The 230,686-nt window shown below is 69.7% G+C and carries 192 protein-coding genes and 8 pseudogenes (1 of these 200 cut by a window edge); 110 read left to right on the top strand and 90 right to left on the bottom strand.

Annotated elements, in window-relative coordinates:
- Positions 1-267: 267 nt before the first annotated feature.
- The 3 genes from ACFY16_RS24210 to ACFY16_RS24220 all read right to left on the bottom strand — a co-directional run bounded on the left by ACFY16_RS24210 (position 268) and on the right by ACFY16_RS24220 (position 6,828).
- A complete protein-coding gene (locus ACFY16_RS24210) occupies positions 268-1,893 on the bottom strand; it encodes a multicopper oxidase family protein (protein ID WP_390649256.1) in 1,626 nt (541 codons plus the stop codon).
- 418 nt (positions 1,894-2,311) lie between these two features.
- Positions 2,312-3,439, bottom strand: coding sequence for an NAD(P)/FAD-dependent oxidoreductase (locus tag ACFY16_RS24215; RefSeq protein WP_390649257.1), 1,128 nt, complete (start codon positions 3,437-3,439; stop codon positions 2,312-2,314).
- Positions 3,439-6,828: a LodA/GoxA family CTQ-dependent oxidase gene (locus tag ACFY16_RS24220; RefSeq protein WP_390649258.1), complete on the bottom strand. Its 3,390-nt coding sequence runs from the start codon at positions 6,826-6,828 to the stop codon at positions 3,439-3,441. Before ACFY16_RS24220 ends, ACFY16_RS24215 begins: the two co-directional genes overlap by 1 nt.
- Positions 6,829-7,080: 252 nt before the next feature.
- Here ACFY16_RS24220 and ACFY16_RS24225 point away from each other — a divergent pair, with 252 nt between their 5' ends.
- Entirely contained in the window at positions 7,081-10,770 is a 3,690-nt protein-coding gene (locus tag ACFY16_RS24225) for a protein kinase (protein WP_390649259.1), read from the top strand.
- Positions 10,767-12,011 (top strand): protein kinase, encoded by a 1,245-nt coding sequence (locus tag ACFY16_RS24230; RefSeq protein WP_390649260.1) that lies wholly within the window; start codon positions 10,767-10,769, stop codon positions 12,009-12,011. The genes ACFY16_RS24225 and ACFY16_RS24230 overlap by 4 nt, the downstream gene beginning before the upstream one ends.
- 130 nt (positions 12,012-12,141) lie before the next feature.
- On the opposite strand, the gene ACFY16_RS24235 is transcribed toward ACFY16_RS24230, so the two are convergent.
- Complete coding sequence (locus ACFY16_RS24235) at positions 12,142-12,852, bottom strand: hypothetical protein (protein WP_390649261.1); 711 nt, start codon at positions 12,850-12,852, stop codon at positions 12,142-12,144.
- A 5-nt stretch (positions 12,853-12,857) separates the two neighbouring features.
- Positions 12,858-13,511, bottom strand: a complete 654-nt coding sequence (locus tag ACFY16_RS24240; RefSeq protein WP_390649262.1) for a DUF7019 family protein — start codon at positions 13,509-13,511, stop codon at positions 12,858-12,860.
- Positions 13,512-13,651: 140 nt separating this feature from the next.
- On the opposite strand from ACFY16_RS24240, the gene ACFY16_RS24245 reads away from it, so the two are divergent.
- From ACFY16_RS24245 to ACFY16_RS24310, 14 genes are all read left to right on the top strand, one after another.
- Positions 13,652-14,185: a 3-phenylpropionate/cinnamic acid dioxygenase subunit beta gene (locus tag ACFY16_RS24245; RefSeq protein ID WP_390649263.1), complete on the top strand. Its 534-nt coding sequence runs from the start codon at positions 13,652-13,654 to the stop codon at positions 14,183-14,185.
- A gap of 18 nt (positions 14,186-14,203) precedes the next feature.
- The gene (locus ACFY16_RS24250) at positions 14,204-15,580 is read left to right on the top strand and encodes a Rieske 2Fe-2S domain-containing protein (protein ID WP_390649264.1); all 1,377 of its coding nucleotides are present in this window, start codon (positions 14,204-14,206) and stop codon (positions 15,578-15,580) included.
- The gene (locus ACFY16_RS24255; RefSeq protein ID WP_390649265.1) at positions 15,573-16,208 is read left to right on the top strand and encodes an isochorismatase family protein; all 636 of its coding nucleotides are present in this window, start codon (positions 15,573-15,575) and stop codon (positions 16,206-16,208) included. The genes ACFY16_RS24250 and ACFY16_RS24255 overlap by 8 nt, the downstream gene beginning before the upstream one ends.
- A gap of 53 nt (positions 16,209-16,261) precedes the next feature.
- The gene (locus ACFY16_RS24260; protein ID WP_390649266.1) at positions 16,262-17,503 is read left to right on the top strand and encodes an NADH-ubiquinone oxidoreductase-F iron-sulfur binding region domain-containing protein; all 1,242 of its coding nucleotides are present in this window, start codon (positions 16,262-16,264) and stop codon (positions 17,501-17,503) included.
- Positions 17,487-17,675, top strand: a complete 189-nt coding sequence (locus ACFY16_RS24265) for a ferredoxin (RefSeq protein WP_390649267.1) — start codon at positions 17,487-17,489, stop codon at positions 17,673-17,675. The genes ACFY16_RS24260 and ACFY16_RS24265 overlap by 17 nt, the downstream gene beginning before the upstream one ends.
- A 12-nt stretch (positions 17,676-17,687) precedes the next feature.
- The gene (locus ACFY16_RS24270; RefSeq protein ID WP_390649268.1) at positions 17,688-18,443 is read left to right on the top strand and encodes an SDR family oxidoreductase; all 756 of its coding nucleotides are present in this window, start codon (positions 17,688-17,690) and stop codon (positions 18,441-18,443) included.
- A gap of 22 nt (positions 18,444-18,465) precedes the next feature.
- Entirely contained in the window at positions 18,466-19,485 is a 1,020-nt protein-coding gene (locus ACFY16_RS24275; protein WP_390649269.1) for a hypothetical protein, read from the top strand.
- Positions 19,486-20,622 carry a hypothetical protein gene (locus tag ACFY16_RS24280; RefSeq protein ID WP_390649270.1) on the top strand — a complete coding sequence of 379 codons (1,137 nt, stop codon included), beginning with the start codon at positions 19,486-19,488 and terminating at the stop codon, positions 20,620-20,622. It abuts the gene before it with no gap.
- Complete coding sequence (locus tag ACFY16_RS24285; RefSeq protein ID WP_390649271.1) at positions 20,615-21,508, top strand: nitrilase-related carbon-nitrogen hydrolase; 894 nt, start codon at positions 20,615-20,617, stop codon at positions 21,506-21,508. Before ACFY16_RS24280 ends, ACFY16_RS24285 begins: the two co-directional genes overlap by 8 nt.
- Positions 21,483-21,752 carry a hypothetical protein gene (locus tag ACFY16_RS24290; protein WP_390649272.1) on the top strand — a complete coding sequence of 90 codons (270 nt, stop codon included), beginning with the start codon at positions 21,483-21,485 and terminating at the stop codon, positions 21,750-21,752. Before ACFY16_RS24285 ends, ACFY16_RS24290 begins: the two co-directional genes overlap by 26 nt.
- Positions 21,752-22,576 (top strand): GntR family transcriptional regulator, encoded by an 825-nt coding sequence (locus tag ACFY16_RS24295; RefSeq protein ID WP_390649273.1) that lies wholly within the window; start codon positions 21,752-21,754, stop codon positions 22,574-22,576. The genes ACFY16_RS24290 and ACFY16_RS24295 overlap by 1 nt, the downstream gene beginning before the upstream one ends.
- Complete coding sequence (locus ACFY16_RS24300) at positions 22,573-23,310, top strand: Asp/Glu racemase (protein ID WP_390649274.1); 738 nt, start codon at positions 22,573-22,575, stop codon at positions 23,308-23,310. Before ACFY16_RS24295 ends, ACFY16_RS24300 begins: the two co-directional genes overlap by 4 nt.
- Before the next feature lie 159 nt (positions 23,311-23,469).
- A complete protein-coding gene (locus tag ACFY16_RS24305) occupies positions 23,470-25,374 on the top strand; it encodes an FAD-dependent oxidoreductase (RefSeq protein WP_390649275.1) in 1,905 nt (634 codons plus the stop codon).
- A gap of 35 nt (positions 25,375-25,409) precedes the next feature.
- Positions 25,410-26,216, top strand: a complete 807-nt coding sequence (locus ACFY16_RS24310; protein ID WP_390649276.1) for an SDR family NAD(P)-dependent oxidoreductase — start codon at positions 25,410-25,412, stop codon at positions 26,214-26,216.
- Between the two features lie 131 nt (positions 26,217-26,347).
- On the opposite strand, the gene ACFY16_RS24315 is transcribed toward ACFY16_RS24310, so the two are convergent.
- Positions 26,348-26,653, bottom strand: coding sequence for a hypothetical protein (locus tag ACFY16_RS24315; protein WP_390649277.1), 306 nt, complete (start codon positions 26,651-26,653; stop codon positions 26,348-26,350).
- A gap of 9 nt (positions 26,654-26,662) precedes the next feature.
- The gene (locus ACFY16_RS24320) at positions 26,663-28,291 is read right to left on the bottom strand and encodes a M6 family metalloprotease domain-containing protein (protein ID WP_390649278.1); all 1,629 of its coding nucleotides are present in this window, start codon (positions 28,289-28,291) and stop codon (positions 26,663-26,665) included.
- 407 nt (positions 28,292-28,698) lie between these two features.
- Between ACFY16_RS24320 and ACFY16_RS24325 the strand changes: the two genes are divergently transcribed.
- The 7 genes from ACFY16_RS24325 to sbnA all read left to right on the top strand — a co-directional run bounded on the left by ACFY16_RS24325 (position 28,699) and on the right by sbnA (position 39,217).
- Positions 28,699-29,019, top strand: a complete 321-nt coding sequence (locus tag ACFY16_RS24325) for a hypothetical protein (protein ID WP_390649279.1) — start codon at positions 28,699-28,701, stop codon at positions 29,017-29,019.
- Between the two features lie 228 nt (positions 29,020-29,247).
- Positions 29,248-29,577 carry an antibiotic biosynthesis monooxygenase family protein gene (locus ACFY16_RS24330; RefSeq protein WP_390649280.1) on the top strand — a complete coding sequence of 110 codons (330 nt, stop codon included), beginning with the start codon at positions 29,248-29,250 and terminating at the stop codon, positions 29,575-29,577.
- A gap of 587 nt (positions 29,578-30,164) precedes the next feature.
- Positions 30,165-32,765: a Pls/PosA family non-ribosomal peptide synthetase gene (locus tag ACFY16_RS24335; RefSeq protein WP_390649281.1), complete on the top strand. Its 2,601-nt coding sequence runs from the start codon at positions 30,165-30,167 to the stop codon at positions 32,763-32,765.
- Positions 32,766-32,779: 14 nt separating this feature from the next.
- On the top strand, positions 32,780-36,043 hold the full coding sequence (locus tag ACFY16_RS24340; protein ID WP_390649282.1) for an amino acid adenylation domain-containing protein: 3,264 nt from the start codon (positions 32,780-32,782) through the stop codon (positions 36,041-36,043).
- 30 nt (positions 36,044-36,073) lie between these two features.
- On the top strand, positions 36,074-37,078 hold the full coding sequence (locus tag ACFY16_RS24345; protein WP_390649283.1) for a TauD/TfdA family dioxygenase: 1,005 nt from the start codon (positions 36,074-36,076) through the stop codon (positions 37,076-37,078).
- On the top strand, positions 37,075-38,154 hold the full coding sequence (sbnB, locus tag ACFY16_RS24350) for a 2,3-diaminopropionate biosynthesis protein SbnB (protein WP_390649284.1): 1,080 nt from the start codon (positions 37,075-37,077) through the stop codon (positions 38,152-38,154). Before ACFY16_RS24345 ends, sbnB begins: the two co-directional genes overlap by 4 nt.
- Before the next feature lie 37 nt (positions 38,155-38,191).
- Positions 38,192-39,217, top strand: coding sequence for a 2,3-diaminopropionate biosynthesis protein SbnA (sbnA, locus tag ACFY16_RS24355; protein WP_390649285.1), 1,026 nt, complete (start codon positions 38,192-38,194; stop codon positions 39,215-39,217).
- A 126-nt stretch (positions 39,218-39,343) separates the two neighbouring features.
- Here sbnA and ACFY16_RS24360 read toward each other — a convergent pair whose 3' ends face one another.
- Entirely contained in the window at positions 39,344-40,477 is a 1,134-nt protein-coding gene (locus ACFY16_RS24360) for a glutathione-independent formaldehyde dehydrogenase (RefSeq protein ID WP_390649286.1), read from the bottom strand.
- A 161-nt stretch (positions 40,478-40,638) separates the two neighbouring features.
- Between ACFY16_RS24360 and ACFY16_RS24365 the strand changes: the two genes are divergently transcribed.
- From ACFY16_RS24365 to ACFY16_RS24380, 4 genes are all read left to right on the top strand, one after another.
- Entirely contained in the window at positions 40,639-40,830 is a 192-nt protein-coding gene (locus ACFY16_RS24365) for a hypothetical protein (RefSeq protein WP_390649287.1), read from the top strand.
- 287 nt (positions 40,831-41,117) lie between these two features.
- Positions 41,118-42,566, top strand: coding sequence for an argininosuccinate synthase (gene argG, locus ACFY16_RS24370; RefSeq protein WP_390649288.1), 1,449 nt, complete (start codon positions 41,118-41,120; stop codon positions 42,564-42,566).
- A gap of 333 nt (positions 42,567-42,899) precedes the next feature.
- Positions 42,900-44,261 (top strand): phosphoribosyltransferase family protein, encoded by a 1,362-nt coding sequence (locus ACFY16_RS24375; RefSeq protein ID WP_390649289.1) that lies wholly within the window; start codon positions 42,900-42,902, stop codon positions 44,259-44,261.
- An 88-nt stretch (positions 44,262-44,349) separates the two neighbouring features.
- Positions 44,350-45,471, top strand: a complete 1,122-nt coding sequence (locus tag ACFY16_RS24380) for a CapA family protein (protein ID WP_390649290.1) — start codon at positions 44,350-44,352, stop codon at positions 45,469-45,471.
- A gap of 87 nt (positions 45,472-45,558) precedes the next feature.
- Here ACFY16_RS24380 and polX read toward each other — a convergent pair whose 3' ends face one another.
- Positions 45,559-47,286, bottom strand: a complete 1,728-nt coding sequence (gene polX / locus ACFY16_RS24385) for a DNA polymerase/3'-5' exonuclease PolX (RefSeq protein WP_390649291.1) — start codon at positions 47,284-47,286, stop codon at positions 45,559-45,561.
- 37 nt (positions 47,287-47,323) lie between these two features.
- On the opposite strand from polX, the gene ACFY16_RS24390 reads away from it, so the two are divergent.
- Positions 47,324-47,485: a hypothetical protein gene (locus ACFY16_RS24390; protein WP_390649292.1), complete on the top strand. Its 162-nt coding sequence runs from the start codon at positions 47,324-47,326 to the stop codon at positions 47,483-47,485.
- 84 nt (positions 47,486-47,569) lie between these two features.
- On the opposite strand, the gene ACFY16_RS24395 is transcribed toward ACFY16_RS24390, so the two are convergent.
- Complete coding sequence (locus ACFY16_RS24395; RefSeq protein WP_390649493.1) at positions 47,570-48,469, bottom strand: SDR family NAD(P)-dependent oxidoreductase; 900 nt, start codon at positions 48,467-48,469, stop codon at positions 47,570-47,572.
- Between the two features lie 228 nt (positions 48,470-48,697).
- Here ACFY16_RS24395 and ACFY16_RS24400 point away from each other — a divergent pair, with 228 nt between their 5' ends.
- A complete protein-coding gene (locus ACFY16_RS24400; protein ID WP_390649293.1) occupies positions 48,698-49,591 on the top strand; it encodes a helix-turn-helix transcriptional regulator in 894 nt (297 codons plus the stop codon).
- Positions 49,592-49,670: 79 nt separating this feature from the next.
- Here ACFY16_RS24400 and ACFY16_RS24405 read toward each other — a convergent pair whose 3' ends face one another.
- The 4 genes from ACFY16_RS24405 to ACFY16_RS24420 form a co-directional block, all read right to left on the bottom strand.
- On the bottom strand, positions 49,671-50,696 hold the full coding sequence (locus ACFY16_RS24405; RefSeq protein ID WP_390649294.1) for an alcohol dehydrogenase: 1,026 nt from the start codon (positions 50,694-50,696) through the stop codon (positions 49,671-49,673).
- Positions 50,697-50,849: 153 nt separating this feature from the next.
- Entirely contained in the window at positions 50,850-51,572 is a 723-nt protein-coding gene (locus ACFY16_RS24410) for a potassium channel family protein (RefSeq protein ID WP_390649295.1), read from the bottom strand.
- Positions 51,565-52,929 carry a TrkH family potassium uptake protein gene (locus ACFY16_RS24415; RefSeq protein ID WP_390649296.1) on the bottom strand — a complete coding sequence of 455 codons (1,365 nt, stop codon included), beginning with the start codon at positions 52,927-52,929 and terminating at the stop codon, positions 51,565-51,567. Before ACFY16_RS24415 ends, ACFY16_RS24410 begins: the two co-directional genes overlap by 8 nt.
- A 250-nt stretch (positions 52,930-53,179) precedes the next feature.
- Positions 53,180-53,713: a GNAT family N-acetyltransferase gene (locus ACFY16_RS24420; protein WP_390649297.1), complete on the bottom strand. Its 534-nt coding sequence runs from the start codon at positions 53,711-53,713 to the stop codon at positions 53,180-53,182.
- A gap of 267 nt (positions 53,714-53,980) precedes the next feature.
- Between ACFY16_RS24420 and ACFY16_RS24425 the strand changes: the two genes are divergently transcribed.
- The 6 genes from ACFY16_RS24425 (at position 53,981) to ACFY16_RS24450 (ending at position 61,349) form a co-directional block, all read left to right on the top strand.
- Entirely contained in the window at positions 53,981-55,180 is a 1,200-nt protein-coding gene (locus tag ACFY16_RS24425; RefSeq protein WP_390649298.1) for a CaiB/BaiF CoA transferase family protein, read from the top strand.
- A gap of 55 nt (positions 55,181-55,235) precedes the next feature.
- Complete coding sequence (locus ACFY16_RS24430; protein ID WP_390649299.1) at positions 55,236-56,402, top strand: acyl-CoA dehydrogenase family protein; 1,167 nt, start codon at positions 55,236-55,238, stop codon at positions 56,400-56,402.
- A gap of 399 nt (positions 56,403-56,801) precedes the next feature.
- Entirely contained in the window at positions 56,802-58,685 is a 1,884-nt protein-coding gene (gene dnaK, locus ACFY16_RS24435; RefSeq protein ID WP_390649300.1) for a molecular chaperone DnaK, read from the top strand.
- Complete coding sequence (grpE, locus tag ACFY16_RS24440) at positions 58,685-59,311, top strand: nucleotide exchange factor GrpE (RefSeq protein WP_390649301.1); 627 nt, start codon at positions 58,685-58,687, stop codon at positions 59,309-59,311. The genes dnaK and grpE overlap by 1 nt, the downstream gene beginning before the upstream one ends.
- 32 nt (positions 59,312-59,343) lie before the next feature.
- A complete protein-coding gene (locus ACFY16_RS24445; protein ID WP_390649302.1) occupies positions 59,344-59,880 on the top strand; it encodes a GNAT family N-acetyltransferase in 537 nt (178 codons plus the stop codon).
- Positions 59,881-60,320: 440 nt separating this feature from the next.
- Complete coding sequence (locus ACFY16_RS24450; protein WP_390649303.1) at positions 60,321-61,349, top strand: alpha/beta fold hydrolase; 1,029 nt, start codon at positions 60,321-60,323, stop codon at positions 61,347-61,349.
- A 363-nt stretch (positions 61,350-61,712) separates the two neighbouring features.
- Here ACFY16_RS24450 and ACFY16_RS24455 read toward each other — a convergent pair whose 3' ends face one another.
- On the bottom strand, positions 61,713-62,033 hold the full coding sequence (locus tag ACFY16_RS24455; protein ID WP_390649304.1) for a hypothetical protein: 321 nt from the start codon (positions 62,031-62,033) through the stop codon (positions 61,713-61,715).
- Between the two features lie 503 nt (positions 62,034-62,536).
- On the opposite strand from ACFY16_RS24455, the gene ACFY16_RS24460 reads away from it, so the two are divergent.
- The 3 genes from ACFY16_RS24460 (at position 62,537) to ACFY16_RS24470 (ending at position 64,462) form a co-directional block, all read left to right on the top strand.
- A complete protein-coding gene (locus tag ACFY16_RS24460) occupies positions 62,537-62,761 on the top strand; it encodes a twin-arginine translocase TatA/TatE family subunit (RefSeq protein WP_390649305.1) in 225 nt (74 codons plus the stop codon).
- Positions 62,762-63,082: 321 nt separating this feature from the next.
- Positions 63,083-63,520 carry a BlaI/MecI/CopY family transcriptional regulator gene (locus ACFY16_RS24465; protein WP_390649306.1) on the top strand — a complete coding sequence of 146 codons (438 nt, stop codon included), beginning with the start codon at positions 63,083-63,085 and terminating at the stop codon, positions 63,518-63,520.
- 3 nt (positions 63,521-63,523) lie between these two features.
- Entirely contained in the window at positions 63,524-64,462 is a 939-nt protein-coding gene (locus ACFY16_RS24470; RefSeq protein ID WP_390649307.1) for a M56 family metallopeptidase, read from the top strand.
- 42 nt (positions 64,463-64,504) lie between these two features.
- On the opposite strand, the gene ACFY16_RS24475 is transcribed toward ACFY16_RS24470, so the two are convergent.
- Positions 64,505-64,960, bottom strand: coding sequence for a tellurite resistance TerB family protein (locus tag ACFY16_RS24475; RefSeq protein WP_390649308.1), 456 nt, complete (start codon positions 64,958-64,960; stop codon positions 64,505-64,507).
- 287 nt (positions 64,961-65,247) lie between these two features.
- On the opposite strand from ACFY16_RS24475, the gene ACFY16_RS24480 reads away from it, so the two are divergent.
- The 3 genes from ACFY16_RS24480 to ACFY16_RS24490 all read left to right on the top strand — a co-directional run bounded on the left by ACFY16_RS24480 (position 65,248) and on the right by ACFY16_RS24490 (position 66,505).
- Entirely contained in the window at positions 65,248-65,403 is a 156-nt protein-coding gene (locus ACFY16_RS24480) for a DUF6131 family protein (RefSeq protein ID WP_390649309.1), read from the top strand.
- Between the two features lie 377 nt (positions 65,404-65,780).
- A complete protein-coding gene (locus ACFY16_RS24485; protein ID WP_390649310.1) occupies positions 65,781-66,095 on the top strand; it encodes an ArsR/SmtB family transcription factor in 315 nt (104 codons plus the stop codon).
- Positions 66,092-66,505 (top strand): SRPBCC domain-containing protein, encoded by a 414-nt coding sequence (locus ACFY16_RS24490; protein ID WP_390649311.1) that lies wholly within the window; start codon positions 66,092-66,094, stop codon positions 66,503-66,505. Before ACFY16_RS24485 ends, ACFY16_RS24490 begins: the two co-directional genes overlap by 4 nt.
- Before the next feature lie 93 nt (positions 66,506-66,598).
- Here ACFY16_RS24490 and ACFY16_RS24495 read toward each other — a convergent pair whose 3' ends face one another.
- The 5 genes from ACFY16_RS24495 to ACFY16_RS24515 form a co-directional block, all read right to left on the bottom strand.
- Positions 66,599-67,324 (bottom strand): DUF899 domain-containing protein, encoded by a 726-nt coding sequence (locus ACFY16_RS24495; protein ID WP_390649494.1) that lies wholly within the window; start codon positions 67,322-67,324, stop codon positions 66,599-66,601.
- A 214-nt stretch (positions 67,325-67,538) separates the two neighbouring features.
- Positions 67,539-68,336, bottom strand: a complete 798-nt coding sequence (locus ACFY16_RS24500; protein ID WP_390649312.1) for an SAM-dependent methyltransferase — start codon at positions 68,334-68,336, stop codon at positions 67,539-67,541.
- A 779-nt stretch (positions 68,337-69,115) separates the two neighbouring features.
- The gene (locus ACFY16_RS24505; protein WP_390649313.1) at positions 69,116-70,306 is read right to left on the bottom strand and encodes an MFS transporter; all 1,191 of its coding nucleotides are present in this window, start codon (positions 70,304-70,306) and stop codon (positions 69,116-69,118) included.
- Positions 70,307-70,510: 204 nt separating this feature from the next.
- Positions 70,511-72,679 (bottom strand): RNA polymerase recycling motor ATPase HelR, encoded by a 2,169-nt coding sequence (gene helR / locus ACFY16_RS24510; RefSeq protein WP_390649314.1) that lies wholly within the window; start codon positions 72,677-72,679, stop codon positions 70,511-70,513.
- 189 nt (positions 72,680-72,868) lie between these two features.
- Positions 72,869-74,110, bottom strand: coding sequence for a glycosyltransferase (locus ACFY16_RS24515; RefSeq protein ID WP_390649315.1), 1,242 nt, complete (start codon positions 74,108-74,110; stop codon positions 72,869-72,871).
- Between the two features lie 238 nt (positions 74,111-74,348).
- Here ACFY16_RS24515 and ACFY16_RS24520 point away from each other — a divergent pair.
- Positions 74,349-74,585 (top strand): annotated as a pseudogene (locus ACFY16_RS24520) (DUF4262 domain-containing protein); the annotation flags it as partial.
- A gap of 150 nt (positions 74,586-74,735) precedes the next feature.
- On the opposite strand, the pseudogene ACFY16_RS24525 reads toward ACFY16_RS24520, so the two are convergent.
- From ACFY16_RS24525 to ACFY16_RS24550, 6 genes and pseudogenes are all read right to left on the bottom strand, one after another.
- Positions 74,736-74,939: pseudogene (locus ACFY16_RS24525) on the bottom strand (family 43 glycosylhydrolase); the annotation flags it as partial.
- Positions 74,940-75,314: 375 nt separating this feature from the next.
- Complete coding sequence (locus tag ACFY16_RS24530) at positions 75,315-75,800, bottom strand: MarR family winged helix-turn-helix transcriptional regulator (protein WP_390649316.1); 486 nt, start codon at positions 75,798-75,800, stop codon at positions 75,315-75,317.
- Between the two features lie 93 nt (positions 75,801-75,893).
- Positions 75,894-76,289, bottom strand: coding sequence for a M23 family metallopeptidase (locus ACFY16_RS24535; protein WP_390649495.1), 396 nt, complete (start codon positions 76,287-76,289; stop codon positions 75,894-75,896).
- Positions 76,284-76,526: pseudogene (locus ACFY16_RS24540) on the bottom strand (peptidoglycan-binding protein); the annotation flags it as partial. The pseudogene ACFY16_RS24540 and the gene ACFY16_RS24535, both read right to left, overlap by 6 nt.
- 13 nt (positions 76,527-76,539) lie before the next feature.
- Positions 76,540-76,995 carry a transglycosylase SLT domain-containing protein gene (locus ACFY16_RS24545; protein WP_390649496.1) on the bottom strand — a complete coding sequence of 152 codons (456 nt, stop codon included), beginning with the start codon at positions 76,993-76,995 and terminating at the stop codon, positions 76,540-76,542.
- 21 nt (positions 76,996-77,016) lie between these two features.
- Positions 77,017-77,232 (bottom strand): annotated as a pseudogene (locus ACFY16_RS24550) (peptidoglycan-binding protein); the annotation flags it as partial.
- 515 nt (positions 77,233-77,747) lie between these two features.
- Between ACFY16_RS24550 and ACFY16_RS24555 the strand changes: the two are divergent.
- Positions 77,748-78,578, top strand: a complete 831-nt coding sequence (locus tag ACFY16_RS24555; RefSeq protein WP_390649317.1) for an alpha/beta fold hydrolase — start codon at positions 77,748-77,750, stop codon at positions 78,576-78,578.
- A 26-nt stretch (positions 78,579-78,604) separates the two neighbouring features.
- Here ACFY16_RS24555 and ACFY16_RS24560 read toward each other — a convergent pair whose 3' ends face one another.
- From ACFY16_RS24560 to ACFY16_RS24590, 7 genes are all read right to left on the bottom strand, one after another.
- Positions 78,605-79,210: a DinB family protein gene (locus ACFY16_RS24560; RefSeq protein WP_390649318.1), complete on the bottom strand. Its 606-nt coding sequence runs from the start codon at positions 79,208-79,210 to the stop codon at positions 78,605-78,607.
- 163 nt (positions 79,211-79,373) lie between these two features.
- Positions 79,374-79,718: an extradiol dioxygenase gene (locus tag ACFY16_RS24565; protein WP_390649319.1), complete on the bottom strand. Its 345-nt coding sequence runs from the start codon at positions 79,716-79,718 to the stop codon at positions 79,374-79,376.
- A 109-nt stretch (positions 79,719-79,827) separates the two neighbouring features.
- A complete protein-coding gene (locus ACFY16_RS24570) occupies positions 79,828-80,448 on the bottom strand; it encodes a TetR/AcrR family transcriptional regulator (RefSeq protein ID WP_390649320.1) in 621 nt (206 codons plus the stop codon).
- A 113-nt stretch (positions 80,449-80,561) separates the two neighbouring features.
- Positions 80,562-82,037, bottom strand: coding sequence for a dihydrolipoyl dehydrogenase family protein (locus tag ACFY16_RS24575; RefSeq protein WP_390649321.1), 1,476 nt, complete (start codon positions 82,035-82,037; stop codon positions 80,562-80,564).
- Positions 82,034-82,414, bottom strand: a complete 381-nt coding sequence (locus ACFY16_RS24580; RefSeq protein ID WP_390649322.1) for a hypothetical protein — start codon at positions 82,412-82,414, stop codon at positions 82,034-82,036. The genes ACFY16_RS24575 and ACFY16_RS24580 overlap by 4 nt, the downstream gene beginning before the upstream one ends.
- Before the next feature lie 181 nt (positions 82,415-82,595).
- Positions 82,596-83,888, bottom strand: coding sequence for a cytochrome P450 (locus ACFY16_RS24585; RefSeq protein ID WP_390649323.1), 1,293 nt, complete (start codon positions 83,886-83,888; stop codon positions 82,596-82,598).
- 20 nt (positions 83,889-83,908) lie between these two features.
- Entirely contained in the window at positions 83,909-85,264 is a 1,356-nt protein-coding gene (locus ACFY16_RS24590; protein WP_390649324.1) for a glutamine synthetase family protein, read from the bottom strand.
- Between the two features lie 357 nt (positions 85,265-85,621).
- On the opposite strand from ACFY16_RS24590, the gene ACFY16_RS24595 reads away from it, so the two are divergent.
- From ACFY16_RS24595 to ACFY16_RS24630, 8 genes are all read left to right on the top strand, one after another.
- Entirely contained in the window at positions 85,622-85,810 is a 189-nt protein-coding gene (locus ACFY16_RS24595; RefSeq protein WP_138044410.1) for a ferredoxin, read from the top strand.
- Between the two features lie 5 nt (positions 85,811-85,815).
- Positions 85,816-87,024, top strand: a complete 1,209-nt coding sequence (locus ACFY16_RS24600) for an NAD(P)/FAD-dependent oxidoreductase (protein WP_390649325.1) — start codon at positions 85,816-85,818, stop codon at positions 87,022-87,024.
- 12 nt (positions 87,025-87,036) lie between these two features.
- Complete coding sequence (locus ACFY16_RS24605) at positions 87,037-87,849, top strand: acetoacetate decarboxylase family protein (RefSeq protein ID WP_390649326.1); 813 nt, start codon at positions 87,037-87,039, stop codon at positions 87,847-87,849.
- Positions 87,850-87,974: 125 nt separating this feature from the next.
- Entirely contained in the window at positions 87,975-89,435 is a 1,461-nt protein-coding gene (locus ACFY16_RS24610) for an aldehyde dehydrogenase (protein ID WP_390649327.1), read from the top strand.
- A complete protein-coding gene (locus ACFY16_RS24615; RefSeq protein WP_390649328.1) occupies positions 89,428-90,405 on the top strand; it encodes a 3,4-dihydroxyphenylacetate 2,3-dioxygenase in 978 nt (325 codons plus the stop codon). Before ACFY16_RS24610 ends, ACFY16_RS24615 begins: the two co-directional genes overlap by 8 nt.
- Positions 90,398-91,243 (top strand): fumarylacetoacetate hydrolase family protein, encoded by an 846-nt coding sequence (locus ACFY16_RS24620; RefSeq protein WP_390649329.1) that lies wholly within the window; start codon positions 90,398-90,400, stop codon positions 91,241-91,243. Before ACFY16_RS24615 ends, ACFY16_RS24620 begins: the two co-directional genes overlap by 8 nt.
- A gap of 93 nt (positions 91,244-91,336) precedes the next feature.
- On the top strand, positions 91,337-91,999 hold the full coding sequence (locus ACFY16_RS24625) for a TetR/AcrR family transcriptional regulator (protein ID WP_390649330.1): 663 nt from the start codon (positions 91,337-91,339) through the stop codon (positions 91,997-91,999).
- A 192-nt stretch (positions 92,000-92,191) separates the two neighbouring features.
- Entirely contained in the window at positions 92,192-93,649 is a 1,458-nt protein-coding gene (locus tag ACFY16_RS24630) for an APC family permease (RefSeq protein WP_390649331.1), read from the top strand.
- A 138-nt stretch (positions 93,650-93,787) separates the two neighbouring features.
- Here ACFY16_RS24630 and ACFY16_RS24635 read toward each other — a convergent pair whose 3' ends face one another.
- Positions 93,788-94,498, bottom strand: a complete 711-nt coding sequence (locus ACFY16_RS24635) for a type 1 glutamine amidotransferase (protein ID WP_390649332.1) — start codon at positions 94,496-94,498, stop codon at positions 93,788-93,790.
- A 152-nt stretch (positions 94,499-94,650) separates the two neighbouring features.
- Here ACFY16_RS24635 and ACFY16_RS24640 point away from each other — a divergent pair, with 152 nt between their 5' ends.
- Together ACFY16_RS24640 and ACFY16_RS24645 are read left to right on the top strand one after the other, a co-directional pair.
- Entirely contained in the window at positions 94,651-96,141 is a 1,491-nt protein-coding gene (locus ACFY16_RS24640; protein WP_390649333.1) for an aldehyde dehydrogenase, read from the top strand.
- A complete protein-coding gene (locus ACFY16_RS24645) occupies positions 96,138-96,857 on the top strand; it encodes a gamma-glutamyl-gamma-aminobutyrate hydrolase family protein (protein ID WP_390649334.1) in 720 nt (239 codons plus the stop codon). Before ACFY16_RS24640 ends, ACFY16_RS24645 begins: the two co-directional genes overlap by 4 nt.
- Positions 96,858-97,133: 276 nt before the next feature.
- On the opposite strand, the gene ACFY16_RS24650 is transcribed toward ACFY16_RS24645, so the two are convergent.
- From ACFY16_RS24650 to paaA, 6 genes are all read right to left on the bottom strand, one after another.
- A complete protein-coding gene (locus ACFY16_RS24650; RefSeq protein ID WP_390649335.1) occupies positions 97,134-97,706 on the bottom strand; it encodes a MarR family winged helix-turn-helix transcriptional regulator in 573 nt (190 codons plus the stop codon).
- Between the two features lie 294 nt (positions 97,707-98,000).
- On the bottom strand, positions 98,001-99,113 hold the full coding sequence (gene paaE, locus ACFY16_RS24655; RefSeq protein ID WP_390649336.1) for a 1,2-phenylacetyl-CoA epoxidase subunit PaaE: 1,113 nt from the start codon (positions 99,111-99,113) through the stop codon (positions 98,001-98,003).
- Positions 99,113-99,637 carry a 1,2-phenylacetyl-CoA epoxidase subunit PaaD gene (gene paaD, locus ACFY16_RS24660; protein WP_390649337.1) on the bottom strand — a complete coding sequence of 175 codons (525 nt, stop codon included), beginning with the start codon at positions 99,635-99,637 and terminating at the stop codon, positions 99,113-99,115. Before paaD ends, paaE begins: the two co-directional genes overlap by 1 nt.
- Entirely contained in the window at positions 99,631-100,482 is an 852-nt protein-coding gene (gene paaC / locus ACFY16_RS24665; protein ID WP_390649338.1) for a 1,2-phenylacetyl-CoA epoxidase subunit PaaC, read from the bottom strand. The genes paaD and paaC overlap by 7 nt, the downstream gene beginning before the upstream one ends.
- Before the next feature lie 10 nt (positions 100,483-100,492).
- Positions 100,493-100,780, bottom strand: coding sequence for a 1,2-phenylacetyl-CoA epoxidase subunit PaaB (paaB, locus tag ACFY16_RS24670; RefSeq protein WP_390649339.1), 288 nt, complete (start codon positions 100,778-100,780; stop codon positions 100,493-100,495).
- Positions 100,777-101,742 (bottom strand): 1,2-phenylacetyl-CoA epoxidase subunit PaaA, encoded by a 966-nt coding sequence (gene paaA, locus ACFY16_RS24675; protein WP_390649340.1) that lies wholly within the window; start codon positions 101,740-101,742, stop codon positions 100,777-100,779. Before paaA ends, paaB begins: the two co-directional genes overlap by 4 nt.
- 453 nt (positions 101,743-102,195) lie before the next feature.
- On the opposite strand from paaA, the gene paaI reads away from it, so the two are divergent.
- Entirely contained in the window at positions 102,196-102,627 is a 432-nt protein-coding gene (gene paaI, locus ACFY16_RS24680) for a hydroxyphenylacetyl-CoA thioesterase PaaI (RefSeq protein ID WP_390649341.1), read from the top strand.
- A complete protein-coding gene (paaK, locus tag ACFY16_RS24685) occupies positions 102,624-103,970 on the top strand; it encodes a phenylacetate--CoA ligase PaaK (protein ID WP_390649342.1) in 1,347 nt (448 codons plus the stop codon). The genes paaI and paaK overlap by 4 nt, the downstream gene beginning before the upstream one ends.
- A 198-nt stretch (positions 103,971-104,168) precedes the next feature.
- Here the strand turns inward: paaK and ACFY16_RS24690 are convergent, their stop codons facing one another.
- The 3 genes from ACFY16_RS24690 to ACFY16_RS24700 are packed head-to-tail and all read right to left on the bottom strand — an operon-like array spanning position 104,169 to position 107,871.
- Positions 104,169-104,381, bottom strand: a complete 213-nt coding sequence (locus ACFY16_RS24690; RefSeq protein WP_390649343.1) for a hypothetical protein — start codon at positions 104,379-104,381, stop codon at positions 104,169-104,171.
- Positions 104,378-105,460, bottom strand: a complete 1,083-nt coding sequence (locus ACFY16_RS24695) for a substrate-binding domain-containing protein (RefSeq protein WP_390649344.1) — start codon at positions 105,458-105,460, stop codon at positions 104,378-104,380. Before ACFY16_RS24695 ends, ACFY16_RS24690 begins: the two co-directional genes overlap by 4 nt.
- Positions 105,457-107,871, bottom strand: coding sequence for a SpoIIE family protein phosphatase (locus ACFY16_RS24700; RefSeq protein ID WP_390649345.1), 2,415 nt, complete (start codon positions 107,869-107,871; stop codon positions 105,457-105,459). The genes ACFY16_RS24695 and ACFY16_RS24700 overlap by 4 nt, the downstream gene beginning before the upstream one ends.
- Before the next feature lie 225 nt (positions 107,872-108,096).
- Between ACFY16_RS24700 and ACFY16_RS24705 the strand changes: the two genes are divergently transcribed.
- The 7 genes from ACFY16_RS24705 to ACFY16_RS24735 all read left to right on the top strand — a co-directional run bounded on the left by ACFY16_RS24705 (position 108,097) and on the right by ACFY16_RS24735 (position 114,480).
- Positions 108,097-109,185, top strand: a complete 1,089-nt coding sequence (locus tag ACFY16_RS24705) for a substrate-binding domain-containing protein (protein WP_390649346.1) — start codon at positions 108,097-108,099, stop codon at positions 109,183-109,185.
- Positions 109,186-109,232: 47 nt separating this feature from the next.
- Positions 109,233-110,006, top strand: coding sequence for an ATP-binding cassette domain-containing protein (locus tag ACFY16_RS24710; RefSeq protein WP_390649347.1), 774 nt, complete (start codon positions 109,233-109,235; stop codon positions 110,004-110,006).
- Between the two features lie 5 nt (positions 110,007-110,011).
- A complete protein-coding gene (locus tag ACFY16_RS24715; protein WP_390649348.1) occupies positions 110,012-111,283 on the top strand; it encodes a sugar ABC transporter permease in 1,272 nt (423 codons plus the stop codon).
- Between the two features lie 131 nt (positions 111,284-111,414).
- The gene (locus tag ACFY16_RS24720; RefSeq protein ID WP_390649349.1) at positions 111,415-111,696 is read left to right on the top strand and encodes a hypothetical protein; all 282 of its coding nucleotides are present in this window, start codon (positions 111,415-111,417) and stop codon (positions 111,694-111,696) included.
- A 221-nt stretch (positions 111,697-111,917) separates the two neighbouring features.
- Positions 111,918-112,349 carry an SRPBCC family protein gene (locus ACFY16_RS24725; RefSeq protein WP_351147738.1) on the top strand — a complete coding sequence of 144 codons (432 nt, stop codon included), beginning with the start codon at positions 111,918-111,920 and terminating at the stop codon, positions 112,347-112,349.
- A 614-nt stretch (positions 112,350-112,963) separates the two neighbouring features.
- On the top strand, positions 112,964-113,251 hold the full coding sequence (locus ACFY16_RS24730; RefSeq protein ID WP_390649350.1) for a hypothetical protein: 288 nt from the start codon (positions 112,964-112,966) through the stop codon (positions 113,249-113,251).
- Between the two features lie 293 nt (positions 113,252-113,544).
- Positions 113,545-114,480 carry an oxygenase MpaB family protein gene (locus ACFY16_RS24735; protein WP_390649351.1) on the top strand — a complete coding sequence of 312 codons (936 nt, stop codon included), beginning with the start codon at positions 113,545-113,547 and terminating at the stop codon, positions 114,478-114,480.
- A gap of 156 nt (positions 114,481-114,636) precedes the next feature.
- On the opposite strand, the gene ACFY16_RS24740 is transcribed toward ACFY16_RS24735, so the two are convergent.
- Positions 114,637-115,296: a TetR/AcrR family transcriptional regulator gene (locus ACFY16_RS24740; RefSeq protein WP_390649352.1), complete on the bottom strand. Its 660-nt coding sequence runs from the start codon at positions 115,294-115,296 to the stop codon at positions 114,637-114,639.
- 293 nt (positions 115,297-115,589) lie between these two features.
- On the opposite strand from ACFY16_RS24740, the gene ACFY16_RS24745 reads away from it, so the two are divergent.
- From ACFY16_RS24745 to ACFY16_RS24755, 3 genes are all read left to right on the top strand, one after another.
- Complete coding sequence (locus ACFY16_RS24745; RefSeq protein ID WP_390649353.1) at positions 115,590-116,351, top strand: SDR family oxidoreductase; 762 nt, start codon at positions 115,590-115,592, stop codon at positions 116,349-116,351.
- Positions 116,342-117,277 carry an ABC transporter permease gene (locus ACFY16_RS24750; protein ID WP_390649354.1) on the top strand — a complete coding sequence of 312 codons (936 nt, stop codon included), beginning with the start codon at positions 116,342-116,344 and terminating at the stop codon, positions 117,275-117,277. The genes ACFY16_RS24745 and ACFY16_RS24750 overlap by 10 nt, the downstream gene beginning before the upstream one ends.
- 348 nt (positions 117,278-117,625) lie before the next feature.
- A complete protein-coding gene (locus tag ACFY16_RS24755) occupies positions 117,626-118,423 on the top strand; it encodes a nitrilase-related carbon-nitrogen hydrolase (protein ID WP_390649355.1) in 798 nt (265 codons plus the stop codon).
- Positions 118,424-118,733: 310 nt separating this feature from the next.
- On the opposite strand, the gene ACFY16_RS24760 is transcribed toward ACFY16_RS24755, so the two are convergent.
- From ACFY16_RS24760 to ACFY16_RS24790, 7 genes are all read right to left on the bottom strand, one after another.
- Complete coding sequence (locus ACFY16_RS24760) at positions 118,734-120,068, bottom strand: MFS transporter (protein ID WP_390649356.1); 1,335 nt, start codon at positions 120,066-120,068, stop codon at positions 118,734-118,736.
- Complete coding sequence (locus tag ACFY16_RS24765) at positions 120,068-120,733, bottom strand: ArsR/SmtB family transcription factor (protein ID WP_390649357.1); 666 nt, start codon at positions 120,731-120,733, stop codon at positions 120,068-120,070. The genes ACFY16_RS24760 and ACFY16_RS24765 overlap by 1 nt, the downstream gene beginning before the upstream one ends.
- A gap of 232 nt (positions 120,734-120,965) precedes the next feature.
- Positions 120,966-121,490 (bottom strand): gluconokinase, encoded by a 525-nt coding sequence (locus ACFY16_RS24770; protein WP_390649358.1) that lies wholly within the window; start codon positions 121,488-121,490, stop codon positions 120,966-120,968.
- A gap of 225 nt (positions 121,491-121,715) precedes the next feature.
- A complete protein-coding gene (locus tag ACFY16_RS24775; RefSeq protein ID WP_390649359.1) occupies positions 121,716-123,146 on the bottom strand; it encodes a glucose-6-phosphate dehydrogenase in 1,431 nt (476 codons plus the stop codon).
- On the bottom strand, positions 123,143-124,972 hold the full coding sequence (locus tag ACFY16_RS24780) for a glycoside hydrolase family 15 protein (RefSeq protein ID WP_390649360.1): 1,830 nt from the start codon (positions 124,970-124,972) through the stop codon (positions 123,143-123,145). Before ACFY16_RS24780 ends, ACFY16_RS24775 begins: the two co-directional genes overlap by 4 nt.
- A gap of 45 nt (positions 124,973-125,017) precedes the next feature.
- Complete coding sequence (locus ACFY16_RS24785; protein ID WP_390649361.1) at positions 125,018-126,067, bottom strand: NAD(P)-dependent alcohol dehydrogenase; 1,050 nt, start codon at positions 126,065-126,067, stop codon at positions 125,018-125,020.
- A gap of 254 nt (positions 126,068-126,321) precedes the next feature.
- On the bottom strand, positions 126,322-127,131 hold the full coding sequence (locus ACFY16_RS24790) for a universal stress protein (RefSeq protein WP_390649362.1): 810 nt from the start codon (positions 127,129-127,131) through the stop codon (positions 126,322-126,324).
- A 79-nt stretch (positions 127,132-127,210) separates the two neighbouring features.
- Between ACFY16_RS24790 and ACFY16_RS24795 the strand changes: the two genes are divergently transcribed.
- Complete coding sequence (locus ACFY16_RS24795) at positions 127,211-127,795, top strand: hypothetical protein (protein ID WP_390649363.1); 585 nt, start codon at positions 127,211-127,213, stop codon at positions 127,793-127,795.
- On the opposite strand, the gene ACFY16_RS24800 is transcribed toward ACFY16_RS24795, so the two are convergent.
- From ACFY16_RS24800 to ACFY16_RS24810, 3 genes are all read right to left on the bottom strand, one after another.
- On the bottom strand, positions 127,746-129,059 hold the full coding sequence (locus ACFY16_RS24800; protein WP_390649364.1) for a carboxypeptidase regulatory-like domain-containing protein: 1,314 nt from the start codon (positions 129,057-129,059) through the stop codon (positions 127,746-127,748). The genes ACFY16_RS24795 and ACFY16_RS24800 overlap by 50 nt on opposite strands.
- Positions 129,060-129,498: 439 nt before the next feature.
- A complete protein-coding gene (locus ACFY16_RS24805) occupies positions 129,499-130,218 on the bottom strand; it encodes a response regulator (protein ID WP_390649365.1) in 720 nt (239 codons plus the stop codon).
- Positions 130,203-131,504 carry a sensor histidine kinase gene (locus ACFY16_RS24810; protein ID WP_390649366.1) on the bottom strand — a complete coding sequence of 434 codons (1,302 nt, stop codon included), beginning with the start codon at positions 131,502-131,504 and terminating at the stop codon, positions 130,203-130,205. The genes ACFY16_RS24805 and ACFY16_RS24810 overlap by 16 nt, the downstream gene beginning before the upstream one ends.
- A gap of 230 nt (positions 131,505-131,734) precedes the next feature.
- Between ACFY16_RS24810 and ACFY16_RS24815 the strand changes: the two genes are divergently transcribed.
- Both ACFY16_RS24815 and ACFY16_RS24820 read left to right on the top strand, forming a co-directional pair.
- Positions 131,735-132,427, top strand: a complete 693-nt coding sequence (locus ACFY16_RS24815) for an ABC transporter ATP-binding protein (protein WP_390649367.1) — start codon at positions 131,735-131,737, stop codon at positions 132,425-132,427.
- Positions 132,424-134,811 (top strand): FtsX-like permease family protein, encoded by a 2,388-nt coding sequence (locus tag ACFY16_RS24820; protein ID WP_390649368.1) that lies wholly within the window; start codon positions 132,424-132,426, stop codon positions 134,809-134,811. Before ACFY16_RS24815 ends, ACFY16_RS24820 begins: the two co-directional genes overlap by 4 nt.
- 201 nt (positions 134,812-135,012) lie before the next feature.
- Here the strand turns inward: ACFY16_RS24820 and ACFY16_RS24825 are convergent, their stop codons facing one another.
- From ACFY16_RS24825 to ACFY16_RS24835, 3 genes are all read right to left on the bottom strand, one after another.
- Complete coding sequence (locus tag ACFY16_RS24825) at positions 135,013-135,690, bottom strand: DUF6461 domain-containing protein (protein ID WP_390649369.1); 678 nt, start codon at positions 135,688-135,690, stop codon at positions 135,013-135,015.
- Between the two features lie 14 nt (positions 135,691-135,704).
- The gene (locus ACFY16_RS24830) at positions 135,705-137,051 is read right to left on the bottom strand and encodes a hypothetical protein (RefSeq protein ID WP_390649370.1); all 1,347 of its coding nucleotides are present in this window, start codon (positions 137,049-137,051) and stop codon (positions 135,705-135,707) included.
- Between the two features lie 299 nt (positions 137,052-137,350).
- A complete protein-coding gene (locus tag ACFY16_RS24835; RefSeq protein ID WP_390649371.1) occupies positions 137,351-140,710 on the bottom strand; it encodes a hypothetical protein in 3,360 nt (1,119 codons plus the stop codon).
- Between the two features lie 698 nt (positions 140,711-141,408).
- Here ACFY16_RS24835 and ACFY16_RS24840 point away from each other — a divergent pair.
- The 3 genes from ACFY16_RS24840 to ACFY16_RS24850 all read left to right on the top strand — a co-directional run bounded on the left by ACFY16_RS24840 (position 141,409) and on the right by ACFY16_RS24850 (position 145,107).
- Complete coding sequence (locus ACFY16_RS24840; protein WP_390649372.1) at positions 141,409-141,723, top strand: hypothetical protein; 315 nt, start codon at positions 141,409-141,411, stop codon at positions 141,721-141,723.
- Between the two features lie 577 nt (positions 141,724-142,300).
- Positions 142,301-142,837, top strand: coding sequence for a hypothetical protein (locus ACFY16_RS24845; RefSeq protein ID WP_390649373.1), 537 nt, complete (start codon positions 142,301-142,303; stop codon positions 142,835-142,837).
- A 47-nt stretch (positions 142,838-142,884) separates the two neighbouring features.
- Positions 142,885-145,107 (top strand): trypsin-like serine protease, encoded by a 2,223-nt coding sequence (locus tag ACFY16_RS24850; protein ID WP_390649374.1) that lies wholly within the window; start codon positions 142,885-142,887, stop codon positions 145,105-145,107.
- Between the two features lie 70 nt (positions 145,108-145,177).
- Here ACFY16_RS24850 and ACFY16_RS24855 read toward each other — a convergent pair whose 3' ends face one another.
- Entirely contained in the window at positions 145,178-145,966 is a 789-nt protein-coding gene (locus ACFY16_RS24855; RefSeq protein WP_390649375.1) for a hypothetical protein, read from the bottom strand.
- Positions 145,967-146,329: 363 nt separating this feature from the next.
- Here ACFY16_RS24855 and ACFY16_RS24860 point away from each other — a divergent pair, with 363 nt between their 5' ends.
- Positions 146,330-146,572: a DUF5302 domain-containing protein gene (locus ACFY16_RS24860; protein WP_390649376.1), complete on the top strand. Its 243-nt coding sequence runs from the start codon at positions 146,330-146,332 to the stop codon at positions 146,570-146,572.
- A gap of 226 nt (positions 146,573-146,798) precedes the next feature.
- Here ACFY16_RS24860 and ACFY16_RS24865 read toward each other — a convergent pair whose 3' ends face one another.
- The 6 genes from ACFY16_RS24865 to ACFY16_RS24890 all read right to left on the bottom strand — a co-directional run bounded on the left by ACFY16_RS24865 (position 146,799) and on the right by ACFY16_RS24890 (position 157,160).
- Positions 146,799-148,235: a 3-hydroxybutyrate oligomer hydrolase family protein gene (locus ACFY16_RS24865; protein ID WP_390649377.1), complete on the bottom strand. Its 1,437-nt coding sequence runs from the start codon at positions 148,233-148,235 to the stop codon at positions 146,799-146,801.
- A 159-nt stretch (positions 148,236-148,394) separates the two neighbouring features.
- On the bottom strand, positions 148,395-149,873 hold the full coding sequence (locus ACFY16_RS24870) for a PHB depolymerase family esterase (RefSeq protein ID WP_390649378.1): 1,479 nt from the start codon (positions 149,871-149,873) through the stop codon (positions 148,395-148,397).
- Positions 149,874-150,202: 329 nt separating this feature from the next.
- Entirely contained in the window at positions 150,203-151,381 is a 1,179-nt protein-coding gene (locus ACFY16_RS24875; protein ID WP_390649379.1) for a HupE/UreJ family protein, read from the bottom strand.
- Between the two features lie 140 nt (positions 151,382-151,521).
- Positions 151,522-155,451 carry a metallophosphoesterase gene (locus tag ACFY16_RS24880; RefSeq protein WP_390649380.1) on the bottom strand — a complete coding sequence of 1,310 codons (3,930 nt, stop codon included), beginning with the start codon at positions 155,449-155,451 and terminating at the stop codon, positions 151,522-151,524.
- Between the two features lie 325 nt (positions 155,452-155,776).
- Entirely contained in the window at positions 155,777-156,733 is a 957-nt protein-coding gene (locus tag ACFY16_RS24885) for an alpha/beta fold hydrolase (protein WP_390649381.1), read from the bottom strand.
- Between the two features lie 136 nt (positions 156,734-156,869).
- On the bottom strand, positions 156,870-157,160 hold the full coding sequence (locus ACFY16_RS24890) for a hypothetical protein (protein WP_390649382.1): 291 nt from the start codon (positions 157,158-157,160) through the stop codon (positions 156,870-156,872).
- 234 nt (positions 157,161-157,394) lie between these two features.
- Between ACFY16_RS24890 and ACFY16_RS24895 the strand changes: the two genes are divergently transcribed.
- Positions 157,395-158,633 carry a site-2 protease family protein gene (locus ACFY16_RS24895; protein WP_390649383.1) on the top strand — a complete coding sequence of 413 codons (1,239 nt, stop codon included), beginning with the start codon at positions 157,395-157,397 and terminating at the stop codon, positions 158,631-158,633.
- Positions 158,634-159,111: 478 nt separating this feature from the next.
- Positions 159,112-159,957 (top strand): hypothetical protein, encoded by an 846-nt coding sequence (locus ACFY16_RS24900; protein ID WP_390649384.1) that lies wholly within the window; start codon positions 159,112-159,114, stop codon positions 159,955-159,957.
- Positions 159,958-160,219: 262 nt separating this feature from the next.
- On the opposite strand, the gene ACFY16_RS24905 is transcribed toward ACFY16_RS24900, so the two are convergent.
- The gene (locus tag ACFY16_RS24905) at positions 160,220-160,432 is read right to left on the bottom strand and encodes a hypothetical protein (RefSeq protein WP_390649385.1); all 213 of its coding nucleotides are present in this window, start codon (positions 160,430-160,432) and stop codon (positions 160,220-160,222) included.
- Positions 160,433-161,018: 586 nt separating this feature from the next.
- Here ACFY16_RS24905 and ACFY16_RS24910 point away from each other — a divergent pair.
- From ACFY16_RS24910 to ACFY16_RS24920, 3 genes are all read left to right on the top strand, one after another.
- Positions 161,019-161,201 (top strand): hypothetical protein, encoded by a 183-nt coding sequence (locus tag ACFY16_RS24910; protein ID WP_390649386.1) that lies wholly within the window; start codon positions 161,019-161,021, stop codon positions 161,199-161,201.
- Between the two features lie 394 nt (positions 161,202-161,595).
- Positions 161,596-162,780, top strand: a complete 1,185-nt coding sequence (locus ACFY16_RS24915; protein WP_390649387.1) for a hypothetical protein — start codon at positions 161,596-161,598, stop codon at positions 162,778-162,780.
- Positions 162,781-162,831: 51 nt separating this feature from the next.
- The gene (locus ACFY16_RS24920; protein ID WP_390649497.1) at positions 162,832-163,197 is read left to right on the top strand and encodes a hypothetical protein; all 366 of its coding nucleotides are present in this window, start codon (positions 162,832-162,834) and stop codon (positions 163,195-163,197) included.
- Here ACFY16_RS24920 and ACFY16_RS24925 read toward each other — a convergent pair.
- Positions 163,182-163,781: a TetR/AcrR family transcriptional regulator gene (locus ACFY16_RS24925; protein ID WP_390649388.1), complete on the bottom strand. Its 600-nt coding sequence runs from the start codon at positions 163,779-163,781 to the stop codon at positions 163,182-163,184. The two genes, ACFY16_RS24920 and ACFY16_RS24925, sit on opposite strands and share 16 nt — an antisense overlap.
- A 148-nt stretch (positions 163,782-163,929) precedes the next feature.
- Here ACFY16_RS24925 and ACFY16_RS24930 point away from each other — a divergent pair, with 148 nt between their 5' ends.
- Positions 163,930-164,367, top strand: coding sequence for a hypothetical protein (locus tag ACFY16_RS24930; RefSeq protein WP_390649389.1), 438 nt, complete (start codon positions 163,930-163,932; stop codon positions 164,365-164,367).
- Between the two features lie 236 nt (positions 164,368-164,603).
- Here the strand turns inward: ACFY16_RS24930 and ACFY16_RS24935 are convergent, their stop codons facing one another.
- From ACFY16_RS24935 to ACFY16_RS24945, 3 genes are all read right to left on the bottom strand, one after another.
- Positions 164,604-164,810, bottom strand: coding sequence for a DUF5988 family protein (locus ACFY16_RS24935; RefSeq protein ID WP_390649390.1), 207 nt, complete (start codon positions 164,808-164,810; stop codon positions 164,604-164,606).
- A 374-nt stretch (positions 164,811-165,184) separates the two neighbouring features.
- A complete protein-coding gene (locus ACFY16_RS24940) occupies positions 165,185-165,811 on the bottom strand; it encodes a hypothetical protein (protein ID WP_390649498.1) in 627 nt (208 codons plus the stop codon).
- A 168-nt stretch (positions 165,812-165,979) separates the two neighbouring features.
- A complete protein-coding gene (locus ACFY16_RS24945; protein WP_390649391.1) occupies positions 165,980-166,822 on the bottom strand; it encodes an inositol monophosphatase family protein in 843 nt (280 codons plus the stop codon).
- Between the two features lie 118 nt (positions 166,823-166,940).
- Between ACFY16_RS24945 and ACFY16_RS24950 the strand changes: the two genes are divergently transcribed.
- Together ACFY16_RS24950 and ACFY16_RS24955 are read left to right on the top strand one after the other, a co-directional pair.
- Positions 166,941-167,483 (top strand): MOSC domain-containing protein, encoded by a 543-nt coding sequence (locus ACFY16_RS24950; RefSeq protein WP_390649392.1) that lies wholly within the window; start codon positions 166,941-166,943, stop codon positions 167,481-167,483.
- A gap of 101 nt (positions 167,484-167,584) precedes the next feature.
- A pseudogene (locus ACFY16_RS24955) lies at positions 167,585-167,671 on the top strand (DinB family protein); the annotation flags it as partial.
- 187 nt (positions 167,672-167,858) lie between these two features.
- On the opposite strand, the gene ACFY16_RS24960 reads toward ACFY16_RS24955, so the two are convergent.
- Positions 167,859-168,617: a DUF2182 domain-containing protein gene (locus ACFY16_RS24960; RefSeq protein ID WP_390649393.1), complete on the bottom strand. Its 759-nt coding sequence runs from the start codon at positions 168,615-168,617 to the stop codon at positions 167,859-167,861.
- The gene (locus ACFY16_RS24965) at positions 168,614-169,228 is read right to left on the bottom strand and encodes a DUF1326 domain-containing protein (protein WP_390649394.1); all 615 of its coding nucleotides are present in this window, start codon (positions 169,226-169,228) and stop codon (positions 168,614-168,616) included. Before ACFY16_RS24965 ends, ACFY16_RS24960 begins: the two co-directional genes overlap by 4 nt.
- A gap of 428 nt (positions 169,229-169,656) precedes the next feature.
- On the opposite strand from ACFY16_RS24965, the gene ACFY16_RS24970 reads away from it, so the two are divergent.
- Positions 169,657-172,656, top strand: a complete 3,000-nt coding sequence (locus tag ACFY16_RS24970; protein ID WP_390649395.1) for a carbohydrate binding domain-containing protein — start codon at positions 169,657-169,659, stop codon at positions 172,654-172,656.
- A 206-nt stretch (positions 172,657-172,862) separates the two neighbouring features.
- A complete protein-coding gene (locus ACFY16_RS24975) occupies positions 172,863-174,194 on the top strand; it encodes a cytochrome P450 (protein WP_390649396.1) in 1,332 nt (443 codons plus the stop codon).
- Positions 174,195-174,299: 105 nt separating this feature from the next.
- Here ACFY16_RS24975 and ACFY16_RS24980 read toward each other — a convergent pair whose 3' ends face one another.
- Both ACFY16_RS24980 and ACFY16_RS24985 read right to left on the bottom strand, forming a co-directional pair.
- On the bottom strand, positions 174,300-175,004 hold the full coding sequence (locus ACFY16_RS24980) for an alpha/beta hydrolase (RefSeq protein WP_390649499.1): 705 nt from the start codon (positions 175,002-175,004) through the stop codon (positions 174,300-174,302).
- Positions 175,001-176,461 (bottom strand): PucR family transcriptional regulator, encoded by a 1,461-nt coding sequence (locus ACFY16_RS24985; RefSeq protein ID WP_390649397.1) that lies wholly within the window; start codon positions 176,459-176,461, stop codon positions 175,001-175,003. Before ACFY16_RS24985 ends, ACFY16_RS24980 begins: the two co-directional genes overlap by 4 nt.
- 112 nt (positions 176,462-176,573) lie before the next feature.
- Here ACFY16_RS24985 and speB point away from each other — a divergent pair, with 112 nt between their 5' ends.
- From speB to ACFY16_RS25010, 5 genes are all read left to right on the top strand, one after another.
- Entirely contained in the window at positions 176,574-177,539 is a 966-nt protein-coding gene (gene speB, locus ACFY16_RS24990; RefSeq protein WP_390649398.1) for an agmatinase, read from the top strand.
- Positions 177,536-179,077, top strand: a complete 1,542-nt coding sequence (locus tag ACFY16_RS24995) for a purine-cytosine permease family protein (RefSeq protein WP_390649399.1) — start codon at positions 177,536-177,538, stop codon at positions 179,075-179,077. The genes speB and ACFY16_RS24995 overlap by 4 nt, the downstream gene beginning before the upstream one ends.
- A 7-nt stretch (positions 179,078-179,084) precedes the next feature.
- Positions 179,085-179,738 (top strand): cyclase family protein, encoded by a 654-nt coding sequence (locus ACFY16_RS25000; protein WP_390649400.1) that lies wholly within the window; start codon positions 179,085-179,087, stop codon positions 179,736-179,738.
- 52 nt (positions 179,739-179,790) lie between these two features.
- Positions 179,791-180,180: a YybH family protein gene (locus ACFY16_RS25005; protein ID WP_390649401.1), complete on the top strand. Its 390-nt coding sequence runs from the start codon at positions 179,791-179,793 to the stop codon at positions 180,178-180,180.
- Positions 180,181-180,279: 99 nt separating this feature from the next.
- The gene (locus ACFY16_RS25010; RefSeq protein WP_390649402.1) at positions 180,280-181,728 is read left to right on the top strand and encodes a gamma-aminobutyraldehyde dehydrogenase; all 1,449 of its coding nucleotides are present in this window, start codon (positions 180,280-180,282) and stop codon (positions 181,726-181,728) included.
- Positions 181,729-182,063: 335 nt separating this feature from the next.
- Here ACFY16_RS25010 and ACFY16_RS25015 read toward each other — a convergent pair whose 3' ends face one another.
- On the bottom strand, positions 182,064-183,455 hold the full coding sequence (locus tag ACFY16_RS25015) for a DUF3616 domain-containing protein (protein ID WP_390649403.1): 1,392 nt from the start codon (positions 183,453-183,455) through the stop codon (positions 182,064-182,066).
- Between the two features lie 618 nt (positions 183,456-184,073).
- Here ACFY16_RS25015 and ACFY16_RS25020 point away from each other — a divergent pair.
- Positions 184,074-184,550 (top strand): iron chaperone, encoded by a 477-nt coding sequence (locus ACFY16_RS25020; protein ID WP_390649404.1) that lies wholly within the window; start codon positions 184,074-184,076, stop codon positions 184,548-184,550.
- Positions 184,551-185,078: 528 nt separating this feature from the next.
- Here the strand turns inward: ACFY16_RS25020 and ACFY16_RS25025 are convergent.
- Positions 185,079-185,864: a class II aldolase/adducin family protein gene (locus ACFY16_RS25025; RefSeq protein ID WP_390649405.1), complete on the bottom strand. Its 786-nt coding sequence runs from the start codon at positions 185,862-185,864 to the stop codon at positions 185,079-185,081.
- 212 nt (positions 185,865-186,076) lie between these two features.
- Positions 186,077-187,546, bottom strand: a complete 1,470-nt coding sequence (locus ACFY16_RS25030) for a sodium:solute symporter (protein ID WP_390649406.1) — start codon at positions 187,544-187,546, stop codon at positions 186,077-186,079.
- 300 nt (positions 187,547-187,846) lie between these two features.
- Between ACFY16_RS25030 and ACFY16_RS25035 the strand changes: the two genes are divergently transcribed.
- Positions 187,847-189,448, top strand: coding sequence for a PucR family transcriptional regulator (locus ACFY16_RS25035; protein ID WP_390649407.1), 1,602 nt, complete (start codon positions 187,847-187,849; stop codon positions 189,446-189,448).
- Positions 189,449-189,720: 272 nt separating this feature from the next.
- Here ACFY16_RS25035 and ACFY16_RS25040 read toward each other — a convergent pair.
- The 3 genes and pseudogenes from ACFY16_RS25040 to ACFY16_RS25050 all read right to left on the bottom strand — a co-directional run.
- A pseudogene (locus ACFY16_RS25040) lies at positions 189,721-189,912 on the bottom strand (LysR family transcriptional regulator); the annotation flags it as partial.
- Positions 189,913-190,133: 221 nt separating this feature from the next.
- On the bottom strand, positions 190,134-191,600 hold the full coding sequence (locus tag ACFY16_RS25045; RefSeq protein WP_390649408.1) for a hypothetical protein: 1,467 nt from the start codon (positions 191,598-191,600) through the stop codon (positions 190,134-190,136).
- 455 nt (positions 191,601-192,055) lie between these two features.
- Positions 192,056-192,316: pseudogene (locus tag ACFY16_RS25050) on the bottom strand (PaaI family thioesterase); the annotation flags it as partial.
- Between the two features lie 102 nt (positions 192,317-192,418).
- Here ACFY16_RS25050 and ACFY16_RS25055 point away from each other — a divergent pair.
- From ACFY16_RS25055 to ACFY16_RS25075, 5 genes are all read left to right on the top strand, one after another.
- Positions 192,419-193,012 (top strand): exo-beta-N-acetylmuramidase NamZ domain-containing protein, encoded by a 594-nt coding sequence (locus ACFY16_RS25055; RefSeq protein WP_390649409.1) that lies wholly within the window; start codon positions 192,419-192,421, stop codon positions 193,010-193,012.
- A gap of 131 nt (positions 193,013-193,143) precedes the next feature.
- The gene (locus ACFY16_RS25060) at positions 193,144-194,124 is read left to right on the top strand and encodes a GNAT family N-acetyltransferase (RefSeq protein WP_390649410.1); all 981 of its coding nucleotides are present in this window, start codon (positions 193,144-193,146) and stop codon (positions 194,122-194,124) included.
- Entirely contained in the window at positions 194,121-195,461 is a 1,341-nt protein-coding gene (locus tag ACFY16_RS25065; protein WP_390649411.1) for an ABC transporter substrate-binding protein, read from the top strand. The genes ACFY16_RS25060 and ACFY16_RS25065 overlap by 4 nt, the downstream gene beginning before the upstream one ends.
- Complete coding sequence (locus ACFY16_RS25070; RefSeq protein WP_390649412.1) at positions 195,455-196,414, top strand: carbohydrate ABC transporter permease; 960 nt, start codon at positions 195,455-195,457, stop codon at positions 196,412-196,414. Before ACFY16_RS25065 ends, ACFY16_RS25070 begins: the two co-directional genes overlap by 7 nt.
- Positions 196,411-197,280 (top strand): carbohydrate ABC transporter permease, encoded by an 870-nt coding sequence (locus ACFY16_RS25075; RefSeq protein WP_390649413.1) that lies wholly within the window; start codon positions 196,411-196,413, stop codon positions 197,278-197,280. Before ACFY16_RS25070 ends, ACFY16_RS25075 begins: the two co-directional genes overlap by 4 nt.
- Positions 197,281-197,835: 555 nt before the next feature.
- Here the strand turns inward: ACFY16_RS25075 and ACFY16_RS25080 are convergent.
- Complete coding sequence (locus ACFY16_RS25080) at positions 197,836-201,453, bottom strand: LamG-like jellyroll fold domain-containing protein (protein WP_390649414.1); 3,618 nt, start codon at positions 201,451-201,453, stop codon at positions 197,836-197,838.
- Positions 201,454-201,954: 501 nt separating this feature from the next.
- Here ACFY16_RS25080 and ACFY16_RS25085 point away from each other — a divergent pair.
- From ACFY16_RS25085 to ACFY16_RS25105, 5 genes are all read left to right on the top strand, one after another.
- On the top strand, positions 201,955-203,001 hold the full coding sequence (locus ACFY16_RS25085) for a LacI family DNA-binding transcriptional regulator (protein WP_390649415.1): 1,047 nt from the start codon (positions 201,955-201,957) through the stop codon (positions 202,999-203,001).
- Positions 203,002-203,165: 164 nt separating this feature from the next.
- Positions 203,166-204,413: an extracellular solute-binding protein gene (locus ACFY16_RS25090; RefSeq protein ID WP_390649416.1), complete on the top strand. Its 1,248-nt coding sequence runs from the start codon at positions 203,166-203,168 to the stop codon at positions 204,411-204,413.
- A gap of 20 nt (positions 204,414-204,433) precedes the next feature.
- Positions 204,434-205,405 carry a carbohydrate ABC transporter permease gene (locus tag ACFY16_RS25095; RefSeq protein ID WP_390649417.1) on the top strand — a complete coding sequence of 324 codons (972 nt, stop codon included), beginning with the start codon at positions 204,434-204,436 and terminating at the stop codon, positions 205,403-205,405.
- On the top strand, positions 205,402-206,226 hold the full coding sequence (locus ACFY16_RS25100) for a carbohydrate ABC transporter permease (protein ID WP_390649418.1): 825 nt from the start codon (positions 205,402-205,404) through the stop codon (positions 206,224-206,226). The genes ACFY16_RS25095 and ACFY16_RS25100 overlap by 4 nt, the downstream gene beginning before the upstream one ends.
- A 71-nt stretch (positions 206,227-206,297) precedes the next feature.
- On the top strand, positions 206,298-208,040 hold the full coding sequence (locus ACFY16_RS25105) for an amylo-alpha-1,6-glucosidase (protein WP_390649419.1): 1,743 nt from the start codon (positions 206,298-206,300) through the stop codon (positions 208,038-208,040).
- A gap of 755 nt (positions 208,041-208,795) precedes the next feature.
- On the opposite strand, the gene ACFY16_RS25110 is transcribed toward ACFY16_RS25105, so the two are convergent.
- Both ACFY16_RS25110 and ACFY16_RS25115 read right to left on the bottom strand, forming a co-directional pair.
- Positions 208,796-209,122: a hypothetical protein gene (locus ACFY16_RS25110; RefSeq protein ID WP_390649420.1), complete on the bottom strand. Its 327-nt coding sequence runs from the start codon at positions 209,120-209,122 to the stop codon at positions 208,796-208,798.
- Positions 209,123-209,710: 588 nt separating this feature from the next.
- A complete protein-coding gene (locus ACFY16_RS25115; protein WP_390649421.1) occupies positions 209,711-210,352 on the bottom strand; it encodes a TetR/AcrR family transcriptional regulator in 642 nt (213 codons plus the stop codon).
- An 88-nt stretch (positions 210,353-210,440) separates the two neighbouring features.
- On the opposite strand from ACFY16_RS25115, the gene ACFY16_RS25120 reads away from it, so the two are divergent.
- Positions 210,441-211,937, top strand: coding sequence for an FAD-dependent oxidoreductase (locus tag ACFY16_RS25120; protein ID WP_390649422.1), 1,497 nt, complete (start codon positions 210,441-210,443; stop codon positions 211,935-211,937).
- 126 nt (positions 211,938-212,063) lie between these two features.
- Here ACFY16_RS25120 and ACFY16_RS25125 read toward each other — a convergent pair whose 3' ends face one another.
- Positions 212,064-212,648 carry a helix-turn-helix domain-containing protein gene (locus tag ACFY16_RS25125; protein WP_390649423.1) on the bottom strand — a complete coding sequence of 195 codons (585 nt, stop codon included), beginning with the start codon at positions 212,646-212,648 and terminating at the stop codon, positions 212,064-212,066.
- Positions 212,649-212,766: 118 nt separating this feature from the next.
- On the opposite strand from ACFY16_RS25125, the gene ACFY16_RS25130 reads away from it, so the two are divergent.
- From ACFY16_RS25130 to ACFY16_RS25140, 3 genes are read left to right on the top strand one after another with little or no spacing between them, the layout of a single operon-like run.
- Positions 212,767-213,603 (top strand): EamA family transporter, encoded by an 837-nt coding sequence (locus ACFY16_RS25130; protein WP_390649424.1) that lies wholly within the window; start codon positions 212,767-212,769, stop codon positions 213,601-213,603.
- A 31-nt stretch (positions 213,604-213,634) separates the two neighbouring features.
- The gene (locus ACFY16_RS25135; RefSeq protein ID WP_390649425.1) at positions 213,635-214,282 is read left to right on the top strand and encodes an FMN-binding negative transcriptional regulator; all 648 of its coding nucleotides are present in this window, start codon (positions 213,635-213,637) and stop codon (positions 214,280-214,282) included.
- 40 nt (positions 214,283-214,322) lie between these two features.
- Positions 214,323-215,030 carry a B3/4 domain-containing protein gene (locus tag ACFY16_RS25140; RefSeq protein WP_390649426.1) on the top strand — a complete coding sequence of 236 codons (708 nt, stop codon included), beginning with the start codon at positions 214,323-214,325 and terminating at the stop codon, positions 215,028-215,030.
- Positions 215,031-215,306: 276 nt separating this feature from the next.
- On the opposite strand, the gene ACFY16_RS25145 is transcribed toward ACFY16_RS25140, so the two are convergent.
- Positions 215,307-215,828, bottom strand: coding sequence for a MarR family winged helix-turn-helix transcriptional regulator (locus tag ACFY16_RS25145; protein ID WP_390649427.1), 522 nt, complete (start codon positions 215,826-215,828; stop codon positions 215,307-215,309).
- Between the two features lie 52 nt (positions 215,829-215,880).
- On the opposite strand from ACFY16_RS25145, the gene ACFY16_RS25150 reads away from it, so the two are divergent.
- Entirely contained in the window at positions 215,881-216,558 is a 678-nt protein-coding gene (locus tag ACFY16_RS25150) for a TIGR03086 family metal-binding protein (protein WP_390649428.1), read from the top strand.
- A 311-nt stretch (positions 216,559-216,869) separates the two neighbouring features.
- On the opposite strand, the gene ACFY16_RS25155 is transcribed toward ACFY16_RS25150, so the two are convergent.
- The gene (locus tag ACFY16_RS25155) at positions 216,870-217,931 is read right to left on the bottom strand and encodes a hypothetical protein (protein WP_390649429.1); all 1,062 of its coding nucleotides are present in this window, start codon (positions 217,929-217,931) and stop codon (positions 216,870-216,872) included.
- 464 nt (positions 217,932-218,395) lie between these two features.
- Between ACFY16_RS25155 and ACFY16_RS25160 the strand changes: the two genes are divergently transcribed.
- Both ACFY16_RS25160 and ACFY16_RS25165 read left to right on the top strand, forming a co-directional pair.
- Positions 218,396-219,967: a sodium:solute symporter gene (locus ACFY16_RS25160; RefSeq protein ID WP_390649430.1), complete on the top strand. Its 1,572-nt coding sequence runs from the start codon at positions 218,396-218,398 to the stop codon at positions 219,965-219,967.
- Positions 219,968-220,160: 193 nt separating this feature from the next.
- A complete protein-coding gene (locus ACFY16_RS25165) occupies positions 220,161-221,336 on the top strand; it encodes an anhydro-N-acetylmuramic acid kinase (protein ID WP_390649431.1) in 1,176 nt (391 codons plus the stop codon).
- 126 nt (positions 221,337-221,462) lie between these two features.
- Here ACFY16_RS25165 and ACFY16_RS25170 read toward each other — a convergent pair whose 3' ends face one another.
- Complete coding sequence (locus ACFY16_RS25170) at positions 221,463-224,099, bottom strand: amino acid permease (protein WP_390649432.1); 2,637 nt, start codon at positions 224,097-224,099, stop codon at positions 221,463-221,465.
- Positions 224,100-224,174: 75 nt separating this feature from the next.
- Here ACFY16_RS25170 and ACFY16_RS25175 point away from each other — a divergent pair.
- Positions 224,175-224,370: pseudogene (locus ACFY16_RS25175) on the top strand (RNA polymerase subunit sigma-24); the annotation flags it as partial.
- Between the two features lie 74 nt (positions 224,371-224,444).
- Here ACFY16_RS25175 and ACFY16_RS25180 read toward each other — a convergent pair.
- Positions 224,445-224,882 (bottom strand): cytidine deaminase, encoded by a 438-nt coding sequence (locus ACFY16_RS25180; protein WP_390649433.1) that lies wholly within the window; start codon positions 224,880-224,882, stop codon positions 224,445-224,447.
- A gap of 477 nt (positions 224,883-225,359) precedes the next feature.
- Positions 225,360-226,031, bottom strand: coding sequence for a histidine phosphatase family protein (locus ACFY16_RS25185; protein ID WP_390649434.1), 672 nt, complete (start codon positions 226,029-226,031; stop codon positions 225,360-225,362).
- 618 nt (positions 226,032-226,649) lie between these two features.
- On the opposite strand from ACFY16_RS25185, the gene ACFY16_RS25190 reads away from it, so the two are divergent.
- The 3 genes from ACFY16_RS25190 (at position 226,650) to ACFY16_RS25200 (ending at position 229,714) form a co-directional block, all read left to right on the top strand.
- The gene (locus ACFY16_RS25190) at positions 226,650-227,312 is read left to right on the top strand and encodes a response regulator (protein ID WP_390649500.1); all 663 of its coding nucleotides are present in this window, start codon (positions 226,650-226,652) and stop codon (positions 227,310-227,312) included.
- Positions 227,309-228,418, top strand: coding sequence for a sensor histidine kinase (locus ACFY16_RS25195; protein WP_390649435.1), 1,110 nt, complete (start codon positions 227,309-227,311; stop codon positions 228,416-228,418). Before ACFY16_RS25190 ends, ACFY16_RS25195 begins: the two co-directional genes overlap by 4 nt.
- A 198-nt stretch (positions 228,419-228,616) precedes the next feature.
- A complete protein-coding gene (locus ACFY16_RS25200) occupies positions 228,617-229,714 on the top strand; it encodes a MerR family DNA-binding transcriptional regulator (RefSeq protein WP_390649501.1) in 1,098 nt (365 codons plus the stop codon).
- Between the two features lie 140 nt (positions 229,715-229,854).
- Here ACFY16_RS25200 and ACFY16_RS25205 read toward each other — a convergent pair whose 3' ends face one another.
- A protein-coding gene (locus tag ACFY16_RS25205; protein ID WP_390649436.1) for an NAD(P)/FAD-dependent oxidoreductase crosses the window boundary here: on the bottom strand, positions 229,855-230,686 show its 3' portion. The gene runs 452 nt beyond the window's last position; only the last 832 of its 1,284 coding nucleotides appear in the window; its start codon lies beyond the right edge, outside the window; it ends in the stop codon at positions 229,855-229,857.

The raw sequence follows: 230,686 nt of genomic DNA on the forward strand, positions 1-230,686 counted from the left end.
TCGGGCGAATAGACCTTCATCACCATAATCGGTCACCCTCTCCCGACCCCCACCGGGGTCGGCGTCAGGGTGTCCACCACCCGGGGGGAGGTCCCGACTTGCCCGGTCCGATCATCCCGCCGCATCGCCCACGAGCCCTGCTCGCGCTGCTCAGTCCCTACCTGGACCGGGACGGCCCCCTGGATCCGGCGAGGCAGGGCCGGGGCTGTACGCCCCGGCCCTGCCCCATGCGGTAGCCCACTGTTCCGTGGAGCGCCGGCGATGTCGTCAGGTGCGGTAGCCGAGGACGGTCATCATGCCGGACTCGGAGTGGTATTGGTTGTGGCAGTGGAGCATCCACAGGCCCGGATTGTCGGCGTCGAAATCCACCACCAGTTTGCGGTGCGGCAGCACGTACGCGGTGTCCTTACGGGCCCGGGACGCGTCGAGGCCGGTCATGGCGAAGGTGTGGCCGTGCAGGTGCATCGGGTGCCACATATCGGTGGCGTTGACGAGGGTCAGCCGGACCCGTTCGCCCTGGCGGATCGGATGACGGTGCTCGAGGGAATAGGGCTGGTGGTCGAAGCCCCAGTCGAAGTTCTTCATGCCGCCGGTCATTCTGATGCGGATCTCGCGGTCCGGCTCGCGCTCGCTCAGGGCCACCGCATCGTCCGGCTCGAGGCGTCTGGCCGGCACGAGCCGCCCGTCGAGCTCCTTGGGACGGACCGACGCCTTGGGCAGGGTCTTGCCCTTGTCGGTGCGCAGTACCGCCAGAGCCCTGGCCTCCTTGCCCTCGGCCAGTGCGACCAGCGGGAACACGCCGTCCTTGGCGGTGATCAGCACGTCGTACCGTTCCGCCATGCCCAGCAGCAGCGCGTCGGTCTTCTTGTGCTGCACCGGGTAACCGTCGGTGTGTGTCACCGTCATTTCGTGGCCGCCCAGCGCCACCCGGAAGGCCGTGTCGCCGCCGGCGTTGATGATACGCAGCCGGATACGGTCCCCGGGGCGGGCCCGGAAAACCGAAGGTGCCTGCGGGAGACGGCCGTTGACCAGGTAGTACGGGTAGGCGACGCTGCCGCCCTCGCTGTTCAGCAGGCTGCTGTGGGAGCCGTGCAGCACCCGGGAGGGCCCCGCGGGCTTGGCGTGGCCGGCACCGCTGTGCTCAGTGTCCTTGTCCTTGGTCATGTCCATGCCCATACCCATGTCCATGTCCATTGCCGAACCCTTGCCGTGGCGCAGCTGTGCGAGGACGTCGTCCGGGGTGGAGCCGCCCACCCCGTCCAGCCAGTCGTCCAGGACGACGACCCACTCCTTGTCGTAGGACATCGGCTCCTTGGGGTCCTCCACGATGAGCGGGGCGTACAGGCCGCGGTCGAGCTGCATGCCCGAGTGCGAGTGCAGCCAATACGTGCCGGGGTGCGTCACGGTGAAGCGGTAGGTGAAGTCCGCGCCGGGGCCGATGGAGTTCTGGGTCAGACTGGGCACGCCGTCCATGTCGCAGCGCATGCGCACACCGTGCGAGTGCAGCGTCGTCGTCACGGACAGGTGGTTGGCGAGGTTGAGATCGAGGACGTCACCCGCGGTGATCCGGACCTCCTTGCCGGGCAGCGAGTCGCCGTACGCCCATGACCTGACGGTCCGCCCGCCGAGGTCCAGGGACGTCTCGGTGGCGGTGAGCTTGAACCGGCGGACGGGCCCGGACCCGCGTCTCCTCTCGGCGGCGGCGACCTCGGGTCCGGACGGGTTCACGTACCCCTTCGGTCCCTTGGGGACGAAATCGGTGCCGCCGTGGCCGGCCCCCATGTGGGGACCGGATGCCGAGGGCGAGTCGGACCCGGAACAGGCGGCCAGGACTCCCGAGCCGGCCGCTACGGCCGAGACACCGAGCAAGGCGCGCCGCGTATAAGTGTGCATGAAGGTATAACACACGTTTTGGGGTGATTTACGCGAGAACTGGGAGCGGCGCGTCCGATGAATCGCGCGTCCGGCGCCTCCATCGTTCCCCGCTCCCGGACGCCGTCCGCCGTCCACCGGTACCCGCGTCGCGCCGCGGCCGTGCCGTTGACCAGGGAGAGGCGTGTGTCCGGTGTTCCGATCCGGCGCCGCAGCGGGGTGAGTCGCCGCGCCTCTTCGCCGTGGGGCGTCGAGATACGCCGGCGCCTCGGCAACGTCGGACAGGTAAGGTGACGGACCGTTGCCGGGCCCGTCGGGAGGCCGCTTGCGCGCACCCTGACGGGGCCACGGAGCCGGCCCGAGCCCGTGACCGGCACGAGGCCGGCGCCCGGTCTCGGTGATGCGGCCGGGGGCGGGGCCGGCATGGGGCTGGGTCATCTCATGCCCCGAGGTCGCGGGAAGATGATCCGGGTTCCGGTCGGCGCCGTGTCCAAAACGGGGTGTCCCAGCGCTGTTCGATTCCGTAGCAGACGGTTCGCGCCTGAAGGTACTCGCTGTGGACGGCCGCGACCCGTTCGGCGTATCGCTGGAGTGACAGGGTAGTGCCGTCCGCGTCCGCGCGTACGGCGTCGGCCGCCGAGATGCCGGTGGCCAGGGCCGTGGTGATGCCGCGTGCGGCGATGGGGTCGGTGGCCGTGGCCGCGTCGCCGACCGCGGCCCATCCGGGCCCGGCCGCGGGGCAGGCACGGGAGGTCGAGGCCCGCGCGATCCGCAGGGCGAAGGAAGGGCGCGTCGTACGAAGACGCAGGCGGGCTCGGAGATGTGTGGTCGTCGTGAGCTGCCGCCACCACACCTCCGGTCGGTGCAGTGCGTACCTCGCGGCGACGTCGGCATCGGTCACCGCCATGACCAGGATCGTTCCACCGGGCAGCGGTGCCGTGTACCACCAGCCCAGTGGAACGGACTCGACGAGCGAGGTCCGCGGAACGTCCCGGTGTGCGGCGCCCAGCGGCAGGCGCGTCGCGAGTGCGACCAGCCGGTCGTCGCGCCGGACCTGCGCGCCGACGCGCCTGGCGACGCCCGCACTCGCGCCGGTGGCGTCGATGACGTAGCGGGCGAGGACGGGTTCGCCGCCGAGCGTGATCCGCCAGTGTCCGGTACGACGCTGCAACGAGCGGATATAACCGCGTCGTTGCCGGGCCCCCGCGTCGCGGGCCGCATCGAGCAGCACGCTGTCGAAGCGGACGCGGTCGAGATGCCATCCGGGGCCGAGTGGGTCGAGGAGGAACTCGGTGCCGCTCAGCCCGTTCCCGCCCCAAGCCGACTCGTATCCGAAACACGGCGTGTGCGGCCCGACGGTCACTCGGTCCAGCACGCCGAGGCCCTCGAGCAGAGGCCCGGCCTTCGCCGAGAGGGTCTCGCCGGGCTTCCACTCCTGACTGCGACCGGGGTCGGCCACAATGACCGTGGCGCCCTGGCGCCGAAGGGCGAGGGCGGCCGACGCTCCCGCCGGTCCGCCTCCCGCGATCAGCACGTCGCAGGTCTGCGACCGGGCGCGAGGGAGCATCAGTGGACTGCGCCCATTCCGTGGACCGTCGGCAGGCTGACGCCTCCGGCTCCCGCCATGGTGCCGTCGGGCGGCACCAGCGCGGAGAGCAGGACCCGGCTCTGTGGCGGCGTGAGGTCCGGTAGTGGGCAGCCGGCGCCGATCCACTCGACGGTGATCTCACGGCCGGTTCGGGCTGTACCGGGCACCACCGCGTCGAAGGCCCTGCCCATGGCGTTCGTGGGAGCGATCAGGTCGGTGACGAAGGGGCTTTCCTCGGGGCGGCCGGGCTGCACGAGCCGGTTGTCCGGGTGGGCGATCGCCGCGAGCAGTGCGCCGGTCGGCTGGGTGAACCACCAGGCCACCGCCCCTGTACGGGTACGGCTGGGATCGGCGGGTTCGGGGCCGGTGATGACGGTGTTGGTGTGGGCGGGGTTGCCCGCCTGGCGCGCACGGAGGAAGTCGACCAACCGGGTCATCGCCTCCAGCGGGGTCAACTCCGGTTGCGCGGGAGGAGCGGCGAGCGACCGTGTCCACTGCCGCCACAGGTCCAGTTCGGGGTCGGTGAAGACCTTGTACATGGGGCCGGTGAAGGTGGTCAGTTCGAAGAAGGGGCTGTTTTCCGGATCGCCGGGCTTGACGAGGCCGGAGTCCTGGAGTCCCTCGAGCAGGCCGGAGGGGTCGAGGAACCAGTCGTTCAGTCTGGTCCCACCGAGCATCTTCGTTCCGTGGTTGCGGGAGGCGAACGGCGCCTTGCGGGCGATCAGGTCGATCAGGCGCGCCTCCGGGGTGGGCGGGTTGAAGAGGAGATCCGCCAGGTCGTTGCCGAGCGTTCCGGTGGTGGCGAAGGCCACGTAGCCGTTCCAGATCCGTTGCCATTGCTGCTGTACGGCTGTGTCGCCGCCCTCGTTGTAGATCTCTTCCAGGTACTGGACGATCGCGTCGCGGGCCTTTGCGCCGTGCCCTTCCGTCGCGTTGTCGATGCCGATGTGCATCGTGAAGAACTGCGGATCGATGCCGTGGTACTCCATCAGCGCCACCGTCGGCTTCAGCGCCAGCACCTCCCATTCCAGGTTCAGCGTCATCCCGAGCAGCTCGGGGAGGAACTCCTGGGAGTGCTGGGAGATGGCCAGTTCGAACGCGGCGACGGTGTAGGCCGAGTCGAGCATCTCGGGCAGCATCGCGAACGCGTAGGAGTCGACCGGCGGCAGGTACACGCCCACGCTGTGCAACAGGTCCGAGTAGAGGTTGGCGTGGTTCAACGCCGGGTTTCCGTTGCCCATCTCGTCGATCCAGATGGCGAACAGCAACGCGTGGACCTCGTTGGTCGGCCCGGCCTGGGTGACGTTCCGCAGCCAGGCACCGTCGAGCAGATTGAACGGCGCGAGCTGACGGAGCCGCTCGATGACGCTCTTCCGGCTGAACCGCGCCAGGCCGTCGTCGGGTTGTTCCGCGTCCATCGCGAGGTCGGCGTAGATGAGTTCCAGACGTGACTCGAGCGCCTCACGCGAATACCGGAACGGGCGCAGCGTCAGGGGGAGCATCGCATTGTTGAGCTGCTCGGACCGAGCACGGTCCAGCACGGCCTGTGCGTAGGTCTTGGCGGCTTTGGCCTGTTCGGGGAAGCGCTCCGGGTGCTGGAGCACGTAGAACCACTCGCGGTCGCTGAGCCCTACCTGTTCGGCCCGCTCCGTTTCGACCAGCACCGTCTCGCCCGCCGTGCCGGCGCGCGCGACCACGAAGCCCAGGGTGCTCCACTTGTCGACCAGGTCGTTGTCGCCGGAGTGGTCGCGGGCCCTCTGCCAGAGGCGGTGGACCCGCGCGTCGTACTCGTCGTCGCTTTCGCCCGGCAGTCGGTCCAGCTCCGGCTTGTACACCACCTGGAGGCCGACGCCGCGTGCCCAGGGCTGCCGCTGCACCTCATGCTCCGGCAGTTCCCCGGCGGCCGTTGCCGCCGACTGGATCAGACGCTGGTACTCCTTCTCGGGCAGGACGTCGTCGGGGCGCTGGGCCGGCCACCAGTGCGTGTTGCACTCGTAGAAGTCGGCCTGCCACGGCAGGGCCATGTACTTGGTGACGTCTCCGGGCGCCAGCCCCTCGCGCAGCCGGAAAGGGCCCGACCACGTCGTCGGCTCGTCGGCGATGAACGTCATCTCGATTCCGGGGAAGAACGGTCCCCCGACACACGCCTCCAGGGCGGCCCGGACCAGCGCGTGCGGCTGCTCGGCCAAGGGCAGGTCGGCCAGCTGTACGGGGGCGGGACCGCTCGTTCCGTCGGCGGTGAAGTCCCCCGCGGCCCAGCGGCGCATCCGGTCGTACTGCCGTGGAAGAAGCGTCATCCACCTGCGCGGATTGCCCTCGATCGGGTCGCCGCCATCGCCCGCCAGCTGGGGCATGAACGTGTAGTTGGCCTGGGTCACGTCCTGGGCCTCAGGGGTGCGCAGCCGGGTGAACACGTCGTTGCGCAACGACGCGTCCTCGGGGGCGTTCGAGGCGAGGCGCGCCAGGCGGTCCTCGTCGAGGAAGTCGCCCCGAGCGCCTTTGCCATGTCCCCGCAGGGCGTTGCCGTTCACCCACCGGTAGCCGCAGATGCGTTCGAGCAGCGGTTGGATGTCGCGGCTGAAGGACACCTCTTGCGCCGCCGGGAGCCAGTTGGCCCCTTCGGCGACCTCACGGGCGACGTCATAGAGCGTCACCAGGTTGGTGACGTCAGGTGCGAAGTCCGGCGGCGCGACGATCACCCACGCGGGCGTGACGGGGACGGCGCGTCCACCACCGACGGTCACGGTCGCCGTGACCGGTCCGTCCGAGGTGTCGTCGAACCAGTAGTCGTTGTTCGCGTAGTGCACTACGGGGTTGTGCCGCTTCACGGACTCCGAGCGGCCGAATCCGCCCAGTACGAGGAGCCGTCCCGCCTCGTCCGTCCGCAGCTCGCCCAGTGTGACGGGCGTCCCGAGGAACGTCCCGGTGTCGAACCGGGGGCCGGAGCCGTCCGTGCTCGGCCCGCCGACACTGCGGGGCCCGGGACTGATGACCAGACCGGCGCGTGCCTGCGGGTCGGCCGGGTCGATCTTCGCGTTGCGCCGGTTGGCGGGCAGGTCGGACTGGTTGAAACGGCCGTTGAACTTGTACCAGTCCGCCTTCGCGTTCGCGAGCTCGACCGTCCACCGGACCTCCGCCTCCGCCGCGGTCACCTCGCCGAGCACGTTGTGGTCCTTGTCGTACGCGTAGAGGCGAAAGCGTGCCGCCTGGCGTTTGACGCGTCCTTCGGAGTCCTTGAATCCGCCTGCCGGGTGAACGGCGACGCCCGGAGCCTCGGGTCCCACGAAGAATTTGTCAGGGCTGTTCCCGACACGCGCGACACCGAGCGTCGGATGGATTTCGCAGTACGCGATGTCATCGATGTTCACGTTCAGAGCAAGTACCACGCACCCCGGAATCCGACACCCGCACGGGACAGCGGCAGCGGGCTTTCACGCCGATGGCAGGGCAATCGGGTTAGTCGCGTTTCCGTCGGGCAGGACACCGGACGAAGCAGGTGGCCACGGGAACGGCGGCGGCCGACGAGGCCCACGTGAGGGAGGCCGGGCCGACGTGGCTCCTTGCCCGAGCGCGGCGCGCCGCGGTTGCCAACTCGCTTTGCGCTACGCAAGGTTGGCGACATGGCGATGGTGCAGTGGCGACGCGGGGACGTCGTCCTCGGGCTGTATGAAGTCCTCGACGTCCTCGAGAGTGGCGGGATGGGGCTGGTGTACCGGGTCCGCCACCGTTCCTGGAGTACGGACCTCGCGGTGAAGGTGCCGCGCCCCGAACTGGTGGCCACGTCTGCGGGTGGCAGCGGGTTCGAGCGTGAGGCGGGCACGTGGGTCGGCCTGGGCCCGCATCCGAACGTCGTCGCGTGCCTGTACGTACGCCGGGTCGAGGACGTGCCCTGTGTGTTCGCCGAGTGGGTGGGCGGGGGCTCGCTGGCGGAGCTGGTCCGGGACAAGCGGCTGTACGTCCGCAACGACGGGGAACGTAACAACGGGCACCTCGCTGACGGGGACCGCGACGGCGAGGACCGCGACGACCGCACCGCCCGGGTACTGGACCTCGCGGTGCAGATCGCCTGGGGTATCGACCACGCGCACCGGCAGGGACTGATTCACCAGGACGTCAAACCGGCGAACATCATGGTGGACGTCGACGCGGACTGGACGGCGAAGGTCACCGACTTCGGGCTGGCCGGTGCGCGCGCCGCTGCGGGGGAGAGCTCGGTCGCGCCGCCGGAGGGGAGTCTGCTGGCCAGCTACGGCGGCATGACCCCGGCGTACTGCTCGCCGGAGCAGGCGGACGCGTTGTCCGGCGCGCGCGTCGCGCTGACACGCGCCACCGATGTCTGGTCGTGGGCGCTGTGCGTGCTGGAGATGTTCGTCGGCGGGCCGCCGTGCCGGTTCGGGCAGTCGGCACCCGAGGTCTTCGACGTCTTCCTGAAGTGGGGGCAGCCGGCGCCGGGCGCCCCCGCGGTGCCGCCGGCGCTGGCCGACCTGCTGTGGCGGTGCTTCGAGGTAGACCCGGTCCGGCGCCCGCAGCGACTGGACGAGGTGGCCGCGGCCGTGGCGCAGATCTACGCCGACGTCGTCGGGACGCCGTATCCGCGTGTGGCTCCGCAGGCCGCGGGCCTGCTCGCCGACGGTCTGTCCAACCAGGCGCTGTCGCTGTTCGACCTGGACCGAGTGGAGGAGGCGGAGGCCCTGTGGCGCGATGCCAGGGACATCGACCCGCATCACCTGCCCACCGTCTACAACCAGGCCCTGCACCGCTGGCGGCAGGCCTCGCTCTCGGACGAGGACGTCGTCTCGGAGCTGCGGACGGCGAAGGCTCTGCAGGGCGGGCCCGCCCTGGATGCGGATCGTCTGCTCGGTCTGGTGCAGGTCGAGCGGGGGGACGACGAGGCGGCCCGCGCCCTGCTCGCGGACGCGTCGGACGGCCCGGAAGCGCGGTCCGCACGGGAGGAGTTGGCCCGCCGCGGCCCCTTCCGTGAACCGCAGCGGCTCGAGGGCCACGGGGGTGCGGTCCGGGCCGTCGCCCTCAGCGCCGACGGCGAGGTGGCGCTGACCGGAGGGGCGGACGGTCGCGTCCGGGTGTGGGAACCGGCTGCGCACCGCTGCCGGTACGAGCTGCCGCGCGAGGCACCCGAAGCGCCCGAGGCACGTGGAGCCTTGGGCGCCGAAGCGCCGGATACCGACAATGCCCCCGTCCCGGTGGTCGCCGTCGCGATCTCGCCCGACGGGCGTACGGGGCTTGCGGGGCACAGGTACGGACCCGTCGAACTGTGGGACCTGACGAGCGGCACCCTGCTGGGCACGCTCGGCGCTCACGGGCCGGAAGTGACCTCGGTCGCGTTGAACGGTTCCGGCGGCGCCGCCGTGGCGTACGCGACCGGCCGGGTGGATGTATGGGACGCGCGGGGCGGCCGGCTGCTGCGGACGCTGGAGCACCCGCCCTCGTCGTACCAGAAGCTGGACCCCGCGACCGGGCGGGTGCTGCCCGAGATCCACCAGCGGCCCGCCAAGGTGCCCGTCCTGGCCCTCAGCGCGGACGGGGGAGTGGCGGTCTCGGCGGCACCGGACGACGGCAGCGTGGTCGCCTGGGACGTGGCCGGCGCCCGGCCGCTGCACCGGCTGGTCAAGTCCGCGGACATGCACAACACGGGCATCGACCGGGTGGCGCTGAGCCCCGACGGCCGGTACGCCCTGCTGACCGGCTTCCAGACGGACGCGGCGCGCATCTGGGAGTGCGCGACCGACCGGATCCGCGCCACCGTGCCCGACCAGATCGGCAACCACGTCCGGGTGGCGCTGAACGGCGACGCCACGGTCGCCGCCTCGATCCCCAAGGACGGCAACGAGCAGCCGCTGCGCATCTGGGACCTCGGCTCCGGCCGCTGCCTGCGCACGATCGGAACCCGGCTCCTGCCCGACCCCATGCCCGGCTTCACCGCGCCGCTGCCCCTGACCTGTGTGGCCCTCAGCGGCGACGCGCGGGTCGCCGTCCTCGGTGACCAGTACGGCGGCATCCAGATCCATCACCTGCCTCCAGGCGGGTTTCGTGCGGCATGGCACTACGCACGGCCCCGCACCGCGGCCGCCCTCGCCCAGCGCGAGACGGAGGTCGAGCGCATCGTCGAGCGGGCCGAGGCGCTGGCGGACCAGGGCAACGCCGTGGCGGCCGCCGAGCAACTACGGGCGGCACGCGCCGTCCCCGGCTTCGAGCGCCATCCCGGACTGCGCCGGCTGTGGGAGGAGATGGGCCGAGCGGCCGGCAGACGCACCGACCTGCTGAGCATCTGGCAGCGCTACGACCTCAGCGGCCGCCAGGCCCTCGGCCAGCAGGCCACTCTCGCCCTCACCCCCGACGGGGAACTGGCCGTGATCCCAGGTGCCTTCGGCCGCGTCCGGGTGTGGGAACTGCAGACGGGGCAGCACCTGCACACCTTTCCGGAACGGGTGGCCAACACCCACACCGTGCTGGTCGCCGAGGACGGTCGCCTCGCCGTCACCGCGGACTGGGAGGGGACCGCACACCTGTGGGATCTCGAAAGCGGCACCAGACGCTGCCAGTTGTACGGTGACAACGGCTCGGTGAAGGCGATCGCCATGGACCGGGCCGGCCGGCACGCGCTGGTGGGCGACGAGGACGGGGCCCTGTGCCTGTGGCGCCTGCACACGGCCGACCGCGGGCGCACGATGGTGGCGCACGAGGGCCCGGTCGCCCTCGTACGGCTCACTCCAGACGCACGGTACGCCGCGTCAGCCGGTCTGCAGGACCGCACCGGCCGTTTGTGGGACACGCGTACCGGGCGCCCGCTGCTCACGTTCCCCCTCGAACTCGGCAATCCGGAGCTGCGGTTCGCCCCGGACGGCGGACGGCTGTTCGTCAGCACCGGCCTGCGGCTGTCGGCGTGGGACGTACGCTCCCGCCGGCTGCTGTACGAGCGCGAGGCGTACCCCGAAGGGTTCACCCTGAGTGCCGATGGGCGTGTCGCCGCGACGTGCGGCATCGGCACGGTGCAGGTGTGGGAGACGCAGACCGGCCGGACCGTCTGCGAACTGCCCGCGAGGGCCTCCGTGTTCGACGTGAGCCCGGACGGGCGCCACGTCGTCACGGCCGCCGACCGCGTACTGCATGTGTGGGACGTGCGGACGGGGCAGCGCGCGCACACCCTGGAGGGCCATCCCGCCTCCGTCTGTCTGCTGATGTTCGGCACCGACGGCCGCAACCTGGTGTCGGCCGACTACCGGCCGGGCATCCGGCTGTGGGAACTCGACTACGACTACGACTTCACGCCCGAGGGGGCCGGCGACCGGTGACAACGCGGGTGACCGTCTCGGTCCACACCAGTACAGGAGTCCAGGACTACGTCTTCGCCGAGCCGACGACCTGCGAGGTGGGCCGGTCCGACGCCTGCGCCATCCGCATCCCCGACCGGCACCGCAGCGTGTCCCGGCGGCACTGCCGACTGGACGTCGACCCGCCGCGGCTGCTGGTGCGGGACCTGGGCAGCAGCTACGGCACGCACGTCAACGACGACCGGCTGGGCCGGCTCACCGAGCGGCCCCTGGCAGACGGCGACGAGATCCGCATCGGTGACGTACGGCTGCGGATCACCGTGACGCAGCCGCCGCGGCCCGAACCACACGCGGGCCCTGACGCACCGGCCTCCTCCACGCCGTCGGACATCCCCGGCTACGAACTCGTTCGCGAACTGGGCCGCGGCTCCCAGGGAGTCGTCCACCTGGCACGCCGGCTGGAGACGGGCGAGCTGGTCGCGGTCAAAGAGGTGCCGGCCACCCGGCGGGCCGATGACCATGCCCGTTTCGCCTTCCGGCGCGAGCTCGAGAACGTCCGGGCGCTGCGCCATCCGAACATCGTCGAGTTCCGTGGCAGCGGCGACGACCACGGCACCTTCTACTTCGCCGCCGAGTACTGTCCCGGCGGCAACCTCGAACGGCTGGCCGAGCGGTACGGCGGGAGGGTGCCCGTGGCCGGGGCACTGTCCGTCGTCCGGCAGGTCCTGGCGGGTCTCGCGCACGCCCACCGGGCCGTGCTGCCCGCCCCGCGACAGCCCGACGACGCGATGACCCCGGCGCGTGGGCTGGTGCACCGCGACGTGAAGCCGGCCAACATCCTGCTGGCGGGGACGGGGTCCGACGGCCACCCCGTGGTCAAGCTCGCCGACTTCGGGCTGGCCAAGGCGTTCGAGCGCGCGGGTCTGTCCGGCCACACCAGGACCGGAGCGCTGGGCGGGACGATCCCGTTCACGGCGCGGACGCAGCTGGTCGGCTACAAGTACGCCGGTCCCGAGGTGGACGTGTGGGCGACCGCGGCCTGCTTGTACTGGATGCTGACCGGAGCCACACCGCGCGACTTCCCGCCGAACAAGGACCCGATCAAAGTCACGCTCCGCGAACCCGTGACACGGATCAGGGACCGCGAGCCGTCGATTCCGTCGCGGCTGGCGAACGTGATCGACGAGGCGCTGGTCGACACCCCCGACATCACGATCCGCACGGCGGACGAACTGGCCCTGGCGCTGCGGGACGTCACCTAGCGGCTGGCGGTAGCGGCCCACGGCGGGGCACCGGGGCGCCCGCACCGGCCGGTCGGCCGTATCCGCACAGTGGGTCGATCGCCGCGGCTGCGGGTCCCGCGGGCGAAGTCCGCCGCGACGGCGGCTCGGCTCAGGTCCCGCCGTCGCGCAGGCGGGCGAAGCCGAGGCGGGTGGTGAATCCCGTATCGCCCAGCCGCTCCACCAACTGGTCCGAGGACGTCACCTCGCGCAGGGCTTCGTCGTGCGCGGCCCGCTGCTCGCGGGAGCACCTGCTGCGGTCCACGTCGACGGTGGCGATGACCGGCGGGAAGGCGTCCCGGAAGTCCTCGTGGACAGACGCCACGTGCCTCTCGTGGTCCGGATCGTCGGGATAGCTCAGTGACAGCGTGACGGGCGGTTCCCCGCCGAGGTGCCGGCCGGCGGCACGCAGCGAGTCCGCCAGTTGCTTGAGTGCCATGCGGAGGTCGCCGCTGAGCGTGACGTTGCCGGGGTCGGGCACGTACAGCTCCGGTGGCACGGCCTCCGGCACCACGTATCGTACGAACACCTGCGCGGAGGGGAACCGCACCGCCAGAGTCGGCCACGCACCGCCGCCCTCGATGGTGAACTCGGGCCGCTGCGGCCGCGATTTCAAGGACCAGCGGAGCATCACCCAGTCCACCGTGTCCAGCGCCTCGGGCGGCAGGTTGTTCGGACTGTACGGTCCCCGGCTGCGCGTGAGCAGCGCGTACTCATCCATCATGGCCAGGAGCCGGGTACCGTCGGCGTCGATGTCGAGGGTGAGCGGGTGCATCGCCAACTCCAGCATGACGCCCGTCGCCGCGTCGATCAGTGACGACATCGGCTTCATTCGGCCAGCGCCACGAAGAGGGGACTGCCGAGCAGCACCGCCATGTCCTGCCCCGGGTACAACTCGGGGTAGGGGCAGGGCCCGTAGAGCATCCGCTTCGCCACGAACTCGACCCTCTGTGCGGGGCCGCGGAGCGCGGAGTTGGCCCTTATGACCGTGGCCAGCGCGTCGTCGACATCGGTCGTGACGGTGTCCCCGGCGGCCAGGGCGGCCAGTTGGTCCAGCATCATCGGCATGACGGAGCCGCTCAGCCGGTGCTGTGACAGGCCCTCGGCGGGCTGAGTGCTCACTACGTGCGCCGTCGAGCCGCCCAACCCGACGATCGTCCGCTCGCCGCGCCCGCCGAAGTACACGGTGCCGCCATCGCCGATGGCGCCCCACTGCATCGGCAGCACGCCGTGCACGTACTGCCCGGGCTCGTCCACGCCGTCCACGTCGCCCAGGTCGCCGTGGTCCTCCAGATGCTGCATCACCCGTTCCAGCCGGGCGAAGCGATCCGCTCCCGCGGCCTCGACGGTGCGTTTGGCGCCGACCATCTTCAGGTCGAAGTTGACCTCGGTGACACGCTTGCGCGCCCATCCCGGGGCGATCTGCGACAGCAGCATGTCGACCTTCGCGTCGCTGACGTACAGGTAATAGCGAAACGACACCCCGACCCCCTCCCCGCCACACCGGCCACCGATGTTACTCCCTGTCGCCCCGCGTGTACGCGGCATGTGATTCGCCGGAAGTATTGCCCAGGCGCCAAAGTGCATGCAAAAGTGTGTTCATCTTCGGAAGGAGGGCTTCCATGGCCGGGACGAGTGTCAGGGCGAGGGTGGGCAGCGCCCTTTACAACGAGGTCGTCGAGTGGATGGACACCGAGGCCGAGCTGCTGGACGCCTACCGGGAACGCGAGTGGCTGGAGGCGATGGTCAGCCGCGACGTGGTGTACCAGGTGCCGATCCGGCAGACCGTGGAGCGGGCCCGCGGGACCGGCTTCGTCGCCGGGGCGTTCCACCTGGACGAGACGTACGGCTCGCTGGAGAGCCGGGTGGCGCGGAACGAGACGGCGTACGCCTGGGCGGAGGACCCGCCCTCCCGCATCCGCCACTTCGTGACCGGGATCAGGGTCGCCCAGGACGCCGACGACGCGGACCTGGTGATTGTGCGCAGCAACCTGCTGATCTACCGCACGCGGCAGGAGCAGACCCAGCCGCAGCTTCTCTCGGGCGAGCGGCAGGACCGGCTGCGCAGGGAGGACGGTGCGCTGCGTCTCCTGCGCCGTGAGGTCCTGCTGGATCTCACGGTGATCGGCACTCACAACCTTTCCATCTTCTTCTGATCTGAGAGGAACGCGGCGATGACGCAGACGAAGAGCACGAGAGCCGACGCGCTTCTCGACGAACTGGACACAGGTCTGGCCGAGGGCGAGGTCCCCGCAGGGCTGTTCGGCAACCAGGAGATCTACGACCGTGAACTGCGCGCGATCTTCGGACGGTGCTGGGTGTTCCTCGCCCACGAGTCGGAGATCGAGGCCAAGGGCGACTACGTCCTGCGCAAGATCGGCGAGGACAACTTCATCGTGATCCGCGATGAAGAGGGCGGGATCAACGTCCTCTTCGACGCGTGCCGGCATCGCGGTGTGCAGGTGTGCCGGGCGGACTCGGGCAACACCTCGCACTTCCGCTGTCCGTACCACGGATGGATGTACAACACGAAGGGCGACCTGGTGGGTGCGCCCCTGTGGCGCAACGCCTTCGGCGGGATGCCGAAGGAGGGCAACGGGCTGTCGAAGGCAGCGCGGGTGCAGTCGTACCACGGCCTGATCTTCGCGACGCTGGACCCGTCGGCTCCCCCGCTGGAGGAGTACCTGGGTGGCATGGCCTGGTACCTGGACCTCCTGTTCGGCCTCAACGAGCACGGCATGGAGGTCGTCGGGCCGCCCCAGCGCTTCGTCATCGACGCCAACTGGAAGTCGGGCAGCGAGAACTTCGCCGGCGACGACTACCACCTCGGCACGCTGCACCGGTCCGTGTGGGAGATCGGCGCCTTCCCGGTGCCCTTCAGCGAGAACATGATGGGCTATCACATCCAGGCGGCCCCCGGGCACTCGCTGTCGTTCTCGATGGCGCCGAACGAGGACGAGCCGGGTCCGAAGTTCTTCGGGTTCCCCGAGGAGCTCGCCGAGACCTTCGACACCAGCCGCATCAGCGACCACCAGCTCGACATCGCGCGGCGGTCCCGGGTGATGGTCGCCAACGTCTTCCCGAACTTCTCGATGCTGGCGCTGCCGATGACCGAGGACGGCGCCAACCACGAGCCGACCGGCGTCGTGACCATCCGCATGTGGCAGCCGCACGGAGTCGGCCAGGTCGAGATCTGGAACTGGTTCTGCGTCTACAAGAACATGACGCCCGAGCAGAAGGACCGGGCCTACCGGGCCGGGCTCGGCACGTTCTCCATGGGCGGCGCGTTCGAGATGGACGACACCGAGCCGTGGATCACGGTCAGCCGCACCGGCCGCTCCGTCGCCGCCGACCTCCTGGACTTCAAGCTCAACTACCAGATGGGGATGCCGGGCGTAGGCATCGCCAAGCCGGTGGAGGACTGGCCCGGCCCGGGCATCGCCTACTGGACCCGCTACGAGGAGGGCGTGCAGCGCAACCTCTACCGCCACTACGTCGACGTGATGCGTGCCGAACCCGGCACCTGGCCGAAGCCGACGTTCGATGAGTGAGTGGATGGCCTCGGTGCGGGAGCAGTACCGAGGCCGGGGAGTGGGCGAGCGGCTGACGGCCGGCCGGAAGTCCGGCGTGGTGGTCGTCGACCTCATCAACGGCTTCACCGACCCCGCCTGCCCGCCCGGCTCCGACCTGGACGCGGTGGTGGAGCGCACGGCCGAGCTGCTGGACCGGGCCCGCGCTGCCGGGCTGCCGGTCTTCTTCACCACGATCTCCTACGGGCCCCATGAGCTGGACGAACTCGTCTGGCTGCGCAAGATGCCGGCGCTGCGCGCGCTCACGGCGGGTTCGCCGTGGGTGGAGGTGGACAAGCGGCTGGCGCCACTGGCCACGGAGCCGGTGATCGTGAAGAAGGCGGCCTCGGCGTTCAACGGCACCGACCTCGCCCAGCGGCTGGCGGCCGCCGGCGTGGACACCCTGATCGTCTGCGGCGCCACCACCTCCGGCTGCGTCCGGGCCACCGTCATCGACGCCTGCGCGGCGAACTTCACGGTGCGGGTGCCCCGAGAGTGCGTGGGTGACCGGGCCCAAGGGCCGCACGAGGCCAACCTTTTCGACATCGACGCCAAGTACGGCGACGTGGTGGGCGTGGACGAGGTTCTGGAGGAGGTGACGGCCGGATGACCCCGACCGCGACAGCACGGACCATCGGGCACACATCCGGTACGGACCTCCCGATGACCGCGCGTCATGCGCCCGGCATCGAGCCCCGCCTGGTCACCGACCGCCCGCTCGACCTCGCCGCCGAGCAGGAACGCGGCACGTACGGCCCGGCGACGTGCGCCGACGTGATCGCCGAGCTGGAAGCGGCCGGACTGCGCGGCCGCGGCGGCGCCGGGTTCCCCGCGCACATCAAGTGGCGCGGGGTCGCCGAAGCGGCCGGGCCCCGGGTGGTCGTGGCCAACGGCGAGGAGGGCGAGCCGAGTTCGCACAAGGACCGCTGGCTGCTGACGCACCGGCCGCACCTGGTGCTGGACGGGCTGCTGCTCGCCGCGCGCACCGTGGGCGCCGACCGCGCGGTCGTCTACCTCTCCCACGTCGAGACCGAGACCGCCGTGCGCGCCGCGATCGCCGAGCTCGGTCCCGTGACCGGGGTGCGCCTGGACGTGCACGTCGTGGAGCCGACCTATGTGGCCGGCGACGAGACGGCCGTGTGCCGGTCCATCAGCGGTGGCCCGGCCCTGCCGACGGCCCGGCCGCCCCGGGTCGGCGAGAAGGGCGTCGACGGCCTGCCCACGCTCGTGTCGAACGTCGAGACCCTGGCCCACGCCGCCTGGATCTCCCGGCACGGTGCCGCGGGCTACCGCGCCCATGGCAGCACCGAGTCGCCGGGCACCACCCTGGTGACCCTCAGCGGCGCCTGCGCCCGCCCCGGCGTCTACGAGGTCCCCTACGGCCTGACCGTCGCCCAACTCTTCGAGCTGGCGGGCGGGTTCACCTCGGCTCCGGCCGGGTTCCTGATGGGCGGCTGGTTCGGCGGCCTGCTCGGACCGGTGCACGCGGAGACCTGCTGCACGTACGAGGACGTGCGGGGCGCAGGATCGGGACTCGGCTGCGCGGCGATCACCGCACTCGGATCCCACGAGGATCCGATCGCCGTCGCGGCCGGGATCTCGGCCTGGTACGCCGCCGAGTCAGCGCAGCAGTGCGGGGTGTGCGTCAAGGGCACCGCGTCCATCCGGGACGCCTTCGCCTCGCTCGACGCGGGCACGGCCTCGGCCACCGACCGGGACAACCTCGCCCGCTGGGGACAGACCCTGCGCGGCCGCGGCGCCTGCGCCTTCCTCGACGGCGCGGCCACCTGGGCACGCACCGTCCTGGCGGAGTTCCCGCAGCACCTCGACCAGAACGACAGCACCGACCAGAACGACAGCACCGTCAGCGACACCGAAGGAGAGCGTCATGAAGGCAACCGTTGACTCCACCAAATGCAACGGCTACGGCACCTGCGCGGACGAGGCGCCCACGCTCCTCCAGCTCGACGAGTGGGGCTACGCCGGCGTCATCGGCGACGGCACGGTGACCGACAAGGACGCCGCCTGCCGCGCGGCCGACAGCTGCCCCGAACGCGCCATCACCCTGCACGACTGAACGGACGACGTCATGGATCTCGGACTCAAGGGCAAGGTGGCCCTGGTCACCGCCGCCAGCAAGGGCATCGGTCAGGCGATCGCGCGGCAACTCGTCGCCGAGGACGCGGTCGTGGCCGTCAGCGCCCGTACGCCGGTCGCGGCGGAGGGCCAGACCCCGTACCCCACCGACCTGATGGACCCGGCGGCCGTCGACCGGCTGATCCCCGAGGTGATCGCCGCGCACGGCGCGCTGGACATCCTGGTCGTCAACACGCCCGGACCCAGGATCATGCCGGTGCTGGAGATGGAGCGGGCCGACTGGGACACCGCCTACGGCCAGCTCGTGCGGCCGGCCGTGCAGCTGGCCACCGCGGCGAGCCGCGCGATGGCGGCCAACGGCGGCGGCTCGATCCTCTTCATCACCTCCACCTGGGTGAAGCAGCCCGCGTTCGGCGGCGGACTGTCGGCGGCCATGCGCTCGCTGCTGTCGGCCCTGGCCAAGCAGATGTCGCTGGAACTCGCCGACCAGGGCGTGCGCGTCAACCAGCTGATGCCCGGTGCCACCGGCACCGACCGCATGGAGAACATCGTGAACGCCAAGTCGGCGGCCAACGGCACGACCCGGGAAGAGGAGATCGCCAAGGTCGTCTCCGCCATTCCGCTCGGCCGCTGGGCCGAGCCGGAGGAGATCGCCCAGGCCGCCGCCTACCTGGTCTCCCCAGCCGCAGCGTTCGTCACCGGTCAGGCCTTCGCCGTCGACGGCGGCGCCATCCGCTCCACTCTCTGAACGTCACAAGGAAGGCACCACCATGCCCAAGACCCTGCGCGAACTCTTCGTCGACCAGTTCCGGCTGTGCAAGCTGCAGGCGAACGAGACCGTCGCCGTCATCTCCGAACTCGGCCAGAAGACCGAGTACTCCGAGGCCGCCGTGGCCGCCGCCCGGGACATCGGTGCCGGCGCCCTGGTGCTCACCGCCTCCAGCCTGTCCAACCCGATGCTGCCGCCGTACGAGGCCGACGGCCGCGAGGTCGCCGCGCTGCTGGCCGCGGCCGCCGAGTGCGACCTGGTGATCGACGTGACCGTCGGTGGCCTCATCCACTCCGACGTGCGCACCCGGATCACCGGCAACGGCAAGCGGATGCTGTTCGTCGCGGAGCCCGCCGACGTGCTGGAGCGCCTGATGGGCGACGAGGACCTCCGCAAGACGGTCGAGGCCGGCGGCCGGCTGCTCAAGGCGGGCAGCACGCTGCGCGTCACCAGCGCCGCGGGCACCGACCTGACCGCCGACATCTCCGGCGAGGACCTCCCGATCACCCACCAGTGGGGCTACGTCGACGAGCCCGGCCGCTGGGACCACTGGCCGAGCGGCTTCGTCGCCTGCTTCCCGCGCGACCGCACGGCCGAGGGCACCATCGTGCTCCAGCCCGGCGACGTGCTGATCCCCTGGCAGCGCGCGGTGCGCGACACCGTCACCCTCACCGTCGAGAAGGGCTTCATCACCGGCGTCGAGGGCAAGGGCAACGACGCGTTCGTCCTGCAGGACTACTTCGACGCCTGGCAGGACCCGGAGGTCTTCGCGGTCTCCCACATGGGCTGGGGCGTCCACCCGATCGCCCGCTGGTCGGCCTTCGAGGTCTACGAGCCGCGCTCGCTGTACGGGCAGGAGCTGCGCTCCACGGCCGGCAACTTCATGTGGTCCACCGGCCCGAACCGCTTCGCGAACCGCGAGACGCCGGCGCACCTCGACATCCCGATGCGCGGCTGCACCGTCGAGATCGACGGCACGGCGGTCGTCCGCGACGGCGTCCTGACCGGCGAGGGAGCGTAAGTGGACACCCGCACACTGGAGCGCGCGATCCTCGCGCTCGGCAAGGACACGGCCCTGCTCGGCCGGTTCCGCGCCGACCCGGTCGGCGTGGGCGCCGCCGAGCTCGGTCTGGACGCCGAATGGGCCAACGTGATCGCCGGCGGCGAACGCGACCGGCTGCGCTCGGCCGGCGTCGTGGACGGCATCACCATCCTGGTCAGCCGCTGGTTCGCCGACGACCTGGGCGACTCGACGAGCGTCGGCCGCTTCCACGTCGAGACCTCGACGCCGCTGCCCGACCCGGACGTGCCGCACAACCTGGTCTTCGCGGGCGGCTGTTCGCACGTGCCGGACCTGCTGGCCCGGCCCGAGGTGGATCCCGCCGACGCCGTGGACCGGCTGACCGAGGGCTATCAGCGCCTCGCCGAGCGGATCGCCGCCGCCGACCCCGACGTGCTGATCGTGACCGCCGACTGCCACTTCCAGTCCTTCCGGACCGGCGCCTTCGTGATCGGCACCGGCAAGGAACACACCGGGTCGATGGAGTTCTTCAAGCGTCCCGACCTCGACCTCACCCTGACCGGCGCGCCCGACTACGCCCGCGCGCTGGCCAACGCGGTGCGCGCCGAGGAGATGGAGGTCGAGGAGTCGGAGCAGATCGACCTCGACCACGGTCTGATCGTCCCGCTGCGGCAGCTGCTGCCCCGCCCGGACCTGCCGGTGATCCCGATCATCACGCAGCCGGCCAAATCCTTCTCGCCGTTCGGTGCCCGCGCCTTCGGCCAGGTGCTGCGCGACGTGGTCGCCGAGCGCGGCCTGAAGGTGGCGATGCTGGCCACCGGAGGTCTGTCGCACTGGCTCGACCCGGGCAAGTTCGGTGGTGTGGACATCGAGTTCGACACCTACATCCTGGAGATGCTGCAGGCCGGCCGCGGCTGCGATCTCGGCAACCTGGAGCCGTACGCCCTGCTCGACCACGGGCAGTACGAGTTCCCCAACTGGCTGATCATGCTGGGCCTCACCGGCCCCGGCGTGCGCGGCGAGGTGCTCGCCTACGAGCCCATGGAGGCCTCCGGCGGCGGCTGGACGGTCGTGGACATGCTCCTCCCCGAGAAGGAGTCGGTGGAGGAGCCCGCGAAGGCAGGCGGCCGTGACTGACCGGACGCTGCGCGTCGGCCTCACCCAGTGGCACGCCACCCGGGACCGGGCCGCCAACACGGCCACAGCCGTGCGGATGGTGCGCGAGTGCGCCGCCGCCGGGGCCCAGCTGGTGCTGCTGCCGGAGAACGGGCTGATGCTGGGCACCAACAGCGAGATGCGCGAGGCCGCCCTGACGGTGGACTCGCCGGAGATCACCAGCCTGCGGCAGGCCGCCAAGGAGGCAGGCACCGTGGTCGTGCTGGGCGGCTTCAAGCGGCGCGGCCCGACCGACATCCGCAACACCGCTCTGGTGATCGACGCGCACGGCGAGATCGCCGGCGGCTACGACAAGATCCACTTGTTCGACGCCCGCGTCGGCGGCCAGTCCTTCGAGGCCTCCGGCGTGGAGACCGCGGGTGACCACCCGTCGCTGCTGCGCGTCGGTGGCACCACCGTGGGCCTGACGATCTGCTACGACGTGCGCTTCCCGGAGCTGTACCGGGCGCTGGCGCTGTCGGGTGCGGAAGTACTGCTGGTCCCGGCGGCCTTCACGCAGCGGACCGGCGAGGCCCACTGGGAGGTGCTGCTACGCGCCCGGGCCATCGAGAACGCCGCGTACGTGGTGGCCTCGGCGACGATCCAGGGCCAGGGCGACGACACCGACGACGCCTTCCCCACCTACGGGCACGCCCTGGCGGTGGGTCCCTGGGGCGAGGTGCTCGCGGACCTCGGGGAGCAGGCGGCGGCCTGGCAGGTCGTCGACCTGGACCTCTCCCAGGTGGCCGCCCGCCGCACCGCCCTGCCGGTGCTGAACGGTGTGAAGTCCGCCGCGTACGGCGTTCCTCCTGAGATCATTGACGCAGAAACGAGGGAGGAACATGAGCACCGAACCACCACTGGGTGAGGGCGTCGTCCGGGCCGGCGAGAGCTTCGGCATCGGCAACGAGTTCACCGGGGTACAGGTACGCAAGGTGTGGACGCGGCAGGGCGAGCGGCTGGAGCTCTACGTTCCCAAGCGGGGTTACCACATCCTGCTCGACGCGATGCAGTTGGAGATCATCGCCGCCCAGGACCCGGCGAACTTCAGCAAGCTGTTCGCCATCCAGCTCGGCGCCGAGGAGCCGACGACGGAGGAGGGCGGCGCCTGATGGCAGCGGTGACCAGGCCGGGAACGACGGTCGAGGAGATCTACCGGACCCTGCGGGAGCGGATCATCGAAGGGCAGTACACGCCCGGCTTCCGCATGTCGCAGGGCGCGCTCGCCGCCGAGCTGGAGACCTCGCGCACCCCGCTGCGCGAGGCGCTGCACCGCCTGGAGGCGGACGGCCTGGTGGTGGCCGAGGCCAACCGCGGCATGGAGGTCGCGCCGACCAGCCCGGCCGATGTGGAGCAGCACTACGTGCTGCGGCTGCTGGTGGAACCGGCCACGATCTCCGGCATCATCGACCAGCTCACCGAGGGCGACCTGGCGCAGATGACGCAGGACCTGGAGGCGATGGAGACGGCCCGCCACCGCATCCGCGACTTCCAGGAGGCGCACCACCGCTTCCACCAGACCGCGCTGCGCCGCTATCCGAAGGCACTGGCCGAACTCACCGAATCGCTCACCCTCAAGATCTACCGGCACCAGCGGCTGTATTTCTCGCGCCCGCACGCCCCCGAACACTTCACCAGTGTCGACCGTCTCTTCCTGGAGGCGGTGCGCGACCGAGACTCCGAACTCGCCCGCCAGATACTGGAGTTCCATCTCATCGACGCCGCGCTCGGCCTGGTGCTGGACAGCGATCCCGACCACCGGTTCGATGCCCTGCTGGTGGCGACCAGAGGGCTCGGCATCGAACTCGGCACCAATGCCGACAACCGGGCGGAACTGCCCCTGTCGGTGCGCTGGCGCCGCCTGGGCGCACGCCCGGATCTCGAACTGCACACGTCCAACCTGCGCCTGCTGCGCGCCGAAGGAGAAAGCTCATGACCTCGACCCGGGTCGGCCTCATCGTGCCGAGTTCCAACACCACGATGGAGACCGAGATCCCCGCGATGCTCCGGGCCCGCGAGGAGATACGCCCCGAGCGGTTCACCTTCCACTCGTCCCGTATGCGGATGCAGCAGGTGACGCCGGATCAGCTGCGCGAGATGGACGACCAGTCGCTGCGCTGCGCCCGCGAACTCGCGGACGCCGAGGTCGACGTGATGGCCTACGCCTGTCTCGTCGCCATCATGGCGCGGGCCAAGGGATACCACCGCGACAGCCAGCAGCGCCTGGCCGAGATCGCGGAGGGCACCCCGGTCGTCACCTCGGCCGGCGCGCTGGTGGAGGGCCTCGAGCACCTCGGGGCGAAGAAGATCTCGGTGATCGCGCCCTACATGAAGCCGCTCACCCGGACCGTCTGCGACTACATCGAGGCCGAGGGCGTGGAGGTGCACGACTCGATCAGCCTGGAGGTCCCGGACAACCTGGCGGTCGGCCGGCTGGACCCGGCGCAGCTCGTCGACATCGCCGCCAAGGTCGACACCAAGGGTGTGGACGCCCTGGTGCTCAGCGCGTGTGTGCAGATGCCCTCGCTGCCCGTGGTGGAGCAGATCCAGAACGCCTTCGACATCCCGGTGGTGACCGCTTCGGTGGCCACGGTGTGGCGGACGCTGCGCGTCCTCGGGCTCGACCCGGTCGTGCCGCGCGCGGGATGGCTGCTGGCCGACCGCGGCTGACCTTTTCGGCGCGTACTGTGCATGCATTTCTGCATGCACAGTACGTGTGGCGCGGCCTCGGGGCCGCCTTCATTCGAACCGCACGAACCGGGACGCCGCCGTCCACATCGGTCGGGGCGTTCCGGCACCGCTGAGGAACCGAACCAGGAGATGGATGCCATGGCTCTGCACACCCTGTTCCGCCCCGGCCGCATCGGCTCGCTCGAACTGAAGAACCGCGTCATCAAGTCGCCCCAGACCACCGCCCTGGCCAACCAGGACGGCACGGTCACCCAGCGACTCGTCAACCACTACAAGCGGCTCGCCGAAGGCGGCCCCGGCCTGATCATCGTCGAGTACAGCTACGTCGACGACGACGCCAGCAAGTCCATCCACGCCCAGCTCGGCATCTCCCGCCGCGAGCACATCCCCGGCCTCGGCTGGCTGGTGGACGAGGTCCACGCCGCCGGCGCCAAAATCGGCATCCAGCTGGAACACTGCGGACGGCAGAAGTTCCTCGGCGTGCAGCCGATCAAGACCGCCTCCGAGGTCTCCTGGGACTACGTCGAGTCCCAGTACGGCGAGCGGCCCCAGGTGCTGACCGAGGAGGAGATCCAGGGGGTCGTCGCGGCCTTCGCGGACGCCGCCGAGCGCGCGTATCTGGCCCGTTTCGACCTGGTCGAGGTGCACGCGGGCCACGGCTACCTGCTCACCAACTTCCTCTCCCCGCACACCAACAGGCGCACCGACCGCTACGGCGGCTCCTTCGAGAACCGGGCCCGCCTCACCCTGGAGGTCGTCGCCGCCGTCCGGGCCCGCGTCCCGCGCGACTTCCCGCTCAGCGTCCGCCTCTCGGTCACGGACTACGAGAAGGACGGCATCCCGATCGAGGAGAGCGTCGAGCTGGCGCGCCTCCTCGAGGCCGCGGGCGTGGACGTCATCCACGCCTCCGGGGGCCACCACGCGCTGATGGAGTACGAGGTCAGCCCCTGGTACATGCCGCGGGCCCTGCACCGCTGGGGCTGGGAGAAGATCAAGCCCGAGGTGACGATCCCGGTCATCGGCTCCGGTTCCCTCGTCACCCCCGAGGTCGCCGCCGACGTCCTGGAGAGCGGCTCCGCCGACTTCGTCTCCCTGGGCCGGGCGATGCTGGCCGACCCGGACTGGACCCGCAAGGCCCAGGAGGGACGGCTGCTGGACATCGTCCCGTGCATCCGCTGCAACGACGGCTGCCTCGACCGCGGCCTCAACGCCGGACGCAGCACGGGCTGCACGGTCAACCCGTCGATGGGGGAGGAGTACCGCTACCCCGTCGAACCGGCTGCCGTCCGCCGCCGCGTCGCGGTGGTCGGCGCAGGCCCCGCCGGGCTGCGCGCCGCCGCTGTGCTCGCCGACCGGGGCCACGACGTGACGCTCTACGAGCCCGGGGAGCTCGGCGGCGCTCTGCTGCCCGCGACGCGCTCGTCCTCCAAGCAGGACCTCGCGGGACTCCGCGACCATCTCGTCCATCAGGTGCGTTCCCGCCCCATCGAGATCGTCGCCGAGCACGCCGACGCCAAGACGCTTGCGGACGGGGGCTTCGACCTGGTGTACGTGGCCACCGGCGCGGTGCCGCGGGAACTGCCGGGCGTGCGCCTGGCCCGGGATGTCACGGATCCGAAGGACGTCGTGTCGCCCGTGGTGGTCGTCGGCGGCGGGATGACCGGAGCCGACACGGCGCTGTGGCTGGCCGGCGCCGGACACGAGGTCACCCTGGCGGAGGCCGGACCGGGGATCCTCGGCAATCGTGAGGTCTTCACCGACGCGATGGTGTTGCCGCAGGTCCTCGCCGACATGGGCGTGACGGTCCGCACCGGCGCCGAGGTGACGGAGTACGGCGAGGACGGCGTCCGCACCGCGGATGGAAAGCTGATACCCGCCGCCACGGTCCTGGCCGCCATCGGCAACGACAGCGGCTCCGCGCTCGCGAACGCCCTGCGCGAAGCCGCCCCGGAACTGGAAGTCGTCACGCTCGGCAGCGCCGCGCGCAACGGCCGGGTCCTCGACGCCCTCCATGGGGCGTTCTTCGAGGCACGTCGGGCGTGAGGTTTCATGAGCAAACGCAAGCAAGGAGGTCTGTAATGGGTGCACTGGACGGGCAGGTCGTCATCTTCACCGGCGCCGGATCGGGCATCGGACGCGCGGTCGTGACCCGCTACGTCGCCGAGGGCGCCCGAGTGGTGGCGTTGGACGTGTCCGACACCGTGACGGAGCTGGCCGCCGAACTCGGGGAGTCCGTCATCCCGGTGGTCGCGGACGTACGGTCCTGGGAGGGCAACGTCCGGGCCGCGGATGCCGCGAGGGAGGCCTGGGGGCGCATCGACGTCTTCGTCGGAAACGCGGGCATCACCGATGGGGCCCAGCCGCTGGAGGAGATTCCGGGAGAGCGGCTCACCGACGCCTTCTCCGAACTCTTCGGAGTGAACGTGCTCGCACCGATGCTGGGCGTCCGGGCCGTCGTCGACGACCTCGTGAAGTCACGCGGCAGCATCATCCTGACCGGTTCGTTCGCCGGCTCCAACGCCGCCGGCGGCGGAGTGCTGTACACGGCGTCGAAGCACGCGGTGCAGGGTCTCGTACGGCAGCTCGCATACGAACTGGCACCGGACGTCCGCGTCAACGGTGTGGCACCGGGTGTGGCGCCGACCCGGTTGCGGGGCACCGCCTCCCTCGGCCAGACGTCCGCCGACGCGGTGCTGGACGGTACGCGGGAGGTGCTGCCGCTGCAGGAGGTTCCGGACATCGACGCGTACTCCGGGATCTTCACCCTGCTCGCCTCGCCGTCGGAGTCGGCCGCGATGACCGGAACCATGGTCACCGCCGACAGTGGGCTGTCGATCCGGGGGCTGGCACGCCCTGGTGGGCGACTTCCGAAAAGGGAGAGCTGATGACGGCCGGCGGGTGCGGGTGCGCTTGGGCCGGTCCTGAGTCATGCCGCGGGTGGCTGCGCCGGAGCAGGGGATACGCGAGGTAGGAAGGAGGGGCCGAACCCTGTTCGGCCCCTCCTTGGCGCGCGTCCTCACGGCGGCGGTTCGACGGCGAAGGTGCCCGGGGTCGGCCTGCTCTCGGCCATCGCCTCGCCCGTCGCCAGTCTGGCCCGCACACGGATGACGGACCCCGGCACCGCGTCCGCCAGGAGCCTGCTGGGCACGGCGAGCAGCAGGCGCTGCCCGACGTTCCTCGACAGCAGGTCGGCATAGCCGGGCACCGGCTCCGCGTCTAGCACTTCCACTTCCGCCTGGTCCCAGCCCGCCAACCGCGGATGCGGCTCTGTCCCGACCAGCCGTGCGGTCAGATCAGTGCGGTTGTCGATTGCCTGCACCATGGCGGGCGGTCACCGGTGAGGCGGGCCTTCGTGCCGGTACCCGCCCTTCATGTTGCCCGACCTGGCAAGGGGCTTCGGGCCGTTCGTCGTACCCCTGAACTCGGGTGTCAGGCTCTCCTGGAGGAAGGCCTCGGCACCCTCCCAGGGGTAGTTCGCCACGGCGCGCTCCAGTGAGGCGAGCCGCTTGTGGAGCTCGTGGATGGTCTCGACCAGTCCCGGTACCGGCTCCGCCTCGGGCCGGCTCGCGGCACGGAGCGGAGCGCGTACGGCGCCCGCTGCCGAGACCGACACCGTCGCGGTCATCGTGGCGGCCGGCGCCGAGATGTCCGTGATGGAGACACCGGTCGGGGCCCCGGCGTACGAATGGGAACTGGGCTTGCTGGACGCGCTGAACGTGGTGTTGCCGGTGCTCCCGGGGTAGGGATCGCCGTCGTCACCACGGTTCGCCGCCCACTCCATGTCGCGCCGGTCGTCGGCCTGCACCAGGCCCACCATGTAGTGGGTCTCGTCCGTGTTGTCCTGTTGGCTTTCGTCGATGTGCCAGAGCATCAGGCCGGCGGCGGGCAACGAGGAGTCGTACCCGGTGCGTTGGCGGTTCTCCATCAGGAAGTATTCGTTTCCTGGCAGGCCGTCCGTCCACAGTCGGTGGACCTCAAAGCTGTTCTTGACGTCGGGAATGGACAGTGTCCCGTCGCTCGTGACGTTGACGGGCTTGGCCCAGCCCTGCTGGATCTTGCACCACGCCGACGGATGCGTCGGAATGTCACCGCCCCCGCCCCACGAACCGGCGCCCATCAGACACCAGTTGCCGACCCCCTCCGACGAGCCGTCGACGTCGTACAGGTCGGGGAAGCCGAACAACAGGTGCCCCAACTCGTGCGCGCAGACCCCGATTTTGGCGTCCTCGGGGATGGTGAGGTAGCCGTAGATCCGGGCTCCGTCGGCGTTGTACGCGCTCGGCAGGACCCACTTGTGCGACCAGATGTCTCCCGGGTTGCCCGTGGCTTCACCACCCTCGCCGGCGTGCACGACCATGAAGGCGTCGACGAAACCGTTGCCGTCGTTGTCGTACGGCGCGTAGTTGACGAGGGGGTCGGCGGTCACGGCGGCGTCCCGGGCCATGATCTGCGCACGCGCCTGTCCCGTCGGGCGGCCGATGCCGAAGTTGTTGTTGGCGTACCAGGAGAGCTTCTGAGGCATCCGGACGGGACCGATGACCTCGCCGACGATGTCCACCAGACCGTGCGTCACTTCGCGGTAGTAGTCCCGGACACTGCCGTGCGGGAGCTCGCCGAGGGAGAAGAAGAGCTTCTCGAAGTGCTCCTTGTCCGCGGTCATCGGCTTGTCCTGGAAGTCCGCCAGGACGACGACGACCCGTACCGCGCCGGTCAGCGGCGAGCGGGACGCGGCCGTGGAGCGGATGGCCTCGTACGGTGTGCCAGGAGGGAACTCGTCGGGCGGGATGATGGTGCCGTCGTTGAAACCGAGAGCGCGGGGAGCGCCACCGGGGCGGAACGTGCTCGCCAGGTCCGATTCGCTTCGGACCCGCTCCAGTTCCTGCCGCATCCTCTCGCGCAGTTCCGGGCTGGGGGCGATGGCGCAGAACTCCGACCACACGGCCACCGCGGAATTCCGCATTGTACGAGGATCAACCATGCTTGTTCCTCCCAAAATAGGGTGTTCTGGTTGTTTCTCCGGCCAGTGACGCACGTCTGTACGACACCCGCAACGCGGATCAAGCGGCCGCGCAGATGCGGACGGGCTCTCCCCGGGTTTTCATGGAAGACGGGGCCGACCCAGGCCCATCCCGCCTCCCCGCCCGCTCCGCAGTCACGGTGAATACGGGGTCGTGCATGAGCAGTTGGCCGACGACTCGACCCGCGCTCACGCCAACTGGACGCCGACAGACGGCTGGAGGCTTGTCTGACTGGCGGATGAGCTGGCGATGGCTCCATTGGCGTGGTGCGCGGCTCATACTGCAACCAGCCCTGGCGCAACGTCTCTCCTGTCCTGCAGAACCGCAACCCCCGGATGAGGAGGCCACGTTGAGAGCTGCTGACTTCGAGCGCGGAATCACCCAGAGCTTTGTCGACCCCTACGCCTGCGACGAGATGGGATCCGGTGCGTGGGAGACGACCGGCTCACAGGAGAGCGAGGGGGACTATCTGCTGCCTCCGCCCCATCCTGCCCAGCGTCTCAACCTTTTGATCGGTCCGCGTGACCAGCGGCGGCTGGACCTGCACGCGGTCCTGACCGCGGCCGGCATCCCGCCGCACCCCGAAGACCGCGAAGCCATCGAGCAGCTCAGCGACCTGCCCGACAGCGTCAATGCCTCCCTCCAGCGCTGGCTCCACCACGCGATGTGACTCCCGGGGGCCAACCGGGGCACCGTGTCACCGCCCGTGGCTCACCGGGCCCTGGTGGCCGCGTGCGGCGGAGTGGGCGTCGACCTCTGCCTCGGCCTGACGCAACTGGCCGCGTTCATCGGCGGGGCGTTCGCCTGGCGGCGGGCGCGGAACGCACCGAGATCGGCCGGGACGGGGAGGGTGCGAGCCGCTCCCCGTCTGCCGGCCGCCGTGCGGCAGGATGGGGCCATGAGCGTAGTGAAGATCAACGTACTGACCGTTCCCGCCGAGCAGCGGGAGACGCTGGAGAAGCGCTTCGCCTCTCGCGCCCATGCCGTCGAGAACTCCGACGGGTTCGAGTGGTTCGAACTCCTCCGGCCGGTGGAAGGCACCGACAGCTACCTCGTCTACACGCGCTGGCGTGACGAGGAGTCTTTCCAGGCCTGGATGGAGGGCCCCATGAAGGCGGCCCACCAGGGCGGTGGTGCGGAGGGCGGGGAGCGCCCCAAGCCGGCCGCGAGCGGGTCCACGCTGTGGTCCTTCGAGGTCGTACAGCAGGCCGCGCCGAAGAGCGCGTAGACAGGTCGTCACGGACGACCGAGCGCAGGCGGGCGGGCGTCTTCGCCGCTGACGTCGTGGAGGCTGCCGTCGACGTTGCCGATGCGGCCGTAGCGTTCTGGCCCCGCGGATGACAGCCGCCCGGGTGAGCCGGCCGATCACCCGGGCGGTAAGCCGCGCTTGCAGTGATCGCCTCGGACTGGAACCCGGTCGGAACCCGGTCCGGCCCGCGGACTACCACGGAAGAGGCCGAACGGGGCTGCCGTCGGGGTTGCGCCGACGCCCGGCCCCCGCGCCACGACGGTCCCTGCTTCCCGTGCCCCGCCTTGCCGGACGGACCGCCATCCGGGTGATCTGTGGCTTACGCCGGCGGCGCGGGGAACCAAGGAATACCGGCCCCTGGAGCACCATTGTCGTTTCGTCGCGGTCGATTCGGAGTGGCAGCCTCACGGTGATCGGCCGAAACTGAAGCTCACGGTTTCGTGATCAGTAAGAGCGCACGGCCTCGCGGCATTCGAGATGGCCCGGAGGGCCATTCTCCGGAGCGCGAGGACACCGGACCGGCCACCCCTGGCCAGTGGTCATCGAAATGTCCTCCAGGAGGACAAATGGTAGAGCAGTCCTCCGACGTATTTATGTCCGGGACGGACAGAGCAGCCATCAGGCGTAATGGCGCCGGCCCGACGGCGACAGACACCGAGAAGAAGCTCGCGGAAGTACTGGCTGACGTCGTGTCCGTCGAAAACGTTCCGCCCGACAGCCACTTCTTCGACGACCTCGGTGCCAACTCCTTGGTCATGGCTCAATTCTGCGCACGGGTCAGGAAACGGTCGGATCTGCCGTCTGCGTCCATGAAGGACATCTATCGGCATCCCACGATCAGAAGTCTGGCGGCAGCTCTCGCGGACGTCCCTCCGGCTCCTGCCGACTCGACGCTCCCGACGTCGCTGTCAGCGGCGAATCCGGCGCAGGATCCGGTGACCCCGGCGAGCACGCAGCACTATGTTCTCTGCGGAACAATCCAGTTGCTGATCTTCCTGGGATACTCCTTCGTCACCGGACTTGTCACCGCCCGCGGCTACGAGTGGGTCGCCACCGGCTCAGGTCTGGTCGACATCTATCTGCGATCGCTCCTCTTCGGCGGCATCGGCTTCGTCGTCCTGTGCGTGTTCCCGGTCATCGCCAAATGGATCCTCATCGGCCGCTGGAGACCTCGCGAGTTCCCCGTCTGGGGTCTGAGCTATCTGCGTTTCTGGCTCGTCAAGGTCCTGCTCCACGCCAATCCGATGATCTTCTTCATCGGCAATCCGCTGTACGTGCTGTACCTGCGGGCGCTCGGCGCGCGCATCGGCAAGGGGGTCACGATCCTCTCCCACTCGGTCCCGGTCTGCACCGACCTGCTGACGATCGGTGCCGGTACGGTGATCCGCAAGGACTCGTTCTTCCTCTGCTACCGGGCGCACGCAGGGCGGATCCAGACAGGCCGGATCACGCTCGGCCGGGATGTGTTCATCGGTGAGAAGACCGTCCTCGACATCGACACGTCGATGGGCGACGGAGCTCAGCTCGGCCACGCATCCGCCCTGTACAGCGGCCAGATGATCCCGGACGGCGAGCAACGGCACGGATGCCCGGCGGAGCCCACGAAGATCGACTACGTGAGGGTCGCGCCGGCGAGGTGCGGCACCCCGCGCCGGGCCTGGTTCGGCCTCGTCACCCTGCTTCAGCTGTTCCTGGTGTACATACCCCTGACCGTCGGCGGTGTGTACATGCTGTTCACCGAGGTTCCGGCGCTCGGCAGGCGACTGGGGCCGGACGCGCCCGAAATCACTTCGTGGGAACTCCCCATCGACGCACTGGCCGTATCTCTCACACTGTTCTTCGGATTCGTCGTCGTGGGCCTCGCCGTGCTCTTCACCCTTCCGCGACTGATGAATCTGGCGATCAAGCCCGACAAGGTCTATCCGCTCTACGGCTTCCACTACGCCACGCAGCGGGCCGTGGCCCGCATCACGAACCTCAAGTTCTTCGCCTGGCTCTTCGGTGACAGTTCGTACATCGTCCATTATTTGCGCGGCCTCGGCTATGATCTTTCCCACGTCGAGCAGACCGGGTCGAACTTCGGTACGGAAGTGCAGCACGAGACCCCGTATCTGATTTCTGTCGGCAGCGGCACGATGGTGGCGGACGGACTCTCCATCGTCAATGCGGACTTCTCGAGCACATCCTTCCGGGTGTCTCGAACGACGATCGGACCGCGCAACTTTCTCGGCAACAACATCGCTTATCCCGCGGGGGGCAAGACGGGTGAGAACTGCCTGCTGGCGACGAAGGTGATGATTCCCCTCGACGGTGAGGTCCGTGAAGGTGTCGGGCTGCTCGGCTCGCCGTGCTTCGAGATTCCCCGGTCGGTGGAGCGCGACTCCCGCTTCGACCACCTCAGGACCGGCGACGAACTACGCCGCAGTCTCGCGGCCAAGAACCGCTACAACATCCGCACGATGGCCTTCTTTCTGTTCGTGCGATGGCTGCACACCTTTGTGCTCACGGCGCTCGGTCTCGTCTCCGTCGGCCTGTACGGGGTGGTCGGACACGTCGTGATCGCCGCGTATCTGGCAATCAGTCTCGCGTTCACGGCTCTCTATTTCGTCCTGGTGGAGCGCTGCGTCATGTCGTTCCGCGCGCTGCGACCCCAGTTGCGCTCCATCTACGACCCGTACTTCTGGCGGCACGAACGCCTGTGGAAGGTGCCGGACCACTACCTCGACGCCTTCAACGGAACCCCCTTCAAGAACGTGATCTGGCGGTTGTTGGGTGTTCGCATGGGCAGCAGGGTCTTCGACGACGGCTGCTACATGACGGAGCGGACACTCACGACGGTCGGGGACGACTGCACGCTCAATGCCGGGAGCAAGATCCAGTGCCACTCGCAGGAGGACGGCACCTTCAAGTCCGACCGGACCACGCTCGGTGTCGGCTGCACCCTCGGAGTCGGCGCGCACGTGCACTACGGCGTGACGATGAATGACGGCGCGGTGCTGGCACCCGATTCCTTCCTCATGAAAGGCGAGGAAGTGCCCCCGAACGCATGGTGGGGAGGAAACCCCGCCGCTGAAATGCCCGATGCCCACGATCAGGCCCGTGGCGTCCGTTCGGCATGGGCACCAGGAACAGCTTCGGCAAGCGACGCCGCGACGACGGCGATGTGAGGAAGGCCATTCGAATGGGAGCGCACGTGGAAGCGGACCGGGAGTTCTGGAGCCGGGTGCTGACCACTGGTGGATTCACCTCCATTCCACGGTGGGTGCCGGAACCGGTGGCGGGAGTGAGCGAGTACGAAGCCGAGGCGCCGACCGACGTCGCGGGCAAAGTGCGGGGCCTGGCCGGGGAGTTGGGGGTACCGGTGAGCGCGGTGCTGCTGGCCGCCCACGCCAAAGTGCTGGCCGCGTTGTCGGGCGAGCAGGGGGTGGTGACGGGTTACGCCGCCGGGGCCGAAGTCGGTCCGCTGCCATGCCTGTTGACCGTTGCACCCGAGTCGTGGCGCGAACTGGTGATGAGTGCTCATCGCGCGGAGGCGGAGGTGCTGGCGCACCGGGAGTTTCCGGTCGGCGCGCTCCGGCGGGAGCTGGGGGTGACCGGGCCGTCGTACGAGGTCGTGTTCGACCCTACAGGGACCGGGAGCGGGCTGATCGAGGACGTGGTGCTGGGGGTGGGCTGGTCCGACCGGGGCGGGCGGCTGGTGGTCCGGTTGCGGTATCGCACCGAGGCGCTGGACGCCGAGTGCGCGGCCCGGATCGCGGGCTACCACCTCGTCGCGCTGGAGCTGATGGCGGCTGATGCGGATGCCGGGCACGCGCGGCAGAGCCTGCTGTCGGCCGAGGAGGTTCGTCATCAGCTCGACGGTCTGGCCGGGCCGCGCCGGGCGCTCCCGGAAGGACGGGTGCACGAGCTGTTCGAGCAGCGGGTGCGCGCGCATCCGGCGACCGTGGCAGCGGTCCACGGCGAGCGCGAGTGGACGTACGGGGAACTCAACGCGCGCGCGAACCGGCTGGCACGGGCCCTGCTGGCGCGAGGGCTGGGCCGGGAAGACGTGGTGGGGGTGGTCACCGAACGCCATCTCGACTGGCTCGCCGCGGTGTTGGCGGTGTTCAAGGCCGGGGGCGTGTACCTGCCGATCGAGCCTCACCTGCCGGCGGGACGTATCGCGGCGACCTTGGCACGCGCCGGATGTCGACTCGTGCTGACCGAAACGGGCAGCACCGACGCCCTTGATCAGGCACTGGGCACGCTTCCGCGAGTCGAGAGGGTGCTGGTCGAGACGGCGTACGCGGAACAGCACGACGAAGCCGACGTCGGCGTGAAGGTCGCGGCCGATCAGCTGGCCTACATCTACTTCACCTCCGGCTCCACCGGCGAGCCGAAGGGGGCGATGTGCGAGCACGCGGGCATGCTCAACCACCTCTACGCCAAGATCGACGACTTGGGAATCGGCCAGGGCCAGGTGGTGGCGCAGACCGCCCCGCAGTGCTTCGACATCTCGCTGTGGCAGCTGCTGGCCGCGCTGCTGGTGGGCGGACGAACGCTGCTGGTCGAGCAGGAAGTGATCGTCGACGTGGAGCGGTTCGTCGACACTTTGGTCCGTGGCCGGGTGGCTGTGGCGCAGGTCGTGCCCTCCTACCTGGAGGTGGTGGTCTCGTATCTCGAGCGGCACCCCCGCGAACTGCCCGACCTCGCCCGTGTGTCGGTGACCGGTGAGGCGTTGAAGCGGGAGCTGGTCCAGCGCTGGTTCACGAGTCAGCCGGGGATCGAGCTCGTCAACGCCTATGGGCTGACCGAGACCTCGGACGACACCAACCACGAGGTCATGGACAGAGTGCCGGAACGGGTGCTGCTGGGGCGTGCGGTCAACAACGTGCGGGTCCACGTCGTCGATGAACACCTGTCACTGGTGCCGCTGGGCGCCCCGGGAGTGATCGCGTTCTCCGGGGTGTGCGTGGGCCGGGGGTACGTCAACGATCCCGAACGTACCCGCGAGGCCTACCGGGAGGATCCGTTCCGGCCGGGGGAGCGGCTCTACCTGGGAGGCGACTGGGGGCGCTGGCATCCAGGCGGCAAGCTGGAGTTCCTCGGCCGCCGGGACAACCAGGTCAAGATCCGCGGCTTCCGCATCGAGATCGGTGAGATCGAGAACACCCTGTTGCGGGTCCCCGGCGTGCGGGACGGCGCGGTGGTGATCGCCGAGCCGGCCGGCCGCAGCACGCACCTGATCGCCTTCTACACCGGACGGTGTCTGCCGGCAGACGCGCTGCGCGAGGCGCTGGGCGCCGTGCTGCCCGCCTACATGGTGCCCTCCGCCTTTCACTGGCAGCAGAGCCTCCCGCTGACCGCCAACGGCAAGATCGACAGGAAGGCCCTGACCACGCTGGCCGAACAGACCGCTCCGACCGCGGACCGCGACGTCGCGGGGGAGCAGGACCACACTCCGCGCACGCCGACCGAGCGGAAACTGGCGGCCGCGTGGGCCGAGCTGTTGGGCGTTCCCGAGCACCGCATCGGCCGGCAGGATCACTTCTTCGACTCCGGCGGCACCTCACTGACGGCCGTGAAGCTCACCCTCGCCCTGGACCGCATGCTGTCCCTGAAGGACATCACCCGCCATCCGGTGCTCGCCGACCTCGCCGCACTCCTCGACGGCACAACCCACCGGCGCCCGGAGCTGCTCCAGCCACTGTCGGAACCGCCCCGTGCGCCGAGATGCGCCCTGGTGTGCTTCCCCTACTCGGGCGGCAACGCGGTCAACTACCAGCCGATGGCCGGCGCCCTGGCGGGCAGCGGCCTGTCGGTGTACGCCGTCGACCTGCCCGGCCACGACCTGGCCGCGCAGGAGGAGCAGTTCGCGCCGATGGCGCAGGTGGCGGAGCAGGTCGTCGCCGAGATCACCGGGCGTGGCCTGACCAGGGTCATGCTCTGGGGCCACTCCTCGGGCGCCGCGCTGGCCGTGGAGACGGCGAGGAAGCTGCAGGAACGCGGGGTGGACGTCCCGCGGGTGTTCCTGGGCGCCCAACTGCTGGGAACCGCCACCGAACGGCGCGCGGCCATCACCGAGCTCACGGGGCGGACCAACGCCGAGATCGCCGCGAGACTGAGCGCGGACGGCGGCTACACGGAGCTGGGTGAGCTGACCGCGCAGCACGCCGAGCACATCGGTGCCGCCTACCGGAACGACTGCGTGGCCGCACACCGCTATTTCGCCGACGCGTTGGAAAGCCCGCCGACGGTGAAGCTGTCCGCGCCGGTCACCGTGGTCGTCGCCGCCGATGACCCGAACACGGCGGAGTTCCCCGACCACCACCGGGACTGGCGGCTCCTGGCCGAACACGTGGACCTGTACGAACTCCCCGACGGCGGCCACTACTTCCTGCGCACCCGCCCGGCCGCAGCAGCACGGGCCGTCCTGGGTGCCGCCGAATTGCCGGCCTCCCGCTGAGCCCCCGAGCGGCAACCGAAAGGAAACACCATGTCGTCCTCATCCCTGGCAGCCCTGCCCGAGGTGCAGCTCGAACCGGGCAAACCTCCGATCCTGCATGTCGGGGCCCCCGGTGACGCGCCGGGTTGGGCGGCCGAGAACCGCGATGCGCTACGAGCCCGAGTCACCGAGCACGGCGTGCTCGTCGTCCGCGGCCTGGCACTGCGGGAGGCCGATCAGGTCCGTACCGTCTTCGCGCAACTGGCCGGCGAGCCGATGACGGAGCGGGAGGCCTTCGCCCCCCGGCAGACCTACGGCCCGGGCCTGTATTCCTCCTCGACCTGGCCGGCCAACCAGCCGATGTGCATGCACCATGAACTGAGCTACCGGCTGGAGATCCCCGGCCTGATGCTGTTCGCCTGCCTGACCGCCCCCGGCCAGGGAGGAGCGACCGCGGTCGCCGACTCGGAACGCGTGCTCCAGGCACTGCCCGCCGCGCTGACCGAACGGTTCGAGCACGCGGGCTGGCTGCTCACTCGCAGCTACAACGACGAGATCGGGGCGTCACTGGCGGAGTCGTTCGGGACCGACGACCGTACCGCCATCGAACGCTACTGCCGCGCTCACGCCATCGACTTCGCCTGGCAGTCCGACGGCTCCCTACGTACGCAGCAGCGCCGCAGCGCGGTCGTACGACACCCGCTCACCGGCAGGCGCTGCTGGTTCAACCAGATCGCCTTCCTGAACGAGTGGACGCTGGCTCCCGAGGTGCGCGAGTACCTGGTGGACGTCTACGGCGAGGACGGGCTGCCGTTCAACACCCGTTTCGGAGACGGCTCTCCGATCGGTGAGGACATCGTCCAGCTCCTCAACGCCACCTACGAGGACCACACCCGGCGCGAGCCCTGGCAGGCCGGCGACGTGATGCTGGTCGACAACGTACGCACGGCACACAGCAGAGAGACCTTCACCGGAGACCGCGAGGTGCTGGTCGCCATGGCCGAGCCCCAGCGGCTGCCCGACAGTTGCCCGACCCCGGAGGCGAGCCAGCGATGACTGCCCTGCCATCCTCCAGCGCCCAGACCGCCACGCCCCGTTCCACCTCGACGCCGACCTTCGCGGTGATCTCCGGCGCGCAGGTGCAGCGAGCACTCGAAGGGCGCGAGAAAGAGATCGTGGAACTGGTCGAGGCCACCTACCGGCTGCACGGCACCGGGGACTCGGTCAACCCGCCGTCGTACTTTCTGCGCTTCCCCGACCGTCCCACGGCCCGGATCATCGCTCTGCCGGCCTCCATCGGTGGGCCGCTTCGGGTGGACGGCCTGAAATGGATCTCCAGCTTCCCGGGCAACGTGACCGCCGGTCTCCCGCGAGCCTCCGCGGTCCTCGTCCTCAACGACCATGACACCGGCTACCCCTTCGCCTGCCTGGAAAGCTCCATCATCAGCGCCACCAGAACCGCGGCATCCGCCGCACTGGCAGCCGACCGGCTCAGCAGAGGCCGGCCCCGCCCGACCCGTATCGGATTCGTCGGCACCGGCCTGATCGCCCGCTACATCCACACGTTCCTGGCCGGCACAGGATGGACGTTCGACACCGTCGGCGTGCACGACCTGTCCGCCGACAGCACCGCCGGTTTCTGCGGCTACCTCCGGCAGGGCGGCAGCCACGGACACGCCGAACAGGTCACGGTCCACGACAGCCCCGAAAAGCTGATCCGCGCCAGCGACCTGGTGGTCTTCGCCACCGTCGCCGGCGAACCCCATGTCACCGACCCGGCCTGGTTCGCACACAACCCCTTGGTCCTGCACGTGTCCCTGCGTGATCTCGCCCCCGAGATCCTGCTCGCCTCGGCGAACATCGTCGATGACGTCGAGCACTGCCTGAAGGCCAACACCTCTCCCCATCTGGCGGAGCAGCTCACCGGCAGTCGCGCATTCCTGGACGGCACCCTCCATGACGTCATGACCGGACGAGTGACCCCGCCGACCGACCGCCCGGTGATCTTCTCGCCCTTCGGGCTCGGAGTTCTCGACCTCGCCGTCGGCAAGTACGTCTACGACGAAGCAGCCCGGACGGGTGACCTCCGCCTCATCGACGATTTCTTCCACGATCTGCGCCGGTACGGCTGAAGCCACTTCCCCCGGCTCTGGCATCAGGAGGCCCACCGTGCCCGTCATTTCCGCTCCCTACGCCTTCAACGAAGGCCAGCTCTACATCGACCTCCAGTCGATTCTCGGGCGCCCTCTCTACCTGAAGTGCGAGGGTTTCAACTTCGCCGGTTCCATCAAGTTGAAGGCCGCGAACGAGATGGTGGAGGCCGCCGAGCGTGACGGGCTCCTGAAACCGGATTCGATACTGGTCGAGTCCTCGTCAGGAAACCTGGGCGTCGCGCTCAGCATGATCGCCGCGAGCAAGGGTTACCGGTTCCTGTGCGTGACGGACTCCCGTTGCAACCTCTCGACCAGATTGCTGATGGAGGCGCTGGGCAGCGACGTCCACGTCATCGCCGACCTGGACGCCAACGCCGGCTTTCTCGGCGCGCGGATCGACTACGTCCGTCAGCTGTGCGCCAACGACGACCGGTACGTGTGGCTCAGCCAGTACACCAATCCGGGCAACTGGCGGGCCCACTACCGCACGACGGGGCCGGAGATCGCCGCCCACTTTCCCCGACTTGACGTGCTCTTCGTCGGGGCGGGCACCACGGGGACCCTGATGGGCTGCGCGCGCTACTTCCGGAAGTGGCACCGGCCGGTGCGGGTCGTCGCGGTGGACAGTGTGGGCTCGGTGGCCTTCGGGGGAGAGCCGGGCCGACGGATGATTCCGGGTCTGGGCATGAGCATGCGCCCGCCGCTGCTCGACGAGTCCTATGTGGACGAGGTGATCCGGGTCGAGGAGGCGGACACCATCCGTACCTGCCACCGTCTGGCCAGACGCGGGTTCGTGTTCGGCGGCTCCACCGGGACGGTGATCAGCGGCGCGATGGACTGGTTGCACCGGCATGACACGCGTGGCATCACGGCGGTCGCCATCGCCCCGGACCTCGGCGAGCGCTACCTCGACACCATCTACCAGACCAACTGGCTGCGGGATCTGTACGGCGACCACATACTCGAGTCCGAACAGGAGACCGTCGATTCCGGGGGAGTCCAGCACATGCCGCGGGCGTCGGGCCGGCGTCGGAAACTGTAGAACGGCGCGTCATACGCACGGCGCGCCACGCCATGTCAGACGAGCCGGCTGCATCGGGGACGCGTGCCCCGATGCAGCCGGCGAGCGCCGCAGTGTGCGGCTGACCAGCGCTGTCGGTCTACGGGGTTACGGGTGCAGCACCACCTTCGTGTAGCCCTCGATCCGCTTGTCGAACTTGTCGTATGCCGACGGCGCCTGGTCCAGGGGCAGTTCGTGGGAGACGACGAAGCTGGGCTTCGCCCTGCCCTCGATGATCATGTCGCGCAGGTACCGGTTGTAGCGCTTCACGTTGCACTGTCCCGTCCCCAGTCGCAGGCCCTTCTCGAAGAGCTTGCCGATCGAGACGAGGAGCATGCCGTGCTTGGCCTGCTCGTCCGGGCCTCCGGGGTCGGACGGGACGTAGAGGCCGGGCACGCCGAGCGCTCCGGTGGCCCGGACCGTGCCGACGAGCGAGTTCAGGACGGTCGCCGGTTCCTCGCGGTCCGTGCCGTGCGCCATCGCCTGGTAGCCGACGGCGTCCACGCCCTTGTCCGTGCCGATGCCCTCGGTCTGTTCCTTGATCTGCTCAACCGGGTCGCCCTCGGCGAAGTTGATCGGAACCGCGCCTATCTCCTCGGCCTTCTGCAGCCGCTCGGGAACGCGGTCCACGACGAACACCTTCTTCGCGCCGCGCAGCAAGGCCGAGTAGGCGGCCATGAGCCCGACCGGCCCTCCGCCGTACACCGCGACGCTCTCGCCGGGGCGAACCTGGGCGAGTTCACAGCCGTGATAGCCGGTGGGGAAGATGTCCGCGAGCAGGATGAAGTCGCTCTCGTGCTCGTTTCCCGTCGGCAACTTCAGGCAGTTGAAGTCGGAGTAGGGAACGCGTAGATATTCCGCCTGGCCGCCCGTCCAGGGCCCCATGGCGACGTATCCGTAAGCGCCACCCGCGAAACCGGGATTGACGGTCAGACAGAATCCGGTGAATTGCTCGACGCAGTTGGTGCAGAACCCGCAGGCGACATTGAAGGGCATGACCACGCGATCGCCCTTCTTGAGCGCGGTGACGCCCTGGCCGAGTTCCTCGATGATTCCCATGTTCTCGTGGCCGAAGACGATGCCGGACTCGGCAGCGGTGCGGCCCTCGTACATATGCAGGTCGGACCCGCATATCGCGGTGGAGGTGATCCGTACGATCGCATCGTTCGGATGCTGGATGCTGGGCTTTTCAACATCTTCGACCGCGACGGTGAACGGTTCCTTGTAAACGACGGCTTTCATGACTGCCACCTCTACTCGGTGATGCATGTGTCTGGTTGCCGCCCCCGTTTCTTCGCGTGACCCATCTCTCATAATTCTCCGCCCTGCTCGATCGGACAACCCGGTATTGTTCGGGATGAATAGCTGCCAGATGTCCCTACTGCGAAATGGAGAGGGCGAAAGTGTCAGCACATCGACTCGGAAGCCTGCTTGTCCCCGTGGCCGGGCTGTCCGGCACCATCTACCCGCCTGGAACGACCGTGACCGTCCGCGGTCGTGGCGCGACTGTCGACGCCTTCGTCCACGGTGACTGGCTTCCCTTGTCGTGGTGGGAATTCTCCGACGGCCTCCGCGAGGACATCGCCGACCGGTGACATCCCCCGCGCTCCGGCCCGCGCCCGAAAACGCGGTGCCGGGGCAACGGTGCGCCCCGGTTCTTCAAGGTCGTGGCCGAGGCCGCTGACGCCCTGCCGGTCACGCCGGCCGGCGCCCGCCGACATCCTCCCTGTCCACCCGGGACGCTGTTCTCGGCCCGCGCCGGCTTGCGCGCCATCCTGCCCGACGGCTCTCCCGACCACGCTGCGCCGGGCGCGCGCGATCCTCGCCCAGGAAGACGTCTCAGCGGGTTGCATAAAAATGCCATTCCATGAATACTCTTCCTATGTCCAAGGTTCTCACCTCCCTGCCCACCGGCGAGCGCGTCGGTATCGCCTTCTCGGGCGGCCTCGACACCTCCGTCGCGGTCGCGTGGATGCGCGACAAGGGCGCCGTGCCGTGCACCTACACCGCCGACATCGGCCAGTACGACGAGCCCGACATCGCCTCGGTGCCCGGACGTGCGAAGTCCTACGGCGCCGAGGTCGCGCGCCTGGTCGACTGCCGGGCGGCGCTGGTCGAGGAAGGCCTGGCCGCGCTCGCCTGCGGCGCGTTCCACATCCGCTCGGGCGGCCGTGCCTACTTCAACACCACTCCGCTCGGCCGCGCCGTCACCGGCACCCTGCTGGTCCGGGCGATGCTCGAGGACGACGTACAGATCTGGGGCGACGGCTCGACGTTCAAGGGCAACGACATCGAGCGGTTCTACCGTTACGGCCTGCTCGCCAACCCCCACCTTCGCATCTACAAGCCGTGGCTCGACGCGGACTTCGTCTCCGAGCTGGGTGGCCGCAAGGAGATGTCGGAGTGGCTGGTCGCGCACGGGCTGCCGTACCGCGACAGCACCGAGAAGGCGTACTCGACCGACGCCAACATCTGGGGTGCCACGCACGAGGCCAAGACCCTCGAGCACCTCAACACCGGCGTGGAGACCGTGGACCCGATCATGGGCGTGCGGTTCTGGGACCCGTCGGTGGAGATCGACACCGAGGACGTGACGATCGGCTTCGACCAGGGCCGCCCGGTGACGATCAACGGCAAGGAGTTCGCCTCCGCGGTCGACCTGGTGATGGAGGCCAACGCGATCGGCGGCCGCCACGGCATGGGCATGTCGGACCAGATCGAGAACCGGATCATCGAGGCGAAGAGCCGCGGCATCTACGAAGCACCCGGCATGGCGCTGCTGCACGCCGCGTACGAGCGCCTCATCAACGCGATCCACAATGAGGACACCCTCGCCCACTACCACAACGAGGGACGGCGCCTCGGTCGGCTGATGTACGAGGGCCGCTGGCTGGACCCGCAGGCGCTGATGGTCCGCGAGTCGCTGCAGCGCTGGGTCGGCTCGGCGGTCACCGGCGAGGTGACCCTGCGCCTGCGGCGCGGTGAGGACTACTCGATCCTGGACACCACCGGCCCGGCGTTCAGCTACCACCCGGACAAGCTGTCGATGGAGCGCACCGAGGACTCGGCGTTCGGCCCGGTGGACCGCATCGGCCAGCTCACCATGCGCAACCTCGACATCGCCGACTCCCGCGCCAGGCTCGAGCAGTACGCCGGCCTCGGCATCGTCGGCACGACCCACCCCGAGCTGATCGGCGCCGCCCAGGCGGCGGCGACCGGCCTGATCGGCACCATGCCGGAGGGTGGCGCCGAGGCCATCGCCTCCCGCGGCGAGGTCTCCGAGGACGACGAGCTGCTGGACCGCGCCGCGATGGAGTCGGGCACCGACTGACCGGTGCCCCGACCGACCGGTGCGTCGGTCCGCTCCGGACAGGGAGCGGGACAGCCGAGTCCGGTCGCAAGCGAGAGGCCGGGGCCTCGGGCGATTCGACACGGCGCAGACGTGTGAACCGTCCGAGGCCCCGAGCCGTTGTGCCGTATTGCAGGCCACCCCGTGTTCGTCCGCTTCCAGCCGAGCCGCGGCGCCGCGAGCCGCTCCGGGTCGGAGGCCCCGCGGGAGGTGGCGGGCTGCGGCCGCGCATGTGCCCCCGCATTGGAGGCACAGTGGAAGCACAGTCCTTCGACTGGCCGTTTTGATCTCCTCCTGTATGAGGAGGGCCGCATCATGCTGCTCATGGATCGCCTCGACGCGGGACGGCAGCTGGCCGCCCGTCTGACACACCTCAGAGGTGAGGAGGCGGTGGTACTGGGACTTCCGCGAGGTGGGGTTCCGGTCGCTGCGGAGGTCGCCAAGGCGCTGGGCGCACCCCTGGACGTGTGCCTGGTGCGGAAGCTGGGGGTGCCCTATCAGCCGGAGCTCGGTATGGGAGCCATCGGCGAGGACGGCGTACGCGTGATCAACGACGACGTGGTGCGCAGCGCCCACGCCTCACCGGACGACATCTCGCGGGTCGAGGCCCGTGAGCGCCAGGAGCTGGAGCGCAGGGCCCGACGATACCGGGGCGACCGTGAACCGGCCGCGCTGGAGGGGCGGACGGCGGTGGTGGTCGACGACGGTCTGGCGACGGGGTCGACCGCGCGGGCGGCCTGCCGGATCGTCCGGGCCCGCGGGGCTGCGCGGATCGTGCTGGCCGTGCCCGTGGCACCGGCGGACTGGACGGCCCGGCTGGGCGGGGAGGCGGACGAACTGGTCTGCCTGCACACCCCCATGCCCTTCTACGCGATCAGCCAGTTCTACGCCGACTTCGCCCAGGTCGACGACGGCGAGGTCGTCGCCTGTCTGGAACAGGCCGCGACTGCCCGCCGGAGGCAGGGTGCCCGCGCCACGACGGGAGACCGGCATGCCGCGACCGGAGGCCGGGGCGCCTGGACCGGTGACCAGGAGGTCGAGGTGCGGGCCGGTGCCATGCTCCTGCGCGGCCGGTTGACGGTGCCCGACGCCGCGACCGGCGTGGTGGTGTTCGCGCACGGCAGCGGTAGCAGCCGGCACAGCCCGCGCAACCGGTCGGTCGCAGCCGGGCTGAATCGCGCGGGCCTCGGCACGTTGCTGTTCGACCTGCTCACGGAGGAGGAGGAGACCGACCGGGCCAACGTCTTCGACACCGGACTGCTGGCCCACCGGCTCGCGGACGCCACCGGCTGGCTGCGCGGACGGCCCGAGACCGAAGGGCTCGCCGTGGGGTACTTCGGCGCGAGCACCGGCGCGGCCGCCGCGCTGGGCGCCGCCGTGGAGCGAGGCGAGGAGATCGCCGCAGTCGTCTCCCGGGGCGGCAGGCCCGATCTGGCCGGGCCGTGGCTGCCCTCGGTGACGGCGCCCACGCTGCTGATCGTCGGCGGCAGCGACTCGCAGGTACTCGAGCTCAACCGTCAGGCCCAGGCCCGGCTGCACTGTGAGAACCGGCTCGCCGTCGTCCCCGGCGCGACGCATCTCTTCGAGGAGCCCGGCGCCCTGGAGGCCGTCACGGACCTGGCCAGGGACTGGTTCACCGACCATCTCACCCCCGCCCCGCAGATGGCCGGGCGCTGAACGCGTGCCACGGGTCCCTGCCCTCTGTCCGGCAGCGGGCAGGGACCCGTGGCTCGGGAGGAACACGCGCGGAAAGCCTGGGAGGAACATGCGCGAAGACACCGTCACCCTGTTCCTCTGCGGCGACGTCATGCTCGGTCGCGGCGTGGACCAGATCCTCCCGCACCCCGGTGACCCAGCGCTGCGCGAGGACTGGATCCGCGATGCCCGTGCCTATGTCGAGCTGGCCGAGGAGGCGAACGGCCCGATTTCCCGACCGGTCGAATTCTCCTGGCCCTGGGGCGACGCCCTGCCCCTGCTCGAAGAAGCCGCCCCGGACGTCCGCGTGGTCAATCTGGAGACCAGCGTGACGCGGGACGGTACGTTCGCCCCCGGCAAGGGCGTCCACTACCGGATGAACCCTGCCAACCTTCCGTGCCTGGTCACCGCCCGCCCCGACGTATGCGTCCTGGCCAACAACCACGTCCTGGACTTCGGACGACGCGGACTCGAAGAGACGCTCGACAGCCTGGCAGGGGCGGGCCTGAGGACGGCCGGCGCCGGTCGCGACGCGGACGAGGCCGGGCGGCCCGCGGTCGTACCGCTCAGCGGCGGCCGCCGGGTCCTGGTCTTCTCCTTCGGGATGCCCTCGAGCGGCATCCCGCGCAACTGGGCCGCGACCGAGGACCGGCCGGGCGTGGACTTCGTGGCTGAGCCGTCGGCCGCCGCCGCGGACGTGATCAACGGGCGCATACGGCAGGTGAAACGCCCCGGGGACATCGCGGTCGCCTCGATCCACTGGGGCCCCAACTGGGGCTACGACGTCTCCGGCGGCGAGGTGGGCTTCGCGCACGCACTCGTGGACGGCGGCGCGGACCTCGTACACGGGCATTCCTCGCACCACCCCCGTCCGCTGGAGGTGTACCGGGGGCGGCTCGTCCTCTACGGCTGCGGCGACTTCATCGACGACTACGAGGGCATCGGCGGCTTCGAGCGATACCGGGACGATCTCCGGCCGCTCGTCCTGGTCTCGCTGGAACCGGAAACGGGCAGAACAGTGGGGGTGCGGATCGTGCCGCTGCAGGCCCGGCGGATGCGGTTGCAGCGTGCATCGGCCGACGACTGCGAGTGGCTGCGGGCCGTCCTCGACCGGATCGGCCGTGACTTCGGCTCCCACGTCGAGGGCGGGGCGGACGGCACGCTCGCACTGCGGTGGTCGGCCGAGCGGTGATCGCGCGCACGTCGTGACGGTAGGGCTTCGTGATCGTCGGGGGCTTCGTGACCGTCGGGACGACGAAGGCAGTCACGGGGTCCGGCCTCAGGCGGCCCGTCCCCCGCGCAGGAACCGGCGGAGCCGTCCCAGTGGCCAGGTGTTGATCACGTCGTCCCTGGTGAGCCACCCGCGCTGTGCCGTGCCGACCCCGTAGCGCAGATACGCGAGATGCAGGACCGAGTGGGCGTCGGTGTCGATCGCGAACTTCGTGCCGTACTGCCTGGCGCGCAGGATGTCCTCGTCGCTCAGGTCCAGGCGGTCCGGCTGGGCGTTGACCTCCAGTGCGGTGCCGGTCCGGGCGCAGGCGGCGAACACCTCGTCGAACTCCGCGTCGATGCCCGGCCTTCTGCCGATCAGGCGTGTGGTCGGGTGGCCGATGATGTTGACGTGCGGGTTCTCGCAGGCCCGCACCAGCCGCCGGGTCATCGCTGCCCGGCTCAGCCCGAAGTGCGAGTGCACCGCGGCCACACAGAGATCGAAGCCATCGAGGAAATCGTCGGGCCAGTCCAGCTCCCCGTCCGGACCGATGTTGAGCTCGGTGCCGTGCAACAGCCGCATCCTGTGGTGCGCGCCGTCGAGTTCCCGCAGCAGCCGGCGCTGGGCCAGGATCTTCTCGTCGGTCATGCGCTGCATGTACAGGTTCGGGGCGTGGTCGGTGACCGCGTAGTACGCGTAACCGCGCTCGGCGGCCGCGCGAACCATGTCCTCCAGCGGGGCCAGTCCGTCGGTGAGGTCGGTGTGCGTGTGCAGATCACCGCGGATGTCCTTTTCCTCCACGACCTGGGGCAGCTCACCGCGCATCCCGGCCTGGACCTCGCCCCGGTCCTCGCGCAGAGTGGGCGGGATCCACGGCAGGCCGAGACGCGCGTACACCTCCTCCTCGGAGCGGGAAGCGGTCCGCTTGCCGCTCTCCGTGTCGAACAGCCCGTACTCCGAGAGCTTCAGTCCCCGCCGCACGGCGATCGTGCGAGTGCGGATGTTGTGCGCCTTCGAGCCGGTGAAGTACTGCAGCCCGGCGCCCCATGAGTCGGGCGGCAGCACCCTGAGATCGATCTGGAGCCCCTTCACGGTGCGGACGGACGTCTTCTTCGCGCCGTGGGCGATGACGTCGGCGGTGGACGGGAGCGCGCTGAGCGCGTCCATGAACGGAGCCGACCGCTCGGCTGCCACAAGGATGTCGATGTCACCGATGGTCTCCCGCATGCGGCGCAGCGACCCCGCGTATGTGCAGCTCTCGCAGCCGGTCAGCCGGGAGAGCTCGGCGACGATGTCCTCGGCCGACTTCATGGCCATGTCCAGGAGGATGCGGTCGCCCGCCTGCTGAAGGAGGGCGATGCCGTGCAGTATGTTCTGCTCGGTCTTCTCCCCGAAACCTCTCAGATCGCGCAGTTTCTCGGCTCGGATGGCGTCGGCCAGCTCATCGACGGACGAGATGTGCAGGTCCTCGTAGAGCGTCATGGCCTTCTTGGGACCGAGAGTGGGGATGGTGATCAGCTCCCGCACCCCGGCGGGGATCCTCGCCCGCGTCTCCTCCACGACCGTGATGCCGCCGGTGCGGAAGTACTCGACGACCTTCTCGGCGATCGACTTGCCCACGCCCGGAATCTCCCGCAGCTCCTTGGCATCGAGGCGGGAGACGTCGGCGGGGTGACCGCCGATCGCGCGGGCAGCCTTCTCGTAGACGCGTGCTTTGAACGCATCGCCGTGGGTGATCGCGATGAGGTCCGCGTACTCCCGCAGGAGCGCCTCGACCTCCTCGTTGGGCCGGGCCACGTCTCCAGGTTAAGACCGCCCTGCCTTTTCGCCGGGGGTGAGCGGGCCCGTCCCCTTGGTCTTCACCCTCGATCTGCGGGTGATGGGTGGCCAGTTGTGCCTGTTCGGCGGCGGTGCCTCCGGCACGAGGACCGTCGTCGAGCCGTACGGCGCTTCCGTGGAGGTCGGATGCCTGGACAGCGTCGGCGTCGACACCTAGGGGCTCTTCCTCGGCAACGAGATCTGTCTGCCGGCTTGCCCGGCCCACTGCGACGGACCACCCATGCACTCCGAGCTGGAAGGTTCAACGGGCCAGGAGGTCCGTGGAGAGGCGCCACAGGTGGGCGGCCTTGTCCGGGGCGAGGGCGTGGGCGGCAACGCCACGGCGTACTCCGGGCCGGTGAGGGCCGGCTTCCCGGCAGTCCTCGAAGTAGCGGCCGGTCACCCCCTCGACGAGAGGTGAGGCGGCGAGCAGCACGGAGGTGGCCGCGCCTTGAACGATGTTCTTCCATGAGACGTCCGTGCTGTCGGGCTCGAACGTGGCAGGCGCGACGTCCAGGCCCCCGTTCATATGCCGGCCGAGCTTGGTACCGGTGATCCGGCCCGGATTCAGGGCGTTGACGGCGATGTTCTGCGGTGCCCAGCGTCGGGCCGCCTCAACGGCGAACAGCACGTTCGCGGTCTTGGACTGGCTGTAGGCCGCCCAGGGGTCGTACGGACGGCGCTCGAAGCCCGGATCGTCGAAAATGACCTCGCCGTTGACGTGGCCGACCGAGCTGACCACCACCACCCGGGCGTCGGCGGCTGCCGCCAGCGCGTCGTGCAGACCGGTCGCCAGGGCGAAGTGACCGAGATGGTTGGTGGCGAACTGCAGTTCCCAGCCTTCGGGGGTGCGCCGCTCGGGAGTGGCCATGATCCCGGCGTTGTTCACCAGGATGTGCAGCGCGCCCTGCCAGGCGGTGACGAAGTCCGCCACGGACGCACGGACGGCCAGGTCCAGCGGCGCGACCAGCACGCGGCTGTTGCCGGTGCCGGCGGTGATGTCGTGGGCCGTGGCCTCGCCCGCCTCGAGGTCGCGCACGGCGAGGGTCACCTCGGCGCCGGCGGCGGCCAGCGCGCGGGCGGTCTCCACGCCGATGCCGGAGGCGGCTCCGGTGACGATCGCGCGGCGCCCGGTGAGATCCACGCCGGCCACGACCTCCATGGCGGTGGACGTGGCTCCGAAGGGGGTGGTGACGAGTGTCCTGTCTGTCACGGCACGTGCCTTTCTGTGGTGTCCGGCCTCCGCGGATCGGAGGACGGATTGCTCACTTCCCAGGCAAGCACCGAAAGGCGCAGGTCACAGCGGCATAAGGGGGACGGACGGTACGGGGGTGCGGCAGTACCCCTTTGGGTCGCCCCGATGCCGAGGGCCGGACGTACCGTGAAGGGCATGAACACCTCTGCGCCCGGACCGGGTGACAACACCGAGCTGCGGGAGTTCCTGCGCTCGCGCCGGGCGCGCGTCACGCCGGACGAGGCCGGACTGGCCCCGTCGGGGACCGTCCGCCGGGTGCCGGGGCTGCGGCGGGAGGAGGTCGCCCAATTGGCCGGGGTCAGCGTGGACTACTACGTGCGACTGGAACGCGGCCGACAGACCAACATGTCCGAAGCCGTACTCGACGCCATCGCCCGCGCGCTGCGCCTCACCGGTGACGAACGTGAGCATCTCTTCGCCCTCGCCAAGCCCGTGCGCAACCGCCCCCGCGTGCTGCCGCCGCAACGGGTGCGCCCAGCCCTGTACCGGATCCTGGAGACCCTGACCGAGACGCCGGCCCTGATCATCGGCCGCCGCACGGACGTGCTGGCCGCCAACAAGCCGGCCCGCGCGCTCTACATCGACTTCGAGGCCCTGCCGCGGCGAGAGCGGAACCTGGCCCGTTTCACCTTCCTCGACGACAGGGCCCGCTCCCTCTACGCCGACTGGGAAGCGGTGGCACACGCCGCCGTGGCCGCACTGCACCTGTACGCCGGCAGGCACCCGTACGATCCGCAGCTCGCCGAGCTGATCGGCGATCTGTCACTGCGGGACGCGGACTTCCGCCGCTGGTGGGCCGACCACGACGTGCGACGCCGCACCCATGGCGCGAAGCACTTTCACCATCCGCTCGTCGGCGACCTCCACCTCGACTACGAGGCCCTGGCCGTCACGGCCGACCCGGACCAGGTCCTCGGCATCTACACCGCGGAGCCCGGGTCACCGTCAGCGGCGGCGCTTCGACTCCTGGCCGACTGGACCAGCGAACCCGACGGAGTACGCAGCCCCGCCACCTCAAGATCGGCCTGACGCCCGCAGGCTCGGCGGTGACTGCGGTATCGCGCTCGGGGCGCTCATCGGGGCGAAGGTCGCCGAGACCGACGGCACGTCAGCGGGTGATGAGCACCATCCGGAAGCGGGCGGCGCCGGACAGCATCTTCTGGTACGCCTCGGTTGCCTGCTCCAGCGGTACTGCCTCGACCATCGGGCGGATTCCGTGCAGGGCACTGAACGCCATGGTGTCCTGGACGTCCTGCGCTGTGCCGGACGGGTGGCCGCGGACGACCTTGCCCCGCATGAGCAGCTGGACCGGGCTGATCGCGAGTGGGTCGGGAGCCGCACCGATGACCACGAGCTCGCCGCGGTGCGACAGCCCGTCCGTGGTCGCCGCGATGGCATCGGAGCTCCCGGCGGTGGCCAGGACGACCTTGGCGCCGCCGAGGGACTGCAGCGCCTCCGCGACGGTCGTGGCTGCCGTGCTGTCGACGTAGTGGTGAGCCCCGAGTTGCTTGGCGAAGTCGGCCTTGTCGGCTCCGCGGGCGATCGCGACGGTCTCAAAGCCCATGGCCGCCGCGTATTTGACGCCCAGATGGCCAAGGCCGCCGATGCCGAGTACGGCAACCAGATCGCCGGGCTGGGCGGAGCTGCGCCGCAGCCCGTTGTACGTGGTCACCCCGGCGCAGCCCAAGGGTGCCGCATCCGCGGACGTGAGCGCGTCAGGAATACGGGCCAGCGCGTCGGCGGGCGCGACCACCGACTCGGCGAAGCCCCCGTCGTACGTCCATCCCGGAACCTTCAGGTTCTCGCACACGATGAAGTCGCCCTGCCTGCAGGGTTTGCAGTGGCCGCAGCTGCCGCCGAACCAGCCCACCGCCACCCGGTCTCCCACCTGCCAGCCGAGAGACTGTGTTCCCTCGCCGAGCTCTTCGATGCGACCGGCGATCTCATGACCGGGGACCACGGGAAACTCGACGCCGGGCAGCAGGGCGTCCACGAAGAACGTGTCGCTGTGGCAGACGCCGCAGGCCTCCACGGCGATACGTACGTGGCCGGGGCCCGGCTGCGGCACCTCGCGCTCGACGATGTCGAACGGCCCGCCGGCGGTGGCCGCCTGCGCGACTCGGTAGGTGTTCATCTGCTCTCCCCGGACTCGGGTCAGATGGCGCCCCTCTGCCAGCAAACCAGCTGCGGCGCGATCACGCATGCCGAAGAGACGCCGGGCGGACAGCGGTACCGAGGTCCCCGATGCCGATCAGGAACCCTCGGCGTGGGCTTCGACGCCGGGGCGTCACTCCAGCTCTGCGAAGGTCTCCACGGCCTGCGTCCTGCCGGTGACGATGACGACGTCACCGGGCTCGACGACCGTCTCGGCGGTGGCGTGAGTGAAGTCGGCACCGGGGCGTTTGATGCCGACGACGGTCACCCCGTAGGTGCTGCGGACCCGGCTCTCGCCGAGCGGCACCCCTCCGACGAACTTCGGGGCGAGCGTCTTGACCAGGGCGTAGTCGCTGTCGAACGTGATGAAGTCCAGCATCCGGCCGGTGACCAGGTGGGCCACGCGCTCGCCCATGTCGTGCTCGGGCAGGACGACATGGTGGGCGCCGACACGCTTCAGGATCTGGCCGTGCTGCCGGGTGTTGGCCCGGGCCCAGATGTTGGGGACACCGGCGTCGACGAGGTTGGAGGTGGCCAGGATGCTGGCTTCCAGGTCGCTGCCGATGCCGACCACCGCCCGGGAGAACTGGCCGACGCCGAGCTGCTCCAGGGCATGGGGGTCGGTGCAGTCGGCGGCCGCGGCGTGAGTCAGTTCGTCGCCGGTCTTCTGCACGACGCCGGGGTCGGCATCGATGCCGAGTACGTCCCAGCCGCGCCGCATCAGCTCCAGTGCCAGGGAGTGGCCGAAACGGCCGAGACCGATGACGGCGACTCTGGAGTCACGGGCCGGGCGACGCTCGGCAGCGGAGCGCCGACGCCGGATTCGGCGAAGGATCTTGAAGCGGTCGTCAGCCAATGACAGGTCGCTCCTCGGGCAGGGCGTAGCGGCGGTCACGCACCCGGAGCGCGAGTGCGCCGGCGAGAGTGATCGAGCCGACGCGTCCGACGAACATCAGAACGATGACGGTGAGTTGGCCGGTGGCGGGAAGGCCGCGGGTGATACCGGTGCTCAGACCGACCGTGCCGAAGGCGGAGACGACCTCGAACAGGACCGCCTCGGGCCGATCAGCGGTGACGGTGAGCAGAAGCAGCGTGCCGGACATGACGACAGCCACGCCCAGCAGGGCCACGGTGAGGGCCTGGCGCAGCGCGGCTGCGGAGATCCGGCGGCCCATGATGTCCACAGCGGTGTGCCCGCGGATCTCGGCCAGGATCGCCGCTCCCAGTACCGCGAAGGTGGTCACCTTGATGCCGCCGGCGGTGCCCGCGCTGCCGCCTCCGATGAACATCAGCACGCAGATGCCCAGCAGGGTGGCCGGTCGCATGGCGGCGGTGTCGACGGTGTTGAAGCCCGCGGTACGCGCACTGGCCGCGGCGAAGAACCCGTTGAGCACCTTGTCCCCTGACCCCATGGGGCCGAGCGTCCGGGAGTTGCTCCACTCCAGCAGGCAGGTCATCAGGGTGCCGACGGCGAGCAGAACCGCGGAGGTGGCGAGGGTGAGCCGGGTGTGCAGGGACCAGCGCCGCCGGGCGCCGCCACGTACCCGCGCGCGGTGGTGCAGCAGTTCCAGCAGCACGGGAAAGCCGAGAGCGCCGAGCGTGCAGGCGGCGGCGATCGGCAGGACGATCCAGGGGTCGTGCGCATAGCTGACGAGGTTGTCGTCGCGCAGAGCGAATCCGGCGTTGTTGAAGGCGGAGATTCCGTAGAAGACCCCTTGGTGGACGGCGTTTCCGGCCGCCAGTCCAAGACCGAAGCGGAACCGTGCCGCCAGCACGGCGGCCGTGGCGAACTCGATGGCGAGTGTCGTGCCTGCGATGCCCAGGACCACCCGGCGGATGTCGCCGCCGCCGAGGCCTCCGGTCTCCGCCTGCGTGGTGAGCTGCGCCCGCAACCGCAGCCGGCCGGAAACGACCAGGGCCAGCAGTGAGGCGAGCGTCGTGATGCCGAACCCGCCGACCTGGATCAACGCCAGGACCACACCCTCGCCGAAGGCGGTCCAATGGCTGCCGGTGCCCACGACGGACAGGCCGCCACTGACCGCTCCGGTGGAGGTGAACAGGGCGATCAGTACATCCGTGTGCCTGCCGGGCTCGGTCGCGGCCGGCACGGTCAGCAGGGCCGCGCCCACGAGGACGACGAACGCGAAGGCCAGGACGATACCGCGGGAGGGGTGGCGGGCCAGCCGGGACCAGCGGGCCCGAGTCGTCCCCACGGCCACCGGCCACCTCCCGATATCCCCACGCCACATCCCGGCCGTGCCCGTCAGCCGGCGTGGCGGTCAACGAGGCCATGCTGCACAGCATCCCTGTCGGAACGGGCGTACGGCACGCGACACGGCGTTGTCCGCGTCGCCGGCCGCTGAACAGGGCGATTCCGCTGCCGCGGGCCCTTCCTCGGTCTGCTCGCCGGTAGGGGAGACGCCGGACACCGGCTGATGCCGGGTTCTGATCGGGCGGCCGGTCCTACCCCTGGTACTCGGTGAGGTCGATCCCGTACACGCGCAGGTCATAGCCGTGAACCGGGTGCTGCACGGTGCCTTCCGCCTGCAGGCCGAGCTTCCCGAGCACGTTCGCGGACGCGGTGTCGCCGGTGCGGCACAGGGCGGTGACCCGGTCGATGCCGCGGTCCTGCAGCGCGAACTCCAGCGCGGCATGGGCGGCTTCGGACGCGTATCCCTGGCCCCAGAACGCCCGCCCGAGGCGCCAGCCGATCGCCACTTGGCCGGCGATGTCGGCCGGAGCGTCCGCAACGTACAGGCCGACCGCGCCGGCCAGTTCCCCGGACCCGAGGAGTTCGACCGCGAAGATCCCGAAACCCTCCTCGTCCCACTCCTCCTCCCACGCCTCGATGTCCTCGGCGGTGTCCTCCAAGGAGCGTGGCGCACCGTCGCCGATCCATCGCATCACCGCCGGATCGGCCTGGATCTCGGACAAGGGGACAAGGTCGTCGTCCAGCCATCGGCGCAGGACAAGACGGGGGGTGCGGATCTCACTCATGGCCCCATCCTGCCTATGGCGCGCCGTGAGCGCGAATGGCGGTGCCGTTCTCGCCGTCCGGGCTCACGCGAGGGTCACCGCGGCGGTGGCGTGCCGGGCTTCGCGGTGGGTGGCGATGCGCAGGCCGGCGTGCCCGTCGGAGAGCGTGCCGTCGGCGAGGAGGTGCTCGCCCACGATGGTGCCATCAAGATTTGCTATTTCACTCAGGCTGTCATGAACACCCATGATGTTACGCGGCGGGTCGAGCCCAGTCCTGGAGGCCAACGCATGACCGAGCACCCCGAAACCCTGCCCCTGTCCGGCATCACCGTCGTGAGTGTCGAGCAGGCGGTGGCGGCCCCCTTCGCCACCCGCCAACTGGCCGACCTCGGAGCCAGGGTGATCAAGGTGGAGCGTCCGGGGGGCGGTGACTTCGCCCGCCGGTACGACACGACCGTGCACGGCGAGTCCAGCTACTTCGTCTGGCTCAACCGGTCGAAGGAGTCCCTGACCCTCGACCTGAAGTCGGAGCGAGGTCGGCAGATCCTGGAACAACTCCTCGTCCGAGCCGACGTGTTCGTGCAGAACCTGGCGCCCGGGGCTGCCGCGAGGATGGGCCTGGGGGCGGACGCGCTGCGCGAGCGTTTCCCGTCGTTGATCCCCTGCTCGATCTCGGGCTACGGCTCCACCGGCCCCTGGGCCGACCGCAAGGCGTACGACCTGCTGGTGCAGTGCCAGACCGGGCTGGTCTCGCTCACCGGGAGCCCGGACGAGCCCGCCCGCGTGGGGATCTCCGTCGCCGACATCGCCGCCGGCATGTACGCGTACTCCGGCGTCCTCACCGCCCTGCTCACCCGGGCGACCACGGGTATCGCCCGGTCGGTCGAGGTCTCGCTGTTCGAGGCGCTCGCCGAGTGGATGGGCCAGCCTGCGTACTACACCCGCTTCGGCGGCAGCCAACCTCCGCGGGTCGGCACCCAGCACGCCACGATCGCCCCGTACGGCGCCTATGCCTGCGCCGACGGCAAGGACGTCCTGTTCTCCATCCAGAACGAGCGTGAGTGGGCCGCCCTGTGTGAGCGTTTCCTCGAAGCCCCCGGCCTCGTCGCCGACCCGCGCTTCGCCACCGGCTCCGCCCGCGTGGCCCACCGCGACGAACTCGACGCCATCGTGGCCGAACGCTTCGCCGAGTCGCACAGCGACGAGGTGATGAAGGCGCTGGACGAGGCGGGCATCGCCAACGCCGGGGTCAACGACATCGAGAACTTCCTGGCCCATCCTGTGCTCAGCGCCCGGGACCGGTGGCGTGACGTGCCGATTCCCGGAGGCGTGGCGGTGCCGGCCCTGGTTCCGCCGGCGGACCTGGCAGGCGTGACACCCCGCATGGACGCCGTCCCGGCCGCGGGCGAGCACACCGAACCCGTCCTTGCCGAACTGGGCTACGGCCCGGCTGAGATCGAGGCCCTACGAGCCGACCGAGTCCTCTGACGCCGGCCTTGCTTTGGTCACTCTGGTCACTTCGGCGCTTTGGGAGCAACACAGCATGAGCACTCTCGACATCCTGTCCGAGGACGAGCAGTTCATCGTCAGGACCGTGCACGACTTCGTCGACAAGGAGGTCAGGCCGGTCGTCCGGGAGCTGGAGCACTCCAACACCTACCCCGAAGCACTGATCGAGCAGATGAAACAGCTCGGCATCTTCGGTCTCGCCGTCCCCGAGGAGTACGGCGGCACGCCCGTCTCCACCCCCTGCTATGTCCTGATCACCGAGGAGCTGGCGCGCGGCTGGATGAGCCTGGCGGGTGCGATGGGCGGGCACACGGTGGTCGGCAAGCTGCTGCTGCGGTTCGGCACGGAGGAGCAGAAGCGGCGTTGTCTGCCGAGGATGGCCACCGGTGAGGTCCGGGCGACCATGGCGCTGACCGAGCCGGGCGGCGGCTCCGACCTCCAGGCCATGCGCACGGTCGCCCGCAGGGACGCCGACGGCTATGTGGTCAACGGGTCGAAGACCTGGATCACCAACTCCCGCCGGTCCGGCCTGATCGCCCTGCTGTGCAAGACCGACCCGGACGCCACCCCCGCCCACAAGGGCATCTCCATCCTGCTCGTCGAGCACGGTCCCGGGCTGACGGTCTCCCGTGACCTGCCCAAGCTCGGCTACAAGGGCGTGGAGAGCTGCGAGTTGTCCTTCGAGGACCACCGGGCGTCCGCCGACGCCGTACTGGGCGGCGTGGAGGGCAAGGGTTTCGCGCAGATGATGAAGGGCCTGGAGACCGGCCGCCTCCAGGTCGCCGCCCGAGCCCTCGGTGTCGGCCGGGCGGCCCTGGAGGACGCGCTCGCCTACGCCCAGGAGCGGGAGTCGTTCGGCAAGCCGATCTGGCAGCACCAGTCCATCGGCAACTACCTGGCCGACATGGCGACTTCGCTGACCGCGGCCCGCCAGCTCACCCTGTACGCCGCTCGTGAGGCCGACGCCGGACGCCGGGTGGACATGGAAGCCGGCATGGCGAAGCTGTTCGCGTCCGAGACCGCCATGCAGATCGCGCTCAACGCGGTCCGGATCCACGGGGGTTACGGATATTCGACCGAGTTCGACGTGGAGCGCTACTTCCGAGACGCCCCGCTGATGATCGTCGGCGAGGGCACCAACGAGATCCAGCGCAACGTCATCGCGAGCCAGCTGGTCAAGCGAGGAGGACTCGACGCGTGAAGATCGTCACCTGCGTGGACGCCGTGCTCCGGGGGTTCGGTGCGCGGGACGCGGTGTGCAGGATGCGGTGTGTGGTGTGCGGCCGGATTCCAGTAGGACCGGGTCCCTCGCGGTTTCGTCGACGGTGACCCCGAATCCGGGACCCTGTGGAACCGCTATGTGTCCGTCGACGACCGCGACATGGCCGGCCGGGCTCCGGAAGCCGGGCACGAACCGGACCCCGACCCTCAAGGAAGTCGACCGGTCCCTCGACTTCTTCGCGACGGCGCTCACCGGCTGACCGGTCGCCTTTCTTGACAATTCAGGGTATTGGTTCCTATTCATATTCTTAGCGAGGTTTGCTCCATATCCCCAGGTGGGAGCGCCCTGGGGAGCAGGACACGGCTGGAGGAGAGGACCATGGCACGGGCAGTGGGAATCGACCTCGGTACGACGAACTCGGTGGTCAGCGTGCTGGAGGGCGGCGAGCCCACGGTTGTCACCAACACGGAGGGTTCGCGGACCACCCCCTCAGTGGTCGCCTTCGCCAAGAGCGGCGAGGTGCTGGTCGGTGAGGTGGCCAAGCGGCAGGCCGTCACCAACGTGGAACGCACCGTGCGCTCGGTCAAGCGTCACATGGGCGAGGCACAGTGGCGCTTCCCCGACACGGGGAACATCGACGGCAAGCGGTACACGGCGCAGGAGATCTCCGCGCGCGTGCTGCAGAAACTCAAGCGGGACGCGGAGGCGTACCTGGGCGAGGACGTCACGGACGCCGTCATCACCGTTCCGGCGTACTTCAATGACGCGCAGCGCACCGCGACCAAGGAGGCGGGGGAGATCGCCGGGCTGAAGGTCTTGCGGATCATCAACGAGCCGACGGCCGCGGCGCTCGCGTACGGCTTGGACAAGGAGAACGACCAGACGGTTCTGGTGTTCGACCTCGGTGGCGGCACGTTCGACGTGTCCCTCCTCGAGATCGGCGAGGGCGTGGTCGAGGTCAAGGCCACCAACGGCGATACGCACCTGGGCGGTGACGACTGGGACGAGCGGATCGTCGACCACCTGGCCAAGCAGTTCCAGAACAAGTACGGCGTCGACCTCGCCAGGGACAAGATGGCCGTCCAGCGGCTGCGGGAGGCCGCCGAGCGGGCGAAGGTCGAGCTGTCGTCGTCCTCGGAGACCACGGTCAATCTGCCCTACGTCACCGCGTCGCCCGAGGGCCCGCTGCACCTGGACGAGAAGCTCACACGCGCCCAGTTCCAGCAACTGACGGCGGATCTGCTGGAGCGTTGCAAGGGCCCGTTCCACAACGCGATCAAGGATGCCGGGATCAAGTTGTCCGACATCAGTCACGTCATCCTGGTCGGCGGTTCCACACGGATGCCGGCGGTGACCGATCTGGTGCGGGAGCTGACCGGCAAGGACCCGCACAAAGGCGTGAACCCGGACGAGGTCGTGGCCGTGGGTGCTGCTCTGCAGGCCGGTGTCCTCAAGGGTGAGGTCAAGGACGTCCTGCTCCTCGACGTGACCCCGCTGTCCCTCGGTATCGAGACCAAGGGCGGCATCATGACGAGGCTCATCGAGCGGAACACGACGATCCCGACCAAGCGGTCCGAGATCTTCACCACCGCCGAGGACAACCAGCCGTCCGTGCAGATCCAGGTCTACCAGGGCGAGCGCGACATGGCGGTGTACAACAAGCGGCTCGGGATGTTCGAGCTGACCGGTCTGCCGCCGGCCCCGCGCGGTGTCCCGCAGATCGAGGTCGCCTTCGACATCGACGCCAACGGCATCATGCACGTCACGGCCAAGGACCTCGGCACGGGCAGGGAACAGCGCATGACCGTCACCGGCGGCTCGGCTCTGCCGAAGCAGGACATCGACCGCATGATGCGCGAGGCTGAGCAGCACGCCGAGGAGGACCGGCGCCGCCGTGAGGCCGCCGAGACCCGCAACCAGGCGGAGCAGGTCGCGTACCAGACCGAACGGCTGCTCGCTGACAACGCCGACAAGATCCCCACGGATGTCAGGAGCGAGGTGGAAGCCGCCCTGTCGCAGCTGAAGGAGACCCTCAAGGCAGAGCACGGCGACGACGACACTGTTGCCCTGCGCGAGGCGACCGAGAAGGTGATGGCGGCGGCTCAGAAGGTCGGCACCGCGATGTACGCGCAGGCGCAGGGCCAGGGAAGCACCGCCACCGGCGGTGCGGGCGGTGCCACGGCGGCAGGTGACGCAGGCGAGGACGAGGACGTGGTGGACGCGGAAATCGTCGATGACGACAAGCGGCAGGAGGATGCGTGATGACCCGCCCCGGCGAACCCCACCGGTCCTGTGCGCGCCCGCTGGTGATCGTCGGGAGCGACTGTCGGCAACCGGGCGCAACCCTGGAGCCTCGACGCCGCGGCGACATCGAGCCTGCTCGGCAGCCCGCCGCGGCCCCTGCCGAGGCCGATCTGCTGCGGACCCGGTTGCGTGAGCGGACGGCGGACCTGCAACGGCTGCAAGCGGAGTACGACAACTACCGTAAGCGGGTCCGCCGCGATCGCCGCGCCGTGGGCGAGATCGCGGTGGCCAACGTGCTCACCGGCCTCCTCCCCGTCCTCGACGCCCTGGACGAGGCCCGCGCCCACGGTGTGGTCACCGGCGGCTTCCGGCTTGTCGCAGACGTACTGGAGACCGAACTGGCGTCCCTGGGCCTGGAGGCCTTCGGCGCAGCGGGAGATCCCTTCGACCCCGCCCTGTACGAGGCGGTCTCCTGCACCCGCGCCGACCACGTCGAACGACCCACGTGCAGCACGATCCTCCGCCCCGGCTACCGAGTCGGCGACCAACTGCTGCGCCCCGCACTGGCAGAGGTCACCGAACCGCCGGCCGACCAGCCGGCCGGGACGTCTCCGACAATTCGTCTTGCCAGGCCCCGACCTTGACTGGCGTGAGTGGCCGCGGTGATGCTCGGCTGATGGAGCAGGGGACCATAGACGCGGGATGGTTGCGACTGCGGCCGTTCACCAAGGCGGACATCGGATGGGTGCACCAGGTGTCACTCGACCCCGACATGCGGCGATTCGTGCAGCTGCCATCCCCGTACCGCGTCGAACACGCCGAGTTCTTCGTCGACGTGCTGGCCACACAGGGATGGGTGGGCGGCCGACGTGCCGAGTTCCTGGCCGAAGACACGGCTTCAGGAGCACGCTTGGGCCGAGTCGGCCTCGGCCTCGGAAACGGCGGGCAGGCCGGACTCGGCTACTGGGTCGACCCGTCGGCCCGCGGGCGCGGGGTGGCCACCACGGCGGTGGAAGCGGTGTGCCGCTGGGCCTTCCGCGTTCTTGGACTGGAGCTGATCGAGTGGCGTGCCGAGGTGGGCAACCATGCGTCGCGTCGCGTGGCGGAGAAGGCAGGGTTCCGCGTGGAAGCCGTGCTGCGCCGACGGCTGGTCCACCGCGGGCAGCGGGTGGACGCCTGGGTGGGCTCGCTCCTGGCGGACGAGGCACAGTGAGGCTGGACCTCAGCCGTTTCGCGGCCACAGCACCAAATGCGCCCAATCATCACCGGGGCCCGGGCCGCTGCGTGCGTGGCCGCTGTGAAGGTGACGCGGCTGTCACCCCGTCGGCGGACTCGCAGGAAGCAAGTATGTCCATGCCCGAGCATGTGCACGTCTGCATCACCGGGGACTGGGAGTCACCGACAGCGGTGAGCTCGTGGGGCACTCCTGCCTGCTGTTCCGGGGCCACCTGGACCAAGATCTGACAGTCGGCTTCTCGGCCCGCGCAACCCCGGCAATCGACCGAGCGATGCAGGACCTGGGTGAGCAGGCGCAGGGAGTGCGGATGCGCGAGATATGAGGCGCTCATAAGCTGTGTTCATCCTATGCGGATGCATATGTGCTGTCTGTCGCTCCGCGGCTCCGAGCACGCGAAGCGTGTGAGGTGTCGGACTATGGCCTGGGTATCTGCTCTGCTCTCCGCTGCCGACCGAGGCGGTCGCGCCGGGCAGGCGTTGGCCGGTCTGCGGGTGTTGCTGGACCGGCTGATGCCGCGACGGGAGCCCGCCGCCGCGCCGGACGGTGAGCGGGGGCACGTTGTCGTCGAGCCGTCAGCGGCGTGGTTCGTTCAGGGGCGGGCGGCCGACTTCGGGCCGGTCACGGTGGCCTACGAGCGACAGGGGACCGGGGAGCCGGTGGTCCTGCTGCACGGCCTGGGATGCCACCGGCGGACCTGGGATGCGGTGGTGCCGCAGCTGACCCGGCAGCGGGAGATCATCGCGATGGATCTGCCAGGCTTCGGGCAGTCCCCCGATCTTGACCCCGGTGTGCCCCGCGACCTGGAGACGGCCGTGTCCTGGCTGGGCTCGGTGTTCACCGCGCTGGGTGTGGAGCGGCCACATGTGGTGGGCCACTCCCTGGGCGGGCTGATCGCGCTGCGCCTGGGGCAAGCCGGACTGGCGGGCAGCGTGACCGCGCTGGCCCCGGCGGGCTTCTGGACGCCTGCCGAGCGACGGTACACCTACGCTCTGCTGACCGCGGCCCACCAGGGCGTGCGCCTGCTGCCGGACAGGGCTCTGGAGGTCTTCGTCCGCACCCTGCCCGCCCGCGCCGTCCTGACGGGCACCCTGTACGGGCAGTCCAGCCTGTGCCCACCGCCGGCCGCGGCCGCCGTCCTGCGCATGCTGCGCGACTCGGCCGCGTTCAAGGCCACCTTGCGGGCCGGCCGTGCGCCGAACCTGTTCTCCGGCGACATCCCGGATGTGCCGGTCACCATCGCCTGGGGCACCCGGGACCGGCTCCTGCCGCCGAGGCAGGCAGCCCGGGCCCGCGCCATGATCCCGGACGCTCGCCTGGTGCCGCTGCCCGACTGCGGTCACGTCCCCATGCTGGACGCGCCCGAACTGGTCGCCCGAGTCATCCTGCGGGCCACCGACCCCCAGGAGCGGGGACCGGGGCGGCGCGTGGCCCCGGACAAGCGGTGAAAGGTACGCGGTGGGCAGCCGCCGCGTCGCGGTCCGGGCACCACGGCCTTCGGCCGCAACTCCCCGACGTCGCCCACGAGTTCGGGATCCGCCGCCCGGGACCGACAGGGCCCGCCCCGACGCCCGCAGCGAGGTCGACCGTGTCACCACCAGGAACGCGATTCTCCGCGGCCGGACTCGGGAGCTGAACGATCAGCTCAAGCAGGCATCCGTACAGGCGTAGCCCAACCACCGGCCGGCGCCAGGTCGTGAACAGCTTGTCAACCTTGACCTGGTGATGTGACATGCTCCTCGGGCTGCAGCCACGGGGCACGCTCCGGTACACCGGGGGCGGAGGCGTCGCGATCGGTTCCATTCGGCTCCTTACCGCTCGGGCTGGGCCACCACCGGGTCGCCGCCCGGGGGTCGGGGCGCCGCGCGGCGACGGACGCCCAGCGGGCTGAGTTCGAAGACCAGCCGTCCCAGTGCAACGAGGGCGCCCTGCCCGAAGACGAGAATCAGCCATGCCCCGTCGTCCCAGTACCAGTTGTCGGTCCAGGGTCGTGTGATCGCCAGCGTCGCGACGATATGAGAGACGGCGATGACGATGCCCGTCCGCCGCTGCCGGGGGCACAGAAGGGGCAGCATCGCCCAGAGCGCGGAGACCAGGACCAGCCAGGGGGCGACAAAGGCCAGACCGAACATGACGGACCTCGATATCGGTAGGGAGCGCAGAGTGGCTACCGTCGCAGCGGCGAGCCGGCGGTACCAGCCCGGCGGAATATCGGCCGGATCACGATGTGGTCTGGGCGGACGACCGGTCACGTGCGCGGGCACTTACCGGATTCGAATCGAGCGCGACGCGCTCGAGCCGGCCGAGCTCGCCGAGGTCAGTGCCCTGATCGAGGTCCCGGTGGCGGCCGCCTGCACCTGGCGGGCGGCATCGTGCTGACCGTGGCAACCGGGCTGCGTCGGCTGGCGGGACTCCGCCGGGTGCTGTGAGCTGTGCCGGCGCGGTACGTGCGAGGGAGATCCTGGTCGGTGGGGGTGGGCCGTGGCGGCGGCCGTACGTGGCCGGGATCAGTCGGGCCGGAAGTCGGGCTTGTTGAGCGAGCACACTCCAGGAGAGACTTCTACAGCACTGTAGATGATGGTGCGCCACAGGTACGTCCTGTCGGTCGCCGACCGCCCGAAAGAGAGCAGACCTGATGTTCGGCTTGAGTGAGCTTGCCTTGATCCTCCTCGTCGTCGTGGTGGTCCTTGGGGTCAAGAAGCTGCCGGAGCTGACACGATCAGCAGGCAAGGCGGCCCGGATCTTCAAGAGTGAAGCCAAGGCGCTCAAGGAGCAGGACTCGCCCGAGGCGCATGCCGGGCCGGGGCGAGTCGTCGCCGGGACGGTGGTCGAGCGGGACGAGCCCGCGGCACGTTCCTGACCGGGCAGGACACATACGCGGTCCGAGCCGGCCGTCCAGGCTGCCGTGCCGACGAGGCGGCCGGTCTCGTCGCGGAAGACGGCGACTGCGGCCCGGCGGCGGTGCAGAAGGTCGATCGCGTCGGGGACGGCGGCTTCCTCGGCCGGCTCGGGAACGACAGGGCCGCGACGAATGGGCCGCGACGAATGGGCCCGGCGTTGAATCTACAGCAGTGTAGGAGACGACGAGGGTGGGGCGGCCCCATCTCACTACGATGGGGCGGTGGTTGAGCGCTTACCGGGTGGGAGGGCGCAGAGCACGGCAGGTCAGGGAGGCGGCAGCGTGGGCAGGCAGGACAAGAGCGGTGGTCCGGGGGCGGACACGCCTGCTCGTCGGCGTGGTCAGGGCGAACTGGAGGCTCAGGTGCTGTCCGCCCTGCACGAGGCGCCGGGGCCGGTCACGGCGGGCTGGGTGCGCGAGCGCCTGGGCGGCAACCTCGCCTACACCACCGTCATCACCATCCTGACCCGTCTCCAGGCCAAGGGCGTGGTCACACGTGAACGGGCCGGCCGGTCCTTCACCTGGACTGCCCGCTCGGACGAGGCGGGCCTGGCCGCGCACCGCATGCGCCGTGTCCTGGATGGCGAGGCCGACCGCGAGGCCGTCCTGGCGAGCTTCGTCTCCGGTCTGCCTCCGCAGGACGAGGAGCTGCTGCGCAAGCTCCTCCAGGAGACGGAAGGCGGCGACGGGCCCGGGTGCCGAGAGGGCCAGGAGAGCTGACCCATGGGCGTGTTCGTCTTTCTGCCACTTGTCCTGCCCCTGACCGCGTGGCCCATCGCGCGGCTGGCCGAACACCGCCTGCATCCGCGCCTGGCGACCCGTCTGCTGTCCGCCGTCGCCGCCGTCCTGGGCCTGTGCAGCAGCCTGTGCCTGGGACTGCTGGCGATCGTCGGCACCGCCCAACTCCCGGGCAACCCGCTGCCGGATGCCTGGGCCGATCCGGAGGTACGGGCGGCCGTGCCGCACGACGAGGTGGTCGGCAAGGGCGCGGTAGCCGTCCTCGCCGCCGCGGCCGCCGCCTGCGCGGCCCTGCTGCTGCGCCACCGCAGGGTGCGCCGCCGCACCGCACGGGCACTGCGCGGACTGCCCGCCACCCAGGTCGCCGTCCTCCCTGACGACATCCCGTACGCCCACACCCTCCCCGGGCGCGGGGAGACGGGCCGGATCCTGGTCTCCACCGGGATGCTGACCGGCCTCACCTCCCACGAGCGGCGCGTCCTGTTCGCCCACGAACGCGCCCACCTCACCGGCCACCACCACCGCTACCTGCTGTTCGCCGGGCTCGCGGCGCGGGCGAACCCGTTCCTGCGCCCGCTGCGCACCGCCGTCGCCTGCACCGTGGAGCGCTGGGCGGACGAGGAGGCGGCCGCAGCCGTAGGCGACCGCCGGACCACCGCCCGCGCGATCGCCAAGGCCGCCCTCATCTCCCGCCCGGCGCCCGCCCCCACACTGGCCGGTCTGGCCGCCGTACCGGGACCGGTACCGCGCCGGGTGACCGCCCTGCTCGGGCCCGCCCCGGCCACGCGCACCTGGCCGCCGATGTTCACATCCGTGGGCATGGCCGCCTGGACCGCTGCCGCAGGCGCCGCGCTGTCCGCGCTGTCCTCGGCGAACTCCGCGGTGACGATGTTCCTGATCCTCAAGGCGGCGACCCCGCTGTAGGGCGGCTCGCGCGGCCCAAGCCTCGGACACCCGGTGGAGCGATCAGAGGTCGAACTCGTGCGGCGGCAGGTCCAGGGTGAAGCACGCCTCGCGCACCACGGCCTGCTCCGTCTTGTCGAAGTTACCGTCCGCCCCGCCGATGACGATGCCGATCTGGATGACGGCACGCGCCTCCGCGGGCTTCTTCTTCGCCTTGGCGATCTCCTGCAACACGCTGACCTTGCCGAAGGCGAAGTCGGCGGTCAGTTTGTTCAGGTTGTCGTCGAAGCGCCGCTGAAGGTCCGTGGCGTCGAAGTTCTGCAGCACCTCGTTGGTGGCGATGAGCTGGGCCACGCGCTGCCGCTCGGCCGGGTCGATGGTGCCGTCCGCCGCCGCGACCAGGGCGCACATCGCCATGCTCGCGTCGCGGAAGGCGCCGCTCTTGAGGTCGTTCTTCTTCGCCACGAGCTGGGTCTGCATCGTCGACGCGGACTCCTTGATGCGGTCCCACAGGGCCATGAGAACTCCAGACGTTCGTCATCAGGGGCCCGCCCGCCCGGGTGGCGGCCGATGCCCCATCGCTATCTACAGCAACGTAGAAACTAGCGACCCGCCGGATAAGTTCCGACCGTTTCCTGGAAGTTCATCGCGACAGCGGAGCCGACCGACGGAGTCTTCGACGGCGACTGGGCTCTTGCGGCGGGACCGCTGCGTCAGACGGCCACGGAAAGACGGCGTAGCGGGCGATGAGTAACTGTTTGTGGGTACACGGTGGGAAAAAGCACTATCCGCAGCGGGAGGCGGTCATGCTCGTCCTCGGCATCATCCTGCTGGTCGTCGGCTTCGTCACCGGCATATCAATCTTGTGGACCATCGGCATCATCCTCACGGTGGTCGGCGCTGTTCTCTGGATCCTGGGCTCTACGGGGCACGCGGTTGCCGGCCACCGGCACTACTGGTGATCGATCCGGCAGTGACTCCGCAATGACTCCGCAGAGGTGTCGTTTCGTCATCACGACCAGGGAGTTCGGCGGGCGGTCCTGGAGCTGGTCGCGGCCGTACGATGGCCAGCCCCTTCGAGGGCGTGCTCACCACCTGGGCAGGGGCCGCGAGCGACTGCTGGAGAAGGTCCTCCGGCCCGTCGGTGAGCGGCCCCCGCGCGTTGCTGCTGTCCCTGTCCGCCGGGTGGCGGCGGACAGGGACCCCGTTTCCTTGTCGACGTGAGCGGCGTCCTGGAAAAGCATGGTGCTCTGGCTCGTCGGCCGGTGCCCCTGAGTGCACGCCGTCTATGCGTCGGAAAAAGTTGACGCGTCGGAGTTCTCCGACCTATTGTTGCGGCATGCCAACCGACGTGTTCGGTGTGCTGGCCAATCCGGTGCGCCGCAAGCTGCTCGAATGCCTGCGCGAAGGTCCGCGGGCCACGGGTGATCTGGCCGGCCTGTTCGAGCTGGGGCGCCCGGCGGTCTCCGAACACCTGGCGGTGTTGCGGTCCGCCGGACTGGTGCGCGAGGAGCCCCGCGGCAGGCACCGTTTCTATCACCTCGAGCCGGAGCGGCTCGCCGAGGTCAGCGAATGGTTGCACCCGTTTGAGCACTACTGGAAGCAGCGACTGCAAACGCTGGCCGACGTACTGGACGAGGAGAACACTCCATGACCGAGCATGCCGCGATCCGTTGCGAGCAGTACCTGCCTCACCCGCCTTCCGCGGTCTGGACCGCACTGACCGACCCCGAACTTCTCGCCCGCTGGTGGGTCCCCGGCGACATCAAGCCGATCGTCGGCCACCGTTTCACCCTCGACATGGGCAACTGGGGCCTGCAGTCCTGCGAGGTGACTGCGGCCGATCCCGAGCGGCTGCTGCGCTACCGGTTCGCAGAAGGGTCGCTGGACACCACGATCACCTGGCGACTGGAGCCGGACGGCACGGGCACCCGCTTGCTGCTCGAACATGCCGGCTTCGACCTCGACTCTCCGATGGGTAAACGCGCCTACGAGGGCATGGGTGAGGGCTGGCCGTACGTCGTCGCTCGGATCGACGAGGTCCTGGCCGACCCCGCTGCCTGACTTCGGACGTCCAAGAGATCGTCGGGCTGTGTCGGCGGGTGACCTCTCGGTCTGGGGTCGAGCGTCTCATCGCTCAGCCGCCGCATGAAGGGCTCAGTCGGGCCGGCTTTGGGTGCCTCGGCGGGTTTGGGCCAACCACTCCGGTGCCGGCTCGGCGTCGTCGTATTCGTCGTGCCAGTTCCACCATTCGTACGGCGGTGTCTGGGGATAGCCCTCGGGAGAGTCCTCCCACGTCTCCTGTCGCCCGAGCGCGGTCATGTCGAGGTAGCTCCAGGTGTTCCCCAATGCCTCGTCGCCGCGGGCGTTGATGAAGTACGTGCGGAACACTCTGTCGCCATCGCGGATGAACGCGTTCGTGCCGTGCCACTCGTCCACACCGAAGTCCGTGTCGAAATCGTCCGTGATCGTGTACCAGGGCATTGTCCAGCCCATCCGTGCTTTCACGCGCTCGATCTCCGGCTGCGGCGCGCGCGAGACGAAGACGAGAGTGGTGTCGCGGGCGTTCAGATGAGCAAGGTGGCCGAGGTGGTCGGCGACCATGGAGCAGCCGCGGCAAGCGTGGTCAGGCCAGCCGAAGACGTCGGGATCGAAGAAGGCGCGGTAGACGATCAGCTGGCGACGGCCCTCGAAGAGGTCAAGCAGACTCGCCTTGCCCTCGGGGCCGTCGAACTCGTACTCCTTCTCCACTGTCAGCCACGGCATCCGTCGACGTTTGGCGGCCAGTGCGTCACGAGCGCGGGTCAACTGCTTCTCGTCCGCAAGGAGTTGCCGGCGTGCGGCCTCCCACTCTTGCAGCGAAACGATCGGAGGTGTCTTCATGGTGATGTTCACCTTCCAGTCCAGTTCAGTCCGAGCCCGCTCGCGGGGGCAGGGGCGTGAGCCTGGTGCTGCTCGGCAGGCCCCCGTATCCAGGGTCGGCCGCCATTGGCGTGGGCGCACGCCGGTACTCAATTAATCGAATGCATAATCGAAATTTTCGACGGGCGGATCTCCGCAACCGCCGCTGACAACGCAGTTCCCCGCCGTTGGTCGTTCAGCCGGTCTTGCGTGCCACGCCGCCGTAGAAGCCGATCTCGCCGGATCGTTCCGGCGGCGGGCTGTCCGGGCGCCAGAAGGGGACCTGGGCCAGGCCGGGTTCGACCAGTTCGAAGCCGTCGAAGAACCGCTCGACCTCGGTGCGGGAGCGCAGGTTCAGGGTGGCGGTGGCCTTGTGGTAGATGGCCTGGGCTTCGCTGCGATCGGCGAAGTCACCCGTGGCGTGCGAGAGCACCAGGAAGCTGCCGGCCGGTAGTGCGTCCCGCAGGGTGGCGACGATCTGCTGGGGATTCTCCGCGTCGGTGAGGAAGTGGAGGATGGCGGCAAGGAGCAGGGCAACCGGCTCGTCGAAGTCGATGACGCGGCGGACGTCGGGATGGTCCACGATGGTCCGCGGGTCGCGCAGGTCAGCGAGCACGATGCTGGTCGCGCCGGAGCCGCTGAGCAGCGCGTCGGCGTGTGCCTTCACGATCGGATCGTTGTCGACGTACGCGACGCGCACGTCCGGCGCCTCCGCGTGAGCGATCTCGTGCACGTTGGGCGAGGTGGGAAGTCCGGTGCCGACGTCGAGGATCTGCCGGACGCCGCTTCTGACGACGTACCGGACTGCACGCTGAAGGAAGGCGCGGTTGGCCCGCAGGCCGATCCGCACCTCGGGCGCCGCAGCGGCGAGTTTCTCGCCGGCCTGGACGTCCACCTCGTAGTTGTCCTTGCCGCCCAGCAGGTAATCGTAGATCCGCGCAGGATGCGGCCTGCTGGTGTCGATCTCCTCGGCACGGAAGCCGTCCTGTCTCACGCTGCGCTCCTCTCGACGACCGCCACGGCTCCCTGCCCGCGAACGGTTGGCGACAGCTTCCCACATCAACTTTCCCGCCCACGCCCGGAGTTCACTTCGGCGACCGGCATCGCACCACGCGGGCGGGATGTGGGTGATCGTGCTGGTGAAGCGGCCAGGCCGCAGCGTCCGGGGACGGGCGCGCTGTCGTGCCGGCGCTCGCCTTCGACGTACGCGGGAACGGCGACGGCACGACCGCCGACGAGACCGTGGCAGGGGTCCGTCAAGGCACCGGCCGAGGAGCACGTCGACGACGGCCGGGCGGAAGCGGAACAGGACATCGACCCGGAAGCCGCGGCGCAGCGCGCGGGAGGCGGACTCGGGCATCGGAGCGGAGAATGTAGGTGCGGGCCTTCGTGCCGTGTTTCCCCCGAGCCGGCGCGGAGGTCCGCCCCCACTGTCCGGCCGCTTCCTCCCGCGCAGGCGCTGCTGTGTGGCCAGGTCCGAGGCGCTCTCGAGATCCGCCCCGTAGTGGACAAGGCGGTGCAGGTTCTGTCGCAGTGGTGCAGGTACCTCGGATGGCGGGGGTGCCTGATCCGGGCGCGGGAGAACAGCGAGGTCGTGGCCGCACACCTCCGAGATTTCCACGCCGTGGGTTGCGTCACTCGCCCTCAGCGTTCGCCTTGCGCGACTCGCTCTTCAGCCACGTGGCCGGGTGTATGAGTCATGGACGCGGCAGCTGCGCTCGGGAGTGGCGTGGCGGGACCCGGCTGTTCTGACCCGGTCGCGCCCGTACGCGCTCACGCCCTCGCCGCTACCGGCCGCCGGACCAGGTAGACGGCCGCGGTCGAGACCAGGACGGCCATGCACGCGATGAACACCAGGCCAGCACCCTCCAGGCCGATCGGCCCCGCCAGTACCCCCACACCGATCACCGGCACCGAGATGCCCGCGTACGCCACCACGAACAGCGTCGAGATCACCGCCGCGCGCTGGTCCGCGGGAGATGCCTCCGCCACCGCGGACAACGCCCCGCGAAACGCCAGCCCCTGTCCGCCCCCACCGACGATCGCACTCAGCACCACCAGCACCAGCAGGTCCCACCGCAGCGCGCCCGCCAGCAGGGCCAGCCCTGTGAGGAGTCCGGCGCAGCCCAGTGGGAGCGATCGCCCCACTCCGACCCGGCCGACGGCCAGCTGTCCGGCGGTCGAGGCGAAGAAGGCCAGCGCGACGATCAGCCCGCTCACCGCGTGGTTGTGCACGTTCAGGGACTGTGCGAGGAACGCAGGGCTGACCGACGTGAACACCCCGAACAATGCGAACCCCACGAATGAGGCGATCGCCGCCGGCCCGAACACCGACCGCACCTGCGTGGGCAGGCTGGGCCGCTGCGGCCGTACGGTGCTCAGCGCCCGCCGCTCCCGTACCGTCTCCGGAAGCCACAGCAGGACGGCGGCCGAGCAGGCCACCAGGGCGAGGTGCACGGCGAACGGCAGGTACAGCGGCCAGGGAGCGACCTGCGCGAGCACCCCGGCGAGCAGCGGGCCGCAGCCCAGCCCGCCCATGTTGGCGGCCGTCGCCACGAACGTGGCTCTGGAGGCGCCGCCGTACGGTGCCAACTCCATCACGTACGCCGTGGCGGCGCCGGTGAACAGACCGGCGGACAGTCCCGACAGCAGCCGCCCCGTATACAGCCAGCCCAGCCCGGTGGCGCACAGGAAACAGACGGCGCTCGCCGCCGCGAATCCCAGACCCCACAGCAGCACCGGACGCCTGCCCACGGCGTCCGAGGCGTTGCCCGCCAGCAGCAGCACGCCGATGACCCCGAAGGCGTACACGGCGTACACGACGGTGACCGTCAGCTCGGAGAACCCGAACTTCTCCTGGTAGAGGCCGTAGAGGGGAGTCGGCAGCGTGGTGCCGGTCATGCACACGGCGAACACCGCCCCGCTGAGCAAACACTGGCGCCACTCTTGGCGATCACCGCCCATGACGCCGACCGTAACCCCGCACGCTGCCGCGGTCCGGCCCGGCGCGCCGCCGGTAGGAGAGGGGGCGAACGTACAACGCGAGAAGCACGAGCGCTGGCCCAGCGACGAGGCCGGCGCTGTTGCTCACCGGGGAGTACGACGTCGGTCTGCCGCCGCGGAACGCCGCCGACTCGGCCGGGAGTGGGCGCGTTCGTCCGGCCGACATCAGGAGCTCGTGAGGATGACGAGTTGCTGGGTCGCTCGGGTCATCGCCACATAGCGGTCGACCGCTCCTTCGATGCCCCCTCCGAAGTCCTCCGGGTCGAGGAGGACGACCAGGTCGAACTCGAGCCCCTTCGACAACTCCGGGGTCAGCGACCGGACGCGGGACGTCGCCCGGAACGTGGGATCGCCGATGACACAGGCGATCCCCTCGGCATGTGCGGCGAGCCAGGTGCCGAGGACCGAGCTCAGATCCGAAGCAGAGCCGTGTACGACGGGGACGCCCCCGCTGCGGATGGAGGTGGGCACGTTGGCGTCCGGGAGCACGGCCCGGATGACCGGCTCGGCTTCCGCCATGACTTCTTCCGGCGTCCGGTAGTTGATGCTCAGGGAGGCCAGGCTGATCCGGTCGAGCCCGATCCGCTCGAGCCGTTCCTGCCACGACTCCGTGAACCCGTGCCTGGCCTGGGCACGGTCCCCGACGATGGTGAAGCTCCGGGACGGGCACCGGAGCAGCAACATCTGCCACTCCGCGTCGGTCAGTTCCTGAGCCTCGTCCACGACGATGTGCGCGAACGGGCCGGCGAGCAGGTCCGGGTCGACGGTGGGCAGTTCGGACTCGTCGACCAGGCTGACCTGGGCGTCCTCGCCGCGCAGCATCGTCACCAGGCCTTCGCCGTCGTCGCCGTCGGCGCCGGAGTCGGCTGCGGCCCCGATCAGGTTGTCGACGACCTGCGCCATCCGCTCGCGCTGGGCGGCGAGGACGGCCTCGTGCCGACGCTTGCGCCGTGTCGCCTCCGGATCGCCGAGCCGCTGCCGTGCCGCGTCCAGGAGCGGCAGGTCGGACACCGTCCAGGCCTGGGCGTCCCCGCGCTGGAGCCTGTGAACCTCGTCGCGGCTGAGCCAGGGAGCGCACATCCGCAGGTAGGCGGGTACCGACCACAAGTCTCCGACGAGGTCGGCCGCTTCGAGCAGCGGCCACGCGCGGTTGAAGGTCGTCAGCAGCTCCCTGTTCTGCAGCAGCGACTTGCGCAGTAGGTCGGCCGAGACGTCGCCGTCGTGCTTGTCCACCAGGATGGTGAGCAGCTCCTCCCAGACCTGGTCGCGCGCCTCGTTGTGCGGAGTACCGGGATCTGCCGCTTCGAACGCCACGGCCCAGTCGTCGGCGCTCAGCCGCAGGTCGGACCAGTGGGTCGTGACCGTCATCCCCTTGGCGGGCGGCTCCTCGTAGAACCTGACGGCCGTCTCGATCGCCTTCACCATGTTCGCGGACGACTTCAGGAGGGCCACGTCAGGGTCGGTCTCGATCGCTGCCGCGGCTCCCTCGGCGACGAGGTCCCGAAGGGTGCAGGTCTGCACTCCCTCCTCTCCGAGGCTGGGGAGGACGTCGGCGACGTAGGCCAGGTAGGGCCGGTGCGGACCGACGAACAACACGCCGCCCCGACGGTGACCGAGGCGGGGGTCGGAATGGAGGAGGTAGGCGGAGCGGTGCAGAGCGACGACGGTCTTCCCCGTACCCGGACCGCCGTCGACGACGAGAGCGCCGCGGGATCCCGCGCGGATGATGGCGTCCTGGTCGGCCTGGATGGTGCCGAGCACGTCTCGCATCCGTGCCGAGCGGTTGCTGCCCAGGCTGGCGATGAAGGCGGACTGGTCGTCGAGCGCGGCGTGCCCGACAATCCCGTCCGAGGTGAACACCTCGTCCCAGTAGTCGCTGATCCGGCCGTTGGTCCAGCGATACCTGCGGCGGCTCGCCAGACCCATCGGGTTGGCGTGGGTGGCTCCGAAGAACGGCTCAGCCGCGGGGGAGCGCCAGTCGAGCAGCAGCCGGCGACCCGCGCTGTCCGTAAGGCCAAGTCGTCCGACGTACACGGGCTCAGGATCGTCCGCGCCGACCATGTGTCCGAGGCACAGGTCGAGACCGAAGCGGCGAAGTGTGCGCAGGCGAGCGGTCAGCCGGTGGATCTCGACGTCCCGGTCCATCGCCTGCCGGCCCGTGCCGCCGGGCGCCTTGAGTTCGGCGTCGAGGCGGTCGGACAGATCGGCGATCGACTGCTCGAGGCACTCCGCGATGGCCGCGAAATGCTGCTCATCGCCGGCGATCAGCGTCGGGTCGGCCTTGGGGGAGAGGTGGTCGGGTAGGTCAAACGCCCGGGTCGTCTGGGGGTTCACAGTAAGCTCCGATCTGTGGTCGCATACGACCATTTCGCGCGGCAAGGCATGTGAACCGGCGTGACGAACCCGGCGGCCAGGACGAGCGAGGCTCCGCCTGACGTGGACCCCGCGGGCCGTTGTCGGTCGGGGTCGCCAGGGTTCGCACGTTCTCGTGTTCTGGGTTCCGGCTCGACGATCCCGCGTGGTTCACGCGGACACGGGCGGCTTTTCTCGGCTGATCTCGTCGAGCAGCAGCTTCGCGGCCACCGTCGCCCCGTCGCTGCGGATCTCGCCGGCAACGGCGGCCGCCCGTGCGCGGGTCTCGGGGGCCAGGGCCGTGCTGAGCGCGGCGGACAGGGACTCGAAGGTCGGAGTCGGACCAGCGTGTGCCGCGCCGATGCCCAGGTCGGCCACCCGGCCGGCCCAGTACGGCTGGTCCGTCGCCTGGGGTACCACCACCTGAGGCGCGCCGGCCCGGGTGGCCGTCGTGGTGGTGCCCGCGCCGCCGTGGTGCACGACGGCGGCCACCCGGCCGAAGAGTGCCTGCTGATTGATCTCACCGACGACGAAGCAGTCGTCCCGGTTGTCGATCAGGGCAAGGTCGGCCCAGCCGCGCCTGACGAGTGCGCGGCGGCCCTGCGCGCGGATCGCCTCGATGGCCACCTGGGCGACGTCCGTCGATGTGTGCATGGGCATGCTGCCGAAGCCCACGTACACCGGTGGTGTGCCGGCGTCCAGGAACGCCACCAACTCGGCCGGGAGCGGTCGTTCGTCCGGCAGGATCCACGCGCCGGTCTGCACCACGTCGAGGTCCGGCGTCTCCTGCCACGGGTCCAGGATCGGGTCCGTCGCCAACCACGGCTGGTCGCCGATGACGTAGTCGCGCACGTTCTCCACCGGGGGCAGGCCGATCGACGCCCGGTTGGTGTTGAGCGCCTCACCGAACAGCGCGTCGATGCTCTGGGCGTCCAGGTCCCACAGCACCCGGTTGTCGGTCACCTCCGGGGGGAACGGCCGACCCGGATACGCCAGAGGCGGGTGGTGCGGCGACGGCAGGGTGAGCTGCTGGAAGGTCACGGACACCGAGCGGATGCCCAGTTTCTCGGCCACCGACCGCGCGCCGGCCGCAGCCGGCATCACGCCGGTCGCCACCAGCGCGTCACATCCCTCGGCCGCCGCGGTCACCGCCTCGAACTGGCCGGCGATCAACTCCGCCGCGCGCCGGGGCAGGTTCGCCGCCGACGGCGGCGCCGCCGCCGCCGTCAGCGCGCGCGCCGACCGGCCGACGGGCACCAGCGGCACACCCACACCGGCCAGCAACTCCGCGAACTCCTCGTCCGGCGGCGCGCACACCCGCACCTCCGCGCCGAGTCCCCGCACCGCCACCGCGAGTCCCACCAGCGGTTCGACGTCCCCGCGCGACCCATACGTCGACAACAACACACGCATTCGCGACTCCCCGTTTTCTGCAGCTTTTGGCCTCGGCCGGAGATTCTGCGGTACGACCCGGGCCTTGCCGCAAGCCCCCCTGTGCGCTATAAGTTAAGAGTGGCGAGGAGTGGATACTCTCCTTGCCTTTCTTTGCGACGGGCGTAGCCTGGCGGCATCGCCGCTTCCCGAGGCACGCGTGCGGTGACAGTGTCGAGCGAGCCGGCCCGGCCCCACCGTCCCGGTCTCTTCCGGTCTCGATGTTCACGACATGCACCGCATGCTCAACACGCTCGGGGACCGAGCCGCAGCCGGCGCGGTACTGGAAGACGGCCAAGAGCACCAGGGAGTCGTCGAAGGCCACCCGGTGGTGCTCGGGGGTGTCGATCTGCGCCGGCACCGGGCGTACTTCGGCCGGGCTGTCGGGTTCTACCGGCGGCCTCCCTTCCCGGTCCTGCGGACTGTGTGGCCTGACGCGGACAACCGCTTTCACTGAGATGAACGGACCGGGCAACGCCATCGGCAGTCACAGCCTCAGCTGTGGCTGAAGCCGGACGTTCACCCCCTCGGGGTGTGGACCGCCGAACCGTGACCCGGATCCGTACCTCACCTCGACCTGGACGCCGTTGCCTGCACGGAGAACAAGTCACTCGCCCGAGGGCGCGGTCAATGGGACGCCGAGCGCCACCGGAGTGCCGAAGTTCGGCGTACCGTCGGCGTTCCAGGTGAACTTCTGCGCTCTGGTGGTGCGGTTCATGTCGCAGCCACCGTCGGCGGAGTTGTTGGCGTGGTAGACCATCCAGTCCTCGGTCCCGTCGGGCGACTTGAAGAAGCCGTTGTGGCCGGGGCCGTCCGGGCGAACCTGAGGAACTGAAGCCCGCGGGGCTCGAGATGGCGTTCAGCTCTGATGTGAACGGCTGCATGACGGGGTTCTCGCCCGCCTGCGTGCTCCTGGAGACGGGCCTTCGCCCGGCTCCGGGAGCGGGTCGTCCTCCGCGATGCCGGGGCCTGCCGCCGACCGGCCCGAGCAGGTGGGCGTGCCGGTCCGCTGAGATTGCAACCGGTGAGGACGACTGGACGCCCGTCGGTGACGAAGCCCTGACCATCGGCTGACGGCGGGGCGGCGTGCAGCGGCGATGGCTGCCGCCTTCGGGGCCGGGTTCGCCGCGAAAGCCGCATGAGGCGCAGCACGCCCACGGGGCAGGCAACCGGCGCGCGGGTGCGCTTACGACTCCCCGTCCGCGGGATGGGCAAACCGGGTCAGCAGGTTCGCCAGCTGCTCGGGCTCGCCGGGCCCGAGTTCGGCAACCAGACGCTCAGCCAGCGGCTCCGCGGCCACATGGGCTGCGTCGAAAAGCTCGAGTCCCTGAGGCGTGATCTCCACTGCCCGCACTCGCCGGTCCCCCGGAACGGTCTTGCGTACGGCCAGCCCCTTGCGCTCCAGGTCGTCCACGACCCGCATGATCCCCGCCTTGTCCGATCCCGTCGCCGCCGCCAAGTCCCGCTGGACAGTGGGCCCGCGGTCGACCAGTACGAGCAGCACGGCAAAATGCCGCAGCTCGATGCCGAGCGGCCGAAACGCCTCCGCCATCACCGCGGCCGCGCGCCAGTGCGCCCGGCGCAGCAGCAAGCCGAGAGCGAAAGGTGAGGTATCCCCGGGGCGGTCGGTCGCACGCGAGGCGGTGGAACTGTGAGGAACATCTGCGGTCATGATGGCACTTTACCAGCCATCGACTCATTCGAAATGATTTCATTTGAAATTAAATGCGGCTCGGCGGGTGCCGGCAGGTTCGGGCCGGGAGTGTTACCAGGTGGGAGGCACGTCAGAGCCGAAGCCCTTACCAGCTGGACGCTTTTCGAAGTGCAGGTGTGGTCCGGTGGCGTTTCCGGTGGCGCCGACGTGGGCGATCGGCTGCCCGGCTCGCACGGAACCACGGGTGACGAGGCGCTTGGAGAGGTGGCAGTAGTAATAGTCGGATCCGCCGGTGGTGAGTACGAGATAGTGGCCGAAACTGCGGTCTTCCCCGGTGCGGACCGAACCGTTCTTTACGGCGACACAGGGCGTGCCTTGTGCGGCAGCGTAGTCTGCGCCCGTGTGGTAGCCCAGGCTCCAGTGCGGCCCCTTCTTGTGATAGGCGGTCGTGATCCCGTGCCCGGGCACGGGCGAGGGGACGTGGCCTTCGCCGGGTGTTTTTGGCACGTGGAGGCGATCCCAGGACTGGCGTCCGGGGATGCCGTCGGCATCGCTTCCCGAGAAGCTGAGCTTGCGCTGCCAGGCCGCAAAGGACTGACGGTCCGCATCGGTCCACTCAGGACCCGGTCCCGTGTGGTAGTGCCCGCATCCTTCCTCGACGAGACGCTTCCCCATCGCACGGACTATCGGACTGCGCTGTCCTATGTGGAAGAAGGCCGCTCCAGGGAACGGCTCAAACCCGGGCATGACTCTCTCCTCAGTAGGGATGCGGGGGTAGGTGTGGATTCGCCTGTTGGACACGCGAGATGTCTCCGTACCTCCCCCAGATATAGTTGATCGCCGCCGCGATATTCGCGACGGGATCATAGATTTGGGTGGAGGTGCCTTCCTGGTGATCAGCGGCGAACGTTCCGGGAATCACCTGTGCGTAACCGCGTGAGCAGTTGAGCTTGGAGCCGTCCGACTGAACAGGTCCCGTTGCATTCTTGTCCCGCACGTTCACCGCGTTGGACCGGAAGGACGACTCTCGCTGTATGAGAGTGAGCAGGCTCGCACCGTTACTGACCCCGGTGACCCAGCCGGGTGGCGCCCCCGTCCTGGCACATGCCTGTTCGGCATAGGTGCGCACGGTGTCCTTGTCGTTCGGGATGCCAGAGTTCCTCGAGAACCGAACCGAGCTCTTCGCGATGCGCCCTGGGTGCCGACAATCCACGTTAAACCCTGCTCTACTCCCGAGCTTTGACAGGGAGGAACAGCCGGGGAATCCGTCAGCGTCCGCGCCGGTGAAGCCCAGCTTGCGCTGCCAGGCGGCGTACGCAGACCTCGTCTCGTCTCCGAAGAATCCTGTGGCTCCTGCCGGAATGCTGAACCCCAGGTCGATCAGGGCAAGTTGAAGGGCCTCTACGTCGTCGTTGTGCTTTCCGAGCCGAACATTGGAAAGGGCAACCATCGCGCCTCCTGTATTCCAGGCTGGAGGCTGATTCGCAGGCAGCTGCCTGAGTGAGCAGAACCTTCCAGGAGGGCGACGCAGGAATCGCCAGTCCACTGCCACGGCCCTGTGTCCCCTGCATCCACCATGCGCCTGTGGAAAGCCTCTCGCAAACGGAGTAACCCAGTCGTCGCCAACGGCGGAGTGAACAGACAGGGTCCCACGTGGGGAAGTGAGTAGGCGCCGAACGCCATTTGACGCCGTGACCGACGACGTACGGTCCACTCGATGACCGGTACGGGTTTCGGTTTTTGAAGCACTCGGCAAGGCCGTCGATCCGTTGGTTGCCAGGAGATGAGTCCAGCCGGACTTGAGCGTATGGTGGCCAGCAATGGATCAAGCCGCAGCCTCCCGTGGGTTCGGCGGCCCGATCCCACTGGGGCCTGCCTGTCTCGCTGCGGCTGAAAGGTTGTCGCGCACCCCCACCGCTTCGGCCATTCACGACCTCTTCGGCCATTCACGCGGAAGGATCAGCAATGAGCACGGTCACCACCAAAGACGGCGCGAGCATCTTCTACAAGGACTGGGGTCCACGCGACGGCCAGCCCATCGTCTTCCATCATGGCTGGCCACTCAGCGCCGACGACTGGGACAATCAGATGTTGTTTTTCCTTGCGCACGGCTATCGGGTGATCGCCCACGATCGACGTGGCCACGGGCGCTCCACCCAGACCGCGACCGGTCATGAGATGGACACTTATGCCGCCGATGTGGCGGCGCTGACCGATGCGCTCGATCTGCAAGGGGCCTTCCACATCGGGCACTCGACCGGCGGCGGCGAGGTCACGCGCTATGTTGCGCGCGCCAAGCCGGGACGGGTCGGGAAGGCGGTGCTTGTCGGCGCGGTGCCGCCGATCATGGTCAAGTCGGCCGCCAATCCCGGCGGCTTGCCGATCGAAGCCTTCGACGAAATGCGTACGGCCCTCACCGCCAATCGCTCGCAGTTCTACATCGACCTGCCGACGGGTCCGTTCTACGGCTTCAACCGGCCCGGCGCGAAAGTGTCGCAGGGCCTGATCGACAACTGGTGGCGGCAGGGGATGATGGGTGCGGCCAACGCCCACTACGAATGCATCAAGGCGTTCTCCGAGACCGACTTCAATGAGGACCTCAAAAAGATCGACGTCCCGGTCCTTGTCGCCCACGGCACCGACGATCAGATCGTGCCGTATCCGGATTCAGCGCCGTTGTCGGCCGAACTCCTGAGACACGGCACCCTGAAGAGCTATGAGGGGCTTCCCCACGGCATGTTGTCGACGCATCCGGACATCCTCAATCCCGACATCCTGGCGTTCTTGCAGGCATAGAGGAGTTCGCGGGTCGGCGCCTTCGTTCAGGAACTGCCGGAGGAGGCTGTGTCGGCTTCCTGAGCCGCACGCTCCAGTCGGTTTCGATGGGTCTCCCACCACGCCGGGTCACCCGGCGCCATGCTGTCGTTGCCCTCGTTCATCCCCACGGCCCCGTCGATGAGTTCCCGAACGATATCGGCGTGTCCGGCATGTCGATGCGTATCAGCGATCACGCGCACCACGGCATGATGCAGCGTCAGCTCGTTTCTGCTGCTCGGCCACCACGGCACCTTGCCGATCGTGTCCAGCGCCAGCGCGTCGATCGTCGCGTCCGCGTGCGCCCACGCGCGCCGGTAAAGCTGCACGATGTCATCGCGTGACTCGTCGGCGGTGACCCACATGTCCGCATTGGGCTCGGCATCGTCTTCGAGCCACGGCAGCGACTCGTCCGACGGCCGTCCGAAGGTGTCGCCGAGGTAGCCCAGCTCCACGCTGGCCACGTGTTTCACCAGGCCGAGCAGGTTGGTGCCGGTCGGCGTCAGCGGGCGGCGGATGTCGTACTCCGAGAGCCCTTCGAGCTTCCACAGCAGGGCATCGCGAGCGGACTGCAGGTAGAAGTGGAGGTCGGTCTTGGGATCCGATGCGGTCATGGGGCCAGTCTGCCGCTCGCGTGATCGTTGTCCACTGCTTTTGCGCATCGTTCGCGCCGTACTTCCTTGCGGAGGAGGCAGGCCACCGTGCGACTCCCTGGTGAACGCTCACCGCCCGACCTTCACTTACGCTCGCTCAGCAACGCTCGCTCGGCTTCGCGGATCAGAGTTCGTGTGCCCTTTTGTGGCGCGGCTCGTACAGTCCGAGCTCGCCACCGCCCGGCAGGCGGATCGCGGTCTTGAGCCCCCACCCGGCGTTGGTGACCGGGGCACACTCGACGCCCTTCGCCGAGAGCTCATCGACCGTAGCTTTGACGTCATCGCACATCAGGAACAACTCGTGTGACGATGCGTCGGCGGGGTGGACTGCGACCTCGGCGGGAGGCAGCTTGAAGATGAGCCAGCCCTCACCGGCATCGATGTGTGGATACCCCAGAACATCCCTGAAGAAGGCGCGATCCGCCTCCGCGTCCTGGCTGTAGAGGATGACGTGCGCGCCGTTGATCATGCCTGAACGGTACCCAACTCCGGGGATGGAGCCTGGGACGTCGAGTCGACGTGTTCCCCTGTGGATGTGCGGTGGCTGTGTGCGGCGGCGACGGCAGGTCTGGGCGGGCTTATGCAGTTACGGAAGCGTCTTCCGGTGTGCGGGCACCGAGGATGGCGAGGCAGTTGCCCCACAGGGGGTTGAGGCGTTGGGTGTCGTTGTACAGCTTGGCGAACAGCACTTGGCCTTCGAGTTGGGCCACGACGGATCGGGCGGCCTCGTGGGTATCGCCGACCGCGACTTCCCCTCGATCCAGGGCTTCCCGGACGACTTCTTCGACCATGTCCACCTGCGCGTCGAAGATCTCCTGCAGGCGTTCACGGATGGCTTCGGTCTGGTTGCTCATCTCCAGGGTCAGGTTGCCGAACATGCACCCTGAGACAGTTCCACAGCTTTGCTGCCCTGCGCGCTGGCCGGCCTCGGTCTCCTCGAACAGCTGCCGCAGTCGCTGAAGCGGCTCTGCGTCGCTGCGCAGGATGCGGGCCCAGTCGCTGCGCTGGATGGCCCAGTGTTCGTCCAGAACAGCCAGGGCCAGCGCTTCCTTGGATTCGAAGAAGTGGTAGAAGCTTCCCTTCGGCACGCCCGCGGCCTTGCAGATCTCGGCGGTACCCAGCGCAGAGTAGCCTCGCAGCTCAAGGAGTGACTCCGCGGCGTTGAGGATCTTCTCCCTGGCGTTGCTGGTGCGTCCCATGGGAGTCAGTATACGACCGATCTACTACTCCGGAAATGGACTGTACCACCGGCGCGAAGGTCGTCTTCGCCCTGGCGAATCAGCAACTGCCCACTGCTCATCCGAGGGACGTTTCACCTCTTGTTGCCCGTACGCCGCTGCGAGCGGAGGGTTTCCAGGAGCCGGAGCCAGATCTCGCTGGCTGTCGGATAGCTGGGGACGACGTGCCACAGCGTGGAGAGAGGAATTCGGCCCACGATCGCTGTGGTCGCCGAGTGCACGAGTTCGGCGATGCCCGCACCGACGAAGGTGGCCCCCACCACGATGTCGTCAGTGCGGTCGACGACAAGTTTGGCGAGGCCTTGATAGTCCGAGCGCATGACGTAGGTTCCGGCCAGTGCGCCGAGGTCGTACTCGACGACTTCCACGTCCATGCCGGCGTCTCGTGCCTGCTGCTCGGTCATTCCGGCGCTGCCGACCTCCGGAGTGGTGAAGACGACTTGGGGCAGCCCGATGTGTCCGGCGGCGGACGAGGGCAGATCAGGGGAGCCTTGTGCGCGTGCGGCGATAACCTCTCCGGCGATACGGGCCTGGTACTTGCCCATGTGCGTCAGCAGTGCGCGGCCGCACACGTCGCCGACGGCGTACAGCCAGCCGCCGTTCACCTCCTGCACGCACTGGTGGTCGTCGACGCGGATGTATCCGCCGGGGCGGAGGCCCAAGGTGTCGAGACCGATGTCCTCGGTGTTCGGGATGCGCCCGGTGGCTACGACGACCTCGTCGGCGACCAGGACCGTGTCGTCGTCGAGTGTCACGCTGATCTCCCCGCCATGGATGTGACCATGCCCGGTGTCACGGGCGTCGGGCCGCTTCACCAGGGAGAGGCTGAGTCGCGGGTACAACTGCACGCCACTGTCCCGTAGCGCCTGGCCGACAAGTGTGCCCGCGAAGGGTTCCTGCCGGGCGAGCAGCCGCTCGCCGCGGTACACGACCGACACCTCGCTCGCACCCAGTCCGCTCAGCCAGGTGGCCGCCTCGCAGGCGACCACGCCGCCGCCCAGGACGATGACCCGACGCGGCACCTCACGCATGGTGGTCACGTCGCGGGACGTCCATGGCAGAGCGGCACGTAGCCCCGGAACGTCCGGCACGGCCGGGCGGGAGCCCGTGTCGATGACTACGGCGTGGTCGGCCGTCATCGTCGTGGTCGAACCGTCCGGGCGGCTCACGACGACGGTGCGCTCGCCCGCCAGCCGTCCGTAACCGCGGACCACGTCGATACCGGTGTTCAGGGCCCAGGATATCTGCGAGCTGTCATCCAGTTGATTGATCACGCGGTCACGTCGGGCGAGGACTTCGGCGGCCTCCAGGTGGGCTGACACTCCTGGCAGATGTGCGGACGCGTCCACGACCTCGACGGGCCGCAGGAGCGCCTTGCTGGGCATGCAGGCCCAGTAGGAGCACTCGCCCCCGAGCAGGCTGTCCTCAACAAGCACCGAAGACAGGGCGGAGAACTGGCTTGCGTATTGAGCCGCGTTCTCGCCGGCAGCGGCACCACCTAGAACGATCACATCCCACGTTGAGCGGTCCGGATCCACGGTCGCGGTCATGCGCGTCCCTCCAATCGCCGGTCAGTGTCCGGTCGAGCCGATGACTCCCCAGGGTCTGCTCTGCCGCGAGGAGGCGCGCATTCCAGAGCGGCCGGTTCGCTGGTCCAGGGGCAGGCGGCGGCACCGGCCTGAAAGCCGTTCCGTGACTTCCTGCGGTTTCCAGCCGTCGATGTCCGAGACCACGACCATGCCGAACCCGGCGGTGTCAGCTGCACCAGGCGGAAGCCGTCACCGGCGGCGAAGTCAGCATCCGGGCGCCACCCCAGTGCCTCGTAGAAACCCTTGGACCGGTCGACATCGGAGACCGGGATGACTACGGCTTCGAGTCTCATCTCCACGATGGAGCCCTCCTGCTGCCTACGGTACTCACTCTGCATGGGCAGGGCTCCCGGTCATGGTTGCCCGGTCAAGACGGGCGAACGAGCCACTGCGCTCGCCGTGCCCCAGGGCGGGCGGGGGTTCAGTTCCCGTGCGGCCTGGGTGCCGCCGGCACCGACCGCGCGACACCGCGTGCTCTCGCCCGGATTCCGGGGCGACGGCACGCGGTGTCGGCTCCCGTCAGGCGAGGGTGACCTCGACCGGCAGCTTCTTGATGCCGTTGACGAAGTTGGAGCGGACGCGCGGTACGTCGCCGGCGAGGCGGATGGAGGCGAGGCGCGGGATCAGCTCCTCGAACATGATCCGGATCTCGGTGCGGGCCAGCAGGTTGCCCAGGCACAGGTGGGGGCTGCCCTTGCCGAAGGTGACGTGGTCGTTGTTCTGCCGGGTGACGTCGAAGTCGTACGGATTACCGAAGACGCTCTCGTCACGGTTGCCGGAGGCGTACCACATGACGACCTTGTCGCCCTCCTTCACCTGCTTGCCACCGAGTTCGACGTCACGCGTCGCGGTGCGACGGAAGTGGTAGACGGGGGAGGCCCAGCGCAGGAACTCCTCGACGGCGGTCGGGATGAGGGAGGGGTCCTCCTGGAGCCTGGCGAGCTGCTCGGGGTGCTGGATGAGGGCGAGCATGGAGTGCGAGATGGTGTGGCGGGTGGTCTCGTTGCCCGCCACCACCAGCAGCAGGAAGTAGTTGTCGAAGTCCTGGGCCGAGAGCGGGACTCCGTCGCGCGGGGTCTCGTTGACGAGCTTGGAGACCAGGTCGGTGCCGGCTCCGCCGCGCCGCTGGCGGGCCAGCTCCCTTCCGTACTCGAAGACTTCGAGCGAGGCGGGGGAGCGGAAGGGCAGGTCGCGGTACTGCTCGCTCTCCGCGCTGTGCAGCAGGACGTCGGCATAGTCCGGGTCGGTGTTGCCGATGATGCGGTTGCCCCAGTCGATGAGCTGCTGGTTGTCCTCCGGCGGTACGTCGAGGAGGCGGGCCAGCACGTTGATGGGGAAGTCGGCGGAGACGTCGGCGACGAAGTCGAAGGTGCCCTTGGCGAGGGCGGCGTCGAGTGTCCTGGCCGTCAGGCCGCGCAGGAAGTCGGTGTACTCGTTGATGACGCCCTGGCCGAACTGGCGCTGGAGCAGACTGCGCATCGCGCGGTGACGGACGCCGTCCAGTTCCAGGATCGAGGCGCGCTTCTTGATCTGGTCGTCGTCGAGCTCTTCGAGGTTGACGAACTTGGTGGAGGTGAAGGTCGCGGCGTCGCGGTCGACGCGGGCGATGTCCGCGTGCCGGGTCACCGCCCAGAAGCCGGAGTTGGGGGCCTCTTCCGGCTGCCAGTGAACCGGGTCCTCGTGGCGCAGGGTGTGGAACATCCGCCAGGGGGTGACCCCGTCGGTGTAGTTGTCGAGGTCGGCGAGGTCGACGTCCTCCAGGGGGAGGGGCTCGTTCGCGGCTTCGGTCACGGCGGGGAGGTGGGTGGTCATGGTGTGCTGTCTCCTAGACGTCACAGGTGGCAGGCGTACTCGGTGAACTCCCAGTCGGTGACGTGCCGTTGGAAGCGTTCGACCTCGTTCCGCTTGTAGGCGAGGAAGGAAGCGGTGAAGGCCTTGCCGAGGATGTCGGCGAGCGCCGTGTCCGCCTCCAGCGCGTCGAGTGCGGCGGGCAGAGTCGGGGGCAGCAGGGCGGCCTTGGCCGTGTCGTAGCCGTAGCCCTCCAGCGGGGCAGGCGGCTCCTCCTTGGCCAGAACACCGAGGAGGGCGGCGGCGATCGTGCCGGCGATCACCAGATAGGGGTTGGCGCTGGCGTCCCCGAGGCGCAGCTCGAGGCGGGCACCGGAGCCGCGCTCGGGCGGGATGCGGACCATGGCACTGCGGTTGTCGAGACCCCAGTCGATGAGCCAGGGCGCGAGGGTGTCGGGCCCGAAGCGCTTGTAGGAGTTCACGGTCGGGTTGAGCAGCGCGGCGAGGGCGGGCGCATGGGCGAGGACGCCCGCGACGGCGTGGCGCCCGGTGTCGGAGAGGCCGTACGGCGCCGAGGGATCGTCGAAGGCGTTGCGGCCCTCCTTGTCCTGGCAGGACAGATGGAGGTGGAAGCCGGAGCCGCCCGCGTCGTTGAAGGGCTTGGCCATGAAGGTGGCGAGCTTGCCCTCGGCCCGGGCCAGCTCCTTGACGGCGGCCTTGAAGCGGAAGGCGCGGTCGGCGGCGTCCATGGCGTCGGAGTGGGTGAGGTTGATCTCGAACTGCGCGCCGTCGAACTCGTGGTTGCCGCTGGTGACGCCGATGCCCAGGTCACGCAGCCGGCGCAGGGTGCGCAGCAGGTGGTTGTCCGGGTCCGCGCGCAGGCCCGCGGTGTAGACGACGCCGGCCGCCTTCGTGTAGCGGCGCCAGCCACTCGGCGACCCGGGGTCGGCCGTACAGAGGAAGTACTCCAGCTCGGGCCCGACCACCGGGCGCAGGCCGTGCTCCTCGCATCGGGCGAGCACGGTACGGAGCAGGTCGCGGGGCGATTCCGGGGCGGGTGCGCCGGTCACCGGATCCGTGACGTCGCCCAGGCAGGACGCGACGCCCGGCTCCCAGGGGAGCGGGGCCAGGGTGTCGAGGTCGGGGCGCACGGAGATGTCGGGCAGGCCCGCGTCCAGGCCGCCCTCGACCGGGACGACGTCACCCTGCGGGCTGGTGTGGTAGGCGGCGCGGCAGAAGGCGAGACCGTGCTCGCAGGCCGCCGGCAGATGATCGAGCAGGACGTCCCGCGCGCGGTCGGTACCGATGAGGTCGGGATAGGTCACGCGGACCACATCGATGCCCTCGGCGGCGAGCCGCTCCAGGTGCTGGCGGAGTTGAGGGGTGTCTTGAGCGCTCACCGATGTCTCCTCGGGCGGACGTGAAGGTGGCGGAGTGAAGACGGCGGCCGGGGTGCCGTGCGGCTGGGAGAGCAGGATCGCGGCCACTCGTTTGAAGTCAAACGGTAAGAACGTGGCCACCTTCCCGCAAGGGGTTGCCGTCAAAAATTTATCCATCTGGATAGCTATTGACCAGGGCCTCGCGGGTTCCTATGTTGTTTGAAGCCAAACGAGTCAGGGTGTTCGGTTCCACCGACCAGTTCGGTTCCACCGACCCCTTTGGCCGGGGCCCGGCCGCAGGACCGCAGTGTTCGCAGGCCGGGCCTCTTCTTCCACCACTCCGCGCTCCGACGCCCCTCACATCCAGGAGGACCGGCCATGAAGGTCGTCGTCGACATGAACAAGTGCCAGGACCACGGACAGTGCGTCTTCGCCGCCCCCGACGTCTTCCAGTTGGACGACAACGGGCGACTGGCCTATGTATCCGACCCCGACGACGCGTTGCGCGACGAGGTCGAGGAGGCTGCGGACGTCTGTCCGCTCCAGGCCATCCGGATCGAGGCCTGACGGCCATGACACGCCGCATCGTCGTCGCGGGCGCCTCCATGGGTGGCCTGCGCGCCGCCGAGCAGCTGCGCGCGGCGCACTGGACGGGGGCGATCACCGTCATCGGGGACGAGCCCCACATGCCGTACAACCGGCCTCCGCTGTCGAAGGAGGTACTGGCGGGCAAGGCTCCGTTCGAGTCCCTGGCCTTCACCCCGAAGGCGAGCGCCGCCGATGTGGAGTGGCGGCTCGGTGCCTCGGTCACCTCGGCCCGGCTGGCCGACCGCGTCGTCGTGCTCGACAGCGGTGAAGAGCTCGCGTTCGACGGCCTGGTCGTGGCCACCGGTATGCGGTCCCGGCGGCTGCGCTGCGAGGGACCGCTCGCCGGGCGGCACACCGTGCGCACCCTCGCCGACGCCCAGGCGCTGCGCGACGAGCTGACCCGGCCCGGTGCCAGGGTCGTGGTGGTCGGCGCCGGGTTCATCGGCTGCGAGGTGGCCGCCACCGCCGTCGGCCTCGGCGTCAGCGAGGTGACCGTCGTCGATCCGCTGCCGCTGCCCATGGTGGGCCCGCTCGGCGAGCTGCTGGGCCGCGCACTGCTCCGGCGTCACGAGGAGCGGGGCGTGCGCTTCGCGCTCGGCACGGGCGTGGCCGGATTCGAGGGCGAGGACCGCGTCACGGGCGTCGTCCTGAGCGACGGAACGGTCCTTCCGGCCGACGTGGTCGTGGAGTCCGTCGGCTCGGTCGCCAACACCGAGTGGCTGGACGGCAACGGCCTCGACCTCACCGACGGCGTCCTCACCGACGGCCGGCTGCGGGTCGGCGGACTGCCGTACGTCGTCGCGGTCGGCGATGTCGCCCGCTTCCCCAACGCCCGCTACGACGGCGTACCCCGACGCGTCGAGCACTGGTCCATTCCCACCGACACCGCGAAGCACGCGGCCAAGAGCCTCGTGGCGCATCTCCTCGGCGTGGAGGCGGACCTCGACCCGTTCGCGCCGCTGCCCACCTTCTGGAGCGACCAGCACGAGTTCCGGCTGCAGTCGTTCGGCGCGCCGGTGCTCGGCAGGGACGACGTACGGGTCCTGGACGGCGACCCGGACGGTGACGTCCTCGTCGGCTACCACGCCGGCGGCCGACTGGTCGGCGTCGTCGCCCTCGGCGGTCACGCGGCCGCCACCGGCGCCGCCCGCTACCGCGCCCAGCTGCTCAAGCAACCCGCCCTCACCGCGTAAGGAACCAACGTCATGGCCAGCGTCCGTGGATACCTCCACCCCAAGACGGCGACCGGCTCGTCGTCCCTGATCCCCGCACCGCCCTGGAAGTACTCCGGTGACCTGCTCACCGTCGAGTACCGCACCGATCCGGCCCGGGTACGTGAACTGCTCCCCGAGCCACTGGAGTTGGCGGACGAGGACCCGGGCGCGGTCGCGCTGATCTGGGCCGACTGGCAGTCCTGCTCCACCGGCGAGGACGAACTGCTGGACCCGGTGCTCTCCCAGTACAAGGAGGCCTTCGCCGTCGTCCGCTGCTCGTACAAGGGGCGGACGTACTCGCGCTGCGTCTACATCTGGGTGGACAAGGACTTCGCCATCGCCCGCGGGCTGCACCAGGGCTACCCGAAGAAGCTCGGGTCCATCCACCAGACGCGTCCGCACCCGTACGGGCCCGCTCCGCGGATCGAGGCGGGCGCGCGGTTCGGTGCCACGTTGGCCGCCGCCGACCGTCGCCTGGCCCAGGCCGTGGTCACGCTGCGGGAGCCTGCGCAGACCAATGGGTTCGTCAACGGACACCCCATGGCGCATCACCGCTGGCTGCCCTCCATCGAGAACGGGAAGGGGCTGGCGCTGGACGAGCTGATCGAGACCGGGGCCGCGTCCTTCGAGGCCGGGCAGCCGTGGGTCGGTGACGCGGAGCTGGAGCTGTTCGAGGCGCCCACGGAGGAGCTGGCCCGGCTGGAGATCCGGGAGCCGATCGCCGCGTACTACCGCCAGGTCGGGGTGGTCTGGGACGGCGGGCGACTGCTGGAGTCCGGTACGTCGGGGGCGGCCGCCGGGTAAGGCCGGTGGGCCCGTGCGGGCCGTCCGCGGCCCGTCGCGCCCATGCGCCGAAGCCGCAGGGAGTCACAGCCCCGCGCCCCTGTCGGGGCGCTCCTCCTCACCCTCGTCCATAGGGAGCTCTCCACATGACTGACCACATCACCGTCGCCGGGGTCGCCGTCGACACCCGGCACTTCATCGGCGGCGAACGTGTCGCCTCCGCCGGGACGTTCACCGACACCTCACCCATCGACGGAAGCGTCCTCGGCGAGATCGCCCGGGGCGGCCCCGCGGAGGCCGAGGCCGCCGTCGGCGCCGCCAAGGCCGCGTTCCCCGCCTGGGCGGCCACCTCGCGCGCCGAACGCGCCCGGATCCTGCACGCCATCGCCGACGGTGTGGAGAAGCGGATCGAAGAGCTCGCGATCGTCGAGACCCACGACAATGGCGCGCTGCTGCGCTCGCACCGCCGTGGCGTGATGCCGCGCGTGGCGCACAACTTCCGGTTCTTCGCCGACTGGCTGCTGACGCTGGACCACGAGGACTTCGAGACGCGCGGCCACACCAACCACGTGAGCTGGGACCCGGCGGGCCCGTCCGTGCTGATCACGCCGTGGAACGCGCCGCTGATGCTGGCGACGTGGAAGGTCGCCCCCGCGCTGGCCGCAGGCAACACGGTCGTCCTCAAGCCCGCCGAGTGGTCACCGCTGACCGCGTCCCTGCTGGCCGACATCGCCGCCGATGCCGGGCTGCCGGCCGGCGTCCTCAACGTCGTCCAGGGCCTCGGCGCCGAGATCGGGGACGCCCTCACCTCGCACCCGGACGTCCGCCGCATCAGCTTCACCGGGTCGGTGCCCACCGCCAAGCGCATCGCCGGCTCGGCAGCGGCTCACCTCACCCCGCTCAGCCTCGAACTCGGCGGAAAGTCACCGCTGTTGGTCTTCGCCGACGCCGACCTGGACCTCGCGGTCGACCTCGCGGTGGAGCAGTACGACAACGCCGGCCAGGTCTGCCTCGCGGCGACCCGGATCCTCGTCGAGGAGTCGATCGCGGACGAGTTCACCCGCCGCTTCGTCGAGAAGGCCTCCCGGCTGAAGCAGGGTGATCCACGCGACGAGGCCACCGACCTCGGACCCAACATCCACCCCCGCCAGCTGGAGAAGATCGACGGCTTTGTGCAGCGGGCGAAAGCTGCCGGTGCCCGCGCGGTCATCGGCGGGCACCGCGAGGACGGCCAGTACTACGCGCCGACGCTGCTGACCGATGTGGCCCAGGACTCGGAGATCGTGCAGGAGGAGGTCTTCGGCCCGGTCCTCACCCTCCAGACCTTCGCCACCGAGGAGGAAGCCGTCCGCCTCGCCAACGACACCCGCTTCGGTCTCGCGGCGACCCTGGCGACCGGCGACCACGAGCGCGCCGAGCGCGTCACTGCCCAGCTGGTGGCGGGCACGGTCTGGGTCAACTGCTTCTTCGTACGCGACCTTCAGGCGCCCTTCGGCGGCTCCCGGCACTCCGGCGTCGGCCGCGAGGGCGGGACCTGGAGCTTCGACTTCTACTGCGACCTGAAGAACACCGTCACCGCCCCGAACGGATGGAAGAACCATGGGTGAGATCGTCGGGGCCGGGCTGCTCGCGCACGTCCCCACCATCGTCCTGCCGGAAGCCGACCGGCTGGAGCTGAACGAGGGCAAGGAAATCACCCTCGTCACCGGACTCCGTCAGCTCCGCGCGGAGGTCTTCGAGCGCGACGACTACGACACCGTCGTCGTCCTGGACTCGCACTGGGCCACCACGGTCGAGTTCGTCGTCACCGCCCAGCAGCGCAGGGCCGGGCTCTTCACCTCCGAGGAGCTCCCGCGCGGCATGTGCCGAATGCCGTACGACTTCCCGGGCGACCCCGAACTCGCCCACAACATCGCCTCGTTCGCCGACAAGCACGGCACCTGGATCACCGCGATCGAGGACGACTACCTGCCGATCTACTACGCCACGATCAACCTGTGGAAGTTCCTCGGGGAGGGGCTGCCCGACAAACGGTGGGTGACGATCGGTGTCTGTCAGACCGGTGACATGGAGGACCATCTGCGCCTGGGGCGTGCGCTCGCCGACGGCATCGCCGCCACCCCCGGCCGCCGGGTCCTCCTCATTGCCTCCGGCGCGCTCTCGCACACCTTCTGGCCGCTGCGGGAGCTGCGTGACCATGAGTCCAGCGACCCCCGCCACATCTTCACCGCGGAGGCCCGCGAGGCCGACCACGAGCGCATCGGCTGGTTCAAGGAAGGCCGCCACGACAAGGTCCTGGAGACCATGCCGGACTTCTGGAAGTACAAGCCCGAGGCCCGCTTCTTCCACTACCTGATGATGGCGGGCGCACTCGGCGAGCAGAACTGCACGGCCCCCGCGCGGCAGTACGGCGCCTACGAGAACTCCATCGGCACCGGCCAGGTCCACCTGTGGTTCGACCGCCCCGCCGAGGGCTGGGCCGGCACGGGAGTGCCCACGCCCACCGCCCCGCGTACGCCGCACAGCCGCTCCCAGAAAGCGCCCGGAACACTTCCAGAAAGGCCCGCCCATGCCTGAGTACCGCCGCATCCTCCTCGACGGCGCCGCCGTCCAGGTCCTCCGCGACCAGGACGAACTCGTCGCCGGAGACGGCCGTCGCGTCAAGATCGAGGACGCCCTGCATCTGCCGTCGGTCGTGCCCTCGAAGGTCGTCGCGGTCCACCTCAACCACCGCAGCCGGGTGGACGAGTTCCAGATCGAGCTGACCTCGACCCCGACCTACTTCCACAAGCCGACCTCGGCCCTCAACTCCCACCGGGGCGCCGTCGTCCGCCCCGAGGGGTGCAAGTGGCTCAACTACGAGGGCGAGGTCGCGATCGTCATCGGGAAGACCGCGCGCAACATCTCGCCCGGCGAGGCGGGGGAGTACATCGCCGGATACACCGTCGCCAACGACTACGGCCTGCACGACTTCCGTGACACCGACGCCGGTTCGATGCTCCGCGTCAAGGGCTCCGACACCCTCTGCCCGCTGGGTCCGGGCCTGGTCACCGACTGGGACTTCCACGGAAAGTACCTGAGGACGTACGTCAACGGGGAGGTGGTGCAGGACGGTTCGACCGACGAGATGGAGTGGGACATGCACTACCTCGTCGCCGACATCGCCCGCACCATCACCCTCTACCCGGGCGACGTCCTGTTGTCCGGCACCCCGGCCAACTCCCGTCCCGTACAGCCCGGCGACATCGTCGAGGTCGAGGTCGAGGGCCTGGGCAGGCTCACCAACCACATCGTCACCGGCCCGACCCCGGTCCGTACGGATGTCGGCGCCCAGCCCACCGAGTCGGAGGAAGTCCTGTCCACCGCGCTCGGCGGCGACTGGGAGTTCCGCGGCATCAGGCCGCCGAAGCGCTGACATGGCTCAGCCCGGAAACGGCACCGCGCCGGGCCAGGCGGGAGGCCGCCTGCGCGGTGCTGCGGTGCGGGGCCGGCGGGTAGGGTCGCCACCATGACCGAATCCGCCGAGACCCCCGAAGGCCGCAGGCCGCGCAAGCGGATGAACTACGGGCAGGGCCGGGAGGCGCTCCTCAACGCGGCCCTACGGGTCGTGGCACGGGGCGGTCTGCGCAAGCTCACCTACCGGGCGGTCGCGGAAGAGGCCGGGACCACCCATGGTCTGGTCGTCCACCACTTCGGCTCGCGTGACGCGCTGATCGAGGAGGCGCTCGCCCACTCCGTGCGCGACAGCCTGAACAGGAGCGCCCTCGAGACGGGGACGGGCAAGGTCGCGGACTTCTCGGTCGGCCTGTCCGAGATGGTCACGTCCGACCCGGACACCCAGGCGTTCCAGTACGAGCTGCTGCTCGAGTCGCGTCGGCGCCCCGAGCTGCTGCCGCAGATCCGGGTGCTCTACGACGAGTACTTCGACGCCACCGAGCGCGAGCTGTCGCGCATGATCCCCGGCGGCGCGAGCCGTTCCCTGACCCGGCTGGTCTTCGCCGCTCTGGACGGTCTCGTCCTGCACCAGCTGACGTTCGGCGAGGCCGAGGTCACCGACGCCGCTCTGGAGGAGCTGCGTACCTTGCTGCGGCTCCTCCACGCGAACGGTGACGGCCGGGGCGAGGGGAACGCGGACGCCGGTGCCCACGCGGCCACGGATCCCCGCGACTGACTGGCTGACCCGCACCCTTCGAGGCCCTGGGCGGGTTGCGTCCAGGGCCTCGTTTGACTCCGTACGAGTAAGCACTCCCGGCGCGAACGGATTTCCCGGGTCACCCCTTGCCAAACGGATAGTTTCGGCCCACCATGAGGCAACTCGTTTGGCCTGAAACGAAAACTCCCCCTCTCATGGCAGGTGATCCGAGTGGACAGTCAGACGGTCGTCAGAACAGCGACCGCACAGGACGCGCCCACCGCAGGCAAGCTCAAGCCCAACTCCCTCGGCGTCCTGGGCATCCTCTTCTTCGTCCTCTCCGCCCAGGCACCGCTCACCGGTATCGCCGGAGCCGTGCCCATCGCCGTCGCCCTGGGCAACGGCACGGGCGCGCCCGCCGCGTATGCCGCGGCCGGTGTCGTCATCCTGCTGTTCTCCGTCGGCTTCGTCGCGATGGGCCGCCATGTCGTGGACGCCGGCGCCTTCTACACGTACATCGGCAAAGGCCTGGGCCGCCCGACCGGGTCCGGCAGTGCCGGTGTCGCGCTCTTCGCCTACTGTGCCGTCCAGGCCGCCATGTACGGGCTGTACGGCGCCACCGTGGGCGGCCTGATCGAGCACTACGCGGGCGTCAGTGTCCCGTGGTGGGTGTGGGTGCTGGGCACCGTGGTCGTGGTCCAGGTGCTCGGCGCCGCGGGCATCGAGATGGGTGCCAAGATCCTGGCCGTCTTCGTGCTGGCGGAGTTCAGCATCCTGTTCGCCTTCGCCCTCGTCACCCTTTTCAAGGGCGGCGGACCGGAGGGGCTCGGTTTCACGGACAGCTTCTCGCCCAAGGCCGCGCTCCAGGGCGCTCCGGGCGTCGCGCTGATGTTCGCCGTGGCGTCGCTGTTCGGCTTCGAGGCCACCGCCATCTACGGCGAGGAGGCCCGCGAGCCGCGCAGGACCGTCCCCCGGGCCACCTATCTGTCGGTCGTCGTCATCACCGGCTTCTTCGCCTTCACCTCCTGGATGCTGGTCTCCGCCTACGGCGCGTCGAAGGCTCCCGCGGCCGCCGGAAAGGCCCTGGCGAGCGGCGACTCCACGACGTTCGTCTTCGCGCCGATCACCGCGCAGTTCGGCGCGTGGGTGGGCGACGTGCTGCCGTTCCTGCTGGCGACCTCGCTCTTCGCCGGCATCCTCGCCTTCCACAACTCCGCCAACCGCTATCTGTTCTCGCTCGGTCGCGACGGTCTGCTGCCGCACCGGCTGACCGCGATCAACCGGCGTCACTCGCCCTGGGTGGCCGGCGGAGTGCAGACCACGATCGCCCTGCTGCTGGTCATGCCGTTCGCGCTGCTGGGCAAGGACCCGGTGCTGACCCTCTTCTCCTGGTTCAGCGGGGTCGCGGTGCTGGGCTGCATGCTGCTCTACTTCCTGACCTCGGTCTCGGTGATCGTCTTCTTCCGCCGGGGGCGCCAGGACACGCGGCCCTGGAACACGCTGATCGCGCCGGTCCTGGGTGCGCTCGGCATCGGCGGTGCGATCTGGCTGATCATCGAGAACTTCACCACGCTCATCGGCGGCGATCCGAGCACCGCTGTCTGGCTCGAACTCACCGTCCCCGCGGTCCTCGTCCTGGGCGTGGTCGCGGCCCGGCTGACCCGTGGCCGGGCGGCGACCAAGGGCTGACGTGCACCGCCCGGGCGGTCCGGCTCCTGCCGGGCCGCCCGAAGTCGCGATGCCGACCGCCGGGGCGGTCCGACGTCGCCGACGAGGTGGCCGCACCGGTCCTGTCCAGTACCGCCGCGGCCACCTGGCGGCAGCGGGTCAGCCGCTCGCGTTCGCCACCAGGTCGAGGAACCCGTCGACCAGGCGGCCCGCGTTGACGCGCGCCGCCGGCTCCATGGCGCGGCTCCGCGCGAACAGTTCGTCCGGGTCCACGCCTTGCCGAACGCACTGCTTCGCGCCGCCGAGGTCGAGCCAGCCGCGCACCATCGCCGTGGTGATCTCCGGGTGGAACTGCACACCAAGACTGCGCCCCGCACGAAAGGCCTGCGGGCACACGGCGTTGCGGGCCAACTCCACCGCGCCGGGCGGCAGGACACACCGGTCGTAGTGCCACTGGAACCATGGTCCCGGCGGCACCACGGCGGGTATGTCGGTCTCGATGTCCGTCCAGCCGATCTCGGGGCGCGGCGACGGCTCCACCGATCCGCCGAGGGCGGTGGCCAGGGCCTGGGCGCCGAAGCAGACGCCCAGCACGGGGACGCCGAGGTCGTGAGCCTTGCGCAGCAGCGTGAGCTCGCCGCCGATCCAGCTCCCGATGACCGACTCGTCGTACACGGACCAGGGGGCGCCGAGCGACACGATCAGGTCCCAGTCGGCGGGGTCGGGGAAGTCGAACGCCACGTCCGGCGCGTGGTGATGGCGCTCGGGCACGACCGTGACCGTGGTGAGGTCGTAGCCACGCTCGGTGAGCCGGGCTCCCACCAGCCCCGGCTCCGTGACGTGCTCGTGCCGGACGACGAGTGCTCGCACGACGGGCGCTCCCTTCATGCCGTTGTGTCAGCTGTTCCGCGGCTTTGGCCATTCCGTGGTGTCGGCCATTCCCGGGGCCCTTGTGAAGGCCCGCAGAACATCATACCGTTTGAGTCCAAACGTATTGTTCGGGTGTGACCTGGAGGCCACGCATGCTGGATGTCACCCACGAGGAGTGGCTGCGCCGAGCCAAGGAGCTGGACCTGTCCGGCGTCCACCACATCGACGGTGCCGACGAGCCCGGAGGTGGCACGTCGTTCGCCGCTGTCGCACCCCGCAACGGCGAGGTCCTGACCGACGTGGCCGACGCGCAGCAGGCCGAGGTCGACCTCGCCGTCGCCGCGGCCCGCCGTGCCTTCGACTCCGGGCCCTGGCCGCGCCTGGCCCCCGCCGACCGCGGCCGCGTCCTGCTGCGCATCGCCGACCTGCTGGAGGAGCGGCGCGACCGGCTCGCGCTCACCGTCAGTCTCGAGATGGGCAAGCCGATCACGGACGCGTACGACATCGAACTGCGCGCCGCCATCAACACCTTCCGTTGGTACGGACAGCTGGCCGACAAGCTCACCGACGAGTCCCCGCACACCGCCCCGGACGCGCTCGCGCTCGTCACCCGGGAGCCCGCCGGTGTCGTCGGCGCCGTCGTGCCCTGGAACTTCCCGCTGACGCTGGCGAGCTGGAAGGTCGCACCCGCGCTCGCCGCGGGCTGCACCGTCGTACTGAAGCCGTCGGAGAACTCGCCGCTGTCCGCGCTGTTGCTGGGGCGGCTGGCGACCGAGGCCGGACTGCCGCCCGGCGTTCTGAACGTCGTCACCGGCGACGGCCCGGTGGCCGGCCGCGCGATCGGCCTGCACCCGGACGTCGATGTCCTCGCCTTCACCGGATCCACTGCCGTGGGGCGGCACTTCCTGCGCTACGCCGCCGACTCCAACCTCAAGCGGGTCTGGCTGGAGCTGGGCGGCAAGTCCCCCAACATCATCCTCCCGGACGCCCCCGACCTGGAGAAGGCCGCCGCGACCGCCGCCTGGGGCATCTTCTTCAACCAGGGCGAGATGTGCACCGCCCCCTCCCGCCTGCTCGTCCACTCCTCGATCGCCGAACGCGTCAGCGAGGCCATCGTGGCGCGGGCCCGGGACCTTCGTGTCGGCGATCCCCTCGACCCGGCCACCGAGATGGGCGCGCTCGTCGGCGAGAGCCACCTGGAGCGGGTACTCGACCACATCGGTACGGGACTGGACGAGGGCGCCCGGCTGCTCGTCGGCGGTGACCGCACGCTGGCCGAGTCGGGCGGAAGCTTCCTGCGGCCCACCGTCTTCGACCGCGTCGAGCCCGGGATGCGGCTGGCCCGCGAGGAGATCTTCGGCCCCGTCCTGTCCGTCCTCACCTTCGACGACGTCGACGAGGCGGTCGCGCTCGCCAACGCCACCGAGTACGGACTCGCCGCCGGCCTGTGGACGAGCGACCTGTCCACCGCGCACCGGGTCTCGCGTGCGCTGAAGGCCGGCACGGTCTGGGTGAACTGTTACGAGGAGGGCGACCTGACCGTGCCCTTCGGCGGCATGAAGCAGTCGGGCAACGGGCGCGACAAGTCCGCCCACGCCCTGGAGAAGTGCACCGAACTCAAGACCACCTGGATCCAGCTGTGACGACGCCCGCGCGACCGCTCATCGCCATTCCCGCCCGGTTCGCCGCCTCCACCTCCGCCCTGCGGTACGCGGCCGAGGTCAACGCCCGCGCGCTGATCGAAGCCGTGTGGCGGGCCGGCGGCGAGCCGGCGACCATCCACCCCACCGGCTCCGCGGACACCGACGTCGCGGCACGTCTCGCCCGCTTCGACGGCGTCCTGCTCCCCGGCGGCGGCGACCTCGCCCCGTACCGCTACGGAGCGACCGACACCCACGACAGTGTCTACGACGTCGACGACGTGCAGGACGACTTCGACCTCGAGGTCGCCCGGCAGGCACTCGACCTGGGCATGCCCCTGCTCGCCGTCTGCCGCGGTCTCCAGGCCGTCAACGTCGCCCTCGGCGGCACCCTGCACCAGGACATGGGCGGGCCGGAGCGCGAACACCGCCATGTCGTGCACCCGGTGGCGGTCCGACGCGGCACACTGCTCGAACAGGCCGTCGGCGCCGGGAAGGTGGAGGCCTCCTGCTACCACCATCAGCGAGTGGACCGCATCGGGGCCGGGCTCACGGTCACCGCGCGGGCCGCCGACGAAACCGTGGAAGGCCTCGAACTCACCGATGCCCAGGGCTGGTTCACCGCAGTGCAGTGGCATCCCGAGGACACCGCGCACGAGGATCCTGCCCAGCAGGGACTGTTCGACGCCCTGGTACGAGCGGCCCAGAACCGCCTCTGACAGCTCCAAGGCCGTGTCCGGCCGCGGCCGACCGCACGGACCCGGGCTCACGCCGGAACTCGGCGACCCGCCTCCTGTGAGGCCGTCCGCGGCGCGTCGGCCTCCTTGTGGCACAGCGACGTGGCGTGTGGCCTGCCGCATGGCCACGGGCAGCACGATTCGCGCCGGGAAGTGCCCCTGAGGCCGCCCGAGGCAACGGACTCCTCACGGTCGCCGAGTTCACTCCGCGGTGACCGCGTCCGTGACCTTGCGCGTAGCGCCGCCCCTGTCGCGTCCTCAGGCCTTGGGGCGGCGTCCGCTGCGGCGTGGGGCGGGCTGGGCTCCGTCCAGGAGCGCGAGGCGGCGCTCCTCGCCGTGTTCCTCGACCTGGAGCACGACCCTGCGCAGTCCGTCGGCGACGCTTCGGCACTCCTCGTCGCTGAGTTGCCCGGCGACGAAGGCCTCCTCCTCGTTGAACCTCGGGAACACCCGCTGCATGAGCTCCTCGCCCTCGTCGGTGAGGCTGAGCAACACCAGCCTGCCGTCGGTGGGGTGGCTCGCCCGCCGGATCAGCCCTCGCGCCTCCAGCGTGCGCGAGACCCCGGTGAGCGTGCCCTTGGAGATACCCGCTTCCTCCGCGATGTGCCGGGTCTCCGACTCACCCCAGATCCAGACCACCCAGAGCACGACGAACGCCGTCCACGTCAGATCGGACCCGCGCAGCACCGAGTTCTCCAAGTGCTGCCGGACCGCCGAGGCCGCGCGATAGATGTTGGCGACCACGGCCATCTGCTCGTGACGGATCGGAAAGCCGCCGAGTTTCGCATCCGCGAGCTTCTCGGCTTCGGTGATGGATCGCTGGCCAGGCACGGGCACACTCCTTCGACGACGCGGGGGCGCGTGGACTCGAAGATATCGTTCGGACTCAAATTGTACGAAGTGCCGGACGAATGGACGCCGCCCGTGCGCTCGCCGCTGAGCGCCCCGTGCCGGCGGCAGCGGTCTGATCTGCGACGCAGCGGATCGCGGTAGGAGTACACCGGCCGCGGAGCGAAGGCGCCCACGCTGCCGCCCCGAAGCGTGATGCCGTTCCAACGCGGTCCGCATCGGGCCCGAGGGCGACCCGGCGGAGGTCGACGCCGCCCAGGTCCAGACCCCGACGAGCTAAGAGTCGAAGTCGACCGTCAGCTTCTCCGTCGCCGGGTACGACTGGCAGGTCAGGACGTATCCCGCGTCGACCTCGGCGGGTTCGAGGGCGAAGTTGCGGCGCATGTCGGCGTGGCCGTCGGTGACCAGGGCGCGGCAGGTGCCGCAGACTCCGCCCTTGCAGGCGAAGGGCAGGTCGGGGCGGCTGCGCTGGGCGCCGTCGAGGATGCTTCGCCCACGGGAGAGGGAGGACGTGGTGGAGCGGCCGTCGAGGGTGATGGTGACCTCGCTGACCGGGCCGTCCGCAGCGGCCTCCTCGTGGTGCACCTCCCGTACGGGCTCGTCGTCGGCGTAGAACAGCTCCTGGTGGACGCGGTCGTCGGATACGCCGAGGCCTGCCAGTACCTGCCGGGCGTCGCGGACCATGCCGTGCGGGCCGCACAGCCACCAGTGATCGGCGGTCTTCACGTCGATGAGTGAGTCGATGAGGGCGAAGAGCCGGTCGGCGTCGAGGCGGCCGGAGAGCACCTCGGCCTCGCGGGGCTCGCGGGACAGGACGTGGGCGAGCTGGAAGCGCGCCGGGTACAGGTCCTTCAGGTCCGCCAGTTCGTCGGCGAACATCACGGTGCCGGTGCGCCGGTTGCCGTAGAAGAGGGTGACCGTCGAGCGGGAGTCCGCGGCCAGGACGGATTCGGCGATGGACAGCATGGGCGTGATGCCGGATCCCGCGGCGATCAGGACGTGGTGGCCGGGCTCGGTGAGATCGGGTGTGAAGGCACCGGTGGGCGCCATCACCTCGACCGTGTCGCCGGGTCGCACGTCACGCACCAGCCAGGACGAGAACAGGCCGCCCGGCACGACACGTACGCCGATGCGCGGCACCGATCCGGCGGGCGAGCAGATGGAGTACGAGCGGCGTTCGTCGCGGCCGTCGTTCTCGCGGCGCAGCGTGAGCGACTGGCCGGGCTCGAACGCGAACTCCTCCGCGAGTTCGTCGGGGATCTCGAAGCTGACGGTGGCGGCGTCCTCGCACAGCGACTGGACGGCGGCCACCCGCAGGGTGTGGAACGCCGGACGGCGGCGGCTGCCCGGACGTACTGCCGTGGCCGGGGAGGGCGGGGTCGGGCCCATCAGATCTCCTTGACGTACTCGAACGGCTCGCGGCAGGCGAGGCAGCGCCACAGCGCCTTGCACGAGGTGGCGGCGAACCGGGAGGTCTCCTCGGTGTCCGTCGAACGGCAGCGGGGGCAGGCGAGCGAGCGCCTGGTGGCTGACAGGACCAGCGGCACCGGACCGGCCGCGCGGCGGGGTGCGGCGCCCGGCGGGGCGATGCCGTGCTCGGCCAGCTTGCGGCGGCCCGCCGGGGTGATCCAGTCGCTGGTCCACGGCGGGGCGAGAACGGTGCGGATCTCCACGCGCGCGTACCCGGCGTCGCGCAGCCTCGCGGCCACGTCCGCGCGCATCTCGGCCATCGCCGGGCAGCCCGAGTAGGTCGGCGTCAGGCTCGCGACCACGGTCCCGTCCCGGGTCACCTCGATGTCGCGCAGCACACCGAGGTCGGCCAGGGTGAGCATGGGCAGCTCCGGATCCGGCACCTGCTCGGCGATGTGCCGGGCCCGCCGTGCGTCCGTGAGCAGGGCCGGCGCGGTCACCACGTCGCCTCCGGGTGTGCGCGGGCCACGCTCTGCAACTCGGCCAGCAGCGGCGCGAGATGCTCGGTTCGGTCGCCGGTGCGGCCGGCGCCGGGCAGCGGCTGTACGTCGGGCCGGGCGAGCCCGGCCGCCTCGAGTACCTGGCCGAGCGTCGCCGCCACCTCGTCCCGCACGCCCGCCGGGTCGACACCGAACCCGGGAGCGGACCCGAACAGTTCGTCCAGGTAGGGGAAGACATCGGCCAGGGCGGCCGTCATCCGGCGGTGCGACTCGTCCGTGCCGTCCCCCAGGCGCACGGCCCATTCGGCCGCGTACTGCCGGTGGTACGCGAGCTCCTTGACGCCCTTCGCCGCGATCGCCGCGAGCACCGGATCCGGGGACGCGGCCAGCCGCTCGAACAGCGCCAGGCGCCACGCGGACAGCACGAGGAGCCGCACGATGGAGAACGCGAAGTCTCCATTGGGCAGTTCGGCCAGTCGTACGTTGCGGAAGGCGTCGGCGTCGCGGAAGTAGGCGTATGTGTCCTCGCCGCGCCCGGTGCCGTCGACCTGGCCGCAGCGTGCGTACAGCAGGCGGGCCTGGCCGAGGAGGTCGAGGCCGATGTTGGCCAGCGCCACCTCCTCCTCCAGCTCGGGGGCGCGGGTGGTCCACTCGGCGAGCCGCTGGGCGGACACCAGGGCGTCGTCGCCGAGCGCCAGGCAGCAGGCGGCCAGCTCGGTGGCGTCGACGTCGGCGGGCACGGCGGTGTCCACGCCGTGCAGGGGGTCCTCGAAGCCGGTGCCGTACGCCCAGCGGGCGTCGTCCTCGTGTCCCTCGGCGAGGCTCAGGTAGACGTGGTCGTCACTCATACCCTGCTCCTCAGATGTGCGGGACGTCGTCGGGGATGTCGTAGAAGGTCGGATGGCGGTAGACCTTGTCGGCGCTGGGGGCGAAGAACGGGTCCTTCTCGTCGCGGGTGGAGGCGGCGATGTGCGCCGAGCGCACCACCCAGATGCTGACGCCCTCGTTGCGCCGGGTGTAGAGGTCGCGGGCGTGGGTGAGGGCCATCGCGTCGTCGGCGGCGTGCAGCGAGCCGACGTGCACGTGGTTGAGGCCGCGCTTGCCGCGTACGAACACCTCGTACAGGGGCCATTCCTGCTGGGTCATGCCGTCGCACCTTCCTGAACCCGCTTGCTCGTCCTGGCCGCGTGGGCGGTGGCCGCCTCGCGCACCCAGGCGCCCTCGTCGTGCGCCGTCCTACGGCGTTCGACCCGCTCGGCATTGCACGGGCCGTCGCCCTTGATCACGCGCATCAGTTCGTCCCAGTCCGGGGTGCCGAAGTCGTGGCGCCCGCGCTCCTCGTTCCAGCGCAGCTCCGGGTCGGGCAGCGTCACGCCGAGCTTGTCGGCCTGCGGGACGGTCATGTCGACGAAGCGCTGACGCAGCTCGTCGTTGCTGTGCCGCTTGATCTTCCAGGCCATCGACTGCGCCGAGTTCGGCGAGGCGTCGTCGGGCGGGCCGAACATCATCAGGGACGGCCACCACCAGCGGTCCACCGCGTCCTGGACCATCTCCCGCTGGGCTTCGGTGCCGCGCATCATCGTCAGCAGCAGCTCGTAGCCCTGCCGCTGATGGAAGGACTCCTCCTTGCAGATCCGCACCATCGCGCGCGCATACGGCCCGTACGAGCTACGGCACAGCGGCACCTGGTTGCAGATCGCCGCACCGTCCACGAACCAGCCGATCACGCCCACGTCGGCGAAGCTCAGCGTCGGGTAGTTGAAGATCGACGAGTACTTCTGCCGGCCCTCGATCAGCTTCTCCGTCAGGTCCGCGCGGTCGGCACCCAGCGTCTCGGCCGCCGAGTACAGATACAGCCCGTGCCCGGCCTCGTCCTGCACCTTGGCGAACAGGATCGCCTTGCGGCGCAACGACGGCGCACGCGTGATCCACTCACCCTCCGGCTGCATGCCGATGATCTCGGAGTGCGCGTGCTGCGCGATCTGCCGGATCAGCGTCTTCCGGTAGCCGTCCGGCATCCAGTCACGCGGCTCGATCCGCTGGTCGCGCGCGATCGTCGCGTCGAAGTGCTCCTGAAGGCCTGAGGCCGCGGAGTCCGTTGTGGTCATCGATACCAGCTTCCCAACCGACCATTCGTTCGGTAACAGTGTGACGGGTTCTCCCGGGCTGGGCAACCCCCTGCCCCTGAGTCACGGCCTCGCGTTCCAGTACCGCCCCGAGGCCCGACCCGGGGGCTACCCGCAGCAGCGTTCGATCTCGGTGTCGCCGCGTACCTGGCGTACGGCTGCGCTCGGTGGAGTCGGTGCCGATGGGGCGGTCGAGCTGGTCCCGGAAGGCGGCCTCCACGTTCTTCGCCGCGTCACCACCGTGGACCCGTTTTGCAGGGGGATCGTGGCCACCAGCCTGCTCCAGCAGCGTGCGGTGACGAGCGAAGAAGTCGGGGCGCCCGGGGGTGTTCTGGGGTATGCGGTCCACCCCTTGACAGGCAGTGGTAATGCTGGATTACTGGGCCTTGCGCACGCTAACCGAATGTTCGGTCGGTTCACAAGGTGGTGGAAATCGTGACGCAGGCCACTGATACGGCCCTGGGTCCGACGGAGCGGATGTTCACCGCGGACGAGGCCTCCCGGCGTCTCGGCATCGAGATGGTCGAGCACGGCGAGGGGACCGCCGTACTCCGGATGACCGTGACCCCGGTGATGGTCAACGGGCACGACATCGCCCATGGCGGCTATCTGTTCCTGCTCGCCGACACCGCCTTCGCCTGCGCCTGCAACAGCCACGGACCCGTGACCGTCGCGGCCGGAGCCGACATCGACTTCATCGCTCCGGCGTACGAGGGCGACGTCCTCGTCGCGACGGCGAGGGAACGCACCCGGTTCGGACGCAGCGGCATCTACGACGTGAGCGTCGTGCGCGGCGACGAGGTGATCGCGGAGTTCCGCGGGCGCAGTCGCATGGTTCGAAGCACCGAGACGAAGGAGTCGCAATGAGCAGCGGAGTGACGGCCCCTGCGGCCCCCGGAGCGCGACGGGGCCAGCCGCTCCCTCAAGAGCTGCTCGACGACGGCGAGCGCCTGACCCGCGAGCAGTTGCGGGAGCTTCAGCTCGACCGGTTGAGGAAGACCTTGCGGCACGCCTACGACAACGTGGAGCTGTATCGCAAGAAGTTCGACGCGGCAGGGATCACGCCGGAAGACTGTCGCTCCCTGGAGGACCTGTCCCGGTTCCCCTTCACCACCAAGGCCGATCTGCGGGACACGTACCCCTTCGGCATGTTCGCCGTGCCCATGGCGGACGTGCGGCGCGTTCACGCCTCCAGCGGCACCACCGGACGCCCCACGGTCGTCGGCTACACGGAGAACGACCTGTCGATGTGGGCGGACATGGTGGCCCGCTCGATCCGCGCCGCCGGCGGCCGGCCCGGACACAAGCTTCACAACTCCTTCGGGTACGGCCTCTTCACCGGCGGTCTGGGCATGCACTACGGCGCCGAGCGCGCCGGATGCACCGTCATACCGGCCTCGGGCGGTATGACCGCGCGCCAGGTGCAGCTCATCCAGGACTTCGAACCCGAGATCATCATGGTCACCCCGTCCTACATGCTGGCCCTGATCGACGAGTTCGAGAAGCAGGGCATCGACCCGCGCAGCAGCTCCCTGAAGGTCGGCATCTTCGGCGCCGAGCCGTGGACGGAGGAGATGCGCCGCGAGATCGAGGAGCGCCTCGACATCCACGCCGTGGACATCTACGGGCTGTCCGAGGTGATCGGTCCCGGTGTGGCGCAGGAGTGCGTCGAGACCAAGGACGGGCTGCACGTCTGGGAGGACAACTTCTACCCCGAGGTCGTCGACCCGATCACCGACGAGGTCATGGCCGAGGGCGAGAGCGGCGAACTCGTCTTCACCTCCCTCACCAAGGAGGCGCTGCCGATCATCCGCTACCGCACGCGCGACCTGACCCGCCTGCTGCCCGGCACCGCCCGGCCCGCCTTCCGCCGGATCGAGAAGATCACCGGCCGCTGCGACGACATGATCATCCTGCGTGGGGTGAACGTCTTCCCCAGCCAGATCGAGGAGATCGTGCTCCGGACACCCGGTGTGGCCCCGCACTTCCAGGTGCAGCTGACGCGGCGCGGCCGGATGGACCACATGACCGTACGGGTCGAGGCACGCCCCGGCGCCGGGACCGAGCAGCGCGAGGCCGCAGCCAAGGGGATCGCCCAGGGCGTCAAGGACGGAGTGGGCGTCACCGTCGAGGTGGCGATCGTCGACCCGGAGACCCTGGAGCGCTCCCTCGGCAAGCTCCGCCGGGTCAAGGATCTGCGCCGGCGGTGATCGCCCTCCTCGCGACAATGGGCGCGTGAACCGACCCCGTGTGCACAGCCCCGCCGGCCGTCGAAACACGCCCTATGACCGTGACTCCCTGCTGGAGATGGCGGTCGTGGTCTTCAACGAGCGCGGCTGGTCCTCAGCGCCGAGGGCATCGAGCACCACGAGCCCGGAGCACCGGGACCTCTGGCCCACGGGCGCCGGTCAGTGGGCAAGAGCGATCTCCCGCTTGAGGATCTCGGCGCTGGGCCTCGTCGGCAGGGTGCCCAGGCGGACGATCCGCCGACGGTACTTGTACGACGCCACCCGGTCCTCGACGAACGGGCGCAGTTCGGCGGGGCGTTGTCCGAGCAACCGCAACAGCAGCCGTATCAGCCTTGAGTCCTCGCCGCTCTCGGCATCTCGCCGGTGGCTCACCGGGTGAGTCCGGCCTTGGCGCAGGCGGCTCGGAGCTCTCGGGTGCAGATCTTGTCGATGGTGTACATGCCGTTCTCGACAAGGGTCTGCCTGATGGTGCCGGCCGTCACCGCGCTCGGGGTGAGCAGGACGGACGGGATGTTCCGGGTGGTGGGGCTGTCGACCGTCGTCGGGGCGCCGTTGCGGGGGTCCTCTCCGCGTCCCAGGGCGACGGCCATGGCGGCGACCGCGGCGGCTTGCTTCGTGAAGGGTTTGTACACCGTCATGTACTGCTCGCCCTTGACGATGCGCTGTACGGCGTCGAGGTCGGCGTCCTGGCCGGTGACGGGAGGAAGCTTCCTGACACCGGCGCTCTTGAGAGCGGAGATGACGCCTGCGGCTATGACGTCGTTGGCCGCCAGGACGCCGTCGATGCCGTCGGGGCCCAGGGCCGCGATGGCGGCGGACATGTTGGCGTGGGCGTTCTGCGTGCTCCAGTTCAGAGTGTCGTACGACCTGCTGATCTTCACCCGGCCCTTGAGGACGGACAGGGCGCCCTTCCTGTACCACGCCGCGTTGGGGCTCATCGGATCGCCGTTCATCATCACGACGCTCTCCGAGTTCGACTTCTCGCCCATGCCTTCGAGGAGCGCCTCGCCCTGGAGCCGGCCGACCTGTGCGCCGTCGAAACTGACGTAGCCGGAGATCGGGCCCTCGGCGAGCCGGTCGTAGGCGATCACCGGGACACCCGCCCGGTGCGCGTCCTGGATCGAGGAGCGCAGCGCCCTGGTGTCGGCGGCGTCGAGGATCAGGACCCTGGCCCCCTTGGTGACCATGGAGCCCATCTGTTGCTGCTGCCTCATCGCGTCGTTCTCGGCGTTGGCGTATTCCAGCGTGCACCGGGGGCACAGCTTCTTCAGATGCTCCTCGATCAGCGGTCTGTCCGCGTGCTCCCAGCGGGGGACCGATCGGCTCGGGAGCAGCAGGCCCACGGTGAAGCCGTCCGTGCCCGCCCCGTCGCCTCCACCGCAGGCGGCAAGGGGGATCGTCAGGACCGCCACGGCGAGCCCTGCGGTGATGTGCCGGATATGGGTTCTCATGGCAGGCTCCCTCGTTCCGGACGAGGTCCCGGGCCCCCGTGAGCCGACTCGGGAACCGGCACGGCGACCTCGCTCCACACCTGCTTGCCGCCGGCCACCGGCACCGTGCCGAAGGCCTCCGACATGGCCTCGACCAGCAGCAGGCCCCGGCCGCCGGTCGACTCCCAGTTCACGATCACCGGCTTGGCGGGCGCGCGCGGCGAGGAGTCGCTCACGCTGACGCGCACCCGGTCCCCGCGCAGCATCAGGTCGACCTGGACCGGCCCCTGGGTGTGCACCAGCGCGTTGGTGACCAGTTCGGACACGACCAGCAGCACTGTGTCGGCCGCCTCTTCGATCTTCCAGCGGCGCAGGGTGCGCGCGGTGAAGCGGCGGGCGTGCATGACGGCGTCCGGCAGCCGCCACACCATCCAGCCGGCCCGGATCGGCCGGGTCTTCATGCCGTCGTAGCGCAGCAGCAACAGTGCTACGTCGTCCTCGCGGCGGCCGGCGTCGCCGAGCAGTTCGTCGGCCATGCGTCCCGGATCCCCGGGATCGGCGGCGGCGAGCGCGGTGCGGGTGCGCCGCATCCCCTCGTCCAGGGGCAGGTCGGCGGCCTCGACCAGGCCGTCGGTGACCAGGGCGAGAACCGTGCCGGGGGCCAGTGCGACCGCGGTCATGGGGAAGTCCGCCTCCGCGAGAATGCCCAGCGGGGGCCCGCCCTCTATCTCCACCTCCTCGGTACTGCCGTCGGGATGGCGGATCAGCGGCGCGAGGTGCCCGGCCCGGACGAACAGGGTGTTGCCCTCCTCCACGTCCAGTTCGGCGTAGCAGCAGGTGGCGAAGAGGTCGGTCTCCATGCCGACGAGGAGTCGGTTGGCGTGCGAGACGACCACGTCGGGCGGATGGCCTTCCATGGCGTACGCCCTGACTGCGGTGCGCATCTGGCCCATGATCGTCGCGGCTCCGGCGCTGTGGCCCTGCACGTCCCCGATCACCAGCGCCACCCGCTCCTCGGAGAGGGCGATGACGTCGTACCAGTCGCCGCCCACCTGCAACCCCCGCCTGGCGGGCAGATAGCGGGCGACGGCCGTCCCCCCGGGCAGTTCGGGCAGGCGCCGGGGGAGCAGACTGCGCTGGAGCATCGTCGCGAGTTCCTGCTCGGCGTCGTATGCGTGTGCGCGCTGGAGTGCCTGTCCGACGAGTGCCGCCGTGGCGGTCAGCAGGGACCGTTCCTCAGGGACGAACTCGTGCGGATGATCCCAGCCGACCAGGCACGCCCCCGCGACCCGGCCCCTGGCGGGGAGCGGCAGGACGGCCAGTCCCCCGGGGCCGACGCCCGCCAGCCCGGATTCGAGGGCGGCGCCGGGCGGCCACAGACGCATCCGTCCGTCCCGCAGGGCCTGCTTCAGGGTGGGCAGGGCGCGGACCGGTGCGTCGGGCCACTCCGTACGCCACTCGGAACGCCAGGCGTCGGGCCATGCCTCGGGCTGCGGCGGGTCGAGGACGGTGACCACGAGCCGGTCGTACTGCAACGCGGCGAGGGCCACCCGGTCGGCGCCCAGCGGCTCACGCAGGGCGGCGACCACCACCCGGCCGACATCACGGACTGTCGTGGCGTCGTCGAGCGCGGCGGTCAGCCACTGGATCCTGGAGACGTCGTCGGCGCTCTGGCGCAGGACCGAGGTCGCCGTCACCACGCCCGCCACCTGTTCCAGCCGGTCGCCGGTGCCCGGCTCCACCCGGCAGCTGAGACTCAGCCAGCGCATCTCACCGGTGGGGCCGCGGACCCGGAACTCCAGCTCCCGCCGGGCGGACACCTGGCCGGACGGCTCCACGACGGACATCAGCGCATGCATGTCCTCCGGGAGGGTGTGCGCGAGCAGGGTGTCCGCCTTGCCGTCGAAGTCGTCCGGTGCGATGCCGACCAGTTCGAGCAGTGTCTCGTCGACCTCGACCAGACCGGTGTCCGGGACCAGGACGAAAGAGCCGACGCGCATACTGCGCAGGGCGGGACCCAGCAGCGACGACTGCGCGGGCGGGCCCGCCCCGGGCCGCAGCATTCCGGCGACCGCATCGGCGTACCGCTCCAGGAAGCGACGTTGCTCGGCCTCGAAGCCGTCCACCGCGTCCCCCACCACAACGAGGCAGCCCAGCCGTCTGCCCTCCGCCCCTAGGGGCAGCGCGCCGAGCGAGGCCTGCGCTCGTTGCGGCCCCCGCCCGCTTTCGGGAGCGGAGGCGAGTGCCGCCGGATTCAGCCACAGAGGCCGGTCGAGGCGGACGGCCTGCGCCGCGGGTGAGTCACCGGACAGCGGCAGGCGCTCCGGCAGTCCCGACTCGGAAGGGGCGCGTCCGGTCGTGTCCACCAACCGAAGCTCTTCATTCCCGGCCCCGGGCACATAGACCGCCGCCAGCGTCGCTCCGGCGAACATCAGAGCCCGATCGGGGCATGTCCGCAACGTACCTCCTGTCCCTGCCACAGGTGCCGACAGGTTGAGATCGGGGTACCCACCCACCAGAATCGCATATACGGATAAACAAACATATTCGCCTTATTCCCGTCGACGGTAGGCGCCGACAGCTGCCCGACACTCCTGCGAAACCGTCCCGTGAAGCGCTCCTTGGCCACGAGTGGAAGGACGAGGGAGGTAGCGCACATGAAGGCCTGCATACGGGACACGGCCGCCACCGTGACCGCGGTCTGCACGGCCATCGTGCTGACGGCCTGTGGGGCGGGCGCCGGGAACGACCCCGACGGGGGGAACGCGCCGCGCATCGGTCTGCTGCTGCCGGACGCCACCACGGCTCGCTGGGAGTCGCAGGACAGACTCCGGCTCGAGCAGGAGATCAAGGAGCTGTGCGACACCTGCGCCGTCGAGCACGACAACGCCAAGGGCGAAGTGGCCATTCAGCAGCAGCAGATGAACTCGATGATCACCAAGGGGGTCGACGCCATCGTGCTCGTCGCCGTGGACGCCAGATCGCTCGGTTCCACGGTCAAGAAGGCCCACCAGGCGGACATCCCCGTCATCGCCTACGACCGTCTCGCCGAGGGCCCGATCTCGGGTTACGTCTCCTTCGACGGCGTGGAGGTCGGCCGGCTCCAGGGCAGGGCCCTGCTGAAGGCCATGGGCGACAAGGTGCCCGGCGCCCAGATCGTCATGATGAACGGGGATCCCAGCGACCCGAACGCCGTGTCGTTCAAGAAGGGCGCACTCTCCGTACTCAAGGGGCAAGTGAAGATCGGCAAAGAGTACGACACCCTCGAGTGGCGGGCCGAGATCGCGAACATGAACATGTCCGCCGCCATCTCCGCCCTCGGCGCCGACGCCATCGACGGGGTCTACGCGGCCAACGACGGCCTCGCCGCCGGGAGCATCTCCGCCCTCAAGGCGAACAAGGTCGCCCCGCTGCCCCCCGTCACCGGGCAGGACGCCGAAATCGGAGCCCTGCGGCGCATCGTCGTCGGCGACCAGTACATGACCGTTCTCAAGCCCTTCGGACCCGAGGCCGCCGCGGGCGCCGCCATGGCCGTGGCCGCGGCCCGCGGGGAGAACCTCGAACGGGTGGCCACGGGCGAGGTGCGCACACAGGGTGGGGAGGCGGTTCCGGCCGTCCTGCTCACGCCGGTGTCCGTGACCGTCGACAACATCAAGGACACCGTGGTGAAGGACGGCGTGCACACGATCCAGCAGATCTGCACGCCGCAGCTCCGGGCCGCCTGCGACCGGGCCGGGCTGACCTGACAGACCGGTTCCGTCCAGGTCCGGGCCCAGGGAAGGAGATGGGTTCCATGCCGGATCCCCCCTTGCTGTCGCTGCACGGCGTGTGCAAGCGGTTCGGCGTCGTCGAGGTCCTCAGGGACATCGAGCTGGAGGTCCACTCCGGCCAGGTCGTCGCTCTCCTGGGGGACAACGGGGCCGGCAAGTCCACCCTGGTCAAAGTGATCTCCGGGGTCGCCCCGGCGGAGAAGGGCCTCATCGAGTGGGAGGGACGCACGGTCCACATCAGGCGCCCCCATGACGCCCGGGACCTCGGCATTGCCACCGTCTACCAGGACCTCGCGCTGTGCGGGAACCTCGACGTCGTCGGGAACCTGTTCCTCGGACGGGAGCTCCGCAGGTTCGGGTTCCTCGACGAGATGGAGATGGAGCGCCGCACCCGGCATCTGCTGGAGCGCCTGACCAGGGGCCTCCCCGATCTGCGCGGCCCTGTCGCCTCGCTCTCCAGCGGTCAGCGGCAGACGGTCGCCATCGCACGCTCGCTCCTCGGCGACCCGCGGGTCCTTCTGCTGGACGAACCGACCGCGGCCCTGGGATTCGAGCAGACCACCGAGGTCCTGGACCTCGTCGACCACTTGCGGGACCGCGGCGTGGGAGTCCTGCTCATCAGCCACAACATGGGCGACGTCAAGGCTCTCGCGGACCGCGCGGCGGTGCTGCGGCTCGGTCGCAACAACGGCTTCTTCGACGTGAACACCGCGTCCCAGGAGCAGATCATCTCCTCCATCACCGGCGCCACGGAGAACGTGCCCCGCCGGCCGGCCTCCCGGGACGCGGGGTGGTGAAAGGCATGCGCAGGACGGCGGACACCACGCGGGCCGAAGGCGCGGGATCAGGCGCCGAACCCCGTCCACCACGCCGCGGGCCGGTCGTCGCCCGTGCCGCGGAGCGCGGGGTCGAGGTCTTCCGGCGCAAGCTGAGCGCCGGTGAGCTGGGCTCGCTCCCCGTCGTCCTCGTCCTCGCCGTGGTCTGGATCACCTTCCAATCCCTCAACGAGAACTTCCTCTCCCCCCGCAACCTGTCCAATCTCAGCGTGGACATCGTGGGCACCGGACTGATCGCGGTCGGCATCGTCTTCGTGCTGCTGCTCGGCGAGCTCGACCTGTCCGTCGGTTCGATCAGCGGCCTCGCGGCGGCCGTCTTCGCCGTGCTGAACGTGAAGAACGGCGTGCCGGAGTGGCTCGCCCTCATCGTCGCGGTGCTCGCGGGCACCGCGGCGGGAACCGTCCAGGGCTACTCCATCGCCAGGACCAGGGTGCCGGCGTTCGTGGTCACGCTCGCGGGGCTGCTCACCTGGAACGGCCTCATGCTCTCCATCCTCGGCAACAGCGGCACCGTCAACCTTGACGAGAACGGCCTCGTCGCCAAGCTGACCAGCTACTACTTCACCCACGACGTCGTCGCCTACGGACTGGCGGCGGTGAGCGCGGGCGCGGTCTTCCTCGTGTCCGACCAGGACCGGCGACGCCGTAGGGCCGTGGGCATGCCGCACCGCTCGCTCCACGCCATCGCGGTGCGCACGGGGTGCATCGCGGTGATCGCCTTCGGTGTCGCGTATGTGCTCAACCGGTTCCAGGGTCTGCCGCTCGCCCTACTGATCTTCCTTGTGGTGGTGGCCGGCCTCGACGTCGTGCTGCGTCGCACGCACTACGGGCGTCAGGTCTACGCCCTCGGCGGCAGTGTGGAGGCGGCCCGTCGTGCCAGCCTCAGTGTGACGTGGGTGCAGACCGCGGTACTCGCGGTCTCGGGCACCATGGCCGCGGTCGGCGGCCTGTTCCTGGCTTCGCGCATCACCTCGGTGAGCCAGAGTTCGGGTTCGGGTGTGCTGTTGGTCAATGCCATCGCGGCGGCCGTCATCGGTGGCACCAGCCTGTTCGGGGGGCGCGGTACGACCTGGTCGGCGGTGCTCGGCATGCTGGTCATCCAGTCGGTCGCCTCGGGCATGGCGATCACGGACACTCCGCCCGCGGTCCAGTTCGTGATCACGGGCGGGGTCCTCTTCGCCGCCGTGGTCATCGACGCACTCTCCCGACACTCGCAGGAGGCACATGGACGCGCTTGACGCGGTCGATCTGCGTCAGCGCGGCAAGTCCGGCCGGCCGCTTCCCGATGCGGGGCCGACGGGACCACGGTGGCCCGGGCCGCACGGTCGGCGGCCAACGGGTCGACCGCCCGGTCGCCTACCGTGGAGGCATGAGCGGGATCGTCGTCGTGTACGAGCTCGACAAGCCGGTAGCCACGGGCACCTCCCCGGGCGGTCGGCGCGGTGAGGAACGGACCGTCCGCCGGGTGCACGCGGCGCCCGCCGCCCCGGGGGCGCCCACCGAGACTGGACCGCGGACCCTCTGCGGCAAGGACACCTTCGCCATGGAGACAGCATGCTGGAAGCCGTCCGGGCACCCTGGGGCGCCATGGTGCCCCGCGGAGCACGCATCCGTGGTCTGCCCCGACTGTGATGCTGTGATGGAGGCCTGACCGACGAGCCGACCTCCCCGACGTCATTGCCTCGCGGGAGCCCTGCGCCGTACCGCCAGGCGTGGCATCCGCCTCAGGAGCGGGTGGCCGGAGAGGGGGCATGGTCGGCCCGGCCGGTCACATGATGGTCAGCTCGTCTCGCCTTCCGGACGACCTGACGATGCCGGGCGCACACTGGAAACGGAAGGCCAAGCGCCATGAGCCGAATCTGGAGGTGGGCCATGAGCACCCTCGAAGAACAGGTCGAGGTCGGAGTTCCGATCGACAAGGCCTGGGACAGCCTCCACCGGTTGGAGAGCTATCCGGAGTTCGTGGAAGGAGTCCGCGGCGCCCGTACGGAGGCGGGAGGTCGAGCGCATCTCGACGTCGAGGCCGGCGGCCGGGCGCGGGAGTTCGACGCCGAGGTCTCCGACCGCGGGCGGGAACGCGTGATGGAGTGGCACACCACGGCCGCCCCCGAGTTGGCGGGTTCCTTCTCGCTGCAGCCGATCGACAAGAACCGCACCCGGGTCCAGGCACGACTCGAGTACGACCCCGACACGATCAGGGAGACCTTCGGCGGGCCGAAGGGATTCGCCCAGGCGAACGCGATCGAGCGGCACGTCCGCAGCGATCTGGAGCATTTCAAGGAGTACGTGGAACGAGGGCGGTGAGCGGTAGAAGGGCAACGAGAACAGGAGAGGACGCGCATCGCGCGGCCGGCTGGATCGGCGGTACGGCCTGTTCAATGAGCGGGGCTCCTGCCGACAGCCGCCCGCGCTGCCGTCAAGCATCCTGAATGCTGCGATCCGGCGAGGCGGGAAACCCGATGTCCCAGCAGGGCGGCGGCCGGAGCGTAGTCGAGCCGGCTGCCGCCCGGAGCCCAGGTGGGGGCGCCGCCCCAGGGGAGTGGACGGCGCCCCGGTGGGCTGGGGCGGACGCGTCCGTTTGCAGGTATGGGGCCAGGCGGGTCCGATCAGGCCGTGGTCCTGGCGGTAGACAGCGCCGAACACTGCGGGCCGGGCGGCCCGGAGACGGTTGATCAGCGGGGTCGCGACCTCCATCTCGATCAGATTGGCGCCGCGACGCAGCAGACTCGGAGCCGTGGCCACGGGCGCGGCTCTGCGTTACGAGAGACGGCGCGCCCTACCTGCGGGCGACGGTGCTGCAGTGGGCCGGAGCATGGACAGTTCGCTCTGACCCGCTGTCTACTTCCTGGTGGATATCGCCCCGGACCACGGAATATACCGCTTGTAGCATCCAGATGAGCGAGGAGAGGAGGCGCAGCGTGGCTGACGGAAGAAGCGCCGCAGTCGAGGCCCTCCGGGCGGGGGGCGGCCGAGGAAGCGAGTCCGTCGGGCCGATCGTCGCCACGGTCACGGCCGGTGACGCCCGGCTGCGGGCCGCCCTGTGCAGCGCGATGCTGATGGGGATCGCCAGTCAGCGCCATCTGCTGCACATGCCGGACCTCGCCGCCGCGGATGTCGAGGACATCGTGCGCCTCGCGGCCCCCGTGTTCCGCGGCCTGATCGCACCCGATCAGCCCTCCGAGCGACCGGCGTTCGCCGCGGCCTGATCGCTGCGCTTCTCCCGGTCCGTCGCCATGATTCATCGCCATGAGAGGTGCACGGCCGCGTGGTCGTACTCAACCGAACGCCCCGATCGGCCGGCTGTCCTGCCCTGTGCAGGGTGGCTGTCGATCGGGGCGTTTTCGCATGCGCTCGCAGCGGCTGGCCCGCATCGCCACCGTCTCGGCCGGCGAACGGACGGACGTCGCACCGGTCGGATTCGAGGACGATGGGACGTCCTTCCACGTCGGCGGCACTGACCCGGTGAAGACCCGTCGTCGAAGGATTCAGGGAGGTACTGATGGGATTGCGGGACCGTATCGCGGAGGAGCTCAAGGCGACCGTGCACGGCGGAGAGCTCAAACTGGAGCGTTACGCGGGGCCGCCCGGTGATCCCGGGCTGCTCGGGATCGCCCCGGACAGCCCCGTCTGGCGGGTGCACGGTCATCCGACCGGGATGCTCACCGGCGGGTTCGCGGCACTCATGCTGCAGTCCCTGCACCCGCTGGCGATGGCCGGGGTCGACCAGCACTCGGACTTCCGAACCGACCCCGCCGGCCGCCTCATCCGTACCGCGCGGTTCATCACCACCACGACCTTCGGATCGCAGCAGGCGGCGCGGGAGGTGATCGACCTGGTACGGCGGATCCACACCCATGTGCACGGGACCGCACCGGACGGCCGGCCGTACCGCGCGGACGACCCCGAGTTGCTGACGTGGGTGCACACCGCCGAGGTGTACAGCTTCCTGACGGGTTACCAGGTCTACGCGCAGCGCCGCCTCCGGCTCACCCCGGACGAATGCGACACCTACTACGCGCAGGTCGCCCCCGTCGCCGAGGCGCTGGGCGCGGTGCGGGTACCGCGCGGCACACGCGAGGTCACCCGCTATCTGGCCCGCATGCGCCCCGAACTCCACGTCACCCCGGCCGCGTTGGAAGCCCTGCGGTTCCTCCGCGGCTTCGGCCGCACCGGGCGGGAACGGCTGGTCGCGCGCCTGCTGATGAACGCCGCGGTGGGGCTGCTCCCGGACTGGGCCCGGGCAGAACTCGGCATCCATCGTCCGGCCCTGGTGCGTTCCGGCTGGGACCGGCCGGCGGCCACCGTGGTCGGCCGCGGCCTTGAGTGGGCCCGCGGCCCGTCCGAGATCCACGCTGCCGCGCGGGCCCGTCTGGCCGCGGCGACACCAGGAGTACACGACGCGTCGCCCATGCCGGGCCGCCCGCCATCCGGCTGACGGCCCTCGGGCTGTCACGTTCTTGGAGAGGACCCAACGTGTCGAACGATCCGTAAGCCGTCGTCAACCGGCTGATCGAGGACGCCATCAACGCCGCCCACCGTCCCGACCTCGGCCACGAGGTGCTGCACCCGAACCCTCCAGTTCCAGCGCTCCCTAGGAACGGTTCGGCTGAAGGTGGACGCTGAGCTCTTCGAGTGTCGGGGACGGGGGGAGTCGCCGGGCGCCGGTGGGGCGCAGTCCGTCCACAAAGATGTGCACGTGTCGGGTGGCGAGGGCGGCGGCCTGTTCTTCGGGGAGGTAGGGCAGCGGGCGGCAGGCCAGGGCGGCGGTGGTGATCAGGTCCATGTGTGTGGCATCCGGCCGAATGGCCCCCCCGGCGCGCGCGTGAGCCAGCAGCTCCTCCAGGAGGGGAGCGATCCGGCTCTTGAGCTCGACCGCTTCGCGAGCGGTGGGTACCGGGCCGCCGATCAGGGGGAGCACAAGCGTGTCCCGTTCCTCGACCAGGCGCAGCAGGAACCTCTCGATGGCGGCCAGGGGGTCCTGTGGGGCGACGTCCAGCGCGTCGTGAGCGGCCTCGATCACCAAGGTGAATCCATCGAGCACGACCTGCTGGACGAGGGCGTTCCGGTCGGGAAAACGCCGGTACAGCGTGGCGATGTTGACTCCGGCCCGGCGGGCGATCTCGTCCAGGGGCGCGGCGGTGCCCAGTTCTCGAAAGGCGGTGCGGGCGGCGGCGAGGATCTGTGCCCGGTTGCGGGCCGCGTCCGCCCGCAGCCGCGGCCTGCCGCCCTCGCCGGCACTGCGGGAAGTCACCGTGAGCCCGTCCTTTCTCGATCGTGTCGGCCGGCCCTGATCCCTGCCGGTCAACGCCTTGAGGTTACGTCACCGCCGACCACCTAAACGCATAAGTGAAGGATTTCCTGCGATTAGATGCTACGGTGGGCGAGCCGCCGGAGGCATGCAGCGCGAGGACACTCGGATGTGCCCGATGTCCGGCCGGCCTTCCGTTCGGGCGCCGCAGCCGTCGCCCGCAGCGATTTCCCCCCACGTACCCCGAGAGAAGAGAAGTGGTGTCATCCGCACAGAGGGCACGTTTTGAAGGCAGGGTGGCGGTCGTCACCGGCGGCAGCCGTGGGATCGGCGTGGCCGTCGTGAGGCGGCCGGCCGGTGAAGGCGCGGCGGTGGCGATCGGCTACCGGGGAAACAAGGAGGCGGCGGACGCGCTCGTCGCCGAACCCGTCGCCGCCGGTGGCCGGGCGATCGCCCTTCAGTCCGACGCCGCGGTCCCCGAGCGGACCGGGGAGCTGATCGAGCGGGCGGTGTCCGAGTTCGGCCGGCTGGACGTGCTCGTGTCGGACCTGGCCGCCCGGCATGGGGCGAGCTACCCGCAGCCCGAACTGGTCGGCAAGCAGGAGCTGTCCGAGTGGCTCGGCACCGCGGTCGCGCTGCGGCTACTCGCGCAGCCCTCGGAGATCGCCGCCGGCTACGCCTTCCTCGCCTCCGACGACGCGGCCTACATGACCGGCCGCACCCTGCAGTCCGACGGCGGCATGTTCCAGCGGACGGTACGACCACCAAGGGGCGGCACCTCCGCCCCTTGCCCCGTCCGGCACGCTGCCTCGTCGGGAGCACATCACCCAAGGGGGCCGCGGCCCCGCGACATCGGAGAGTTCCTCACCTCATGCACCACGCCACGACGTTCCCCCCCGACGCCCCATCCGGGTTCACCCCGCAGTGGACGAGTGCGGACGCCGCAGCCGATCACGGGCGACACGCCAGGCATGCGCTGGTCGACTCCGAGCCCGGCCTTCCCGCGCCGGTGCTCGCGGCGGCCGCCGGCGCCCGCAAGGCGATACTCGTGCCGGTGATCACCGCCCTGGCCATCGGAACCGTGTTCGTCGCCGTGTACCTCGCGGCCTTCCACGCACCGTCGGCGCGACACCAGCCCGTGGGCATCGCCGCATCCGACAAGGTGGCCGCCCGCACGGAACTCGCGCTCAACAACGCGGCACCCGACGGGTACACCTTCTACCGCTACCCGGACGCCGAGGCCGCCCGCCAGGCCGTCACCCACGACGAGGTCCCGGCCGCCCTGGTCACCGACAGTCAAGGCACGCGTGTCCTGGTGGCCGGCGCGCAGGGGCCGTCCACGGTCTCCAGCCTCGCCACGGCGATGACGGCGGCGGTCGGGAAGCCGGTCCCCGTCAAGGACGTGCTGCCCCTGGCGGCGGGGGACTCCCGCGGACTCTCGGTGTTCTACGCCGCCTTCGGCGTGGTGCTCGCCGGCTTCCTCTTCGCGGTGTCCTCCTACCAGATCGCTCCGCGCCTGCGACTGGCCGTCCGCATCGCCTCGATGCTGGCCTTCTCCGTCGCCTCCGGCGTGGCGGTGGCCCTGATCGCGCACACCGCCTTCAGCGCGCTGCCTGGCTCGCTCGCCATGATCACTCTCGTGGTGGGCCTGCTGGCGTGGGCGTCCGCCGCCGCGGCCGGGCTGCTGCTCCGCCTGTTCGGGCCGCTCGGCATGCCGGTCGCCTCCGTGGTGCTGCTGATCCTCGGCAACGCCACCTCCGGTGGCATCCTGCCGGCCACCTTCCTGCCCGCATGGCTCTCGCCGCTCGCCTCGGTCATGCCACCGGCTGCCGCCGTACGCGGTCTGCGGGGGGCCGCGTACTTCCACGACGTGCATCTCGCCGGCGCCGTATTCACCCTGGCCGCCTGGGGCCTGGGCTGCCTCACCGTCCAGTACGTGCTGGACCGCGTCGCCACCCGCCGTGCGCAGACCGGGTTTGCGTAAAACCGAACGGCTGTCCAGACCGTCACCGAGATGCGACGGGTCGGACAGCCGTTGCCGTTTCAGTGGGCGACCGGGACGGCGGTGGAGAGCTGCACGACCTCCGCGCCGGTCCGGTGACCGGTGTTGCGCACCAGGCAGCTGATCTCGACCTCACCGTCGGTCGGGATCCGCGTTCGTCCCGCTGGACGGCACGCTCGCGGTCATGGCGACGCCGGACGCCGTACGCGAGAGCATCGGCGTCCGCGCGATCAGGGCGGGGTTGTGTTCCTTCGAATTTCCTTTCCTCGCTTTCGGGACAACTGTTGTTCTGTGAAGAAACAAGCGAGGACACGGAGAAAGGTCAAGGCCATGCGTGCGTCGCTCATTCAGCTTTGCGTGGAGGCGTCCGAGACTGCGGAAGAACGCAGAAGGCGCGCCGCCGCCCTCGTCCTCGAACGGGCCGGCGACGACCTGGTGATGCTCCCGGAAATGTGGACGGTCGGAGCCTGGGCCTACGAGGCGTGGGCCGACGGCGCGGAAGGACTGGACGGTCCGACGGCCGAGGCCATGTCCGCCGCGGCGCGCAGGGCCGGCGTATGGCTTCACGCCGGATCGATCGTCGAACGCGACAGTGACGGGACCCTCTACAACACTGCGTTCGTCTTCGACCGCGACGGCGCGTTGCGCGGCCGCTACCGGAAGATCCACCGATATGGCTTCGACACCGGGGAGGCGATTGTTCTCGGGGCTGGACACGAGATCGTCACCGTTCCCACGGATTTCGGAACGCTCGGCCTGGCCATCTGCTACGACTTGCGGTTTCCGGAACTCTTCCGGTCTCTGATCGACGCAGGGGCGGACATCGTGGCCGTGCCGGCGGCGTGGCCGGCGGAGCGACTGGAGCACTTGCGGCTCTTCGCCCGTACCAGGGCGGTGGAGGAGCAGGTCTTCCTCCTGGCGTGCGTGGCGGCGGGCGAGCACGGCGGAGTGCGTCAGGCCGGACACAGCATGATCGTCGACCCTTGGGGCGACGTGCTCGCCGGAGCGGACGACGGCGAGCAGACCCTGACGGGAGAGTTCGACATGAGGGACGTCGAGGCATACCGCACCCGTCTGCCGGTGCTCCGGGACCGCGTCCTGGCCGTCGCCGCACCAGGGACGTGCTGAGAGGCGGCTAACGGGCCGGGTGCGGGACCGCGTCCGGAGAGATTTCGCCGAGTCCCGACCAGGGCATGGTGCGCTTCCTCGGCGACTGCAACGTGCGCGCCTCCGCCGGCCGGCACCCCCCGGGGGGCACTTTCACCGGGGCTGCCGACCGGATCGACGGAAACCTCGGCGCGCTCGTGCGTCGGATGGCCGGGAAAGGCCGCATGGCCGGCCGCTCTGCGCGCCCGGCCATCCGACGCACGAGGGTCGAAGGTATTCGATCCGGCGTTCGGAGCCGTGAGAATCCCCCTCACTTCACGAGGGGGAGAAGTCAAGCCGTGAGATTCGCGCCGGTCGACTGACCGTTTTCCTCAGGTTGCCGCTCCTGGTGGCCTCGCCCACCCGGGCGGTCCATCTCCCGCCATTCGGGCCTGAGCGCAGTCAGGTTCGTGGTGAGGAAGTACGCGGCCCCGCCGGCGAGCAGCACCGGCATGAGTCCGAGGGAGGCCACCGACACCCCGGCGATCAGCCCACCGAGCGGGATGCCGGCCCAGGCCAGCGAGTCACCGAGCGCGCCGACCCGGCCCAGCATGCGGCGCGGCACCCGCTCGAAGAGGACGGCCCCGAGCACCGGGTTGAGGAAGCCCGCACCGAATCCACTGACCGCGAACACGGCCAGCACCGCCCCCAGCGGCGCATCGAAGGCGAGGATCAGGAATTTCGGCGCCCCGGCCAACAGGAATCCGGTGAAGAAGACCACCCGGCGCCGCAGCCGGTGCGCGGTCACCGCGGCGACCAAGCTCCCACCGACCGCCGCGGCTCCCATCACGCTGCCCGTCAGGCCGATCGCAGTGGGCCCGTTTTCGGACTCTCTGGCCCAGACGGGCATGAGCACCGTGGTGAACCCCGCGTCCAGCAGGTTGGTGATTCCGACCATGACGATGACGGTGAGCAGCAACAGCTCGCCCCGCAGGAAGGTGAAACCCTCGCCGAATCGTCGCCAGTAACCCGGTTCCGCGGCCCCGGCCGGCGAGGAGTCTTCCTCGACGGCATGCCCCATACCCCGAGGCAGTGCCAGTCCGATGATCACCGATCCGAGAGCAAAGCAGCCCGCGTTCACGACAAGCCCTGTCAGGGGGCCCAGCAGCGTCACCAGGGAACCGCCGGCCGCCGGGCCGATGGTGGATGCGAGCCGCTCGGTCACGCCGGTCAGACCGGTGGCCCGCTCCAGCGGCACCCCGCTGCGCTCGGCCGCCTCCGGGACCATGACCTCCTTGGCGAGGTCGCCGGGGCCGCGGGCCGCGCCGATCAGCGCGACCAGGGCCAGCAGGAGCGGAAAGGTCAGCAGGTCCAAGGTGTGCAGCAGGGGAACCGTGGCGGCGGCGGTGGCGCTGGCCAGATCGGTGGTCCAGGAAACGGCCCGTGGGCCGATCCGGTCCACGAGTGGCCCGGTGAACGCCTTGACCACCACGTAGGGAGTCATCTCGCAGAAGGCGACCAGTCCGGTCTGAGTGGCGCTGCCGGTCGTGACCAGCACGAACCAAGGCAGGGCAACGGCCGAGACACGGGTGCCGGTGAGCGACACGGCCATGGCCGCCAGCACCCCGCCCAGCGGCCGTAAGGACCGCCTGCTGGATATGTCGTCGGCGCCTGGGGAGTCCGCCATCACGACGTCTCCGTCCCTGTCGCCTTCTGAGGGCTGGACGCGCCCGCTGACGGGGCGGGCGCATCCGGTTCAGGCAGAATCTGCGTGATGACGCCGACCCGTTCGGCTCCCTCGGGGGCCCGCGCCGCCGCCTCGGGGCCATCCGGCCGGTAGCGGGCGATGACTTCCCTCAATTCCTGGTACAGGGTGGCGGTTTCCTCGGGCGTGAGCCGCAGGGCCCAGTCGCTCATGTCGAAGTTGTCCCGCCATGCGCGGGGCATCGTCTGAAGCTCGTTGAGCGTCTGCTGAGTGCGAAGCGTGTAGGCGGCGGCGACGGACTGCAGGTAGGCCAGCGCGGCCTCGGGTTCCCGGTCGGCCAGATTCGGGTCGTTGAACCACGTCCTTCGGTGCACCGAACGCCACCAGCGCTCTCGCGCGTTGCCGCGTTCCGTGTCCTCCTCGACGAAGCCGGCCGCGCCGAGCTGACGCAGGTGGTAGCTGGCCGTGCCGGAATTCACGCCCAGTCGCTCCGCGAGACGGGTAGCCGTCGAAGGGCCGTACTTCCGCAGCAGCCCGACCAACTGCACGCGCACCGGATGTGCCAGGGCGCGCAACCCCTTGGCATCAAGAACAACCGCGTCCGCTTCGACTTGCGGGCCAATCGGCCTCGCTCCTGTGTCCGTCATGTCGCGCACTCTAGACCGCAAACAGCTCTTCGCAAAGACTTCTTCGCAAAGAACTGTTTGGCGTTTTGGGGCTCCCCGAGCTCGACGTGCGGTCAGACTGCCCACGTGTAACTGAGCGTCAGCGGCGTCGTCATCGTGCGATTGGCCCGGCGGTGTGCCGTCGGCCGCAGCCGTGTGTCCAACCGGCCCCGACGCAGCGGGGCAGGGGTACTGCGGCAGAATCTCGGCCCTTCTACTGACACGGCAGCAGGCGTGTGGCCAGGTCGACGACGATGTCGGGAGCCGGCGTCACGTCGAGCTCGGCTCCTCGCTCGCCCGGTTCGAGGGGTTCGAGGGCGGCGATCTGCGAGTCGAGGAGTGATCTCGCCATGAAGTGGCCGGTGCGCCGGCCCAGCCGCTCTACCAGTAGCTCGTGACTGGCTGTCAGGTGCAAAAAGAAGACGCCCGGGCAGGCCTCTCGCAGGATGTCCCGATAGCGTCGCTTCAGTGCGGAGCAGGCGACCACGCCACCGGTTTCGGTGGTGTCGCGCTCGTGCAGCCAGTGGCCTACGGCCTCCAGCCAGGGCTGACGGTCGGCGTCGTCCAGCGGGACACCGGCCGACATCTTGGCGATGTTGGCCGGAGGGTGGAAGTCGTCCGCCTCGGCGAAGGGAATGTCCAGCCGCTTCGCCAGCAGCCGGGCCACCGTGGTCTTGCCCGACCCGGAGACCCCGCTGACCACGATGCACCAGGAGCGAGGGTGGATGCTGGGCGACATCACGGTGCTTTCCTTCGATGATGGCGTGGCGGCGGTTGTATTGCCGTTCAGGGCGATGGGGTCGAGGACCGGACCTGCCCGTGGGGGAGACGACCGGACCTGCCGACGGGGGGAGAGGCCCCGGGACTCGCCGCTACGAGTGGTCGGGCACGGCTGTTGGCCGAGTCGGGCGGCCGTATCGGCTTGAAGCGGCCGGTGCGCCGGTGCCGGCGCCCAGGCCGGCCGTCACACACCGCCCGGTGGGACCACCCCTTCGTGGAGCAGGTCCTCCCGCAGTCGGCCGGCTGCGTACGGCTGACGTGGCGGTGGCCCGTCCGAGCCGGCCGGGTACTCCTCCAGCGGAACGAGGTCCCTCTCCCAGGCGGCGAGTACAGGTGCGAGAACCCGCCACGCTTCCTCGGCCTCGTCGCCGCGGATGGACAAGGCGGGATCCCCGGTGAGGACATCCAGCAGGAGCCGTCCGTAGGCCGGCAGGTCGGGTGGTTCCATCTGCGCGGTCAGGGACAGGGGAGCAAGGGCCTGGGCCGTGGAACCGATGGCCGTCAGGTCCAGGATCAGCCCCTCTGGCTCCAGTTTGAAGCGAAGCACGTTGGGCTGGGCTTCTCCGGTGTGGCCGAAGGGCAGGTGAGGGACGGAGCGGAAGCGCACCGCGACCTCCTTGCGGTCCGCCTTGAGTGCTTTGCCGCTGCGGAGCCGGAATGTCGTCCCGGCCCAGCGCCAGCTGTCCAGTTCCAGTTCCACCTCGGCGAAGGTTTCCGTACGGCGCTGCGGGCTCACGCCTTCCTCGTCGACATAGGCGGGGATGTCATGGTCACCGATCCGGCCGGGCAGGTAACGTGCGCGGCGGGTGCACTGCACGGCGTCGTGCTCCGTGAGGAGCCGCACGGACCGCAGGACGTCGACCTTCCGGTCGCGCAGGTCACGCTCGCCGAGGGTGATGGGCGGTTCCATGGCCACCAGGCAGAGCAACTGCAGTAGGTGGTTCTGCACCATGTCCTTGAGCGCCCCGACGGTGTCGTAGTAGCCGGCCCTGCCTTCCAGCGCGAGAGTCTCGTCCCAGACGATCTCCACCTCGGCGATGTGAGTGCTGTTCCAGATGGGCTCCAGTACACGGTTGGCGAGTCGACTGCCCAGCACGTTCTGGACGGTCGTCATGGCCAGGAAGTGGTCGACCCGGAACACGGCCTGCTCGGGGACGAGGTCGGCCAGCAGCCGGTTCAACTCCTGTGCGCCGGCCAGGTCTTCACCAAAGGGCTTCTCCAGCACGATCCGGCTGCCCGCGGGCAGCTCCGCCTGGTGCAGAGCGGTGACCACGGCGGGGAAGAGCGCCGGGGGGAGGGCGAGGTAGACGGCGACGGGACCCTCACCGGCGATGACCGAGGCAACGTCAGCGGGGTCCGTGACATCGGCTCGTCGATAGCGGGCAGCGTCCACGATCGCTGCCTTGGCGTCGGCGGGACAGTGCCCACCATGGCGGTCGATCTGCGCGGTCACCCATTCCCGGTACCGTGTGTCGTCCCACTCTTCCCGGCTCGCGCCGGTCAACTGGAAGTGGTCGCCGAGGGCTCCTGCCTCACTCAGCGCGACCAGGGCAGGCAGTAGGTAGCGTGCGCTGAGGTCGCCCGTCGCGCCGAAGATCACGAGCCGGTTGATCATGCGTTGATGCCTGCTTTCGCTCGAGCGAGGTTCACACCACTGGCGGTGATCCCGATATGGCTGAATGCCTGAGGGAAGTTGCCCATGAACTCGCCGGTGGACGGGTCGATCTGTTCCGACAACAGCCCGAGCGGGCTCGCGCGCGCACACAACGAGGCGTACAGTTCCTCGGCCTCGTCGATCCGGCCCTGGGCGGTCAGGTTGTCGACCAGCCAGAAGCTGCACAGCACGAAGGCGCCCTCGTCACCGGCCAGGCCGTCAGGTGACTCCTCGTGCAGATAGCGGTAGAGCAGACCACCACCGGCCGACAGGCGTTCGGCGACCGCCGTTGCGGTGGCCACCATCCGTGGGTGATCGGCCGGGACAACCTGGCGCAGCGGAAGCGCGAGCAGGCTGGCATCGACAGCACCGCCGCCGTCGAGATGAGCGCTCAGGGTCTGCGCCTCCTCGTCCCAGGACCTTTCGAGGATGAGTCGGCGAAGCTCGCTCGCCAAGGCTCGCCACTTGTCGACCTTTCCGGGCAGTCCGAGCCTCTCGCCGATCGTCGCAGCCCGGTCCAGGGCCACCTGGCACATCCCGGCCGAGTACGTGAACACCCGGCCTTCGCTGCGCACCTCCCAGATCCCCTGGTCCGACCGTCGCCACGCCTGTCCTGCGGCGTCGGCCAGTGTGGCGAGGTTGGCCCACAGAGCCGGCTGGATGTCCCCGCCCAAGCGAAGCCACTGGTCGGCGCAGTCCAGGATCTCGCCGTAGACGTCGTGCTGACGCTGGTCGGCGGCTCCGTTGCCCCAGCGCACCGGAGCGGAGCGCTGATAGCCCTCCAACTCGGTGTCCTCCACCTCGTCGGGCACCGGGCTGCCGTCGAGGGCGTACATGATCCGGGGCTGCCGACTGGACTCGAAGGCGTCGAGAACCCATCCGAGGAAGGCGTCGGCCTCGCCCCCGAAGCCGATGCGGCGCAGCGCGAACACGGCGAAGGCCGCGTCCCGGATCCAGGCATAGCGGTAATCCCAGTTGCGGATTCCGCCGATCGGTGCGGGCAGGGAGGAGGTGGGTGCCGCGACGAGCGAGCCGTTGGCCCAGTCGTCGCACAGTTTCAGTGTGATCGCCGCGCGACGGACCAGCGGCTCCTCAGGGCCGTGGTACTGGAAATGTCCCATCCAGCGGCGCCATGCGTCGGCGGTGTTCCGCAGCATCGCGTCGGTGTCGAACCGGTGATGGCGGTGGAAGCGGCCCCAGGACAGCACGAGATCGAGGCGTTCACCCTGGCGCAGGTCATGGGTGCTGTGCAGACCGGTCAAGGGACGGTTGGAGCGCAGATGGAGCCGCAGGTCCGGCCGCGGAGACGGTCGAACCTCCAGTCCACTGAACATCGCCTGCGCCTGCCCGCCGCCCCGGGGCTCCAGGTCCATCCGCAGGCGTACGGTCCCGTCCAGGACCACAGCCATACGGACGAGCTCGGCTCGGTCGGCAGGGGCGTCATCAGTAAGGTCGGCCCCAGAGCGCAGGACCAGCGCATCGGTGACGCGGACCAGGCCTGTGGCGCTGCGCATCTCGGTTGTCAGCACCCCGGTGTCAGGTTCGTAGCGCTGCCGCGCCTCGACGAGTTCTTCCGGAGCCAGGGTGAAATGCCCGCCACGTGCGCGGTCCAGCAAGCCGCAGAACAGCGGGTCGGCATCGAATCGGGGAAGGCACATCCACGGAATGGAACCGTCGAGGCCGACCAGCGCAGTCGTCGCGCCGTCCCCGATGAGGCCGAGATCCTCCAGCGGTAGATAGCCTTCCCGCCTGCGCACCGGCCGGAAGGGAGGGTCGGGGTCGTGCATCCGTGTCTCTTTCCGCAGCGCCGAGTTGGCCACCGACCCATCCGGCTAGAAGGTGATCATTACTTTCACGACATTGTCGAGCTTCTTGTCGGAGACCTCGAAGGCCCGGTCCATGTCGTTGAAGTGAAACTCGTGGGTCGTCAAGTGCGAGGGATCGACAAGCTGTGCTTCCAGCACCCGCAGCAGTCGCTCCATGCGCAGCCTGCCTCCGGGGCACAGTCCCGTCGCGATCGTCTTGTCGGCCATTCCAACACCCCACTCGACCCGGGGGATGCGCACAAATTCTCCATCTCCGAAATAGCCGACGTTGGCGACCGTACCCCCGGGCTTCGTGATTTTGACCGCGGTCTGGAACGTACCGTCCGCGCCAAGCGCCTCGATGGCGGTGTCGACTCCCTCGCCCCGCGTCAGCTCAAGGATCCGCTCCACGACATCTTCCCTGGTGAAGTCGACGATCTCGCCCGCTCCGTATGTGCGCGCGAGTTTCTGTCGATCGGGAACGGACTCGACTCCGATAACCAGGCCGGCACCGCGGAGCCTGGCACCCGCAGTCGCCATCAGACCCACGGGGCCCTGGGCAAGGACAGCCACGGTTCCACCGATCGGGATGTTCCCTTTCTCCGCCCCCATGAAGCCGGTCGACAGCATGTCGGCGCAGTAGACCGCGGTTTCGTCACTGATGGTGTCGGGGATTTTCGCGAGATTGGCGTCGGCCTCGTTCACGTGGAAATACTCGGCGAAGACGCCGTCCTTGGAGTTCGCGAACTTAAAGCCTCCGAGGGGCCCTCCAGACTGCGACGGATACCCGTTCTGAGAGGCCGGGTCACCCCAATCGGGGGTGATGGCGCCGACCAGCACACGGTCGCCGGGCCGGAAGTCCTTCACCTCGCTGCCCACGGCATGCACGATCCCCACCGCTTCGTGGCCCAGCGTCAGATTTTCCCGCGGACCGATGCCACCTTGAACGGTGTGGGAGTCGGAGGTACAGATCAGGGCCCGGGTGGTCTGTACGACAGCATCGCCCGGACCTGGTTGAGGCACGGGCTTCTCCATGAAACCCACGCGCCCGATCTCCTTCATCACGAATGCCTTCACCTGTTTGTCCCTCTTCCTGACAGGCCGTCGCCGCGGCATCGGAGTGTCAACTCGAATCGGCCCGGGCATCCGGCGGCCCGTATCGGCCGCTCCCTCTGTCACTGTGCCAAGGGCGGAGCCTGCTCGCGACCTGAGCGGGCCGATGGTGAGCCACTCCGGGCAAGTGGACCGGCCCGCGCGCACGGCATCCAAGGCTCTCTTCGTCTGACAGCAAGAAGCTCATGCACCGGGCGGCTCTCACCGCGTGGGTCTGGTCATGCCTTGCCGCGGACGACTGTGACGGGGCAGTGCGCGTGGTGCAGCAGAGCCTGGCTCACGGAACCCAGGAGCAGTCCGGCAAAACCGCCGCGCCCCCGGGCTCCCACGACCAGGAGCTGGGCAGTCTTGCTCGCCTCGATCAATACCTCGCGGGTCTCACCGCCCACCACGTCGAGTCTGACCGTAACGTCCGGATACCTCTCCGTGCGGCCGGCAACTGCCTGAGCCAGCAGACGCTCAGCGCTCTCAGGGCTGATACCGGGCGGCGCATAGTCCGGCAGCCACGTGTGCACGGCCACGATCTCAGCCCCACGCAGCGCCGCCTCGGCGAAGGCGAAATCGACGGCCTTCTCGCTGACGGGGGAGCCGTCGACACCCAGCACGATCGGCCCGGCGCCGGCCGGTTCCTCGCGAACCACCATCACCGGACACTGGCCGTGGGCGGCCAGGGACACCGCCGTCGAACCCAGCAGCATGCCGATGAAGCCTCCCACACCCCTGGAGCCGACGATCACCAGATCCGCGGCCCGCGACTCGGCCTCCAGCACAGCCACCGCGTCGCCGGTCACCACGGCCTCGGCGACCTCCACCTCAGGCGCCACGCTCCGGGCATGCTCCGCAGCCTCGTGCACCAGGCGATTGATCGGCGACGGGTCCAGCGGCGTATACATGGGCCTGACAGGCCAGCTGAAGGCGTGCACCACACGCAGCTCCGCACGGCGCCGCCGGGCCTCCGAAGCGGCCTCTTCCACCGCGGCAAGACTCGATGACGAGCCATCCACTCCTACGACGACCAGGTTGCCCACCGCGCCTCCACTACTCGCTTCAGCTTCCAAGCTTCACCCCGGCGCTGCGTTGCTGCCATCTGGCCAGGCAGCCGGCGGCATGCAATGCGCCTGCCGCACACGGGCAGGCCGCCCTCGGCACCATGGCTTCGTGGTCCGCAGGTCGTGGACAAGACCGCGGGCGCGGGCGCGGTCTCCCAGGTCGACACCTGCGGACCAAGGCGTCCACCGAGCCGATCGAACTGGCGGTGCGGGCGCGCCGCCGGGGACGGCCGACATCGAACAGGACCGCATCCGCGACTGGTCGGGAGCACCCGGGCCGGAGGCGGTCTTCCGCGCCTGCTCAAGGGAGCCCCGCCGCCTGGACGGAGACATGGCGAGGGCCCGCCCGGTCATCGTGCCGTTGCGCCGGGAAGGGTTCGGACTTGTGGGCGTCGAGGCCGTCATCCGGGGCGTCCCGCTGCCGATGAGCGCGAACAGCGGCCCGGCCGTGCTGCTGCCAGAGGCCCTCGAGGGTGAGACCGCCCCGTTGATTGTTCAGTCACGCGGGACGACGAAGTCGATGCGGACACCGCAGCCACCGGCGTCGAGCAGTGTCTCGACGACCGCGAGGCAGCGCTCGCCAGGATGGCGTTCTATGTGTCCGACGTCCGGAGCGGCGCCCCGTGGCGGTCGTGCAGGGTGAAGTCGGCGCGGATGACGCTGCCGGACCGCAGAAGCCTTCGATGGATCATGGGATTCCGGCCCGAGGACGACACGACGATGCTCAGATACGCCTCGGGAAGCCCGGCTACGGCGTACTCCCCGTTCGTGTTCGTCGTGGTGGACGCCAACTGATGACCCTTGGCGTCCATGACCGTCACTATGGCGTGGCCTATGGGTTGCTGCTCGGCATCGCTGACGGTACCGACCAGCGCCGGCACCGGCTCGCCGAAGTGGTGAGCATGGACGGGCAGAGCGGTGGGTGTGAGGGTCTCCAGGGAAGGATCGTCGACCGGCGGTTCGGCGACGTCCTCCTGCTCGCCTGCCGTATCCGGTCCGACGAAGGCACGGCGGTGCCGCCACGCATCGAGCCCCAGCAGTGCGGCGCCGGCTGCGATCCACGCACACAGCACGAGGACGGGTTTGAGGACTCCTGCGCCGTCGAAGTACAGCGCTCCACGCAGGGCGTCGACGGCGTTGGCGAGGGGCATGACCGCGTGCACGTACTGGAAGAACGTGGGCAGCAGCGGGGCGGGTGCCACACCGCCGCTGGTGGGGATGCTCAGTACGATGAACAAGCCCATACCCACCGCGGGGAAGAACTGCTTGGTGAAAGGCGCCAGGCCGGAGGCGAACGTGGCCACCGCCGTGGTGAGCAGGAAGGCGATTGCCATGGACGAGGGATTGTCGGGGAGGTATCCGAGCCCTGTGCCGACGAGGTAGCCGACGACACTGAACAGGGCTGCGACGCCCATGATCGTCAGCAGCTTCCGCGGCCGGGTGAAGGTCACCGCGCGCAGCAGGGTCGTCGCCAGGATGTAGCCCGGAATGCTCCAGGCGATCCCGAAGTAGACCAGGGTCGTGCCCATCAGGTCCATGCTGACGGTGGGCGCCACGTCCCGTACGGCCAACTGCCTGCCGGGTTCGGCCGCGACTGAGGTGAAAGCCTTGGTCAACGCCTGCTCGAGGGACATGCCGTTGGCCTTCGCCACATACAGGACGGGTTCGCGGCCGCCCGTGAATCCCGCCACGGCGTCCCGGTCCAGTACCGCCCGCCGAGCCTCCTGGGCGTCCGCCACGGCGGTGACGTCGAAGCCGCCCGGATACTGCCGCTGCAGAGCGGCGTCGACCTGGCGTTCGAGGGCGGGGCCGGCGACCACCACCTTCGCGTGGTGCGGCTGTGGTGCGTGGAGCGCCGGGGCGAAGCAGAAAAGAAAGCCCAGGAAGAGGGTTGCCGGAAACCACAAGGCCTCAGCAAGGGTCCTTGCCGCAGCGGTTCTCTGTGAGCGCTCGATGCGGTCGACACCGATCTGATGGCCGTCCGTCACTGTTCCTCGCACCCGGCCCCTTCTCCGGTTGTGTGGCCGACGTCATCGCGGGCCGACGCTTCTGTATTTATGTAATATACATGTATACGGTCATGTACCTGGCGGGCCGTGATCAACTCGGCGTCCTGTCGGCGGTCGGGCCTGGGGACCCGAAAACAGCTCGCAGCGCCGGGAGCGGGGCGGCTGCCGGCGCCCACCGAAGCGGCCGCGGGCGAAGGTCGTACGGTGCTCGCGACGGCCTCTGTTCGTCCGCGTTACCGCCCGGCGTAGTTGACGACGATCTTGTCCATCGGCCCGCGCGGACGTGCAGGACAGCCCCGGAGCTCAGGTGTGATGGTGGTGGTGCTGGGCCGGCGTCTCATGTGGGTGGGGCCGTGTGATCGGGGCTCGCTGTGGCTCCGGGTGTGACGAGTCCGCTTTCGTAGGCGAGTACGACTGCTTGGACGCGGTCGCGGAGGTGCAGTTTCGACAGGATTCGTCCGATGTGTGTCTTGACGGTGGTCGGGCTGAGGAAGAGCCGGTCCGCGAGTTCGGCGTTGGTCAGGCCCGTCGCGAGCAGACGCAGCACTTCGAGTTCGCGTGGGGTCAGAGCGGACAGGTCGGGGTGCGGGGCGGTCGGCGTGTTCTCCTCGCGGTGGGCGAAGCGTTCGATCAGGCGGCGGGTGATCGTGGGTGCCAGCAGGGCGTCGCCGGACTGCACCAGGTGTACGGCGGCCACCAGATGCTCGGGGGTGACGTCCTTGAGCAGGAAGCCGCTGGCGCCGGCGGTGAGTGCGGAGTAGACGTAGTGGTCGAGGTCGTAGGTGGTGAGGATGAGGACGCGGATGCCGCCCGCGTTGTCGTCGGCGAGGATGCGCCGTGTGGCTTCGATGCCGTCCATCCGGGGCATGCGGATGTCCATGAGGACGACGTCCGGCCGGGTGCGCTGGACCATGGTGACCGCTTCGGCGCCGTCGGCTGCCTCGCCCGTCACCTCGATGCCGTCCGCGGCCAGGATCATTGCGAAGCCGGTTCGTACCAGGGCCTGGTCGTCGGCGATGACGGCGCGCAGCGCCGGCCGGTTCACGTGCTCCGCCACGGAATGTCGGCTGTGATCCGGTAACCCCCGGCGAGGGTCGGACCGGCTGTCAGCACACCGCCGTACACCGTCAGCCGTTCGCGCAGCCCGATCAGGCCGCGGCCGTTGCCGTCCGCCGTGGGAACGTCGCGGACGGTTCCGGTGTCCGTGACCTCGATCTCCAGCCGGTCCCCGGCGCAGCGGATCGTGACGGAAGCATCGGCTCCGGGTGCGTGTTTGATCGTGTTGGTGAGGGCCTCCTGTACGACGCGGTACGCGGCGAGGTCCACGCCCGGAGGCAGCGGGTCCGGGGGCAGCGACACCGAGGTGCCCACCGGTGTTCCGGCGGCGCGTACCCGCTCGATCAGAGCGTCGAGTTGTCCCAGGCCCGGCTGCGGCTCCAGGGCGTCGGCGGGGGAGTCCGGCCGGCCGGTGTCCGGGGCGGCCAGCAGGCCCATCACATGCCGTAGTTCGGCCATCGCGGCCCGGCCGCCGGCTTCGACCGCCAGCAGCGCCTGTTTCGACCGCTCGGGTGCCGCGTCCATGACCTTGCGTGCCGCACCTGCCTGGATGACCATCACGCTGACATTGTGGGTCACGACGTCGTGCAACTCGGCAGCGATGCGGGCCCGTTCTTCCTTTACGGCCCGGCGCGTCGCCTCTTCCTGCGCCTGTTCCAGGCGGGTGAACCGGTCCCGGCTGGCCGCCAGCCGCCGCTGCCAGAAGCGGACGACGCTGGCCAGCGTCCCGGCGACGAGCAGCACGACCGCGGGACTCGACCATCCCGGCAGCATGGGGTCCGTCTTCCGGAACGCGAAGCCGGCGAGTACGGCGGCGACGACCAGCCCGACCGTCGCCCCCGCCCGGTGGCGGCTGTACATGACGGCGCTGTAGGCGCCGATCACGCACGTCAGCACGTTGATCCAGGAGGCGTCGTCGCCGATCGCCAGCGCCGCGCCGAGCACCACCCCGAACACGGCCAGCGGATACCGGCGCCGGGCCGCCAGCGGCAGCGCCGACAGCACGACCAGAGGCCAGGGTGGAGCGGAGACCTCGTCGTCCACAACCCTTGCACCGGGTGCGGGGGGCCGGGGCACGATCGGCACCCGGTACTCGGTCTTCGTGCCGACGTGGACCGGCCCGTCGCCCGGGTAACGGGCCGCCACGACCAGCGCGACGACCGTCAGCAGGATCGCCAGCACCACGTCGGCCCACACCGCCCGTCCCGACAGGGGGGTGCCTTTCGCCTCCGGCCGCACCCCGTGGCGCAGCTGCCGACGCCATCCGCGCCGGTTCTCCGTGTCCATCCGCTCATTGTGCGGCCCCCCGTCCGGCCGTACGTCCGTCTGCACGGCCAACGGCCCGTCCTGCAGGCGTACTTCGCAGGGATGACTCCGCTGACCGGATCCTCCGCGGGGAGGGCGGATGTCGGTGCCGCGGCCGACGCGCCCGGACCGCACCCGTCCGTAGGTTCGCCGAGCCGGCACAGGCATGACCACCCTCACGACTCTCACGACGCCAAGGACGGCCACCTGCCATGACTCAAGTGATCGAACTGAAAGGCCTGGCGAAGCGCTACGACAGCGCCGGCATGCCCGCACTCGGACCGCTCGACCTCGATGTCGCCCAGGGCGAGGCCCTCGCCGTGACCGGCCCCTCCGGCAGCGGCAAGTCCACGCTGCTGAACCTCGTCGCCGGCCTCGACAAGCCGACCGAAGGCACTGTGACCGTCGCAGGGCAGCGGATCGACCGGCTCAACGAGCACGCGCTGGCCCGGTTCCGCCGTGAACGGATCGGCATGGTCTTCCAGTTCTTCAACCTCCTCGACGACCTCACCGTCGCCGACAACATCCAACTCCCCGCCCAGCTGACCGGGACCGCGCGGCGCAAGGCAGCGGCGCGGGCGGAAGAGCTGATGGAGGTGCTGGGCATCCACAAGCACGCCCGCGCCTATCCGGGCCGGCTCTCCGGGGGCGAACGCCAACGCGTCGCGGTCGCCAGGGCGTTGGTCAACCGGCCCGCACTGCTGCTCGCCGACGAACCGACCGGCGCGCTCGACAGCGCGTCGGGCCAGGACGTACGGGAGCTGCTGGTCGATCTGCACCGCGGCGGGCAGACCATCGTGCTCGTCACCCACGACCTGGCGCTGGCCGAGGCATGCGCGAGCCGCACCATCCACCTCGTCGACGGCCACGTCGACCTCGACACCCACGCGCAGGTCGTCCGATGAAGGGCTTCGGCACGGGCGGCGCGCTTCGCCGCGTCGTACGCTCCGGGGTGGGCCGGCGCCGGATGCAGACGGTGGTGATCGCCGTGGCGACGATGATGGCCGTGGCGGCGACCGTGGTCGCAGGTTCCCTCATGGTCGCCGCGAACGCCCCCTTCGACCACGCCTTCGCCGAGCAGAACGGGGCACACCTCACCGCCGAGTTCGACCCCACCGAGGCGGGCACCCAGCAGATCGACGCCACCGCACGTCTGGCAGGCGTGACCGCGAGCGCGGGGCCGTACCCCGCCACGACCTTCCGCTGGACGGACCCGGAAGGCCGGAAGAGTCCGGCGGTCACCCTGGTCGGGCGCCCCGGCCCGCACGCCGACGTGGACGACCTGGACCTGACGTCCGGCCGATGGGCGGCGAAGGCGGGCGAGATCGTGCTGAGCGCCTCCTTCCGGGGACCCGCCTTCAAACTCGGCTCCACCCTGAAGACCTCCGACGCCGCGGACAGCACGACCCTCAAGGTCGTCGGCTTCGCCACCTCGGCCAGCAGCACCGCCGATGCCTGGGCGACGCCCGAGCAAGTGCGTGCACTGGCGTCGAAGGACAGCCCGGTCAGGAGCCAGATGCTCTACCGCTTCGACGCGGCGGACACGCAGGGGCAGGTCACCGCCGACCGCAAGAAACTCGCCGCCGCCGTACCCTCCGGTGCGCTCCTGGGCACCCAGTCCTATCTGGACACCAAGCGTGCGGCCGACAAGGGCGCGGCCCCGACGATCCCGTTTCTGATCGCTTTCGGTGTCCTCGGCATCGTCATGTCGGTGATCATCGTCGGCAGCGTCATCAGCGGCGCGGTCGGCACCAGCCTGCGCAGGATCGGCATCCTCAAGGCCATCGGCTTCACACCACGCGAAGTCGTGCGTGCCTACGTCGCCCAGGCGCTCATCCCGGCAGCCGCCGGCATCGCACTCGGGGTCCTCCTCGGAAACCTGCTGGCCGTGCCGCTCCTCGACGACACCGAGCAGGCGTACGGCACCGCCTCCCTGTCGGTCGCCTGGTGGGTGGACGTCGTGGTCCCCGCCGGCGCGCTGCTCGTCGTGGGCATCGCGGCACTGGTCCCATCGCTGCGGGCCGGCAGGCTGCGTACGGTCGAGGCCATCGCCGTCGGCCGGGCACCGCGCACCGGACGCGGCCAGTGGGCACACCGCGCTGCCGGACGGCTGCCCCTGCCCCGGGCGGTGACCTACGGCCTCGCCAGCCCCTTCACCCACCCCGTCCGCACGCTCGCGATGTTGCTCGCGGTGGCCTTCGGCACGATCGCGGCCACCTTCGCGGCGGGGCTCACGGCCTCCCTGAACGCGGTCGGCGAGGCGCAGGACCCCGAAAGCCGGGCCGCGGTCAGCGTCTACACCGGCGGCCCGGCCGTCCCCAACGGCGGACCTCGCCCCGCGCAGGGCACACCGGAGCCGGAGCCGGAGCCCGTTCAGGCCGACGCGGCAAAGGTGAGCGCCGTCGTCAAAGCGCAGAAGGGCACCGCTTCGTACTACGGCCTGACTCAGGAAGAAGCCACTGTGGCCGGGGTCTCCGGCACCGTCCAGGCAAGCCTCTACGAGGGCGACTCGCGCGCCGGCAGCTACGCGATGATCTCCGGCCACTGGATCACCGGCCCGGGCCAGGTCGTCGTACCCTCCCGCTTCCTGGAAACCACCAGCACCGAGCTCGGCGGCACCGTGCGGGTGACCATCGGGAAGGAGACCGCCACCCTGCGCATCGTCGGCGAGGTCTTCGACACCTCGGACGGCGCACTGGAAGTCCACGCAGACCTCGCCGACTTCCCAGCGGCAGACCCCAAACTCTTCCTGGTCGAGGTGAAACCGGGCGTCTCCCCGGCCGAGTACGCCAGAGAACTCGCCGCGCTGGTCCGGCCCCTCGGCGGCGACGCCGAGGCCAACTCCCCTTCCCAACAGGACAATCTCATCCTCGTTCTCGACGGGATGGCCGTACTCCTCACCTTCATGCTCGTCTCCGTGGCCGGTCTCGGCGTGCTCAACTCCGTCGTCCTCGACACCCGGGAGCGCGTTCACGACGTGGGCGTGTGCAAGGCGCTCGGCATGTCGCCGCGGCAGACGGTGAGTCTCGTACTCGCCTCGGTGGCCGGCATCGGCGTGCTCGGCGGCCTCGTCGGCGTCCCCGCCGGGTACGCGCTGCACGGATTCGTGCTCCCGGTGATGGGACACGCCGCAGGCACCGATCTGCCGAAGTCCGTCCTCGACGTGTACGAGCCCCTGCAGCTGGTCCTGCTGGGTCTGGCCGGGATCCTCATCGCCCTGCTGGGCGCGCTGCTCCCGGCGGGCTGGGCGGCCAAGGCCCGCACGGCCACGGCCCTGCGCACGGAGTAGGGGCCAGGGCGACGGACTCGGCGGACGCGACGGCCTCAGGCTGACGACGATTTCGCGAGGCGGGCCGAGGGTGTCGTGGAGGCACTCGTGGTCCCGTCCCGCGCTCGACCCGGACACGGCGCAAGCACTGGCGCCGCCGCGGTCGGTCCCAGTCCTGCTGTTCCGCACGGTGACGGGGCAGAACTGGGACCTGGGACTCGCTCAGGCCGGGGGCGCGCTGCGTGGACCGGCGGAACCGGTCCCGTTGGTGAGGGGAACCACGGCTCCCCTGCCCCGGCCCCCGGGCGAAGGCGGTCTGACCGGATGGTCCTCTCCGAGCAACAAGGTCGACAACGGGCCGTCGACGGTGTCGTCATCCAGGATGGCACCGATGTAGTCGCCGATCACCCGAACGGCCGGCACCAGCCCGGGTTCGCCGCTTCCCGCCGCTTCCCGCTGTTCCTGCACAGCATCCCACCAGGGGTGCGGTGGAAGCGGCCGAGTGGCCGGCTCACCCGGTTCGAACACTTCGGTACACCGACCGCCGCGCCAGTGCCCGAAGGTGTTCATGCCGTCTCCGCCCAGGTCGACGGTGAACGTCTCCGTGTCACGAGAGAGCGCCGACAGGGGACCGGGCATGGCGCCGAGAACTCCCCATGTCTCGTGGCAGAACGACCAGTCGCCCAGCGCTCCGACCCGCAACACCGACTTCGCGGTCCCGGTCCTGTAGCTGTCGGCGCCGAGGTTGTCGGCTTCTCGCTTCGGCATGACCCGGGCGTGATGCGGTACGGCACCGTAGCGGGCGAGCACCTCGTCCGGTGTGACGCCCCGAGTGAAGGTGACGCACCACGTCCCGGCGCCGGCCCAGTCACAGGAAGGCCTGGTCGGAAACTCTCGCATCCGTGCTCCGTCTCTCAGGGGACGATGGCCATCCAGAAAGAATCTCCCCTGATGATGCGGTTGTACTTCTTGAAGTTGGCGAATATGCTACCGGCCGACTTGTTGGCGAACAAGGTCATATGCGACCGGATGCACGGCTGATTGGTGACCGGTTTATTGGGGTCGGTGGGTGGGGTGGTCCACTGACCATTCACCTCAGTCGGAGTGATCTCGGCGCAGAGCGCTCCGTCGGTTCCCCCCTCCATCGTTCTGGCGAACGGGAATTCATCGCAGGAGTCCGCTCCTGGGATGTCAGGGTATAGGTTGGTGAAATTCCCGCAGGTTTTCGACCGGTTTTGGTTGCCGACGTCCTCGTTCTCGCCGTGGAACAGGTTGCTGCCTCTCATGCGCAGTCCGAGTTCATAGGCCGCGGAGGCCTGCCCGTGATTCGGGTTGGAAAGCGAGTATTCCAGGATCGGAGCGTCCTCGTCAGCAGCGAAGGGAATGACGCAGCCGGAGGTCGTCGGCATCTCCGTGTCGCACCTGATTACGGCGTCAGCGGGTGGGCTCCAGCTCGCGGAAGGGTCCACCGGTGTGGCGCCGGCCGTGGTGACGTACATCTGATACTGCGTCTGGAAGCTGGTCCGAGTCTGTCCGGCGGGAACCGCCCCGCTGTATGAGACCGTGCCGGATTTCGACTGGCCTTCACCCAGCGCCGTGTTTCCGTACCACGGGGTTCGCTGTGTGGCGAGACAGCTGTTGGTGCAGTCGGTCCGGAACTTGATGTTCAACGCCGTGACCTCACCGGTCACCTTGGTGACTGCGACATTGATGTCCTCAGTCAGGTCTGTGCTGTCCCACTGCGTGTGCAGGGTCGTGGAGACGTCCATGAGACCGGTCCCCACGAGCTTCCCGTTGCCGTCGTAGAGGTTGTACTCGACCTCGGCGCTCCCGCAGAGACCGCCCGTCCGGGTCCATTGGTACTCGCCCTTGATGATGGAACAGGCCTCAGAAGGCGGATCGCCGGGAAGGGGATCGTCGGCACCCGGGTCGTAGTCCTCGGGATCTTCCGCCGCGAGTTCTGTGGCGAGGGTGTTGACCTTCGCATCGTCCTGTGTGGCCTGCGGTGTGCGGACCGTGACGCATTGCGTCGCCGCCGTCCTCAGCGTGGCGCGCACGGCCGCTGAGACCTGGGTGCAGGACCCGTCGAGATGCGGCGCGGCATGCCCTCGGCCACCGTTCGGGGAGACCGTGTCGGGCAGATCTGTGGAGGTGACCGTTTGGCGGGCGCCGCCGTTCTGCGTGGCGGCAGCGGCGGGGCCGCCGCCCGCCATGAGACAGAATGCCGCCGCGGTGGATACCGCGACGAGGAATCTGCGCATTTTCTGACGATGCAATTGCTGTTCCTTTCGTGGACTCCGCCTGCCGGCAGGGCAGGCTGACGCTCGGCCAACAGACCCGTGATCGGGGGCTGTCGAGGCGCGGGCCCCCGAGGGTGGAGTCGCCCGTCCGCGGTTCTGGCGGATCTTCCGCCCGGCGCGGTGTGGCCCGAATCGAATGACGTTCAGCGCAGGAGTGGTCCTCATGCTGCAGCGGCAACGTTGGAAGACCTCACTCGGCGTTCCGGGCGGATGACCCGTGTCACCTGCCCGGGACGCCGAGACCGCTCAGGGGACGGTGGTCAGAAGAGCGACGACAGACCGCTGGTGATCGAGGACACGAGTTCCTTGCCCTCCTCCGCGACCTCCTTGACCACGGGTGCCACCCTCTTGGCGACCGGAGTTATCCACCTGGACTGGCCGTAGGTGACCAGACTCAGCGCGGTACCGGCCGCGGACCAGATGAACTCGCCGCTGGTGAACCCGTACTCGATGCCGGTGAACAAGGTGCTCAGTGCGCCGGCTCCCATCGCCACGGCGCCGAAGAACGCCGCGGCCGGGAGACCGACCACGGCGAACGGGGGAAAGACGAGGCTGGCGAGCCCGAGGCCGGCGGAGAGGAATCCCGCTCCGATGCTGACGTAGTTGAAGGCGTCGGCCCACCAGCCGGCGTCCGACCACCAGTCGTCGTTCGCGGAGCCGCTGCCGTTCTGGTTGACATCGTCGTTGGTGTCGTTGTCGGCCGGGTTGCTGCCGTTGTCCCGGTCCTGCTTCGCCTTCTCGGCGGCTTCCCGGGCGGCCTCCCGGACCTCGTCCTGACGCTTCTGGATGGCGATGGCGCGCGCCTGGCTGGCCGCGGCGGCCGCCGCATCCGCGTCCTGGCCCGCGGCGAGCGCGGACTGGCGGGCGCTGGCTGCGGACGCCTGGGCGCTGTAGGAGGAGTTCAGAGCCGAACGTGCCGCGTCGATCGCCTTGTTCGCGGAGTAGTTCGCCGATCGGGATGCACTGCGCGCTGTCGCCGCCGCAGTGGTCGCCTGGTTCGCCGAGGCCTGCGCGTCGGCGGCGGACTTGTCCGCCGCATCAGCGTTCTGCTTGGCCTGGTCGGCGTAATTGTTGGCCTTCGCCGCCGAGTCCACGGCCCTGTCCGCCCAATCCTGGGCCTCGATGGCGGCGTTGCGGGCGTCCGCCGCCGCCTTCGACGCCAGCTGCGCGTCCTGCTGCGCCGTGTAGGCGATCTTGGCTGCGGCGGCGATCGCGCCCTGGATCGCCGCGACGTGGGTGGCGGAGTCGTGGTCGAGCTGGGCCGCCGCGTACTGCACGACCTGGACGAAGTTCCTGCGCATCCACGTCGGCCCCTCCAGGGCGACGTCCGCGTATGCCTTGGTGTACTCGCCTCCGGTGGCCACCGACGTCGCGGTTTCGACCGCGTCGTCCTCCCGTACGGCGGCGGGGTAGGTACGGTCGAAGAAGTCCTGCAACGCCTCAGGAGTGTTCGCGTCGAGTGCGTCGTTGGCCGCCTTGGTGACGGCCTTGCCGGGCTTCTGGTTCAGGATGCGGGCGATCTGTACGCGGTTGTCGTCCTGCGAGGCCCGGATCACCCCGGAGGTGAGGAAGTCGCCCACCGCCGTGGCGCTGCCGCTCTCCAGAGCGGTCTGTGCCGCCTGCGCGATGGCGGGGTTGGATATCTGGGCGATGTAGAGGGTGGTTTCCCGGTCGTCCTGGTACTGGGCGATCGACCGGTCGAGGTCGACCCAGTTGAGTACGTCGTTGTCGCTGCCGGCCAGCGCGAACTGGGCGGCCTCCCGCGTCCACGCGCCCTTGGCGCTGAGCAGCCCGGTGGCGGCCTTGCGGCCCAGTGTGGTGGCGAGCGACAGGTCGCCCGCCGTCCACAGGGCCTGCTCGGCCGCGGTGATCAGGTCCTTGACGGCCTGATCGGTCTGCGCTTCCTGTGCGCGCTTGTTCTCGTACTCGGCCTGGTCCTCGGCCTCGATCTGGGCCAGCAGCTGGGCCTCGTCCAGGCCCTGCAGCCTCTCCTGCTCCAGGCGTGCCAGCTCCGCGTCCCGCGCCGCCTGAGCGACCGCCATGGCGTCCGTCACGGCCTTGGTGGCGATGTCGGCCGCCTTCAGGGCCTCGGTGGCGTGGGCGGTGGACTTGTTCGCGTAGTCAATGGCCTTGCCCGCGTTCAGTACGGCCTCGTCGGCGGCGTCGGCCGCGTTGTCCGCATGGTCGGCGGCGGAGTTGGCGGCGTCCCGCGCGGCGCGCGCCGCGGAGGCAGCCGTGTTGGCGAGGGCCTGGGCGGTGGAGGCCGCGTTGGTGGCGCGGTTGGCGGCGGTGGTCGCGATGGCGGCCTGGCGCTTGGCTTCGGCGGCCTGCGACTGGGCGACGCCGGCGGAGGCGGCGGCCTGTGCGGAGGCAGTGGCGGCGGCAGCGGCGTTGCGGGCGGCGGAGGCGGCCGAGGAGCCGGCGTTCGCGGCCTGCGCGGATGCGGTCGCCGCGTAATCGGCGGCCTTGGCCGCGGAACGGGCCTTCGCGGCGGAGTTGCGGGCGGCGACCGCCGCGTTCTTGGCCGCCGTCGTCTTGGAGGCGTCCTTGGAGGCGGCGATGGCCGCGTTGTAGGCACGGGACGCGGCACCTCCGGCGGCCGAAGCGGCCTGCGAGGCGGCGGTGGCCGCCCAGGAGGCGCGGCGGGAGGCGGTCACGGCGGCGTTGGACGCGTTGATGGCGTTGCGGGCGGCGTTCGCCGCGCCTTGGGCGGCGCTGGCGGCCTTGTTCGCGGCCGCCGCGGACTTCTGGACGTCGTCCTTGGCGGCCGCGGCCTCGGCGGCGGCCTTCTCGGCTGCTTCCTTGGCCTTCTCCGCGGCGGTCTGGGCACGCGCGGAGGCTTCGACGGCCAGGTCGGTCTCGGCCTGGGCGCGCTTGCCCTCCCGCTCGACGACCGCGACGAGTTCCTCGATGGTGGCCGATTCCTGGTCGCGGGCGCGGGCGATGTGCTGGCCGGTGTCGAGGAACCACTGGACGTCGTCCGCGGTGCCGCTCAGGGCGCGGTCGGCGTACTTGCGCACCTCGGGGCCGGCGGTGAAGAGCATGGCGGTGACCTGGACCCTGGCGTCCTCCAGGCGGGCGGAGTACTGGCCTGTCGTCAGGAAATCCTCGAGTGCCTGCTGCGTACCCGCGTCCAGGGCGGCGGACGCCTCCCGCTGAACCGCCGTGCCGCCGGTGGCCGACAAGGTCGCGGTCGCCACGCTCATGTCCTCCAGCAGAGCGGGCTGGTATCCCCCCTTGAGGAACTCGGCGATGGCGCTGTCGCCGTTGTCGAGGGCGGCGACGGCCTCGCGGCGCAGTCCCTTGCCCGAACGGGCGAGGTAGCTGGCGATCGCGACGCGGTTGTCCTCCACCGTCACCTTCGGCAGCGTCTCGGCGAGGAAGGTCTGGATCTCGGTGTCGGTGCCGTAGAGCACGTCGGCCGCCGCCGTCTTGGTGGCCTTGCCCCCCGTCATCCACGCCTTGACCACCTTTGCCCGGTCCGTGTCCGGCAGGGCGAGCGGGTCGGTCGCGGTGGCGGCGCGGGCCGTGGACGTCAGCGTCAGAGGAGTGGCGGCGGCGGCCGTCACGGCGGCCAGCGCGCCGAGGAGCCGTCTCCGACTCCAGAACATCGTCTGCATAAGGGATTTGTCCTCGTGGTCTCTGTTGGCGGAGCGAAGCAACCGGACCATGACAACGTGCGTTCATGCAGAAATCAATTGGTTATGAAGCGAATTGACTGGACGTCAGGTATGTACTCAGACGCATTGGAGAGTCCTTACAATTTCTACACAAACATTGATACAACCTTTCCGGAACGTGTCGAGAGTCACAAGGGATGTTCAAGTCGCGTCCCATATATGCCAGTTGGGCGGCTGGACAGGGCGGGTGATCGCGAGTCACATGGACGGGTCGAAGTGGAGCGCCGGGCTCCGGGGAGGGGTCTGTTCTCCTCGGCGGACGGGGTTTCCGTCGAATTGTGAACGGGTCATAGAGCTTCAAAAAGGGGGTGAGGATGAGACCTCACATACGGCAGGTCGCTTCGCTCATCGCGTTATTAACGGTCGTGATATCTCTCGGCTTGGTGGGCAGCGCCGTGGCGTCCACCGGCGGACCCCTGGTAGCGGAGGTCCAGAGCTCGCTCAGCACCGACCCGCCCCTCGATGCGCCGGAACGCGAGCCCGTCCAGGGGCAGGCCGGCGTGATGTCCGACGGATCGTGCTCCGCGATACCGTGGTCCGCCGGGGAAGTCGTGGGGCGTGCGGTCAAGGCGTGCGTCGAGTTCCCGTCGTCACCGGAAACGGGCCCGAGCCGGGCGGGAGCGACCCTTCTGAGTGCGATGCAACAGGCGAGCGTCCAGTCCGTCGCGGCCGACGAACCCGAGGATCCCGAGGACGTCGATCCGGGTGTGGACGACCGGATCGATCCGGCCCCCGTCACTCCCACGACGTGCGTGGTGACGCCCGGGACGTGGACGTGGACCCGTACGGATGGCATGTGCCTGAGCGCCCAGAAGGTGACCTGCGCGCTGTACGACGAGAACGGCAAGCAGGTGGGGCAGGGCGTCATGAAGGTCGGCAGCACCTTGCATGCCCACTGGAACAGAACGGACGTCGAGGAACAGATCACGGTCAAGGTCATCGGCGCGACGTGAACGGAGCGTGGACATGGCAGCCCGCGCGTTCCGAAAAGCCGCTCACCGGAACCGAGCAGTGAATTCGCGCGCACATCTCCTTGTCGGCCGACGAATCCGCCGGTGGAAAATGCAGCGGTGACTGGTCGTTCTGCTTCGAGGAATGGGCGTCGACGGGGCGATGCCCGAGGCGATCTCCGTACTGTCCAGGGATACCGAGACGTTCAGTGTGCGTTGGGCGGGGACGGCATGGATCCCTTCGAGTACTGGACCTCGGGGCGGCGCCGCTAGTTGTTCACGCCGTACTCGACGGCCCGCTGCCCGGTGTCCTGATGGAATAGGAAGCTCATTTCGCGACAGTGAAAAGAAGACGCCAGGACGTCCCGGCATTTGCTTTTCCGTGCCCGGATGTCCGCTTTGGTGTGGAGTCTTCCGGTCGCTTAATCCCGCCGAAAAAACGGCGAAGCAAACATGCGTCGAACGGTTATGCTTACCGCCGGGCAGTGGGGGAGTCCATTCGAAAACGTGGAAGCCGTCACGCCTGCCATCGAGTCGGATTACGGACATTCGACCGAAAGTAAACGATTTTAGGACTGCGATGAAGGCACGCACCATTTTCGCGGCTGAGCCGCGGCAGAAAAGATGGATAGGACGCACGCTGGCAGCAGCGGTCGCCGGCGCACTGGCGTGGGCCGCCCTGACGACCGGCCACCAGACGGAATCCGGCGGTCCCGCCGTGAGCATCGCGGACGAGGCCCCCGGCTACGCCGTCGAGGACTTCGACTACCCGCAGGCGGACAAGATCCTGGCGGAGCAGAACATCCTCCTCAAGCGCGGCGACGGCCACATCACGCTGGCCGACTGCGCCAGCGGCACCGGTCTGCTGCAGGTCCTGGCGCGGCAGCAGGCGGCGACGATCTGCTTCAAGGTCGTCGGCAACGAGGGCTGGCTCACCCTGGAGATCCCCGCGGTCTACGCCATCAAAGGCAACGACTACGACACCCAGGTCGACATGACCGTCGGCACCGAGCAGAAGTCCTTCGACATCGATAACAACACCTGGACCGCGGTGGGCGAGAGCGCGGACGAGCAAGGCCGCGAGCACCTGCTCGTGGAGATCAGGTCCACCAAGTAGCGCCCAGCCGAACACCGTTGCCGGAACTGCCACCGAGGAACCCACTGATGCGACAAACCAGACCCGTGCGCCTCGCCGCACTGGCCGCGTCCCTGATCACCGGATCGATCGCGCTGGCCGCCCTGCCCGCCCTGCCCGCCGCTGCCGTGACCGGCCCCGCCGTCGCCGCCGCCGACACCACGTACGCGTACACCGCCCAGATCATCGTCGGTGACCACGACCGCGGCTGCTCCGGCGTCCTGGTCGGCACCGAGTGGCTGCTGACCGCGGCCAGTTGCTTCGCCGACGACCCGGCCGCCAGCCTCGCGGTACCCGCGGGCAAGCCCGCCCTGCACACGACCGCGACCATCGGCCGCTCCGACCTGACGAGCACCGCAGGCGCGGTCCGCGAGGTCGTCGAGCTCGTGCCCCGCACCGACCGCGACGTGGTCCTGGCCCGGCTGAGCCGCCCGGTCACCAACGTCACCCCCGTCGCCGTGGCCGCCACCGCGCCCGCCGCGGGCGAAGAACTGAAGCTCGCCGGATACGGCCGCAGCGCGACCGAGTGGGCGCCGCTGAACCTGCACACCGGCGCGTTCTCGGTGGACGCGTCCACCGCCACCACGGCCACGGTCACCGGCAAGGACGGCGTGTCCGCGTGCATGGGTGACACCGGCGGTCCCCTGGTCCGCACGGTCGGCGGCGTCCAGCAACTCGTCGCCCTCGCGAGCCAGTCCTATCAGGGCGGCTGCTTCGGCATCGACGAAGCAGAGACCCGCACCGGCGGCGTCGTCGCCCGCGTCGACGACCTGGCTTCCTGGGTGAGTTCGAAGGTCAGCGCTCCCCGCATCACCGACTTCAACTGCGACGGCACCGAGGACATAGCCGTTGCCGACCCCGCGGCCGCCGTCGGCGGCGACGCCGGCGCCGGCCTCGTCCGGGTCGTGTACGGCGGCGGCAAGGGCACCGCCGAAATCTCCCAGGACCTGGACTGGGTGTCGGGCGCGTCCGAGGCAGGTGACGGGTTCGGTAAGGCCCTGGCCACCCTCGACTACGACCAGGACGGCTGCACCGACCTGGTCGTCGGCACCCCCAACGAGGACCTCGAGAGCGCTACCGACGCCGGCATGGTCGACATCCTCCACGGCGCTCCGGGCGGCCTCGGCACCGGCGCGACGAAGGACTCCCACTTCGAGCAGGGGTCCGGTACCGGTTCCCTCGCCGCGTCCGCGAACGAGACCGGCGACCTTCTGGGCTACGCCCTGGCCGCCGGCACCACCGCCGCCGGTGAACCGTTCGTGGTGATGGGCGCGCCTGGTGAGGCCCTCGGCTCCATCGCCAAGGCCGGCAGCGCGATCTATCTGCACGGCACCACCAACATCGCCGTCAACCAGGATGCCACCGGGGTTTCCGGCGCGGCGGAGGCCAACGACGGCTTCGGTACCACCGTCACGGCCGACGCCAACCACATCGCCATCGGCGCGCCCGGTGAGGCCATCGGCACCGACGCGAACGCCGGGCTCGTGTCCGTCTTCGACCACAAGCTGAACTCCGAGAACCGTCCCACACCGCTGCTCAGCCTGGACCAGGACTCGGACACCGTCTCCGGCGCGGCCGAGGCCGGTGACCTGTTCGGCCAGTCCCTGGCCATGGTTCCCTACCGACCCTCGGCGAGCGTGGGGGCCACGGAGTCGATCCTCGCGGTCGGCTCGCCCGGTGAGACGCTGGCCGTCGACGGTGTGGACAAGGCTGAAACCGGCTGGGTCCTGACCTTCCGGATCACCGCCGCGGGCACCTACAGCGAGCTCAACGGCTACTCCTCGGGCACCGGTGACGACGACGTGTCCGGCACCTCCGAGGCCGGCGACCACTTCGGCCAGGCCCTGGCCGCCGTCAACACCGCGCCGGGCGCGGTGAGCACGACGGCGACGATGAAGCTGGCCGTCGGCATCCCCGACGAGGCGATCAGCACCACGGCGAGCGCGGGCGCGATCTCCACCTTCTCGCTGCTGGGCACCCCCGGCGCGAACGACCGGTGGCTGGAGGCCGGCGACGGTGACGGCATCCCCGGCACCCCGGGCGCCAACCAGCACCTGGGCAGCAGCCTCCACTACACCGGCACCAACCTGTACGTGGGCATGCCTGACGGCCCGATCACCTACGGCGCCCTGCACGTCCTTCCGTTGTCCAACACCACCGCCGGCGGCACCGTAGCCCCCGTCACCACCTACCAGCCCGGCCTGGGCGGCCTCCCCGCGAGCGGGGACCGCTTCGGTCACGCGGCGCGGTAGTCGCACCGCCCTCCGACAAGAGGGCGCATTCGGCCGGCCGTGGCGTTCAGCGCCGCGGCCGGCCGTGCAGTCAGTGCAGGTCCACCTGGAAAGCATGACGGTGGTCGGCAGGGCAGGTGAAGATGCGCAGGTCTCCCCACCGGCCGACGACAACTCCTGTCTCGTCATCGCTGGCCACGGTGAACAGCAGCGTCATGTCCGTGCCGCAGTCACCGCAGTCGAACACCGTTGGATACGTCAGGTGCCAGGTTGGCCAACCGCCCAGTTTCCAGCCGGCGACGCGAGTGATGGCGTCACCACCGTCACCGGTCTCATTGACCAATTCCTCCAGTTGCGGGCGGAGTTCTGAAGGCAGCTCTTCCCGGTAGGGGAAGTCGGCCAGGTACTCAGTGGTGATGGTGCACGGCTGGGGCAGGTAGCCGTCCTCGTCGTACCTCGAGGGCAACGGCGGGGTCGTCAACCGGCTCGTCACGTCAGCTGCCCGACGCCATCGCATTGTGATCACAGGGCTGATGTCGGCCTGCTGGGCCGGAGGATCCCAGTGCTCATTGGGACACCAGAGGATCTGCAAGAGGTCGATGTCAGCGGGCCACCAGGGTCCCGGTGCGTCTCGCCGGAAGATCTGAGCGACCGGCACCATGGCCGTGGCAGGCTCGCCATCAGGACAGTCCACATCGGGCAGGGCGCACGTCGGCCACGGTTCGTCACTCGGCCAAAGCGGCGGGCCGCCGATCGAACTGTTCCCGGAGTCCGGCTTTCCGCGCTCGGGACGGAGTATCACTGCGTCGCGCGCGTAGGGAGCGAGCCCGGGGAGCGCGGCGAGTATCGCTTCGGTCGAGGGTCTGGAGATGTGTGTCATCTTGCCTTCAGGTCGGTTGGTCGGAGATCGCGCGCAGCATATGGGCCGACTGTGACAGAGGTCCCCGCCCGCGCACGATGACCGCCCGCGGGACACGATGTCGGCCGGCAACCGCCCCGACGAGGACGCGAGGCGAGTGGGCCGTGCGGGTCCGGGCCGATCGGAGCGGATCGGAGCCCCGGCGCTACCCGTCGTCTCACGCCTACATGGAGTCCGCCTACGAGGAGTTCCTTTGCTCGACCGCTTCCGCCGGCAGAGGGGCGTGCGTGACGGCCACGCCGTCGGCAGTGCCGACGCGGGCGTCTCTCGAGGGGCCCGGCATGACAAGCTGTGCTTTCCACTGTCGGCACTCAGGAGGTCCCCGTGGTTGCAGAGTCTCCATCCCAAGAAGGTTCGGAGCCGGTTGACCCCGCGACTCCTGCCCTGGCGCCCGACGATGACGGCCAGTACGACCTGAAGCGGAAGTTCCGCGAGGCGCTGGCGCGCAAGCGCGCTCTGCAGGCGGAGGCCGCCGACATCGCCGCGAACCCCGATGCGTCGAAGATCCGCGGCGCGCACGGGCCGGCCGCGAGCCAGCGGTCCTTCCGGCGCAAGAGCGGGGGCTGAGATATCGTGCCGGGCCCTGCCGGGTGATGAGGCAGGGCCCGGCACGGGCACAGAGCTGCGGGTCTGCGCTCGGGCAGGCACGCCGGAATGCGTTGTGGCTGCGGCGCGCCAGGTTCGCGGGTACGGCCGACGAAGCGTCCCCGTCAGGCGCACCCGCGGACACCTGAGCAAGGGCGATACCGTGACCATCTTCCTCTGGTCGGCCCGCTGGTCCGAGTGAAAGTGCCTAGCTCAAAGGACAGTTGCTGAGCAGTGTGGCGGGCTCCGCTGCGGCCGGGCGCTGGATGGTGTGGTCTGCGGGAGGGAGACCGTTTCCGGCCAGCCACCGTTCCAGCGCCGTGAAGGCCGAGCGGTGGCAGGGGACCATCGGGCGGAGCTTGTCCGGGAAGGCGTCGACGAGCGAGTCGGTGTGCGTACCGTCCTCGACGCGGTAGTAGCGAAACAGCTCGCCCCGCCCGGCTTCGCGCACCATACGGGCGTAGACATCGGAGTCCTGGCTGATGGGCAGCAGCACGTCGAGTGTGCCCTGGATGGTGATCAGAGGCTTGGCGATGCGCCCGGTCAGGGCGATGCGGTCGACGGCACGGTGCACCGCGGGCGGCCGGGTGGCGTAGTCGTAGTCGGCATCGCAGCCTGGGGTGCCCGAGGCGCAGAAGGGGGTGCCCGCCTCGGTCGCCCCGTCGAAGCCGGGGTCGAGTTCCTCGCGGTAGATGCGCTGCGTCAGGTCCCAGTAGACCTGGTGGTGGTACGGCCACAGGAACTCGGAGCCCGCCGGGTAGCCGGCCTTGTGCATGGCATCGAGGGCGTCTTCGGCGCCGGGTCCGCCGGCGGCGTACACGGGGTAGTCACGCAGGGCGGGTGGCAGGAAGGTGAGCAGGTTGGGGCCGTCGGAGCGCCACAGGGTGCCTTCCCAGTCCACTCCGCCGTCGTACAGCTCGGGGTGGTTCTCCAGCTGCCACCGCACCAGGTAGCCGCCGTTGGACATGCCCGTGGCGATGGTCCGGGCGGGGGGTCGGTGGTAGTGCTGCGTGACGACGGAGCGGGCGGCCCGGGTCAGTTGGGTGAGGCGGGTGTTCCACTCGGCAATGGCATCACCGGGCCTGCGGCCGTCGCGGTGGAAGGCGAGGCCGGTGTTGCCCTTGTCGGTGGCGGCGAAGGCGTAGCCACGCGAGAGCACCCAGTCGGAGATCGCGCGGTCGTTGGCGTACTGCTCGCGGTTGCCCGGTGTCCCGGAGACCACCAGGCCGCCGTTCCAGTGGTCGGGCAGCCTGATGACGAACTGCGCGTCGTGGTTCCAGCCGTGGTTGGTGTTGGTGGTCGAGGAGTCGGGGAAGTAGCCGTCGATCTGGATTCCTGGAACGCCGCTCGGCGTGGGCAGATCCCGGGGGGTGAGACCCGCGAAGTCGGCCGGATCGGTGTGGCCGGAGGCAACCGTTCCGGCTGTGGTCAGCTCATCCAGGCAGTCGGACTGCTGGTATGTCGCGCCCGGTACGCGCACCAGGGCGCGTCCTGCGCAGTGACCGCCAGGTGTCCCCTCCGCGCCGGCGGCCGACGTCGCCGTGGGGACGAGCGAACAGGCGGCCGCGAGGGTCAGTGCTCCGAGAGCGGCACGCCGCCTGGGCCGTCTGCGTGGTGGGGTGGTGGCCGTGCGCGGTGGGAGCATCCGATTCCTCCAAGTCGAGTGGTGGACAGGCCGGAGGCTAGAGGCACGATCGCCGCAGGGAACATGTGTGGGCCCACCATGGCGGCGGCCCGGACAGGAGCGCCGGACACCATGGCGGGCCGTTTCACCTCACCGAAGGCGACGGCTGCGTGGGTGCGATCAGGGGCAGCCGCCGTCGGCGATGGTGTAGTAGCCGGTGGGCGACTCCTTCAGGGTGTGGGTGACGAAGGTGTTGTACAGGCCCATGCTCTGGTTCGAGCCCTTGGCGTAGGTGTAGCCGCCGCTGGTGGTGGCCCGTCCCGCCTGCACGTGGGCGTAGTTGCTGCCCGCATGGCAGGCGGCCGCGCCGCCACTGGTGGTGGCCGTGATCGTCCCCGAGCGGGATCCTGCCGCGCCACTGGCGTCCCGGGCGGCGACCGCATAGGTGTGCGAGGTTCCCGCCAGCAGGCCGGTGTCCGTGTACGACGTGCCGCTCAGCGTCCCGACGGGGTTGCCGTCGCGGTAGACGACGTAGTCCGCCGCACCGCTCACTCCGTTCCAGCTCAGGCTGATGCTGGTGTCCGTGACTGCTGTCGCCGTCAGTCCGGTGGGCGCGGGCAGCGAACCCGTCCCCGGACCGGAGGCGTCGAGACCGAAGAACCTGGCGATCCAGTGGCTTGAGCAGATCGAGTCCAGGAAGTACGGGGCGCCGGTACTGCCGCACTGTTCGGCCCCTGTGCCGGGATCGACCGGGGTGCCGTGATTGATACCGGGGACCCGGTTGACCTCGACGGCGACCGTACCGTCGGAAGTCACGTATTCGTCGTGCTGGGTCGCGTCGGGCCCGATGGCGGAGGTGCGGGTGGGGGTCTGGGACAGCCCGTGCAATGCCGTCCACTGGTCACGCAGTTCGGTGGCGTTGCGCGGTACGACCGTCGTGTCCTGGTCGCCGTACCAGATGGCGGTGCGCGGCCACGGCCCGGTGTACGACGGGTACGCGTCGCGCACCCGCTGGGCCCACTCGGTCGGGCTGAGGTCCACCCCGGGGCTCATGCACGTGTAGGGGCTGTTGTCCTTCGTGCAGTTGTAGGGCAGGCCCGCGACGACCGCGCCGGCGGAGAAGACGTCGGGATAGGTGGCGAGCATGACCGCGGTCATGGCACCGCCTGCGGACAGGCCGGTGACGTAGATCCGCTGAGGATCCGCGCCGTAGGTGGAGACGGCGTGGTCGGCCATCTGCCGGATCGAGAGCGTCTCGCCCTGGCCGCGCTGATTGTCGGTGGTCTGGAACCAGTTGAAGCACTTGTTCAGGTTGTTCGAGGAGGTGGTCTCCGCGAGCACCAGCAGGAACTTGTCACGCTCGGCGAGCTCGGGCAGTCCGGAGTTGTCCGCGTAGACCTGGGCGCTCTGTGTGCACCCGTGCAGCGCGACGACCACGGGCGGGTTCGCCGGCAGCGACGCCGGCCGGTACACGTACATGTTCAACGCGCCCGGATTCGACCCGAAGCCGGTCACGCGCGTGAGCGTGACCGCGGCGTCCGCGGTGGGCGCGGGACCGGCCAGAGCGGCTCCGAGTACGAGCGCGACGACAGCGAGGAGACGAGGCACGAGGCGGTCCCACCGGCGCCGTGGCCGTTTCTGAGATGAGGGGGATGGCATGGGCGGCTCCTTCACTGGATGCGTGCCCGGTGCTCCTGAGGTTGGCAGCGCATCGATGTGCGCCGGCGGCACCGGGCGTGGCGGAACCGTAGGATCTGGTGAGCGTCGGCGACATGGCGCCGGGGACCACAGTCGGATTCGCACCAGTCGGCCACACACGGATTGCGTGGCCGCCGTCCCCTCTGCTAAGAACTGTCCGGCGTAGCGTCTCGTCGCCTTCGGTGGTGGCCGGGCCGCACAGCTTTTGGCCCAGCGTGCGAAGGCGGCAACTGGTTCTGCGCGGCGGCTGCCGTACGGACGCCGTTCGAGGCCACGGTCGAACAGCAGGCTCAGGCGCTGACCGCCACCCGGTCCCAGAGCCAGTAGAGGCTGACGACGACGATGGGCACCGTCAGCGCGGGCAGCACCCACCGGTGGACCGGCGACCGACGCAGCATGAGCAGCAGCGGGAAAGCCACGGCGATGATGCCCAACTGCACCGCCTCGATACCGACGTTGAAGCTGAGCAGCGACAACAGCAGTTCCCCGGACCAGCTTTCGTCGATGCCGAGCGATCCGGCGAAGCCCAGACCGTGGACGAGGCCGAACACGAAGACGGTGGGCAGCCGCCAGCGCGCGTTGTCCTCGCGGTCGCGCAGCAGGAAGCCCGCGACCGCGACGACGGCGATGGACGCGGCGATGAGCGGTTCCACGACCGCCGCGGGCACGTCGACGACGCCGCAAGCGGCCAGTAGGAACGTGACGCTGTGTGCGGCGGTGAAAGTGCTCGCGGTGAGCACGATGTCGCGCAGGCCGCGGGCACCGACGAGCAGCGACAGCAGGAAGAGGATGTGGTCCAGGCCGAACAGCAGGTGTTCGGTGCCCATCAGGAAGAACTCCCAGATCTGGTGCGTCTCCTGGCCGTCCGCCGCGGCGGCGGTCACGGAGGGGTCGGTGGGTGTGAGGATCTGGGAGCCCCGCTGTCCGTCGATGTCGTAGTGCACGATCGTCTTCGTCGTGTGCACGAAGTTCTCGACTCCGGGGAACAGCGCGCTGCTGATGGTGACCGGCCCGTCGCTGCCGGCCGGGCAGGTGTACGCGAGGGTGATCACGGCGTACGGGCGCCGGCCCCGGGTGCGGATGTCCGCGTCCCCCTCGGCGCGGGCGGTGCAGGCAGTGTCGTCGCGGGAGACGGCGAAGTGCCCGGTGACGTACTCGGACACCGCGTCCGCGTTCAGCTTGAGCTGACGCAGCTGCTCGGCGCGGCCCTTCGCGTCGTACGCCTCGGCATACAGCCAGGCCGACTTCATCAGCAGGTCGTACTCGAGGTCGAGGGTGGCCTCGGGGCGGGCCGCGCTGCCGGTGACCTCGACGTAGGCGTTCGAGGTGACGTCGTGCGCGGCGGCGGGGGCCGCCCGGACGAGGCCGGCGCCGAGCACCGCGGCCAAGGCGACGAGGACGGTGAGCAGGGCGCCGCGCAGCCGGCCGGACCGGAACGGGGGAGCGGGCGCGAGGGCGGTGGGACGCATGGCGGGCTCGGTTCTCCTTTCAGCTGATCACGACCGTGACACTGATCGTGATCAGGGAGGGGACGGACGGCAGGGGCCCGCCGCCCCGGACCGGTCGGGTCCGGGGCGGCGGGCGTCGGGCGCCGTCGGCGGTCAGCCGATCAGCCGGTCAGGCCCTGCGACTGGTTGAACCACTCGTAGTACGGCGTGTCCGGGCCCCACGTGCCGGGCCGGCCCTGGGCGTCCTTCGTCACGAAGACGCTCGGCTCGGAGGCGGTGACACCTCCGCCGCCGGAGCGGGCCGTGACGAACCACGCGTGGGTGGAACCGGGCTCGAGGTTCTTCCACGTCACCGAGGCGATCTCACCGGACTTGACCTTGGTCCGCCCGACGACGCCGACCGGGTTGTACAGCGCGACCGAGTCGGTCTCGAAGGTCGTCTTGCGGGTGTTGAGGTCGATCGGCAGCACCATGTTGTCCTCGGTGCCGTTGTACCGGTGGTTGGTGTCGTACTCGGTGGCACCGAACTCGTCGAGCAGCGGCGAGTACGTGTCGACGGTCAGCTCGGACCGGTCCACGTCGAACTGGAGCATCCGGAAGAAGCTCGCGCCGAACTGGAGCTGGTCGTCGGGCTTGTAGCCGCCGATCTCGGTGAGCCCGAGCCGGTCCGCGGACACCGTGTAGAACTGGTAGTCCGCGAGCAGCTCGACCACGTCGTGGCTGATCTCGCCGACCTTCGGCTTCACGTTGGTGCCCACGCCGTGCTCGTGGCCGGCGAGGATCAGGAACACGTTCGGGTTGTCCTGGACCACCGTCTTGTACAGCATCGAGCCGTCGGGTGCGGAGAACGCGGCCCCGCGGCCGTCGGGGTTGCCGCTCGGCGCGAGGTAGTCGTGCGAGAGCAGGATGCCGTTGCGGTCGGGGAAGCGCTTGAAGATCGAGTCGGCCCATTCGGCCTCCTCGCGCGTCACGCCGTAGGACAGGCCGACCACGACGAAGTCCTGGCCGCCGGCGGAGAACAGGTCGTAGTGGTTCTGGTTGTCGCCCGCACGCCAGGGGCCGCCGTAGCCGGCGTGCTTCCAGCCCTGGGACAGCGCCTGGTAACGGTCGGGACCGTAGTACTGGTTGTAGATGGCGTCCGGACCGTTCTCGGTTCCCGACTGGTTGTCGTGGTTGCCCGCGATCACACCGTTCGGGATGCCCACGTCGTCCAGGATCTTCTGCTGCCTGGAGGAGACCTCCAGCTCGCCGACGACCTCCTTCTGCGTGGCCTCGTCGGCGGGCTTGCGGATGTTGTTCTCGATGAGGTCGCCGGTGTGGGCGACGTAGGCGATCTTCCGCTTGTCCTTGTTGGCCGCGATCCAGCGGGAGACGTCCCCGTACGCCTTCTCCCAGACCGCGCGCTCCTCGGCCGTCTCCTGCTCGACCGCGCCCTCGGAGAGGTACTGCGTGTCGGTGTAGTGGACGATCGAGAAGTCGTACGAGTCGGGGTCGGCGAACGAGTTCGCGTCACCGGCGTCGATGTCGTCGGCGAAGGGGTCCTCACCCGTCACCATGACGTGGACCTGCTCATGGTCGACGTAGGTGCTGTCCAGTACGGAGGTCAGCACCGTGTTGCCCTCGGCGGCGCCGCGGGCGCTGTTGACGACGTCCCACTGTTCGGTGTCGTTGTTCCACACCCGCAGCGCGGCGAGGCGCTCGGGGTCGATGACCCCCTCCCAGCGCAGCACCGGCTGGTCGACGTGGCCCTTCACCGGGACGTCGAACCGCTGGAAGGTGACGTCGGAGGAGGAGGGCGCGGCAAGCGTCCTGCCGTCGGCGGGCGAGAGACCCGCGGCCTTGATTTTCGTCTCGCCCTTGACCTTCAGCGTGGTCGGGACGGCGGTGGCCGTGCCCTGGTACACCTGGCCCGGGGTGAGGATCTCGGCCTCGGAGAACGTGGCGGTCACGTCACCGCCGTCGGGCTCGGCGACCTTCGCGGACAGCTTGACGTTCCGGTCGGCGTCGGTGGTGCCGGACGCGGGGGTCAGTTGTGCGGGGGTGTCCGGAATGCCGGCGGAGGTGAACTTCACCTCGCGGATGCCGGTGTTGCCCAGGGCGTCGGTGGCGGTCACGGAGAGCGTGTGCGCCCCGGCGGACAGGCCGGGCCCGACCTCGGCTCCGGCCTCGACCGCCTTGCCGTCGAGCTTGATGTCCGGGCCGCTCACCACGCCGGAGAGGTCCTTCATCTGAACGCCGAGAACGACCGACGCGGTGATCTTCTGACCGGACTTGGGGGTGCTGCCGGCGACCTCGGGCGCCGAGTTGTCGGTGGCCAGCACCCGGGTGGCGGTCTTGCCGGACTTCGAGGTCGCGGCCAGCGTGTGCTGCCCGTCCTCGATCTTCGCGGTGTCGAGGTCGGCGCGGACCCCCTTGGCCGGGCCGTCCACGAAGAACTCCAGGTCGACTTCGGTCAGCGGATTGACGTTGTCACCGCAGTTGCCGTCGCCGAAGCTGTAGGAGCCCTTGACCATACGGCCCTCGGCGGTGCCGGCCGCCGGCGTCAGCGTGATCCCGGAGAGCGCGAAGTCGTCCCGGTTGTCGCCACAGGAGGTGGCGTAGGTGCCGGTGACGACGTCGATGGTGTTCCAGCCGGGCACCAGCCACTCGTTGGGGAACGTCAGGTCGACGTGCCGGCTGACGTAGTCGGCGTCCAGCACGGTCTTCTGGCCGTTGACCAGGACGTAGTTCTGGTACCGGGCCTCGGTGGAGTTGCTGCCCACGGCGAAGCCGAGGGTGGCGGTGCCGGAGCCGAGCGTGTCGGTGACCGCGACGGCCGGGGCGTCGATCGTGTAGTGCAGCTCGGCCTCGGCCAGACGGTCGGTGGCGGTGCCGCAGCTGCCGTCGCCCATCGCGTACGAGGCCGCGATGTCCTTGCCGGTGACGGTGGCGCCGTCCAGGGCGAGGCCGAGGTCGGCGATGTCGAAGTCGTCGCGGTTGTTGCCGCAGCTCTCCTTGTACGGGCCGGCGACGACCTTGATGGTGTTGTCACCGGGCACCAGGTACCGCGCGGGTATCGCGATCGCGACTCGCTGACTGACCCAGGTGCCGCCCAGGTCGATCCGCTTGCCGTTGACCAGCAGGTGGCTGTCGTACTTGTCGTCGAGCGAGTTGGTGCCGACATCGAAGGAGAACGTGGCCGCGCCGTTGCCCAACTGGGGCACCGAGACCGGCTTGTCGCCGTCCACGGTCAGCGAGGCCACCTCGCCCTCGGCGCCCGCAGGGAAGTCGGCGAACACGGACTGTCCGCCCTTCACCAGCGTGCCGTCCTTGGGCAGCAGCCGAGGTGCTCCTGCCGGGGCGTTGTTGACGGTCACCTTGTTGGTGACCGTCTTGCGCGAGGTGGTGGTCGCGGTGATGGTGTGCTCGCCGTTGGAGAGCTTCGTGGTGTCCACGTCGCTCTGCAGGCCGGTGGTGCCCTGCGGATCGCCGAGGACGAAGAAGCTCAGCGACGCCTCCGTCAGCAGGGTGCTGTTGGACCCGCAGTTGCCGTCGCCGAAGGAGTACGTGTACTCGTTCTCCTCGCCGTCCGCGACCTCGCCGAGCAGAGTCAGCTCGATGTCGGACAGCACGAAGTCGTCGTGGTTGGTTCCGCACGAGGTCTCGACGGTGCCCGCGAAGAACTGGATCTTGTTCTCGCCCTTGACGAGGTGTTCGTTCGGGATATCGATGGTGCCCCGCTCGTTGACGAGGTCTCCGATGTTCGCCCTGTACTCGCCGTTGACGAGCACGTAGTTCTGGTAACGAGCCTCCGTCGAGTTCGGGCCGACGTCGAAGCTGAGCCGGGACACCCCGACCGTCTTCTCGGCGTCGATCGTCTGCCCGTCGACCGCGACCGTGGTCACGGAATCGCCGGCCAGGGTAGGTGTGGCCGCGACCTTCCGGGTGCCCTCGAGATACGCCCCGTCGCCGGGGGTGAGAGTGGGCAGGGTCGTCGCGTTCTCGCTGGACGAGTCCTTCTTGTCCGTGGCGTGCTGGTCCGTGCCGGTGTCGGCGTACGCCACCGTGATGTTTCCGCCCACCAGGACGAGTGCCGTCAGGGCGGCACCCACGAGCCGCCGTCCGCCGGATCCACCAACCAGCCGTCTTCGCCGCCGTGTTGACCGCATCAGCAGCCGTCCTTCCTGATCGCTCGAGAATGGAGGGCACACCGCGACCGAATCGGGCATGCACATGGTGAATCCTCGGCAGCGCAGGTGAACGCCAATGATTCAGCTGTGAACGATCAGTGGAAGGATCTTCCGACAGGAGACCGCGGGGTCGCACCGCGCAGGTACGGCGGCCGCCGCGCTCGGCGACGTGGCGGTGACGACGCCGCGGCAGGTCACAGTCGTGGGCCGAGACGGCCGGTTCGACGGTGCGACGGTTCGGCAGGGCTCAGGAACAGTTCCTGAGGAATTCGATGAGCGCCGCGTTCACCTCGGCCGGGCGTTCCTGCTGTGTCCAGTGGCCGCAGCCTGCCAACTTGAGGGGCTTGCGCCGCAGGTTGGGCATTCGGTCGGGGAGGCTCTCGATGAATTCGGGCGTGCCGGGGAAGGCGGGGACGGGGTCGCGGTCGCCGTAGATGTAGAGGGCGGGCGAGGTGACGAGGGCGCCGTGCCACGGTGCGGTCAGTTCCCAGTTGCGGTCGAGGTTGCGGTACCAGTTGAGAGCGCCGGTGAAGCCCTTGGAGAAGCTCTCGGTCAGCGCGTCGAGATCGTCCTCGGTGAACCACCGCGGCAGTACCTCAGGGTCCGGCATGGCCGCGAGCCAGCCCCGCTCCGGGTCGACCAGCGGCTGTTTGGCTCCGCCGGGAACGTCACCGGAAGCCGAGTAGAAGAACTTCCGCAACGCGGTGCGCGTGTCCTTCGCGAACTCTGCGTCGGCGACACCAGGACGGTTGAAGTAGTTCCAGTAGAAGCGCCCGCCGAACTTCTTGTCCATGGCGGTCAACGGAGGCTCCGTGCCCCGGAAGGGGGGTGGCACGCTCAGGCCGGCCACCCCGAGGACCAAGTCCGGCCGAAGAAGCGCTGTGTGCCAGGCGACCGGCGCGCCCCAGTCGTGCCCGACGACGTACGCCTTCTCCTCGCCGAGGGCCTGGATCAGCCCGACGACGTCGCCGACCAGATGCAGGATGCTGTACGCCGCCACGTCGTCGGGATGGTCGCTGCGCCCGTAGCCACGCTGGTCGGGGGCGACCACCCGGAAGCCCGCGTCGGCCAGAGGGCCGAACTGGTGGCGCCAGGAGCGCCATGACTCGGGGAAGCCGTGCAGGAGCACCACCAGAGGGCCTTGGCCTTCCTCGGCGATGTGCAGCCGGACCCCGTTCACGTCGACCATCCGATGCGCAACCATGAGCATGAGCGTACGCGCCGTGATCTTCGGGGCGGTGGATCCGGCCTGTCGGGAGCCCACATGTCTTGCCGCTGACCGGGGCGGTGTCCACCCGTATCGGCTGCACTCCCTTCAGGAGGGAGAGCAAGTCAACGCGCTAGGGGATGGCGAGTTCCCGGCCACGATAGAAGCCTTCCCGCTCCTCTATGACGTACGGCGCCATGCCGGCACGCCGCTGCGTTTCCGGCTCGGAGGCCCGCCAGGAGTCGCACGCCTCCTTGGAGTCCCAGAACGACACCCCGGTGATCTCCTGTCCGTCCTCCGACCAGTACGCGAAGGCGCGGTGCATACCCTGCGGGTGGGCGGTCGGCCGCCACGCCTTTTCGAAGTCCTCCAGGTTTCCCGGCCGAATGCGGCGGGTCGTCACCCAGACGAAGTGCTCCTCCATCGCAGCCTCCTCCGTTACGCCGGTTCGGCTCTCGCGCCACTTGACCACCGTAGGTCCGGAGCGCCGCTCGCGCCTGCGTAGCGATCGCGGTGCCGGAGGCGATCCCCAGGGAGTTTCGGGTCGTGTAGGCCTGATGGCAGTGTCATCCGGGAGTTTCCGGTCGTGATTGCTGGCGGCGGACCATGGAAGGCGAAAGACTGGTGTCGCAGGGGCGACCTGTCGGCGGTGATGGCCATGAAGGGTTCGATCCGGCTCGGGACTGTCCGCGGGCTGACGGTGCGGGCGCACTGGAGTGTGCCGCTGATCATGCTGCTCCTCGCCTATGGCTTGGCCGACCGGACGCTGCCCGGGTACGCACCGGGGCAGGCGCCGGTGGTGTACGCGATCGCCGGAGTCGTCGACGCTGCGCTGTTGCTGGTCAGCTTGGTGGTGCATGAGTTGGCCCATGCGCTGATGGCGCGCAGGGCCGGGATATCCGTGCGGGACGTGACACTGTGGGCGCTCGGTGGAATGACCCGGATGGACCGGCCCACGACGGCACGGGCCGCGTTCACGGTCGCCGCCAGCGGGCCGCTCGCCAGCCTGCTCCTCGGCGGCATCGGCCTGGGTGCGGCAGTCGCGGTGGAGACGACGCCGGGGTGGAGGATTCCCGTTGTCGTCCTGGGCTGGCTCGGCGGCACGAACCTGCTGCTCGGCGTCTTCAACCTGCTGCCCGCAGCGCCCCTGGACGGAGGCCGACTGCTCCAGGCTCTGCTGTGGTGGCGCACGGGGGACCGTGAGCGCGCCCAGCGGGCGGCAGGGCGCAGCGGACAGTTCGTCGGCATGGCGCTGGCCGCCGTGGGGTGGCTGGCGTTCTTCAGGGGGATGACGAGCGGATTGTGGCTGATGGCCATCGGTGTGTTCGTAGCGGGCGCCGCCGCGGCCGAACGGCGGTGGGCCGAGCTCGTCACGGCCCTGCGAGGCGTACGGGTGGGGCAGACGATGACGACCCCGGTGGTCACCGGTCCCGACTGGCTGACGGTTGACCGCTTCCTTTCCGAGGTGGCCGTCCCGGCGGGGCAATCGGTGCTGCCGCTGTTGGACTTCGGTGGCCGTCCCAGCGGTGTCGTACAGCTGCGCCGGCTGGCCGCCATACCGTCCGAGCGGCAGAAGTCGCTGCGTCTCCGGGACATCGCGACACCGCTGTCGCAGTGCACGCTCGCCGCACCGGAGGAGCTGCTGAACTCCGTCCTGGAGCGCCTTGCCACCGGCGGCGGACTGCCGATCCTGGTCATGGACGACGGCCGACTCTGCGGCATCGTCACCGCGCACGACATCGACCGGTCTCGCCGCTCTCGACCTCCGCCGGTTCTCCCGCAGTCCTCCGAGCCACCGCTCCAGGCACCCGGCGGCCTTGGCCGCCATGGCCTGCACCTCGGCCGACGGCAGTCCCATCACCGACGGGACGCCGGCGGACAGGAGCACCCGGTGTGAGCGGCTGCCGACTGTAGGGCTCCGCCCCGCCGGCCTCGGACGGCGGGGCGGCTTTCGCCACCCACACCTGCCACCCACCCCCGCGCCCCGACCATCGCACCCCTGACCTGTGTATTCGTACGGTCGGACCATGACACCGTCCTCGAGCCGGAGCACGTCAGCCACACCTACGGCCGCGGGCCGCACACCGCGCGCCCTGCGCGATCTCGACGCCCGGCTGCGTCTCCCGGGAACTCGCGGTTCGTCCCGACCGCCGGTTCCCAGGCGCCGTCACGCACAGCCCCGCGCGGTGGTGCTGGTCTCCCGTATCCACGCCCCACCCCGCCGGCCGTCGGCTACGCGCACCCCCGTCCGCCCGAGTCGAGGACCTCGACGCGACCGAGTGAGCCTCTGCGCCCCTCTGTGTGGCAGACATCGCGGGGCGCACGAGACGGGACATGATGGAGGTACAGATGCCTTCTGCGAGGAGGAGTACGGCATGGCCGGGTCGGGCTCTGGCGGTACCGAGGGTGTGGCGGGCGGCAAGTCGCGGTTCGACGACATCTACGACCGGCCGGACCCACGCGCGTACTTCACGCGACTGGCCCCGCTGGAGTACGAGATCCCCCACCACGCCCAGCCGGTGTTCCGGCAGACGGCCGCCGCACGGGCAGCGATCGACGACGGCCGGCCCGGCCGGCCAGTGGTGCTGGACGTGTGCTGTTCGTACGGCATCAACGCCGCACTGCTCAATCACGACGTGACGCTCGCCGAGCTGTACGACCGGTACACGTCCGATACGGCACGACGTATGTCGACGTCGGAGCTGGCCGCGTGGGACAAGGAGTTCTACGCCGAGCGGCGGCGGCCGGACGCGCTGCCGGTGTACGGCCTGGACATCGCGGCACCGGCCATGTACTACGCCCAGCAGGCCGGTCTGCTGGATGGCGCCTTCACCGACGACCTGGAGCAGGCACCGCCCGGCCCTTGGCTGAGAAGCGCACTGCCGGACATCGGACTGATCACCGTGACGGGCGGCGGCAGCTACGTCACCGAGCGGACGTTCGCCGCGCTGCTGGACGGAGCCCGGCGCCCCGTGTGGGTGAGCGCATTCGTGCTGCGGACCGTGTCGTACGAGCCGGTCGTACGGACACTGGCCGGGTACGGCCTGCGTACCACGGTGGACCCGTCCCGCACCTATCGGCAGCGGCGTTTCACGGACGAGCGGGAACAGCGGTTCGCGATCGAAGCGGTGCGGGAACTCGGCGGTGACCCGTCCGGGCAGGAGGAGGCCGGTCGCTTCTACAGCGTGCTCTACGACTCCCGCCCAGGCTCGGCGCCATAGCCCATCTGCCCGAGCCGGAGTCCTCACAACCCGGTGTCACGGTGCACGACGAGTGCAGCGGGTCCGTCACGGCCCCGCACACGCCGCCGCTCGCTCCGCTGCCCCAAAACCGCACGGCTTGCGCCCCGGCCCACGTCGTTCAACCAGCAGGCGGACCTCCCTCGCGAACCCGGGCATGGTCGCCGGGGGTGACAAGGGGGTGGTCACCGGGGGTGCCGTGCCGAAGGGGAGCCGACCCGCGCTGTTCGGCCGTCGTGCGACCTCAACGTGCGCAGCCGACGTCGAGCACTTCGATCACGTCCCCGTCGACCGTGTAGACGAGCCAGCACCATTCGCCGAACGCTGCAGCCAGGTTCGGGGCCTGGGTCTCTTTGTCCTTGGTGACCGCGTCGATGAGCGTGATGATCTCCTCGTGCGTCTCGTCCGGCACGTCGAAGAGCACGTTGGCGGCCCGTTGGATCAGTTCGATTCGCATAGCAAGCGCCCCCGCAGACGGGCAATAACAGCGCAACTGGCGAAGCGGCCCACACCGCCCGACTCGATGACCGAAGAGCGTCCCTCACGACCACCATAAATCCACCCTCTGTCCTACGCCGAGACCTCGGTGTGCGAGGGCTTCGGTACGGTCTGGATGCCTGTGGGTCGCCGGACCGGGGCCGTCGAGCATGGTCCTGACACCCTTCTCCAGGCCCGAGGGCACCGCCTCATGTCCGGTTTCTACCGACCGGACTGTCGAGGCAGAGGCAGAGGCCCCTGGACAGCGCCGTTTCACTCGAACGGTCCAATGTCAGTGGTGCACCCGGCAGGACACCGCCGCGGCGCACGGCGCTTCTGGCACGCCGAAGCCCGCGTCGCCGGTGCACCGGTGATTACGTCTTGTCGGGATGCCTGCGCTTTCGGGCAGCGGCCATCCGGGTGACGATGGCCGCACGGCGGCGGCGAGCGGCGCATCCCACCGAAGTGACGCCGACCTGATGCGCGCCCGGCCTCCCGCCCCGCGTGCCCCTGCTCCGCACCACGTGGTCTCCGCGACACACGGCAAGCCATACAGGGAGGCGACCATGGTCCTGGCCCTGCTTGTTCCGGTACTGATGCTCGTGCTGTTGATCGGGATGGACATATTCGAGGAGCGCCTCTTCGGCGCAAAGCCCTCGCCCGCGCCCCCACTGCCGAACCCTGAGACCACCGAAGACACAACCCCGGCAATCCCGGAGCAGCCACCACGCCGCCCGGAGGGACAGTGAGTCGAGGAGAGGGGCGTCGTGCGGCTGTAGGCGGACGATGTGGCCGCGTGCGAACGCTGGAAAACGACGTTCTTGAAGCCGCCTCCGCCTTCCGGGGTCGGGGACTGCCAGGTGCTGGGTCGAGCAGCGGGCGGAAGGAGGCGCATGAGGCCGGTGTGGCCCGAGTGGGGATGGGCGGTGGATGGTGACCGTGTTCGCGGCGACGCCCAGGCATATGATCGTCGGAATACCTGCAGGTCGGAGGCGCCGATGGAATGTGCCCCGCCTGACGAGGATGCCCTCGCGGCCCATGGGAGTCGGCTTCGAGGGGACATGGGACACATGCAAGGGGGGAGGGGCTATGGGAACCCATACCCGTCGACCTGGAGAGTACGTCAGGCCTGCCGGTCGCATAATGCTTGACGACGAGTGTCAGGCGTCCGGAGAGTTCTACGCCTCAGGGGCGTACTACCACCAGGAATCGCTGAGCAGCTTCCGTGCGGGCCAAAAGGTCGAGGCCGAACTCGTGCCCGAGCCCCACAACCCGGCGGACGCGCGAGCGGTCGCCCTTGACGTGGAAGGGCAGCGGGCCGCCTACCTGCCCGCGACCTCGGCGAAGATATGGCATGACGTCGTACGGGCGTGGAATGCCGCCGGCTTCGCGGTGTACATCAGCGCCGAGATAAACCGTTGGGAGGGAGACGACGAGGGGGGCCGCTTCGGACTCACCGTGCCCAAGTGGGAGTGGGAAACCCTGCTGGATTTGGCGGAGGCGGCCGGACTGCGGGCCGCCTGGGAAGCGGCCATGGCCGATCTGACCGAGGAGCAGCGGCTTCTGCTGCGCGAGGACGGGGGTTACAGCCCCGACGGGTCCGTCCTGGAGGCGATGCGGAAGATGCGCTCGAAGCATCCCATGTTCAGGTGGGGGGCGACGAGTGACGGAGACCTGAGCGACCGGATGCCGTTCTGGTACGGCTACTTCGTTCGCGAGCAGATGGGGGAGGAGCGGGAACGCGTCCGGTTCGCCCGTTCCGTCAAATCGGACTTGCTGTGGGAGTTCAAGGCTGAGATCAAGAGGAGACGGGAGCGAGAGCGCGAGCAGGCGCGCCTCCAGCGTCAGGAACAGGACGAACGGGCGCTGCGGTTGCAGCGCGAGGGTCGGCGGGTATCCGACATCGCCGCCGAGGTCGGCCTGACCCCCAAGCAGGTCGAGAATGCCCTGTCCCGCGCTCGTAAAGCCGCCGGAATCACAGCTCGGCCGAACGGGGACCTTCAGAGCGACCGCCGCCGTGACGCGGCAGAGGCTGTCGGTCTCAAGAGGTCCGGAATGGCAAGGGCGCAGATCGCCAAAGCTATGGGTCGGTCCGCCGACACCGTCGACGAACTGCTGAAGGACGGACTGTTCTACGAGGCTCCCGAAGGCCATCCGGAGCGGCTCGAGTTGGCGCGACGGTGTGTCGGGCTTCGGGCTACGGGGCTGAGGAAGGCAGAGGTCGTGGAGAAGCTGGGGGTCAGTCGTAAGCAGGCGTTGAGAGCCTTCCGGGACGCCTCTTTTCTTGAAACCGAGAGGTGCGAAGAGCGCCTCGGTTCCGCCGTGTGACCCACGGCAGGGCGTGCCACGGCCGGTCACCGGGCGACGGCGCGAGCGGTACTGCACCGCCGCCCAAGGCGCGTTGTCCGGCTCGGACAACAAGGGGCATCTCGGCGCGGTCCACATCGGGGTGCCGTCCTCGGTCGGCACGACTGGGCAGGCAAGGCGTACGACCTGCTGCGGGGCACGGACCACCTCGGCCTGTGGGCCGACGTCGAGCCGGGCGAGGTCGAGCTGTTCGTGGCGCCGAGCCGACGCGCACCGGGGCGGGCCTTCCGCTCCGCCGACGACTTCACCGCTGAGTGCGCGCGCCGCGGGGTGCGGCTCGAGACGGCGGGCCTGGCCGAGCCGGTGTTCGGCGCGGGCGCGCAGGCCCTGACTCGCCGCCGCCTCTCGACGCCGACGGCCGGTTACGACGGCTGCTGATCAGCCTCAGCCCTTTCGGCGGCCCCGATGCCGGCGATCACCGCGTCGAGGCCACGCTTGATGCGGTCCACGTCCCAGCCGCGCTCGGTGCGCTGAAAGTCGAACAGCCCCGGCGTGTACGCCATGAGGAGCAGGTCCGCGACGTAGGCGGCGTCCACGCTGGGGGCGAGCTCCGCGACCATGCCGACGATCTGCTCGTGGTGCCGGCGAAACGGGGCGCTGCGATAGCGCCCGGCCGGCGAGCTCGCCTCTGCCAAGAGCAGCAACTCCCGGTTGTCATCGGCGAGTTCGGCCATGCCGTGCAGAAAGGCGCGCAGTCGGTCGTGTGCCGACGGGGCCCCGTCCTCGCAGTGCCGCGTGAACGCCTCTTGGAAGCGGGTCTCGTTGTCCTCGATCAACGCGTAGACGAGCCCCGCCCGGTTGTGAAAGCGCCGATAGACCGTACCGACCCCGACTCCCGCCTCCTTGGCCACCGCGTCCAGGGACAGATCGCCGAAGCCGTCCGCCGTGAGCAGGCGCCGAGCGGCGTCGAGGATGCGGAGGCGATTGCGGGCGGCGTCGGCGCGCTCGGTGGGGGCGGTCATGGGGAACAGCGTAGCGGACGTAGCGGAGACTTCTCCGGTTACCCCTTGAAATCGGAGGTCCCTCCGCTTAGTGTTGCGGCAAGTCAACCGGAGAGCGCTCGGGTTGATGGTCGGAGCTCAGCAAGCCTCACCGCAGGGAGATCACGCCATGACCGCCAACGCCACCGTCACCTCCACCCCCCTCCTCAACGGCCAGTTGATCGGCATCACGTACCACGCGATCGCCGCCGTGCGGGATCGGCTCCTCGCCGCCTCGGACCTGTCCTTCCACCAGTCCGTGGCGCTCAAGGCCGTCTCCGACGGGCTCGACCGCGCCGGGGCCGTCGACCGTATGACGGCGACGCTCAAGATCGGTGAGTCGGAGGCACACACCTTGCTCGACGAACTCGCCGATACCGGGCTGCTCGACGGCACCCGACCGTCCCTCACCGACAAGGGCGACCGACTCCAGCGAGGGTTCACGGACGCCGTGGCCGAGCTGGCCGAGCGGCTGTACGGCGGTCTTCCCGCGGCCGAGCGCGAGATCGCGGCCCGAGCGCTCGCTCATGTCACCGCCAGGGCGAACGCCGAACTCGCCGGCCGGTAGGCGATGTGTGCGAGCCTTGGCCCGGAAGTCCGGCAAGCCGAAAGTCTCAGGCGGGCCTTGGCCCGGTTCGTCGAAGGTCGGCACCGCACCCGACCCTTTCGGACGGCACGCCCTGCCCGGCCCCTTGTCATCGCGTCCGGCTCGCACCAGCCGGCCCCGTCCCTGATCCGGTGCACGCATCACGACGCACTTCGCCGCCGGACGCACACGTCCGGCGTCACGCTCCGAACGGGTGCCTATCCCGGGAGTTCCGTGCGCTCCCACCACTCGTAGACGGGCAACCGGCCTGCTGAGGTCTCCTGCTGACGTGTGGTGGCCCTGAAGTGCTCGTACCCTCCACGGAACGGGACCTTGATGTCGGACCCGGGCGCGGGAACCGAAACGATCCGCTCAGGAAGATCGCCGGGGCCGCCCTCGAGGACTGCTTTCGTCGCGTCGGTCATGACCAGATCTTCTCCGCAGGTCGGACCAGTTCCTCCACGACGCGCCGAGGTGCCCACCGGCCGCTCGCGAATCACGGCTGCACGAGCCGGCAACCCCCGTTGTAGACATCAAGCCCTACATGGACGAGTTCGGGCCGGAGGGCCCCACCGCCCAGCCGGACTGGGCGACCGACATCATGCAGCGCCACTACTGACGACCTGGCGGCGGACACCTGGCGGCGGTTCTTCGCGGCGGACTCCGGCAGGACACCCGGAGGCGCTCGTCAGTTGTCCCGCCGCGCAGCACGACGCTCTGATCCTGCCCTGCGGCTGATGAAGTTCAGTACCTCCGGCAGGGCGGTGACCGCCTTGTGCCGTAGTGGTCGGCGCTGCCGTCAGGCGGGCTGTTCCTGGCTCTGGTCGGCCGCCGCGGTCGGCTTCGGTGTTTCGGGTGCCGTGTAGAAGACGGATGCGCCCTGCTTGGCGCGGTGGGCCTGGTTCTTGGCCACGAGCCCTTCGAGCGTGGTACGCACGACGGTCGCCTTGATGGTGCGCTCGGGGTGCTGCTGTCCCAGGGCGGTGGCGATTTCGGCTGCGGAGCGCGGTTCGCTCTGTCCGTTCAGGTGCTCGCGGACGATGTCGACGAGCGTGGGCCGAGCGGGCTGTGCGGCCGGAGTTCCGGCTTCGCTCCTCTTGACCGTCGGCTTCCCGCTGGGAGCACCGGACTTCTTGGCCCGTGCCTTGTTGACCGCGCCCGCCTTGGCCGTGGCCTTCTTGCGGGGAGCGGGCACTGCGGTAGCGGGTTCGGCCGCAGGCTCGGCGGGCGCCGGTGTGACACCGAGGGCCTGCTGGATGTTCACCAGAACCGCGTGATCCTCCTGCAGCGCAGACAACTGCTCCGCCAGTGCGGCGATTTCACCTCCGATTCGATCCTGCTCCTTGAGATTGCGCTCGAGGTCACCTGCCACCTGAGCGGCGTACTGCGATGTCAACCCGGTGGTACCGGCAGTGCTTTCGGACATGATGCTCACAACCCTTCGTGTGCCGGCAGGCCGTGAGAAGCAGGCCCGCAGGCGTAAGCGGAACGAAATACGTGTGCCGTCTGATCTGATGCGGCAGGGCAGCAACAAATACTGCAGCACAGCCTTGTCATAGCGAGAGTACGGAAGGCGGCTGTGTGTTGTTCGCATTCACCATGGCTGAGGTGGGCCGTCAACCGGCGTTTGGTGACAGCACTGGCTTCGGCTGCGGATCATCGACATCAGCAGCGCGTGGGTCTCCGCGTCGGCCGCCACCACAAGCCCGCGGCCTGCTTGTCCGATCGGGGCGCCGTCGATCGCGGTGACCACACAGCCGGCAGCCCGGCACACAGCGATACCGGCCGCGAAATGCACGCTTTCCGAGAGGTCACCGCCATCGGTGACGTACGCGGCCCGCTTGCCGGCCGCGACCCACGCCAACGCCAGCGTCGTGGACACGACCCGCGGCCGGAACCGCTCGACGAAGTCGGGGTGGGCCGGCAGGTCCACGGCCCGGAACCCGGGCGCACTCGGGAACGGCGGATCCAGGTTGACGTCCACCAGTCGGGTGGCAGGCGTGGGCACCAACGGGGCGTCGAGCCCGTCATGCCGCACCCAGGCGGTCTTGCCGTCGGTGAAGAAAACCTCGCCGCTGAACGGGTCGGCCACCGCCGCCGGCCCATTGCGCAGCGCCACATTGACGGCCACCAGCATGCTGCCGACGGCGTAGTTCAGCGTGCCGCACAACGGATCCACCAACCACCGGCGCACAGCGTCCGCGGCACCTTGCTGTCCGCCTTCCTCGCCGAGCACCGCGTCATCGGGCCGAGCAGCACGGATGACGCCAAGGATCCTCTTCTCAGCCTCCACATCGGCAGCCGTGGCAAAATCTCCGGAGCCCTTGTCGATGCGGGTGAGCCGCTGACCGTACCTGGCGCGTACCACGTCCGCACCGGCGCATGCCCCAGCTATCGCAACCTCGGTATCGTCGGAACTCGCGTATGAGTTGGTCACGCCGCGCAGAATATCGAGGCTTACGGCCTCACCGGCGATTGATGGTCTCTGCTGCAGCCTTGAGGCCGGAGGGTTAGGGTCGTGGCTGATCGTTGTCGCTGAGGAGGGGGATCCGAGGATGAGCGGGATAGTTACGGCGGTCAGCAGCAACGGCGAGTACTCGTTCACCAAGCCGAACCGGGACAGCATCACGTTGCTCGCCGGGCTCGGTGTGGAGGGTGACGTACATGCCGGGGTGACGGTCAAGCACCGCTCGCGGGTAGCGCAGGACCCCACCCAGCCGAACCTGCGCCAGGTCCACCTCATCCATGAAGAGCTCTTCGCGGAGGTCGGTGCAGAGGGATTCGAGGTGGTGCCCGGTGACCTTGGCGAGAACATCACCACCCGCGGTATTGATCTGCTCGGGCTGCCGGTCGGCACGCTGCTGCGGATCGGGGACGATGCGGTGCTGGAAGTGACGGGCCTGCGCAATCCCTGCCTGCAGATCGACAACTTCCAAGACGGGCTGCTGAAGCAGGTTGTCGGCCGAGACGAAGCCGGGAACATCGTGCGCAAGGCCGGAATCATGACCATCGTGAAGGAGGGCGGTGCGGTGCTTCCGGGCGACACGATCAAGGCGCAGCTTCCCAAGGGGCCGCACCGGCCTCTGGAGCGGGTCTGACGCCCCCCCGTTGGGCAATTCTGGCCCCCGCACGTGCAGGGGCTTGGGCCTTCTTCGGTCCCGCGGATCAGCTTGGTTCCAAGTGGCAGGGCGCGCGGTTCCGCGTTGCCCGGCAGGCCGCCGGCGGCATGACAGTCGCCAAGATCGCCGATGACTGGAGCGTGAGCGTCGAGCGGGTCGAGCAGATTCCTCCGCGACCTGTGGCGGGCACGCTTCACGAACGCCGGATACCCGCGCCACCGGCCCGGCGGCTCCAGGCCGGCATCGTGGCCCGGCCCGCCTCGACGAGCTGGCGACTACCCGTCGGCAGCCCCGTGAGGCATGCCCTCCTGCGCACCCGGCGCGCCATCCCCAATGGGCCAGGCACAGGTTGTCTCACATTCCGGGCGTACCGCCGCCGGTGAGGCCCGGGGCCAGCGCCGGGACCCAGAAGACGGCGACGGCCAGGGCGATCGAGGCGATCCCCACGGCACGGGCCACCAGGCGACCGGCCGGAGCGAGCTTCTCAGCGGTGATCACGGCGGCCAGGATCACCATGGCCCACAGGTTCATCACACCGAACGCCGCAAGCAGCACCATCAGTGACCAGCAGCAGCCCAGGCAGAAGGCCCCGTGGTGGGCTCCGGCACGCAGATCGCGCGAGTGCCTCGGGTATGAGGCGTAGCGCAGCATCAGCCCGAGCGGCGAGCGGCATCTCGCGAGGCAGCGGTCTTTGAGGGGCGTGAGCTGGTAGAGGCCGCTGACCGCGAACACGGCCGCGGCTACTGCGGTCCCCGCCGCGGCGGGCAGGCTCGCCGCCCGGCCCAGGCCGGCGGCCAGGGCGTACGCCGGCAGCCCGGCCGCAGCCCAGACGAGCAGGTAGGCAACAGTGAAGACGACCATGCGCGGCGCCCGGTGCACGGTGATGGTGCGTGCGTACAGCGCGGCGACGGGCGCCGTGGCGGGCAGCATCATCGCGGCCATCATCAGCGTCCACACGGCCAGGAAAGCAGGTGGTCCCAGGCCCATGGTGCCGGGCATCGCCTGCATGCCACCCCAGCGCGTCACCACCCAGACCCAGGCGGCGGCCGCCGCGACCAGCAACAGCCCGGCAGGGCCCGCCCTGCGGCGGACGGTGACCGGCCCACCGGTCATGCGGACCACGTGAAGGGCGCCGAGTGTCCGTTGCCACCGGTGAAGTCCCAGGACCGGCCGTACACACCGGCGCCCGTCGCGCGGGTGGACCGGGCGATCGTCAGCGTGCTGTTCGCCGGGTGGAACATGCCGGTCAGGCCCATCACCGGACCGTTCTCGCCGAACTGCGGGGCAACCTGGTCCTTGATCTCGATGTCGATGGCGTCACCCACCCGCGCGGCATGACGGCGGCCGTCGTCACGGTAGTCGATGGGGACGCGTTCCACGCCGAGGACCTCGCCGATGAGCGGAGTGAGCGCCGCCATCGGCCCGCCGACCTGGCCGGAGAAGACCTTGCCCAGCGCTTCCGCCTGGCCGTCGTCGGCCGAAGCGTCGACGTACAACGCCACCTGCCAGCCGCCGTCGGCCATCACCTGGGGTGCGTCGATGAAGACGGCCACGCTGCGGTCGGAGACATCCACGCCGTCCACGTTCCCGCGGTCCACGTGGAATGCGAAGGTCACCTGGCAACGCTCATGGTCGGCCGGTGCGGTGAGGCCCGAGGTGGTGCAGGGGCACACCACGTCGCAGTTGCAGCTCTCCAGGTACGTGCCGTTCAGATTCCAGGGCATGGCTCTTCCTCCCTGTTGCGCTTCCCCCTCGCCGAAGGAAATGCATCGGGAGGTTCGTCCCGTCCCGGTGCCGCTCCTCTCCACGCTATTCCCGACGATCCCGCCGCGCAGATCCGCACTGATCAGGCCGCTGCCCGTGCGCGGTGACGCTGATCGTCGACTCCCAGCCGGTCAAGGCCGCCCCCGCTGTCGGCACGGCCGGCCGCGCTTACGACGCGGGCATGAAAGTCAATGGCCCTGTGCTCAGGCCCCGTGCACCGGGCTCCCCTGCCATACCCGGCCCGGAATCAGCGAGTTGACGTGGACGTGGACCGACCTTCTGCGGGAAGCGACGCTCCATCCATTTACATGACTGTCATGCACCTGTAGCTTCCGCTGCAAGAAGTTTCAGGAACTTGCCGGTGGTTTTTGCAGCACAAGGGGAGGCCATGAGACCCGCACCCACGAGCCGTGGAAGACGGAAACCGCCACGCCGACTGCGACGCCTGCTCGCGGTGTGCGTGGCGGCGGCCGGACTGTCAGGACTGCTGACGGGCGTGCCGGACTCCGACCCCGTCGCGCTGAAGACCGCGGCCGACACGACGAACACGGCCACCGTCTTCTACTACACGAAGACCAAGAACTGGCCTTCCACCTACCTTCACTACGCCCCCGACGGCGGCTCATGGACCACGGTTCCGGGGGTGGCGATGGACGCCGCGTGCACGGACTGGGTGAAGAAGACCGTCGACCTCGGTACGGCCACCGGACTCCAGGCCACCTTCAACAACGGCTCCGGCACGTGGGACAACAACGCCGGCAGCAACTACGCGCTCGGCACGGGAACGATCACTGTCAAGGACGGCGTCATCGCCCACAGCGACCCGTGCGCCGACACGGGTACGGGCAGCGGAAACCAGGCCACCGTCTACTACTCGACCGCAACCACCGGCTGGACCACGGCCAACATCCACTACGCGCCCGCCGGAGGTTCCTGGACCACGGTCCCGGGCGTCGGCATGGAAGCCGCCTGCACGGGCTGGTGGAAGAAAACCCTCGACATCGGCACGGCCACCTCCCTGCGAGCGGCGTTCAACAACGGCAATGGCGTCTGGGACAACAACAACAGCGCCGACTACACGATCCCGACCGGCACCGTGACGGTCCAGGACAGGACCGTCACCAAGGACGCCGCCGACCCGTGCGTCGCCGAGGAGCCGGACACCGAAGCCCCCAGCGCGCCCACCCAGGTCACGGCGACGGCCACCGACACGTCCGTGGTGGTGACCTGGGACGCGGCGACCGACAACAAGGGCGTGGTCAAGTACCAGGTCACCCGCACCGGCGGCACCAAGGGCACGGTCGTCAGCGACGTCGGCTCCACGGTCTTCTCGGACACCGGACTCGAGGAGAAGACCGCCTACACGTACACGGTGAAGGCGGTCGACGCGGCCGGCAACACCTCCCCGGCCTCAGCCGCGGTCACCGCCACCACGGGTGAGCAGGCGCCCGAGCCGGCATCCGGGACCCCGCTCGGCACCGATCCGCGCAAGGATCCCATCTACTTCGTCCTCACGGCGCGGTTCTACGACGGAGACAGCTCGAACAACAGAGGCGGCAGCCAGGACGTGAAGTCCGGCAACGCCGCCAACAACGACCCCATGTTCCGAGGGGACTTCAAGGGCCTGGTCGACAAGCTCGACTACATCAAGGCCCTCGGCTTCTCGGCCGTCTGGATCACCCCCGTGGTCCTCAACCGCTCGGACTACGACTACCACGGCTATCACGGCTACGACTTCTACAAGGTCGACCCGCGCCTGGAGTCCGCGGGTGCCTCCTACCAGGATCTCATCAACGCCGCCCACGCCAAGGGCATGAAGATCTACCAGGACGTGGTGTACAACCACAGCTCCCGCTGGGGCGCCAAGGGCCTGTTCACGCCGACCGTGTACGGCGTCCGCGACAGCCAGTGGAGCTGGTACTACGACGAGAAGGACGAGGGTTTCGAGTACGACGGCCTGACCGTCGAACCGAAGTCCGGGAAGTCGTACTACAACGGCGACCTGTGGTCCACCGCCGAACCGGCCGGAAACACCTGCCTCAACTGGGGCAAGCCCACCGGCGGCAAGAGCGCGGAGGGCTACACGATCTACAACTGCCAGTGGCCCAGCCCCACTTCCGGAATGTTCCCGAAGGCGTACTACCACCAGTGCTGGATCGGCAACTGGGAGGGAGAGGATTCGCGCTCCTGCTGGCTGCACGAGGACCTGGCCGACTTCGACACCGAGTCGACACCGGTACAGAACTACCTGATCGGCGCGTACGACAAGTACATCGACATGGGGGTGGACGGCTTCCGTATCGACACGGCCGTCCACGTCCCGCGGGTCACCTGGAACCGGCGATTCCTGCCCGCCATCCAGGAACGGGTCACGCAGAAGTTCGGCGCGGACGCAGCCCAGAACTTCCTCGTCTTCGGCGAGGTGGGCGCCTTCGTCAACGACAAGTGGAACCGTGGCTCGGTGAACCACTCGGCGCAGTTCTACACCTGGAAGGAACGCAAGGAATACAGCGCCGACGACGAGGCGGCGGCCCTGGAGCAGTACAACTACGAGGAACAACTGGGCACCGGCAACCAGCCGACCTCCACCAACGCCTTCCTCGACGGCAACACCTACCACACGCCGGACCACAGCCAGTTCTCCGGCATGAACATCATCGACATGCGCATGCACATGAACTTCGGTGACGCGCAGAACGCCTACAACAACGGCAAGGACTCCGACGACAGCGTCAACGACGCCACCTACAACGTCGTCTACGTCGACAGCCACGACTACGGACCGAACAAGTCGAGCACCCGCTACAGCGGCGGCACCGACGCCTGGGCCGAGAACATGTCCCTGATGTGGACCTTCCGCGGTATACCGACCCTCTACTACGGCTCGGAGATCGAGTTCCAGAAGGGCAAACAGATCGACTGCGGCCCGACCTGCCCGCTGGCCTCCACCGGACGTGCCTACTACGGCGACCACCTGACCGGAACCGTCACCGTCTCGGACTTCGGCAAGGTCGACTCCGCGAGCGGCGAGGTCGCCACCACCCTCTCCCAGCCACTGGTCAAGCACCTCCAGCGGCTCAACCAGATACGCCGGGCAGTCCCGGCCCTCCAGATGGGCCAGTACTCCACCGACGGCATCAGCGGCGGCATGGCCTTCAAACGGCGCTACACCAGCGGCAGTACGGACAGCTTCGCACTCGTCACCGTCACCGGCAGCGCCACGTACACCGGCATCCCCAACGGCACTTACCGGGACGCCGTCACCGGCGACGTCAAGACCGTCACCAACGGCTCTCTGTCCGTGGCGGCCCCCGGAAAGGGCAACCTGCGCCTGTACGTACTGAACGGCCCAGGCAAAATCGGAAGCGACGGCCCCTATCTGAAGTAACTCCGTGGTGTGCCCCGGGTCTTGAGGACCTGGGGCAACCGCCTCTGCGCCGGGCCGAGCTGCGTGGCGCAGGGCACCGGACCGGGGACACGCCCGGGCAGTGGCCAGGCCGAGGTGGACTGTCACCAGATCTGTCTGTTCCCGTACAGTCCGTCGGGTCGGCGCTCCGTTGCGGCCGAGCTCAGCGGTTGACCAGGAGAGGAAACATGGACACCGAAGCCACTCCCGGCTCCCTTCCGCGCGTTCCCGGAGCGGGACGGCCGGTGCCCGAAGCCGAGCCTGCACTCGTGCAGCGGTGGCGCTCGAGCGGAGGCGAACTGGTCGAGCTGCTGTCCCAGGTGCGCCAGCGGTTCGGCGGCATCGCCGCGTTCCGCCTCGGGCCGGCCCCCACCGTTCTCGTCACCGACCCGCAGGCGGTCCAGCACGTACTCGCCCGGCACCCGGAGCGGTACGTCAAGCGCTCCCACCGCGCCCGGCTGCTGATCGGCGACGGCGTCCTCGCCGCCACCGGTGAGGCGTGGAAACGGCAACGTCGCTTGTTGCAGTCCCAGTTCACAGGTACCGGGATGCGCCGCTACGAACAGCGGATCACCGAGGCTGCCCGGACCACTGCCGTGCGCTGGGCCGAGTACGCCAGTACCGGGCAGACCCTTGATGTCGGGCGGGAGATGCGCCGCTTCGCCCTGGACGCCATCTGGCGCTCTCTCACCGGGCACCCCCTAGATGACGGGACCGAGCGCGAACTGGCCGCCGTGGCAACCGTGGCGGAAGCCCTGCCGACCCTGCCCGCCGATGTCGCCGACGCCCACGACGCCGTTGCCGCCGATCTCGCCCGGATCGACGCGGTCGCCCAGCACGCCATCGAGGCCGCCCGTAGCGGGGCGGCCGGACCCGACGGCCCGGGCCTGCTGCATGTCCTGACCGACGCCGCCACCGAGCGCCCCGAGTACACCGACCGGCTGATCCGCGACGAACTGGTCACCTTGCTCGCGGCCGGGCACGAGACCACCGCCACCACCCTGACCTGGCTCTACCTGCTCCTCGACCGCTACCCCGCCGCCCGCGAACAAGCTCTTGCCGCCGGCGGCGAAGGGTCAACGCAACGCCGCCAGGCCATCCAGGCCCTGGTCCACGAGACACTCCGGCTCTACCCATCCGCCTGGATCCTGCCCCGCCACGCCACCGAGGCGGACACCCTCGCCGGCTACGCCGTCGAGGCGGGCACCGACATCCTGATCTGCCCGTTCCTCACGCACCGCGACCCCGAACTGTGGCCGGACCCAGAGCACTTCGCCCCGCGGCGCTTCATCACCCAGGACGGCCGGCCCACCCACCCGGGCGCCTACCTCCCCTTCGGTATCGGTCCCCGCGCCTGCCTCGGTCTGCAATTCGCGCTTCGCGAATCGACCGTCCTGCTTGAACACCTGCTGCCCGCCCACACCCTGGCCTTCTCCTCCACCCCCACGAACGCGGTGTACGGCATCACCGTCCGCCCCGACGGCCCCACCCCCGCAACCCTGGAGCCGCCACTCACCTGAGGCACGGCGGCCCGAACTCGTCCGGACGGCCACGCCGGGCCAGTGTGTGCCGAACGCGCTGATCGGGCGTGGAACCCGATCAGCGCGTCGCGGACGACAGGGGTATCAGCTCAGGTGCCGGGTGAAGAACCGCAGCGAGCTGTCCAGTTCGAACGCCGGGACCTCCCCGCGGTCGCCGGGGTTGGCGTGCAGCGTCTTCTCCGCCGACGCGAAGGCGTCGAACAGCGCCAGACTCGCCGCCCGCGGCACCCGCTCGTCGTCCCACTGCACCAGGAACTCCACCGGTACGGTGATCCGCGCGGCGGCCTCGGCCGAGGTCTCCGCCCCGTTCAGGCCCAGCATCGCCGCGCGGACGCGGGGCTCGGCGGCGACGAACGGAACGCCGAGCCCACAGCCCAACGACAGCCCCCAGTAGCCCACCGGGCCGGCGCCGACGTGGTCGAGTTCCTGGACCGCGTCCACGACCGCCCGCCATTCCGGGACGCTCTGGCCGACGGCGAGGGTGTGGACTTCGGCAAGCACCGGAGCCACGTCGCCACCGGTATGCATGCGGTTCCGCATCTCGCCGACGAGCCGGTTGTGTTCCTCGGTTCGCGGCCGGTCGCCATGGGCGGGCGCGTCGACGGCCGCCACCGCGAAGCCGCACTCGGCCGCGAAGCGGCGGGCCCGAGCCATGCTGCCGGGGGCCTTCTTGTGCTGGCCGCCGCCGTGTCCCAGCAGGATCAGCGGGCGGGTACCGGCGGTGCCGTCCGGCGTCCACAGCACGCCGGGGATGATGAGCCCGGAAGGGCATGGACCCGCCCCGGTCAGTCCAGCAGCCCCAGTTCCAACGCGGAGCGGATGGCCATCCACACCTCCGTGAAGGCCCCGGTGGACGAGAGGTCGCGGCCTGTGAGCGCGCTGAAGCGGCGCAGCCGGTAGGTGAGGGTGTTGGGGTGGATGTGCAGGGCCGCAGCCGCGTCGTCCGTGCGCCGGTCGCGTTCCATCCAGGTGCGCACCGACAGCAGCAGCTGCGCGTCGTGGGCGGTGTCGTAGCGCAGCACTTCACCCAGGACCTGCTCGACCAACGCGTCCAGGGCCGCGGGGTCGTCGGGCAGCCAGCGGCCGGCCGGGTCGTTGCCGTAACGGACCAGTGGGCGGCCGGACGCGGCGGCTTGGGAGACCGCCCACCGGGCCTCGCGCTGGGCGATGCGCAGGGACGCGCCGCAGGGGAGAGGCCGGCTGGCTCCGGCGGCGACGCCGGGCAGAGCAGCGACTGTGTCGGCCAGGCGGGGCGGCCCGAGCAGGTAGCGGTCCTCACCGCGGTTGAGGAGCAGGAACGGCTCGTCGTCCAGGGTGCGCAGCAGCGCCTGCTCGGTCACGCCCCGGACCACGGTCAGCTCGGTCGCGCCCTCGAGGGAGTGGCGCAGCAGCCGGCGCTCGGCGGCCTCCTGGTCCAGGGTTCCCTGGAGCATCTCGGCGAGGATCTCGGTGCCCTCACGGCGCAGCGTCTCGCGCTCGGTGCGGATCACGGCGAGCTGCAGCGCGGCAACCGTCGCGATGTGCTGGACGACCGCCAGCCCGGCCGGGCGCGCGCCGTCCCGTTCCAGCGCGATCAGGAAGCCGGCGGCGCCGCCCGGCGAGGGCACCGGCAGGACGAACCCGCCGGGGATGGTCGGCGGGGCGTCCGCGGACTGGGGAACCAGCGACGGCTCGGGGACGGGCACCCCTGGCAGCAGGGGCCGGCCCTGGGTGGTGCACAGCCGGACGTCGTACCCGGACAGGTTCTCCAGACGGCGGAAGAGCGTCGCGGTGTCCAGGTTCTCCGCCGCCAGCCAGCGCAGCGCCCCGAACACCTGGAGCTGTGCCCCGAGCCGGTGCCTGGAGTCCTCCTGGACCGCCGCCGCGACCTCCTGCGCGACCACGATGAACGGCACGGCCAGCGGCACCTCCAGAACGGGCATGCCCCGCTCCTCCGCCGTGTCGAAGAACGCCCTCCGCAGCGGAGGCATGTGCAGTTGCACGGACACCGCCAGGGCGGCCACCCCGGCGTCGTCCAGTCGCTCCAGGTAGGCACGCTGCCCCGCGGCCGAGCGCGGCAGGGCAAGCCCCGTGGTCATGATGATCTCGGCCCCCAGCAGCCACGGGGTGGGGTCCTCCAGCTCGCTGGCGTGTGCCCAGGACACCGAGCGGTCCAGGCCGGCTCCCCCCGCCAGCAGCCGCAGCTGAAGTGCCGGATACGACAGCACCTCCCGGACACTCACCCCGCGCTTTTTGTTCCCGTCCACAAAGCCAGCCTAACTGTCTGTGCCTGCCACAATTGTCCGTCAGCGCGGCACACGCGGAGACTCAGCCGTGCCGGGCGGTCCCGGCGTATGTGAGAAGGGAAGGCATCAGGCAATGACCGAAGCCCGAGGTTCCGTCGATCCCCGTGGACCTGTCGACTCCTCCCGGGTGCCGCGCTTCGCGGGACCCGCGACGTTCGCCCGGCTGCCGCGCCTGGACGAGGTGGCCCGAGCCGACGTGGCGGTGGTCGGTGTCCCGTTCGACGCCGGAGTCTCCTACCGGCCCGGAGCCCGCTTCGGCGCCACCGCGGTCCGTGAGGCCAGCAGGCTGCTGCGCCCCTACAACCCGGCGCTGGACGTCTCCCCGTTCGCCACCCAGCAGGTCGCCGACGCCGGCGACATCGCCTGCAATCCCTTCAACATCAACGAGGCCATCGAGACCATCCAGGACGCCGCGGCCGCCCTCCAGGCCGACGGCACCCGGCTGGTCACCATCGGCGGTGACCACACCATCGCCCTGCCGCTGCTGCGCACCGTCGCCGCACAGCACGGCCCCGTCGCGCTGCTCCACTTCGACGCGCACCTGGACACCTGGGACACGTACTTCGGCGCCGAGTACACGCACGGCACTCCGTTCCGCCGTGCCGTGGAGGAAGGTATCCTCGACACCTCCGCCCTCTCGCACGTCGGCACCCGCGGCCCGCTGTACGGCAAGCAGGACCTGACTGACGACGAGAAGCTGGGCTTCGGCATCGTCACCTCGGCCGACGTGTACCGGCGCGGCGCCGACGAAGTCGCCGACCAGCTGCGCCAGCGCATCGGAGACCGTCCGCTGTACATCTCCATCGACATCGACTGCCTCGACCCGGCCCACGCCCCGGGCACGGGCACGCCGGAGGCGGGCGGCCTGACCTCACGGGAGCTCCTGGAGATCCTGCGCGGACTGGCCGGGAGCCGTCTGGTCGGCGCCGACGTCGTGGAGGTCGCACCCGCCTATGACCACGCCGAGATCACCGCGGTCGCGGCCTCGCACGTCGCCTACGACCTGATCAGCCTGCTCGCTCTCAAGGAGGACAGATGAGTGACTCCCCCGCTCTGACCGAGGTCGAGCAGTACGGTGTCGAACGTATCCCCGACGCGGACCGCTCCGCGACCCCCCTCGACCTGTTCCGGGTCGCGTTCGGCGGTGCCAACACCTTCGCCACCTGCGTGCTCGGCGCCTTCCCGATCCTGTTCGGGCTGTCCTTCTGGCAGGGCCTGGCGGCGACCGTGCTCGGCCTGGTGGCGGGCGCGCTGATCCTCGCACCGCTCGCGGTGTTCGGTCCGCGCAACGGCACCAACAACGCGGTCTCGTCCTCGGCGCACCTGGGTGTGCACGGGCGCATCGTCGGCTCCTTCCTGTCGCTGCTCACCGCCATCGCGTTCTTCTCGATCTCGGTGTGGTCCTCCGGCGACGCGCTCGTCGGCGGCGCACACCGGCTGATGGGCGTACCGCAGAACGACGGCGTGTTCGCGATCGCGTACGGAATCTTCGCGCTGCTGGTGCTGACGGTGTGCGTGTACGGCTTCCGGTTCATGCTCTTCGTGAACAAGATCGCGGTGATCGCGGCCTCCCTGCTGTTCGTCCTCGGCTTCTTCGCCTTCGTCGGGGACTTCGACCCCGGCTACCAGGGAGCGTTCCACTCGACGTCCACGGCGGGGTTCTGGCCCGCGTTCATCGGCTCGGCGCTGATCGTGCTGTCCAACCCGGTGTCCTTCGGTGCCTTCCTCGGCGACTGGGCGCGCTACATCCCCGCTGCCACCCCGCACCGCAAGGTCATCACGGCGGCGTTCGCCTCCCAGATCGCCACCATCCTGCCGTTCTTCTTCGGCCTGGCCACCGCCTCGATCATCGCGGAGAAGGCAGCGAAGTACATGGACCCGAGCGCCCCGAACTACGTCGGCGGCCTGCTGGCCATCGCGCCCGGCTGGTACTTCCTGCCCGTGTGTCTGCTCGCGCTCATCGGCGGCATGTCCACCGGCACCACCTCGCTCTACGGCACCGGCCTGGACTTCTCCAGCGTGTTCACCCGGTTCAGCCGGGTGCAGGCGACGCTGTTCGTCGGTGTGCTGTCGATCGGGTTCATCTTCGTCGGCCGCTTCGCCGCCAACCTGTCCCAGTCCATCTCCACCTTCGCGACGCTGATCATCACCTGCACCGCCCCCTGGATGGTGATCATGATGCTCGGCTTCGTGACCCGTCGCGGCTGGTACGACCCGGACTCGCTCCAGGTGTTCAACCGGCGCCACCGCGGTGGCCGCTACTGGTTCAACCACGGCTGGAACTGGCGCGGCATGGGCGCCTGGCTGACCTCGGCGCTCCTCGCCCTGACGTTCGTCAACCTGCCGGGCCAGTTCGTGGGCCCGCTCGGCGACCTGGCCGGCGGTGTCGACCTCTCGCTGCCGGTCGGCCTGGGCGTCGCCGCGATCCTCTACATGGCGCTGCTGTGGATCTTCCCCGAGCCGCGTGAGGTCTACGGGCCCGAGGGCCCGCGCCTGGTCCGCTCCTCGGACACGCCCGTTTTGCCGATCACCACGGAGACCGGAGCGCCCGTGGTCGCCATGGCCGAAGGGGTGTGACGGCGCCGTGCGCCTCGTCGACCTCTCCGTGGAGATCGCCACCGGGATGCCGGTCTACCCCGGCGACCCTGCGGTGGCCGTCAGCCCGGCGCTGAACGTCGCCGCCGACGGTGTGAACGTCCTGCACCTGGACATGGGCTCGCAGTCCGGCACCCATGTCGACGCACCGTTCCACATCGACGACGCACTGCCGACCCTGGACCAGCTGCCCCTGGAGCGCTTCGTGGGCGAGGCCGTCGTCGTGGATGCCCGCGACGCGCGGCCCCGCTCATCGCTCGGACCGTCCCTGTTCGAAGGTTTCGAAGGCCGTCTACGGCCCGGGGTGATCGTGCTCGTGGCCACCGGCTGGTCGCGGCACTGGGGCACGGACGACTATCTCGCGCACCCGTATCTGACACGGGAGGCGGCCGAGCTCCTCGTCGCCGCCGGAGTCCGCACCGTGGGCATCGACGCGCTGAGCGTCGACCCGACCCCCGGCGACGACTTTCCCGCCCACCAGGTCCTGTGCGGCGCCCACGCCGTCATCGCCGAGAACCTCACCGGTCTCGCCCCGCTGCTCGAAGCGCAGGCGGCGGGGGAGCCCATCGAGGTCTCCCTGCTGCCGCTGCGGCTGCCCGCCGCCGACGGGGCCCCGGTGCGGGCCGTCGCCCGCATCGGCTGACCCCCCTGAATCCCCTGAACTCGCTGAACCCACCACGCAAGGAGCACCCCCGATGAACGACGAGGTTCTGAAGGCCGCAGACGCCCTGGTGTCCGCGTTCGGCGAAGGCCGCCTCGACGACTACTTCGCGGCGTTCGCGCCCGACGCGACGTTCGTCTTCCACACCACGCCCGAGCGCCTCACCTCCACCGCGGACTACCGCGCCCTGTGGGACCGCTGGGTCGCCGAGGACGACTTCCGCGTCCTCGCCTGCACGTCCACCGGCCAACTGGTGCAATCCCTCGGTGACACCGCCGTGTTCAGCCACCAGGTCGAGACCACGGTCAGCACCACCGCCGGCCAGGAGACCCTCCACGAGCGCGAGACGATCGTGTTCCAGCGCCAGGACTCCGGTCGCTGGCTCGCCGTGCACGAACACCTCTCGGCAGCGGCGGAGGCCTGACCCCGCGTGGCGCGAGGCCACGAATCCCCGGACGACCACGGAAAACGGATATGCCATCGGCGCGAAGCGCGGCGGGGCAGGGACGATGAGGACAGAGCGATGAGCGAGCTGCGTACGCTGCGCAACTACATCAACGGCGAGTACGTCGACGCGGCCGACGGGCGCCGCCTGGATGTGACCGACCCCGTCACGGGCGAGGTCTACGCGCACTCGCCCCTCTCGGGCGCAGCCGACGTGGACGCAGCGATGGACGCCGCGGCAGCGGCCTTCCCAGTCTGGCGCGACGCCACGCCCTCCACCAGGCAGAGGCTGCTGCTGAAGATCGCGGACGCCGTGGAGGCCCGGGCCGACGAGATCGCCGAGGCGGAGTGCCGCAACACCGGTAAGCCGCGCGCCCTGACCCTCACCGAGGAGATCGCCCCGATCGTCGACCAGATCCGGTTCTTCGCCGGTGCCGCGCGTCTGCTGGAGGGACGGTCGGCGGGCGAGTACATGGAGGGCATGACGTCGATCATCCGGCGCGAGCCGATCGGCGTGTGCGCGCAGGTCGCACCGTGGAACTACCCGCTGATGATGGGCGTATGGAAGTTCGCCCCGGCGATCGCCGCGGGCAACACGGTCGTCCTCAAGCCGTCCGACACCACCCCGGCGTCCACCGTCCTGCTCGCCGGGATCATCGGCGACATTCTGAAGGAGATGGACCTTCCGGCGGGCATCTTCAACGTGGTGTGCGGCGACCGCGAGACCGGCCGGCTCATGGTCGAGCACAAGACCCCCGCCATGGCCGCCATCACCGGATCGGTCCGCGCGGGCATGCAGGTCGCCGAGTCCGCGGCGAAGGACGTCAAGCGCGTCCACCTCGAACTGGGCGGGAAGGCCCCCGCGGTGGTCTTCGAGGACGCCGACATCGCCGCGGCCGTCGAAGGCATCTCCATCGGCGGATTCTTCAACGCCGGGCAGGACTGCACCGCGGCGACCCGCGTCCTGGTCCACGAGTCGATCCACGACGAGTTCGTCAAGGCCCTCGCCAAGGCCGCCGCCAACACGAAGACCGGCGGCAGCATCGACGACGAGGACGTGCTCTACGGGCCCCTCAACAACGCGAACCAGCTCGCGCAGGTCTCCGGCTTCATCGACCGCCTGCCCGGCCATGCCACGGTCGAGTCCGGCGGTCACCGGGTCGGCGAGCGCGGCTACTTCTACGCCCCGACGGTCGTCTCCGGCCTGCGGCAGGACGACGAGATCATCCAGAACGAGGTCTTCGGCCCGGTCATCACGGTCCAGTCCTTCAGCGACGAGGCGCAGGCCGTCACGTACGCGAACGGCGTCGAGTACGCGCTCGCCTCGTCCGTGTGGACGAAGGACCACGCGCGGGCGATGCGGATGTCCAAGGCGCTGGACTTCGGCTGCGTATGGATCAACACGCACATGACCCTTGTCGCCGAGATGCCGCACGGCGGCTACAAGAAGTCCGGCTACGGCAAGGACCTCTCCGCGTACGGCTTCGAGGACTACACCCGCATCAAGCACGTCATGACCGCCCTCTGATCCACAGCGTCCGCGACTGCAGTGGCCCTGGTGGTCGGCAGATTCGAGGGGGCGTGGCAGTGAGTTGATCCGCCGCGGGGCGGTTCATGCAGATGCTCGGCCGGGGTTTCCCAGTCGAGCATTTTGCGTGGGCGGCTGTGAGCTCGGCAGCGACTCTTTGCGCCGCTGTGCTCGTCGACGGCGACGGCCACGGACCACCGTGAGCGCATGGACGTCTCGCCCCGGTCAGCTTCTCGTCGCCCATCGGATCCGGGCGGCGGGGCGCCACGCGTGAGGGCGTCGGTACCGTGGGCCCCAGAGCGTGCCGGTCCCGTGGCGGGACCGGCACCGGCCGGTCAGCCGAGCGTGAACCAGGTGCTGCGGGACTTCTGCCACTCGGGGTGCTCGAGGTCCTTCGCCTCGGTTCCGTCGCCGTACAGGTCGGCGGCACCGTCGTCGGTGATCAGTTGCACGCGGGCGCCGGACTGGCCGAGGTCGGGGACCGACACGATCGATTCCCAGGCGCCGGCGTCCGTGGTCGGCAGGTCCAGGACCTTCACCGGCTGGTTTGCGGCGGCGCCGTCCCAGGAGTACAGCGCGTAGGGGTCGGCGTTGTCGTCGGCTGCCCAGGAACCGGCCAGGATCAGGAACTGTCCCAGGGAGTTACGGCGGATGTCGCGCACCGACAGGCCGCCGAGGTCCCACTGGATCGGTGTGCCGAACGTGGCGTGGGCGCCGGTGGCGACCTGGTTCATGTTGGTCACCGGCACGACGAGCGCCTTGCCGCCGCTCTGCGGCGGCACCAGCGGGGCGCGGAAGCCGAGGTAGGCGGTGGTGCTGTCGCCGGCGAACTCCAGGCCCTCGACGTTGAATCCGTCGATCGCCTTGGGGATCGAGCCGGCCTCCGTGCCGGCCGCGAAGCCGAAGCGGTCGCCGTTGTCCTCGTCCCACTCCACGAGGTCGTCGCGCAGGGTGTGGCCGGCGGTGCCGAAGGTGAGCGCGGTGGAGGCGCCGGAGCCGGTCAGCTTGGTCGTGAAGACGGTGTTGCGGTCCGCCTTGTACTCGCCGTCCTTGTTGTTGCCGAGGGAGCCGGTCCAGTAGACGGTGTCGCCCACGAGGGTGCCCCCTTCGATGTCCACCTCCTTGTCGGCGCCGAGCGCGCCGTCGAGGTCCCAGGTCTTCACGGGAGCCCCGGAGACGCTGCCGTCGTACAGCCGCAAGGTGTTGTCCTCGTCGTTGGCGACGAGGAGGTAGCCGCCGCCCACGGAGACCGCGGCCGAGGCGTCGCTGGCGCCGGTCAGGTAGCGGGCGTCGGCGGAGTTCTGCACGGCGGGCGACGCGGCGTAGTGCAGCGTGGTGGTCGCGGTCTTGCCGCCCAGGCCGGTGACCTTCAACGTGAGGTCGGTGTAGCCCTGGCCCCGGGCGGTCACTGCCACCGTGCGGGTGCCCGCGGTCCCGGTGACCGTGACGTCGGTGGCCGCGGCCACGGAGGACTTGCTGGTCTTCGACGCGGCCACGGTGAGGGCGGAGGCGTCGGCGCCGCTCTGGGCGACGGTCACCATGACGGTCGGGTCGGCGGTCGCCCCTACGGCGCCGGAGAGGTAGGACGTGGACAGCTTGATCGTCGGCGTGCCGTAGCTCGCGGCGTGCACAGGCGCAGCGGTTGCTGCGGACGACAGCAGCACGGTGGCGGCGGCGAGTGCCACCCTGCGGACGGACAGTGGGGAGGCAGGGGGTATGGAGTGCACGGTCGGTTCCTTTCGGCGACACGGCTCGGTGCATCCGGCCACAGTCGGCCTGGACGCCGTCGAGCAGATTTCAACGTGCCGCCCAACGGTGGACCGCGGTCACGGGTCCGGCAGGCGAACAGCGGCCGACAGATGATCTTCGGGGTCCACAGCAAGTGACGACCGCGACCGACCGGGCAACCGATCGGAACATACGGCTCATCCCGCACAACAAGGTCCCGCCCAGAAGGCCATTTCACCAGCCATTTTACTGCTGGAGGGCATGACGAGCACCCCGTCGGGGACTTGGAGTAGACCATGTGCGGCTGCCCAAACCCGCGGCGCGGCAGGTGAGGAACACGCAACGTGCGCAAGTCGAGCGCGCGGGGCGCGGCTGCCAGGGGCGTCGGCTTTTTGAGACGGAGACCGGGCGCTCGCACCCCCGTGAGTTGTGACACGCCGGTCGGCGGCGGGCCAAAACCTGGGCCCGTAACGGGTGGTAGCCCGGTGTGTGGGTGCCGGGTGTGCACCGCCACCGTGCTCCCCCGGGCAATCGATCAGCTTCGGAGAAGCCCGCAGTTGGCGCAGATTTATAGCATGAGTTGGTCCCGAGGAAGCCTTGGAAGAAAGGGAACTTGCATGAAGAACGAGCAGACGTCCACCAAGAGCACCACCGCGTCCGACAAGAAGTACGACGGATTCACGGACGAGGAGCGGAGCGCGATGAAGGAGCGCGCCAACGAGCTGAAGGCGTCCGCGCGCCGCGGCTCGCGCGCGGCCAAGGTGGACGGGGACAGCGAGGTGCGTGCGAAGATCGCCGAGATGCCGGAAGCGGACCGCGTTCTCGCCGAGCGCATCCATGCCATCGTCAAGTCCAGCGCGCCGGCCCTCTCACCGAAGCTCTGGTACGGCATGCCCGCCTATGCCAGGGACGGCAAGGTCGTCTGCTTCTTCCAGAGCGCGCAGAAGTTCAAGACGAGATACGCCACGCTCGGCTTCAGCGACCAGGCGAAGCTCGACGACGGCACCATGTGGCCGGCCGCCTATGCCCTGACCGACTTGAGTGCCGACGACGAGGCGCGGATCGGCGCACTCATCGAGCGGGCGGTGGGCTAGGGCGGCGGTCCGGTCGGGGGCTGGCCCAAGCGCGGGTGACGGCGAGAACACGTGAAGCACGCGATGTGACGACATCACGCCGCTGCGGCCGGGACCCGTGGTCTCAGCCGGCCACGGACGTCGTGAACCGCCTCAACCCGCTTGCCCAGGAGATCGAGTGCAGCGCGGTCTTCGATGACATGGTCGAGCGGGCCGTGGACCTCAACGCGGACTGCCCCGCCCCTTCAGGAATGACAATTCCTCCCGGACGAATGGCCGCGATACCGATGGCCTCGGTCACCTCGGCTGCCTCGATGAGTTCTTGGAGGATGCGCTCGCACAGCACCCTGACCCCCTCACCCCGAGGATCGGACCACCGGACGGCAACCGCACACGGCCACGCCGCGCCCGAAAAGCCCGGAAACCCCAGGCACACACAGAGTTCTAAAGATGCTTGGGATTCCTGGCCAGTTCCTACGCCTGCAGCAGCCGCAGTCCGATGCGTAAGCTCACCGGCAATGCTGCTGGCACGGGGATGGTCCCGTCGGCTCAGTCCTTGTAGTCGGGGGCGATGCGTTCGACCAGCCGGAGCAGTGCTGACCAGGCAAGGGCGTTTGCCTTGTCGTCCTGGAGGTCGGAGCTCTCGTCCTCGCCGGCCAGTTGGCGTGCGGAGAGTTCGCAGATGTCGGGGTGGGGAGTGACGAGCTTGGTTCCGGTGGCCATGGCTGCGGTCTGTATCTCACACGCCTTGTCCAGGTAATACATGCGCAGGAAGGCTTGGGCGGGGGTTTCGCCGACGGTCAGCAGGCCGTGGTTGCGTAGAACCAGGGCCGGGTGGTCGCCCAGGTCGGTGACGAGTCGGTGCTGTTCGGCGAGATTGAGTGCGACGCCTTCGTAGTCGTGGTAGCCCAGCCTGCCGTAGAACTCCATGGAGATCTGGTTGAGCGGGAGCAGACCGTCTTCCTGGGCTGCTACGGCGCAGCCGGCCTTGGTGTGGGTGTGCAGGACGCAGTGGGCGTCGGAACGGGCGGCGTGGATGGCGCTGTGGATGACGAAGCCGGCGGGGTTTACGGGGTAGGGGGTCTCTTCGACGGGGTGGCCGGCCAGGTCGATCTTGACGAGGTTCGATGCGGTGATCTCCTCGAACAACAGGCCGTAAGGGTTGATCAGGAAGTGGTGTTCTGGTCCGGGGAGCCGTACGGAGATGTGCGTGAAGATCAGGTCAGTCATCCGGAAGTGCGCCACCAGGCGGTATACCGCTGCAAGTTCACGCCGTAGCCGCAGTTCCTCGGCGGCCGTGGCGGCCTGGTCGGTGTGGCGCGTCGGGGCAGTCACTGGAGGGCTCCTTCGGTGGTGGGAGTGAAGATGAAGGTGAGCAGGCGCCCAGCTCGACACCAGGCGACGACGTTCTCAGACGGACGCTTTACGTGGGCGCACCGCGAGTCGTCGGAGAGGAACGCGCCGTGCGGGGGAAGCAGTAGGCGAGTCATAGGTGTACTTGGCTCCGACGCGGGTGTGGACAGTCACTGAGGCCGACTGGTGCGGCATCACACGGCAGCGGGCTCGGGGTTGGCGATCGGCTCGCCGGCCAGGCGGCGGTGCCACACGTCTACGACCGCTTCCTCGGTGGGCTTGGTCGCGAGGCTGACGGTCACGTAGGCGACGAGGCCGGCGAGCAGGCCGTAGTAGATCGGCTCGTTGGCGAGGAGACCGTCGGTCACCATGAAGATGATCACTGTGGCGCCGCCTGCGATCATCGAGGCCATGGCACCGGGCAGGTTTCCGCGCCTCCAGATCAGGCCCCCGAGGATGGGCACGAGCAGGCCGCCGACGAGCAGGTTGTAGGCGACGGTGAGTGCCTCGATGACGTCGTCGAGCAGACAGGCGATGACCATGGCGGTCACGCCGAGGATGGCGATGGCCAGGCGATGAGAACCGACCTCGTCGTGCTCCCGCGAGCCGACGGCGGTCTGGGGGGTGCGGTGGCCGCGGTGGCGCAGCCGGGCCCAGATGTCGTTGGTGGCCACCGTGGCGGAGGCGATCAGGGCTCCGCTGGCGGTGGACATCATCGCGGAGAGGGCGGCGGCCAGGACCAGGCCCTTGATGCCGGTGGGCAGGGCGTGCTTGACGATGGTGGCGAACGCCTGGTCGGCGCTGGCCAGGCTGGGGTAGAGCGCCTTGGTGGCCATTCCGATGAAGGCTCCGGCCAGGGCGTAGACGAGACAGTAGACGCCGGCGACGGTGCCGCCCCAAGCGGCGATCTTGTCGGTTCGGGCGGTGAAGACCCGCTGCCAGATGTCCTGCCCGATGAGCATGCCGAAGGTGTAGATCAGCACGAAAGTGAAGATCGTCTGCCCGCCGATGGAGGTGGGGGAGAAGTAGTCGTGCGGCAGTCGGTCGGCCATGCCGGCGAAGCCGCCGGCTTTGACCACCGCGATGGGCAGCAGCAGGACGAGCACACCGATGCTCTTGACCACGAACTGCACCATGTCGGTGAGCGTGATGGACCACATTCCGCCGAGCGCCGAGTAGCCCACGACAATCGTGCCGCCGATGACCACGGCGACCCAGCGCGGTACGTCGAACAGGACGTCGAAGACGCTGGCGTAGGCGATCGTGGAGGTCACGGCCAGCATGAGGGTATAGATCCACATGACGACGCCGGAGATGACGCTGGCAGCGTCGCCATAGCGCAGGGAGAGCATCTCGGCGACGGTGTAGACGCGCAGCCGGGCGATCCGGGCGGAGAAGAAGATGCTCAGGGCCAGCAGCCCGAGCCCGATGGCGAAGACCATGGCGGCGCCGGAGATGCCGTAGGTGTAGCCCAGGCGTACGCCGCCGATGGTGGAGGCGCCGCCGAGGACGACGGCGGCCATGGTGCCGGTGTACATGAGCGGGCCGAGTCGTCTTCCGGCGACCAGCAAGTCGCTCTTGGAGGCGGCGCGTTTCTTGCCCCACCAGCCGACGCCGACGATGCCGAGCAGGTATCCGGCCATGACGAGGTAGTCGACGGTCACAGGGTCCTCCGATTCGCTGCGGCCGGCGCGTGATGCGCGAAGCCGCCAAGGGGCTGCTGAGCGGGACGACAGCGGCGGCGCGCCGAGGCCGGGGAAGACGGGCGACGCAGTGCCGAGGAAGAAGGAAAGGGGACGTGAGGGGGCAGCGCTGCCAGGGCTGGGGTGGTGCCCTGCTGGTTACGTGACCGTATCTGCGGTTCTTCCTGGCGTTGAAGTGCCGGTTCTATCCAATATGGATTCATCCGTTGGGCGAATCCAGCACTCTCGCGGGATGCTGCCGGGCTGGGAGGATGTCTCCTCATGACCGATACCGAGCAGCTGTCCGTGCCCCTCAGCGTGCTGCTCGCCGACCCCGGCCTGGGCCTGAGCCAGGTGGCGGGGCCGACGGAGGACCGCTTGGTCAGTACGGTCGGCACCACGGAGATCGAGGACCCCACGCCGTACCTGGTCGGCGGCGAACTGCTCCTCACCGCAGGCGTGCGCATCCCGCGGGACGCGGACGGGGTCGACACGTATGTGCGGCGGGTCGTGGCAGCCGGGGTGGCAGCGCTCGGTTTCGGTGTCGCCCCCGTACACGAAGAGGTTCCGCCCGAGCTCGTCGCCGCCTGTGACCGCCATGGGCTGCCGCTGCTGCGTCTTCCACCGGCTACACCGTTCGTCGCGGTCGGGCAAGCCACGTACGCCGCGATCGCCGAGGCCCGCGGCCGTGAACTGAGGGAGATCTCCAAGGCGCAGTCGGCCCTCGTCTCCGCAGCCGCCCGCCCCAACGCCCTGCAGGCCGTTCTCCACCAGCTCAGCTCCCGCACCGGGGCCTGGGCCGTCCTCTTCGACACCAGGGGGAACGAGCTGTTCAGTGCGGGCCCTCGCCCCCCGTACCCGGTGCCGCAGCTGGTGCGCGACCTCGCCGTACGCACCACCGGCCGCTTCGGCACAGGTCACGCGGCGGGCAGACCGTCCCCTCCAGCAGCGGCAGCCGATCACCTCGAAGGGATCCACCTGACGGTTCACACTCTGCCCGGGGCGGACAGCTCCACCGCGCCACTGGCCCTCGGCCAGGCCGCCGCCATGGTTCCCACCCTGGTCCACCGGCAGGTGACCAGCATGGCGACGGTCCTGCTGGCTCTGCTCACCAGTCCCCGGCACGCGCTGGGCACCGACACCCACAGTGTCGGCGCGCTGGTGCGGCTGATGCTCGGAGCCACCCCTGACGAGGTCGCGCCCGCGCTCGTGTCCGCCGACGAAGCGACGGGCGACCACTGGATCGTGGTGCACGGCCGACATCTGCCCGGACGGGCCACGCCGTCACCGAGTTCCGGTGACAGCCCGGCCCAACTGGCCACCCTGGGCACGGCACTGGGCACGCCGTATGTGTACATCGACGGCTCAAGCCTCAAAGCGTTGATCCCCGGTGCACCGGGCGCCCGGCCCAAGCCGCCCGCACAGGCCGCCGACCTCGGGTGGGTTCTGGGCTTCAGCGCGCCCGCAGCGGCGCCCGATCTGCCGCAGGCCGACGTTCAGGCGGAACGGGCCCTGCAGCGCGCGATTGCCGCTGAGGTGCCTGCCGTCGTCCACGCCCCCCAGGCCCTGACCGTGCACACGCTCATTTCTCCCGCCGACGGCCGGGAGTTCGCCCGGGCCCGCTTCGCCTCGCTGGACCAGGCCCGTGCTCCAGGGGCCTCGGTCCTCCTCGACACCCTGCGGACCTGGCTGACCCTCCACGGCAGTTGGGACCGTACGGCCGCGGCCCTGCAGGTCCACCGCAACACCGTGCGGCACCGTCTGGCCCGGGTTGCCGAACTCCTCGACGTCGACCTGCAGGACCCCGGCGTCCGCATGGAACTCTGGTTCGCCCTGGAGTGGCTGCCTGGCGAGCAGGCCGACGAGCAACGGGCGCGTCCCTGACGGGCGGGCGGTTGTGGGGAAGTGCTGCCGCGCGGACCAGGAATCTCCTCCGAGACCGTCGCCCGCGGGCCCGCAGCCCTGGTCGCCCGCCGTACCAGCTCCGAGCGTGGTGCGAGGGTGGCCAGGGCGATGTCGCGGTCTTCTGCGTGCCGTGCGCGCCCGTGATGCTCGGGTCGGCGTGAGCGCGCAGCAGGAGCCCGATCCGGCTGCGGTAGGGCTTCCCCCGCTCCGCGCGGCGCACCAGCGCCGGGATGGCGGCATCCCGGCCCGCGAGGGCGTAGTTCGCGGCCCTCGGCGCTGATCTTCGCCCCGGAACGCTTGCGCTCCAGCAGGTTCACGCCGAGTTCGCGCTCCAGATCGCGGACGGTCTCGCTCAGCGTCGGCTGGGACAGATGCAGTTGCTCGGCGGCGCGCCGGAGCGACCCCAGCCGTGTGACCGCGGCGATGTATTCGAGCTGTTCCATTCGTACCGCAGTCTGGATGTCTTTCCGGGCAGGCCTGTTCAAAGGGGATGGCCCCGGTGAGGGCGACGGACGTTCGAGTGGCATGCCTCCCACGGCGCAGGTGTGGGCCGGGGACCTGCTCGGACGACGGACGGCGAAGGTCGCGGGAGGCCCTCGACGGGGCCTCCCGACATCCTCACGGCGCCCGTCACCCGGCGGTGTCGATCACCGGACGGTGTTCGTCACTTGGCGGTGATCCGCAGGACGCCCGTGACCGTCCCCTGGTAGTAGACCCCGCCCGGTGCCGCCGTGCCGGCCATCTGGAGGGTGTCGTAGAGGGAGCCGATGCCGACCTGGGAGCTGCGGGTGACCTTTCCGGTGTCCGGATCGATCTCGGCGTAGCGGTACGGGTCGAGGAGGCTGGTGCCGGACGTGCCTGGGATCAGCGGGTCGCGCAGCACCGTGTGCAGCTTGCCGTCCGCCAGCGACAGCTTGGGCACGGCCGCCGAGCGCAGTGTGTTGTCCCACACGAGGTCGCAGCCCGAGCCGTCGGCCCGAACATCCACCCGGGTGAGGCCGCCGGTGAAGTCAGCGGATGCGGGCACGCTGTCCCCGGCGCCGTCCGGTACCGCCGGGTACGGGTAGCCGTAGGTGCTGGCCACGAAGACACTGCGGCCCGCGCCGATCGGGGAGTTCTCGCTGCCCGCCCCTCCGGCCGGCAGTACCGGTGTGGAGCAGATCCGTCGGCCGGTCGACGTCTCGTACACCTGGAGCTTCACCTGGGTGTCCGCGTTGTCCACGATGGCCACGTAGTCCGTCCCGTCACCGGGTCCGAAGAAGGTGGGCGTGGAGCCGCTGCCCCAGCTGAGCTGTCCCGGCTTGCGCGCCGAACCGCGGTCGTACGCCTGCCGCCAGGAGATACGCGGGGTGCCGTCAGTGCCGGCGGTCAGCAGGTAGGTCGCCTGGGTCGTGGTGACGAGCGTGCCCTGGGGGGCGGTGGAGATGCTGTTCGCCACCTTTTCCCCGGCGGGCAGCTGCAGGGTGCGGACCGTGCCGGTGCGGTCGTCGGCCGTGCCCACCAGCCCGTTGCCGGTCGCGAACCACACCCGTCCCTGCCAGTCCGGCGACAGCCCGGTCACCGCGTCGTTCTCGGGTATCGCTGAAGTCAACGGCAGCTTCTGATCCACCGTCAGCGTCCAGTCGCCGTCCGCGTCCCGGTGATGGCCGATCCGCAGGAGCGACCTGCTTCCGTCCACCACGACCAGCCGGTCGTCCTGATCGATGTACGCATACACCCCGCCGAGCAACGACCCCTTGGTCAGCGCGAGTTCGGTGATCGAGCCGCCGTCGTCCGGGTCCAGCAGATGGACTGTGGGGACCTGCCCGAAGATGGGTGTGCACAGCGCCACCGGATAGCCGTCCGAGCCGACCAGCACCGTCGGGCAGGCCGACGCGAGCGCCACCCGCTTCGAGCTGAGGGTGCCGGTCCCCGGTCCGGGCAGAGGCGTCGTGTCCGAGGAACCGGTGTCCCCATGCATGGTGGCCGTGCCGTCCGGGCCGGCGTAGGGGTTGTGCGGCGGCACCGGTGTGAAGAGCGAGCCGGTGGCGCTCGCCGGGGCCGCTGCCGCGGCGGTGGCGATCACCGCCGCTGTGAGGGCCGTGGCGAGCAGTCGTCTCGGCCGAGAACGGCCGGGATCGGCGGAAGGCATACAGGTCTCCTGGGGGTCGGGACAAGCCCTCGGGTCGTGTCGGCCCGGATGGGCAGGCAGCAGTACGGGCTGATGGGAAATCGACTGCCCGGTGTCAGGTTCGGCACAATGAAAAGGGCGCGGGCAAATGCCCGACGGGTTCCGCACTTCAATTCAGTGTGCCGAAAGCGGAAACACCTGGGGGTGCCGCCTATTTGTCGGTTGCTACGTCGATCGTCATGCGCCGGGAAAGGGCGCCAACCGTCGCGTCATGAGTCTCGAGTGACCCTGCCTGTGGCGGGGTGCATGCGCTCACCTGCGAGGGCGTCGTCAGATCCGGGTGTATGACGTACGCACGCGGGCCACCGAGGGCCTACACAGGCTGGCGGAAAGCCGAACAAAGTCGACATGGCGCCGCGCCGTCAGAAATGCTCCCGGATACATACCGGAAGACAATCAAGAGATGCGTGATCATGTCAAGCAGTTGTTCCTCGTCGCGGCCGAACGCATCGCCTCCTCCAATCGTCCTGGACTCCGAAGACCTCCAGTTGGCAACACGGTCAGTGTGCGTGCGTCCGGCCTTCAGGACGGTTCCGACCGCCTCGATGTGGTCGCCGACGGCGGGCGCCAGGAGGTTGATCTTGTACTCGACAGTGAGCACTTCGGTGTTCTCGGGGGGACAGGGTGAAGGCCGCGTAGCCGCCGGCGCTGTCGGCGATGGCTGCGGCGGCCGGAGCGGCGCGGCGGCACGAACCGGCGCTGAGTAATTGCAAAATTCCAGGACATACAAGTAAATTTCCAGCTGCCGCTTCGAGATGTCACCGGCAGACGGAGCAAAGATGAGCACGGACGACCGCGTCGAGGTGACGACCGGGATCGCACGACTGCACGCGTCGCCCGGACTCGCCGGGACCGGCCGGCTCGGGCTGGTGACCAACCGCACCGGCGTCCTCCCCGACCTGCGTTCGGCCACGCCCGCGCTGATCGAGGCCGGCGCACGGCTGGTCGCCCTGTTCGGTACCGAGCGCGGACTGCACGGGACCGGACAGGCCGGCGAGAGTGAGGCCGCTCAGGCGGACCCCACCACCGGCCTGCCGGCCCACGACACATACGACCTGATGGTCTCGGCGGCCCGTACAGACGTACGGTTCGTGGTCGCTGACCGGTCGAATCCTCTCGGTGGACTCGTCAGTGAGGGCCCACTGCTCGACCCGGGGTGGGCCGGCTTCGTCGGGCGCGCCCCGATACCCTTCCGGCACGGCCTGACCCGCGGCGAACTCGCCCGCCGTCTCAATGCCTCGGTTGTGCCCCAAGGAGCGGGCACCGCCGTTGACTTGACGGTGGTCGAGACTGTCGGCCGGCGGCGCGCCATGGACGCGGAGGCCACCGGCCTGCCGCCCCGAACGGTCTTGGGCGTTCCCCCACTGCCTTGAGGGCGTGGGAGGTACCCCCAGGTCCCCGGCGTACTCAACCCCGGGGCGGCGACACGCATCCTGTACGTGGTCCGGTCCCGGGCGACGTTCGACGCCGTCCGCGACCTGCGTATGGAAGGACAACCCCGTCGATGACCGAGCGCACGACGAAATCCCGGGCCGAGATTCGTGGCTTTCGCGCGGGCGACGGCCCGCAGTTGGTGGAGGCGTGGCGCTGGAGTGCGCCGGCCGACTCCATCACCCCGGACCGCTTCCGCTCCCTGGTGCTGCTCGACGCCAACTTCGATCCGCAGGGGCTTCGAGTCGCCGTCGACGGCGACCGTGTCGTCGGCGCCGCCTACGCGGTGCGCCGTCTGACGCCCATGACCGGCACCGACCTGGAACCGGAGCAGGGCTGGATCCCGTTCTTCTTCGTCGACCCGGCCGCCCGCGGCCGCGGCCTCGGCCGCCGGCTGCTGACCGACGCCCTGGGCTGGCTGCACAGCCACGGCCGCACCCGGGTGGACTTCTCCTCGTACACCCCGAACTACGTCCTCCCCGGCCTGGACGCCGAGGCGTACCCGGAAGCGGCCGGGCTCCTCGAATCCCTGGGTTTTCGCACTCTGTACGAGGCGGCGGCCATGGACCGCGGCCTGGTCGGCTATCGCATCCCGCAGGACGTCGCGCGCCGCCTGGAGGAACTGACGGCGCGGGGCTACCGGTTCGCCACCCCGTGCGACGACGACCTGGTGGACCTGTTCGCGCTCGCCGGGAACCACTTCGGCCCGGACTGGGCGTGCACGATCCGGGAGTGCCTGGTCGCGGGCACGCCGCTCGACCGGATCGTCGTCGCACGGGACCCTTCGGGCCGCCTGGTCGGCTGGGCGATGCACGGCACGTTCGATTCGGTGGACGAGCGGTTCGGTCCGTTCGGCGTGCTGGAGGAGATGCGCGGCACCGGACTCGGCAAGGTCCTGCTCCATCTGGTCCTGGAGCGGATGCGGGCGCGCCGTGCGCACTCCGCGTGGTTCCTGTGGACCGGCGAGCAGTCCCCGGCGGGCCACTTGTACCGAAGGTCCGGTTTCACCACGACCCGGGTCTTCCGCGTGCTGCGCCGTGAGGCCGCCCGATGACACTCTCACGCCGCGCCGCCGGCCTGAGCCGCCGTCACTTCGCGCTCGCACTTCCCTCGGCGCTGCTCGCCGCCGGATGTGCCGCGCCACACCAGGGCACCGGACGGCCCGGAGACCCGATCCTCCTCACCCTGCTCTCCCACTACGCGAGCGGGGAGCTCAAGGAGGCCCTACAGGGCCCGGTGGACGAGTGGAACGCCACTCACGACCGGGTCAAGGTACGGACGAAGGCCGTCGAGTTCACGGACCTGCTGACCACGTTCATGGTCCGGCAGGCCGCCGGCCAGGGCGCCGACATCATCCAGCCGTACTGCCTGTGGAACGGCCAGCTCGTTCAGGCCGGCGTTCTGCGGCCCGCTCCGTCCGAGCACGCCGCGGAGATCACGCGCGGCTACGGCGAGGCCGCGGTCGGCTCCTCGTCGGTGGAAGGCAAGGTCTACGGCTACCCCACCGAGGTGCAGACATACGCCCTCTACTACAACAAGCGACTGCTGCGCGAGGCCGGCATCGACGGCCCTCCGCGCACCTGGCGGGAGCTGGAGGAGACGGCCTACCGCACCGCCAAGCGGGACCGGTACGGCAACACGCTGGTCCAGGGGTTCGGGCTGTCGACCTACGACGACTCCACCACCGTCGGCCAGACGCTCGCCCTGCTCAACGCCGCCGGAGGAACGTTCGTCTCCAAGGACGGCAGGAGCACCGCCATCGACTCGCCGCCCGGCCGGGCCGTGTTCGATCTGGAGCACCGCCTCGTCGCCGAAGGTGCGAGTGCCCCCGGCATCAACGTCTACAAGGCGTTCCGGTCCGGGCAGGTGGCCATGGTGGTCAGCGCCGGCTGGTGGACCGGGAGCCTGAAGGCCCAGATGGGCAAGGACTACCGCGATGTCGGCGTCGCGCCCGTGCCCGTACCCCAGGCGGACGACGAGCGCGCCACGCTTTCCACCGGATTCATGCTCGGCGTCAACACGGCCAGCAAACACCCGCGTGCGGCCTGGGAGTTCCTGCGCTGGCTCAACGCCGAGAAGGTGGGCGTGAAGAGCGTCGAGAGGGGCGCGACAGCGACCCGGATGAGCTCCTTGCAGGTGTCGGTAGGCTCTCTGACCGGCCGCGCCGACGACATGCGGACGCTCCTGGGGGCGGGCAGCGATCCGAACCTGCGCCCGTTCCTGGACGCGCTGGCGTACGCGGTGCCGGAGCCGAACGTGCCGGGCGCGCAGCAGGCCAAGTCGCTGTTGCGCAAGAACATCGAGGCGTTGTGGACCGGTCAGCAGTCGGTCGACGAGGCACTGCGCACCACCCGCCGTCAGGTCGACCAGGAGGTGTCGCGGTCATGGTGAACGTTTTGACGCCGGAGACGACTGAGCGGGCGCACAGCCCGTGGTCGGCCGGGCCCGCCGTCGACGGCCGCAGCCGCACCCGGCGTCGCCAGGCCGTCGTGGCCTATCTCTTCCTGGCGCCGACGCTGCTGTTCTTCGCCGTCTTCCTGATCCTGCCGCTCGGCTTCGCGCTGCTGCTGTCCATGTCCCGCTGGTCCGGGTTCGACCTCGGCGACATCGATCCGGTCGGGCTGGACAACATCACCCACCTCTTCGCGGACGGATCGACGTTCCTGGCGCCGATCCTCACCAATACGCTGCTGTTCGCCCTGGGCACCGTGGCCCTCTCGCTCGCGGGCTCCGTGCTCGTCGCCACCTGCATCGACAAGCTGCGGTTCCAGGGGCTGTGGCGCACCCTGTACTTCCTGCCGATCGTCACGACCGTCGTCGCCGTCGGCAACGTATGGAAGTACATGTACGAGCCGGGCGGGCTTGTCAACGGCGTCCTCAACGCCCTCGGGCTCGGCTCGGTGGCGTTCCTCCAGGACCCGGACACCGCGCTGCCCTCGGTCGTGGTCGTACAGGCCTGGGCGTCGGTCGGCTCGGCGATCCTCATCCTGACCGCCGGTCTGAAGTCCATTCCCGAGTCGTACTACGAGGCCGCCGCACTCGACGGCGCCGGGCCCGTCACCGTCTTCTGGAAGATCACCCTGCCGCTGCTGCGGCCGTCCCTGTTGTTCGTGTCCATCACCCAGTTCCTCACCGGCCTGCAGTCGTTCGCGCTGATCATCGTGATGACCAAGGGCGGACCGGGTGACGCGACCAATGTGGCCGCGCTGGAGATGTACCGACAGGCCTTCAGTTACGGCGACTGGGGTGCTGCGAGCGCCGCCGCCTTCGTGCTGTTCGTGGTGGTCCTCGCGGTCACCCTGGTGCAGTTGTGGATCTTCCGGCGCAGGGGGGAGGAGGCATGATCCGCCGACGTTTCCCGTGGTTGTCGTATCTGGTGGTCGTGACCGGCGCCGTGCTCACGGTGGTGCCGTTCCTCGACATGGTGATGACGTCCTTCAAGGGGCCCGGCGAGTCCGGCACGCTGCCGTACCGGTTCCTGCCCGAGGCGTTCGACCTGTCCAACTACCGGGCGGCCATGGACCAGTTGGATCTGCCCGTGCTCTTCCGCAACAGCGTCATCGCCACCGCCCTGATCACCGGATCGGTGCTGCTCACGTCGTCACTGGCCGGCTACGCGCTCGCCAAACTCCGCTTCCCCGGCCGGAATTTCATCTTCCGCCTCGTGCTGTCGACGATGATGTTCCCCCCGTTCCTTTTCTTCGTCCCGCACTTCCTGATCCTCGTGCACTGGCCGCTGGCGGGCGGCAACGACCTGTTCGGGCGCGGCGGCGCGGGCCTGACCGTCAGCATCGCGGCGCTCGCCATGCCGTTCCTCGTCAACGGCTTCGGGATCTTCCTGATGCGCCAGTTCATGGTCTCGATCCCGGACGAGGTCCTCGAGGCCGCGCGCATCGACGGCGCCGGCGAGTTCGCCGTGTGGTGGCGGATCGTGCTGCCCCAGACCAAGCCGGTCCTGGTGACGCTCGGCCTGCTGACCTTCGTCGACGCCTGGAACGAGTACATCTGGGCGCTGCTCGTCTCGACCGCCGACCCGGACGTGATGACCCTGCCCGTCGGCATCCAGCTCCTGCAGGACTACGTCGACCCGACCCGCACGATGCCCATCGTCATGGCCGGCCTCGTCCTGAGCATCCTCCCGGTGCTGATCCTCTTCCTGCTGCTGCAGAAGTACTACATCCGCGGCGTCATGCTCAGCGGCCTCAAGTAAGGCGGGTCCGGGCCAGGCCTTCGCCAACTCCGTACCCGGGAAGACGACAAAGGGCGGTCGCGGGGCCCGCGTCGCGGTCGTACAGGCGGGCTTCCCCTGAGCGGTCCCCAGCCTCCAGGCCGGGCCATCCCGTTGAGAGAGAAGCTGGTTCTGCCTTCTGGAGCCCTCAGCCGCAGAGCACGCGGTCTCCTCTCCGGCGCACCTGGCAGTGGGGGCCCGCCTGCTTGCGGGTCCTGCGCACCGAACCTGGGCGCAGGCGCCCGCGCACCAAGTGCGGACTCGGCACGGCCTCCAGCGCCGGGGGGGGCGAAAGGCCCAGGAGTTCCGCGCCGGTCGTCGGGCGCCTCGACGCGCTCGACCAGCCCGGCCGCCTCCATCCGGTCCACCAGGCGCGTCGCGAACAGCAGAGCGCCCGGGTCCGCCGACCGTGACGGACCCGGGCATGTGTGTGGCACCGGCAGCGAAGTGGGCACGCGCCCGCCGGTCCGGGTGCGGGGGCGCGGTGCCCCGCTACCCGGCCCCTGTGCGCGTCACGTGCCGCGCGTGGTGATCACCTCAGCGCACCTCCCGCGCGTACGGCGCGACGGTGATCCGGTCGATCAGCGGCGCGTAGCGGGAGCGGAGCGGCACCCCGGGGAAGGTGTCCGAGGCGTAGGTGGTGCCGTCGAAGTTCGGCAGTTCCTCGGATCGGAAGGTGATGGTGTTCTGCCCCTTCTGCAGGTCGACCGGGACGGTCAGCTCCCAGAAGTTGTTCTGGTGGAAGCTGTGCGGGAAGCCGACGCGCCGCGGAGCGCCGCCGTTGACGGCGATGTCGGCGTGGCGGGCCAGCGGGTCCGGGTTGTAGTGAGTGGCCTCGGCCTGCTCGGGGTTGGAGTAGCGGATGCGCAGCGCGTACAGGCCGGCCCGGTCTGCGCCGACGGTGAACGTCGCGGTGTTGCCGTTGCCGGGCTCGCCGCCGACGCCGGTGATCGCCGTGCCGTCGGTGGCCAGGGAGAGCGGGGTGAGCGTGGCCGAGCCCGCGAGCTTCGCGTCCTGCGCCTCGTAGGTACGCGCAGGGAGCGTGCCCTCCGTCGGCGTGACCGTGAGGCGGTCGACGAGTGTGGCGGACGAACCTCCGGTCACCGTCACCTTGTTGATGCCGCCGGAGAGGGAGACCGCGGCGCTGTTCCCGCCCTTGGCCAGGCGCAGCACGTCGTGCTCGTTGACGGAGAGCCGGGCGTCAGTGCCGCCGAGGGTGTCGACCTTGAGGGTGGCCTCGCGGTCGGCGGGGGAGTAGACCCAGAACGTTGCCGTCTGGCCCTTCTCGAGCTGGACCGCGCCCGAGCCGGTGGCGGGGGTTCCGGCCTGCTTCGGCAGGTTGTAGACGGGCTGGGCCCCGCCGTCCAGCCAGGCCAGTTCGCCCTCGTACACCTGGGTGGCGGCCGAGGCCTCGGGCTGCGAGAGGGTGAGGCGGTCGACGATGGCGTCACCCCGGGTGGAGCGTTTGCCGTCGAGGCTCTTCGCGGCGAGCGTCAGGGTGTGCTTGCCCTTGGTGAGGCGGACCTTCGTGTCGGTGTGGTCCCACACCACCCACTTGTAGCCGAGCGGCAGATACAGTTCCTGCTCGCTGTCCGCCGTGCCGTCCACGCGCAGGAAGACGTTGGTGGGGCCCTGTTCCTGCACCTTGTCGAAGGTGTTGAGGGAGTTGGCGAAGACGCTCAGGTCGTAGGCGCCGTCCTCGGGCACGTCCACGGTGAAGTCGAGCGTGACGTCCGAGCCGGTGCGCAGGCCGCCGACGTCGTAGCCGCCGGAGGTGTAGAACTTCGACACGTCGCTCGTCGAGCCCTCCGGCCCGTTCTTCGAGTAGCCCGACCCGGTGTGGGCGGCGTCCTCCGCCTCGTACGAGCCCTGCCAGCGCACGGGCGGGGACTGGGTGCCCTTCGCCTTCCCGGCGGGGCTGAGGACGATCTCGTACGCCGAGGACTCCTTCAACGTCGGTAGCGTACCGTCGCCGAAGTCGACGACGACCGAGCCGTCGTCGCCGACCTTCAGGTCCCTCTCCGTGAGCAGCTTCGGGCCGGAGTTGTCACCCACCTGCCCGCTCCACTCGATCTCCCGCACCCAGGCGTGCACACGGTCGCCGAAGACCTTCTTCGGGACGCCCGCGAAGGTGATGTGGCCCTTGCCGGTGGACCCGCCGAAGATCAGCCGGGACTGCTTCTTCTTCTCGTCCAGCGTGGCGACGCCCTGCATGGTGTAGTTCTTGCCGGGGAACGGCGGGGTCACCTGCACCGTGTGCCCGCTCATCGAGGCGTACGAGTTCAGCAGCCACCACTGGCCGTTGCCGCGATTGGACTGCACCGCGGAGTCGGAGAGGTTGCCGTCGATGTTCCAGTACGCGATGTCGGCGTCGACCTTGGACTCCTCGATCGCGGACACCCATTGGATCATCTGGCCGGGGACGGAGGTGTGGTAGTTGAAGGCGTACTCGTTGATGTTGACGGGGAGTTGGGTGCCCTCGCGGTCGGTGCCCTTGAACAGTTCCTTCTCCCACGCCCGGTACTTGGCGACGCTCTCGCGCACCGCCTCCGGGTGGCTCAGCTCGTGCCAGGTGATGACGTCCGGGAGGGTGCCCGCGGCCAGGGCGTGCGTGAGGAAGCCCTTCACCTGGTCGTACAGGACGCTGGTGTTGGGCCCGGCGACGCGGGCGTCCGGCATCTTGCCCTTGATGAGCTTGTAGGCGTCGTCCCACGCGGCGAAGTAGTCGTCCGGGTCGTTGAGCCAGCTGACCTTGTCGTAGCTCCATTCGCCGGTGCCGAACATGTTGCCCTCGGGCTCGTTGAACGGCACGAAGACGATGTTGTCCTGGTACTTCTCGGGCAGTCGCAGAACCTGGTCGACCTGCTTGGCCAGCTTCTCCTTGTAGAGCTTCAGCTTCTCCTCGGGGGTGTCGCCCGGCCACTGGTAGGGGAAGCCGCGGTGGATGTCGGTCATGTAGATGTACACGTCACCGTCGGTGGAGTCGGCCAGCGGCTTCACCACATCCAGCGCGTCGGCACCGGGATGCTGCGGGCCGTCCTGCGCCTTCGTGGAGACCGTCCGCAAGCCCATGCCCGCGATGAGGTTGTTGGTGGGGACGTCCGGTCCGTACACGCCGTAGAGGGTGCCGGAGGCGCCACCGTGGAACGCGCCGGTGTCCGAGCCGAGGTCGACGGTGAGCTGCCCCTCGCGGACCACGGTGACGGTCGTCTTCACGGCGCGTCCCGCTGCCGTTCCCGCCACCGTGAACGTCCCCGGCTGGGCGTACTTGTCGGACGGTACGGCGTCCCAGGTGATCGGCGTGTCGCGATCGTAGCCGTCGGAGAAGGAGGAGCGGACGGCGGCCGGGAGGGACGGGGCGGTCCCGGCTGTCGTACGCGCGTCGAAGGCCGTCTGGGAGAGTTCCTGGAGCGTGGGGACGCTTCCGACCGTGCCGGCCACCTGTTCGGGGCTGAGCGCCGCGTGCCACACCGTGAAGTCGTCGATCGCGCCCTTGAGCAGCGGGTCCGGATAGAAGGACTTGCCGATGTAACCGGCGGCCGTGGCCGAACTGTCCAGCAGGTCCCGGGCCTTGATGCCGGTCTGGGCGGAGGAGACCGCCACGCCGTCGAGGTAGGTGGTGATCCGGCCGGCGGAGGTGTCGAGGGTGACGGTGACCGTCCGCCACTGGTCGGCGGGGAGCGGGGCGTAGCCGCTGACCTGTGCCTCGGCGCCCCCTCCGCCGGTGGTGGCGGCGGTGCGCAGCAGCCCGCCGTTGTTGGAGGGGGTGGTGAAGAGGTACTTGGTGGTGTTGGTACCCAGATCGAAGATCCGTTGCCAGGACGACGTGTCGTCGCCCCACTTCACACGGGTGGAGACCGTCAAGTCGGTCGCGTCGCCGAGCACTTCGCGGGGCAGTAGGACGTACGCGCCGTCGGAGGTGGGCGCCCCGCCGGGCAGGGCCAGGGCCTTGCCTCCGTCCGTCCCTGTGACGGACTGGGCCGTGGAGCCGTTGACCAGGCTCGCCGTCAGGCCGTTGCCGGAGCTGTCGGTGATCCTGCCGGATGCGAGGTCGTCCTGGTCGAAGGTGTAGCGGGCGACGGGCTGGGGGGTGTCGGCTGCTTGCGCGGGGACGGCGGGTGCGGTCAGCAGGCCTGCTCCGAGAGCCACTGCCACGGCGGCCGGGGCTCGGCGCCTGGCGGATCTGTCAGCGGATGGCATGGATTGCGTCCTCAATCCTTGAGTAAGGGGTTCCGGTCGGCCCACCTCGGTCGGCTGCTCGTCCATGGGGAGAGTCCGAGGCGTCGAACCGGTTCGATCACGTGCAGCACGAGGGCGAGGGAACTCTTCGAGGTGGCGGGGATGGCGGCCCCGCTCTGCCGGGAGTGTGCGGAACGAGCCCACCGGTTGCCGGAAGGATCGATTCATCGAACCGGTTCGGCGAAACTAGCATCGGGCCACCCGGCCATCAATCCCTTCGACGCGAGGATCTACCGGCACTCGATGGGAACAAGGCAGTGCGGTCAGGGGTGTTGACAGGCCGTCGGGCAGTTCCTACCTTCGCTTCACGCGAACCGGTTCGATGGCCGGCTTCGCTCCTCGTCTCATCCCACACCCTCACGACCGGCGGCGCTGCCTCCTCCGAGGTGTCGAACCGGTTCGAGCAAGGAGTCCCTCGTGAACATCGGTGAGATCGCCCGGCGGGCCGGTGTTTCGCGGAGCACGGTGTCCTACGCACTGAGCGGCAAGCGCCCGGTTTCGGAGGAGACGCGCCGGAGGATCCAGCGGGTCGTCGACGAGCTGGGCTACCGGCCCAGTGCCAGTGCCCGGGCCCTGGCCAACGGGCGGACCAGCACGATCGGCCTGGTCTTCCCCCCGGCCGGGAACCACTACACCGGGATGCAGCTGGATTTCATCGGCAGTGTCGTGGAGGCCGCCGCGGCCTACGACTACGACGTGCTGCTGTCCCCCAGCGGTGTGGACAGTGACCGTTCGTTCCAGCGGTTGCTGGGGGAGCGGCGGGTCGACGGGGCGATCATGATGGAGATCAGGCTGCAGGACGACCGGGTGGACCATCTGACCGCTCTGGACTTCCCCTTCGTCGCCATCGGCCGTACCGCTCGACCGGAGGGCGGTTGGTGGGTGGGCTTGGACCACACCGCGCTGGCGGCGGCGTGCGTCCACCATCTCGCGGACCTGGGCCATCGCAGGGTCGCGTTCGTCAACCGGCCGGAGCAGCTCCTGCGGGCCGGGTACGAGTCCGCCCACCGGGGTCTCGACGGGTTCACCAAGGCCGCGGCCGAGCGCGGGCTGACCGTGCGGACGTACTGCTGCGGGGACGACGCCGCGTCGGGCCAGGCATGCCTGGAACAGATCCTGCACGACGACCCGGCCACCACGGCCCTGGTCACGCTGAACGAGGCCGCACTGGGCGGCCTCTACCGGGGGCTGGCGCAGGCGGGCCGTCATGTGCCGCGCGACTTCTCGGTCACCGGGGTGGTGGCCGGCCGGTGGGCGGAGACGGTGACCCCGCAGCTCACCGCTGCGGACGTGCCGGCGGAGGAGATGGGCCGCCGCGCAGTCGACCTCCTCGTCGAGCGGCTCGACCATCCCGAGGCGCCTCCCCGGCACCACCTGCTCACCCCGCCGATCTCGTTGCGTACCAGCACCGGGCCCGCACGACCCACGCCCACCGCGGACGCCGGAGCCGTCACGACGCCCTGACGGCACCCCACAGGAAACCCTCGCCCCCATTCCTTGCCCCGCTGAACCCTCGGACCGCTCTTCAGCGCCGTTCGGCGTGCCCCCTCGGCACCCCATGCCCCGGCACCCCCGGCCCAGCAGCCCCATGCCCTCGGCAGCCGCATGCCAAGAACAAAGGACCCGCGATGAACAGCTCCTCCCGACAGCGCCGTCTGACCGCCGCAGCCCTGACCGCCCTGACTGTCGCCACCAGTGCCACCGCCTGCGGCTCCGGTTCGGGGGGCACCGACACGAAGGGTGCGAACAGCGGCACGTACACCATCTGGGACCCCTACCCGCAGTTCGCCAAGGGCTCGGACTGGACGAAGCTGCTGGACAAGTGCGGCACCGAGGCAGGCGTGAAGATCAAGCGGACCGGCTTCGACACCAGCGACCTGGCTAACAAGACGCTGCTTGCGGCACAGCAGGGCAACTCCCCGGATGTGCTCATCGTCGACAACCCCGTGGTGTCCACCCTGGCCGAGGCGGGAGTGCTCACCACGACCGACGACAACAAGCTGGACACCTCGAAGGTGGACCCCAACCTGCTCGCGGCCGGCCAGTCCGGCGGCAAGACCTACGGCACACCGATCGGCGCCAACACCCTCGCTCTGTACTACAACAAGAAGGTGCTGAAGGAGGCCGGGGTGGACATCTCCTCGGTCAAGGACTGGAAGTCGCTGACGGCGGCGCTGGCAAAGGTCAAGAAGGCGGGCAAGAAGGGCATCACGTTCTCGGCGATCGGCACGGAGGAGGGCAGCTTCCAGTTCCTGCCGTGGTTCTGGGGCGCGGGCGCCGAGCTGACCGCACTCGACTCCGACCCGGCCGTCTCCGCGCTGTCGCTGTGGAAGGACTGGCTGGAGAAGGGCTACGCTCCGAACTCGGTGCTCAACAACACCCAGACGACCAGCTGGCAGGAGTTCGTCAGCGGTGACTACGCGTTCAGCGAGAACGGCACCTGGCAGCTCGCAGGCGCCAAGAAGGCGGGCCTGGATTACGGCGTCCTGCCCATCCCGGGCGCCTCGGGAGGCAACGCCCCCGCGCCGACCGGCGGCGAGTTCGTCACCATCCCGGTCCAGGACGACACCGGCCGCTACGCCACCTCCCAGAAGCTGGCGACCTGCCTGACCAGCACTCAGAACCTGTACGACACCGACACCACCCTGTCCTACGTGGCCCCCACCTCTGAGGTCCAGGACAAGCAGGTGGCGGCCAACGCCGAGCTGAAGCCGTGGGTGGACGCGGTCAAGGCGGCCAAGGGCCGCACCAGCGACGACCTGGGCACCAAGTACCCGAAGATCTCCGAGCAGATGTGGAAGGCCGTGCAGTCCGCCCTCAGCGGCTCGAAGTCGCCGAAGGACGCGCTGAGCGCGGCCCGCTCCGCCGCCAAGTGACGGCACCCCAAGGCCCTTTGATGAGTCACACGACCCAAGTGCCGCACCGCCGGCGCGTGCCCGGCAAGAGCGGTGCGGCCCCCGCCGCGCCGCCCCGGGCGCGGCGCCGCCTCAGCTCCCCGCAATGGGCCGCCTGGGCATTCCTCGCCCCGGTGACCCTCTACCTCGCCTTCTTCTACGCCTATCCGCTCTACCGCAACCTCGACCTGAGCCTACGGAACTACACCGTCCGCTCCTTCGTCCAGGGCAACGCGCCCTTCACGGGCCTGAAGAACTACCAGACCGTCCTCGACGATCCGACCTTCGCGCCGGCCCTGCTCCACACCGTCGTTTTCACCGCCGTGTGCCTGGTCTTCCAGTACGCCATCGGCCTGGCGCTCGCGGTCTTCTTCAACCAGCACTTCCGGCTGTCGGCCACCCTGCGGGCACTGTTCCTGGTGCCGTGGCTGCTGCCGCTGATCGTGTCGGCCTCCACGTGGTCGTGGATGCTCAACAGTGAATCGGGCGTGGTCAACGCTGTGTTGGGCGCGGTCGGCATCGACTCCGTGAACTGGCTGACCTCCCCGTCCTGGTCGCTGACCTCAGTGATCATCGCGAACATCTGGATCGGGGTCCCGTTCAATCTGGTGGTGCTCCACAGCGGCCTGCAGTCGATTCCCGCGAGCCTGTACGAGGCGGCGGCCCTCGACGGCGCGAACGCCTGGCAACGCTTCTGGCGCATCACCTTCCCGCTGCTGCGCCCGGTGTCCGCGATCACCCTGCTGCTGGGGCTGGTCTACACGCTCAAGGTCTTCGACATCATCTGGATCATGACCAAGGGAGGCCCGGCGGACTCGTCCACCACCTTCGCCACCTGGTCCTACCAGCTCGGCTTCGGCAACCTCCTGCCCGCCTTCGGCCCCGGCGCGGCCGTCGGCAACCTGCTCGTCGTCGCCGCCCTTGTCTTCGGCCTGGTCTACGTCCGGGTCCAGAGAAAGCAGGCGTTGTCATGAGCCGAAGCGGCAAGCGTCCATGGTGGAAGACGGCCGTCGGTGCGCTGCTGACGGGGATCATGCTCTTCCCGGTCTACTGGATGCTCAACGTGTCCCTCACCCGCGACCAGGACATGCGCAAGAGCCCACCGGACCTCTTCCCCACCCACGGCACCCTGGCCGGCTACCGCACCGTCCTCGACGAGCAGTTGCCCTATCTCGGCACCAGCCTGGTCATCGGTCTGGGCACGGTCGTGCTGACCGTGGCGCTGGCCGCACCCGCCGGTTACGCGCTGGCCAAGTTGCGCCCGCGCGGCGGCGGCCTGCTGAGCTTCCTGCTCCTGGTCGCCCAGATGATCCCCGGCATCATCATGGCGATGGGCTTCTACGCCATCTACCTCAGCCTCGGCCTGCTCGAGTCCGTCCCCGGCCTGATCGTCGCCGACTCCACCCTGGCCGTCCCCTTCGCGGTGCTCATCTTCACCGCGTTCATGTCCGGCATCCCCGGCGAACTGCTCCAGGCCGCGAAGACGGACGGCGCCGGGCCCTTGCGCACCTTCTGGTCCATCGTCCTGCCGATGAGCCGCAACGCCGTCGTCACGGTCTCGCTCTTCGCGTTCCTATGGTCCTGGTCCGACTTCGTCTTCGCCGGCACGCTCGTCAACGGCGGCACGCACGAGCCGATCACCCTCGGCATCTACCACTACATCGGCAACAACAACCAGGAGTGGAACGCCATCATGGCCACCGCCGTCGTGGCCTCGCTGCCGGCCGCCGTCATCCTCGTACTCGCCCAGCGCTACGTCGCCGCCGGAGTGACGGCCGGTGCCGTCAAGGACTGACCCGCAGCCCCTTTTTGGTCCCGGCCAGGCAGACCGTCGGCCACCCCTGCTCAAGAAACGAGTCACGCGTCATGACCGCCGCCCGATCCGGCCCGGCCTTTTCCGTCCACGACATCCCGTTCAGCACGTACGGATCATGGTTCGGCATCTCCCCAGTGCTCGCGGAGAAGACGTACGCCGAAGACCTCCACCTCGTCTCGCACCAGAACGGCATGCACGCCGTCCTGCGCCTGGTGCCGCTCGACGCCGCGACGGGCGAGCGGGCCGAGACCCGGGTGGCGGCGACACCGGGCCTGCTGAGCTGGATCAGCACGGCCGGCCGCGTCGACCTCGCCTACGAGTCACCGGACACCGTACGCCTGCGCGGCACGGGCATGCCGCTGCGCGTCTGCGCCGCGGCCCGGACGCTGACCCCGTTCAGCGGCACCTACTTCTTCCGCGATCCGGCCGCCGACGCCTACGTGTTCACGTCGTACGAGACCGGACGCCGCTACCGCGTCACCGCGCTCTCCGGCACGGTGGCCGACGTGTCCGGCAGCCAGGCCCTGGGCGGCGCCGACCGAGGCCTCACCCTCTCCGCCGGCACGGACGCGGACGCTCCCTGGGAAATCGCACTCGAGGAACTCGACACCGCCCGCCCGCCGTACACGCCGACGGCAACCTTCGGCACGATCGTCGAGACCGCCCAGCACTCCTTCGCCGACTTCGTCGACAGGGTGGCCCCCTGGCGCTCGGCCGCCACCCCGGCCGCCGAACTCGCCGCCTACGTCGTGTGGTCCGCGGCCGTACGCCCGGCGGGGCTGGTCACCCGACAGGCCGTCCTGATGTCCAAGCACTGGATGGACAAGGTCTGGAGCTGGGACCACTGCTTCAACGCCCTGGCCCTGGCGCCGGGGTGCCCCGACCTGGCCTGGGACCAGTACCAGCTGCCCTTCGACCACCAGGACGAGACCGGGGCGCTGCCCGATTCGGTCACCCACTCCGAGATCCTGCACAACTTCGTCAAACCGCCCATCCACGGCTGGGCGTTCGGTCACCTGCGCCGTCGGCTGACCACGCCTCCCGGGCGGGCCGAACTGGCCGAGACGTACGACAGGCTGGAACGCTGGACGGACTTCTGGCTCACCGTACGGCGTGCGCCCGGGGCCGAACTGCCCCACTACCAGCACGGCAACGACAGCGGCTGGGACAACTCCACCACCTTCGACCCCGAACGCGTGGTCGTCACCGCGGACCTGGCCGCCTTCCTCGTCCTCCAACTGCGCGAACTCGCTGGCCTGGCAACACACTTGGACAGGCCGGACGAGACCCGCCGGTGGATGCGAGCGGCCGAGGAGACCCAGGCGGCGCTGCTCCACCAGCTCTGGACCGGTGACCGGTTCGTCGCCCGGGGAGTCGACAGCGGCGACACCTGGCACAGCTCCAGCCTGCTCGACCTGATGCCCATCGTGCTGGGGGAACATCTGTCGGACGACGTCAGCGGCGTGCTGGCCGCCCGCATCGAGGCCCACCTGACCCCGTACGGACTGGCCACCGAACTGCCGAGCTCGCCCCACTACCTCTCCGACGGCTACTGGCGCGGCCCGATCTGGGCCCCGGCGACCGTGCTCATCGAGGACGGTCTGCGCCGCGCCGGCCACCACCGGCTGGCAGACGACATCAGCGCCCGCTTCCGCGCCCTGTGCGAAACCCACGGCTTCGCCGAGAACTTCGACGCCCTGACCGGAACGGGCCTGCGTGACCGCGCCTACACCTGGACCGCAGGCAGCTACCTCCTCCTCGCCGAAGCACACGCAGGCCGAAGCGGCCACTGATCTCAACCACTCGGCTCTGCGCCGCCGTGTGTGGGGGGAGGCCCAGGCTCTGCCTCGGTCACCGGTACGGACGGGCGATCAACCCGATCGCGGGACCGAGGGGCCTGGGCCGTAATCGCTCAGAGCATGCCCCGCGCGGTCAAGCGGGGATGAAACTCGGCCACCAGGGCGGGACATTTCCCGGGCACTGAGGGGCAGGGTAGGCGTCCACCATGCCGAGCCATGTCACGAGGAACCACGTGAACCACACGGTGAAGACGAGCCCTGCGGTCAGTGCCGCGCCTCGATGGCGTCTTCCCAGAGTGCCGTGCAGAACGATCCACGGAACGGCTCCGGCGATCCATAGGAGAGGGGCGAGAACAAGCAGAGTCATGTTGTCGGCCGCCGCGTTGCCGCCGATATCACACGCGGCCCACACCCTCCCGACAGTGGCGATGGAGGCCACCGAGCTCAGACCTCCGAAGAGGACGCCGAACAGAATCCCTCTGGACCAGGGTCTCGGGGGACTCGGCGGCCTTGCTTCCACCATCGCCCATCTCCCATCGTGGTAAAGGCGGGGGTGGAGGTTACCAGCGTCCTGGAAGCGGTCCCCCTGTGCCCTGCCTCTGAGGCCGTCGCCGGCAGATGTGTCGCCGAGCAGGGCGTCGGGGCGTCGGCGGGGGCGCCCGGGCCGACTGTCCGGAGGTCGGAGACCAGAACGCAGAGAGCGCGACTCCCGTGAAGAGCGGCACCCCGAACGGCTGCCCACCACGCCCCTACAGCGCCTCCAGCGCCACCGTCGTCGCGGCTGACGCGAGCCAGACCAAGCCGACGGCGAGCTTCACCTGGACGTAGTCCCAATCCTTGACGCGCGGCACCTTCAAGCCGGCACGCTTGCGCAGGGTGGCCCAGTTGCTCAGGCTGGGATGGCTCGTGAGATACAACGTCGCGGCCGTGCCGAGAAAGAGGCCACCGAGAGCTGCGAGCACATCGGGCACAGGGGCGTACAGCGCCGCAACAACGGCGACAGCCACGCCCCCGAGCAGACAGTGCCCCGTCGCCCACAGATACAGCTTCACTGCGTCCTTGCCATCGATGATCACTCGCCCATCCAAACCACAGCCCGGCCGTTCGGCCCGTGGAAGATACAGCGCAGCGTGCCCGGCCGCCAGAGCCCGCCGGCCCGCACCTCAACGGCACGATGGGCCAGGAGGAGTACGTGGTGTGATGACGAGCTGCGGCAGTGAGCAAGCGGGGGTTGTACCGTCGGGCCACCGAGCAGGGCATCGCGTCGGTCGAGAGGAGCCGGGAGGAGCTGTCGACCCGCTCGCCCGGGCCGGGCGCCGCCGCAAGAAGGACGCCGTCTGTTTCCCGCCTCCCGCCGCACCATGACGTGGACCCGAGAAGGTCACCGCCACCGGGCAAAGGACCGGACCCTCACGAATCGCGCCTGTCAGGGACGCGCGCCAAGAGGGTCCGGAGCCACCAAGCTATCGTTACGCAGCCACGGCACCGCCTCGGACACTCCCGCCTCTTCCCAACTCGTTCAGATGCCACCCGATAGGGGTGGTCCCCTCCACGGATGGAGCAAGGCTCCCGCTCCCGCTGCCCGAGTGGCTTCGAATCCGGCAGCTGGTCCGCCGACTGCGGCGCAGTGGGCGACGCCGACGCTCGGTGCCCGAGCCCTGGAGTCACTGCTGCGGGGTCAGTTGCCGCAGTCCGTTCTCCAGCAGCGCGAACGCGTGTTCCGCGTCAGCCACCGCACCCGCATAGCGCTCGTCGGCCGGCTCCCCGTACGCCAGGCGTTCGGCGTTGTCCTGTGCCAGCGCCCAGTGGACCGCGACGATTTGGACGGCGGCCAACCGCGCCGTGAGTTCCGGAATGGCGGCTGTTTCACGCAATGCCTGGGTAAGTGCGCGTTCGGCGCCGGTCTTGAACCGTTCCATCCGGGCCACCAGCGAGGGCGCGTCGAGGATCATCTGATGGACCCTCCGCACCTGGGGATGGTCGTTGAGCCCGGTGATCGGGTCCCGCTCGCGCAGCCCCTTGAGAAAGTGCTCGCGCACCGCGGTCAGCGGGGCGGTGCGGGGCGGGCGGGCCCGCACGACGCGTGCGATTTCGGTCTCGTGGTCGGCGAGGCGATGCACCACGAGGTCTTCCTTCGTCGGGAAGTAGGCGAAGAGCGTGCGTTTGGACACCTCGGCCGCCTCGGCCACCTGAGCCACCGAGACCTGGTTGAAGCCGTGCTCGAGGAACAGCGTGATCGCCGCATCGGAGATCGCCGCATGGGTCCGCTGCTTCTTTCGTTCCCGTAGCCCCGGCTTGCCGTCCACGATGCACACCGTAACAGATAGCTTCCCTGAGGGCATTTCTGCACCTGGTATACATTTACCCCAAGGCGAGAGATGAGAAGGAGTGAGGGTGTTGGCCGAGATCGAGACCGAGGTCGTCGTCGCGGGCGCCGGCCCGACCGGACTGATGCTGGCGTACGAACTGGCTCTGGCCGGGGTCGAGACCCTGGTGCTGGAGAAGCTGCCCCAGCGCGTCGAGCAGGTGAAGGGCGGCGGGATTCAGCCCCGTACCGCTGAGCTGCTGGAGTCGCGCGGGCTGCTGGAGCCGTTGCTGCAGCGGGGCGCGTCGCGTGAACCGGTGGGCGGGCATTTCGCGGCCCTGCCCGTGCCCTTGGACTGCGCCCCCTGGAAAACCAGGCACCCTTTCCCGATCGGGATCCCTCAGTGGCAGATCGAGGAAGTGCTCGAAGAGCGGGCGATCGCGGCCGGCGCGCGGGTGCTGCGCGGCACTGCCGTCTCAGGGGCCGAGTCGGACGACGACGGAGTGGTCGTGACGGCGGACGGTCTGCGGGTCCGGGCTCGCTACCTGGTGGCGTGCGACGGCGGCCACAGTACGGTGCGGAAACTGCTCGGGCTGCCGTTTCCCGGTAGGCCCGGGACGCATCAGGCGGTGTTGGCCGACATCCGCCTGTCCGCCGTTTCGTCGCTGGTGCCGCAGCAGATGGGGCATATCAGCTCCGTGATGCGTCAAGCGGGCGGCTACTGGGCCATGCTGGTTCCGCTCGGCGGCGACCGGTACCGGTTCACCTTCGGGCGCGCGGACCGGGCGGACATCGACCGCGACACCCCCATCACCCACGAGGAGATCACTGCCGCGCTGCAGGCCGTGTACGGCCATGAGACAGCCCTCGGCGCGGTGGACAACTCTTCGCGGTTCTCCGACGCCACTCGGCAACTGGAGCACTACCGCGCGGGCCGCGTCCTGTTCGCGGGCGACGCCGCACACATCCACCCGCCGCTGGGCGGCCAGGGCCTCAACCTCGGCATACAGGACGCGATCAATCTCGGTTGGAAACTGGCCGCAACCGTCCAGGGCCGGGCGCCGAGCGGCCTGTTGGACAGCTACCACGTCGAACGACATCCGGTCGGAGCCCAGGTCCTGCATCACACGTCGGCGCAGCGCGTCCTGGCGGACCCGCGTCCGAGCGAGGACGTGGCCGCCCTGCGCGACATCTTCATCGACCTGCTGCGCCTGCCCGACGCCAACCGCCACCTCGCGGGACTGATGTCCGGCCTCTCGCTGCGCTACGAGCTGTCCGGCGAGCATCCGCTCACCGGACAGCGCATGCCGGACGCCGAGCTGGTCACCGAGGCCGGCCCCACCCGGCTGTCGACCCTGTTCGGCTCGGGGCACGCCGTCCTGCTCGATCTGGCCGGAACCGTCCCGGCCGACCTCCGGCTCCCGCCCCGAGTCGACCTCGTCCGCGCCAAATGCACCACCGATCTGGGCGCTGTCGCCCTGCTCATCCGTCCCGACGGCTACGTCTGCTGGGCCACGGACGGCTCCGCCGACTGCGGCGATACCCTGCTTTCCGCAATCGCCGACAGCCTTGCGAGGGTGCACTGAGCGGGTGTCCACCATGCCCGGCGCAAACCGGGCCGGCTCATCCGATACGCCAATGACAGCGGGATCCACAATCTCGCGGTCCGGGCATGACGGGTGTCGTCGCCTTTGGCTGCCCCGCTGCGCAGGTCAGGTTGCGGAGGCGGGGCCGGGCGGCAGGTGGACGGTCATGATCAGGTGGCAGGTCTCGGTGCCGGCGCCCCGGTAGGTGTGGGGGGCGTCGCCGTCGAAGGAGGCGGTCTGCCCGGCTTCTACGGTGTGCTCGGTGCCGTCGACGATCAGGGTCATCCGGCCGGTGGTGACGCTGACGGTCTCGACGACTCCGGCCTGGTGGGGGTGACTGGGATATTCCTCGCCCGGTTCCAGCCGCCAGCGCCAGACCTCGACCGGGACCGGGCCCGAGGTCGTCAGCATGAGCCGGGCCTCGCTGCCCTGCGCCCCGGTCCACAGCGGCATCACGGCGTCGGCGGTCACGACACGGACGCGGCCTTCGGCCGGTCCCTCCATCAGGGCGGATACCGAGACACCGAGCGTGTCGGCCAGCCGGACCAGTGTGGCGAAGTTCGGGTTGCCCTGGGCTCTCTCCAGCCCGACCAGGGCCCCCTTGCTGACCTTGGCGCGTCGGCCGAGCTCATCCAGGGACAGGCCCGCACGGGTACGGGCCGCCCTGACGTTGTGCGCGAGCGTGCGCAGGGCTGCCTCTGTCTCGGCCATCCGATCACCATCCTCGCAAGTGGACCACTGGAATGTACCGTCCGGTCGTTTGGTTGACAGACCGCGGTCGATCCGTTGTACGGTTTAGTCGTTCCATTGGAATAGTAAGGGATGTACCGTGATCGCTCTGCTGCTGGCTCTGGGCAGCTCACTCGCCTACGGATGCGCCGACTTCCTCGGTGGCCTCGGTGCCCGAAAGGCCCACGTGCTGCGCACCGTGATGGTCGCCGCCCCGGCCAGCCTCGCGGTCGAACTGCTGCTCTGGCCGGTTCTCGGCGCCTCGTTCAGCCCGGCCGCCCTCGGCTGGGGTGCCGCCTCCGGTGTGGCCTCGGCGGCAGCGTTCGCGCTGCTGTACAAGACCCTGGCCATCGGCCCCATGAACGTGCTGTCGCCGGCCACCGCACTGGTGTCCGCCGCACTGCCCGTCGGCGTGGGCCTGCTGCAGGGCGAGCACCTGGGCATGGCCGGACTGCTCGGCCTGCCGCTCACGCTCGTCGCCGTGGTTCTGGTCAGCGCCGGGCACGGCGCGGGCTCGTCTCGTCCGTCGCGTACGGCGCTGCTGCTGGCCTTCGGCGCGGGAGCCGCCATCGCCCTCCAGCTGATCTTCCTGCACCAGGCACCTTCGGACAGCGGCGTGGCCCCGCTGATCATCGGCAGAGCGGTCTCCTCGGCAGTAACCCTGACCGCAGCCGGGGTCCTGCACCGCAGGCTCGGCCCCGAGAAGCCCGCCTACGCCATGTCGGCCACCGCCGGCGTGCTGGACTCCGTGGCGAACCTGCTGTTCCTGCTCGCCGCCCGCAGCGGAGACCTCACCGTCGTCGCCGTGATCACCGCCCTCTACCCGGCCGGCACTGTCCTGCTCGCCCGCAGCGTGCTCGCCGAGCGCATCCACCGCAGCCAGCTCGTCGGCCTGGGCACCGCTGCCGTCGCCGTCAGCCTCCTCGCCCTCACCTGAGCCACCACACCGCCCGCACAAGGAGAAGAGCATGTTCATCCAGCCCTGGGACGCCGCCCTGGACGACACCGAATGGCAGACCTGGATCGCCGACGGCCACGACTTCGGCCAGCTCAGCGTCAACGGCCTTGCCGGCCGGCCGCCCGCCGTCGTCCCCACCCACTTCACCAGTGACGGCAACCAGCTCCTGATCCATCTCGCCCGGCCCAACCCGGTCTGGAAGGCGATCGAGCACGACCCGAACGTCACCTTCACCGTCATCGGCGACTACGCCTTCATCCCCGGCCCCTGGCGCGCCCAGCCCGACATCGCACCCACCGACGGCGTCCCCACCAGCTACTACGCGGCCGTCCAGTTCACCTGCCGCGCCCGCATCATCGACGACCCCGACGCCAAGGCCGACCTCCTGCGTCGCCAACTCGCCCACTTCCAGCCCGACGGTGACCACGCACCCGTCGCCGTCGACCAGCCCCCGTACGGCCGGATGCTGCCCGGCATCCGAGGTCTGAGGCTGGAGGTCGCCGAGGTGAGGGCCAAGTTCAAGTACGACGACCACAAGTCCGTCGAGCACCGCACCACTGTCGCCGACCACCTCACCGTACGCGGCCAGGGCCTGGACGCACCCACCGCTCGCCAGCAGCGCCGTCGCCTCGACCGCATAGGCCCCTGGAAGCCCTGACTCCGCTCCCCGAGCACACACAGGAAACGGAACTCCGCGCATGACCGCCTTCCGCATCAGCCCCGTCGTCGCCGACGCCTTCCCCGACACCCTCATCGCCGTGGTCACCGCCACCGGCCTGCGCGGCCGCGAGCCCTGGCCGGACACCACCGCGGCCCTGGAGGACCTCGAGGAGCAGTTCGCCGACCACTCCTGGCAGCCGGCCGACGAGAGTGACCCCCGTATCGAGGCGTGGCACACCGCCTACCGCTCTTTCGGCACCAACCCCCGCCGCATCCGCCCCAGCGTCGACGCGCTCGGCCGCCGCCTGGCCAAGAAGGGAACGCTGCCGCGCATCAACCCGGCCGTCGATTCCTACAACTCCGTCTCCGTCCACCACGGTCTGCCCGCCGGCGCCTTCGACCTCGCCCACGTCACCGGCGACGTCGACATCCGGTACGCGGACGGCAGCGAGAAGTTCACCCCGCTCGGCGAACCCGACACCATCGAGAACCCCAGACCCGGCGAGATCATCTACGCCGACTCCACCGGCGTCCTGACCCGCCACTGGAACCACCGCGACGCCCACCGCACCCGTGTCACCGAAGACTCCACCCACGTCGCCTTTGTCCTCGAAACCCTCCACGCCACCCGCGACGGCCACCTCCTCAAGATGGCAGCGGAGGAGTTGCAGGGCCTACTCATCCCGCACGCTCAACAGACCGCTGTGCACTACCTCAGCCCGGCACAACCCCAGGCCACCACCTGAGCTTCAACCACCCACAGGCGCGGAGGCGGTGCAAGCCGGGAGGCGAGCTACGCGCCCCTTTCGCCGGCGCCGCCGGCGGGACCGCTTCGGCCGTTGTCAACGCTGCGCGGGTTGGGAACAGCGCGCTGTCTCACCCGGGCGACGGCGTCGAGGCGTGAGCACCGACGGACCGAGAGCACCCCACCGTGCGGGTGCGCGTCTCCCATCTGCGTCGCCGGTTGCTCGGCCCTTCGGTCGGTTCCTCACTCCCGGAGCATTCGTCGGAGTACTCATCGTCTAGGGGCGGGGGCGGGCGTTGCCCGTTTCCCGACCGGCCCCACTCGCTCCCGGCTCCGCCAGGGCGGACAGGACCTGGAGACCTCTGAGGAAACCGTCGCGGTCAGCTGCCGGCAACTGGGCGAGCAGCTCTTCCTCGCCCAGTTGGATGGCGGACTGGACGGTGTCGCGCAGTCGTCGGCCCTCAGCGGTGAGGGACAGCAGACGCGCGCGCCGGTCCTTGGGATCAGGTCGTCGGCGGATCAGTTCGCGGTTCTCCAGGTCGTCGAGGACCGCGATGATGCGGGTCTTGTCCGCCCGGATGGCCTCGGCGAGCGCGGCCTGAGTGCGGATAGGTGTCTCGTCGAGGTGCAGCAGCACGGCGTACGCCCACATCGTCAGCCCGTGTGCGTCGAGGACCGGTTGCTCGGCGGCCATCAGGGTCCGGAGCAACGGCACGACCATCTCGGCGAGATCGGGGCGGGCCTGCCGCCGCGCCGGCGGGGTGCCTCCGGTGCCTCTCTGAGCTGCGTTCTCGACCATGGTCAAGAAAATACCCGTTGACAATTGATAAGCCTCGGCACATCGTAAGCTCATGCTTATTAATTCTCTGGCGGACTTGGACCGCTTACGGGACCTCGACGCGCAAGCGGTCCGGGACAGCATGACCCTGGTGCGCCGGGTGACCCCCGACGACCTGCTCCGTCCGACGCCCTGCTCGGAGTGGACGCTGACCGATCTGCTCGCCCACATGACGGCCCAGCACCGCGGGTTCGCGGCGGCCGCGCTCGGGCACGGCCGGGATCTCGAGCACTGGAGGATTCGCCCGCTCGCCGTGGACGTCGCCGCGGAGTACGGCGAGGCGGCGGAGCAGGTCATCACCGCGTTCGCGACCGTGGCGGCCGCGGACTGCCCCTTCGTCCTGCCCGAACTGCCTGTCGTCCAGGCCTTCCCGGCCGCCCGGGCCATCGGCTTCCACCTCGTCGACTACGTGGTTCACAGCTGGGACGTCGCCCGCAGTTTGGGCCTCGCGTACGACCCCGAGCCCGAACTCCTGGCCGCCGCATTGCCGATGGCCCGCGCCGTCCCGGACGGCGACTTCCGCCTCGCGCCGGACAGCCCCTTCCGGCCGGCACTGCCCGCGGACGACGGGGGGAGCGTACTGGAGCGAATCCTGACGGCCCTGGGCCGATCGCCGGACTGGCACGGCCCGTCCGGCGCCACGGCGGCGGGCTCACACCGGGGCGCTGCCGCCCCGGACACGACATGCTGAGGTCTTCGTGGATGCCCGGCCATGCCCACGGCCACAGGAGCTCGGTACTGGTCACCGAACTTTCGCGCGTGCCGCCGTCCGGATGATGAGGCGGAACGGTGACCAACCACGATGAGGCGGCGGCTGTCCGACCGACATGGTGGGGTTCCCTCCTCGACGCCCCCACCCTCTGCTGCAGCAAATGCGCGAGCTTCACGAGCGGTGGCGCGCCTCGCGCAAACGTCGACGTCGACGTGCGCCTACGCCCCCGTCTGCCGGACGGGGGGCGTCGTCACCACCCCAAGAAGTTCGGCGCGAACTCGTCACCGCGCTCAAGACGATGCTTCACTCCAGCGATTCAGCGTCTCGCTCCCGCGGTCGTAGGTGAGCCAGGTCCCATCCCCGAGTGGGCGCACATAGCTGTCAACCGGCGCCGTGGGATAGGCGACGGTCCCACGTATCTCCAGGGTTCGGGCGTCCAGCAGCCAGTGCCGGGCCCGTTCCGGGTCCTCGTCGGATTCGACCGTCGTGGCGATGACGGTGTCGGCGTTGACGAAGCCGCAGCCGTAGTCCCAGCAGAGCGGCTCGTCGTCGCCCGGCTCCGACACCCCTTTGGCGAGCACGGTGCCGTCCATGGCGTGCAGTTCCAGGTCTGCTCCGTAGTGCTCGACCGTCAAGAATCCAGGATGCCCCGCATGGACGTCCAACAGGATGCGGTCCATGCCCTCGTTGAGGTCCCAGCCGATCAGCTTCTCGCCGTCCCAGCGCGCCCAATGGAGCAGGATGCCGTCCTGGCCCATCCCGATGCAGAGACCCATGTGGATACCGTCCGGATGGGAAAGGTGGTGCGAACCCGAGGCCGCACTGTCCAGCGGCAGCCGGGCCAGCTCTCGTCCGTCCCGGGCGTCCAGGACGACCCAGTACTCCTGCCAGTCCTGCCCTTCCAGCTCGACCACGACATGCGCCCACACGAGCCGGCCGTCGTCGGAGACCCGGCAGGATCCGTGCTCGAGGCCGCGGCACACCTCCTGCTCATCCCCTGTGTGCTCGTGCCCGATCTCGGGCCCCCAGCAGCCATGCCGGTACTCCCACAGTTTCTCTCCGCCCGCGCCCACGGCCCTTACCGCGCGCTGGCCCGAGAACACCGCGAACGAGCCGTCGGGGCTTGTCGAGTGGACACCGCGGTCCCATCCCGGCCAGGGAAGGGGGAAGACAGCGGCCGGCGCGCGCTCCCCCGCGAAGACCTCGTACAGGTTGTAGACCTCCAGCTCGTGCCCGTTGTGGAGAAGAGCGCGACACGAAGCGTCCCCGCGGCTCTCGAAGGCGAATCCATTGACCAGCGCGTCTCCACCCGGCAGCCTCACCGAGTCGCGCAGTTGTGCGGTGAACGACATGGCCCGAAGGTAACGGACCGGTGCAAGGCTTGCCCGGCGCTCAAGCAAACCCCGTTCCGGGTTCGGGTCGTCCGGAGCGGGGTTCGTGCCTTTCCGCGGGCTTGAGACGGCACGCCGCGTCGGCCTGGTCAGACGGGACGGCCGCTCTCCGGCGGAGGGCGTGACCGCTCGCTGTGCAGCACCTTGGCGATGGTGAACCGCGCCTGCCGACCTCGCCGGGATCAGCACGCCGGTCACGCCCATCGCCGCGACGGACGACACTGCGGTCATCATGACCTGGCGTGGCGTCATACCGATCGACTTGAGCATGCGCAGATCGCGCTGTAGGAACGGTATCCCCGTCAGTGGCTCGACGGCGCGCGCCTTCTGGCGCCGAACGCCTAGGCACCGCACGAACCCCACGTCGTCCGCGTACGACGGACGACGCTCTCTACGACCGTCCCGACCCCTGCCCAGGAGTGAGCGTGCGTCAACTCGACCTTGTGGTGATCGTCGTCTATCTGGTGGCGATCGCCGTGATCGGACTAAGGCTGGCCGGACGGCAGAAAACCGCGAAGGACTACTTCGTCGGCGAAGGCCATATGCCCTGGTGGACCGTGTCGTTCTCGGTGGTGGCCACCGAGACCAGTGTGCTCACCGTCATCAGCGTGCCCGGCGGCGCCTACAGCGGGCAGGCCTTCGGCAACGTCGAACTGGCCCTCGGTTATGTGATCGGCCGCGTCGTTGTGGCGACCGTACTGATCCCCCTGTACAAGCGCGGCGGCTTCGTCAGCGCCTACCAATACCTGGGCAGCAGGTTCGGACTGAAACTGCAGGGGCTCGCCTCGGTGACCTTCGTCGTCACCCGCCTCCTCGCCGAGGGCGTCCGGCTGTTCGCCTCCGCGATCCCGATCAAGCTACTGCTCGACGAGTTCGGTGTGCACGCGAGCTACCGCGTCATCATCATCGCGCTCACCGTGATCACCGTCGTCTACACCTACCTCGGCGGCATCAAGGCCGTCATCTGGACGGACGCCGTCCAAATGGGTCTCTACCTGGGCGGTGCGATCCTGTCCGTCGCTGTGCTGTACGGCCACGTCGGCGGCGACGGCCTCTCACGGGCGCTGCACGCCGGGCAGTTCAAGCTCTTCGACACCGACTTCGGCCTCGCACACATCCTCACCAGCCCGTTCGCCCTGCCGACCGCGATCATCGGCGGCGCCATCTTCGCGATGGCCAGCCACGGCTCCGACCAGCTGATCGTCCAGCGCATCCTGGCCACTCGCTCGCTGCGTGACGGCCAGAAGGCGATGATCGCCTCCGGTGTCTTCGTCACTCTCCAGTTCGCGGCCTTCTCCGTCGTCGGGGCTCTGTTGTGGTCCTACAACCAGGGCAAGAGCTTCAGAGAACTCGGCCTGAGCAGCTCCGACAACCTCTACCCCGACTTCATCCTGCACGGGCTGCCCGTGGTGATTTCCGGTCTGCTCGTGGCCGGCATCCTCGGCGCCGCGATGGGCTCACTGTCCTCGGCGCTGAACTCCATGTCGAACTCGACCGTCGCCGACATCATCCACGGCTTCTTCAGCAGCACGCCCTCCGAGGAGCTCCTGCTCAGACTCGCCCGGGTGATGACGCTGGTGTGGGCGGTGCTGATGGCCGTCTTCGCCTGCGCCTTCAGCAGCAGCACCGGCAACGTGTACCTCACGGGTCTGACCATCGCGGGCTACACCTACGGCGCGCTGCTCGGTGCCTTCCTCCTCGGCCGCCTGGTCCGGCGCGCCAACGAGATCGACTCGATCGCCGCCTTCCTGGTGACCCTCGGCGTGATGACGTACATCGTGCGCGGTGTGAAGATCGACGTCGCCGTGGCCGACGCCACGGTACCCACCGCCGTCGCCGCCCAGTGGCTCGTGCCGATCGGAGTCGTCGTCACCCTGGTCGTCGGCGGTCTGTTGAGCCTGTTCCACCGCGCCCCCGCAAGCGCCGGGGCCGCCGCGGACGACGGCGGGACGGGCGCGGATCCCGGCCGTGTCACGGCGCCCGTCGGCCAGGAGTGAAGGCACGCTTGCGGGGCGGGCACGGCAGCCCAGTGCCTGTCCCGCTCCGACCGCCCGGACGTCCTCACGGAGAAGCCATGTCGCAGCCCCCCTCGCAACCGCCGTTTCAGCCGCGACTCCTGTCGCAACCGCCGCTTCAGCCGCGGCCGGCCTCGTCCGCCCGGCCTGTGCGGCGCGAGGCCGGGGAGGGGCCGTGCGTGTGATCGGCCTGATGTCGGGCACCTCCTACGACGCCATCGAGGCCGCCGCCGCGGACCTCGCCCTGGACGGTGACGCCCTGCACCTGCACCCTCTCGGACACCTGTCCGCCCCCTACCCGGAGGACGTGCGGGGCCTGATCGCCGCCACCCTGCCGCCGGCCGCCACGACCACGCAGGCCGTGTGCACCCTGGACACCCGCATCGGCCAGGCTTTCGCCGACGCGGCCGAACGCGCCCTTCACGAGCTGTGCGACGGTGCCGCGGACCTGGTGGTCTCGCACGGCCAGACCATGCATCACTGGGTCGAGGACGGCGCCGTCCGCGGCAGCCTCCAACTCGGCCAGCCCGCCTGGATCGCCGAGACCACCGGCCTCCCTGTCGTCTCCGACCTGCGCAGCAGAGACGTGGCGGCGGGCGGGCAGGGAGCCCCGCTGGTCGGCATGACCGACACCCTGCTGCTGCGTGGCCTGCCCGGCACGCCTGCCGCGCTCAACCTGGGCGGCATCGCCAACATCACCGTCCTCGTGCCCGGCGCCGACCCGCTGGCCTTCGACACCGGCCCCGCCAACGCCCTGCTGGACGCGGCCGTACGGCACTTCACCGGCGGCGCCGTTGCCTACGACGCGGACGGGCGCATGGCCGCCGCCGGGCGGACCCACCCCGAGCTGCTCCGCGTCCTCCTGGACGACCCCTACTACCGCAGGCCGGCCCCGAAGAGCACCGGCAAGGAGCACTTCCACCTGCCCTATCTGCAACGAGCCCTCGAAACGCTGCCCGCAGCCCGCCCCGACGACGTACTGGCCACGCTGACCCGGCTGACCGCAGTCACCGTCACCGACGCGTGTCGCGCCCACGGGGTCACCCAGCTCGTCGTCTCTGGCGGCGGCGTGCGCAACCCGGTGCTGATGGGCATGATTGCCGAGAAACTGCCCGGTGTCCCGCTGCGCCCCAGCGAAGAGCTGGGCCTTCCGTCCGACGCCAAGGAGGCTTTGGCCTTCGCCATCCTGGGCTTCCTCACGGTCCACGGCCTGCCCGGCACCCTCCCCTCGGGCACCGGAGCCCACCGGGCCACGCTGCTCGGCAACATCACCCCCGGCCTGTCGCCGCTGCGCCTGCCCGAACCGGCCCCACGAGCGCCGCGAGTGCTGCGGATCGCACCCTGCCCCTGACCACGGCACCGAGGACCCCATGAGCCGTGCCGCCACCTCGGTTGTGCCGCACTGGTCCCAGCAGAAGGAGAGGGGCGCAGTTGACCGGGGTCCGGGGTCCGATGGCGGCGGATGGCGCGGTCGGAGCTATTGGCCGTCCGCCGGCGGCAGGTCTTGCTCGGTCCAGAGTGTCTTGCCGGTGCGGGTGTAGCGCGTGCCCCAGTGGTGGGTCATCTGAGCGATGATGAACAGGCCCCGGCCTCCCTCGTCGTCGCTGGCGGCGTGCCGCAGATTGGGCGCGGTGTGGCCGGTGTCGGAGACCTCGCAGATCAGGGTCCGGTCGCGGATCAGGCGTACCTGGATAGGGCCGCCGGCGTAGCGGATGGCGTTGGTGACCAGTTCGCTGACGACGAGCTCGCTGGTGAACGTCAGGTCGTCCAGCCCCCAGTCGCGGAGCTGCTTGCTGACGGCGGTGCGGATGGTGGCCACCGCCGCCGGGTCCGCGGACAGTTCCCACTGGGTGAACTTGTTCCGGTCGAGCAGGCGTGTACGGGTCATCAGCAGCGTCGCGTCCTCGTCCACCGGCCCGGGCAGCAGGCTGGTCACCGCACGGTCGCACAGCTCTTCCAGGGACGCTCGGTCGTCGGCGAGGACGTGGGACAGTTGCGCGAGCCCGGCGTCACGGTCCTCGGCCGCCTGGAGGAGGCCGCCCGTGAAGAGGGCGACGAGACTGCCCGGCGGGAGCTGCAGTTCCGTGCTCTCGTAGGGCAGGCCCTCCATTCCCAGCGGCGGTCCGGGGGGCAGCTCCGTACAGTCGGCGACGCCCGTGTGCGGGTTGACGACCGCCAGCACCGACTCCCCGGCCCGTGCCATGCTGCACTTCCCCGAGACGGGGTTGTACACCGCGTACAGGCAGGACACGCCCAGGGCCTCGTCGGCCTGCGGCCTCAGGTGGATCGGGCCGTGGCCGACCCCGCGCTCGTGCGCGGTCTGCTCGACCAGGTCGTCCAGGCGGGACAGGAGCTCGTCCGGGCTCAGGTCCAGCCGGGCCAGGACGCGCACACCCGTACGCAGCCGTCCCATGGTGGCTGCGGCGCGCAAGCCGTGACCGAGCACATCCCCGACGACCAGGCCGACCCGGGTGCCCGACAGGGGGATGACGTCGTACCAGTCGCCGCCCACCCCGGACCCGCTGTCGGCGGGCAGGTAGCGGCTCGCCGAGTCGACGGCGGCGTGTGGTGGCAGGCGGTGCGGAAGCAGGCTGCGCTGGAGTTTGAGGGCCACGGTGTGGCCACGGGTGACCACCGGCATCAGCAGGAGACCGATCAGCAGGGCGCCCAGACCCAGGGCGGTGACCCCGCCCGTCCGTCCGATCAGCGGCACGTCGACGGTGGTCGCGCCGTACCCGGGGTTCGCGTAGACGACGAAGGCGGCGTAGAGGAACAGCAAGAGCATGATCAGCCCGCCGAGCCCTGGCAACACGCCCTTGAAGATCAGGTTTTTGGCGCTGTGGGTGAGGACCTTGCGGTGATACCAGAGGCAGGCGAAGCCGGTCAGTCCGTACTGGAACGCGATCGCGAGGCCGATCGAGTCGATCGAGTCGGCCAGGACATTCCGGCTGAACGACGTCAGCAGGACCAACAACGCGATCGAGGCCGCTCCCATGCCGATGGTCCCCCAGGTGGGGGTGAGGAACCTGCGGTGGACCCGGGCGAACCGGGGCGGGACGGCCTTGTGGACCGCCATCGAGAAGACGGTCCTGGCCAGGGGCAGGATGGTGGTCTGGGCGGAGGCCAACGCGGAGGTCAGCACCATCAGGATCAGCAGTCTCGACAGGAGCAGCCCCGTGTCCTGGCTCCCGAACACGGCCTCGCCCAGTCCGGAGAACACATCGTCCGCGTTGTGCGCGTTGCCGAGCCCGATACCCGAGGTGCCGACTCCCGCGAACGCCTGCGCCGAAGTGGACACCAGCCCGTACATGATCAGGAGCAATACGGTGGACATGACCGCGGCGCGCCCCGGGGTGCGGGTGCTGTCGACGGTTTCCTCGTTGACCGAGAATGCGGTGTCCCAGCCCCAGTAGATGAAGACCCCCGCGAGGATGCCCGAGGTCAGGGCCTTTACCGAGGGCACCTCGAAGGGGTTGAACCAGGAGGCGGAAACGTGGAGCGCCGTCGCGGGAGGACTGGTGTAGACCCTGACCAGCGCGGCGACGGCGAACAGGATCAGCATCACCACTTCCAGGCACAGCAGCCAGCGCTGGACAACCGCCGAGACCCCGATGCCGACGTAGCAGATCGCGGTCATCACGGCGATCCAGACGATGCCCGCCGCGGTGGTCCACAGCCGGTTGTCCGCCAGTTCGTCCAGGCCCACCAATCGGAAGCCGTAGGAAGCGGCGATCTCGGCCAGGTTCGCCATGACGAGGATGTTGGCGACGATGAGGCCCCAGCCGCCCATCCAGCCGGTGCGCGGTCCGAAGGCGCGGGTGGCCCAGGTGAAGGTGGTCCCGCAGTCCGCGTTGCTCGCGTTGAGCTCCCGGAAGGCGTACGCGACCAGCAGCATCGGAATGAAGGCCAGCATGGTGACGATCGGGGCCTGCAGTCCGACCCCCGCCACGATGATGCCCAGCGTGGCGGCGAGGCTGTACGCCGGGCCGGTGGAGGCCAGGCCCATGACGACCGAGGAGAACATGCCCAGGGCATCGTTCTTGAGCCCTTTCCGGCCGGCCCCCGTCCCGGGAGCGGGGCGGTCGGCGGACACGGCGCCGCGGAAGTGCCTCACACTTGATTCCAACGCCGGGCCACTCCCTCTGCAACAGCGCAGCGGGGCCAGCAGGAAAGCCGTCGGTCACACAACCGGGTAGCCCGGAACTTCGCGGCGGCCGAGGACGCCGTACAGGAGGCACCCTCCGAGGGATGCGAAGGGCCGACTGGTCAGCGTGGCCTGGCGCCGGTTCCTCGACGCGTGGCGGGCGGACGCCGCTCGCCGCCGGCGTGCGGACCTCGTTGCCGAGGAGCCGGCGCCCGGGCCCGCTGTGGACGACCCGCTCCAGCATCGCCGCAGGTCACCGACCTGGCCCCTTACCAGTGCCGCATCAGGCAACCTTCGCCCTGTTGCTGCCCGGCGTCAGCTCGTGCTGAGTGGTGTGGTTTGCTCAGCGTCGAGTTGGTGGTCGGCCCAGACGTAGCTTTCTGGGAGCAAGTCGGTGATGGAGACGGTTCGGAGATGGTCGCCGGCGCCGACGACGACCTTCAGGGCTGGGAAGTAGTCGAGAAGGGCTTGGCGGCACCGGCCGCACGGGGGAACGACCCCCCGGTCACGGTCGCCCACGGCGACGATCGTGTCCAGCTCGTAGGCGCCCTGGGCGGCCGCCGTGCCGATGAGGACCAACTCGGCGCAAGGGCCGCCGGTGAAGTGGTAGGCGTTCACCGCCGTGATGATCCGGCCGTCCCGGGCGCGGGCCGCGGCCGCCATGGTGTGGTTGTCGCCGCGGCATCGAGTGCGCGCGACGTGGGCTGCGGCCTGGATGAGCTCGTGGTCGACGGGGTGGGGATGTCTGGTCATCGTCTCTGCCTTCGTGCGGTGTCAGGAGACGTTGGCGCGAGTGACGATGGTGCGCAAGCGAATATCGGCGGTGTGCTTGTTCCAGGTGATGTAGCCTGCCCGGCGCTCGAGCAAACCCCGCCCCGGGATTTCCGCGGATGTCCGGAGCGGGGTTCGTGCTTTTCCGCGGGCTTGAGAAGGCGTGCCGCGTCGGCGTGGTCAGACGGAACGGCCGTGGTGGCGCGCCTCCGGCGGAGGGCGTAACGGCCGTCCTCCACCGCCTGGATCTCACCCACGATGCGCGGAGGACGCAGGCCGTGCGCGCAGTCGTCGGCGTCCGCTGGTGGCGGTGGTCAGTCGTGGTAGTTGATGTGGCCGTGGTCGTCCGTGTCGTTGGCGCGTTTGGTATCCCGGCCGCGATGGAGCCGGGGACCGTCGAGGAGCCCCGCACGGTGGTCCCCCGTGCGGACGTCCTCGGGCCGTGGGCCGGCGGAGCGGTCAGGCGACGGGTCCGTAGGTGGCGCCCGTGCGTACCCACGCGGTCGGTCCGGTACCGCACCGAACGCTCTGAGGGCGCCCCCACACGTCCTGGGTGTCCCGCCGGACGTGTCGCGGAGTGCCGTAGCGGAACCAGACGTTGTTCCAGCTGTCGTCGCGGAATATGAGGGAGACGGTGGACGGCCAGGGCATGTCGAGATGCCAGAAGGCTCTCACGGGTGCGGAGAGGGCATGGACGAGCGCCGCCCGGATCACGGACGATTCGACAATGGCCAGTGCACGGTGGGTGTCAGGCGGTATGTGGCTCAGCCAGTGGGCGGTTCGCAGGCAGAGCTGGCGCACCGACTCGCCGCCGTGCGGTGCAGAATCCGGGTCGGTGAGCCAGGCCGAGTACCCGTCGGGGTCGCCGGCGGCCACGTCGGCGACCGCGCGGCCGTACCACTGGCCGTAGTCGAAGTCGCGCAGGGCGGGCTCGGGCGTGGCCTCCACACCGAGCGCAGCGGCGGTTCGCGCGCAGCGGGTCGACGGTCCACGGACGGCCAGCGAGTAGGGAGGAAATCCCGTGTGGGCGGAGCTTGGCTGCGGCGGGCCGGTCTCGCGGGGGGACGGGTCACCGAAGACCCTCGTCATTTCCTCGGTGGTCGCGCTCAGAAAAGTCAGACACATCACCATACGCCTGACCTCCTTAACTGCCGTGCCACGCTGCGTGGTGGGGCACTACACCGTTGGCTGATGGATGCGATGGGCGGGTGTGGGCGGTCAGCGCGTATCCGAGCGCGATCAGAACGACAGCGCGGATGAGCACGCGGCCCACCGCCTGCCGTCCCGCGCGCCCGGTCCGCGGCTGCGGCCGGCCCGTCAGAAGAACCAGAGTGAATCCGGCCGGCAGCGCGAACAGCGCAGCGGACCGGCCGTCGGCAACCTTCAGGTCCCAGCCGGACAGGCCGCCCACCGAAGGTTTCGGGGCGCACGTGCGCGGCGAACATGAGCAGGACGGCCACACCGTGGGCCAGGCCCAAACCGCCCCACCATCCAGTCGATGACGTGCGGAAAGGGAAGTCGTCGTCCGTCGGTTTCGCGGCGGGCGACACGGTCGACGGTGTGTCGTGCGTCATTGCTCCAGGGTCCGTGCGCGCTGGCGGTGACGACCATCCGGCAGGTGTCCGGAACCCCCCCGCCGACTGGCTGGCGCGGCTGCGACTCCGGGCATGATCCGGTGTACGGCACCAGGCAGGGCGCCCCTCGCCGTGGTACGAATCGGACAGTGGTCCGATGGCGAGTGGAGCACGAGTGATCCGGGTACTGGTGGTCGACGACGAGGCCCTGATCCGCATGGGCTTCCAGCGCATCCTCGACACGGCCGACGGCATCGAGGTCATCGGGGCGGTTCCCGGCGGCCAGGCACTCCGGACGGCGCAGGAGACAGCCCCCGACGTCGTGCTGCTGGACATCCGGATGCCGGACGTCGACGGACTCACCGTCCTGGCCGAACTCCGCCGGCTCCCGCACCCCCCGGTGGTGGCCATGCTCACGACGTTCGACATGGACGAGTACGTGGCGACGGCGCTCCGCTCGGGCGCCGCGGGATTCCTGCTCAAGGACACGGACCCCGAGGAGCTGCCGTTCCTGGTGCGTTCCCTGGCCGACGGCGGCACCGTACTGTCGTCCAAGGTGACCAGGACCGTGGTGGACGGCTACCTGGACGCCGGCTCACAGGACCGCGCCGCCGGCAGCCTCGACCAGCTCACGGACCGAGAGCGGGCCGTACTCGTCCTCATCGCCGAGGGACTGTCCAACACCGACATCGCCAGGCGGCTGTACCTGAGCACCGGCACGGTCAAGGACCACGTAAGCGCCATCCTCACCAAGCTGCAGGTGGGCGGCCGGGTCCAGGCCGCCCTGCTCGCCCAGCGGGCCGGCCTCCTCAAGGAGGAAGGGGATACCCACGGATGAATCCCCGCCGCCTGCCCACGCCACTGCTGGACGCCCTGCTGGTCGGCGTCTCGCTGCTCGACATCTGGGTGCACTGGGACGCCCACGAGCGGCTGCGCATGGCGTGTGCCCTCGGCGCCGCCTTCGCCCTGCTGCTGTACCGCCGCCTGCCGCTGCTCACATTCCTGCTCACCCTTCCCGCCGTCCTGCTCTCCGACGCGGTCATCGCCTCTATGATCGCGTTGTACACGCTCGCCTCGGTCACCCGCCACCGCACCCTCCTGGCAGTCTGCGCCCTGGCGTTCACACTGAGCGACATGACCTCGTGGCCATCCCCGGTCTTCGACCTGACGCGGGCCTCCACGCTGATCACGCTCGGCTACACCGCTGCGACGGCGGCCGCGCCCGTCTTCCTCGGCCAGCTCGTCCAGACGCGGCGCGACCTGTCGCTGCGACTGGCCGAGATCTCCGAGGCCCGGGACCACCAACAGCTGCTGACCGCCCAGGCTGTCCTGGCCAGGGAACGGGCCCAGCTTGCCCGCGAGATGCACGACGTGGTGTCCCACCAGGTCAGTCTGATCGCAGTACACGCCGGAGCGCTCCAGGTCGGCACCCGCGACGCGGAAGCCAAGGAAGCAGCCGGCACCATTCGGCGGCTCAGCGTCCAGACCCTCGACGAGCTGCGCCACATGGTCACCGTCCTGCGCGCATCCGGCGGGCGCCCCGCCGAACTGACCCCGCAGCCGTCCCTGGCCGACCTCGAGCAGCTGGTCGGCAGCAGCGGCATCGAGGTACAGCTGACGACGGACCTGCCCGAGGGCCTGCCGGCGACCGTCCAGCGCGCCGTCTACCGCACGGTCCAGGAAGCACTCACCAACACACGCAAACACGCCCCCGGCGCCACCGCGACGGTGTGTATCCACCACGAGGGCAGCGCCGTCCGCGTCACCGTCACCAACACCGCACCCACCCGGCCGGCCCTGCCCCTGCCCAGCGCGCACTACGGCCTGGTCGGCCTGCGTCAGCGCGCCGCGCTGCTCGGCGGCACCGTGACCTTCGGTCCCACGGTCGACGGCGGCTACGAACTACGCCTGGAACTTCCAGCAGCCGGCACAGCCCCTGGGTAGCGCGCTGGCCACGTCGGCACGTAGGCATTTCCGCACACGGAGCTGCTCAGGCCATGCCGCCGTCACACTACTGGGCACCGAGCGACGCCGGCGGTGTGCCGCGGTGCCCGAGTGGTACTGCCGCCTGCCGTGAGTGAGGGTCTTGACCCTCACGTGGCGTCAGGCTGCATAGTCGGTGCCGTGGAGGATCACTGGACCGTGGGACGCGTGGCCGAGCTGGCCGGCGTGAGCGTCCGCACGCTGCATCACTATGACCAGATCGGACTCGTTCGGCCGTCGGCGCGGACCGCGGCCGGGTACCGGGCCTATTCGGCGGGCGACGTGGAGCGGCTGCGGGAGGTGCTGGCTTATCGGCGGTTGGGCTTCGGGTTGCGGGAGGTTGCGGAACTGGTCGGCGACCCGTCCACCGACGCGGTCGCGCACCTGCGCCGACTGCGCGGCCTGCTGCTGGAGCGGCGTGACCGCGCTGACGCCATGGTGGCGGCCATCGACAGAGAACTTGAGGCACGGGCGAAGGGACGGACGGTGACACCGGAGGAGCAACTGGACATGCTCGGCGCACGGCTGTACGACGCGATCGGCGGCGCTTACACCGCGACGCGGCGTACCGAGCCGCGGATCGCCGCGCAGATCTGGGACGCGCTCGGGGACGCGCGGACGGTGCTGAACGTCGGGGCCGGCACCGGCTCCTACGAGCCTGTTGAGCGGGACGTGACTGCGGTGGAGCCATCGGCGGTCATGCGGGGGCAGCGGCCTGCCGGCGCGGCGCCGTGCGTGGCCGCCGCCGCGGAGAGCCTGCCGTTCGAGGACTACTCCTTCGACGTCGCGATGGCCGTCTCCACCGTTCACCACTGGGGGGACCCGATAGCGGGGCTGCGCGAGATGCGGCGGGTGGCCCGCCGCGTGGTCGTGCTCACGTTCGACACCGACGAGCCCGGATGGCAGGACCGGTTCTGGCTTACCCGCGACTACCTGCCCGAGTTCGCGGCCGTCCTCGCAGAATTTCCCTCGCTTGCTGGGATGGCGGACGCGATCGGCGCCCGCGCTGAGCCGGTGCCCATCCCGTGGGACTGCGCCGACGGCCTCTTCGAGGCGTACTGGCGCCGACCGGGGGCGTATCTGGAGGATCACGTGCGCCGTGCGATGTCGGTGTGGACGAGGGTCGGGCCGGAGGCCGAGCAGCGGGCGGTACGAAGCCTCAGCGACGACCTCGACTCCGGCCGTTGGGCCGAGCGCAACAGCGACCTCGCCGACCTCGACGCGGCAGATCTCGGCCTTCGCCTGCTCATAGCTTGAACCGCGTCGCAGCGTCAGTGTCATGGCGGCTCCTGGACGGCCCGCCGGTCATTGGGGTCTGCGGTGCGGTAGAAATCGGCTGCCGTGAGGTCGGTGGGGACGCCGAGTTCGGCGGCGAGTGGAGTGGGGAGGGGAGCCGGTCATGACCCTGTGCGTGACAGGTGCGCGGGTGGCACAGCCGCCCCGCGATGCTTGATGTTGACGACCGAAGCCCTGGCCACTGCCACGGGGTTCAAGAAACGCAGCGGACCGATCAGGCGGGATGCGAACAGATGCACGTGCCGAGCCACCGACTCATCGCGCGCTGCTGCCGAAAACATCAGCCGCTCCAAAGGATTGAACGGACGGGACTTGGCGAAGTCGGCGGCCAGGTACTGGTGACCGCGCAGCCGGCGCCGGTGTCTGCGTGCGTACACCATGAGCGACCTGTTGAGGTCCCCCCGACCGGTTGCGGCGGAGGCGACCGCCTCAGCCAACCATTGCGCGGACTGCAGAGCCCACCCGCATCCCACTCCCCACAGGGGATCGCCGGTCAGGGCGGCGTCGCCGATGAGCGCGACGCCCGGTGCGGTCGGCTTGCGGCTGTGAAGCGGGTAGTTGACCGTGCCGGTGATCTTCGTGATGCGCTCGGCGGAGTCGATGGGCGGTGCCTCGGGTAGGGCGCGGACGAATGCGAAGAAGCTGCCCTCCAGGTCTTCCCGGAAGGCCGGCAGCCGTTTCTTGTCCGGGAGCACCGCGATGACCGTCACGCCGTCGTCGTTCGGAAACGCGTACGCCATGTCGGGTTCGAGGAACCAGGTCTGACCGATCCCGCCGCGCAGCGGGAGGTTGCGGAAGTGCGCGAGATAGCCGAACCGCGTGTTCTCGTACTCTCGAGCAGGCACCCCGGCGAACTTCGCCACGGCTGAGTCCTTGCCATCGGCACCGACCACCAGGCGGGCCCGGATCTCGCGCTCGCCCTGTGGAGTCGAC

Origin of the sequence: Streptomyces sp. NPDC001315 (assembly GCF_042896175.1) — a bacterium.
GTDB lineage: Bacteria > Actinomycetota > Actinomycetes > Streptomycetales > Streptomycetaceae > Streptomyces.

Bases quoted from the DNA above. Each gene is read 5' to 3' on its own strand.
- ACFY16_RS24210 (WP_390649256.1), bottom strand. From the start codon at position 1,893: ATGCACACTTATACGCGGCGCGCCTTGCTCGGTGTCTCGGCCGTAGCG.
- ACFY16_RS24215 (WP_390649257.1), bottom strand. From the start codon at position 3,439: ATGCTCCCTCGCGCCCGGTCGCAGACCTGCGACGTGCTGATCGCGGGA.
- ACFY16_RS24225 (WP_390649259.1), top strand. From the start codon at position 7,081: ATGGCGATGGTGCAGTGGCGACGCGGGGACGTCGTCCTCGGGCTGTAT.
- ACFY16_RS24235 (WP_390649261.1), bottom strand. From the start codon at position 12,852: ATGTCGTCACTGATCGACGCGGCGACGGGCGTCATGCTGGAGTTGGCG.
- ACFY16_RS24245 (WP_390649263.1), top strand. From the start codon at position 13,652: ATGGCCGGGACGAGTGTCAGGGCGAGGGTGGGCAGCGCCCTTTACAAC.
- ACFY16_RS24250 (WP_390649264.1), top strand. From the start codon at position 14,204: ATGACGCAGACGAAGAGCACGAGAGCCGACGCGCTTCTCGACGAACTG.
- ACFY16_RS24255 (WP_390649265.1), top strand. From the start codon at position 15,573: ATGAGTGAGTGGATGGCCTCGGTGCGGGAGCAGTACCGAGGCCGGGGA.
- ACFY16_RS24260 (WP_390649266.1), top strand. From the start codon at position 16,262: ATGACCGCGCGTCATGCGCCCGGCATCGAGCCCCGCCTGGTCACCGAC.
- ACFY16_RS24265 (WP_390649267.1), top strand. From the start codon at position 17,487: ATGAAGGCAACCGTTGACTCCACCAAATGCAACGGCTACGGCACCTGC.
- ACFY16_RS24270 (WP_390649268.1), top strand. From the start codon at position 17,688: ATGGATCTCGGACTCAAGGGCAAGGTGGCCCTGGTCACCGCCGCCAGC.
- ACFY16_RS24275 (WP_390649269.1), top strand. From the start codon at position 18,466: ATGCCCAAGACCCTGCGCGAACTCTTCGTCGACCAGTTCCGGCTGTGC.
- ACFY16_RS24290 (WP_390649272.1), top strand. From the start codon at position 21,483: ATGAGCACCGAACCACCACTGGGTGAGGGCGTCGTCCGGGCCGGCGAG.
- ACFY16_RS24295 (WP_390649273.1), top strand. From the start codon at position 21,752: ATGGCAGCGGTGACCAGGCCGGGAACGACGGTCGAGGAGATCTACCGG.
- ACFY16_RS24300 (WP_390649274.1), top strand. From the start codon at position 22,573: ATGACCTCGACCCGGGTCGGCCTCATCGTGCCGAGTTCCAACACCACG.
- ACFY16_RS24305 (WP_390649275.1), top strand. From the start codon at position 23,470: ATGGCTCTGCACACCCTGTTCCGCCCCGGCCGCATCGGCTCGCTCGAA.
- ACFY16_RS24310 (WP_390649276.1), top strand. From the start codon at position 25,410: ATGGGTGCACTGGACGGGCAGGTCGTCATCTTCACCGGCGCCGGATCG.
- ACFY16_RS24315 (WP_390649277.1), bottom strand. From the start codon at position 26,653: ATGGTGCAGGCAATCGACAACCGCACTGATCTGACCGCACGGCTGGTC.
- ACFY16_RS24320 (WP_390649278.1), bottom strand. From the start codon at position 28,291: ATGCGGAATTCCGCGGTGGCCGTGTGGTCGGAGTTCTGCGCCATCGCC.
- ACFY16_RS24330 (WP_390649280.1), top strand. From the start codon at position 29,248: ATGAGCGTAGTGAAGATCAACGTACTGACCGTTCCCGCCGAGCAGCGG.
- ACFY16_RS24335 (WP_390649281.1), top strand. From the start codon at position 30,165: ATGGTAGAGCAGTCCTCCGACGTATTTATGTCCGGGACGGACAGAGCA.
- ACFY16_RS24340 (WP_390649282.1), top strand. From the start codon at position 32,780: ATGGGAGCGCACGTGGAAGCGGACCGGGAGTTCTGGAGCCGGGTGCTG.
- ACFY16_RS24345 (WP_390649283.1), top strand. From the start codon at position 36,074: ATGTCGTCCTCATCCCTGGCAGCCCTGCCCGAGGTGCAGCTCGAACCG.
- sbnB (WP_390649284.1), top strand. From the start codon at position 37,075: ATGACTGCCCTGCCATCCTCCAGCGCCCAGACCGCCACGCCCCGTTCC.
- ACFY16_RS24360 (WP_390649286.1), bottom strand. From the start codon at position 40,477: ATGAAAGCCGTCGTTTACAAGGAACCGTTCACCGTCGCGGTCGAAGAT.
- argG (WP_390649288.1), top strand. From the start codon at position 41,118: ATGTCCAAGGTTCTCACCTCCCTGCCCACCGGCGAGCGCGTCGGTATC.
- ACFY16_RS24375 (WP_390649289.1), top strand. From the start codon at position 42,900: ATGCTGCTCATGGATCGCCTCGACGCGGGACGGCAGCTGGCCGCCCGT.
- ACFY16_RS24380 (WP_390649290.1), top strand. From the start codon at position 44,350: ATGCGCGAAGACACCGTCACCCTGTTCCTCTGCGGCGACGTCATGCTC.
- ACFY16_RS24395 (WP_390649493.1), bottom strand. From the start codon at position 48,469: ATGGAGGTCGTGGCCGGCGTGGATCTCACCGGGCGCCGCGCGATCGTC.
- ACFY16_RS24400 (WP_390649293.1), top strand. From the start codon at position 48,698: ATGAACACCTCTGCGCCCGGACCGGGTGACAACACCGAGCTGCGGGAG.
- ACFY16_RS24405 (WP_390649294.1), bottom strand. From the start codon at position 50,696: ATGAACACCTACCGAGTCGCGCAGGCGGCCACCGCCGGCGGGCCGTTC.
- ACFY16_RS24420 (WP_390649297.1), bottom strand. From the start codon at position 53,713: ATGAGTGAGATCCGCACCCCCCGTCTTGTCCTGCGCCGATGGCTGGAC.
- ACFY16_RS24425 (WP_390649298.1), top strand. From the start codon at position 53,981: ATGACCGAGCACCCCGAAACCCTGCCCCTGTCCGGCATCACCGTCGTG.
- ACFY16_RS24430 (WP_390649299.1), top strand. From the start codon at position 55,236: ATGAGCACTCTCGACATCCTGTCCGAGGACGAGCAGTTCATCGTCAGG.
- dnaK (WP_390649300.1), top strand. From the start codon at position 56,802: ATGGCACGGGCAGTGGGAATCGACCTCGGTACGACGAACTCGGTGGTC.
- grpE (WP_390649301.1), top strand. From the start codon at position 58,685: ATGACCCGCCCCGGCGAACCCCACCGGTCCTGTGCGCGCCCGCTGGTG.
- ACFY16_RS24445 (WP_390649302.1), top strand. From the start codon at position 59,344: ATGGAGCAGGGGACCATAGACGCGGGATGGTTGCGACTGCGGCCGTTC.
- ACFY16_RS24450 (WP_390649303.1), top strand. From the start codon at position 60,321: ATGGCCTGGGTATCTGCTCTGCTCTCCGCTGCCGACCGAGGCGGTCGC.
- ACFY16_RS24455 (WP_390649304.1), bottom strand. From the start codon at position 62,033: ATGTTCGGTCTGGCCTTTGTCGCCCCCTGGCTGGTCCTGGTCTCCGCG.
- ACFY16_RS24460 (WP_390649305.1), top strand. From the start codon at position 62,537: ATGTTCGGCTTGAGTGAGCTTGCCTTGATCCTCCTCGTCGTCGTGGTG.
- ACFY16_RS24470 (WP_390649307.1), top strand. From the start codon at position 63,524: ATGGGCGTGTTCGTCTTTCTGCCACTTGTCCTGCCCCTGACCGCGTGG.
- ACFY16_RS24475 (WP_390649308.1), bottom strand. From the start codon at position 64,960: ATGGCCCTGTGGGACCGCATCAAGGAGTCCGCGTCGACGATGCAGACC.
- ACFY16_RS24480 (WP_390649309.1), top strand. From the start codon at position 65,248: ATGCTCGTCCTCGGCATCATCCTGCTGGTCGTCGGCTTCGTCACCGGC.
- ACFY16_RS24485 (WP_390649310.1), top strand. From the start codon at position 65,781: ATGCCAACCGACGTGTTCGGTGTGCTGGCCAATCCGGTGCGCCGCAAG.
- ACFY16_RS24490 (WP_390649311.1), top strand. From the start codon at position 66,092: ATGACCGAGCATGCCGCGATCCGTTGCGAGCAGTACCTGCCTCACCCG.
- ACFY16_RS24495 (WP_390649494.1), bottom strand. From the start codon at position 67,324: ATGAAGACACCTCCGATCGTTTCGCTGCAAGAGTGGGAGGCCGCACGC.
- ACFY16_RS24505 (WP_390649313.1), bottom strand. From the start codon at position 70,306: ATGGGCGGTGATCGCCAAGAGTGGCGCCAGTGTTTGCTCAGCGGGGCG.
- ACFY16_RS24515 (WP_390649315.1), bottom strand. From the start codon at position 74,110: ATGCGTGTGTTGTTGTCGACGTATGGGTCGCGCGGGGACGTCGAACCG.
- ACFY16_RS24530 (WP_390649316.1), bottom strand. From the start codon at position 75,800: ATGACCGCAGATGTTCCTCACAGTTCCACCGCCTCGCGTGCGACCGAC.
- ACFY16_RS24555 (WP_390649317.1), top strand. From the start codon at position 77,748: ATGAGCACGGTCACCACCAAAGACGGCGCGAGCATCTTCTACAAGGAC.
- ACFY16_RS24560 (WP_390649318.1), bottom strand. From the start codon at position 79,210: ATGACCGCATCGGATCCCAAGACCGACCTCCACTTCTACCTGCAGTCC.
- ACFY16_RS24565 (WP_390649319.1), bottom strand. From the start codon at position 79,718: ATGATCAACGGCGCGCACGTCATCCTCTACAGCCAGGACGCGGAGGCG.
- ACFY16_RS24570 (WP_390649320.1), bottom strand. From the start codon at position 80,448: ATGGGACGCACCAGCAACGCCAGGGAGAAGATCCTCAACGCCGCGGAG.
- ACFY16_RS24575 (WP_390649321.1), bottom strand. From the start codon at position 82,037: ATGACCGCGACCGTGGATCCGGACCGCTCAACGTGGGATGTGATCGTT.
- ACFY16_RS24580 (WP_390649322.1), bottom strand. From the start codon at position 82,414: ATGCAGAGTGAGTACCGTAGGCAGCAGGAGGGCTCCATCGTGGAGATG.
- ACFY16_RS24585 (WP_390649323.1), bottom strand. From the start codon at position 83,888: ATGACCACCCACCTCCCCGCCGTGACCGAAGCCGCGAACGAGCCCCTC.
- ACFY16_RS24595 (WP_138044410.1), top strand. From the start codon at position 85,622: ATGAAGGTCGTCGTCGACATGAACAAGTGCCAGGACCACGGACAGTGC.
- ACFY16_RS24600 (WP_390649325.1), top strand. From the start codon at position 85,816: ATGACACGCCGCATCGTCGTCGCGGGCGCCTCCATGGGTGGCCTGCGC.
- ACFY16_RS24605 (WP_390649326.1), top strand. From the start codon at position 87,037: ATGGCCAGCGTCCGTGGATACCTCCACCCCAAGACGGCGACCGGCTCG.
- ACFY16_RS24610 (WP_390649327.1), top strand. From the start codon at position 87,975: ATGACTGACCACATCACCGTCGCCGGGGTCGCCGTCGACACCCGGCAC.
- ACFY16_RS24615 (WP_390649328.1), top strand. From the start codon at position 89,428: ATGGGTGAGATCGTCGGGGCCGGGCTGCTCGCGCACGTCCCCACCATC.
- ACFY16_RS24620 (WP_390649329.1), top strand. From the start codon at position 90,398: ATGCCTGAGTACCGCCGCATCCTCCTCGACGGCGCCGCCGTCCAGGTC.
- ACFY16_RS24625 (WP_390649330.1), top strand. From the start codon at position 91,337: ATGACCGAATCCGCCGAGACCCCCGAAGGCCGCAGGCCGCGCAAGCGG.
- ACFY16_RS24640 (WP_390649333.1), top strand. From the start codon at position 94,651: ATGCTGGATGTCACCCACGAGGAGTGGCTGCGCCGAGCCAAGGAGCTG.
- paaE (WP_390649336.1), bottom strand. From the start codon at position 99,113: ATGGGCCCGACCCCGCCCTCCCCGGCCACGGCAGTACGTCCGGGCAGC.
- paaC (WP_390649338.1), bottom strand. From the start codon at position 100,482: ATGAGTGACGACCACGTCTACCTGAGCCTCGCCGAGGGACACGAGGAC.
- paaB (WP_390649339.1), bottom strand. From the start codon at position 100,780: ATGACCCAGCAGGAATGGCCCCTGTACGAGGTGTTCGTACGCGGCAAG.
- paaA (WP_390649340.1), bottom strand. From the start codon at position 101,742: ATGACCACAACGGACTCCGCGGCCTCAGGCCTTCAGGAGCACTTCGAC.
- paaK (WP_390649342.1), top strand. From the start codon at position 102,624: ATGAGCAGCGGAGTGACGGCCCCTGCGGCCCCCGGAGCGCGACGGGGC.
- ACFY16_RS24695 (WP_390649344.1), bottom strand. From the start codon at position 105,460: ATGAGAACCCATATCCGGCACATCACCGCAGGGCTCGCCGTGGCGGTC.
- ACFY16_RS24700 (WP_390649345.1), bottom strand. From the start codon at position 107,871: ATGTTCGCCGGAGCGACGCTGGCGGCGGTCTATGTGCCCGGGGCCGGG.
- ACFY16_RS24705 (WP_390649346.1), top strand. From the start codon at position 108,097: ATGAAGGCCTGCATACGGGACACGGCCGCCACCGTGACCGCGGTCTGC.
- ACFY16_RS24710 (WP_390649347.1), top strand. From the start codon at position 109,233: ATGCCGGATCCCCCCTTGCTGTCGCTGCACGGCGTGTGCAAGCGGTTC.
- ACFY16_RS24715 (WP_390649348.1), top strand. From the start codon at position 110,012: ATGCGCAGGACGGCGGACACCACGCGGGCCGAAGGCGCGGGATCAGGC.
- ACFY16_RS24720 (WP_390649349.1), top strand. From the start codon at position 111,415: ATGAGCGGGATCGTCGTCGTGTACGAGCTCGACAAGCCGGTAGCCACG.
- ACFY16_RS24725 (WP_351147738.1), top strand. From the start codon at position 111,918: ATGAGCACCCTCGAAGAACAGGTCGAGGTCGGAGTTCCGATCGACAAG.
- ACFY16_RS24735 (WP_390649351.1), top strand. From the start codon at position 113,545: ATGGGATTGCGGGACCGTATCGCGGAGGAGCTCAAGGCGACCGTGCAC.
- ACFY16_RS24755 (WP_390649355.1), top strand. From the start codon at position 117,626: ATGCGTGCGTCGCTCATTCAGCTTTGCGTGGAGGCGTCCGAGACTGCG.
- ACFY16_RS24760 (WP_390649356.1), bottom strand. From the start codon at position 120,068: ATGGCGGACTCCCCAGGCGCCGACGACATATCCAGCAGGCGGTCCTTA.
- ACFY16_RS24765 (WP_390649357.1), bottom strand. From the start codon at position 120,733: ATGACGGACACAGGAGCGAGGCCGATTGGCCCGCAAGTCGAAGCGGAC.
- ACFY16_RS24770 (WP_390649358.1), bottom strand. From the start codon at position 121,490: ATGTCGCCCAGCATCCACCCTCGCTCCTGGTGCATCGTGGTCAGCGGG.
- ACFY16_RS24775 (WP_390649359.1), bottom strand. From the start codon at position 123,146: ATGATCAACCGGCTCGTGATCTTCGGCGCGACGGGCGACCTCAGCGCA.
- ACFY16_RS24780 (WP_390649360.1), bottom strand. From the start codon at position 124,972: ATGCACGACCCCGACCCTCCCTTCCGGCCGGTGCGCAGGCGGGAAGGC.
- ACFY16_RS24795 (WP_390649363.1), top strand. From the start codon at position 127,211: ATGCAATGCGCCTGCCGCACACGGGCAGGCCGCCCTCGGCACCATGGC.
- ACFY16_RS24810 (WP_390649366.1), bottom strand. From the start codon at position 131,504: ATGGACACGGAGAACCGGCGCGGATGGCGTCGGCAGCTGCGCCACGGG.
- ACFY16_RS24815 (WP_390649367.1), top strand. From the start codon at position 131,735: ATGACTCAAGTGATCGAACTGAAAGGCCTGGCGAAGCGCTACGACAGC.
- ACFY16_RS24820 (WP_390649368.1), top strand. From the start codon at position 132,424: ATGAAGGGCTTCGGCACGGGCGGCGCGCTTCGCCGCGTCGTACGCTCC.
- ACFY16_RS24825 (WP_390649369.1), bottom strand. From the start codon at position 135,690: ATGCGAGAGTTTCCGACCAGGCCTTCCTGTGACTGGGCCGGCGCCGGG.
- ACFY16_RS24830 (WP_390649370.1), bottom strand. From the start codon at position 137,051: ATGCGCAGATTCCTCGTCGCGGTATCCACCGCGGCGGCATTCTGTCTC.
- ACFY16_RS24835 (WP_390649371.1), bottom strand. From the start codon at position 140,710: ATGCAGACGATGTTCTGGAGTCGGAGACGGCTCCTCGGCGCGCTGGCC.
- ACFY16_RS24840 (WP_390649372.1), top strand. From the start codon at position 141,409: ATGCAACAGGCGAGCGTCCAGTCCGTCGCGGCCGACGAACCCGAGGAT.
- ACFY16_RS24845 (WP_390649373.1), top strand. From the start codon at position 142,301: ATGAAGGCACGCACCATTTTCGCGGCTGAGCCGCGGCAGAAAAGATGG.
- ACFY16_RS24850 (WP_390649374.1), top strand. From the start codon at position 142,885: ATGCGACAAACCAGACCCGTGCGCCTCGCCGCACTGGCCGCGTCCCTG.
- ACFY16_RS24855 (WP_390649375.1), bottom strand. From the start codon at position 145,966: ATGACACACATCTCCAGACCCTCGACCGAAGCGATACTCGCCGCGCTC.
- ACFY16_RS24865 (WP_390649377.1), bottom strand. From the start codon at position 148,235: ATGCTCCCACCGCGCACGGCCACCACCCCACCACGCAGACGGCCCAGG.
- ACFY16_RS24870 (WP_390649378.1), bottom strand. From the start codon at position 149,873: ATGCCATCCCCCTCATCTCAGAAACGGCCACGGCGCCGGTGGGACCGC.
- ACFY16_RS24875 (WP_390649379.1), bottom strand. From the start codon at position 151,381: ATGCGTCCCACCGCCCTCGCGCCCGCTCCCCCGTTCCGGTCCGGCCGG.
- ACFY16_RS24885 (WP_390649381.1), bottom strand. From the start codon at position 156,733: ATGGTTGCGCATCGGATGGTCGACGTGAACGGGGTCCGGCTGCACATC.
- ACFY16_RS24890 (WP_390649382.1), bottom strand. From the start codon at position 157,160: ATGGAGGAGCACTTCGTCTGGGTGACGACCCGCCGCATTCGGCCGGGA.
- ACFY16_RS24895 (WP_390649383.1), top strand. From the start codon at position 157,395: ATGAAGGGTTCGATCCGGCTCGGGACTGTCCGCGGGCTGACGGTGCGG.
- ACFY16_RS24900 (WP_390649384.1), top strand. From the start codon at position 159,112: ATGGCCGGGTCGGGCTCTGGCGGTACCGAGGGTGTGGCGGGCGGCAAG.
- ACFY16_RS24905 (WP_390649385.1), bottom strand. From the start codon at position 160,432: ATGCGAATCGAACTGATCCAACGGGCCGCCAACGTGCTCTTCGACGTG.
- ACFY16_RS24910 (WP_390649386.1), top strand. From the start codon at position 161,019: ATGGTCCTGGCCCTGCTTGTTCCGGTACTGATGCTCGTGCTGTTGATC.
- ACFY16_RS24915 (WP_390649387.1), top strand. From the start codon at position 161,596: ATGCTTGACGACGAGTGTCAGGCGTCCGGAGAGTTCTACGCCTCAGGG.
- ACFY16_RS24925 (WP_390649388.1), bottom strand. From the start codon at position 163,781: ATGACCGCCCCCACCGAGCGCGCCGACGCCGCCCGCAATCGCCTCCGC.
- ACFY16_RS24930 (WP_390649389.1), top strand. From the start codon at position 163,930: ATGACCGCCAACGCCACCGTCACCTCCACCCCCCTCCTCAACGGCCAG.
- ACFY16_RS24935 (WP_390649390.1), bottom strand. From the start codon at position 164,810: ATGACCGACGCGACGAAAGCAGTCCTCGAGGGCGGCCCCGGCGATCTT.
- ACFY16_RS24940 (WP_390649498.1), bottom strand. From the start codon at position 165,811: ATGTCCGAAAGCACTGCCGGTACCACCGGGTTGACATCGCAGTACGCC.
- ACFY16_RS24950 (WP_390649392.1), top strand. From the start codon at position 166,941: ATGAGCGGGATAGTTACGGCGGTCAGCAGCAACGGCGAGTACTCGTTC.
- ACFY16_RS24960 (WP_390649393.1), bottom strand. From the start codon at position 168,617: ATGACCGGTGGGCCGGTCACCGTCCGCCGCAGGGCGGGCCCTGCCGGG.
- ACFY16_RS24965 (WP_390649394.1), bottom strand. From the start codon at position 169,228: ATGCCCTGGAATCTGAACGGCACGTACCTGGAGAGCTGCAACTGCGAC.
- ACFY16_RS24970 (WP_390649395.1), top strand. From the start codon at position 169,657: ATGAGACCCGCACCCACGAGCCGTGGAAGACGGAAACCGCCACGCCGA.
- ACFY16_RS24975 (WP_390649396.1), top strand. From the start codon at position 172,863: ATGGACACCGAAGCCACTCCCGGCTCCCTTCCGCGCGTTCCCGGAGCG.
- speB (WP_390649398.1), top strand. From the start codon at position 176,574: ATGACCGAAGCCCGAGGTTCCGTCGATCCCCGTGGACCTGTCGACTCC.
- ACFY16_RS24995 (WP_390649399.1), top strand. From the start codon at position 177,536: ATGAGTGACTCCCCCGCTCTGACCGAGGTCGAGCAGTACGGTGTCGAA.
- ACFY16_RS25005 (WP_390649401.1), top strand. From the start codon at position 179,791: ATGAACGACGAGGTTCTGAAGGCCGCAGACGCCCTGGTGTCCGCGTTC.
- ACFY16_RS25010 (WP_390649402.1), top strand. From the start codon at position 180,280: ATGAGCGAGCTGCGTACGCTGCGCAACTACATCAACGGCGAGTACGTC.
- ACFY16_RS25020 (WP_390649404.1), top strand. From the start codon at position 184,074: ATGAAGAACGAGCAGACGTCCACCAAGAGCACCACCGCGTCCGACAAG.
- ACFY16_RS25035 (WP_390649407.1), top strand. From the start codon at position 187,847: ATGACCGATACCGAGCAGCTGTCCGTGCCCCTCAGCGTGCTGCTCGCC.
- ACFY16_RS25045 (WP_390649408.1), bottom strand. From the start codon at position 191,600: ATGCCTTCCGCCGATCCCGGCCGTTCTCGGCCGAGACGACTGCTCGCC.
- ACFY16_RS25055 (WP_390649409.1), top strand. From the start codon at position 192,419: ATGAGCACGGACGACCGCGTCGAGGTGACGACCGGGATCGCACGACTG.
- ACFY16_RS25060 (WP_390649410.1), top strand. From the start codon at position 193,144: ATGACCGAGCGCACGACGAAATCCCGGGCCGAGATTCGTGGCTTTCGC.
- ACFY16_RS25065 (WP_390649411.1), top strand. From the start codon at position 194,121: ATGACACTCTCACGCCGCGCCGCCGGCCTGAGCCGCCGTCACTTCGCG.
- ACFY16_RS25070 (WP_390649412.1), top strand. From the start codon at position 195,455: ATGGTGAACGTTTTGACGCCGGAGACGACTGAGCGGGCGCACAGCCCG.
- ACFY16_RS25075 (WP_390649413.1), top strand. From the start codon at position 196,411: ATGATCCGCCGACGTTTCCCGTGGTTGTCGTATCTGGTGGTCGTGACC.
- ACFY16_RS25090 (WP_390649416.1), top strand. From the start codon at position 203,166: ATGAACAGCTCCTCCCGACAGCGCCGTCTGACCGCCGCAGCCCTGACC.
- ACFY16_RS25095 (WP_390649417.1), top strand. From the start codon at position 204,434: ATGAGTCACACGACCCAAGTGCCGCACCGCCGGCGCGTGCCCGGCAAG.
- ACFY16_RS25100 (WP_390649418.1), top strand. From the start codon at position 205,402: ATGAGCCGAAGCGGCAAGCGTCCATGGTGGAAGACGGCCGTCGGTGCG.
- ACFY16_RS25105 (WP_390649419.1), top strand. From the start codon at position 206,298: ATGACCGCCGCCCGATCCGGCCCGGCCTTTTCCGTCCACGACATCCCG.
- ACFY16_RS25125 (WP_390649423.1), bottom strand. From the start codon at position 212,648: ATGGCCGAGACAGAGGCAGCCCTGCGCACGCTCGCGCACAACGTCAGG.
- ACFY16_RS25135 (WP_390649425.1), top strand. From the start codon at position 213,635: ATGTTCATCCAGCCCTGGGACGCCGCCCTGGACGACACCGAATGGCAG.
- ACFY16_RS25140 (WP_390649426.1), top strand. From the start codon at position 214,323: ATGACCGCCTTCCGCATCAGCCCCGTCGTCGCCGACGCCTTCCCCGAC.
- ACFY16_RS25145 (WP_390649427.1), bottom strand. From the start codon at position 215,828: ATGGTCGAGAACGCAGCTCAGAGAGGCACCGGAGGCACCCCGCCGGCG.
- ACFY16_RS25150 (WP_390649428.1), top strand. From the start codon at position 215,881: ATGCTTATTAATTCTCTGGCGGACTTGGACCGCTTACGGGACCTCGAC.
- ACFY16_RS25155 (WP_390649429.1), bottom strand. From the start codon at position 217,931: ATGTCGTTCACCGCACAACTGCGCGACTCGGTGAGGCTGCCGGGTGGA.
- ACFY16_RS25180 (WP_390649433.1), bottom strand. From the start codon at position 224,882: ATGACCAGACATCCCCACCCCGTCGACCACGAGCTCATCCAGGCCGCA.
- ACFY16_RS25185 (WP_390649434.1), bottom strand. From the start codon at position 226,031: ATGGTGATGTGTCTGACTTTTCTGAGCGCGACCACCGAGGAAATGACG.
- ACFY16_RS25195 (WP_390649435.1), top strand. From the start codon at position 227,309: ATGAATCCCCGCCGCCTGCCCACGCCACTGCTGGACGCCCTGCTGGTC.